General features: G+C 51.3%; 194 protein-coding genes, 8 tRNA genes and 1 riboswitch (1 of these 203 running past the window's edge). Of the genes, 148 read left to right on the plus strand and 54 right to left on the minus strand.

What is annotated here, in order from left to right:
- A protein-coding gene (locus tag DWB84_RS13545; protein ID WP_187410347.1) for a dienelactone hydrolase family protein crosses the window boundary here: on the minus strand, nucleotides 1-445 show its start. It extends 626 nt beyond the left edge of the window; 445 of the gene's 1,071 nt are visible here — the first part of the coding sequence; the start codon lies at nucleotides 443-445; the stop codon falls past the left edge of the window.
- A 333-nt stretch (nucleotides 446-778) separates the two neighbouring features.
- On the opposite strand from DWB84_RS13545, the gene DWB84_RS13550 reads away from it, so the two are divergent.
- Entirely contained in the window at nucleotides 779-1,270 is a 492-nt protein-coding gene (locus tag DWB84_RS13550; protein ID WP_187410348.1) for a GNAT family N-acetyltransferase, read from the plus strand.
- A gap of 159 nt (nucleotides 1,271-1,429) precedes the next feature.
- Nucleotides 1,430-2,566, plus strand: coding sequence for a PA0069 family radical SAM protein (locus tag DWB84_RS13555; RefSeq protein ID WP_187410349.1), 1,137 nt, complete (start codon nucleotides 1,430-1,432; stop codon nucleotides 2,564-2,566).
- 51 nt (nucleotides 2,567-2,617) lie between these two features.
- Here DWB84_RS13555 and fbaA read toward each other — a convergent pair whose 3' ends face one another.
- Both fbaA and tpiA (DWB84_RS13565) read right to left on the minus strand, forming a co-directional pair.
- The gene (gene fbaA, locus DWB84_RS13560) at nucleotides 2,618-3,697 is read right to left on the minus strand and encodes a class II fructose-bisphosphate aldolase (RefSeq protein WP_187410350.1); all 1,080 of its coding nucleotides are present in this window, start codon (nucleotides 3,695-3,697) and stop codon (nucleotides 2,618-2,620) included.
- Nucleotides 3,698-3,718: 21 nt separating this feature from the next.
- On the minus strand, nucleotides 3,719-4,483 hold the full coding sequence (gene tpiA / locus DWB84_RS13565; RefSeq protein WP_187410351.1) for a triose-phosphate isomerase: 765 nt from the start codon (nucleotides 4,481-4,483) through the stop codon (nucleotides 3,719-3,721).
- 313 nt (nucleotides 4,484-4,796) lie between these two features.
- Between tpiA (DWB84_RS13565) and DWB84_RS13570 the strand changes: the two genes are divergently transcribed.
- From DWB84_RS13570 to DWB84_RS13590, 5 genes are all read left to right on the plus strand, one after another.
- On the plus strand, nucleotides 4,797-5,372 hold the full coding sequence (locus tag DWB84_RS13570) for a TetR/AcrR family transcriptional regulator (RefSeq protein ID WP_187410352.1): 576 nt from the start codon (nucleotides 4,797-4,799) through the stop codon (nucleotides 5,370-5,372).
- Between the two features lie 123 nt (nucleotides 5,373-5,495).
- Complete coding sequence (locus tag DWB84_RS13575) at nucleotides 5,496-6,551, plus strand: lipid A deacylase LpxR family protein (RefSeq protein WP_187410353.1); 1,056 nt, start codon at nucleotides 5,496-5,498, stop codon at nucleotides 6,549-6,551.
- 89 nt (nucleotides 6,552-6,640) lie between these two features.
- Nucleotides 6,641-6,964 carry a thioredoxin gene (gene trxA, locus DWB84_RS13580; protein WP_187410354.1) on the plus strand — a complete coding sequence of 108 codons (324 nt, stop codon included), beginning with the start codon at nucleotides 6,641-6,643 and terminating at the stop codon, nucleotides 6,962-6,964.
- A 107-nt stretch (nucleotides 6,965-7,071) separates the two neighbouring features.
- Nucleotides 7,072-8,091 carry a zinc-binding alcohol dehydrogenase family protein gene (locus tag DWB84_RS13585; RefSeq protein ID WP_187410355.1) on the plus strand — a complete coding sequence of 340 codons (1,020 nt, stop codon included), beginning with the start codon at nucleotides 7,072-7,074 and terminating at the stop codon, nucleotides 8,089-8,091.
- A 143-nt stretch (nucleotides 8,092-8,234) separates the two neighbouring features.
- Nucleotides 8,235-9,437 (plus strand): SGNH/GDSL hydrolase family protein, encoded by a 1,203-nt coding sequence (locus DWB84_RS13590; RefSeq protein WP_187410356.1) that lies wholly within the window; start codon nucleotides 8,235-8,237, stop codon nucleotides 9,435-9,437.
- A 112-nt stretch (nucleotides 9,438-9,549) separates the two neighbouring features.
- Here the strand turns inward: DWB84_RS13590 and DWB84_RS13595 are convergent, their stop codons facing one another.
- Together DWB84_RS13595 and DWB84_RS13600 are read right to left on the minus strand one after the other, a co-directional pair.
- Nucleotides 9,550-10,215, minus strand: coding sequence for a hypothetical protein (locus DWB84_RS13595; RefSeq protein ID WP_187410357.1), 666 nt, complete (start codon nucleotides 10,213-10,215; stop codon nucleotides 9,550-9,552).
- 128 nt (nucleotides 10,216-10,343) lie between these two features.
- Nucleotides 10,344-12,470: a hypothetical protein gene (locus DWB84_RS13600; protein ID WP_187410358.1), complete on the minus strand. Its 2,127-nt coding sequence runs from the start codon at nucleotides 12,468-12,470 to the stop codon at nucleotides 10,344-10,346.
- Between the two features lie 358 nt (nucleotides 12,471-12,828).
- Here DWB84_RS13600 and DWB84_RS13605 point away from each other — a divergent pair, with 358 nt between their 5' ends.
- The 14 genes from DWB84_RS13605 (at nucleotide 12,829) to DWB84_RS13670 (ending at nucleotide 24,588) form a co-directional block, all read left to right on the plus strand.
- Nucleotides 12,829-13,386 (plus strand): hypothetical protein, encoded by a 558-nt coding sequence (locus DWB84_RS13605; RefSeq protein WP_187410359.1) that lies wholly within the window; start codon nucleotides 12,829-12,831, stop codon nucleotides 13,384-13,386.
- Nucleotides 13,383-14,027 (plus strand): hypothetical protein, encoded by a 645-nt coding sequence (locus DWB84_RS13610; protein ID WP_187410360.1) that lies wholly within the window; start codon nucleotides 13,383-13,385, stop codon nucleotides 14,025-14,027. The genes DWB84_RS13605 and DWB84_RS13610 overlap by 4 nt, the downstream gene beginning before the upstream one ends.
- A 61-nt stretch (nucleotides 14,028-14,088) precedes the next feature.
- On the plus strand, nucleotides 14,089-14,463 hold the full coding sequence (locus DWB84_RS13615; protein WP_187410361.1) for a DUF423 domain-containing protein: 375 nt from the start codon (nucleotides 14,089-14,091) through the stop codon (nucleotides 14,461-14,463).
- 4 nt (nucleotides 14,464-14,467) lie between these two features.
- Nucleotides 14,468-14,788, plus strand: a complete 321-nt coding sequence (locus DWB84_RS13620) for a cupin domain-containing protein (protein WP_222868189.1) — start codon at nucleotides 14,468-14,470, stop codon at nucleotides 14,786-14,788.
- 46 nt (nucleotides 14,789-14,834) lie between these two features.
- A complete protein-coding gene (locus DWB84_RS13625; RefSeq protein WP_187410362.1) occupies nucleotides 14,835-15,632 on the plus strand; it encodes a hypothetical protein in 798 nt (265 codons plus the stop codon).
- A 143-nt stretch (nucleotides 15,633-15,775) separates the two neighbouring features.
- Nucleotides 15,776-16,162, plus strand: coding sequence for a DUF2251 domain-containing protein (locus tag DWB84_RS13630; RefSeq protein ID WP_187410363.1), 387 nt, complete (start codon nucleotides 15,776-15,778; stop codon nucleotides 16,160-16,162).
- Between the two features lie 35 nt (nucleotides 16,163-16,197).
- A riboswitch (cobalamin riboswitch) is annotated at nucleotides 16,198-16,350 on the plus strand.
- A 112-nt stretch (nucleotides 16,351-16,462) separates the two neighbouring features.
- A complete protein-coding gene (locus DWB84_RS13635; RefSeq protein ID WP_187410364.1) occupies nucleotides 16,463-18,313 on the plus strand; it encodes a TonB-dependent siderophore receptor in 1,851 nt (616 codons plus the stop codon).
- 12 nt (nucleotides 18,314-18,325) lie between these two features.
- Nucleotides 18,326-18,928, plus strand: a complete 603-nt coding sequence (gene cobO, locus DWB84_RS13640) for a cob(I)yrinic acid a,c-diamide adenosyltransferase (protein ID WP_187410365.1) — start codon at nucleotides 18,326-18,328, stop codon at nucleotides 18,926-18,928.
- Nucleotides 18,928-19,965 carry an iron ABC transporter permease gene (locus tag DWB84_RS13645; protein ID WP_187410366.1) on the plus strand — a complete coding sequence of 346 codons (1,038 nt, stop codon included), beginning with the start codon at nucleotides 18,928-18,930 and terminating at the stop codon, nucleotides 19,963-19,965. The genes cobO and DWB84_RS13645 overlap by 1 nt, the downstream gene beginning before the upstream one ends.
- 3 nt (nucleotides 19,966-19,968) lie before the next feature.
- A complete protein-coding gene (locus tag DWB84_RS13650; RefSeq protein WP_187410367.1) occupies nucleotides 19,969-20,745 on the plus strand; it encodes a heme ABC transporter ATP-binding protein in 777 nt (258 codons plus the stop codon).
- A gap of 109 nt (nucleotides 20,746-20,854) precedes the next feature.
- On the plus strand, nucleotides 20,855-21,661 hold the full coding sequence (locus tag DWB84_RS13655; RefSeq protein ID WP_187410368.1) for an adenosylcobinamide-GDP ribazoletransferase: 807 nt from the start codon (nucleotides 20,855-20,857) through the stop codon (nucleotides 21,659-21,661).
- Nucleotides 21,661-22,557 carry a cobalamin-binding protein gene (locus DWB84_RS13660; RefSeq protein ID WP_187410540.1) on the plus strand — a complete coding sequence of 299 codons (897 nt, stop codon included), beginning with the start codon at nucleotides 21,661-21,663 and terminating at the stop codon, nucleotides 22,555-22,557. Before DWB84_RS13655 ends, DWB84_RS13660 begins: the two co-directional genes overlap by 1 nt.
- Before the next feature lie 281 nt (nucleotides 22,558-22,838).
- Nucleotides 22,839-23,582: a cytochrome b gene (locus DWB84_RS13665; RefSeq protein WP_187410369.1), complete on the plus strand. Its 744-nt coding sequence runs from the start codon at nucleotides 22,839-22,841 to the stop codon at nucleotides 23,580-23,582.
- A 121-nt stretch (nucleotides 23,583-23,703) separates the two neighbouring features.
- Entirely contained in the window at nucleotides 23,704-24,588 is an 885-nt protein-coding gene (locus tag DWB84_RS13670) for an alpha/beta hydrolase (protein WP_187410370.1), read from the plus strand.
- Between the two features lie 37 nt (nucleotides 24,589-24,625).
- Here DWB84_RS13670 and DWB84_RS13675 read toward each other — a convergent pair whose 3' ends face one another.
- A complete protein-coding gene (locus tag DWB84_RS13675; RefSeq protein WP_187410371.1) occupies nucleotides 24,626-26,149 on the minus strand; it encodes a glycoside hydrolase family 11 protein in 1,524 nt (507 codons plus the stop codon).
- A gap of 355 nt (nucleotides 26,150-26,504) precedes the next feature.
- Nucleotides 26,505-29,459, minus strand: coding sequence for a PEP/pyruvate-binding domain-containing protein (locus tag DWB84_RS13680; RefSeq protein WP_187410372.1), 2,955 nt, complete (start codon nucleotides 29,457-29,459; stop codon nucleotides 26,505-26,507).
- 226 nt (nucleotides 29,460-29,685) lie between these two features.
- Between DWB84_RS13680 and DWB84_RS13685 the strand changes: the two genes are divergently transcribed.
- The 3 genes from DWB84_RS13685 to DWB84_RS13695 all read left to right on the plus strand — a co-directional run bounded on the left by DWB84_RS13685 (nucleotide 29,686) and on the right by DWB84_RS13695 (nucleotide 33,515).
- Nucleotides 29,686-30,567: a TIGR02594 family protein gene (locus DWB84_RS13685; protein WP_222868190.1), complete on the plus strand. Its 882-nt coding sequence runs from the start codon at nucleotides 29,686-29,688 to the stop codon at nucleotides 30,565-30,567.
- Nucleotide 30,568: 1 nt separating this feature from the next.
- Entirely contained in the window at nucleotides 30,569-31,063 is a 495-nt protein-coding gene (locus tag DWB84_RS13690; RefSeq protein ID WP_187410373.1) for a hypothetical protein, read from the plus strand.
- A 358-nt stretch (nucleotides 31,064-31,421) separates the two neighbouring features.
- The gene (locus DWB84_RS13695; RefSeq protein ID WP_187410374.1) at nucleotides 31,422-33,515 is read left to right on the plus strand and encodes a TonB-dependent receptor domain-containing protein; all 2,094 of its coding nucleotides are present in this window, start codon (nucleotides 31,422-31,424) and stop codon (nucleotides 33,513-33,515) included.
- Between the two features lie 46 nt (nucleotides 33,516-33,561).
- Here the strand turns inward: DWB84_RS13695 and DWB84_RS13700 are convergent, their stop codons facing one another.
- The 9 genes from DWB84_RS13700 to DWB84_RS13740 all read right to left on the minus strand — a co-directional run bounded on the left by DWB84_RS13700 (nucleotide 33,562) and on the right by DWB84_RS13740 (nucleotide 44,716).
- On the minus strand, nucleotides 33,562-35,922 hold the full coding sequence (locus DWB84_RS13700) for a DNA polymerase II (protein WP_187410375.1): 2,361 nt from the start codon (nucleotides 35,920-35,922) through the stop codon (nucleotides 33,562-33,564).
- 115 nt (nucleotides 35,923-36,037) lie between these two features.
- Nucleotides 36,038-37,378: an MFS transporter gene (locus DWB84_RS13705; RefSeq protein ID WP_187410376.1), complete on the minus strand. Its 1,341-nt coding sequence runs from the start codon at nucleotides 37,376-37,378 to the stop codon at nucleotides 36,038-36,040.
- Between the two features lie 182 nt (nucleotides 37,379-37,560).
- Nucleotides 37,561-37,947: a hypothetical protein gene (locus tag DWB84_RS13710; RefSeq protein WP_187410377.1), complete on the minus strand. Its 387-nt coding sequence runs from the start codon at nucleotides 37,945-37,947 to the stop codon at nucleotides 37,561-37,563.
- Nucleotides 37,948-38,006: 59 nt separating this feature from the next.
- Nucleotides 38,007-39,377, minus strand: a complete 1,371-nt coding sequence (locus DWB84_RS13715; protein WP_187410378.1) for a multicopper oxidase family protein — start codon at nucleotides 39,375-39,377, stop codon at nucleotides 38,007-38,009.
- Nucleotides 39,378-39,390: 13 nt separating this feature from the next.
- On the minus strand, nucleotides 39,391-40,488 hold the full coding sequence (locus tag DWB84_RS13720; RefSeq protein WP_187410379.1) for a DUF1513 domain-containing protein: 1,098 nt from the start codon (nucleotides 40,486-40,488) through the stop codon (nucleotides 39,391-39,393).
- A gap of 3 nt (nucleotides 40,489-40,491) precedes the next feature.
- Entirely contained in the window at nucleotides 40,492-41,577 is a 1,086-nt protein-coding gene (locus tag DWB84_RS13725; protein ID WP_187410380.1) for an imelysin family protein, read from the minus strand.
- A 27-nt stretch (nucleotides 41,578-41,604) separates the two neighbouring features.
- On the minus strand, nucleotides 41,605-43,044 hold the full coding sequence (locus tag DWB84_RS13730; RefSeq protein WP_187410381.1) for a di-heme oxidoredictase family protein: 1,440 nt from the start codon (nucleotides 43,042-43,044) through the stop codon (nucleotides 41,605-41,607).
- A complete protein-coding gene (locus DWB84_RS13735) occupies nucleotides 43,044-44,324 on the minus strand; it encodes an imelysin family protein (RefSeq protein ID WP_222868191.1) in 1,281 nt (426 codons plus the stop codon). The genes DWB84_RS13730 and DWB84_RS13735 overlap by 1 nt, the downstream gene beginning before the upstream one ends.
- A gap of 92 nt (nucleotides 44,325-44,416) precedes the next feature.
- The gene (locus DWB84_RS13740) at nucleotides 44,417-44,716 is read right to left on the minus strand and encodes a YhbY family RNA-binding protein (RefSeq protein ID WP_187410383.1); all 300 of its coding nucleotides are present in this window, start codon (nucleotides 44,714-44,716) and stop codon (nucleotides 44,417-44,419) included.
- A 187-nt stretch (nucleotides 44,717-44,903) separates the two neighbouring features.
- On the opposite strand from DWB84_RS13740, the gene rlmE reads away from it, so the two are divergent.
- From rlmE to nadA, 62 genes are all read left to right on the plus strand, one after another.
- Nucleotides 44,904-45,533 carry a 23S rRNA (uridine(2552)-2'-O)-methyltransferase RlmE gene (gene rlmE, locus DWB84_RS13745; protein ID WP_187410384.1) on the plus strand — a complete coding sequence of 210 codons (630 nt, stop codon included), beginning with the start codon at nucleotides 44,904-44,906 and terminating at the stop codon, nucleotides 45,531-45,533.
- A 147-nt stretch (nucleotides 45,534-45,680) separates the two neighbouring features.
- Nucleotides 45,681-47,564 carry an ATP-dependent zinc metalloprotease FtsH gene (gene ftsH / locus DWB84_RS13750; RefSeq protein WP_187410542.1) on the plus strand — a complete coding sequence of 628 codons (1,884 nt, stop codon included), beginning with the start codon at nucleotides 45,681-45,683 and terminating at the stop codon, nucleotides 47,562-47,564.
- 72 nt (nucleotides 47,565-47,636) lie between these two features.
- Nucleotides 47,637-48,470 (plus strand): dihydropteroate synthase, encoded by an 834-nt coding sequence (gene folP, locus DWB84_RS13755; protein ID WP_187410385.1) that lies wholly within the window; start codon nucleotides 47,637-47,639, stop codon nucleotides 48,468-48,470.
- 61 nt (nucleotides 48,471-48,531) lie between these two features.
- On the plus strand, nucleotides 48,532-49,887 hold the full coding sequence (glmM, locus tag DWB84_RS13760; RefSeq protein ID WP_187410386.1) for a phosphoglucosamine mutase: 1,356 nt from the start codon (nucleotides 48,532-48,534) through the stop codon (nucleotides 49,885-49,887).
- A 123-nt stretch (nucleotides 49,888-50,010) separates the two neighbouring features.
- The gene (gene tpiA, locus DWB84_RS13765; RefSeq protein ID WP_187410387.1) at nucleotides 50,011-50,751 is read left to right on the plus strand and encodes a triose-phosphate isomerase; all 741 of its coding nucleotides are present in this window, start codon (nucleotides 50,011-50,013) and stop codon (nucleotides 50,749-50,751) included.
- Nucleotides 50,752-50,774: 23 nt separating this feature from the next.
- Nucleotides 50,775-51,143, plus strand: coding sequence for a preprotein translocase subunit SecG (gene secG, locus DWB84_RS13770; protein WP_187410388.1), 369 nt, complete (start codon nucleotides 50,775-50,777; stop codon nucleotides 51,141-51,143).
- A 16-nt stretch (nucleotides 51,144-51,159) separates the two neighbouring features.
- Nucleotides 51,160-51,244: transfer RNA gene (locus tag DWB84_RS13775), tRNA-Leu, on the plus strand.
- 152 nt (nucleotides 51,245-51,396) lie between these two features.
- Nucleotides 51,397-52,500: an alanine racemase gene (alr, locus tag DWB84_RS13780; protein ID WP_187410389.1), complete on the plus strand. Its 1,104-nt coding sequence runs from the start codon at nucleotides 51,397-51,399 to the stop codon at nucleotides 52,498-52,500.
- A gap of 42 nt (nucleotides 52,501-52,542) precedes the next feature.
- The gene (locus DWB84_RS13785; protein WP_187410390.1) at nucleotides 52,543-53,505 is read left to right on the plus strand and encodes a biotin--[acetyl-CoA-carboxylase] ligase; all 963 of its coding nucleotides are present in this window, start codon (nucleotides 52,543-52,545) and stop codon (nucleotides 53,503-53,505) included.
- Nucleotides 53,502-54,236 (plus strand): type III pantothenate kinase, encoded by a 735-nt coding sequence (locus tag DWB84_RS13790; RefSeq protein WP_187410391.1) that lies wholly within the window; start codon nucleotides 53,502-53,504, stop codon nucleotides 54,234-54,236. The genes DWB84_RS13785 and DWB84_RS13790 overlap by 4 nt, the downstream gene beginning before the upstream one ends.
- Nucleotides 54,237-54,314: 78 nt before the next feature.
- Entirely contained in the window at nucleotides 54,315-55,016 is a 702-nt protein-coding gene (locus DWB84_RS13795) for an SPOR domain-containing protein (RefSeq protein ID WP_187410392.1), read from the plus strand.
- Between the two features lie 75 nt (nucleotides 55,017-55,091).
- Nucleotides 55,092-55,167 (plus strand) — tRNA-Thr (locus DWB84_RS13800).
- 31 nt (nucleotides 55,168-55,198) lie between these two features.
- Nucleotides 55,199-55,282: transfer RNA gene (locus DWB84_RS13805), tRNA-Tyr, on the plus strand.
- Between the two features lie 73 nt (nucleotides 55,283-55,355).
- A tRNA-Gly gene (locus DWB84_RS13810) sits at nucleotides 55,356-55,429 on the plus strand.
- A 52-nt stretch (nucleotides 55,430-55,481) separates the two neighbouring features.
- Nucleotides 55,482-55,557, plus strand: a tRNA-Thr gene (locus DWB84_RS13815).
- A 95-nt stretch (nucleotides 55,558-55,652) separates the two neighbouring features.
- Entirely contained in the window at nucleotides 55,653-56,846 is a 1,194-nt protein-coding gene (gene tuf / locus DWB84_RS13820; protein ID WP_187410393.1) for an elongation factor Tu, read from the plus strand.
- Nucleotides 56,847-56,918: 72 nt separating this feature from the next.
- A tRNA-Trp gene (locus DWB84_RS13825) sits at nucleotides 56,919-56,994 on the plus strand.
- Nucleotides 56,995-57,021: 27 nt separating this feature from the next.
- Entirely contained in the window at nucleotides 57,022-57,393 is a 372-nt protein-coding gene (gene secE, locus DWB84_RS13830) for a preprotein translocase subunit SecE (protein WP_187410394.1), read from the plus strand.
- Nucleotides 57,394-57,401: 8 nt separating this feature from the next.
- On the plus strand, nucleotides 57,402-57,935 hold the full coding sequence (gene nusG, locus DWB84_RS13835; protein ID WP_187410395.1) for a transcription termination/antitermination protein NusG: 534 nt from the start codon (nucleotides 57,402-57,404) through the stop codon (nucleotides 57,933-57,935).
- A 158-nt stretch (nucleotides 57,936-58,093) separates the two neighbouring features.
- Entirely contained in the window at nucleotides 58,094-58,525 is a 432-nt protein-coding gene (gene rplK, locus DWB84_RS13840; protein WP_187410396.1) for a 50S ribosomal protein L11, read from the plus strand.
- A 1-nt stretch (nucleotide 58,526) separates the two neighbouring features.
- Nucleotides 58,527-59,222, plus strand: coding sequence for a 50S ribosomal protein L1 (gene rplA / locus DWB84_RS13845; protein ID WP_187410397.1), 696 nt, complete (start codon nucleotides 58,527-58,529; stop codon nucleotides 59,220-59,222).
- A 223-nt stretch (nucleotides 59,223-59,445) separates the two neighbouring features.
- A complete protein-coding gene (rplJ, locus tag DWB84_RS13850) occupies nucleotides 59,446-59,976 on the plus strand; it encodes a 50S ribosomal protein L10 (RefSeq protein ID WP_187410398.1) in 531 nt (176 codons plus the stop codon).
- A gap of 60 nt (nucleotides 59,977-60,036) precedes the next feature.
- Nucleotides 60,037-60,414 (plus strand): 50S ribosomal protein L7/L12, encoded by a 378-nt coding sequence (rplL, locus tag DWB84_RS13855; protein ID WP_187410399.1) that lies wholly within the window; start codon nucleotides 60,037-60,039, stop codon nucleotides 60,412-60,414.
- Between the two features lie 215 nt (nucleotides 60,415-60,629).
- Nucleotides 60,630-64,715: a DNA-directed RNA polymerase subunit beta gene (gene rpoB / locus DWB84_RS13860; protein WP_187410400.1), complete on the plus strand. Its 4,086-nt coding sequence runs from the start codon at nucleotides 60,630-60,632 to the stop codon at nucleotides 64,713-64,715.
- 73 nt (nucleotides 64,716-64,788) lie between these two features.
- Nucleotides 64,789-69,018 carry a DNA-directed RNA polymerase subunit beta' gene (rpoC, locus tag DWB84_RS13865; protein ID WP_187410401.1) on the plus strand — a complete coding sequence of 1,410 codons (4,230 nt, stop codon included), beginning with the start codon at nucleotides 64,789-64,791 and terminating at the stop codon, nucleotides 69,016-69,018.
- Between the two features lie 145 nt (nucleotides 69,019-69,163).
- Complete coding sequence (rpsL, locus tag DWB84_RS13870; protein ID WP_187410402.1) at nucleotides 69,164-69,538, plus strand: 30S ribosomal protein S12; 375 nt, start codon at nucleotides 69,164-69,166, stop codon at nucleotides 69,536-69,538.
- A 97-nt stretch (nucleotides 69,539-69,635) separates the two neighbouring features.
- Nucleotides 69,636-70,106 (plus strand): 30S ribosomal protein S7, encoded by a 471-nt coding sequence (rpsG, locus tag DWB84_RS13875; RefSeq protein WP_187410403.1) that lies wholly within the window; start codon nucleotides 69,636-69,638, stop codon nucleotides 70,104-70,106.
- Between the two features lie 87 nt (nucleotides 70,107-70,193).
- A complete protein-coding gene (gene fusA, locus DWB84_RS13880; RefSeq protein ID WP_187410404.1) occupies nucleotides 70,194-72,314 on the plus strand; it encodes an elongation factor G in 2,121 nt (706 codons plus the stop codon).
- 33 nt (nucleotides 72,315-72,347) lie between these two features.
- Nucleotides 72,348-73,541: an elongation factor Tu gene (tuf, locus tag DWB84_RS13885; RefSeq protein WP_187410393.1), complete on the plus strand. Its 1,194-nt coding sequence runs from the start codon at nucleotides 72,348-72,350 to the stop codon at nucleotides 73,539-73,541.
- 227 nt (nucleotides 73,542-73,768) lie between these two features.
- Nucleotides 73,769-74,080, plus strand: coding sequence for a 30S ribosomal protein S10 (gene rpsJ / locus DWB84_RS13890; RefSeq protein ID WP_187410405.1), 312 nt, complete (start codon nucleotides 73,769-73,771; stop codon nucleotides 74,078-74,080).
- Between the two features lie 102 nt (nucleotides 74,081-74,182).
- On the plus strand, nucleotides 74,183-74,827 hold the full coding sequence (rplC, locus tag DWB84_RS13895; RefSeq protein ID WP_187410406.1) for a 50S ribosomal protein L3: 645 nt from the start codon (nucleotides 74,183-74,185) through the stop codon (nucleotides 74,825-74,827).
- Nucleotides 74,828-74,844: 17 nt separating this feature from the next.
- Nucleotides 74,845-75,459: a 50S ribosomal protein L4 gene (rplD, locus tag DWB84_RS13900; RefSeq protein ID WP_187410407.1), complete on the plus strand. Its 615-nt coding sequence runs from the start codon at nucleotides 74,845-74,847 to the stop codon at nucleotides 75,457-75,459.
- Nucleotides 75,456-75,752: a 50S ribosomal protein L23 gene (gene rplW, locus DWB84_RS13905; protein WP_187410408.1), complete on the plus strand. Its 297-nt coding sequence runs from the start codon at nucleotides 75,456-75,458 to the stop codon at nucleotides 75,750-75,752. Before rplD ends, rplW begins: the two co-directional genes overlap by 4 nt.
- A gap of 14 nt (nucleotides 75,753-75,766) precedes the next feature.
- Nucleotides 75,767-76,591 (plus strand): 50S ribosomal protein L2, encoded by an 825-nt coding sequence (gene rplB, locus DWB84_RS13910; RefSeq protein ID WP_187410409.1) that lies wholly within the window; start codon nucleotides 75,767-75,769, stop codon nucleotides 76,589-76,591.
- 34 nt (nucleotides 76,592-76,625) lie between these two features.
- Nucleotides 76,626-76,901, plus strand: coding sequence for a 30S ribosomal protein S19 (gene rpsS / locus DWB84_RS13915; protein ID WP_187410410.1), 276 nt, complete (start codon nucleotides 76,626-76,628; stop codon nucleotides 76,899-76,901).
- A 26-nt stretch (nucleotides 76,902-76,927) separates the two neighbouring features.
- Nucleotides 76,928-77,260: a 50S ribosomal protein L22 gene (gene rplV / locus DWB84_RS13920; protein ID WP_187410411.1), complete on the plus strand. Its 333-nt coding sequence runs from the start codon at nucleotides 76,928-76,930 to the stop codon at nucleotides 77,258-77,260.
- 13 nt (nucleotides 77,261-77,273) lie between these two features.
- Nucleotides 77,274-77,948 carry a 30S ribosomal protein S3 gene (gene rpsC / locus DWB84_RS13925; RefSeq protein ID WP_187410412.1) on the plus strand — a complete coding sequence of 225 codons (675 nt, stop codon included), beginning with the start codon at nucleotides 77,274-77,276 and terminating at the stop codon, nucleotides 77,946-77,948.
- A gap of 12 nt (nucleotides 77,949-77,960) precedes the next feature.
- Nucleotides 77,961-78,374, plus strand: a complete 414-nt coding sequence (rplP, locus tag DWB84_RS13930) for a 50S ribosomal protein L16 (protein ID WP_187410413.1) — start codon at nucleotides 77,961-77,963, stop codon at nucleotides 78,372-78,374.
- A complete protein-coding gene (gene rpmC, locus DWB84_RS13935) occupies nucleotides 78,374-78,565 on the plus strand; it encodes a 50S ribosomal protein L29 (protein WP_187410414.1) in 192 nt (63 codons plus the stop codon). The genes rplP and rpmC overlap by 1 nt, the downstream gene beginning before the upstream one ends.
- Before the next feature lies 1 nt (nucleotide 78,566).
- The gene (rpsQ, locus tag DWB84_RS13940; RefSeq protein ID WP_187410415.1) at nucleotides 78,567-78,830 is read left to right on the plus strand and encodes a 30S ribosomal protein S17; all 264 of its coding nucleotides are present in this window, start codon (nucleotides 78,567-78,569) and stop codon (nucleotides 78,828-78,830) included.
- Nucleotides 78,831-78,862: 32 nt separating this feature from the next.
- Nucleotides 78,863-79,231 carry a 50S ribosomal protein L14 gene (rplN, locus tag DWB84_RS13945; RefSeq protein WP_187410416.1) on the plus strand — a complete coding sequence of 123 codons (369 nt, stop codon included), beginning with the start codon at nucleotides 78,863-78,865 and terminating at the stop codon, nucleotides 79,229-79,231.
- 26 nt (nucleotides 79,232-79,257) lie between these two features.
- Complete coding sequence (gene rplX / locus DWB84_RS13950; RefSeq protein WP_187410417.1) at nucleotides 79,258-79,575, plus strand: 50S ribosomal protein L24; 318 nt, start codon at nucleotides 79,258-79,260, stop codon at nucleotides 79,573-79,575.
- A gap of 17 nt (nucleotides 79,576-79,592) precedes the next feature.
- Nucleotides 79,593-80,132, plus strand: a complete 540-nt coding sequence (rplE, locus tag DWB84_RS13955; protein ID WP_187410418.1) for a 50S ribosomal protein L5 — start codon at nucleotides 79,593-79,595, stop codon at nucleotides 80,130-80,132.
- A 12-nt stretch (nucleotides 80,133-80,144) separates the two neighbouring features.
- Complete coding sequence (gene rpsN, locus DWB84_RS13960) at nucleotides 80,145-80,450, plus strand: 30S ribosomal protein S14 (protein ID WP_187410419.1); 306 nt, start codon at nucleotides 80,145-80,147, stop codon at nucleotides 80,448-80,450.
- A gap of 19 nt (nucleotides 80,451-80,469) precedes the next feature.
- A complete protein-coding gene (gene rpsH, locus DWB84_RS13965; protein ID WP_187410420.1) occupies nucleotides 80,470-80,862 on the plus strand; it encodes a 30S ribosomal protein S8 in 393 nt (130 codons plus the stop codon).
- Nucleotides 80,863-80,888: 26 nt separating this feature from the next.
- The gene (gene rplF / locus DWB84_RS13970) at nucleotides 80,889-81,422 is read left to right on the plus strand and encodes a 50S ribosomal protein L6 (protein WP_187410421.1); all 534 of its coding nucleotides are present in this window, start codon (nucleotides 80,889-80,891) and stop codon (nucleotides 81,420-81,422) included.
- A gap of 9 nt (nucleotides 81,423-81,431) precedes the next feature.
- On the plus strand, nucleotides 81,432-81,782 hold the full coding sequence (gene rplR / locus DWB84_RS13975) for a 50S ribosomal protein L18 (RefSeq protein WP_187410422.1): 351 nt from the start codon (nucleotides 81,432-81,434) through the stop codon (nucleotides 81,780-81,782).
- An 11-nt stretch (nucleotides 81,783-81,793) separates the two neighbouring features.
- Nucleotides 81,794-82,303: a 30S ribosomal protein S5 gene (rpsE, locus tag DWB84_RS13980; RefSeq protein WP_187410423.1), complete on the plus strand. Its 510-nt coding sequence runs from the start codon at nucleotides 81,794-81,796 to the stop codon at nucleotides 82,301-82,303.
- A gap of 28 nt (nucleotides 82,304-82,331) precedes the next feature.
- The gene (gene rpmD / locus DWB84_RS13985) at nucleotides 82,332-82,514 is read left to right on the plus strand and encodes a 50S ribosomal protein L30 (protein WP_187410424.1); all 183 of its coding nucleotides are present in this window, start codon (nucleotides 82,332-82,334) and stop codon (nucleotides 82,512-82,514) included.
- A gap of 3 nt (nucleotides 82,515-82,517) precedes the next feature.
- Nucleotides 82,518-82,952, plus strand: a complete 435-nt coding sequence (rplO, locus tag DWB84_RS13990) for a 50S ribosomal protein L15 (RefSeq protein ID WP_187410425.1) — start codon at nucleotides 82,518-82,520, stop codon at nucleotides 82,950-82,952.
- Nucleotides 82,953-82,963: 11 nt separating this feature from the next.
- The gene (gene secY, locus DWB84_RS13995; RefSeq protein WP_187410426.1) at nucleotides 82,964-84,307 is read left to right on the plus strand and encodes a preprotein translocase subunit SecY; all 1,344 of its coding nucleotides are present in this window, start codon (nucleotides 82,964-82,966) and stop codon (nucleotides 84,305-84,307) included.
- A gap of 16 nt (nucleotides 84,308-84,323) precedes the next feature.
- Entirely contained in the window at nucleotides 84,324-84,440 is a 117-nt protein-coding gene (gene rpmJ / locus DWB84_RS14000; protein WP_187410427.1) for a 50S ribosomal protein L36, read from the plus strand.
- 192 nt (nucleotides 84,441-84,632) lie between these two features.
- A complete protein-coding gene (gene rpsM, locus DWB84_RS14005; protein WP_187410428.1) occupies nucleotides 84,633-84,989 on the plus strand; it encodes a 30S ribosomal protein S13 in 357 nt (118 codons plus the stop codon).
- A 29-nt stretch (nucleotides 84,990-85,018) separates the two neighbouring features.
- On the plus strand, nucleotides 85,019-85,411 hold the full coding sequence (rpsK, locus tag DWB84_RS14010; RefSeq protein WP_187410429.1) for a 30S ribosomal protein S11: 393 nt from the start codon (nucleotides 85,019-85,021) through the stop codon (nucleotides 85,409-85,411).
- Between the two features lie 14 nt (nucleotides 85,412-85,425).
- Nucleotides 85,426-86,046, plus strand: coding sequence for a 30S ribosomal protein S4 (rpsD, locus tag DWB84_RS14015; RefSeq protein ID WP_187410430.1), 621 nt, complete (start codon nucleotides 85,426-85,428; stop codon nucleotides 86,044-86,046).
- A gap of 30 nt (nucleotides 86,047-86,076) precedes the next feature.
- Nucleotides 86,077-87,066 (plus strand): DNA-directed RNA polymerase subunit alpha, encoded by a 990-nt coding sequence (gene rpoA, locus DWB84_RS14020; protein WP_187410431.1) that lies wholly within the window; start codon nucleotides 86,077-86,079, stop codon nucleotides 87,064-87,066.
- Between the two features lie 52 nt (nucleotides 87,067-87,118).
- Nucleotides 87,119-87,514 carry a 50S ribosomal protein L17 gene (rplQ, locus tag DWB84_RS14025; protein ID WP_187410432.1) on the plus strand — a complete coding sequence of 132 codons (396 nt, stop codon included), beginning with the start codon at nucleotides 87,119-87,121 and terminating at the stop codon, nucleotides 87,512-87,514.
- 58 nt (nucleotides 87,515-87,572) lie between these two features.
- A complete protein-coding gene (queE, locus tag DWB84_RS14030; protein WP_187410433.1) occupies nucleotides 87,573-88,217 on the plus strand; it encodes a 7-carboxy-7-deazaguanine synthase QueE in 645 nt (214 codons plus the stop codon).
- 1 nt (nucleotide 88,218) lies between these two features.
- Nucleotides 88,219-88,911, plus strand: coding sequence for a 7-cyano-7-deazaguanine synthase QueC (queC, locus tag DWB84_RS14035; RefSeq protein WP_370589720.1), 693 nt, complete (start codon nucleotides 88,219-88,221; stop codon nucleotides 88,909-88,911).
- Between the two features lie 91 nt (nucleotides 88,912-89,002).
- Nucleotides 89,003-89,078, plus strand: a tRNA-Lys gene (locus tag DWB84_RS14040).
- Nucleotides 89,079-89,178: 100 nt separating this feature from the next.
- Nucleotides 89,179-89,254 (plus strand) — tRNA-Lys (locus DWB84_RS14045).
- A 132-nt stretch (nucleotides 89,255-89,386) separates the two neighbouring features.
- The gene (gene nadA / locus DWB84_RS14050) at nucleotides 89,387-90,454 is read left to right on the plus strand and encodes a quinolinate synthase NadA (RefSeq protein WP_187410543.1); all 1,068 of its coding nucleotides are present in this window, start codon (nucleotides 89,387-89,389) and stop codon (nucleotides 90,452-90,454) included.
- Between the two features lie 20 nt (nucleotides 90,455-90,474).
- On the opposite strand, the gene DWB84_RS14055 is transcribed toward nadA, so the two are convergent.
- The 8 genes from DWB84_RS14055 to leuS all read right to left on the minus strand — a co-directional run bounded on the left by DWB84_RS14055 (nucleotide 90,475) and on the right by leuS (nucleotide 101,272).
- Nucleotides 90,475-91,377 (minus strand): diguanylate cyclase, encoded by a 903-nt coding sequence (locus DWB84_RS14055; RefSeq protein WP_187410435.1) that lies wholly within the window; start codon nucleotides 91,375-91,377, stop codon nucleotides 90,475-90,477.
- 179 nt (nucleotides 91,378-91,556) lie between these two features.
- Nucleotides 91,557-91,898 (minus strand): hypothetical protein, encoded by a 342-nt coding sequence (locus tag DWB84_RS14060; RefSeq protein ID WP_187410436.1) that lies wholly within the window; start codon nucleotides 91,896-91,898, stop codon nucleotides 91,557-91,559.
- A gap of 25 nt (nucleotides 91,899-91,923) precedes the next feature.
- Nucleotides 91,924-92,178: a hypothetical protein gene (locus DWB84_RS14065; RefSeq protein WP_187410437.1), complete on the minus strand. Its 255-nt coding sequence runs from the start codon at nucleotides 92,176-92,178 to the stop codon at nucleotides 91,924-91,926.
- A complete protein-coding gene (locus tag DWB84_RS14070) occupies nucleotides 92,175-93,473 on the minus strand; it encodes a ribonucleotide-diphosphate reductase subunit beta (protein ID WP_187410438.1) in 1,299 nt (432 codons plus the stop codon). Before DWB84_RS14070 ends, DWB84_RS14065 begins: the two co-directional genes overlap by 4 nt.
- 88 nt (nucleotides 93,474-93,561) lie before the next feature.
- Nucleotides 93,562-96,441 carry a ribonucleoside-diphosphate reductase subunit alpha gene (locus DWB84_RS14075; RefSeq protein ID WP_187410439.1) on the minus strand — a complete coding sequence of 960 codons (2,880 nt, stop codon included), beginning with the start codon at nucleotides 96,439-96,441 and terminating at the stop codon, nucleotides 93,562-93,564.
- A 700-nt stretch (nucleotides 96,442-97,141) separates the two neighbouring features.
- Nucleotides 97,142-98,188, minus strand: coding sequence for a DNA polymerase III subunit delta (holA, locus tag DWB84_RS14080; protein ID WP_187410440.1), 1,047 nt, complete (start codon nucleotides 98,186-98,188; stop codon nucleotides 97,142-97,144).
- Entirely contained in the window at nucleotides 98,169-98,684 is a 516-nt protein-coding gene (lptE, locus tag DWB84_RS14085) for an LPS assembly lipoprotein LptE (RefSeq protein WP_187410441.1), read from the minus strand. Before lptE ends, holA begins: the two co-directional genes overlap by 20 nt.
- Nucleotides 98,681-101,272, minus strand: a complete 2,592-nt coding sequence (leuS, locus tag DWB84_RS14090) for a leucine--tRNA ligase (protein ID WP_187410442.1) — start codon at nucleotides 101,270-101,272, stop codon at nucleotides 98,681-98,683. Before leuS ends, lptE begins: the two co-directional genes overlap by 4 nt.
- A gap of 221 nt (nucleotides 101,273-101,493) precedes the next feature.
- On the opposite strand from leuS, the gene DWB84_RS14095 reads away from it, so the two are divergent.
- A complete protein-coding gene (locus DWB84_RS14095; protein ID WP_187410443.1) occupies nucleotides 101,494-102,447 on the plus strand; it encodes a lytic murein transglycosylase in 954 nt (317 codons plus the stop codon).
- A 938-nt stretch (nucleotides 102,448-103,385) separates the two neighbouring features.
- Here the strand turns inward: DWB84_RS14095 and DWB84_RS14100 are convergent.
- Entirely contained in the window at nucleotides 103,386-104,270 is an 885-nt protein-coding gene (locus DWB84_RS14100; protein ID WP_187410444.1) for a DUF6279 family lipoprotein, read from the minus strand.
- 188 nt (nucleotides 104,271-104,458) lie between these two features.
- On the opposite strand from DWB84_RS14100, the gene DWB84_RS14105 reads away from it, so the two are divergent.
- A complete protein-coding gene (locus DWB84_RS14105) occupies nucleotides 104,459-105,598 on the plus strand; it encodes a zinc-dependent alcohol dehydrogenase (protein WP_187410445.1) in 1,140 nt (379 codons plus the stop codon).
- Nucleotides 105,599-105,611: 13 nt separating this feature from the next.
- Complete coding sequence (locus DWB84_RS14110) at nucleotides 105,612-106,247, plus strand: hypothetical protein (protein ID WP_222868194.1); 636 nt, start codon at nucleotides 105,612-105,614, stop codon at nucleotides 106,245-106,247.
- A 24-nt stretch (nucleotides 106,248-106,271) separates the two neighbouring features.
- Here the strand turns inward: DWB84_RS14110 and DWB84_RS14115 are convergent, their stop codons facing one another.
- The 3 genes from DWB84_RS14115 to DWB84_RS14125 all read right to left on the minus strand — a co-directional run bounded on the left by DWB84_RS14115 (nucleotide 106,272) and on the right by DWB84_RS14125 (nucleotide 107,925).
- The gene (locus DWB84_RS14115; RefSeq protein ID WP_187410446.1) at nucleotides 106,272-106,811 is read right to left on the minus strand and encodes a DinB family protein; all 540 of its coding nucleotides are present in this window, start codon (nucleotides 106,809-106,811) and stop codon (nucleotides 106,272-106,274) included.
- Nucleotides 106,812-106,856: 45 nt separating this feature from the next.
- The gene (locus DWB84_RS14120; RefSeq protein ID WP_187410447.1) at nucleotides 106,857-107,405 is read right to left on the minus strand and encodes an outer membrane beta-barrel protein; all 549 of its coding nucleotides are present in this window, start codon (nucleotides 107,403-107,405) and stop codon (nucleotides 106,857-106,859) included.
- Between the two features lie 157 nt (nucleotides 107,406-107,562).
- Nucleotides 107,563-107,925 (minus strand): hypothetical protein, encoded by a 363-nt coding sequence (locus DWB84_RS14125; protein WP_187410448.1) that lies wholly within the window; start codon nucleotides 107,923-107,925, stop codon nucleotides 107,563-107,565.
- 220 nt (nucleotides 107,926-108,145) lie between these two features.
- On the opposite strand from DWB84_RS14125, the gene modC reads away from it, so the two are divergent.
- From modC to DWB84_RS14140, 3 genes are read left to right on the plus strand one after another with little or no spacing between them, the layout of a single operon-like run.
- Nucleotides 108,146-109,249, plus strand: coding sequence for a molybdenum ABC transporter ATP-binding protein (gene modC / locus DWB84_RS14130; RefSeq protein ID WP_187410449.1), 1,104 nt, complete (start codon nucleotides 108,146-108,148; stop codon nucleotides 109,247-109,249).
- Nucleotides 109,250-109,270: 21 nt separating this feature from the next.
- On the plus strand, nucleotides 109,271-109,885 hold the full coding sequence (locus DWB84_RS14135; RefSeq protein ID WP_187410450.1) for a DNA-3-methyladenine glycosylase I: 615 nt from the start codon (nucleotides 109,271-109,273) through the stop codon (nucleotides 109,883-109,885).
- Nucleotides 109,872-110,453 (plus strand): HD family hydrolase, encoded by a 582-nt coding sequence (locus DWB84_RS14140; protein WP_187410451.1) that lies wholly within the window; start codon nucleotides 109,872-109,874, stop codon nucleotides 110,451-110,453. Before DWB84_RS14135 ends, DWB84_RS14140 begins: the two co-directional genes overlap by 14 nt.
- On the opposite strand, the gene treF is transcribed toward DWB84_RS14140, so the two are convergent.
- A complete protein-coding gene (gene treF, locus DWB84_RS14145; protein ID WP_187410452.1) occupies nucleotides 110,454-112,034 on the minus strand; it encodes an alpha,alpha-trehalase TreF in 1,581 nt (526 codons plus the stop codon).
- 91 nt (nucleotides 112,035-112,125) lie between these two features.
- Nucleotides 112,126-113,100: a YafY family protein gene (locus tag DWB84_RS14150; RefSeq protein ID WP_187410453.1), complete on the minus strand. Its 975-nt coding sequence runs from the start codon at nucleotides 113,098-113,100 to the stop codon at nucleotides 112,126-112,128.
- Between the two features lie 179 nt (nucleotides 113,101-113,279).
- Between DWB84_RS14150 and DWB84_RS14155 the strand changes: the two genes are divergently transcribed.
- Nucleotides 113,280-113,624 carry a hypothetical protein gene (locus tag DWB84_RS14155; protein WP_187410454.1) on the plus strand — a complete coding sequence of 115 codons (345 nt, stop codon included), beginning with the start codon at nucleotides 113,280-113,282 and terminating at the stop codon, nucleotides 113,622-113,624.
- Nucleotides 113,625-113,675: 51 nt separating this feature from the next.
- Nucleotides 113,676-115,421, plus strand: coding sequence for a GEVED domain-containing protein (locus DWB84_RS14160; RefSeq protein ID WP_187410455.1), 1,746 nt, complete (start codon nucleotides 113,676-113,678; stop codon nucleotides 115,419-115,421).
- Nucleotides 115,422-115,466: 45 nt separating this feature from the next.
- On the opposite strand, the gene DWB84_RS14165 is transcribed toward DWB84_RS14160, so the two are convergent.
- Both DWB84_RS14165 and DWB84_RS14170 read right to left on the minus strand, forming a co-directional pair.
- A complete protein-coding gene (locus DWB84_RS14165) occupies nucleotides 115,467-116,777 on the minus strand; it encodes a hemolysin family protein (RefSeq protein WP_187410456.1) in 1,311 nt (436 codons plus the stop codon).
- A gap of 82 nt (nucleotides 116,778-116,859) precedes the next feature.
- Complete coding sequence (locus DWB84_RS14170) at nucleotides 116,860-117,930, minus strand: calcium/sodium antiporter (RefSeq protein ID WP_187410457.1); 1,071 nt, start codon at nucleotides 117,928-117,930, stop codon at nucleotides 116,860-116,862.
- 237 nt (nucleotides 117,931-118,167) lie between these two features.
- Between DWB84_RS14170 and grxD the strand changes: the two genes are divergently transcribed.
- The 3 genes from grxD (at nucleotide 118,168) to DWB84_RS14185 (ending at nucleotide 119,922) form a co-directional block, all read left to right on the plus strand.
- Nucleotides 118,168-118,494 (plus strand): Grx4 family monothiol glutaredoxin, encoded by a 327-nt coding sequence (grxD, locus tag DWB84_RS14175; RefSeq protein WP_187410458.1) that lies wholly within the window; start codon nucleotides 118,168-118,170, stop codon nucleotides 118,492-118,494.
- A 98-nt stretch (nucleotides 118,495-118,592) separates the two neighbouring features.
- Nucleotides 118,593-119,120: a hypothetical protein gene (locus DWB84_RS14180; protein ID WP_187410459.1), complete on the plus strand. Its 528-nt coding sequence runs from the start codon at nucleotides 118,593-118,595 to the stop codon at nucleotides 119,118-119,120.
- 25 nt (nucleotides 119,121-119,145) lie between these two features.
- A complete protein-coding gene (locus DWB84_RS14185) occupies nucleotides 119,146-119,922 on the plus strand; it encodes a TIGR01458 family HAD-type hydrolase (RefSeq protein ID WP_187410460.1) in 777 nt (258 codons plus the stop codon).
- Here DWB84_RS14185 and DWB84_RS14190 read toward each other — a convergent pair.
- The gene (locus DWB84_RS14190; RefSeq protein WP_187410461.1) at nucleotides 119,904-120,440 is read right to left on the minus strand and encodes a glycine cleavage system protein R; all 537 of its coding nucleotides are present in this window, start codon (nucleotides 120,438-120,440) and stop codon (nucleotides 119,904-119,906) included. The two genes, DWB84_RS14185 and DWB84_RS14190, sit on opposite strands and share 19 nt — an antisense overlap.
- Nucleotides 120,441-120,586: 146 nt before the next feature.
- Here DWB84_RS14190 and DWB84_RS14195 point away from each other — a divergent pair, with 146 nt between their 5' ends.
- The 3 genes from DWB84_RS14195 to tusA are packed head-to-tail and all read left to right on the plus strand — an operon-like array spanning nucleotide 120,587 to nucleotide 121,716.
- Nucleotides 120,587-120,811 (plus strand): YheU family protein, encoded by a 225-nt coding sequence (locus DWB84_RS14195; RefSeq protein WP_187410462.1) that lies wholly within the window; start codon nucleotides 120,587-120,589, stop codon nucleotides 120,809-120,811.
- Nucleotides 120,798-121,451 carry an alpha/beta family hydrolase gene (locus DWB84_RS14200; protein WP_370589721.1) on the plus strand — a complete coding sequence of 218 codons (654 nt, stop codon included), beginning with the start codon at nucleotides 120,798-120,800 and terminating at the stop codon, nucleotides 121,449-121,451. The genes DWB84_RS14195 and DWB84_RS14200 overlap by 14 nt, the downstream gene beginning before the upstream one ends.
- Nucleotides 121,452-121,470: 19 nt before the next feature.
- The gene (tusA, locus tag DWB84_RS14205) at nucleotides 121,471-121,716 is read left to right on the plus strand and encodes a sulfurtransferase TusA (RefSeq protein ID WP_187410463.1); all 246 of its coding nucleotides are present in this window, start codon (nucleotides 121,471-121,473) and stop codon (nucleotides 121,714-121,716) included.
- Between the two features lie 109 nt (nucleotides 121,717-121,825).
- Here tusA and DWB84_RS14210 read toward each other — a convergent pair whose 3' ends face one another.
- Entirely contained in the window at nucleotides 121,826-122,530 is a 705-nt protein-coding gene (locus tag DWB84_RS14210; protein ID WP_187410464.1) for a hypothetical protein, read from the minus strand.
- Between the two features lie 248 nt (nucleotides 122,531-122,778).
- On the opposite strand from DWB84_RS14210, the gene DWB84_RS14215 reads away from it, so the two are divergent.
- The 8 genes from DWB84_RS14215 to DWB84_RS14250 all read left to right on the plus strand — a co-directional run bounded on the left by DWB84_RS14215 (nucleotide 122,779) and on the right by DWB84_RS14250 (nucleotide 134,931).
- Nucleotides 122,779-123,309 carry an elongation factor P hydroxylase gene (locus DWB84_RS14215; RefSeq protein WP_187410465.1) on the plus strand — a complete coding sequence of 177 codons (531 nt, stop codon included), beginning with the start codon at nucleotides 122,779-122,781 and terminating at the stop codon, nucleotides 123,307-123,309.
- A gap of 119 nt (nucleotides 123,310-123,428) precedes the next feature.
- Complete coding sequence (locus DWB84_RS14220; RefSeq protein ID WP_187410466.1) at nucleotides 123,429-124,544, plus strand: 4-phosphoerythronate dehydrogenase; 1,116 nt, start codon at nucleotides 123,429-123,431, stop codon at nucleotides 124,542-124,544.
- Nucleotides 124,537-125,715 carry an ATP-NAD kinase family protein gene (locus DWB84_RS14225; RefSeq protein ID WP_187410467.1) on the plus strand — a complete coding sequence of 393 codons (1,179 nt, stop codon included), beginning with the start codon at nucleotides 124,537-124,539 and terminating at the stop codon, nucleotides 125,713-125,715. Before DWB84_RS14220 ends, DWB84_RS14225 begins: the two co-directional genes overlap by 8 nt.
- Complete coding sequence (locus DWB84_RS14230) at nucleotides 125,712-126,098, plus strand: GFA family protein (RefSeq protein ID WP_187410468.1); 387 nt, start codon at nucleotides 125,712-125,714, stop codon at nucleotides 126,096-126,098. The genes DWB84_RS14225 and DWB84_RS14230 overlap by 4 nt, the downstream gene beginning before the upstream one ends.
- Nucleotides 126,099-126,240: 142 nt before the next feature.
- Entirely contained in the window at nucleotides 126,241-126,831 is a 591-nt protein-coding gene (locus DWB84_RS14235; RefSeq protein ID WP_187410469.1) for a nitroreductase family protein, read from the plus strand.
- 79 nt (nucleotides 126,832-126,910) lie between these two features.
- Nucleotides 126,911-129,229, plus strand: a complete 2,319-nt coding sequence (locus DWB84_RS14240) for a serine/threonine-protein kinase (protein ID WP_187410470.1) — start codon at nucleotides 126,911-126,913, stop codon at nucleotides 129,227-129,229.
- Nucleotides 129,230-129,350: 121 nt separating this feature from the next.
- On the plus strand, nucleotides 129,351-133,391 hold the full coding sequence (locus tag DWB84_RS14245) for an RHS repeat-associated core domain-containing protein (protein WP_187410471.1): 4,041 nt from the start codon (nucleotides 129,351-129,353) through the stop codon (nucleotides 133,389-133,391).
- A gap of 823 nt (nucleotides 133,392-134,214) precedes the next feature.
- Nucleotides 134,215-134,931, plus strand: coding sequence for a metallophosphoesterase (locus DWB84_RS14250; RefSeq protein ID WP_187410472.1), 717 nt, complete (start codon nucleotides 134,215-134,217; stop codon nucleotides 134,929-134,931).
- Between the two features lie 121 nt (nucleotides 134,932-135,052).
- Here DWB84_RS14250 and DWB84_RS14255 read toward each other — a convergent pair whose 3' ends face one another.
- The gene (locus DWB84_RS14255; RefSeq protein ID WP_187410473.1) at nucleotides 135,053-135,292 is read right to left on the minus strand and encodes a hypothetical protein; all 240 of its coding nucleotides are present in this window, start codon (nucleotides 135,290-135,292) and stop codon (nucleotides 135,053-135,055) included.
- Here DWB84_RS14255 and DWB84_RS19280 point away from each other — a divergent pair.
- Nucleotides 135,276-136,187 carry an RHS repeat-associated core domain-containing protein gene (locus DWB84_RS19280; RefSeq protein WP_222868195.1) on the plus strand — a complete coding sequence of 304 codons (912 nt, stop codon included), beginning with the start codon at nucleotides 135,276-135,278 and terminating at the stop codon, nucleotides 136,185-136,187. The genes DWB84_RS14255 and DWB84_RS19280 overlap by 17 nt on opposite strands.
- Before the next feature lie 35 nt (nucleotides 136,188-136,222).
- Here DWB84_RS19280 and istB read toward each other — a convergent pair whose 3' ends face one another.
- Together istB and istA are read right to left on the minus strand one after the other, a co-directional pair.
- A complete protein-coding gene (istB, locus tag DWB84_RS14265; protein WP_187408323.1) occupies nucleotides 136,223-137,002 on the minus strand; it encodes an IS21-like element helper ATPase IstB in 780 nt (259 codons plus the stop codon).
- Nucleotides 136,999-138,024 carry an IS21 family transposase gene (gene istA / locus DWB84_RS14270; protein WP_187410475.1) on the minus strand — a complete coding sequence of 342 codons (1,026 nt, stop codon included), beginning with the start codon at nucleotides 138,022-138,024 and terminating at the stop codon, nucleotides 136,999-137,001. The genes istB and istA overlap by 4 nt, the downstream gene beginning before the upstream one ends.
- Nucleotides 138,025-138,202: 178 nt before the next feature.
- Between istA and DWB84_RS14275 the strand changes: the two genes are divergently transcribed.
- Both DWB84_RS14275 and DWB84_RS14280 read left to right on the plus strand, forming a co-directional pair.
- The gene (locus tag DWB84_RS14275; protein ID WP_187410476.1) at nucleotides 138,203-138,532 is read left to right on the plus strand and encodes a hypothetical protein; all 330 of its coding nucleotides are present in this window, start codon (nucleotides 138,203-138,205) and stop codon (nucleotides 138,530-138,532) included.
- Nucleotides 138,533-138,656: 124 nt separating this feature from the next.
- The gene (locus tag DWB84_RS14280; RefSeq protein ID WP_187410477.1) at nucleotides 138,657-139,373 is read left to right on the plus strand and encodes a metallophosphoesterase; all 717 of its coding nucleotides are present in this window, start codon (nucleotides 138,657-138,659) and stop codon (nucleotides 139,371-139,373) included.
- Nucleotides 139,374-139,493: 120 nt separating this feature from the next.
- Here DWB84_RS14280 and DWB84_RS14285 read toward each other — a convergent pair whose 3' ends face one another.
- Complete coding sequence (locus DWB84_RS14285; protein WP_187410478.1) at nucleotides 139,494-139,733, minus strand: hypothetical protein; 240 nt, start codon at nucleotides 139,731-139,733, stop codon at nucleotides 139,494-139,496.
- Here DWB84_RS14285 and DWB84_RS19285 point away from each other — a divergent pair.
- Nucleotides 139,717-140,679, plus strand: coding sequence for an RHS repeat domain-containing protein (locus tag DWB84_RS19285; RefSeq protein ID WP_370589722.1), 963 nt, complete (start codon nucleotides 139,717-139,719; stop codon nucleotides 140,677-140,679). The two genes, DWB84_RS14285 and DWB84_RS19285, sit on opposite strands and share 17 nt — an antisense overlap.
- Before the next feature lie 419 nt (nucleotides 140,680-141,098).
- Entirely contained in the window at nucleotides 141,099-141,884 is a 786-nt protein-coding gene (locus DWB84_RS14295; RefSeq protein WP_187410479.1) for a metallophosphoesterase, read from the plus strand.
- A 165-nt stretch (nucleotides 141,885-142,049) separates the two neighbouring features.
- Here DWB84_RS14295 and DWB84_RS14300 read toward each other — a convergent pair whose 3' ends face one another.
- Together DWB84_RS14300 and DWB84_RS14305 are read right to left on the minus strand one after the other, a co-directional pair.
- A complete protein-coding gene (locus DWB84_RS14300; RefSeq protein ID WP_187410480.1) occupies nucleotides 142,050-143,720 on the minus strand; it encodes a hypothetical protein in 1,671 nt (556 codons plus the stop codon).
- A gap of 10 nt (nucleotides 143,721-143,730) precedes the next feature.
- On the minus strand, nucleotides 143,731-144,408 hold the full coding sequence (locus DWB84_RS14305) for a DUF1266 domain-containing protein (protein ID WP_187410481.1): 678 nt from the start codon (nucleotides 144,406-144,408) through the stop codon (nucleotides 143,731-143,733).
- 120 nt (nucleotides 144,409-144,528) lie between these two features.
- On the opposite strand from DWB84_RS14305, the gene DWB84_RS14310 reads away from it, so the two are divergent.
- The 3 genes from DWB84_RS14310 to DWB84_RS14320 all read left to right on the plus strand — a co-directional run bounded on the left by DWB84_RS14310 (nucleotide 144,529) and on the right by DWB84_RS14320 (nucleotide 147,372).
- Entirely contained in the window at nucleotides 144,529-145,203 is a 675-nt protein-coding gene (locus tag DWB84_RS14310) for a formylglycine-generating enzyme family protein (protein ID WP_187410482.1), read from the plus strand.
- A gap of 164 nt (nucleotides 145,204-145,367) precedes the next feature.
- Nucleotides 145,368-146,378: an ADP-ribosylglycohydrolase family protein gene (locus tag DWB84_RS14315; RefSeq protein WP_187410483.1), complete on the plus strand. Its 1,011-nt coding sequence runs from the start codon at nucleotides 145,368-145,370 to the stop codon at nucleotides 146,376-146,378.
- A 628-nt stretch (nucleotides 146,379-147,006) separates the two neighbouring features.
- Nucleotides 147,007-147,372 carry a hypothetical protein gene (locus DWB84_RS14320; protein ID WP_187410484.1) on the plus strand — a complete coding sequence of 122 codons (366 nt, stop codon included), beginning with the start codon at nucleotides 147,007-147,009 and terminating at the stop codon, nucleotides 147,370-147,372.
- A gap of 214 nt (nucleotides 147,373-147,586) precedes the next feature.
- Here DWB84_RS14320 and DWB84_RS14325 read toward each other — a convergent pair whose 3' ends face one another.
- A complete protein-coding gene (locus DWB84_RS14325; RefSeq protein WP_187410485.1) occupies nucleotides 147,587-149,203 on the minus strand; it encodes a hypothetical protein in 1,617 nt (538 codons plus the stop codon).
- Here DWB84_RS14325 and DWB84_RS14330 point away from each other — a divergent pair.
- The 9 genes from DWB84_RS14330 to DWB84_RS14370 all read left to right on the plus strand — a co-directional run bounded on the left by DWB84_RS14330 (nucleotide 149,193) and on the right by DWB84_RS14370 (nucleotide 158,986).
- Nucleotides 149,193-149,519: a hypothetical protein gene (locus DWB84_RS14330; RefSeq protein ID WP_187410486.1), complete on the plus strand. Its 327-nt coding sequence runs from the start codon at nucleotides 149,193-149,195 to the stop codon at nucleotides 149,517-149,519. The two genes, DWB84_RS14325 and DWB84_RS14330, sit on opposite strands and share 11 nt — an antisense overlap.
- A 543-nt stretch (nucleotides 149,520-150,062) precedes the next feature.
- Nucleotides 150,063-150,470, plus strand: coding sequence for an Hsp20/alpha crystallin family protein (locus DWB84_RS14335; protein WP_187410487.1), 408 nt, complete (start codon nucleotides 150,063-150,065; stop codon nucleotides 150,468-150,470).
- A gap of 10 nt (nucleotides 150,471-150,480) precedes the next feature.
- Nucleotides 150,481-152,940: an endopeptidase La gene (gene lon / locus DWB84_RS14340; protein WP_222868196.1), complete on the plus strand. Its 2,460-nt coding sequence runs from the start codon at nucleotides 150,481-150,483 to the stop codon at nucleotides 152,938-152,940.
- Between the two features lie 119 nt (nucleotides 152,941-153,059).
- Nucleotides 153,060-154,514 (plus strand): TrkH family potassium uptake protein, encoded by a 1,455-nt coding sequence (locus DWB84_RS14345; RefSeq protein ID WP_370589723.1) that lies wholly within the window; start codon nucleotides 153,060-153,062, stop codon nucleotides 154,512-154,514.
- Between the two features lie 57 nt (nucleotides 154,515-154,571).
- Complete coding sequence (locus tag DWB84_RS14350; protein ID WP_187410488.1) at nucleotides 154,572-154,757, plus strand: 2-hydroxymuconate tautomerase family protein; 186 nt, start codon at nucleotides 154,572-154,574, stop codon at nucleotides 154,755-154,757.
- A 34-nt stretch (nucleotides 154,758-154,791) separates the two neighbouring features.
- Nucleotides 154,792-155,019: a hypothetical protein gene (locus DWB84_RS14355; protein WP_187410489.1), complete on the plus strand. Its 228-nt coding sequence runs from the start codon at nucleotides 154,792-154,794 to the stop codon at nucleotides 155,017-155,019.
- 248 nt (nucleotides 155,020-155,267) lie between these two features.
- Nucleotides 155,268-157,547, plus strand: a complete 2,280-nt coding sequence (locus tag DWB84_RS14360) for a CotH kinase family protein (RefSeq protein ID WP_187410490.1) — start codon at nucleotides 155,268-155,270, stop codon at nucleotides 157,545-157,547.
- A 63-nt stretch (nucleotides 157,548-157,610) separates the two neighbouring features.
- Complete coding sequence (locus DWB84_RS14365; protein WP_187410491.1) at nucleotides 157,611-158,426, plus strand: polyphosphate polymerase domain-containing protein; 816 nt, start codon at nucleotides 157,611-157,613, stop codon at nucleotides 158,424-158,426.
- Nucleotides 158,420-158,986, plus strand: a complete 567-nt coding sequence (locus DWB84_RS14370) for a DUF4956 domain-containing protein (protein ID WP_187410492.1) — start codon at nucleotides 158,420-158,422, stop codon at nucleotides 158,984-158,986. The genes DWB84_RS14365 and DWB84_RS14370 overlap by 7 nt, the downstream gene beginning before the upstream one ends.
- Nucleotides 158,987-159,132: 146 nt before the next feature.
- Here DWB84_RS14370 and DWB84_RS14375 read toward each other — a convergent pair whose 3' ends face one another.
- Nucleotides 159,133-159,921, minus strand: a complete 789-nt coding sequence (locus DWB84_RS14375) for a hypothetical protein (RefSeq protein ID WP_187410493.1) — start codon at nucleotides 159,919-159,921, stop codon at nucleotides 159,133-159,135.
- Nucleotides 159,922-160,125: 204 nt separating this feature from the next.
- Here DWB84_RS14375 and mrcB point away from each other — a divergent pair, with 204 nt between their 5' ends.
- From mrcB to DWB84_RS14405, 6 genes are all read left to right on the plus strand, one after another.
- A complete protein-coding gene (mrcB, locus tag DWB84_RS14380) occupies nucleotides 160,126-162,519 on the plus strand; it encodes a penicillin-binding protein 1B (RefSeq protein WP_187410494.1) in 2,394 nt (797 codons plus the stop codon).
- A gap of 56 nt (nucleotides 162,520-162,575) precedes the next feature.
- Nucleotides 162,576-162,986, plus strand: a complete 411-nt coding sequence (locus tag DWB84_RS14385) for a tetratricopeptide repeat protein (protein ID WP_187410495.1) — start codon at nucleotides 162,576-162,578, stop codon at nucleotides 162,984-162,986.
- A 156-nt stretch (nucleotides 162,987-163,142) separates the two neighbouring features.
- Complete coding sequence (locus DWB84_RS14390; RefSeq protein WP_187410496.1) at nucleotides 163,143-163,556, plus strand: hypothetical protein; 414 nt, start codon at nucleotides 163,143-163,145, stop codon at nucleotides 163,554-163,556.
- A 170-nt stretch (nucleotides 163,557-163,726) separates the two neighbouring features.
- Nucleotides 163,727-164,923 (plus strand): beta-ketoacyl-ACP synthase, encoded by a 1,197-nt coding sequence (locus DWB84_RS14395; protein ID WP_187410497.1) that lies wholly within the window; start codon nucleotides 163,727-163,729, stop codon nucleotides 164,921-164,923.
- A gap of 45 nt (nucleotides 164,924-164,968) precedes the next feature.
- The gene (locus DWB84_RS14400; protein WP_187410498.1) at nucleotides 164,969-165,784 is read left to right on the plus strand and encodes a beta-ketoacyl synthase chain length factor; all 816 of its coding nucleotides are present in this window, start codon (nucleotides 164,969-164,971) and stop codon (nucleotides 165,782-165,784) included.
- A gap of 10 nt (nucleotides 165,785-165,794) precedes the next feature.
- On the plus strand, nucleotides 165,795-167,354 hold the full coding sequence (locus DWB84_RS14405) for a tryptophan 7-halogenase (RefSeq protein ID WP_187410499.1): 1,560 nt from the start codon (nucleotides 165,795-165,797) through the stop codon (nucleotides 167,352-167,354).
- Here the strand turns inward: DWB84_RS14405 and DWB84_RS14410 are convergent.
- Both DWB84_RS14410 and DWB84_RS14415 read right to left on the minus strand, forming a co-directional pair.
- Nucleotides 167,330-168,751, minus strand: coding sequence for an AMP-binding protein (locus DWB84_RS14410; RefSeq protein ID WP_187410500.1), 1,422 nt, complete (start codon nucleotides 168,749-168,751; stop codon nucleotides 167,330-167,332). The genes DWB84_RS14405 and DWB84_RS14410 overlap by 25 nt on opposite strands.
- 90 nt (nucleotides 168,752-168,841) lie before the next feature.
- On the minus strand, nucleotides 168,842-169,105 hold the full coding sequence (locus tag DWB84_RS14415) for a phosphopantetheine-binding protein (RefSeq protein ID WP_187410501.1): 264 nt from the start codon (nucleotides 169,103-169,105) through the stop codon (nucleotides 168,842-168,844).
- A 195-nt stretch (nucleotides 169,106-169,300) separates the two neighbouring features.
- Between DWB84_RS14415 and DWB84_RS14420 the strand changes: the two genes are divergently transcribed.
- From DWB84_RS14420 to fabG, 7 genes are all read left to right on the plus strand, one after another.
- On the plus strand, nucleotides 169,301-170,263 hold the full coding sequence (locus DWB84_RS14420; protein ID WP_187410502.1) for a pteridine-dependent deoxygenase like protein: 963 nt from the start codon (nucleotides 169,301-169,303) through the stop codon (nucleotides 170,261-170,263).
- Nucleotides 170,264-170,332: 69 nt separating this feature from the next.
- Nucleotides 170,333-171,118 carry a lysophospholipid acyltransferase family protein gene (locus DWB84_RS14425; RefSeq protein WP_187410503.1) on the plus strand — a complete coding sequence of 262 codons (786 nt, stop codon included), beginning with the start codon at nucleotides 170,333-170,335 and terminating at the stop codon, nucleotides 171,116-171,118.
- A 2-nt stretch (nucleotides 171,119-171,120) separates the two neighbouring features.
- Nucleotides 171,121-171,384, plus strand: a complete 264-nt coding sequence (locus DWB84_RS14430; protein WP_187410504.1) for an acyl carrier protein — start codon at nucleotides 171,121-171,123, stop codon at nucleotides 171,382-171,384.
- A gap of 6 nt (nucleotides 171,385-171,390) precedes the next feature.
- Nucleotides 171,391-171,849: a thioesterase family protein gene (locus DWB84_RS14435; RefSeq protein ID WP_187410505.1), complete on the plus strand. Its 459-nt coding sequence runs from the start codon at nucleotides 171,391-171,393 to the stop codon at nucleotides 171,847-171,849.
- A complete protein-coding gene (locus DWB84_RS14440; protein WP_187410506.1) occupies nucleotides 171,846-172,562 on the plus strand; it encodes a hypothetical protein in 717 nt (238 codons plus the stop codon). The genes DWB84_RS14435 and DWB84_RS14440 overlap by 4 nt, the downstream gene beginning before the upstream one ends.
- Before the next feature lies 1 nt (nucleotide 172,563).
- Complete coding sequence (locus DWB84_RS14445) at nucleotides 172,564-174,948, plus strand: MMPL family transporter (RefSeq protein ID WP_187410507.1); 2,385 nt, start codon at nucleotides 172,564-172,566, stop codon at nucleotides 174,946-174,948.
- On the plus strand, nucleotides 174,938-175,666 hold the full coding sequence (fabG, locus tag DWB84_RS14450; RefSeq protein WP_187410508.1) for a 3-oxoacyl-ACP reductase FabG: 729 nt from the start codon (nucleotides 174,938-174,940) through the stop codon (nucleotides 175,664-175,666). The genes DWB84_RS14445 and fabG overlap by 11 nt, the downstream gene beginning before the upstream one ends.
- A gap of 162 nt (nucleotides 175,667-175,828) precedes the next feature.
- Here the strand turns inward: fabG and DWB84_RS14455 are convergent, their stop codons facing one another.
- Genes DWB84_RS14455 through DWB84_RS14480 form a run of 6 tightly spaced genes read right to left on the minus strand, consistent with a single transcriptional unit; the run spans nucleotide 175,829 to nucleotide 180,147 of the window.
- Nucleotides 175,829-177,058, minus strand: a complete 1,230-nt coding sequence (locus DWB84_RS14455) for a beta-ketoacyl-ACP synthase (protein WP_187410509.1) — start codon at nucleotides 177,056-177,058, stop codon at nucleotides 175,829-175,831.
- Nucleotides 177,055-177,465, minus strand: coding sequence for a 3-hydroxylacyl-ACP dehydratase (locus tag DWB84_RS14460; RefSeq protein WP_187410510.1), 411 nt, complete (start codon nucleotides 177,463-177,465; stop codon nucleotides 177,055-177,057). The genes DWB84_RS14455 and DWB84_RS14460 overlap by 4 nt, the downstream gene beginning before the upstream one ends.
- Nucleotides 177,466-177,469: 4 nt before the next feature.
- On the minus strand, nucleotides 177,470-178,435 hold the full coding sequence (locus DWB84_RS14465) for a hypothetical protein (protein WP_187410511.1): 966 nt from the start codon (nucleotides 178,433-178,435) through the stop codon (nucleotides 177,470-177,472).
- Nucleotide 178,436: 1 nt separating this feature from the next.
- On the minus strand, nucleotides 178,437-179,171 hold the full coding sequence (locus DWB84_RS14470; protein ID WP_187410512.1) for a glycosyltransferase family 2 protein: 735 nt from the start codon (nucleotides 179,169-179,171) through the stop codon (nucleotides 178,437-178,439).
- 8 nt (nucleotides 179,172-179,179) lie between these two features.
- Nucleotides 179,180-179,557 (minus strand): hypothetical protein, encoded by a 378-nt coding sequence (locus DWB84_RS14475; protein ID WP_255429013.1) that lies wholly within the window; start codon nucleotides 179,555-179,557, stop codon nucleotides 179,180-179,182.
- A gap of 5 nt (nucleotides 179,558-179,562) precedes the next feature.
- On the minus strand, nucleotides 179,563-180,147 hold the full coding sequence (locus tag DWB84_RS14480) for a hypothetical protein (protein WP_187410514.1): 585 nt from the start codon (nucleotides 180,145-180,147) through the stop codon (nucleotides 179,563-179,565).
- Between the two features lie 241 nt (nucleotides 180,148-180,388).
- On the opposite strand from DWB84_RS14480, the gene DWB84_RS14485 reads away from it, so the two are divergent.
- A complete protein-coding gene (locus tag DWB84_RS14485; protein ID WP_187410515.1) occupies nucleotides 180,389-180,952 on the plus strand; it encodes a hypothetical protein in 564 nt (187 codons plus the stop codon).
- 132 nt (nucleotides 180,953-181,084) lie between these two features.
- Here DWB84_RS14485 and coaE read toward each other — a convergent pair whose 3' ends face one another.
- Genes coaE through DWB84_RS14500 form a run of 3 tightly spaced genes read right to left on the minus strand, consistent with a single transcriptional unit; the run spans nucleotide 181,085 to nucleotide 183,222 of the window.
- Nucleotides 181,085-181,675: a dephospho-CoA kinase gene (coaE, locus tag DWB84_RS14490; protein WP_187410516.1), complete on the minus strand. Its 591-nt coding sequence runs from the start codon at nucleotides 181,673-181,675 to the stop codon at nucleotides 181,085-181,087.
- 19 nt (nucleotides 181,676-181,694) lie between these two features.
- Nucleotides 181,695-182,978 carry a type II toxin-antitoxin system HipA family toxin gene (locus DWB84_RS14495; RefSeq protein ID WP_222868197.1) on the minus strand — a complete coding sequence of 428 codons (1,284 nt, stop codon included), beginning with the start codon at nucleotides 182,976-182,978 and terminating at the stop codon, nucleotides 181,695-181,697.
- On the minus strand, nucleotides 182,968-183,222 hold the full coding sequence (locus tag DWB84_RS14500; RefSeq protein ID WP_187410518.1) for a helix-turn-helix transcriptional regulator: 255 nt from the start codon (nucleotides 183,220-183,222) through the stop codon (nucleotides 182,968-182,970). The genes DWB84_RS14495 and DWB84_RS14500 overlap by 11 nt, the downstream gene beginning before the upstream one ends.
- Nucleotides 183,223-183,438: 216 nt before the next feature.
- Between DWB84_RS14500 and DWB84_RS14505 the strand changes: the two genes are divergently transcribed.
- The 9 genes from DWB84_RS14505 (at nucleotide 183,439) to DWB84_RS14545 (ending at nucleotide 196,111) form a co-directional block, all read left to right on the plus strand.
- The gene (locus DWB84_RS14505) at nucleotides 183,439-183,711 is read left to right on the plus strand and encodes an antitoxin of toxin-antitoxin stability system (protein ID WP_187410519.1); all 273 of its coding nucleotides are present in this window, start codon (nucleotides 183,439-183,441) and stop codon (nucleotides 183,709-183,711) included.
- Nucleotides 183,708-183,998, plus strand: a complete 291-nt coding sequence (locus DWB84_RS14510) for a type II toxin-antitoxin system RelE/ParE family toxin (protein WP_187410520.1) — start codon at nucleotides 183,708-183,710, stop codon at nucleotides 183,996-183,998. The genes DWB84_RS14505 and DWB84_RS14510 overlap by 4 nt, the downstream gene beginning before the upstream one ends.
- 30 nt (nucleotides 183,999-184,028) lie before the next feature.
- Complete coding sequence (locus tag DWB84_RS14515) at nucleotides 184,029-186,719, plus strand: PD-(D/E)XK nuclease family protein (RefSeq protein ID WP_187410521.1); 2,691 nt, start codon at nucleotides 184,029-184,031, stop codon at nucleotides 186,717-186,719.
- Nucleotides 186,716-190,210, plus strand: coding sequence for an exodeoxyribonuclease V subunit beta (locus tag DWB84_RS14520; protein ID WP_187410522.1), 3,495 nt, complete (start codon nucleotides 186,716-186,718; stop codon nucleotides 190,208-190,210). The genes DWB84_RS14515 and DWB84_RS14520 overlap by 4 nt, the downstream gene beginning before the upstream one ends.
- Before the next feature lie 107 nt (nucleotides 190,211-190,317).
- The gene (gene dgt, locus DWB84_RS14525; RefSeq protein ID WP_187410523.1) at nucleotides 190,318-191,700 is read left to right on the plus strand and encodes a dGTP triphosphohydrolase; all 1,383 of its coding nucleotides are present in this window, start codon (nucleotides 190,318-190,320) and stop codon (nucleotides 191,698-191,700) included.
- Nucleotides 191,697-192,578: a hypothetical protein gene (locus DWB84_RS14530; protein ID WP_187410524.1), complete on the plus strand. Its 882-nt coding sequence runs from the start codon at nucleotides 191,697-191,699 to the stop codon at nucleotides 192,576-192,578. Before dgt ends, DWB84_RS14530 begins: the two co-directional genes overlap by 4 nt.
- Before the next feature lie 260 nt (nucleotides 192,579-192,838).
- Entirely contained in the window at nucleotides 192,839-193,537 is a 699-nt protein-coding gene (locus DWB84_RS19410; protein WP_187410525.1) for a transposase, read from the plus strand.
- Between the two features lie 130 nt (nucleotides 193,538-193,667).
- The gene (locus tag DWB84_RS14540) at nucleotides 193,668-194,804 is read left to right on the plus strand and encodes a hypothetical protein (RefSeq protein ID WP_187410526.1); all 1,137 of its coding nucleotides are present in this window, start codon (nucleotides 193,668-193,670) and stop codon (nucleotides 194,802-194,804) included.
- A 404-nt stretch (nucleotides 194,805-195,208) separates the two neighbouring features.
- Nucleotides 195,209-196,111, plus strand: coding sequence for an MBL fold metallo-hydrolase (locus tag DWB84_RS14545; protein WP_187410527.1), 903 nt, complete (start codon nucleotides 195,209-195,211; stop codon nucleotides 196,109-196,111).
- Between the two features lie 207 nt (nucleotides 196,112-196,318).
- Here the strand turns inward: DWB84_RS14545 and DWB84_RS18905 are convergent.
- A partial coding sequence (locus DWB84_RS18905) for a hypothetical protein (protein WP_222868198.1) occupies nucleotides 196,319-196,607 on the minus strand: 289 nt, incomplete at its 5' end.

Raw genomic sequence — 196,607 nt, forward strand, 5'->3', positions numbered from 1 at the left:
CGGCTACCTCGCGTCCGTAGCCGCCGTGCAGCGATACCACCAGCGGGAACAGCTGATTCGGATTCTGTTTAGCTTGTTCCGGCGTATAGAAATGCCACGGCAAATCGATGCGCGAGCCCTTAAATGTATCCATTTTGGTCAGCATGGTTTTGTACACGTCTTTTGGCACTTCCAATTCCGTGTAAGGCGGAGGTGTTACCTGCTGGCGCTCCGGTGGCTGCTGCGGACAGGTCAAACGCGGCACTATTTTGCCCAAACCTGAACTGCTGGACGATGAGCTTGAAGAAGAGCTGCTGGATGACGATGAACTGCTGGAACTGCTGGACGAGCTGGAACTGGATGAGCTGCTGCTCGACGAACTGGAGCTCGCCGTACCCCCACACGCCGTCAGCATCGCCGCCAACAGCACCCCCGATACCAATCTAATACTTTGCTGTGCCTTCATAAGTTTTCCCCTAATAATTGCCCGAAAAAATAAAAATGCTTCGCCACACTTTTGTATGAAAAATTGTGCTTGTGGCTTGCCTGTGCGGTTGTCAATGTCAGCGGTTGATTAACCTGTAGTGCATAAGGCGGGCGGAGTTTAGCACGCAGGCGCATTTTCGATGTGGGCAAAAATCGCAAGATAGCGGACACTTTACAATTCTCGTACTGCAGGTTTTGCGGTGAGCAAACACTTTGGCGGATACCAATGGGAGACTGTGTGAAACCGTGACCTAAGATCGATAATGATGCTGTATTCTTGAGCTAATACTTATTTAAATTGCGCAACCAAAAGATGAAATATAAATCCTTAGAAATTTCCTATCTCGCGGACAGAATGGAGTTTTTGGACGAACTCGCCACACTTCATCAAGCTCAGTGGGGGCATTTAAATCCAGAAATGACACTGCTCGGACGAAAGGAATTGATTGCAGGTGCTGCAGGGAAAAAGGCGATACCTTCGGTGTTTATTGCGCTTGTTGAAAATGAATTGGCCGGTTTTGCAGCAATCATTCCACACGATATGGAGGATAGGCCCGACCTTACCCCATGGTTGGCTGCTGTTTATGTCAAGGAGGAGTTTCGTCGCCAAGGGATTGCCAGCAAATTGGTTACTCGCTGTGAGCAGGAAGCCGCAGAATTAAATGTCAGCACTTTATATCTGTATACCAATTCTGCGTCTGGGCTGTATGAAAAATTAGGTTGGAGTCTCTTGGAACAATACGAGCACAAGGGCGCCGTGGTCGATATTATGTGCAAGCGTATTCAGCTGTTTGGCAATGAATAGACGCAATGGCTATGTAGTGCTGCGCTTTTAGCGGTTATATCGAATAGTATCCGTCCTTTAATCGTTAAGAACTCTTGAGCAAGTTTCATTGAGCTAACTTGCTTGATTTGCTGATTAAACCCGACCACAATACTGTATTTCCAAACAGTATCTGGTTGTATGAGCGATTTCCCCGAAGACAGTCCCGAGCTCTGGGTTGAGCCTCCGCTTAAAGCCCTTAAAGGCCGGGGCGCCTTGACGAATCTGCCGGGGCGTTTTGAAGAGCAGATTATTGCCCGGACTGACGACGGTTGGTGGCAGGAGCCGGAAGAGCCGGGGGCGCCAGCGACCTTTATCACGCCGGAAACGGCCCGAACGATCCTTACCCGCAATCAATCGCCCGACTTGCCGTTTTCTGTATCGCTGAATCCCTATCGCGGTTGCGAGCACGGTTGCGTCTATTGTTTTGCGCGGCCGACCCACAGCTATCTCGGTTTATCGCCGGGTTTGGATTTTGAAACCCGCATTTACGCCAAAGTTAACGCGCCGGAGCTTTTGCGTCGCGAGCTTGCGCATCCCAACTATCAGGTGGAATCCATAGCGCTCGGGGTGAATACAGATGCGTATCAGCCATGTGAGCGGCATTTGCAATTAACACGCCGGGTTTTGGAGGTGTTGCACGAGTGCCGTCATCCAGTTGGTTTGATTACCAAATCGTCATTGATCGAGCGGGATATGGATATTCTGCAGGATATGGCGCAGCGGCAGCTCACCGGAGTGACGATTACCTTGACGACGCTGGATCATCAGTTGTCGCGAATTCTCGAACCTCGCGCCGCGTCACCGACACGCCGTTTGCAAACCATTCGCCGTTTGAGCGAAGCCGGAATACCCGTTTCCGTCAGCGTTGCACCGGTTATTCCGCATATTACCGAGCCGGAATTGGAAGCTGTATTAACTGCCGCAGTAGAGGCGGGAGCTTGCAGTGCGGGTTATACGGTTTTGCGTTTGCCTTGGGAGGTGAATCCGCTGTTTCAGCAGTGGTTGGAAACGCATTTTCCGCTGCGCGCAGAAAAAGTGATGAATTGCATTCGTGATTTGCGCGGCGGCAAAGAAAACGATCCCAACTTCGGATCGCGTATGCGCGGTGAAGGTATTTATGCGGATTTGATTCGCCAGCGTTTCAATAAAACCTTGCGCAAATTAATCAAGCCGGGCCATAACCGTTTTAGTGATCTCGATTACACGCAATTTCGCCGGCCTTTGGTTGTGCCGGAAACGAAGAAAAATTCCGCGCAGATGGATTTGTTTTCGTAGGTCAGAAAAGGACAGCCGCCTTTTCCGACCTGCAAATTAACTACACACAAATCACGTATAGCGCTCCAAACAATTCAAATTTTCGAACGCGGTTTTTAAGCGCGCAACCATGGATTCTTCGCCTTTGCGCAGCCAAACTCTTGGGTCGTAGTATTTTTTATTGGGCTTGTCGTCGCCTTCCGGGTTGCCGATTTGGCTTTGCAGATAGGCTTCGTTTTTCTTGTAATACTCCATAATGCCTTGCCAGGTGGCCCATTGAGTATCTGTGTCTATATTCATTTTCACCACACCGTAACTCACCGCTTCGCGAATTTCCGCTTCGGTGGAGCCTGAGCCGCCGTGGAAAACAAAATTGAGCGTTTTGGCAGGCACACTGAGTTTTTCGCTTAAATATTTTTGTGAATTGTCGAGAATTTTCGGCGTGAGTTTGACGTTGCCCGGTTTATAAACCCCGTGCACATTGCCGAAGGATGCGGCTATGGTAAAACGGTGGCTGATGGCGATCAGTTTTTCGTAAGCGTAAGCCACATCTTGTGGTTGGGTATAAAGCGCCGCGTTGTCTATGCCGGTATTGTCCACGCCGTCTTCTTCACCGCCGGTGCAGCCGAGTTCGATTTCCAGCGTCATATCCATTTTTGCCATGCGCTTCAGATACTGCTGAGAAATATCGACGTTTTCTTCCAGTGTTTCTTCCGATAAATCCAGCATATGAGAGCTGAACAGAGGTTTGCCGGTTGCTGCGAAATGTTGTTCGCTGGCGTCCAGTAAGCCGTCAATCCAGGGCAGTAATTTTTTCGCTGCGTGATCTGTGTGCAAAATTACGGGAATTTCATAGGCGGAGGCGACTTCGTGAATAAAGCGCGCAGCAGCTATAGCACCGCGAACCGCGCTTTGTTCGTTAGGCAGCTTCAAACTTTTGCCGAGAAAAAAGGCCGCTCCGCCATTGGAGATCTGAATAATGATAGGCGATTGGCAGATGCGCGCTGCTTCCAGTGCAGCAATTATGGAGTTGGTGCCGACCACGTTTACCGCAGGATAAGCAAATTGATTATCTTTGGCTGCTTTTAACAGCGTTGTTACATCTTCACCGGTCACGACACCGGGTGAAACCAGATTTTTTAACGAAGTCATGATGGCTACCTATCAATATTGTTAGGAAACGGCGAGCTCAGAAGCCTGCTGACATATTGCAAGAAAATGGCCGGGATCAAGACTTGCTCCGCCAACCAGCAAACCGTCCACGTCTTTTTGCTCCAGTAATTCGCGGGTATTGATTTTATTGACACTGCCGCCGTACAAAATACGCAATCGGTTTGCAATTTCGTGTCCAAACATATCCGCCAATTGTGCGCGAATAAATTGATGCACTTCCTGCGCAATTGTGGGAGTCGCTGCCAGTCCTGTGCCTATGGCCCATACGGGTTCGTAAGCGATGCATAGATCTTTGCCATCGAGATTGATATTCGCCAGGCCTTCGCGAATTTGTTTATACAACACGTCTTCCGTTACGTTGGCTTCGCGCTCTTGTTGATTTTCACCGACGCAGAGAACGGGCAGCAAATCGTGAGTTAATACTGTGCGCACTTTGATGTTGCAGCCTTCGTTGGTTTCGCCAAAGATTGCGCGGCGTTCAGAGTGGCCTATCAAACACAGTGAGCAACCGGCCTGTTTCAACATTTGTGCCGAGGTTTCTCCGGTGTAAGCGCCGGATTGGTAGCGGCTGACATTTTGGCTGCCGATATGTAATTCGGAAAATTGTAAAAACGTCATCATATCGCGCATATAAATGTAAGGAGGGCATATGGCGATATCGGCGTTGAAATGTTTACCGATAAAAGAGGCGACGGACACGCAAATCAAATCCAGTCCACCGTTGAGCTTCCAGTTCGCAATCACAATTGGTTTTCGTATTTTCATTATTTTGTCCTGCGTTGCTGGGTTATTTTTGAGTGATTTTTCCCTGGTTCGAAACCAAGCTTGGTTCGCAAAACCGAATTGAATGCAGCATATAAAGTGTAGATAAGAAATGAAAGCGGGCCGCTTACTGTGCCAGAGCCAGCTACTCCAAGGACCTCGTTCAAATGGCGAGCCCAACCATATACCCCCTATAGAACCTGAAGTGCTAGCCTAATAACCAAACAATTCTTCAAAGTAAGACGACCGGTCATATAGAATCCCCACCATCCCCTGAAGTTTCCTCCGGGACGGAAGGGCTGTAGAGAGGCTAAACATGAGCAAACGCGATCAGAAAAAAGAGGAGATCCTCCTCGCTGGCCTGAGCGTGATGAAGCAAAAGGGTTATAACGGCACCAGCGTCAAAGACATTGTGGACGCGGCCGGTGTGCCCAAAGGGTCTTTCTACAACTACTTCGAAAGCAAGGAAGCCTTTGCGTTGGATGCGGTGGAGTTCACCGCCAACGCGGAATACGAAGCAGCGGAAGCTATTCTGGCCAATCGCCAGTTGCCACCTCTGGTGCGTCTGCGCAGCTATTTCGAAAGCAGCCAGCACGCTTGTTGCAATGAAACCCGGCACGGGTGTTTCCTCGGCAATATGTGTCAGGAGATGGCAGATACATCGGAGGCGATTGGAGAGCTGTTACACCGCAAGCTCAAGCAACTGACGGGGCTTATGGCGGAGGTGATCAGGGAGGCCGAAGAGCAGGGGGCTATTACGCGGCCGCTCGATCCGTACCAAACAGCCGAGTTTCTCTTCAACGCCTGGGAAGGCGCCATCATGCGTTCAAAGGCATCCAAGAGTAAGGAGCCAATGCACGCATTCCTGAATATGTTGACGGTCATTCTCTAACCGCCAACGGTCGCACCGAAGCCAAGTAAACCGGAAAACTCTCTGTTCCGGTTTGTTTGGCCTGATTAAAAACCGACCGGTCTGTTTTGTTAAAAGACGACCGGTCACCTTGAAGAGGTGGATATGAAACAGATACGGAATGTCCGGATGGCGTTTCTATTCTGGATCCTTGCAGTACCTGTGTTGGCCGGAGCAGAAAGCGAAGGTTTCAGTGTGTTTTCGGATACAGTCTGGGACGACGTGGGTGCTGCAGATCGTTGGGCGGCAAGTTTTGATAACGATTTTCTTGTTCCCGGCGGGCGTGACCAGGATTACACCTACGGATTTAGTGTGATTCGCACCAGCAGCAAGCTGGATGACCATATTGCGACCAAACCAATCGGTTTTATCGACGGACTTTTTAAGCTCGATCAGCCGTCGCGCCACGGCATAGAAGTCGGCTTGTACGGGTTTACTCCGGAAGATATTGAGCGCAAGGACGCCAATCCGGACGACCGGCCTTACGCCAGCCTGGTCTATGCCTCCACCCGGGCAGAACGGGTGTATCCGCTGGAAGGTAAGGTGATTAGCTCGCAGCTGACCGTCGGAGTACTCGGGATCGATGTTGTCGGCGACTTGCAAAAAGGGCTGCACGACATGGTTGAGGGGAAAGCGCCGCAAGGCTGGCGCCACCAGATTTCTGATGGTGGCGAACCGACTTTGCGCTACAGCCTCGCACGCCAGAAATTATTACGCGAGCCCACCGGGACTTTTGAGCTCAAGCATACCCACAGCGTTTCCGTCGGCTATATCACCGAGGCCAGTTGGGGAATGAATTTCCGTGCGGGCAAATTAAATTCGCTGTGGCACAACTTTCACCCCGAGCAGGCGAGCTATGCCGAAACCTCGGCACAGTTGAATAGCCGCACGGCGGAGCGATTTTTCTGGGCCGGTTTTGCCATTAAAGCGCGCGCCTATAACGCATTTTTGCAAGGGCAGTGGCGCGACTCCGATGTGGAATACAGCAGTGGCGATTTGCGCCATTTAATTCTCGAGGTCTGGGCCGGTTATACCCACGGTTTTGCCAACGGAATTTTCGTCAGCTACGGCCTGCGCGGCCACAGCTCGGAAATTCGCCTCGGGCAGGGCGACCGCAATGTCATTTGGGGCGGCGTCATGATCGGGCGCAATCTCGAATAAATGAGAAATATTTTTGTACACCTCACCGCATTTTTGTACACAGGTGATGTTGATAACGCCGAAAAAATCGGCATTTTTAGGAGAAACTTATGTCCTTGTTAAATCAAGTCACACAAAACAATTTCGATAATCAAGTGCTCACCAATGAAAAACCTGTATTAGTGGATTTTTATGCGGACTGGTGCGGACCTTGCCGCACCCAAACGCCAATTCTGGAGGCGGTTGCCAGCGAATACGCGGGCAAAGTGGATATCGTAAAACTCAATGTCGATCAGGACGCAGCGCTGTCCGCCCAGTACAATGTGCGCAGTATTCCCACCCTGATACTGTTCAAAGGCGGTAAACCCGTGAATGTGCAGGTGGGCGTCAGTTCCGCACGCCAACTCAAAACCATTCTGGATAATGTGGTATAGATAGCGCGTGGTAATGGCAAAATTTAATCTCGCTTGCGTGTAAAAACGTAAGCGAGACGAATCCTCAAAAAATAGCGATACATTAAAAAATAAAAACAGGAGACATTATGAAAGCGATCGGTTATCAGAAATGCAATCCCATTGATCATCCGGAAGCTTTGGTTGATATTTCATTGCCCGAGCCGGTTGCCCAGGGACACGATATATTGGTGGAAGTCAAAGCTGTGTCGGTCAACCCGGTGGATACCAAAGTCAGACGAGGCGTGGCACCGCCGGAAGGTGAATGGAAGGTGTTGGGTTGGGACGCTACGGGAATTGTGCGCGCTGTAGGCGCGGACGTTACCTTGTTTAAACCCGGCGATCGCGTTTGGTATGCCGGTTCCATTGCGCGCGCGGGCACTAATTCGGAATTACATTTGGTGGACGAACGAATTGCCGCAAAAATGCCGGCGTCACTGGATTTTGCCGCCGCTGCCGCATTGCCATTGACCAGTCTCACTGCGTGGGAAATGTTATTCGACCGTCTGGAAATTGCGCGCAAAGGTGAAGATTCGAAAAGACGCGGTCAATCGATTTTGATTATAGGCGCTGCCGGTGGCGTGGGTTCGGTTATGACGCAATTGGCGCGGCAGCTGACGGATCTCACTATTATCGGCACCGCATCACGTCCGGAAACACAGGAGTGGGTAAAAGAAATGGGCGCTCATCATGTTATCGATCATAAAGCGTCGTTTGCTGAGCAATTTAAGAAGCTCGATATTCAGCCGGATTATGTCGCCAGTCTGACGCACACGGATCAGCATATAGAAAGTATTGTTGAAGTAATCAAGCCGCAGGGAAAACTTAGCTTAATTGACGATCCACAATCCTTCGATATCAAATTGCTCAAACGCAAAAGTCTTTCCCTGCATTGGGAATTGATGTTTACCCGCCCTTTGTTTACCACTGAAGATATTCTCGAACAGCACCATATTCTTACCCGCGTGGCGGAAATGGTGGATGCCAAAACATTGCGCACCACTGTGACCGAGCATTACGGTGTGATTAACGCGCAAAACTTAAAACGCGCCCATGCGTTGATTGAATCGGGCAAGGCGCGCGGAAAAATTGTTTTGGAAGGCTTTTAATGTACTTGGCCCGCCTATGGCGGGCTTTTTGTTTGTGTCTTAAATTCGACTTCAAATCCCACCTGTGCGTTTGTTCGCTGTCCTGAGTGCCGGTTTGGCTCACAATGAGTGTGTCATAACCATTAAAAACTAAGGCACTTCCTATGCGGCCCAATTTCGTTTCTTACGCAGCGCGCTTGGTGTTGGCGGCGAGTTTATTGACCAGTTTTTCAGCATTGATTGGCTGTGGTGGCGGCTCATCATCCAGCAGTGCTTCTTCGTCCAGTAGTTCTTCATCGTCCAGCAGCTCATCCTCTAGTTCATCTTCCAGTAGTAGCAGTTCAAGCTCGTCGAGCTCCAGTTCAGGCAATGGCTCTGTGACGATTGCGCCGAACGACCCACTGATTCGCTATACCGGTCGCGTGCAGGTGGATTCTTCTGCCGCGCTTTACGATTGGGCGGATACGCGCATCGAATTTGTAGTGCAAGCGCCACAACTTGAGTTGTTATTCAACGATGGCAAAAACGACTACAACGTTTTTGTCGATGGCCAATTATCCAAAATTATTTCCACTACCAATGGCACAACCGCTTATCCCATTACCCTGGGTGCAGGCGAACACCGGGTATTGGTAACCAAACGCACAAGTCCCAATTTTGGTTCTGGACGATTTTTAGGTGTACGTCTTCCTCAAGGTGGGCAATTAAAAGAATTGGGACCGCGTCCAAGTCGCAAAATCGAATTTATCGGCGACTCCTACACCGTGGGTTATGGCAACGAGGGGCCGGCATTGGATTGCCGCGGAGTATACCGACCTTACGAAAACAGCTATTTATCCTTTGCGACTATTGCGGCGCGCGCACTCTCGGCAGAAAGCCACTCCATCGCGATTTCCGGTTTTGGTGCTGTGCGCAATTACGGCGATTCCAATACCACCAGCGCAACACCTATGCCGTTTTATTACGGCAGAACTGTGATGGAGCGATCCGATTTGAACTGGAATTTTCAGTCATGGAAGCCGGATTTGGTGGTCATTAAATTGGGCACCAATGATCACAGCACAGAGCCGCAGCCATCGGCTGATGTATTTATTCGCGGAATTCACGGCCTGATTACCCAGGTCAATAATGCCTACGGCTATCTGCCGATTATTTTGCTGGCCGACAGTTCTCTGCCGCAGTTGGTTTCGCGCATGCAAACCGCCATGCAACAGCAACGCAATATGGGCAATGATCAGGTGCACTTCGTCCAAGTCACTCATCCGCCACAATCACAACTAGGTTGCGACTGGCACCCGCTGGTGGTCGGACATCAATCCATGGCGACGGAGTTGGTGAGTTCGATTAAGCAGATATTGAATTGGTAGATCGATTGGAGCCGCCACTTCTGCACTAATTTGCAAGTGCAGAAGTGGCGGCTCAAAATTGGAAAATTAGAGAAATTAATAAAGACTCCAACCCAGCCGGATGGGGGAGAGGCTAACGCTGGCGGGAAAACAGATGCGGATTTTTATTAATAAAAGTCTCTATCCATTTCTCCAAAAAAGATGTGCTGCCGACGACTTTTAGATGATAGTAACCATATAAACTGATCACTAAGGCGCCGAGCGTATCCACAATCAGATCGACCATGGTGTCCAACAAGCCCGATGGGTCGTCCAGCATAGGTTTTTGCATATTGGTGCCAAAGAAGGTATCCATGCTGAATTCGAAAATTTCCCACAAGGCGCCGAGACCCACCGCAAATAAAAACGCAAAAAAAGCTACAAACCCTGGTTTTAGGTGCATGCCGATTTTTTCAATTTCGTTGAGCACATGCACCAGCAAAAAGCCGGCGATTCCCAGCAGCAATCCAGACGTCGTGTGCAGTGCAATATCCCACCACCAGAAGCGCGTGTAATAACCGCGCACTTCACCGAGAAACAAGGAAGCAAAAACAAACGCAATGCCCATTAACTGCAATTGCGGCGGAATATGGACACGAAACTGGCGTTCCACGAAATACGGAATAAAGGTTATGCCAATAATCCCGGTGGCTGTAAACGCGGGCAGCCAATTCTGTTGCCAAAGTGCGGCGAGCAATTCCAGGAATAAAATGCCTTGCAGGACGTAACACAAACGGCGGTGTATGGAGAAATTTTTCACGGAATAAACGGCAAATTCACAACCAGGGACTCGGTATCATAACGCAATGCCATGGGGGAGGATATGCAGAGGGATTTTTCCGGTAGGGAAATAATCTGTGCGGCTAGCGCACAGATTATTGGCAGACATTATTTTGTGTTTCGCTTTAAGTTCACCAACAGTGCGCTGGTTAATAGCAAAAATAACCAATCCAAGCTGCCGCCGGAGCTGCCGGGAGATTCTGAACTGGAGCCGGAACTTGAGGCGCTGGAGCTTGAGCTCGACGAGCTGGAACTTGAACTCGAATTCGAACTGGAGCTGGAAGAACTGGAGCTTGAGCTGTTCCAAGTCGAGGGATTTGCCGGGATTAGCAGTGTAAAAGCCTGCTGCCCTGGTACGATAAGAATGGGTTCTTCGTTCTCAGTTGTATATCCTCTGATTAGGTGAATTCGCACCTCTTCATCCGGTTCGTCCACATCTCTCAAAAAGTCATTTACCACGGGAACTTCCAATTCAAGCACATCGCCCGCTGAAACAGGATTGAATCTCCGGGTAAAGATTCGTTGCTCGATTCCGACGTCCTCCATAAGCGCTGTTGGTGAAATGAGTTCCACCTGAAATATCAGAGTGATCGGCACATCCGGGTTGGCAGGAGAAAAAACAAGGGGAATTTTTGCGGTGGTTCCTTCTCTGGCCTGCACAAACGTCAGTCCAAAGCCAACGTCATAACGTGCGCCGACTTCGATAGTCACTGGCTCGCTCGCATTGCCCGCGCGGTCGATAGCGACCAATCGCACGGTATAGTCGCCAAGAGGCAGGGAAGTGGGTTGCGAGGCAGGTTGCTCCACTATTTGACCCGCATAGTAAATTTTATAAGTCACATTGCCGTCGGCATCGACCAAATCGCCATCGTCAATGGTGATCATGCCAGCCGCTGCCAGTGTGCTGAATAATTTGTCGGGGGCGGTTTCCACGCGAGCAGGCGCCAGCAGAATTTGTGGCGGTTGTTGATCATCAACAAAATCATCCAGAACCAGTCCGGACGCCGCCTGACATTCCGCATCACAATCAGGATTCCAGCGATCCGGTTTGCCGTCGCCATCGATATCAATTGCCGCTGCAGGATTATTGGGGAATGCATCCAGATAGAGTCCACCGTCGACGCGGCACAGTAAATCGCAGGCCGGATCTATAGTGTCAAGGTAACCATCGCCATCGGAATCGAGAGACGCCATTGGATGGAAAGGAAAGGCGTCTTCCGAATTGATGACACCATCGCCGTCGGCGTCGTCATCGTCTTCATCCAAAAGACCATCGCCATCGCTGTCGCGAAAAATACGGCCGTTTAATACCAATCCAGGCAATTGATATCCGTGGCCAAAATCCCAGAAGGGCGTGCCGTCGGTATCTGTTTCTTCTCCCCAATTTCTATAGAGATTCACAGGGCACGCCGGGTCGCCGACAAAACGGGGGCACATCAGTTCTGCGAGTGTGTTGCCGCCAGTAGAAGGCCCTCCCGGACTCGGAACGAAATGACTATTGATCAAGACCGAACCATCATTTGTGAGCGGAATCGGAGCAAACGTATTCCGGATGTAGCCTAAACTCAGTCCGCCGATAATCCCGCCAACCGGTTCACGCCCCTCCCAGTTTAAGAAACGCGGTCTTACGGTGGAAAACAGATTGCTTGAGTCATGACCGAAAAAATAACCTGCAATGCCGCCAGCTCCGTAGAAACGTCCCTCAAGCTGGCCAGTGCTGAAAACTGCCTCCAATATTGTATTTTCTGCACGGGCCACCACCATCCCCGCCAAAGGGCCACGCACAAGGGACAGCTTGCCTGTAATTCCGGTGCGACGAATGGTGGCTCCGTTTGCGAAACCAAATAAACCTGCATAATCTCCGTCAGGGCGATTCACATACAGGTTGCGAATGACATAACCATTGCCCTCAAAAAAACCGCGGAAGTTGATCGGCTCCCAGCCTAAGCCGTTATTCCAGTAGGTATCGGCTGCGTCTATGACCCCATCCTGGTTGGTATCAAAATCCAGATCCGCCGTCAGCTCGACGCCGCGGCAACCGTCAGCCGGACAGCCCGCATTGCTGCCGTAGAGCGTCTTGCCCGTAGAGTCGTTGCGCAGCTCGTTGAGGTCGGCCAGGTCATTGATTTCGATCAGACCGTTATCGTCGATGTCGTAATCCTCACGCCCTCCAGCTGACCAGGCGGGGAAAGCGGCTGTGGTTAAAGCCAATAGGAGAGATAGATGCTTGAGCATAGCGTCCCTTTTCTGCGTTATTGGAATCCCGCCAATCTAACCCGTCGGTACAGACGAGGCATTGATCCAATTGGCAATTCATCCCAAAAAAACTCGCATGGCGCGGGGATATTTCGTAAAAGGATAAGTGTTGTTATTGATTAGAGCGATAAGTTTGGGTTTATTCGAGGTGATATCCAGATGCTGGCCTGGCTGCTCGTTTTCGGTTGAGAGCTGATGATGCTTGTGTGTGCTGCAAATAAACAGCTAATCTCGCTCTTTGAGGGGACTAGGAGAATGGAAATAAGGAAATGTGTCACCATGGGGGTTATCAATGAGGAACAATTGGATTTGGGATATTAATGGCAGGAAATAATCTATGAACTCAGATTTGGCGAAAGTGTACATATGGGCTACATCAGACACCAACCCCGGTCATGTTTCATTGGAATTAGATGGTGCATATATCAGCTATTGGCCGATTGGCGAAGACTCTGAATTAAAAAATCAGGTTGTAAATCCTCCTGGCAAAGGAAACCTGAAAGATTTTAAGTATGGGGTTAGTCATAGTGTCACTTTTTCATCCAGCTACAAGGTAGATCGTCGACTGGAGCGCAAAGAGGCGGATTATATATTGACCCTCCAAGGACTATATGTTCAGCAGATGCGAGCGCAGTGGGAAGATTTTAAGAAAAATCCTAAACGCTACAACATGAAAAGTCATAATTGCTCCACAGTAGTTGCTTCCTTTTTGGAGGTTGGATCTGGTATTCCGTATGGGAAGACGCCTTGTATAAAAATAAATAGTTATGTAGATGATCCGATGCGCAGATTTTTCTATAAATTGCGGTTCCTCGGGCATTCCATAAATATGTGGCCCCCAAATGATGTGCATTTATATGTGCTACAGATCAAATCGTCCAAGGGGTTTTCATGAAAAGTAAACTGGTGTATTCCAACCTCTATGATTTTAGGCTTTGGGGGTTGGATAAATTGCATCCCTTTGATGCAAAAAAATTCAGTCGGGCGTGGGCTAGTCTGCAAGCTGCAATTCCCAATTTGAATGATTATGTGTTGACACCAGAAGCGCCTGTGACGGATGAGACCTTGAGGTTGGCCCACACGGCTGGTTATTTGGAAACATTGAAGACTTCGTCCGCAATTGCGAATGTGATTGAGGTGAAAGTGGCTAGGCTGCTACCTAGCAAAATACTCATCAGCAATCTTCTAGATCCCATTCGGCTTGCTACGCAAGGGACATTGCTTGCAGCGGAATATGCGGTAAAAAACCAAGCCTTAGTGATGAATTTGGGTGGCGGATTTCACCATGCATTTGCGGATCATGGAGAGGGGTTTTGCTTTTTTGCCGATGCCGCGCTCGCTATAAAAAAACTTCGTCATGATTTGTCGCTTACTTCCAGTGACTTGGTGGCTATGATCGATCTGGATGCCCACAGGGGTAATGGATTCGAATCATTCTTTGCTGGGGATGAGCATGTGGCAATTTTTGATATGTACAACTTCCAGGTTTATCCAGGGATGCATCGCAGTCTTTTAGCTTGTGCGCAGAAAGGTTAGATAAATCGCACTTCTTATTATTCCACGCGGTGAATAACAATAGGTTAATGAGCAAAAATCTATGAAAGCAAATTATTTTCTTTTGGCAGCGTCGCTGAATGGTTTTTTGGCGGTGGCGCTGGGGGCGTTTGGAGCTCACGGGTTGAAGGCTAGGTTGTCGGAGCATTATTTGAGTGTCTGGCAAACGGCGGTGCAGTATCAGTTTTATCATGCGCTCGCCTTAGGTTTGATCGCGTTATTTTTGCAGCGGGCGGTGGCTAATTCTTGGTTGAATGCGTCTGGTTATTTGATGCTGGTTGGCATTGTGTTTTTTTCCGGTAGTTTGTACTGGCTGACGCTGGGTGGACCGCGTTGGTTGGGGCCTGTTACACCCATTGGTGGAGTTTGTTTCTTGATAGGCTGGATTCTTTTAGCGATCGGTGCGTTGCGGCAATAAGGTTATGAAGCCAATCAATATTCTGCAGTCATTGCCGCAAAATCTCGAAGCGGAAGTATTTGAAGATATTATCCGCTCTGACAGTGTCAGAATCGAACGCATTATTTCCAAAGGCCACACGTCGCCGGAATGTGGGTGGTACGACCAGGAGGAACACGAGTGGGTGCTGGTATTGGAAGGTAAAGCATCCCTCGAATTTGAAGGTGGGAAAATCTGCGATTTAGGTCCTGGCGATTACCTCAATATTCCCGCGCACACCAAACACAAGGTGATCTGGACGGATCCGGATAGGCCGACGGTTTGGTTGGCCGTGTTTTATCTTTAGAAACGGTCTGAAAATACCTCTTAAATTCGCTGTAGCGGTGATCTGATTGTTGTTGCTGAAAATTTCCCTTGTGTCGATTGTGGTCGGTTTGATTGCCATCAGTGGCCGTTTTTGGGGAGCGCAGGTTGCGGGTTTATTGTCGGGATTGCCGGTGATCGGCGGGCCGATTTTATGGTTTATCTATCAAGAGCAGGGTGTGGAATTTGCGCGCAGCACGGCGGCAGCCACTATCGGCGGTTTGGCCGCGCTCTCATCATTTTGTTTTGCCTATTCCTGGATTTGCCGGCGATGCGGCTGGATGCTGGCCTATGGGTTATGCTGCGTGATATTTCTGTTGATTGCTTTTTTTACCCGCTTTTTGGAAATATCCCTTGATCTCAATCTGCATCAAATAACCTGGCTGACATTAGCAGTAGTATTAATCCAATTGATGCTATTTCCTGTTTTGAGTAAACAATCCTTATCGGCCCCGGCAGATACCGCAGAAATTATTTTTCGGATGGCTTTTGCGTTTTTATTGGTGCTTGGCATAACGAAATTTGCCGAAATTCTCGGACCTGTCTACAGCGGAATTTTGACGGTATTTCCCATTGCCGGCTCGGCAATCGCCGTTTTTTCACACCGCAACCACTCAGCTGCGCATGCAGCGCAGTCGTTAAAATCCATGATGTTTGGCTTGCTTAGTATGCTGGCCTTTTTTTATGTGCTTGCTTTCAGCAATGCAAGTTTTACGGTCTCATTATCCATCGCTATTGGCGCTGCACTGCTTGTGCAGGCTCTCGTTATGTTGATTCGTCGCGTTTCGCTGAATAATTTTTGCCAATCGAAGTCTGCTAATCCTTGAAACCAATACTAAAATTCTTGTGTCCATAACATGCGGACACTGGTTGTACAGCCTCGTGTTATTCTGCGCAATCCTATTCCGCTTATGCTCAGAAGCGTTTCACTGTGTATTAGCAAGCGCCCTTCAACCGCCGGTGAACCTCAATGCCAAATAAAATCGAAATCACTGCCGAGGCACATTATCGCCCGGGCGCCAAAGTTCGTTTAAACGTTGACAGAAGCAACGTGAAAGCCATGTTTCTGGATAGCGGAACGCGATCGAGCCTTACGGTAATGGAAAATACCGGCGGCAATTATCAGGAGTTGGACTCCATATTCTATTCCCTGGCTGATGAGCATATTCCTTTGGAAGACGGTAAAGCACTTGTGCAAATTGCCTGGGCCAAGCAGGGTTGCCGGGTGTTATTGCTGATCAATCATCAACCCTTGGCGGTATTCGATTTTAAATCCCGCACTGGTTATTCTCGGTTGGAAGCCAAATGGGCTCAGCATCCCCAGCAGTGGCGGGATGACGTTTTGGAAGCCTTTTGATACGTCAGGATTTGACATCCGCCGCCTGCTCGCCCAATATCCGCCCCGCTTCAGGTCCCTGAGCGGCTTTTGCTGTTCAGGGTGAAATGGGAAGTTTGGTGCAAAACCAACGCTGCCCCCGCAACGGTAAATAGTCAGCCTCAAGAGGCCCTACAAGCCCGACACCAGCCTGCTGCACGTTCGTCAATGGAGCGGAGGGCTACCATTCCGGGCTGATTGTCTGACGTCTGCGTACCTGTCCTTTCATCCCCGAGATGCCTCCCTCAATGGCTTATCAGTAACAGCTTTTGAGGATATGCAATGAAATACCTTTCTCTGCCGCCTTTTTTCGGAGGTGCATTATTTTTGGCCGCTGCGCCACATTTGGCCGCGCAACCGAAATTGGAAGAAGTTGTGGTGATCGCTTCGCGCGTGGAAACACCGTTGCGCGAAGTCGGTGCGAGTGTTGCCGTCGTTGATCTGCAGGAAATTGAATTGCGCGGTTATCCGACAGTCGCGCAATTATTGCGTTCGCAAGCGGGAATTTCCGTCAGCAATTCCGGCGGCGCAGGAAAACAAACGGCGCTGCGGATTCGCGGCGAAGAAGGTTTCCGCACGCTGGTATTAATTGACGGCGTGGAAGTATCAGACCCAACCGCGCCGCAAGTGGGGCCTTTGGTGGAAAATCTCACCGCCGGCAGCGAAATTGAACGCATCGAAGTTCTGCGCGGACCGCAAGGCTTTATTTACGGCGCGGATGCGGGCGGTGTGATCCAGGTCGTGACGCGCCGAGCGCAGGAAGGTTTGCAAGGGCAGATCAGCGTTGAAGGCGGCCGCTACGGATCGCAAAAAACCAATGCGTTTATCGCTGGCGGCAATGCAAAATTTGATGCGTTTTTATCGGCATCCGATTGGAATACCGACGGTTTTAACTCCGCCGTAGAAGACACCACTTTCGATAAAGACGGTTATTCCAATACTACCTTGCACGGAAAATTCGGTTGGACTCCCGTGCAGGATATGCGTGTGCAATTGGTGGTGCGCGATATAGATGCAGAAAACCAACACGATATCTGTTACGACGCACAATTCCAACGAATTCACGACTGCACCAGCGAGCTGCAGCAAACCACGGCGAAATTGTCCCTGGATCACACGGTAGGCAATATTGCCCATCATCTGGCTTTCGCCCACACGTCGGTCGCGCGCGATAATTTCAGCCGCGATATTTTGTCCTACGGCACTAAAGGTGCGTTGAAAAAAGTGGAATATGTAGGACAGGTCAAAGCGAGTGATGCCATATCGGTCGTATTCGGTGGTGATACCGAAATGGAGCGGATTGATGTGGTGGATGGTGATGACTTGAGTCGCTATCAACTCGGCTTATTCGGTGAATTTCAATTCGGTTTTGCTGAACGCATTTTCTTCACCGGCGGTTTGCGCTATGACGAAAACGAGGATTTTGGTGAGCATCTCAGCGCGCGTGTGACTTCAGCTTATATTCTGCCGACCGATAGCGAAGGTTCGTTGAAATTGCGCGCCAGTGCCGGCAATGGTTTCCGCGCGCCGAGTCTTTATGAAGTGACGCTCAACCGCGACGCTCCCGTGGACATGGAGGAGTTGCAAGAGGAATCCAGCAGCGGCTACGACCTGGGTATAGAGTACTACCGCAACAACGGTTTAAGCGTACAGTTGACCTGGTTTGAACAGAGTATCGAAGATGAAATTATCTACGATATGAAAAATTGGACCGGTTATTTACAAGCGCAGGGCCGCAGTCATTCCAAAGGTGCTGAGGTGCAACTGTCGGTGCCGTTTGCTAATTGGGCACAACTCGACGCGGTATTTACCCGCAATTTAACGCAAACCGCCGACGATCTGCCGCGTGTGCGTCGTCCGGGGAAAATGGGCAATATCGCGCTCTATTTGTATCCTGTAAGCGATTTGGTATTGCTTGTCAGCAACCGCTGGGAAAGCGACGCCGTGGAAGACACCAGCGGAACGCCGCTGGAGCGTTTTCAAGTCCTGGATTTAAGCGCGACTTATCAACTGCGGGAAAATTGGGAAATTTTTGCCCGTGTGGAAAATGCTTTGGATGAGCAATATCAAGAAGTGCTGGGCTATAACACCTCGCGCCGCGCAGGCTATGTGGGCACCCGTTTTTCCTTTTAATCTGGAAATTTTATGACCGACAAAAACCAAAAACATAAAACCGCCATGGAAAAACAAAAAGCCAAGGTGGATGCGCGCATTGCGCAAGCGAGTGACGAGCGCGGCGTTGCGGTGTTGCTCACAGGCAATGGCAAGGGCAAATCCAGCTCGGCGTTCGGCATGGTTTTGCGCGCGCTCGGTTATGGGCAAAAAGTCGGTGTGGTGCAATTTATCAAGGGGCAGCAATTGTCGGGCGAGGAAATTTTTATCCGCGACCATCTGCCCCAGGTGGCGTTTTATCAAATGGGAACGGGTTTTACCTGGGACACGCAGGATCGCACGGCGGATATAGCCGCAGCGGAAAAAACCTGGGCTTATGCGGAATATCTGCTGCGCGATCCGTCGTTCAATCTGGTGGTGCTCGACGAACTCACTTATATGCTCGCCTATGAGTATCTTGATGAAGCCAGAGTGATTCGGGCCATCACGCAGCGTCCTTATGAGCAAAGTGTGGTGGTCACTGGCCGGGGTGGCGGCGCTGCTCTGCGCGATATTATGGATACAGTGTCGGAAGTCAAAGACATCAAACACGCCTTTAATTCCGGCATTAAAGCGCGCAAAGGAGTGGATTATTGATGCGCCGACCTTTTCATGATTTATCCCGATCGTGGCCTTATGTGCTGGGCGCGTCGCTGATTTTTTTATTGGCGGTGATGGGTATTTCTCTCGGTTTTGGCGCGGTGACATTCCGCGCGCAGGATTTATGGGCGTGGGTTTCCGGTTCCGCTGATGCGCAAACACAATTGATCCTCAACCACCTGCGCCTGCCGCGCACATTATTGGCGGCGCTGGTCGGTGCGCTTTTGGCGATTTGCGGCACCGCCACCCAAGGGTTGTTTCGCAATTCCCTGGCGGATCCGTCGTTGATTGGCGTCAGCGCGGGCGCGGCGGCGGGGGCGGGCGGCGTTATCGTATTTCTCAACCACGTGCAGTGGAATTTATGGGGACTTTCGCTGGTATCGCTCGGCGCATTTGCCAGCGGTTTGCTGGTGGTGTGGTTTGTTTATCGTTTGGCGAGCGGCGTTACCGGCACATCCGTCACCACTATGTTGTTGGCGGGAATCGCCTTTACTTTTCTCGCCGGTGCATTGACCGGTTTGCTGGAATTTATCGCCGACAACGACATGCTGCGGCGAATCAGTTTATGGCGCATGGGCGGACTGGAAGGCGCAGAGGCAACGCGCATTGCTTTAATGGCGGTAATTACGGCCATTATTTTGTCGATTTTGCTGCGCCAGCGGCGCGCACTCAATGCGTTGCTGCTCGGTGAATCCGAAGCGCGTTATTTGGGGATCGACGTACAGAAATTACAGCGCACGGTCATTATTTGTGTCGCCTTGGGCATGGGCGTATGTGTCGCCGTTGCGGGCACTATTTCGTTTATCGGACTGGTGGTGCCGCATATGGTGCGCATGCTGACCGGGCCGGATCACCGCTATGTGCTGCCGCTCAGCGCGGTCACGGGCGCAATCCTGCTGGTGGTGGCCGATGCCTTTGCGCGCACGGTGATGGCCCCGACGGAATTGCCAGTGGGACTGGTGACCGCTTTTATCGGCGCGCCCGTGTTTATCTCCCTGCTGCGCCAGCGCGGTTATGCCGGCATAGGAGCCTGAGTGATGGCGATTCTTGAGGTACGCAATCTCGATGTAGCGGTGGCAGGCGCAAAGCTGCTGCACCAGGTGAGCTTTTCACTGGCGGCCGGGGAGGTGGCAGCGGTGATAGGTCCTAATGGCGCGGGCAAGACAACGCTCCTGCGCGCCGTGGCGGGCGATATACCGGCGAGCAGTGGTGACCTGATGGTCTGTGGCCGAACTCATCAACAATGGCCGCTGTTGGACAAGGCGCGCCAGCTGGCGGTATTGCCGCAGACCAGCATCCTCAACTTCCCCTTTACCGTGGCCGAGGTGGTGGCCCTGGGGCGCAATCCTCACAGCACCGGCAGTGCGGTGGACGAGCAAATTGTTGCTGAAGCCCTGGCGGCGCTGGATATTGCCCATCTGCGCGACCGTCTCTATCCGCAGCTCTCCGGTGGGGAAAAACAGCGCACACAACTGGCCCGCGTGATGGCGCAGATCTGGCGGGCGGAGGACGCGCAAGAGCGCCTGCTGATTCTCGACGAGCCAACGGCGTCCCTCGACCTAGGCCACCAGCAACAACTGATGCAGCGCATTCGGCAAATGGCCGCATCCGGAATAGCTGTGTTGATGGTGCTGCACGATTTAAATCTGGCCCTCGGCTTTGCCGATCGCTTGCTGGCATTGCATCAAGGTAAGTTGGTGGCCAATGGTCCTTGTGCAGCCGTGCTCACCTCAGAGCTTTTACACCAGCTTTACGGCGCTTATGCGGCAGTGGTGAGGCATCCTCTCGATGGGCGGTCGGTGGTGATTTTGTGACTTTGCGCGACAGTCCGCGCCTTTTCCGGTCGTCCCCTTCGCTGGCCTCTGCCCGTGTATGAATGTTTGACGTACCCTATGCACCCCTTTCGTCGGTGGCGGTTACATCATGATTCCAGAGACCAAATCGCATTACACAGGCACCCCTGGATGGGCCAGAAGGACGATCGTCTTTAACTGGCAGGCGTTGATGACGGCATTTTCCCTGCTGACCCGGCTTGGGCGTTGGTCATCGCAGCCGCCCGCGCCGGAGGTGCAAAGCCGCGCAGCCCTGTTTTATCCCTTGATCGGCGCCGTGATCGGTGGCTTGCTGGTGGTGCTGTATGTGGTGATGCCTGACAAAATCGGCGTCACTGTGCAGGCGACCATGTTGGTTGGCCTCTGGGTCTGGTTGACCGGCGCCATGCACTTGGCCGATCTGGCCAAATCGGCAGATGCCTTAAGCACTGGTGACTCGTCCTCCATCGCCGATATTTTGCGCGACCCGCGCCTCAGTGCCTGGGGTGTCACAGCATTGGTGATGGTCCTGCTGCTCAAGCTGGCGCTTTTGCGTACGATTCTGGAAATTGGTGCATCCTACTGGGCGCTGCTGGCGGCGCCGATTGGCGCGCGTCTGCTGGTGTTGATTTACATCATGATCACGCCGCGCGCCTCTATCGATACTGATTCCAATGATCTCGACTTACGCCCCTATCAGCCCATAGTGATAGGTCTGGCATTAATCGCGCTGGTAGCCTCCGTGTGGGTGATGGGCCGCCTCGCCGGCACCGCGTTGGTGGTCAGCTTGGCCCTTTGGGTGGTGCACTGGCAGCACCGCTGGTCGCGTGCCGTCGGGGGCTATACCAATAGCAGCCTGGGCGCGTTGATCGAAGTAGCGGAAGTAGTAATTTTGTTCCTGGTGGTTTTAACGTGGTGATGGTCATTGTCAGGACCATTGCAGCTGCACTTTTGCTGGCGCTTGCCGTAATAAGTCACGCGGAAGTTTCCGTTACGGATTACCTCGGCCGCCAAGTGACTTTGGCAAAACCCGCCCAACGTGTCATAGCCCTCGCGCCTCATATTGTCGAAAACCTATATTCCGCAGGCGCAGGGGAGACCCTGGTCGGCGCGGTGGAGTATTGCGATTATCCGCCCGAGGCCAAAAAAATTCCGCGCGTCGGTGCTATCAGTGCTTATAGCCTGGAAGCCATAGTCGCCGCCAAACCGGATTTAATAGTGTTGTGGCATTCCGGTTTGGGTGCGCGCTCCCTGGCGAAGTTTCTCGAATTAGGGTTGACCGTCTACGCCGACGATCCCAAAACTCTCGACGATATTCCACGCTCCATTCGCGACTTCGGCGTTCTCACCGGTCGCCACGAGCACGCCGAATCCGTCGCTGCCGAGTTCGAGCGCCGCCAGCAACAGTTGCGCACTACCTACGGCGGGCAGACGACCTTGAGTGTGCTGTATCAGGTTTGGCATCAGCCGCTGCAAACGGTCAATGGCGACCATGTGATCAGCGATTTGATTCGCCTGTGCGGAGGTGTCAACGCGTTTGCCGATGCCGCTACCATAGCGCCGAAAATCAGTATCGAGTCTGTGATTGCGCGCAATCCGGACGTCATTCTCGCCAGCGGAATTGCTGAAGAAAGACCGGCGTGGCTGGACGACTGGAACAAATATCCCCATCTTGCCGCCGTGAAAAATCATCATATTTATTCCGTCCCGCCGGATCTAATTCAACGGCATACCCCGCGAATTTTGGAGGGGGCGCACCGAGTGTGTGAGCTTCTCGCAGGCGCGCGACAGATGGCGCCTAAAACATCTTTGTGACTTTGGCTGCCGGAATTCAATCACACATGTTCATATTTTGTGCGGTTCTTCTTGTTTTAAGCATTTGATTGAGCAATGGGGTCCCCAAATGCGCTATACCGGTGGTGACGTGCGGGATAATGCGCGGCCTGTCGATCAGGAGAACGGTGCTCTTGATTTTGTGACGCATGCCCTTCTTTGCGTCGGTATATTCGCGTAGAAGGTAAATTTTGCGTGGTTTGCAGAGAATAAAGCCGTGGAGCGGCAGCATTACAGTCAGCTAAACGGTGGGTAAAGAAGTCATGAAAGAAAAAGAAGGTATTCGCTTCGGTCGCATTTCCATCATCAATCACTGGGTCAACGCCATTATTTTTCTGAGCGTATTGGGCCTGGGGTTTTTCCTCGATTACATCGGCGACGGTCGAGCCATGCGCGGCCCCTGGATGGAAGCGCATAAAGCCGGCGGCGTGTTGTTGCTGATTCTGGCTTTGTGGCGTGTCAGCTGGCGCTTTTACAACGGTTTCCCGAAAGATGTAGCGCCTATGCCGTCCTGGCAAAAAATGTCGGCCAAATTGGTGCACTGGATGCTGCTGTTCGCCATTATCGCCATGCCTGTGTCCGGCATTTTGCTGAGCCTGTACAGCGAGCGCGGTATCAACGTCTTCGGTCTGTTTACCATTGCTCCACAAGCGGAAAACGCTTTGATCAGCGGTCTTGCCTCTCTGGTGCACGAGTCTTTGGCTTATCTGGTCAGCGGCGCTTTGCTGTTGCATGTTGGCGCTGTGCTGAAACACCATCTGATCGATAAAGACGAAACTCTGAAGCGCATGCTGAACAGCAAGTTTGTCAGCTACACGCCATTCCATGAGGCGCGTCAACAACAGGAAAATCAGGTGCAGCCCAAGATTCATGTGGTTGCTGCCAATAGTGAACCCAAGCCTACTGCTCCTAAGGTTCCTGTTACAGCCATAGCCCAGTTGTCCGCCAAAACGGTTCCGACTGCCAAAAAAGCGCCGACTCCGCGCCCCAAAGAAAAAGCAATCTAATTTCCATGGCGGCCTCGACCGGAGGCCGCTCTTATATGCCTTCCCAATCCTTTTGTCTTTGAGAGATCCCTTGCAGCCATCTATGCTTTCCTCGTCTTTTTCCAAGATGAGTGGATAGCCCATGATAAGAATTATTTCCCTTTTCCTTTTGCTGGTTGTAGGTGCAGTCAGTTTTTCCGCTTATGCAGCGGATTCATTGAGACACTTTGTTCTCGACAACACCAAAATTATTCCAATTAAATCCAAACATACTGGCCGGGATCACGAGATCATTATCGTTTTCCCGGCCAGTTACGGCAGTGACCCGAATAAAACCTATCCGGTGTTTTATTATCTCGATGCTTATTGGGACACGCCTTTGTTGGTGTCCACTTATGGCAACCTGATTTACGACAACGAAGTGCCGGAATTTCTGATGGTGGGCTTGTCCTACCCGCAAGGCAAAAATTACGGCGAGGAGCGAAGAATTGATTACACCGTAACCCCGCAGGAAGGTGTTCCTTCAGGTGGAGCAGATAAATTCCTCGCTTTTATTCAAACTGAAGTTGCTCCCCTGATCGAAGCGCAATATCGCGGCGAAAAAACCGGGCGGATTTTAGGCGGCGTGTCTCTGGGCGGATTATTTACCTTGACGGCTGCCTATCGCAGTCCGGAATTTTTCTCCGGTTATATCGCCATCAGCCCGGCAGCGGGTTGGGATAACGAAGTTCTATTCAAAATTGATGAAGCCTACAGAAAGCAAAACAAAAGCTTAAAGGCCCGTATGTTTATTTCCCATGGCACCAAAGAATATGCACCTTTCCGTAAGCCGATAGAAAAATTCCAGAAACATTTGAGCAAACGCAAATATAAAGGATTGGAATTGCAGAATTACGTGATGAAAGATCTGGATCACGTCAGTGTAAAAGGCGACGGCTATGTGCGCGGTTTGATATGGGTATGGAAACCGCAAAAACCGAGCGGGCCTGCGGGCTTGGAGCGGGAGATGAATCCCAAGGCAAAATAACTTTGAATAAGAGGGCCGTTAGGCCCTCTTATTAATCCTAATTACACACCACTCCGCCATCCCCATACTGGTCGCCGCAGGTATCACGCCCTATACAGCTGCGATTATTTTCCCAGCCCCAGCCTCCATTCGTACTTTCGCAAAGCGCATAACGGCTGCCATACCAGTTGCACTCGCAATTACCGCCACCATTGTTGTTATTGACTGGCGGATTATTGTTTCCATTGCCAACATTACCGTTATTATCGTTGCCGTTATTGCCGTTATTGCCGTTATTGCCGTTATTGCCGTTATTGCCGTTATTGCCGTTATTGCCGTTGCTGGGGTTGTTGCCTGGATTTTCACTGGGCGCATTGCCGCTATTGCAATTGCCACTAAAACAATCGCCTGTGCCGCCAAAGCCAATGACACCATTACAATGCATAGTGTCGGAATAAGAACCACCGCCGCACTCACCATCGTAGGTTGAAGTGTTGTATTCCATTTCTTCCGCTTGACGGGTTTCGCCGTTGACAAAAACGTAATCCAAAATAACGTCGCGATCGTCGCCGTCGTTATCGAACTCCACTTGTATATCGCCAACCGCACTACCGCTATAGGTGTAATTGGCGAAATCACTGGTCAATGTCCAGTCTTGTACGACAGTGTCGCCAATACGCAGATTAATATGCTCGCCCCCAGCTACACCGCGTGCGCGCACTGTAATGGGAGTGCTAGAGGGTGTTCCGCTATTGCTATTGCCTCCGTTGTTGCCATTACCTCCTCCATTATTATTGCTGCCGTTATTTCCGCCGCTATTATTGCCGCCGTTATTGTTACTGCCGTTATTACCTCCATTGTTATTGCCTCCGTTGTTGTTATTTCCGCCATTATTGTTACCTCCAGCAGAACCTTCGCTAACGGTAATATCCGAGCTTCCGCTGCTTTGATAACCTTCCGTCGCCATCACCATATAATCGTGGGTGCCTAAATTCAGGCCGGCGCGCTGCCATGCGTCAAAATGATTGCCCGTGGTAATGGTGCCGCTGATGCTGCCAAAACCTTTTTTCGGTTCGCGCACGCTGAAATATTGATAAAAGGTCTGTGTGCCTTCGATGGATGGTTGCTGAATGCGCTGACAGCGAACAAGGCTGTAGGTAGCGCCGTCGCTCTGGAATGTGCCGAATGTTTGCCGCCCTGTGGTGCAGGAAGAGGGATTATAGGAGCCGTAGCTTTCGATTACGTAATATTCAATAAGTGGATTTCTTGTCCAGCCATATAAAGCGAGATAGGAATTTTGCGAATTATCGACATTATAACTGCCGGAATAATTCACTATTTTGCGCCCGCCGGGATTCCAGCCCTTACCGCCAACCCAGTTATTGATATTGCTCCATTGCGAGGTATAACGTCCGCCTTCGCGCAAGCCAAACGTGACATTGCCGGTATCTTTCCAAAATGAGTAATAAAAGCCGTTATGAGTTCCGGTAGAGTTTTCCGTTAAATCCTGGGCTTGAACGGTTAATACAGTTGCAAGAAAAATAGCGCCGGAAGCAATGGATTTTGACAAGGATATTTGCATGAGGATTTCCTATTGGTGAGACAGAATAAAGCCATAGCAGCACCAGGTGGCGCTGAAAATTCGGCTTCATCCAATATGTAGAATCTTGAGAGTGCTTTGATTGCAAAAATTGCGCGGAGTGATGCTAACAGTTGGGAGAATTAATCCAATGAGAAATTCAGAAAAATATAAACAAGTTCACTAATTAAAATTAAACAGGTGTTGTGTTATTTTTTGATCAGGTTCCGGTCGATATGTTATTGATTTCGGAAAATTCTCTTTCTTGTCGCGATTAATGTCTCGCTTCGAGTTGATGATATTTGCCATGAGGAGAAAAAGAACAAATAAAAAAGGGGCCTTTCGGCCCCCGGGGAGTTTATATCTCCCGACAATCATTCGGAACATCCAGGTTAGGCATTTTATAGGGGCGAGCTTGCTTGATGATCAGTTGCCGCTCAGGTCCGTGAAATTTGAATTCGCTTTCCATGGTAAACCAGCGATTTTCTTTGCGTGGATCGAGCAATTGGCGGAAATGGATTTGAATGGCGCTCATGGAGCAGGCAAGAGTGCTCACTTCTGTTGGTGCAATAACGCGTTGATCCGTCAGGCTGCTATAGCTCTGATAAGTCAAGGTTGGCGTACGCGGCGGCCATTGATAGATCAACTGTTCAGTCATGACACCTGGAGCGGGATTTGTGACGCTGGCTTCGCCTGCCTGACTATTGAAGAAATATTGATCGGTGCGTGTGGGATCAAAAATATTCCGTGCGACGGCGACGCCGTTGGCACGTTCATTTGGAAACGCGTAGTGGACCAGAATCGCCATGGCAACGGCGGATTGATCGACATTGGAATTGATGCGTTCTTCCACCGCGCGCAAATTCCACAAACTTGCCCAAACAGTGCGAATGGCGCCATCAATGGGTTTATCTCTTTTATCCAATTCCGCACTAATGGATTCGTACAGTCCTGCGCCGTTGAATTTTTCCAAGTCTTCAGTATTGCTACTGCTGCGAAAGCGCACGGATTTATTGCCAAATCTCGTGCTGACCCAAGTGCTCACTTCATTAAGCAGGGTAGGATCTACTGGATGTTGCAATAGCATTTGTCGGAGTGACTGCAATGCAAGCTTGCGATATTCCAGGTTTTCGTAAAATAAATCTTCCGCTAATAGTTCATCCAGAAATTCCTGCGCGCCACTTGCCTGCATATGCTGAAGATAATGCGCCATAGGAATGGCAAAAGCTTTTTCCGGAACAGCAAAAGCCGCGCTTTCTGCACAAGCGGAATTAAAGGGATTGACCCGATACAGTTCCGCCAATTGCGCTGCTTTGGCGCCAATGGTGGGCAAATCGTCGATAGTGGCATTTTGCAGATCGATTAAAGCAGTGGTTTGGCGGTCCAAACGCGGCACCAATATCTCACCGCCATTTTGTTGCGCATCCCAAAATTCCTGTGCTTCATCTAAAGTGGCTGCGCGAATGTCATATCCGCCTTCGTTCACTTCCAGGCGCACGAGTTTGCCGAGCAGGGTAACAAATTGCGGCAGTTTGTTGGCATTGGGCAGCGCCATATTAGGCGTGTTACGACTTTGGCTGAGAATATTTACGTGTGCCAGTGGTGTTTGAAACGCTTCAGTAATAAGGCCGCCGACAAAATCTATATCGTTGGGCACATCGTCGGTAATCACAATCACACGCTTTCCAAGCAATGCATCAGGTAAATCATCGGTGGGAATGTAGGTAAGCGTTCCATAGGCAACACCCGGGGTCATTCCTTGATACACCACATTCGCGTAAGGTGCTTTAGGGCCGACGATAGGGAGTGTTCCTTCTATCGTACGCGCGCGCGTGACCTGAGATGCATCCTGTGGGCGCAGCGACCACAAAAAGGGATCGGGCGTCAGTGCAGTCGTTATATAAAAAGCATCGCGCATTTGCACAGCGGTGATCGCATCGCCAAAGGTGAATTCCACGTTGTGCAGTTTGGCATTGGCATGGTGCGTCAATGTGCCGAGATGATAACGACGGGTCAGGTTGTTGGAATAATTCTGGATGGAAAAACGTGACCACCCTATGTTGAAAATATTGTTTTCCTCTTCGTTGCAGCGATTTAACGGAGGCTGCATATCAATAATTTCGCGCACAAAGGTGTAATGCAAAGGCCATTCCCGCGAACTGAGAAAATGCACGGCATTTTGATTGTTCAGGTCAATAACAAATTTTACTGATTGCTCATTGCTCAAGCCGCTTCCCTGGGCGAGAAAACTGAAATCACTTGGAGTGTAAATTCCGCGTGTGCGATTGCCGATTTCGCGACTTGGTGTTTCTTGGCAAGCGTCTTCATTGCCGGATGTCGGATTCTCGCAAAAACGCAGACGAAAAGGATGTGTCGAACGGCGGGTCAGGCTGCGACCTTCCGGCCAATGCATAAAAGGCACAATATCCGTGGGTTGCTGCGTTTGCCGATTAAACAAAACAGCCACGCCTTCATTAAAGGCTTGCTGTACGATCGGAATGATTAATGTTTCGGTAATGTCCACTGAAAATACTTCGCCTGGAGATAGGTTCACATTCGGCAAATCCAGCGTGTTGGTGGAGTTATATGGAGGCAGTCCGTCGGTTGGAGGATAGGCTGCAAGCGCCAGCCGATAATTCCCCAGATTTAATACTTCATCGGAAAAATTTTTGAATTCAATAAACTGGGCCGGAAGAATTGCCAATTCGTTGATGCCAATTTCAACCGGTGCCAACGAAGGCCATTGTGAGGAAGGAAAGTCGGCGAAACGAATATCGTCCTCAAGCGGCGACACAGTGTTGGGCCCGCATTGCTGACCATTGGATTTTCCCGGTGTGGCGTAACGGCAAATGGCGAATGTTCCTGTGCCGGAGGGAAAGCGACTGTAAGACTGGTTTGTGGCGAGAGCGGGGATATCTACTTGCTGATAAATCTCCCCCTTTGCATTTCTTAGGGAAACACGATCTCCTGAAGCGCTTAATTTGAACGGCAAATGTTTAGGGCCGCGCTCCGGATCGTCGGAAGCCCATAACTGAATAAAAGCGCCTGGTGCTAATTCCAAATCCGGTAAAATAATAAACTCACTGCCGGCGTCCGCTATGGCGTAATTGCGCAGCTGAATGGTTTCAGAACCTATATTGACGAGTTCGATCAGGTCTTCCGGCTGCCCGGTTTCATCGACGCTCGCTCCGTCATTAGATGAAACCACCTCATTGATCACCAATGTATCCGGGGTGTCGGTTTTGTCTGGCTCGTTACACGCGGTAAGCAGGGCTAACAGGCAGCCGCTGAAGGCAATTTTGCTTAAATTCATAGGGCGCTCCTTCACCGGAAGGTTCCGGCATCAAACCATTCGGGACGGGGTGAACCTATAACAGCATGGGAGGAATATACAGCAGAGCGCAGTGAGAAATTGTAAAGCTGGTCAACACTTCGCAAGACACTGGACGGGTGGCGCGCATATCGCTTGTTCGCTCAGCCGCCCGGTGCTAGCGTGCGAGGTAAGCCTCAGATAGGGAAGCAAAAAAGGAGAAAGTGCTATGGCCGATTTCACATTTAATGGGTATCGAATCGATTTGAGAGGAGGAGGTAGCTACGCTGCCAATCTGACAGGTATTCACAACAATGCTTACCTGAACGAGGGAGACTACCACGTAGCACCATCGGATACGCCGTTCCGGTTTCCCACGGATGTACCCGGACCTCGCCAAACCGTCTGCCAGCCCCTCAGGCAAACGCTCGATCAGTCCAATCTGTTTATCATGCGTCCCACCAACCTGTTGTACTCTCCGCTGATTTATCAATCCTACCTTTACGATTTTCACCCCACGCCGGTTCTGGGCATTCAGGTGGAGCAAGGTTTCTTTTATTGTCTCGAGCGTTCGCAGTTATTCAGTAGAGCCAGAGAATATTCCTTACAGATTCGTTACGCGGCACCGTGGATGAAAACGGCGCTGCAGGAGTTGGGACAGAGAGAAGTCGCCGGTAGCGCAGAAAATCCGCGAATCCTGGAATATTTTCAGTCGTCAAGATTTTGGGGAACGGACGATAGCGGCGCAGCCAACGCCTGGTGTGCGTCGTTTGTGTCCTGGGTGATGGAGCAGCACGGATACGCGCCACCGGCAAACGCATTTCGCGCGCGGGCCTGGGAAAATTTTGGCGCAGCCATAAGCGAGCCTGTATACGGAGCAATAGGTGTAAAAAGCCGCATAGGAGGTGGTCATGTTGCTTTCGTAGTAGGTAAAAGCTCTGATGATCAATATCTTTATATGCTTGGCGGCAATCAGTCGGATGAAGTGAACATAAGCCGTTATCCAAAAAATGTATGGAATAAATTTGTAGTTCCGTCAGGCTATGACGCTACGCTCGATTCATTGCCGATTTACAACAAAACCGCTTCCAGCGCGGGCCGGGAAGATTGATATGACATTTTTGCATCCACATAAAATCGCGCATTTGATTTTGTGTGCCTTGTTATTGACAGCCTGTGATCATTCCAACTCGGAGAGTGTCCCTGAGTTTCAGTCGGAAATGGAGAATTTTTTAACCTATGGAATTCAGAATACGCCCTACGCGGCTTTGATCCGCAATATCAGCTCAAGTGTTGAATCGCTACCCGATGACGATACATCAGACGACTTTGCATTGGTGCGTTGGAGCTTTACAGCGGAAGTGCTGGAAACCTATCGAGGTCCCTCGGATAAAACCATTCATTACACTGTAGATGCAGAAAAAGGCGAGGCTCCGAATTTTGGTGACGGACCTTTTATCATTTTGTTGTGTGAGTCGAAAGATGGTTACTACTGGCCGGGTATTGGTTTCAATTTTCCAACAGGTGAGCGTCAGGAAAAAATTGCCCGCTCATTGGGAAAAAAGGTGGATAAAAAGCAGAGGACATTTGTTGAGTGCGGTGAGTAAGGTCAGCACTGCTTTAGAGTTGCAGATCTAAGATGAGTTTGCATCTGATTTGATCTGGCAGCACCGATTTAAAATTGGTGCTGCCAGGTCAATCTGGTTTATTGCATTTATTTTGTGTCCCTGTTAGGCAGTTAACACTAAATTTTCTCTAGCAGATAGCCGCGTCAGAAAATCCCCTCTATGTGAAAAGTGCTGGAGTGAAAACCTCACTGGTTCTGTCTGCGCAACCTTTACTTGATTCAGTGCAAAACTCTGAACGTTAGTCTGAGTTTTAATTGATGACAATGATTCTTATTTGTATAGTGTGCCGCCGATTATCCGGATGAGCCGGACTCTTATCTAAATCAAGGAGTACCAGATGCCACGCCCCTCTTTCCCGAGCTTTTTGTCCCGCCCTCTGACTCTTGCCATTGCGGCTGCAGGCCTCGCTATTGCACAGACTGGTTCGGCTGAAGAATCCCCCAGATTGCCCACGATTAATGTGGTTGGTCAGACTGAAGGTGATGCGGCACGTCAACCTGGTGCGGTGGCCATAGTCACGACCGAGGAGCTGGAACTCAAACAACCTCGTTCCACCGAAGAAGCTCTGCGAGCAGTGCCTGGGGTCGCCATCAAGGGTGAAGAAGAAAGTGCCATAGTGGTGAATATAGGTATTCGCGGCTTGAGCTCGGCGGATTACAAAACGCTTGTATTAGAGGATGGCGTGCCGGTTGCTCCGGGCCTTTTTGTAGGTAACGCCCGCTATTACAACCCGCGCATTCAGCGCATGGAAAGTATCGAAGTGCTCAAGGGCGCCGCCTCTTTACGCTATGGCCCCAGCACTATTGGCGGTGTAGTGAATTACATTACTAAACAGCCTGAGGACGGCGTTGAAATCAGTCTGCGTGTGGGCTCCTGGAATAGCCGCGAGGCCACTGTAGAGGTGGGCGCGACTTCCGCTTCGCAGGATGCCAAATTCGGAGCTGTAATCACCCGCGCCAGCAGCGATGGTTTTATGGATAAGGATTACGACATGACGGACGTGATGCTCAAAACGGGTATGGCCATAGGTGACAACCAGTGGTTGAGCATCAAATACACCGATTATCAGAACGACGCCAATATTTCTTATCGCGGTCTGTTTTTACAGGAGTACAAAGACGGCAAGCGCTATAACCCTGCACCGGATGATTATTTCCTGACAGGGCGTCGCTCCCTTGATCTCAATCACGAATGGGAAATCAGCGAAACCGCCAAGCTCAATACTTTGATTTATGGCAGTGAAATATTCCGCGATTACTGGCGCTACAGCACTGATAACGCTGCTTCAGCAGAGGCGGGCCGCTGGATATACACAGATAATCTAGCCGGTAACAACCGCAGTTTTGAGCGCTTTGGTGTTGAGAGCCGGCTCCAGTTGCAACATGGATTCTTCGGCGTGGCCAGTGAAGCTGAATTGGGCTTGCGTTATATGGACGAAGAAATGCTGGATCAGAATGTCGCCGCAACTCGCGCCACTCCGCGCACCGGCACTCTCAACACCGATCGGATCGACTCAGCTGAAAGTATCGCTTTTTACGCGCAGAATCGTTTTCTGCTGACCAATAAATTGGCGATTACCGCAGGCTTGCGCGCTGAACGCTACGAGCAAGAGCGTCTTGATAAACGCATTCCCAACAACCAGACCAACAATGCAGATACCAGCAATACGGAATGGCTGCCGGGTGTGGGAGCGACTTATCAAATTAATTCCGGATTGCAGATATTTGCCAGCGCTTATAAAGCCTTTTCTCCGGCACTTAACGCGGATGCTCTGACAGGCCTGGAAGATCAGAAATTGGATGCGGAACGCTCAGTCAATATTGAAGCCGGTTTGAGAGGTAACACTGGTCGGTTCAATTATGAAGCTACCATTTTCCGCATGGATTTTGACAACCAAATTATCCCAGCCAACAGCAACAGCGATTTTCAACGCACCAATGGCGGCAAAACGCTGCACCAGGGGGTGGAAGGTGCTTTGGCGGTTGATTTGGGCGCGGGTTTTGTTTTGAAATCCAATGTTACTTATATCGCCGATGCCGAATTTAATGGCGACCGCCTGGACGCCAATGGCAACATCACAACGCCTGACGGTAACCGCGTAACCTACACGCCGGAATGGATTGCAAACCTCGCCCTGGAATATTCTGTGGGCAATTTGCGTAGCTCGCTCAATGTGCATCACACCAGCAAGCAATATACGGATGTGCTCAACACCAAAGAAATTGCGGAAAATACCAGTGGCTTTTTTACTGGCCAAATTGACAGCTACACCATTGTGGATCTGAATTTTGTGTATGACATCAACAAACAATTCAGCCTCAGCGGCAGCGTGAAAAATCTGGCGGACGAAGACTATATCGCCAGTTTGCGCCAGGGAATTTATGTGGGGCCAGAGCGTAGTGTAGATTTTGGAGTGCGTTATCGTTTTTAAGTGTTGAGTGAAAAAGCCGAGTAATTACCAGCTCGGCTTTTTATTGTTAGTTGAAGAGTCCTAATTGCTTATCCACCAATTCCGCCAGCGATTGCTCAACAAAATGCAAAATCGTATCCGCAACCGGACTGAGTTGTTTGTCGACATAATGTTGATAGTCGAAGGGCGATTGGCGGTAGGCGGCGGGTTCGGGGCCGTTGCGGGTGATGACATAATCCACCCAGTCGCCGCGGCGCAGTTGAATGCCGGTCCACTCCAATAATTTGCGCGCCGCTTGCACATGGGGCGGCACATTTTTTTGATAGTCGTGTAAATGCTGGCGCAGGCGTTTGCGGTAGACGAGGTCGTCATCTTTTTGACCGGTGAGAACCGCATCTGCAGTGGCGCGAACATAATCGCGATAATCTTCGCCAGCAAAAATTTTGCGATACAACTCCATCTGAAAATCCCGCGCCAATTGTGTCCAGTCGGTGCGGACATTTTCCAATCCTTTAAAAATAATGGATCTTTTCCCGTCTTTTTCCACAACACCGGCGTAACGCTTTTTCGATCCCTGATCCGAACCGCGCATGGTGGGCATTAAAAATTGCACGTAATGCGTCTCGAATTGAATTTCCAATGCGCTGGCTAATTTAAAGTCCTGCTGCAAACGTTCGCGCCACCACGCATTCAGTCCTTGAGCGAGTTGTGTGCCGATTGCCTGGCATTCATCAATATTTTTAACTGTATTACTTGTGTTTTGATTTTCCAGCCAGACAAACAGCGAATCTGTATCGCCATAAATAACGCTGTAGCCCTGCTGTTCAATCCAATCGCGACTGCGTTGAATAATCTGGTGGCCGCGCAAAGTGATGGAACTGCTGATTCGGGGATCAAAAAACCGGCAGCCGGGTGAACCGAGCACGCCGTAGAAGGAATTCATAATAATTTTAATCGCGTGCGACAAAGGGGCATTGCGTTCGGCTTTGGCGCGATCGCGGGCGGCGGACAGGTTTTCAATAATATTCGGCAATATATGGCCTTCGCGCGCAAATACAGCGCCATTAAAGCCGGGCACAATCTGTTCGTCACTTAATTGATGGTGTTGCGCCAGCCAAAAACCGCAAGGGTCGATCAAAAATGTGCGAATAATGCTGGGATACAGGCTTTTAAAATCCAGTACCAATACATTGCGATAAATGCCCGGTCGCGAATCCATCACATAACCACCGGGACTGATAATGTCCGATTGCAATTCGCCTAAATTGGGGGCGATATAACCGCGCCGGTGCAAACGCGGTAAATAGGAATATTCAAAAGCGGCCACCGAACCGCCAACGCGGTCGAGCGCAAGTCCTGTAAGATGGCTTCTCTCCACCGCAAAATGCAGCAGATTTTCCTGCTGAAAAATATCCCACACCAATTTGCAGTCCTGCAGGTTATAGGCTGCGAGCGCCGGTTTATCGGTATTGAACAAACGGGTGATATCGTGACCGCGCTGCGATCCTTTTAATAACTTGCCGTTGCCGAGCAAAGTTTGCGAAACATTTTCGAGCGAGTAACTGGTAAAAATATGATTGGCGGCTTTGAGCAGATCTATACCGTCCAAAGCAACCCGGCCGGGAATACTTAAATGGCGCCGGCCGGTATCTTCCTCCTGACGCCAGTGGATAGGTTGCTCGCCTCTGCCAATGGCGAGTGGTATGCCTTCTTTTTTGCATAGGGCGTCCAATACCCAGAGATCGAACTGCACCACACTCCAGCCGATCAAAATATCCGGGTCGTGCTGTTTCAACCAGGCAAAAAACTGCTCCAAACACATTTTCGCGGTAGGGCAAAAAATCAGCGTCGGAGTATTTTCACCTGTGCCCACCATAAATACTTTTTGCTCGTCATCATTCCATACGCCGATGGAATAAAGCTCCGTCGCATCCATGGAGGTTTCTATATCGAGAGAAACCATTTTGAGTGCCGGGCGCAAGTCAGCGGGGCTGATACCGGGATTGAGCAGCGGTCCGGGAAGGAGAGGTGGATTGGCTAATGTCAGGCGCGCACCGGCAGTGACAAAGCGCTCCATCAAATAACGCTCGGGTGGTTTGATATCCGTTTCCCAGCAGGGAATGCCCGCTTGTTCCAGTTTCGCCTGAATGTCGCGCGCGACTCGTTGGCGACGGCAATACAGCGCGTTGACCGGTTCGTTTTGAAAGGTGCGTAAAGCGACTTCTGCACTGCGCCAGTCGCGTTGTCCGCGCAATAATTCTTCGGTTTCTGCAGCGCGAGCGCGCGGAATAAAAAACACAATTTCCTGTTGCGTCACCGAGGTCCAGCAGGGGCCGCGTTCCGTTGCCCACCAAAAATCCAAGGTGATGCCATTGGGCGTGTCGCGCCAGTGGCGGGTGAGCAGAAAAGCGTTAAGTGTCTCGGACATGTCACACAGGATAATTTAGAAGAGCGGACATTTCAGGCGAAATGCCGAGCGCTAGCAATACAGAAAGAAGGGGTGCTTGAAGAAAGGCGCCCCAGAATGGAGCGCCTTGAGGAGCTTAGTCAGCTTTGTGATGGAAAGGGGCGAACCAGCAGATGATGAACGACGGAATAGTCGCGAGCATCACGAAGACGAAGTAGCCGATATAACCCATCATTTCTTGCAGCACACCACTGACCATACCAGTCAGCATCATGCACAGACCCATCAAAGCCGTACCGAACGCATAGTGGGTAGTAGCGTATTTACCGGGAGCCATTTGCTGCATCAGGTAAATCATGAAGCCTACGGAACCGACACCAAAGAAGAACTGCTCGATAATCACGCCCGCAGCCACCAGCGCGTAGCTCTCCGGCTGGTAGATGGCGAGCAGCAGGAAGGTGACGTTAGGAACGTTGATGCAGATACACAGAGGAAACAAGGCTTTCTTCAGGCCCTTTTTCGCGACGTAAGCGCCGCCGATCAGGGAGCCGACCAACAACGCAACCAAGCCGAGGGTACCATAGATAATGCCGAACTCCTGGTTGGTCATAGCGAGGCCGCCGTTTTCCAGGGAGTCTTTCATAAACAGCATGCTGGGGGCGTTCAGGAAGCCGAAGCTGACGCGGAACAGCAGGGCAAAACCGATCATCAGCCAGATGCCTTTTTTCTGGAAAAAGGTCACGAAGGCGTCGATCAAAGTCTTAACCGCTTCGCCCGGACTGCTTGGCGTATTTTCCGCGCGCGCACCATCTGGCATAACACGCCAGTGCCAGCCGGCCATCAGCAGCATCAGTGCGCCCATCATCAGGAATACCACTTGCCACGCCTGACCCCATTCAGGTCCGGTGATATGCGGGTCATGTCCGAAAACATACTGGTGCAGCAGACCGCTCGACACCACCATCACGCTCATCATGGCGAGTTTGCCGAGGTTCCAGCTCAAGCTCTGCCAGCCGCAATAGAGCGCCTGGGATTTACTGTCGAGCGAGGTGACATATACCCCGTCGGTGGTGATGTCCTGCGCGGCCCCCAGGAACGATAAGATCCAGAAGAACACCAGCATCACGGTGATGTAACTCGGCAGATTCATGGAGAGCGCAACGCCGATAAAGCCCAAACCGAGCAGTACCTGGCACAAGAGCACAAAGAATTTTTTGGTTTTGTACATTTCCAGGAAGGCGGCATACAGCGGCTTGATGGTGTAAGCCAAGCCGAGTGCACTGGCGTAGCCGGCGGCTTTGGCATTGTCCATACCCAGGTTGCTGAACATCACTACCGCAGCGGCAGTCAGCATGTTGTAGGTGAGGGCCATGGTGAAGTAGCCGGTGGGTACCCACAGCAGAGGGTGGCGGCGGGGTGCAGCGGACGCCGGGGTGTCGGCGTAGGACGAGGTTTCAGGACGTGCAGTCGTAGTCATTATTGTTAGGCCTTTAATCAATATTTACTTCCGAAGTCACTGCATGACTTCGATTCCAGACGGGGCTGAGCTGATCCGGCAGGTCATTCTAGCGGATGCCACCGCAGATGAAGTGGGTTATTTTTTGAACCTGTCGCGAAATTTATCTAAATATTTGCGCAATAGATGAGAGGTAAGCCACATCACCAACGTTCGATAGTGTCCGGAAACCTTTGCCGGTCCTCGTCCGTAGCCCGGTCGCGGCATTCTCCGCGCAGACGTTGCACCGTCTCTCCCGCGTATCTGCCCAGCAGCACATAGCCCTGCCGGCAATATTGCGACTGTTCCATGGCTTCATCGAGCATCGCTAATAAACGTTTGCTATCGCTTGTTTTGCTCCTGCTTCCGCCGGTCCCTCTTGCGCCGCCACCCGGGGGGCCGCCCATGGGCTGTTGGGGAACGGCGTGCGAGGCAAATTCAAAGAGCTTCAGGCCGCCTTCCGTAATGCGTGTTTGCAGTTGCATCGGTGGCGCAGCATGGCGTTTATGCGCGCATCCGGCGCCAAATAACAGAAGGGCAAAAAACAGCATTAGCCGTTGGACTCGAGATCTGCAGATAAAGCTCATAGAAAAGTGAAATCCTGGTTCGTTCAGGTCACGCGAATATAACCCATCAGACCCGTGTCCATATGCTCGATCACATGGCAGTGGAACATCCAATCGCCCGGATTATCCGCCACTATGGCCACTTCCGCCCGCTCATTCTTCTCCAGCAGTATGGTATCGGTGTGATAGGGCTTGATCTCGCGCTGGTTGGATTTGAGCACAGTAAAGGTAAAACCGTGCAGATGGATGGGGTGATGATGTGGCGTCGCGTTGTGCAGCTCGAAGATATAGGTTTCGCCGCGTTTTAAAACGGCGAGCGGCTCCGGCAGGTGCATATGGCTATGGTCTGACCAGGCACGTTTGTTGATGGTCCAGAAGATTGCATCCACCTCGCCGTGATGGTTCACCGGTGACAATGCGCCCGCCCATTCAAATACCAGCGGAATACGTTTGGCATTGGCGAGGTCAAGGGCAGGGATTGGATTAAGCGGCAGCTTGGGCACAGAGCGCGGCAACAGGCCCGACGGGATGACTTCCAGCTCGCAAATCGTAAATTCAAAACTGCCTTTGCGGTCGACTATGTGATGTACGCCTGGAGTGGTGGGCACCTGAATCGCCAGATCCACGCGCATGCCCGCACCGAGCGGATGGGTAGTCAAGGGTTCCGGCTCGGCCAGTGGGTTGCCTTCCACCGCAAGGACTTGGGCGGGCAGATCCGCGCCTATATTGAACACGCGCGTATTGTCGAGATTGGCCAGGCGCAGGCGGACGACGCTACCTGCCAGCACTGGAACGCGCAGTTCCGGCTTGCCGTTTACCGTGGGGAAGTTGCCGAGCGTCCCGGTGCGCGCGGCGGCTCTGTGACTGGTAAAGGGGGCAAAACTGCCGTCCTCGTGTAGATGCCAGTCTTTTAATGCCAGGGCAACATCCTGGTCGAAATGCACAGGCTCTTCTTCGTCGACGATCAGCAGTCCCACCAGCCCACGGCTCAATTGCACCACGCTGTTCATATGCGGGTGGTACCAGAAGGTGCCGGCGTCCGGGCAGGTGAATTCGTAAACGAAGGTTCCGCCGGACGGAATCGGTTCCTGGGTCAGACCGGGCACCCCGTCGGCGGCGTTATTAAGGCGGATGCCATGCCAGTGGATGGTGGTGGCTTCCGGCAGATGGTTGCGCACCAGAATGCGCACCGGCTGGTTCTGTTTTACCCGCAGTACCGGGCCGGGCGCTTGGCCGTTGAAGGTCCAGGCGGGCGTCACCGTCCTCGGCTTTAAGGTCAAAGGTGTTTCGGCGAGCACCAGCTCGTAATCATAAGTGTCGCCGAGGATTCCGCGCCGGCTGGCGCAACTGCTCAACAACATACTGCTGCTTGCGGCTATCACGCCCTGCAGGCAGCGGCGGCGGGAAATCTTCATGAAAGCTCTCAAATCAAACTAAAACCAGATGGTTATCCCATTGCAATTGCGGTGTATGAGCCGCCAGCTCCAGACGGGGTTCCGGGCGCAGCCGCACATAGACCAGCTGGCCGACACCGTTGCTCACCAAAAAACTGTTTTCTTCCGGAGCCCACACGACCCCGGCGACATCACGCACGCTGAAGTGTTTTTGGATGCGATTGCTTTCCAGATCCCACAGGCTGACCAAAGAACCGCGCGGCGTGGTGGTCAGGGCAAAACGCCCGTCAGCAGATACCGCCACGCTGGCGATATATTGATCCATGCTGCGCCAGTCGGCGGCGGTCGCTCCAAGCTCTTGTAGCGCTCCGCCCAATCTATGGCGAAACACCAAGGGGTGGGGTGAATCTTCGATTCCCGGGGTATGGGCCTGAGCTCCCACAATCATCGAGCCGTCCGGCGTTACCGCCAGATGGCGCAGGCTGATCTGATGGTGGGGCGGAAAGACCTGTTCCAGCAGGGTTCCGGATTTCGCCTCGAAGTACGCCAGGCTCGGCTCCATGGATTCCAGATCCAGCATCTCCCGCTCGGAGGTGAGAATGCCGCCATTGGCGACCACCAATGTTTCACCATCCGGTAAAAACGCCAATTGATGCGGATCAAGGCCGTGGGTATCGAACTCGCGCAGTTTGCGGAAAGGCGCGGCGGCTTCATAGACATTGACCACCCCCATTTGCCGTTCAAAGGCGTAGCTGGTCAGCAACAGATGCCCATCTTTATCCAGCACACCGTGGCCGCAGAAATGCTGTCCATCCTCGGCAACCAGGGTCGCGGCGATACGTTTTTCCTGCATATCGACGATGTAACAGTGCCGCCCCGGGCGGCGGGCGAAATAGATGGCAAAACGTTCGTCGAGCGGGCGCGCATCGTGGGCCCGGTAGGGAACGGGCAGGCAGTAGGCCAGCTGCCCATTAGCGCTGAAGCCGAGCAGGCAGTGTTCGCTGCCCGTGTCAGCGGCACTCAAAAACTGCACTGACTCTGGGTTCGTACCATTTCGATATAAACCTATGCCAACCACGGACAGAATCCCGCCCGCGCCAGCACCCAACAGCATTTGCCGGCGGTTGATCATGGCTCAATCCCCATCGCTCGAATTGAAGCCCAACTGAATCTGCAGCGCGTCCGGCATATCGCGCTTCAACAGAGCAATCAATTGCCCGAGCGTATCCCAAGCTGCCTGAAACTGCGGCAGCGCCTGCTCATTGCGCACATGATCAAACAGCGGTGCCGGAAGTGCGCTTAGTGCTTTGCGGCTGTCGCCAAAGGATTGTTCGATGCGATTGGCGAGATCCGCATGTCCCTCGGCGATCAGTACAGGCTTGAGTCCCTTAAGGAACAATTGCTCATCGGCGGCGAGTTCCGTTTGCATGGCCGGAAGTGAGGTTTTGCTGCGCCAGAGTTCGACGTGGTAAGGGTTCATACGCCCCCCGCCCGGCCTGCCGCCGAAGGGTTCGCCCAATTTGCGGTTTTTGACGAACTCGACGCTCATTACCACGGCGCTGGCTAGGGCTGTCACTACATCTCTATTGGTCGGGAAGGCGATATTGCCTTCGCCGGCGGACAGAAATACGCCCAGGTAATTGTCCCCCTCCATCGCCCAGCCACTATGCAATGCTTTGGCGACGTTAGCTGTATTTTGTGATGCGGCGGTAAGGAATTCGCAGATACGCAGATTTTGATAGTTTTCCAGCGGGGTTTTCTGCGGGTCGAACAGCAGGTATTCCAGGGCCGACAAACCCTGTACCAACACATTGCTCCCCGCCAGAGCTTCGGCGGTGATCGGGGTATCTTTCGCCAGTAATTCCTCAACCTTCTGGCCGACGCGGTTGTGGGTATCCGGCCAGAACTGCAGGCGCCACGCCTGATTGCCGTCGGCGACCGGCCCGAAGTTGATCACGCGCAGGGTCTGCCAAGACATCATGGCGGTGCGCCAGCTCTGTCGGCTCGCTTCGAGCTCTCCCGGATTGCCCGGATTCTGACAAAACCGCTCCAGGCTTTGTTGCAGTTCTGCCGTATCCCGGACAAAGGTCTGGTGCCAGGGAAGAATCAATTCATGCGCGGTGGTGGATAAAGCCTGGTCAACCGGTGATGGCTCGTGTTTCGGCGAGCAGCCGACCGCGCTCACGGCACAGCAAAGGATCAGGGCTAAACGGGTGAACATTGGACGCACCTGCATCAAGAAATGTTTTTATAAAGAATTCAAAAAGGCCAGTAAGGCTTCCCTTTGTTGGGTGGGCAGCTGGCGTACCTTTTCACGACTGGATTCTGCTTCTCCGCCGTGCCACAAAATCGCTTCGAGCAGATTGCGCGCGCGGCCATCGTGGAGGAGGAAGGTGTGACCCACCACGGTTTCGGTCAAGCCGATTCCCCACAGGGGCGGTGTTCGCCACTCTTGGCCAGTGGCGAGAAATTCCCCGCGGCCATCCGCCAATCCCGGCCCCATATCGTGGAGCAACAGGTCGGTAAACGGGTGAATCGTCTGATGGCTTAGCCATTCATGCGGTGATGCGCCGGTCTTCCAGGTAGGCGTATGACAGGCCGCGCAACCGCTGGCGAGAAACACCTGCCAACCCTGCTGCACTTGGGGATCGTCTGCGTTGCGGCGCGCCGGCACAGCCAGGTTGGCCGTATAAAAATCCACCTGGGCCTGAATCTGCGCTTCCAGCTCAGGCTTGCCGCCACTTAATTGCAGGCAGAGAGCAGGGCTTAAAGGACATTCTTCTGTGGGAAAAAGTCCCGAGGTGATGCCCATATCGTGATTAAACGCGCTGGCGTTCTGCTGCGGCAGATTGGGTTGCCCGGCCTTCCAGCCAAATCGGCCAAGGACGGTGACATTGCCGCTATGATCCCATACCCGATTGGCACGCCCCGAGATACCGTCGCTGTTGGCATCGTCCGGATCTTCCTGCGCCAGTATGTCAGCCGCATCTATTGCTGCTAGTAAACCGAGGCCGATCATCGGCGGCGCCACGCGTGCTGAAAACTGGGTCTGTGGATGCAAGGGTCCATAGGCGAGGTCAGTGATTTCCAGCTCGGGCTTGCGCAGCATTACCACGGTGCCGTCAGCGAGTTCGACCGGAAATTCCTGGTAGCGGGCTTTTATCTGGCCCTCCGGTTTGGCGGGAGCCACGGCGAAGTCCTGCAACTGAAATCCATAGGTCGGCTCCGGGACATTGCCAAATTTCTTCAACGTCTCCAGGTCGGCTTCCCCGCGCGGCGGAATGCTCAGCCGCACCAGCATGGATACGCTGTTGACCCGATCGGGTTCCGGCGGATGGCCGCGACCGTCTTTGATATGGCAGTTCTGACAGGCGTTGGTGTTCATCAGCGGCCCAAGCCCATCGCGCGCCGTGGTGGAGGAGGGCGCAATAACCCAGGGATTGCGGAAAAAACTATTGCCGACGCTAAAGTCCAACCGCCGGGTCAGCGGCATATTGGCTGCGGGAAGGGAAAACGCCGTGGGATGGGTACTGTGAACCGAGGTCTCACCACCGGACAAAACCCCAGGCGGCGGTGCCGTATTTTCCGCCTGCACCAGCGCGGGCAGGCACAAGGCACTGAGCGCCAGCGCCTTCGTTAATCCTCCGACAATGCGTTTCCTGCCGAATCGACCTGATTCATTGCCCATTAAAAGGAATGGTCTGCTGTATCAGGAGCGAAGTTGCTGATGCCCAGCAGCTTGGCGATTTCTTCTATTACGGCAGTCTCAGCCACCAACGCTTCTATGCTTCTTTTAATAATGGCCGAACCAGCGGCATTACCTTCAGCGATCATCTGATCGAATTTTTGTGGTGATTTTGGATCTTCCGCCGCTGCCACCATGGCTTGCAACGCCGCCTCGGTTTTCTCTAACGCCGCGACCATACGAGTGTGCAGCGCGGGGTTTTTCGCCTGGACCAGATCGGCGAGCGAAGGTCCTTCCACCACAGCGCCGTTCACGCGCGTGTAGCGACCGAAATAAATATTGGCTATGCCTTTGGCGTTGTAGTAGTGGGAATTGTGGGTGTTGTCGCTGAAGCAGTCGTGCTCATCTTCGGTGGAGTTGGCTTCCAGCGCGACCTTCATACGCTCGCCCGCCAGTTCACCCAGTGCCAGACTGCCCATACCGAACAGCATTTTTTTCAGGCTGTCTTCGGGTTTGGCCAACAGTTGCGCCGCGTAGGTATCGGGTTTGGCGGCATCCCAAATACCGGTGATTTCTTCCAGATCCTTGACCAACAGTTCAGTGGCAGCGCGCAGATACTGAGCGCGTCGGTCGCAGTTGCCGTTGGTGCAGCCTTTGCCTTGGACATAGTCAGTGTATGGCCGATTGCCAGCACCAGGGCCTGAACCGTTCAAATCCTGTCCCCACAACAGAAACTCGATAGCGTGGTAGCCCGTCGCCACGTTTACCTCAGAGCCGCCCAATTCATTCAGGTCCGCGAGCAGTTCTGGGGTGATGGGGTCAAGCTTCAGGGTGGTATTGCCGATCTTCAATTCCGGATTGGCGATGATATTGGCCGTCGCGGCCACATTGCCCATCTCGTGCTGGTAACCCTTGGCAACATAGTCGATCAGGCCTTCGTCCAAGGGCCAGGCGTTCACCTGACCTTCCCATTCATCCACCGGCGGATTGCCAAAGCGGAAAGCTTCGGTCTGCATATAAGGAACGCGAGCAGCCAACCATGCTTGTCGGGCAGCCTGTAAACTCTTTTCTGAAGGAGCTGCGAGAAAAGCTTCGACGCTTTTTTGCAGCTGTCGGGCAGTAGTAAGAGCATCGCCAAAGGTTGCGCTGGCGAGATTGGTATAAGTGCGCGTCACAGCTGCTGCCGAAACCGCTTCCTTGGCTTTTTCAGGAGCTGCGTGGGAAGCGGATGCAAACAGAACGACAGGTGCGATCAGAATGAGGGGGAGTCGGGCGAGCTTCACAGAAAACCTCAAATTTAAAACGGGTGAAAACACCCGTAGACCGGGTCGGGACGCACAATAATACAAATAAGAATTATTATCAAATAGTCCGATTAGCGGATATTGGAGGTCGAGACTTTGGGTTTGCGCGCCGCGCGGAAAATCAGCACGACTTTACCGATGGTTTGCACCAATTCCGCTCCTGTGACAGAGCAGAGTTCCGCAACAACTTCTTTGCGCTCGTCGCGATCTTCAATCGCCAGTTTGACCTTGATCAGCTCGTGGTCCTCCAGCGCTCTTTCCAGCTCGGCCTGAACGCCGTCGGACAACCCCTTGCCCGCAATGGTCACTACGGGCTTCAAGCCGTGACCGATGGTGCGAAAACGTTTTTTGGTTTCTTGAGATATGGACATAAAAACTACCTAAATAAATGTTACCTATCGGCTGGCGCAGGGTTTTCAACTTCACTTTTTTCGCGCAGATGCAATAATACCCCGTTTTGCGGGCGTTCCTGGCGCCCAATCTCGCCTTATTCAAGCCTCCGGCGGCGTAAAGCGGGGCATATTCTATAGGCTTCCACGAGTTCGGACTCAAAGTTTTATGGCGCGATCCAAAAGTAGCCGGCGCTGGCTGCAAGAACATTTCAATGATCACTATGTCAAAGAGTCGCAAAAAGACGGCTACCGTTCGCGCGCCAGCTATAAACTCTTAGAGCTTCACGAGAAAGACAAACTGTTCAGACCCGGAATGACGGTCGTCGACCTCGGTGCAGCCCCAGGTGGTTGGTCCCAGGTGGTGGCTCCACTCGTCGGCGATAAAGGGATGGTTCTGGCATCCGACATATTGCCTATGGATAGTTTGGAAGGCGTCACTTTTATCCAGGGGGATTTCACCGACGAGCAGGTTTTTCAGAGTCTGCTCGATGCGTTGGACGGGCGCCCGGTCGACGTTGTAATTTCGGACATGGCCCCCAATATGAGTGGTATCGCAGATGTTGACCAGCCTAAGAGCATGTATCTGGTGGAACTTGCCCTGGACATGGCTCGTCAAGTATTGCGACCCGGCGGCAGCTTCGTATGCAAAGCATTTCACGGCGAGGGTTTTGATGCGTGGATGAAAGAGTGCAGAAACCTCTTCGCCCAAGTCGCAACCCGCAAACCTGATGCATCCCGTTCCCGCTCGCGAGAAGTCTATTTGGTCGGCAAGAATTTTCGGCCGGAGCGAGGCTGAACTTTCGCTGTTGGGTTACGCAAAAATTCGCTGAATCATTGAATTGGTACAGCGTTTAACGAGTTTTCGGTGTCTATACTGCAAACTTACCCGCTCCTCATTGGTGGAGCGTTTTGAGGTATTTGAGGAGCCTGAATTTTGAACGACATGGCAAAAAATCTCGTACTCTGGCTGGTTATCGCGGCGGTTCTCTTTACCGTATTCGAAAACTTTAAAGATCACGAACCCAAAGGCGAACTGACCTATTCCCAGTTTGTTTACGCGGTGCAGGAAAATCAGGTGCGGGAGGTTGTGATCAGCGACACCCATATCCGCGGAGTCCGCATCGACAACACGCCATTCGTCGTTGTTCGCCCGCATTTGTGGGATGAGAAGTTGGTCGATGACCTGCTGGCCCACAATGTGACCATCAAAGGTGCCGAACCTCGTTCACCGAGCTTGTGGGAGCAGCTGCTAGTTGCGAGCTTCCCGATCCTGCTTTTTATTGCAGTCTTCATCTTCTTTATGCGGCAGATGCAGGGCGGTGCTGGCGGGCGTGGCGGTCCTATGAGTTTCGCCAAGAGCCGTGCGCGTCTGCTGGGTGAGGACCAAGTCAAAACCACCTTTGCCGACGTCGCTGGTGTCGACGAAGCCAAAGAAGAAGTGCAAGAACTGGTTGAATACCTGCGCGACCCAGGCCGATTCCAACGCCTGGGCGGTCGTATTCCCCGCGGTGTGTTGATGGCAGGTCCTCCCGGAACTGGTAAAACCCTGTTGGCCAAAGCCATTGCTGGTGAAGCCAAGGTGCCCTTCTTCTCAATCTCCGGTTCTGATTTCGTTGAAATGTTCGTCGGTGTCGGTGCGTCTCGTGTGCGCGACATGTTCGACCAAGCGAAAAAACAAGCGCCCTGCATTATTTTCATCGACGAGATCGATGCTGTCGGTCGTCATCGCGGCGGCGGTCATGGCGGCGGCAACGACGAACGCGAACAGACGTTGAACCAGTTGTTGGTGGAAATGGACGGGTTCGAAGGTAACGAAGGCATTATCGTGATCGCCGCGACCAACCGTCCCGATGTGCTCGACCGCGCTCTGTTGCGTCCCGGCCGTTTCGACCGCCAAGTTAACGTCGGGTTGCCCGATGTCCGTGGCCGCGAGCAGATTTTGAAAGTGCATATGCGCAAAGTCCCGCTGGAAGAAGGCGTCGATCCGAAAGTGATCGCCCGCGGAACGCCCGGATTCTCCGGTGCTGATTTGGCCAACTTGGTCAACGAAGCTGCTCTCCTCGCCGCGCGCGCCAACAAGCGTGTCGTGACCGAAGAAGAATTCGAAAAAGCGCGCGATAAGATCCTGATGGGTACCGAGCGGCGCACTTTGGTGATGTCGGAAAAAGAGAAAGAGTCGACTGCCTACCACGAAGCTGGCCACGCCATCATCGGCTTCTTGTCCGCCGAGCACGACCCGATTCACAAGGTCACCATTATTCCGCGTGGACGCGCCTTGGGCGTTACTCAGTTTCTGCCGGAAGGTGATCGCATCAGCGAAAGCCGTCGCAAATTGCTCGGCGATATCGCCACGCTGTACGGCGGTCGTATCGCTGAAGAAATGATGTACGGCGTTGAAGGTGTCAGCACTGGTGCTTACCAGGACATCAAAATGGCAACGTCGATTGCCCGTGCAATGGTGGTTAACTACGGTTTGTCCGAAAAACTGGGCCCGCTGGATTACGATGCTAAAGATGACGACTACTTCGGTGGCCGCAAAATCTCCAGCCATACCCAGCGTTTGATCGATGAAGAAGTAAAAGCCATTACCGATCAGTGCTACCAAAAAGCCAAAACCATATTGCAGGAGAACGAGGATATTCTGATCGCGATGAAAAACGCGTTAATGGAATACGAAACTCTCGATTCCGAGCAGGTGGCGGATTTGATGGCTCGACGCAAAGTGCGTCCGCCGCGTGAATGGCGCGATGGTGATATGGGCGGTGCCAAAACGAAAAATGACAACATAGATCGCGGCACGGTCGGCAAGCCAGCGGAAGAAATGTAAGTCCTTCTCGAACGACTCCATCCAGGCCAGACACCAAATGTCTGGCCTTTTTTGTTGTAGCGGAATAAATAGATGCAAATTGAATTCGGCTCGCGAGTTTTAGATTTCGTGCATCCCCGAATTATGGGGGTGCTTAATGTCACGCCAGACTCTTTTTATGATGGTGGGGCCTGTTATGAAAACGGCGTGCTCAATTTGGATTTAGCGCTGCGCCACGCTGAACGCCTGGTCGCCGAGGGCGCAGACTTTTTGGATATCGGCGGCGAATCAACTCGGCCAGGTGCAGCACCAGTATCGCCTGAGGAAGAATGTGATCGAGTCCTGCCAGTCGTACGCGCGGTAGCGGAGCGCTTGGACGTCGTTATCTCGGTGGACACCAGCAATCCGTTGTTGATGCGAGAAGCTGCGATAGCGGGTGCAGGTTTGATAAATGACGTGCGCTCGCTGCAAGTTCCCGGTGCTTTGGCAGCGGCTGTCGCGTCCGGATTGCCAGTGTGTGTGATGCACATGATCGGCACGCCCGCCAATATGCAGCAAGAACCTAAATACGACGATGTTGTCCGCGAAGTGAAAGACTTCCTTGCAGAGCGCAAGCAGGAATGTATTAGGGCAGGGATTTCTGCAGAAAAGATTTTCGTCGATCCTGGTATCGGCTTTGGCAAAACCGATGCGCACAATCTCGAGTTGTTGAAAAATCTCAATCAATTCTGCAGTCTAGGCCCCGTTTTACTCGGGGTATCGCGCAAGTCGATGTTCGGTCGGTTGTTGGGGCGTGCCCCATCCGAACGGCTGCCGGCCAGTTTGGCTGCGGGATTAATCGGCTGTCAGAAGGGGGCCAGTATTTTGCGGGTTCATGATGTAGCCGCAACGCGGGACGCGTTAGAAATCTGGCGCTTAATCGGTTAAGCGTCAGGAGTGCGAATGTTCAGCAATCAAATGCATAACGATAAGAAACGAGGAGCCGCGCGTGAAGCGTAAATATTTCGGTACCGACGGTATTCGTGGACGAGTAGGTCAGTCCCCCATCACCCCTGATTTTTTTCTCCATCTCGGATGGGCAGTCGGCAAGGTTCTGGCTGGCGAACAGCGGGGTGAAGCCAAGTCTCCTATGGTATTAATCGGCAAGGACACGCGCATATCAGGTTATATGTTTGAATCCGCTTTAGAAGCGGGTTTAATCGCTGCCGGCGTTGATGTTGGGCTTTTGGGACCTATGCCAACGCCAGGTATCGCCTATCTCACCCGGACCTTTCAAGCCAGCGCCGGTATTGTTATCAGTGCCTCGCACAATCCTTATACGGATAACGGCATCAAATTATTTAGCACTGACGGCGGCAAGCTGAATGATGATATAGAGTCGGCAATAGAGGCTCAGCTCGATCAGCCGATGATTACCGCAGAAAAGCTTGGCAAAGCGCGCCGAATCAGCGATGCGGAAGGCCGCTATATCGAATTTTGCAAAGGTAGCTTACCGTGGGGGTTTTCCTTGACGGGACTGTCCATTGTGGTCGACTGCGCTAACGGCGCTACCTATAAAGTCGCGCCTGAAGTATTCAAAGAATTGGGTGCGAGCGTTACCACCATTGGCAACACGCCAGACGGCATCAACATTAATAAAGAATGCGGCTCTACCGATGTCGGAGCTCTGCAGGAAAAAGTCACTTCGCTGGGTGTTGATCTCGGCATAGCATTTGACGGCGACGGCGACCGGGTGATTTTTGTCGATCACACTGGTGTTACGGTCGACGGCGATGATTTGCTTTATATCATCGCGGCTCACAAACACCTCCATGAAGGTGGTTGTACAGGAGTTGTCGGCACCTTGATGAGCAACTTTGGTTTTGAATTGGCGCTGAAAGAGCTCGGTATCCCATTTGCACGCGCCAAAGTGGGCGACCGCTATGTGCTGGAGCTCATGAAGGAGCGCAACTGGATTTTGGGAGGTGAATCCTCCGGCCACATTGTCTGCGGAGATGCGACCACAACAGGTGATGGAATCATTTCTGCTTTGCAGGTCTTACAGGCATTGCAGAAGGAGGGCAAATCGCTGTGCGAAATGCGGCAAAAAATTAACAAAACTCCACAGTGCATGATCAATGTTCCGGTATCGAAGAAAATCGATCTGGACAGCAATCAAGGTGTACGTTCAGCGGTTGCACAAGTGGAAGAGAAATTGGATGGCCGCGGCCGAGTTCTTCTGCGTGCTTCCGGCACCGAGCCGGTGATCAGAGTCATGGTTGAGGGCGAGCAGGGTGAGCTGGTCAGTGCATTGGCAAAAGAGCTGGCGGACTCAGTTCGCGAAGTTGTAAACGCCGCAGTTTAAATAACTGCTTCGTAGGCATTGTCACAGGCCCTGTTCTCGGATACCATTTGCGCCCGTTTTGCCGAGGGCCTAAGTCGCTGTCAGATGGTGCTCCACGCTTCTGAGAAAGACTCTTAATTTCTTATGCGACGCCAAATCGTCATCGGTAATTGGAAGCTTCATGGTGATCAGCAGTTTGTAGCAGAGCTGTTGCGGGAGCTGATGAACGGATGGATAGGAGTACACCAGGCAGAAGTTGTTGTGTGCCCATCCTTTGTTCATATGGATTTGGCTGGCAGGACCTTAGGTCATTCGAACATCATGTTGGGAGCGCAGGATGTCAGCCATTTCGCCGAGGGTGCATATACGGGCGATGTATCTGCGAGCATGCTTCATGATCTCGGATGCCATTATGCTATTGTCGGCCATTCCGAGCGGCGCCGACACTACGGCGAAACCAATGAGCTGGTCGCAAAAAAATTTCAGGCCGCGCAAGATGCGAGGTTGGTTCCAATTCTTTGTGTTGGTGAAAGCGCAAAGGAGCGGGAACAAGGTATAACGTTGGAAGTTATCGGTCGCCAGCTGCAAGCGGTGGCAGATTATTGCGGGGCCGAGCGAATTGCTCGCGGTGTTATTGCATACGAGCCTTTGTGGGCCGTTGGCACTGGAAAAATCGCATCGCCCGAGCAAGCGCAGGAAGTGCACGAATTTATCCGTCGAGGATTGGGTCCAGCCGGCGTGGTAACAAGGATCGTATATGGCGGAAGTGTTACGCCATCGAACGCTCAATCAATGTTTGCAATGCCGGATATTGATGGGGCTCTGGTTGGAGGTGCCGCCCTGCGGGCGAGCGACTTTTTAGAAATATGCCGAGCTGCTGAATAGCGAGCTTGGTGAGAGACACTGAGATGGAAAGTATTCTTCTGGTTGTTCACGTAATTGTTGCGCTGCTGATTATCGGTTTGATCATGTTGCAGCAAGGAAAAGGGGCCGAAATGGGGGCTTCTTTTGGTGCGGGAGCATCGCAGACGGTTTTTGGTGCGGTAGGTTCAGGTAACTTTTTCTCGCGCTTGACTGCTATTCTGGCAGCGGTGTTTTTTGTTACCAGTTTTGTGCTTGCTGTCATTGCGAATAATCGCGTAGAGCTTGACGATCGATTGATTCCTGAGCTGGAAACCGTTACTGAAGTTCCTGCTGTGGTTACGCCGCCAGCATCAGAAGTTCCGGCTGCGCCAGCGCAAGAAAGCGGTGCGCAGGATAGTCCGATAGGCGAGTAAGATTTTCAGTTAAATTGCCCAAGTGGTGGAATTGGTAGACACGCTATCTTGAGGGGGTAGTGGCGAAAGCTGTGCCGGTTCGAGTCCGGCCTTGGGCACCATATCCAATCCAGACGCAGTTGCTCTGGAGAAAAAGCCTTCAATCGAAGGCTTTTTTTATTTTTGGCGGATGTTTTTGTTTTTTCTTCCGTGAAGATTCATATTGCTGGTTAAACTTGAAGTCGGTTGCCCACTGCTTCCGCTGCGAGGATTCATGCATCAGTTTTCCGGCACTCTCAAAGTCAATCTATCTGCGCTCCGCCGTAATTGGCGATTCATGCGCGATTCTTTCACCGGTCAGCATTGCGGGGCAGTCGTCAAAGCCAATGCATACGGCCTCGGTGTAGCCCCCGTAACCCAGGCGCTGTACCGCGAAGGTTGCCGCCACTTTTTTGTGGCGACATTCGACGAGGCGCTGGAGGTCAAACGGCTGATCCCGGAAAAAGTCGATATTTTCGTTCTCCAAGGCTGTTATCCAGGAGCGGAACAAAACTTTATTGACGAAGAAATCATGCCGGTGATTTCTTCGTTTGCCATGCTGGAGCGGTGGATAAAGGTTTCTGCAGCAGGGCAGCGACGTTGCGCTTTAAAAATTAATACTGGAATGAATCGTCTCGGATTGACGGTTCCAGAATTTGTGGCCGCTTTGTGCGCAGATAGCGCGCTACTGTCTCGTGCGGGTGTCGAACTCTTGGTAAGTCATCTCGCGTGTGCTGATGAGCCTGCTCATCCGTTGAATCGTGTGCAGCTGTCCCGTTTCCGTGAGGCAGTTGCCGAAGCGCGCTTACACGAGCCATCCATTCGGGCTTCGCTGGCCAATTCTGCAGGAATACTGTTGGGCGAAGATTGGCATTTTAATGTGGCAAGACCGGGCATAGCCCTGTATGGCGGTTGCTGTGTGCCGCAGTTGCGCGGCCATTTATCGCCTGTCGCCAGTCTGCAACTGCCTGTGATGCAGATTCGGGATGTGCGAGCAGGTGAATCCATCGGATATGGAGGAGATTTTATTGCGCCCACGGACATGCGAATTGCCGTGGTGAGTGGCGGCTATGCCGATGGCATCTTCCGCAGTTTTGTTGGTGGTTTGAAAGGTTGGTTTCATCAGGAGTTGCTGTCGGTTGGGCGTATATCGATGGATTCGTGTGCGTTTGATATCACTCATCTCGCGCCTGAGTTGTCGCCAGAGTTGGGCGATTTGGTTGAAATTATTGGAGAGCATTGTCCGCTCGATGATCAGGCTTCTGCTGCGGGCACTATTAGCTACGAATTGTTGACGCGCCTTGGCGATCGCTTTCAGAAAGTCTATTTCGAAGAATAGAAATGTGTTTATGTTGATTGTTTTTTCGCAGAGTGTTTGTGCATGGATCTAAAACTGCTGATCGAAATTTTGGCGGACGGCGAATTTCATTCTGGCGAAGCATTGGGCGAGCGTCTTGGAATAACCAGGGCTGCCGTCTGGAAGCGTTTACAGCATTTGATGTCGATGGATATCCCGGTAGAGACCAATAAAGGAAAGGGTTACCGAATTCTCGGCGGATTGGATCTTCTCAAGCTGGAGCAAATCAAGGGTGATATAACGCCTTTGTCTCGCGCCCTGACGGGCAATTTTTATTTCTTCGAAGAAATTGACTCCACCAATAGCTTTTTGCTTGCGCACGGCGGGCACGGCGATGTGTGTTTTGCTGAACGGCAAACTGCAGGGCGCGGTCGGAGAGGAAGAGAGTGGTTCAGCCCCTACGGGCGGAATATTTATTTAAGTTTGCGTTGGCATGTCGATCAGGGAGTTGCTGCTTTAGAAGGCTTAAGTTTGGCCGTTGGCGTGTTGATCGCTGAAACGTTGGCTCAGTTCGGTGTCGATGAGGTCGAATTAAAGTGGCCCAACGACCTTCTTCATGATGGCCGCAAGCTGGGTGGTGTTTTAATTGAGGTTGGTGGCGATCTGACGGGCGAATGCGTGGTGGTCGTCGGCATTGGTTTGAATGTGACCATGGGTGATGCGCTGTCCGAAGATCGTATAAGCCAGCCATGGATTGATTTAAAGCGCCTGGGTTTTCATGGAAGCCGCAATAAATTAATTGCGGCTCTGATATCGGAGTTGCTGCCGGCATTTCGTTCATTCCCGAATATGGGGTTCGCCGCGTATCGCGACCGCTGGGAAAGTCGCTGCGCTTTTTTCAATAATCCTATTTCCGTGTTGTCGCCAACAGGCTCCGTTGATGGTCAGTTGTTGGGGGTGGACCCCCAAGGCGGTTTGCGGGTTTTGGTCGACGGAAACGAAGTTGTATTTGCAGGTGGCGAAATATCGCTGAGGAAGCGAGCGTGATTATTGATGTGGATATTGGTAATACGCGTATTAAATGGCGATACGCTCAGCCAGGTGCATCGATTCAATTTCTTGACTTTCCGGATGCGGTACCGGCCGAGTGGTTAAATTTGCCATCCGGATCTCGTATTCGCCTGTCATCTGTTGTTGGTCCCGAAAAAACAACTTCTTTTGTGACGTTGATCAAGGCGTGCTGTGGCATAGATGCAGAAATTGCAGTTGTTAAAAGCCCTTTTGCAGGTGTGAATGTCGCATATGCGGAACCGTTGCGTTTAGGTGTAGATCGATGGTTGGCTCTTTTGGCTGGCCACCACTTTTCTCCAGGGCGAGACTTGGTAGTCGTGCATGGCGGAACTGCCTTGGTGGTGGATTTTTTGTCGTCTGACGGCAGGCATGTTGGTGGCTTTATAGCTCCTGGTGTGCGGACGGCGCTATCAGGTTTGTTGTCTTCCGCAGATGCTATCCGATTAGCAGATTCAACAGTCATGCGGCGCGATCAACCGGGTACAACTACACTGGAATGTATTCACGCCGGATTTTCTGCTCTATATGGAGGTTTTTTGCAGCAAATTGCGAAATCAGCCTCGGCTAACCTCGATCGGCCTCGCTGGATATTTGCTGGTGGTGACGGTGAATTTCTCGTTGGGCTCGGGTTTGAATTGTGGAAAGAAGAGTCTCCATTAGTGGTACCGGGTTTGGTAATGGATGGTTTGGCTATTGCGCTTCCTTAAAATGTCCTTCAGGACTGGGGCATTGCTTCGGTGATATATAACAATAACGGTTAAATTCCAGCTGGATTTGTTGCATCAATGCGTTGGATTGTTTGGTTTCTTTTGGCTGCGAATGCGCTGTTGCTGATTTGGAGCACTTTGGTTGCTGCGCCGAAAAAAAAGCATTTGGACCGTCCGGTAACTGAAAATGTAATTGCTTCGGCGCCAGCCGAAACTATTTCGCTATTGAATGAACTCGACCCACAGCAAATGCTCCCTCGTGCACCGCCTGAGCCGCAAACTGATGCCCAATCCGTTTGTTTGATGGTTGGTCCTTTTGCCAATTCGCTTGAGGCGCGGCAATTTTCTGCTCGTTTAGCTGCGCTCGATGTGCAGTCGTTTGAGCATTCCGTGGATCTGCCGGCCGGGGAGGGATATTGGGTATATCTCGAGCCGCTGACCAATCGCGATGCTGCTCGGCGGCGTTTGGCAGAATTACAGGCGCGCGGTGTCGACAGTTACATCATTCCTAAAGGGGAGCTGGAAAATGGAATTTCCCTAGGTGTATTTACTCGGCGTGATCTGGCAGAAGCGCGTGTGCGTGAGTTGACTAAGCAGGGGCTTACTCCAAAACTGCAGAGCGTAGGCAGGTCTTATCGAGAAATCTGGGTGATGCTTGGGCAGGGAGAAGAATTCAAAATTGCAGAAACTGCGTGGCAGTCTCTCATGCGCGAACACTTTTCTCTGCAGCAGCGACAAAATTTGTGCTCAGATGTTGCTTCTGCCAAAAACTTTCACTAGAATCCCGCCTCCACAAACGATGGCTCCGCCGAAAAGGGTGAAAGCCGGACAGTTTGGACGCTAAAAGCGTGAATTGCTGGCGTAGCTCAGTAGGTAGAGCAGCTGACTTGTAATCAGCCGGTCGGGGGTTCGATTCCTCTCGCCAGCTCCAGCTATCTAGCTGGCAAAAAAAGAAAAAATTCGCAGGGGTTCCCGAGTGGCCAAAGGGATCAGACTGTAAATCTGACGCGCGAGCTTCGGTGGTTCGAATCCACCCCCCTGCACCAATAAAGCCTGGATCGATCTTAAAGGTCTACCAGTCGTCATAAAAGCCGATTGCTTCTTATGACCAAAAAGAAAGCGGACATAGTTCAGTGGTAGAACCTCAGCCTTCCAAGCTGATGATGCGGGTTCGATTCCCGCTGTCCGCTCCAGCCCATTTTGACTGTGCTCGGCTCCGCATAAGTCGAACGTGTAGTGGAACAAGCTCATATAGCTCAGCTGGTAGAGCACTTCCTTGGTAAGGAAGAGGTCACCGGTTCAAATCCGGTTATGAGCTCCATTTTCTTTGGGTTGTCCAGAATTTGTATAAGGCGCTGGTGCTTCACCGGTGTCGTCAACTAAATGTGTTGAGTCTTAGTTAAAGAGGCGCTAGCGATGGCAAAGGAAAAATTTGAACGCACGAAACCGCACGTGAACGTGGGTACGATTGGTCACGTAGACCATGGTAAAACCACTTTGACAGCGGCATTGACCCGCGTATGTGCGGACACCTGGGGCGGCACAGCAGTAACTTTCGATGGTATTGATGCGGCGCCAGAAGAAAAAGCGCGTGGTATTACCATTTCTACTGCACACGTTGAATACCAAAGCCCGGCTCGTCACTACGCCCACGTTGACTGCCCCGGACACGCTGACTACGTGAAAAACATGATCACCGGTGCTGCCCAGATGGACGGCGCGATCCTGGTTTGCTCTGCAGCTGACGGCCCGATGCCGCAAACTCGTGAGCACATTCTGCTGTCTCGTCAGGTAGGTGTACCTTACATCGTAGTATTCCTGAACAAAGCAGACATGGTTGACGACCCTGAGTTGTTGGAACTGGTTGAAATGGAAGTTCGTGAACTTCTGTCCAACTACGACTTCCCAGGCGACGACACTCCGATCATCGTGGGTTCTGCGTTGATGGCATTGAATGGCCAAGACGACAACGGTCTGGGTACTTCAGCTGTACGCAAACTGGTTGAAACTCTGGATGCTTACATCCCAGAGCCAGAGCGCGCAATCGACATGCCGTTCCTGATGCCGATCGAAGACGTATTCTCCATTTCCGGTCGCGGTACTGTAGTAACCGGTCGTGTAGAGCGCGGCATCATCAAAGTTGGTGAAGAGATTGAAATCGTTGGTATCAACCCAACCACCAAAACCACCTGTACTGGTGTAGAGATGTTCCGCAAGCTGCTGGACGAAGGTCGTGCAGGTGAGAACATCGGTGTATTGTTGCGCGGTACCAAGCGTGACGAAGTTGAGCGTGGTCAAGTATTGGCTAAGCCGGGCACAATCAAGCCGCACACCAAATTCCAGTCAGAAGTTTACGTTCTGTCCAAAGAAGAAGGTGGTCGTCATACTCCATTCTTCAAAGGCTATCGTCCACAGTTCTACTTCCGTACTACGGACGTAACAGGTGCGTGCGAACTGCCAGAAGGTGTTGAGATGGTAATGCCAGGCGACAACATTCAGATGACAGTGACGTTGATTGCTCCGATTGCGATGGACGAAGGTCTGCGCTTTGCGATCCGCGAAGGCGGTCGTACAGTAGGTGCGGGCGTTGTTGCCAAAATCATCGAGTAATTTGCGTAAATCGGATGAAAAGGTTGGCTTGTTGAAGCCAACCTTTTTCTATTGCAAGGGAATGTTTAATACAGGCCAGTAGTTCAGTTGGTAGAGCGTCGGTCTCCAAAACCGAATGTCGGGGGTTCGAGTCCCTCCTGGCCTGCCAAATTCAAAGGCATTTGTTGGTCAAGGCATGAATTCGAAAGTTGAATCAGGTGAATACCGCTTAGACGGCTTGAAGTGGCTGGTTGTCTTTCTGTTGATTGGTGCTGGTGTATTTGCCAACAGCTTTTATCAAGATGAAATAAAGCTCCTTTATCGAGTTTTTGCGTTGATTGCTTTGGCTGGCGTTTGCTGTTTCATTGCATTTAATACAGCCAAAGGTAATGCAGCCTGGAATCTATTCAAAGACGCCCAGATTGAAGTTCGCAAAGTTGTTTGGCCGACAAATGCAGAAACCAATCAAACGACTTTGTTGGTAGCGGTAGTTGTCATTATTACCGCAATTATTTTGTGGATCTTGGACTGGGCAATTGGGCATTTGGCTAAATTGGTAATCGGCTAGGGGATAACATGGCAAAACGTTGGTACGTTATTCATGCATACTCTGGCTACGAGAAAAAAGTCGCGTCTGCATTAAAAGAAAGAATTCAACTGCACAATATGCAGGACCTTTTTGGTGAGGTGTTGGTCCCCACCGAAGAAGTTGTTGAAATGAGAGGCGGTCAGAAGCGTAAATCTGAGCGCAAATTCTTCCCGGGTTATGTCCTGGTGCAGATGGAACTCAATGACGATACATGGCACTTGGTAAAAGAAACCCCTCGCGTGATGGGTTTCATCGGTGGCAAGGCGGATAAGCCTGCACCAATTACCGAAAAAGAGGCCCAGGCAATTCTTCAGCGAGTCGACGATTCAGCTGACAAGCCCAAGCCCAAAACTTTGTTTGAACCCGGCGAAATGGTCCGAGTCATCGACGGTCCTTTCAACGATTTTAATGGGGTTGTTGAAGAAGTTAACTACGAGAAGAATCGTCTGCGTGTTGCAGTTCTGATTTTTGGTCGTTCAACTCCGGTTGAGCTCGAATTCAGCCAGGTTGAAAAAAGCTAACTTCAGCTAAAAATGGCAAAAATTTAACCTTCACTGGCTCTGGCCAGCGGAGGTTTTTGTGTCTCTGCAGACCGAGTGTTTGTAGAGGGGGAGCCGACGAACGACAGTCTGCCGCTGTCGGGAGGCGCTAACACCCATTCTTATGAGGATAGGTATTTATGGCAAAGAAAATTGAAGCTTACATTAAATTGCAAGTAAAAGCGGGTCAAGCAAACCCAAGTCCACCGGTTGGTCCAGCTCTGGGTCAGCGCGGCGTGAACATCATGGAGTTCTGTAAAGCCTTCAACGCGCAAACGCAACATTTGGAACCCGGTTCACCGGTTCCTGTGGTCATCAGCGTTTACAGCGACCGCAGCTTTACTTTTACAATGAAAACCCCTCCAGCCACCTACTTGCTGAAAAAAGCATCTGGTGTCAAATCCGGTAGCGGCCGTCCTAACACTGAAAAAGTGGGCAAAGTTACTCGTGCTCAGTTGGAAGAAATCGCCAAGGCTAAAGCTCCCGACTTGACTGCCGCGAGTATGGATGCAGCAGTTAGAACCCTCGCTGGTTCTGCTCGTTCAATGGGTCTGGAAGTAGAGGGTCTGTAAGATGGCAAAGTTATCTAAGCGTCAAAAAGCAATCCGCGAGAAAGTGGATTCCACCAAACAATATTCTATTGAAGAAGCCGTTGCCCTGCTGAAAGAGCTGTCAAAGGTTAAGTTTTCTGAAACCGTTGATGTTGCTATCAATCTGGGTATCGATCCGCGTAAATCCGACCAAGCGGTTCGCGGTGCTACCACTCTGCCTCACGGTACTGGTAAGAGTGTACGCGTTGCTGTCTTCACCCAAGGTGCTAACGCTGAAGCTGCTAAATCAGCTGGTGCTGAATTTGTCGGTATGGAAGATCTGGCCGAGCAAATCAAAGGCGGCATGATGGATTTCGATGTTGTGATCGCAGATCCTGCCGCTATGCGCGTTGTTGGTCAGTTGGGTCAAGTATTGGGTCCTCGCGGCCTGATGCCAAACCCGAAAACTGGCACCGTAACGCCTGATGTTGTTACTGCTGTTAAAAACGCAAAAGCCGGTCAGGTTCGCTTCCGTGCTGATAAAGGCGGTATTATCCACGGCGGTATTGGCAAGATTTCTTTCGATACAAAAGCGATCAAAGAGAACTTGGAAGCCTTGATTGCAGATTTGAAAAAAATCAAACCATCCACTTCAAAAGGTGTGTACCTCAAGAAAGTTTCTTTGAGCACCACCATGGGACCTGGTTTGAATATCGATTTATCCTCTCTTGAAGCATAAGAGAGTACAGACTTTGGGGTCCGGCATTGCCGGACTGTCAAAGACCGTAGGAGCCGATGCAAATCGGCTTAATCCGAAAAAGTAAGGCTAAAACAGATTACCAATTCGATCCTACGCAGACGGTGTGACCCTGCTCAGTTTTTACTGGAAGTGATCACCGAAACGGGATAGAGCAATGCATTGTGTTGCTTTATCCGATCATCAAGTCCAGGAGATAGTTATTGTGGCTATTAGACTCGAAGACAAAGTAGCAATTGTTGCTGATGTTAACGAGACTGCGGTCAACGCGTTGTCACTGGTAATTGCCGACGCACGTGGTGTGACGGTAAACAAAATGGACGCTTTGCGCAAATTAGCTCGACAAAACAATGTGCGGTTGCAAGTAGTGCGCAACACATTGGCTCGTCGCGCTTTTGAGGGCACTGAGTTCGAATGTGTTCAAGACGCTTTAAAAGGCCCCAGCATTTTCGGATTTTCCATGGAAGATCCAGGTGCAGCGGCTCGTCTTTTCAAAGATTTCGCCAAAGAAAACGAAAAATTTGAAATCAAGGCATTGGCGGTAGGCGGAAAAATGTTCCCAGCAACTCAAATTGATGTGCTGGCGACACTGCCGACTCGCGACCAGGCTCTGGCAATGCTGATGAGCGTCATGCTTGGTCCTATTACCAAGCTTGCTCGCACATTCAACGAAGTACCGAGCAAAATTACCCGCGTTATCGCAGCTGTGCGTGATCAGAAACAAGAAGCCGCTTAATCTCTATAGATTAGTGGCTTAAACGAAACAATTTATTTTTGACAATCTGGAGATTGAGTAATGGCTCTGTCTAAAGAAGATATTTTGAATGCAATCGCCGAAATGTCCGTAATGGATGTTGTAGAACTGGTTAAAGCGATGGAAGAAAAATTCGGCGTTTCTGCTGCCGCTGCTGTTGCAGTTGCTCCGGCTGCTGCCGCTGCTGCCGCTCCTGCTGCAGAAGAAAAAACCGAGTTCGACATCATTTTGAAAGACTCTGGCGACAAGAAAGTTAACGTGATCAAAGTTGTTCGCGCTCTGACTGGTCTGGGCTTGAAAGAAGCTAAAGACCTGGTAGACGGCGCTCCAAAAACTTTGAAAGAAGCTGCTTCCAAAGCCGAAGCAGAAGACGCCAAGAAACAACTGGAAGAAGCTGGCGCTACTGTCGAGCTGAAATAAGTTGGTTCTACTTTATGCCAAATTTCGGTTTGGCAGAGGGCTGGCAGGCATTTTTGCCTGCTGGCCTTTTTCCGTTTACGGCCTCGCAGGCCGAGTGGTGCTCAATTTACGGTCGAGTAGTTGATTTACCCGTGTCATAACCACGGAATTTTGGAAGTCCGCCACTTCCTATGTCTTGCCTAGACAATGCCCCGTGAACAAGCTGAGGAATACTGATGGCTTACTCGTACACTGAGAAAAAACGTATCCGCAAGGATTTTGGCAAGTTGCCGACGGTGATGCAGGTGCCTTACCTTCTGGCAATTCAATTGGATTCCTACCGAAAATTTACTCAGGCCGATGTCGCTCCCAACAAAAGACTTGATATGGGATTGCATGCGGCTTTTAAGTCAGTATTTCCCATAGTGAGCTATTCCGGCAATGCCGCCTTGGAATACGTTAGTTATACCTTGGGCAAACCTGTCTTTGACGTCAACGAATGTATTCTCCGCGGTGCGACTTTTGCGGTGCCGCTGCGCGTCAAAGTGCGTCTGATTATTTACGATAAAGAGTCTTCGACTAAAACAATCAAAGACATCAAAGAGCAAGAAGTCTACATGGGCGAAATTCCGCTCATGACTGACAACGGTACCTTTGTGATCAATGGTACTGAGCGCGTTATCGTGTCCCAGTTGCACCGCTCTCCTGGTGTCTTTTTCGAACACGATAAAGGCAAAACACACTCATCGGGCAAATTGCTCTATTCCGCGCGCATTATTCCTTACCGTGGTTCATGGTTGGATTTCGAATTTGATCCAAAAGATCTGGTATACGTGCGTATCGACCGTCGTCGTAAGCTGCCCGTTACCATTTTGTTGCGCGCTCTCGGATTCAGCTCACAAGAAATGCTGGGCATGTTCTTCGAGACCAACAAATTCCGTCTGATCGATGATAAGACTGCCAAGCTGGAGCTCGTTCCTGCCCGCCTCCGCGGTGACGTGGCGTCCTTTGCGATTACAGATAAAGACGGCAATGTCATCGTAGAAGAAGGCCGTCGTATCACTGCTCGTCATATTCGCCAGATGGAAAAAGCTGGCGTGAGCGAGCTGTCTGTTCCGCGTGAATATTTGCTGGGCCGCTCGCTGGCGAAAGATATTATCGATGCCACTACTGGCGAAGTGGTGTTGGAGTGTAATACCGAAATCAGCGAAGACACTTTAAAAACCTTCGTTAAATACGGCATTAACGAAATTGAAACCATTTATACCAACGAACTGGATTGCGGTCCGTTCATTTCTGAAACTCTCCGCATAGATCCTACCCGGACACAATTGGAAGCGTTGGTAGAAATCTACCGCATGATGCGTCCAGGGGAGCCGCCGACCAAAGAGTCTGCAGAAACCCTGTTCCACAACCTGTTCTTCAGTCAGGAGCGTTACGACCTGTCTGCAGTAGGTCGCATGAAGTTCAATCGTCGCCTCGGCCGCGATGCCGAAACAGGCGAAGGCACTCTGTCCAACGATGACATAGTCGACGTTATCAAGACCTTGATCGATATCCGCAACGGCAAAGGCACCGTCGACGATATCGACCATTTGGGTAACCGCCGTGTGCGTTCCGTTGGTGAAATGGCGGAAAACCAATTCCGGGTTGGTCTGGTTCGTGTTGAGCGCGCTGTAAAAGAGCGCCTGTCCATGGCAGAGAGCGAAGGCTTGATGCCGCAGGATCTGGTTAACGCCAAACCGGTTGCGGCAGCGGTGAAAGAATTCTTCGGCTCCAGCCAGCTGTCGCAGTTCATGGACCAAAACAACCCGCTGTCTGAAGTGACGCACAAGCGCCGCGTATCGGCCTTGGGCCCCGGCGGTTTGACCCGCGAGCGCGCAGGCTTCGAAGTCCGCGACGTTCACCCGACGCACTATGGTCGTGTATGTCCAATTGAAACCCCTGAAGGTCCGAACATCGGTTTGATCAACTCATTGGCAACATACGCCCGCACCAACCATTACGGCTTCCTGGAAAGCCCGGTGCGCAAAGTGGTCGACGGTAAAGTGACTGATCAGATCGAATACCTGTCTGCAATCAACGAATCACAATTCGTTATTGCTCAGGCATCTGCAAAACTGGACGACGAAGGCCGTTTGATCGACGATCTCGTTTCCGTGCGCTACCAGAACGAATTTACCTTGAAGGCTCCGGAAGAAGTCCAATACATGGACGTGTCACCACGTCAGGTTGTATCGGTTGCGGCTTCTTTGATTCCGTTCCTCGAGCACGACGATGCTAACCGTGCATTGATGGGTTCGAACATGCAGCGTCAAGCAGTGCCGACGTTGCGTGCTGAAAAACCTCTGGTTGGTACCGGTATGGAGCGCCACGTGGCTTCCGACTCAGGCGTTTGCGTGGTCGCTAAGCGTGGTGGTGTGGTAGAGCGTGTGGACGCCGCCCGCATTGTTATCCGCGTGGCGGATGATGAGGTTGTGGCGGGTGAAGCGGGCGTTGATATCTACAACCTGACCAAGTACACCCGCTCCAACCAGAACACCTGTATCAACCAGCGCCCAATCGTGCGCATTGGTGATGCAGTGTCTCGCGGTGACATCCTGGCGGACGGTCCTTCCGTTGACCTGGGTGAGCTGGCTCTCGGCCAGAACATGCGCATCGCGTTCATGCCTTGGAATGGTTACAACTTCGAAGACTCCATCCTGGTGTCTGAGCGAGTGGTGCAAGAAGACCGCTTCACCACCATTCACATCCAAGAACTGACCTGTATCGCGCGCGATACCAAACTCGGTGCCGAAGAAATCACCGCGGATATTCCGAACGTCGGTGAGGGCGCTCTGGCCAAATTGGATGAGTCCGGCATCGTTTATATAGGTGCGGAAGTAGGTCCTGGCGACATTCTGGTCGGTAAAGTAACGCCCAAAGGTGAAACTCAGCTGACTCCAGAAGAAAAACTGCTGCGTGCAATCTTCGGTGAAAAAGCGTCTGACGTTAAAGACACCTCGCTGCGTGTACCGACTTCCACTCGTGGAACGGTTATCGACGTCCAGGTGTTCACACGTGATGGTCTGGAAAAAGATCAGCGTTCTCTGGAAATTGAAAAAATCCAGTTGGACAAAGTCCGCAAAGACCTCAACGAAGAATACCGCATCGTTGAAGCAGCGACTTTTGAGCGTCTGAGCGCTGCGCTGATCGGTCAAAAAGCGGTTGGTGGTAAAGGCATCAAAAAAGGTGCTGAGATCACTGCAGAAATCTTGGCCGAATTGGACAAAAAAGAGTGGTTCAAAATCCGCATGGCGGATGAAGCTCTGAACGAACAGCTGGAGAAAGCCGAAGCTCAGTTGGCAGAGCGTCGTAAAGAGCTCGACGAGCGTTTTGAAGATAAAAAACGCAAATTGGCTACTGGCGACGATCTGGCTCCAGGCGTGCTGAAAATCGTCAAGGTTTACCTCGCTGTTAAACGCCGTATTCAGCCGGGTGACAAGATGGCCGGTCGTCACGGTAACAAAGGGGTTATCTCCGTCATTATGCCTGTCGAAGACATGCCTTATGACGAAAACGGCGAGCCAGTGGATATAGTGCTCAACCCTCTGGGTGTACCGTCGCGTATGAACGTGGGTCAGATTCTGGAAACCCACCTCGGTCTCGCGGCAAAAGGTCTCGGAGATAAAATCGATCGCATGCTGAAAGAGCAGCGCGCCGTTGCTGAAGTGCGTGAGTTCCTTGAGCAAGTGTACAACCGCACTGGCAACTCCAAAGGTAAAGAGGAATTGAACTCTCTGAGCGACGCAGAGTTGATCGAATTGGCGCAAAATCTGCGCGCGGGTGTTCCAATGGCAACGCCAGTATTCGACGGTGCCGAAGAAGCCGAGATCAAAGCTCTGTTGCGTTTGGCAGATCTGCCAGAGTCAGGTCAGATGACCCTGTACGATGGTCGTACCGGCGATGCATTCCAGCGTCCGGTCACTGTTGGCTACATGTACATGTTGAAGCTGAACCACTTGGTGGACGACAAGATGCACGCTCGTTCCACCGGTTCCTACAGCTTGGTTACTCAGCAGCCGCTGGGTGGTAAAGCGCAGTTCGGTGGTCAGCGTTTCGGAGAGATGGAAGTGTGGGCGCTGGAAGCTTATGGCGCGGCCTACACCTTGCAGGAAATGCTCACCGTCAAGTCGGACGACGTCGCAGGTCGTACCAAGATGTACAAAAACATCGTCGATGGCGATCACCGTATGGAGCCAGGTATGCCGGAATCCTTCAACGTATTGGTTAAGGAAATCCGCTCTCTCGGCATCAACATCGAACTGGAACACGGCAACTAAGCGATTTGGTCATTAAGGGTGGTGGGCTGCCATTTGGCGCCCACTGTGCACCGCACCCACTGGAGGCAAGAGCTTGAAAGACATATTGAATCTACTGAAAAACCAGGGCCAATCCGAAGAATTTGATGGGATTCGAATTGGTTTGGCATCTCCCGAGATGATCCGGTCCTGGTCATACGGCGAAGTGAAAAAGCCGGAAACCATCAACTACCGTACCTTCAAGCCTGAGCGTGAAGGTTTGTTCTGCGCCAAAATCTTTGGTCCAGTGAAGGACTACGAATGCTTGTGCGGTAAGTACAAGCGTATGAAGCACCGCGGCATCATCTGTGAAAAATGTGGTGTGGAAGTGACTTTGGCGAAAGTTCGCCGCGATCGCATGGGCCACATCGAATTGGCCAGCCCTGTTGCGCACATCTGGTTCCTGAAATCCCTGCCAAGCCGTATAGGTTTGCTGCTGGATATGACCCTGCGCAGTATTGAGCGCGTGCTCTATTTCGAATCTTACGTGGTTGTCGATCCCGGCATGACCACGCTCGAGCGCGGCCAATTGCTGACCGACGAGCAGTACTTTGAGGCTATGGAAGAGTTCGGTGACGAATTCGAAGCCAAAATGGGTGCGGAAGCGATTCAGGCGCTGATGCGCGACCTGGATCTGGAAGCGGAAGCGCAAAAACTGCGCGAAGAAATTCCGGTCACCAATTCCGAAACCAAAATCAAAAAATTATCCAAGCGCTTGAAGCTCATCGAAGCCTTCCTGCAATCCGGTAACAAGCCGGAGTGGATGATTCTGGAAGCTCTACCTGTGTTGCCACCGGATCTGCGTCCGTTGGTACCACTCGACGGTGGCCGCTTCGCAACTTCTGACTTGAACGACCTCTATCGTCGCGTTATCAACCGTAACAACCGCTTGAAGCGTCTGCTCGACTTGAATGCGCCCGACATCATCGTGCGCAACGAAAAGCGTATGCTGCAAGAAGCGGTAGACGCCCTGTTGGATAACGGCCGTCGCGGTCGTGCGATTACCGGTTCCAACAAGCGGCCTCTGAAATCGCTTGCCGACATGATCAAAGGTAAGCAAGGTCGTTTCCGTCAGAACCTGTTGGGTAAACGCGTTGACTACTCCGGCCGTTCCGTAATCGTGACCGGTCCGACCCTGCGTCTGCACCAGTGCGGTCTGCCAAAGAAAATGGCGCTCGAGCTGTTCAAACCATTCATCTTCAGCAAGCTGGAATTGCGCGGTCTGGCGACCACCATCAAAGCAGCCAAGAAAATGGTTGAGCGCGAAGAGCCGGTGGTATGGGATATCCTCGACGAAGTCATTCGCGAACACCCTGTATTGCTGAACCGTGCGCCGACTCTGCACCGTTTGGGTATTCAGGCGTTCGAGCCTGTATTGATTGAAGGTAAAGCGATTCAATTGCACCCGTTGGTTTGCGCCGCGTACAACGCGGACTTCGACGGTGACCAGATGGCGGTGCACGTGCCTCTGACCATCGAAGCGCAATTGGAAGCCCGTGCGCTGATGATGTCGACCAACAACATTCTGTCGCCTGCATCTGGTGAGCCGATCATCGTGCCTTCTCAGGACGTGGTTCTGGGTCTGTATTGGATGACCCGTGAGCGCATCAATGCTAAAGGCGAGGGCATGGTCTTCTCCGATGCAAAAGAAGTGAACCGTGCGTTCTACTCAAAAAGCGTCGATCTGCAAGCGCGTATTCAAGTGCGTATCCGCGAAGTCACGCTGCGTGAAGATGGTGAGAAGGAAGAAAGAATCCGCCTGGTAAAAACCACTGTTGGTCGTGTGCTCTTGTGGGAAATCGTTCCAGACGGTATTCCGTTCGACATGATCAACCGACCCATGGTGAAAAAGGCGATTTCTGCTTCTATCAACTACTGCTATCGCGTGGTTGGTTTGAAAGCGACGGTTATTTTTGCCGACCGCTTGATGTACATGGGTTACGACTTCAGTACCAAATCCGGCGCTTCCATCGGTGTAAACGACTTTGAAATTCCCGCCGATAAAGCGGACATCATCGGTCGTGCCGAAGCGGAAGTGAAAGAGATCGAATCTCAGTACTCTTCCGGTTTGGTGACCCAAGGTGAGAAATACAACAAAGTCATCGACATCTGGTCGCGCGCCAACGATTTGGTCGCCAAGTCGATGATGGAAGGTATTTCCAAAGAGAAAGTTATCAATCGCGACGGTAAGGAAGAGAAACAGGATTCGTTCAACTCCGTCTTTATGTACGCCGACTCCGGTGCACGGGGTTCACCTGCTCAGATCCGTCAGTTAGCGGGTATGCGCGGTTTGATGGCTCGTCCTGACGGCTCCATTATCGAAACGCCAATTACGGCAAACTTCCGTGAAGGTCTGAACGTTCTGCAGTACTTCATCTCCACTCACGGTGCGCGTAAAGGTTTGGCGGATACCGCGTTGAAAACCGCGAACTCCGGTTATTTGACTCGTCGTCTGGTGGACGTAGCGCAAGACGTAGTGATTACAGAAATCGACTGCGGCACCGATCAAGGCCTGATCATGGCGCCTGTTATCGAGGGTGGTGACGTTATCGAATCTCTCGGTGACCGTATCCTCGGTCGTGTGGTTGCACGCGATGTAATGCGTCCTGGATCAGATGAAATCTTGGTTCCAGCCGGTACCATGATTGATGAGAAGTGGGTTGAACGCATCGAAGGCATGGGTATCGACGAAGTTTGTGCACGCTCCGCGATTACTTGTGAAACTCGTTACGGTATCTGTGCCCAGTGTTACGGTCGCGACTTGGCGCGCGGTCACCGTGTAAACGTTGGTGAAGCCATCGGCGTTATCGCGGCGCAGTCCATCGGCGAGCCTGGTACACAGTTGACCATGCGTACGTTCCACATCGGTGGTGCGGCAAGCCGAACCTCTTTGGCTGACAGTATTCAGGTCAAGCAGGACGGTACTATCCGTCTGCTCAACGTCAAAGTCGTGAAGCGCGAAGATGGCCACTTGGTTGCGGTTTCTCGTTCTGGTGAACTTGCTGTTGCCGACGCTGCAGGTCGTGAGCGTGAGCGTTACAAAATTCCGTACGGTGCGGTCATTTCCGTAAAAGACGGCCAGGATGTGAAAGGCGGTACCACCGTCGCCAAATGGGACCCGCACACTCACCCGATCATTACCGAGGTGGCTGGTCGCGTAACCTTCTCCGGTATGGAAGACGGTCTGTCCATTCGCCGTCAAACGGATGAAATTACCGGTCTGTCTTCTATCGAGGTAATGGATCCGGCGGAGCGTCCTTCTGCTGGTAAAGATCTCAAGCCCGCGGTCACTCTGGTCGACGCTTATGGCAAAGAGTTGATGCTGGCAAATAGCCATCAGCCGGCGCACTACATGTTGCCTTCTGGTGCGATTCTCAGCTTGAACGACGGCGACATGGTTGCGGTCGGTGATGTTATCGCGCGTATTCCGCAAGAAGGTTCAAAAACACGCGATATTACCGGTGGTTTGCCGCGGGTTGCTGACTTGTTCGAAGCTCGTAAGCCGAAAGAGCCTGCGATCCTGGCGGAGATTTCCGGTTCCGTATCCTTCGGTAAGGAAACCAAAGGTAAGCGCCGTTTGATCATCACTCCTACCAATGGAGAGTTGCTGCCTGACGGTTCTACTTATTACGAAGTGCTGATTCCGAAGCACCGTCAATTGACTGTGTTCGAAGGTGAGATCGTATCCAAAGGTGAAATCATCTCCGATGGTCCAGCCAACCCGCACGACATCCTGCGCCTGCAAGGTGTTGAAGCTCTGGCAGCGTACATCACCAACGAAATTCAGGACGTTTACCGTCTCCAGGGCGTGAAGATCAACGACAAGCACATTGAAGTGATCGTTCGTCAAATGCTGCGCAAAGTGGAAATCATCGACATGGGTGATTCCGAATTCGTTAAAGGCGAGCAAGTGGAATACACCCGCGTGCTCGAAGATTGCGAAAAATTGCGTGCAGAAGGACGGCAACCAGCGCGATTCGAACGTCAGTTGTTGGGTATCACCAAAGCATCTTTGGCGACCGAGTCCTTCATTTCTGCTGCATCGTTCCAGGAAACCACCCGCGTTCTCACCGAAGCTGCGGTTACAGGAAAACTGGATGAGTTGCGCGGCTTGAAAGAAAACGTTGTTGTAGGCCGACTGATTCCTGCTGGTACTGGGTTGGCTTACCACAGTGAGCGTCGTCGTAAACGCGATGCTGCCTTGTCAATTTCTTCTGCCGATGGCGTCAGCGCGGCAGAGGTGGAAGCAGCTCTGACCGAAGCGTTGAAGTCAAGCGCTGAGTAAGATGCGCGCCATGAGGGCGCCTTGACGATCGCGGGTGGCGTCAGTAGAATGCGCCACCCGCGATTTCCGTGGGCGGGCATTTGTTTGCCCGATTAATGTTAATAGTCTTCCGCAAGGAAGTATTTATTATTTGGAGTTTAGTTTCATGGCAACGATCAACCAGTTGGTTCGTCAGCCGAGAAAACGCAAAGCGCAAAAAAGTGACGTTCCCGCACTGCAACAGTGCCCACAACGTCGCGGTGTGTGTACCCGCGTTTATACCACTACGCCGAAAAAGCCGAACTCTGCGCTGCGTAAAGTATGTCGCGTACGTTTGACAAACGGTTACGAAGTGACTTCTTACATCGGTGGTGAAGGCCACAACCTGCAAGAGCACAGTGTGGTATTGATTCGCGGCGGTCGTGTTAAAGACTTGCCGGGTGTGCGTTATCACACAGTTCGTGGTTCCTTGGATACTGCTGGCGTAACCAAGCGTAAGCAAGGTCGTTCTAAGTACGGTACCAAGCGTCCTAAGGGCTAATAAGTCCTTTGCATCTGCGTTTTTTCGATAAACATCAGTAAGGCTGAGTGGGCAAAAAGCCGAATCTCAGGCAACCTGAATTAAGTGAGTTTTATTTATGCCTAGAAGAAGAGTTGTTGCTAAGCGCGAAGTTCTTCCAGATCCTAAGTACGGAAGTCAGTCCATAGCAAAATTTGTAAACCACGTCATGACCAGCGGTAAAAAATCCGTTGCCGAAAAAATCGTATACGGCGCGTTGGAAGTGGTCGGTGAGCGTTTGAAGAAAAACCCGGTTGAAGTATTCGAAGAGGCTCTCGCCAATGTTGCGCCTCTCGTCGAAGTTAAATCTCGCCGAGTTGGTGGTGCCACCTATCAGGTGCCAGTAGAAGTTCGCCCCAGTCGCCGTACTGCACTGGCAATGCGCTGGTTGGTAGAGTACTCACGTGGCCGCGGTGAGAAATCCATGCCGCAACGTTTGGCTGGTGAATTGATCGACGCCTCACAAAATAAAGGCGGCGCTGTTAAGAAGCGTGAAGACGTTCACCGCATGGCTGAAGCCAACAAAGCATTTTCTCACTTCCGTTTTTAAGTTTTTCACAAATACTGCAACAAAGAGGCAGCTCAATCGCTGCCTTTTCGTTATCAACGAATTCTTTTCTTTAACGGGGATACAGCTGTGGCACGTAAAACTCCCATTGCGCGATACCGCAATATTGGTATCTGTGCTCACGTAGATGCAGGTAAAACAACCACGACTGAGCGCGTTCTGTTTTATACAGGTTTGTCTCACAAGCTTGGTGAAACCCACGAAGGTTCTGCAACAACTGACTGGATGGTTCAGGAGCAGGAGCGTGGAATCACGATTACTTCTGCTGCGGTAACAACATTCTGGAAAGGCATGGCCGGCCAGTTCGAAGAACACCGCATCAACGTTATCGACACTCCCGGACACGTCGACTTCACGATCGAAGTTGAGCGTTCTCTGCGCGTTCTCGATGGCGCGGTCGTTGTTCTGTGTGGATCTTCAGGTGTGCAGCCCCAGACCGAAACGGTTTGGCGTCAGGCTAACAAATACGAAGTTCCGCGACTTGTATTCGTCAACAAAATGGACCGTACCGGCGCAAACTTTTTGCGCGTTGTTGAGCAATTGAAAACTCGCTTGGGTGCAAACCCAGTTCCTCTTCAGATGACAATTGGTTCTGAGGACGAATTCAAAGGTGTGGTCGACTTGATCAAAATGCAGGCCATCATCTGGAACGAGCACGACAACGGAATGACCTTCAAATACGAAGATGTTCCGGCTGATCTGTTGGAAACATGCAAAAAAATGCGCGAGCAGTTGGTCGAAGCCGCTGCTGAATCTTCCGAAGAGTTGATGAATAAATACCTCGAGGGAGAAGAATTAACCGAAGCAGAAATTAAAGCTGGTATTCGTGCGCGCACTTTGGCGAGTGAGATCATTCCTGTATTGGGCGGATCTGCGTTCAAAAACAAAGGTGTTCAGGCAATGCTGGACGCCGTAATTGAATATCTGCCTGCTCCGACTGAAGTAAAAGCCATTGAAGGTGTGTTGGAAGATGGTGAAACGGTTTCTCGACGCATTTCTAGTGATGACGAGCCGTTCGCTGCATTGGCGTTCAAGATTGCTACCGACCCATTCGTTGGTACTTTGACCTTCTTCCGCGTGTACTCAGGAACACTGAATTCTGGAGATACCGTTTACAACCCTGTAAAAGGGAAGCGTGAGCGCGTAGGTCGCATGGTTCAGATGCACGCAAACCAACGCAACGAAATCAAAGAAGTAATGGCAGGCGATATCGCTGCTGGTATCGGCTTTAAAGATGTAACTACTGGCGATACTCTTTGCGACCCAGAGCACATCATTACTCTGGAGCGTATGGATTTCCCAGAGCCTGTTATCCACGTTGCGGTAGAGCCTAAAACCAAGGCTGACCAAGAGAAAATGGGTATCGCTCTGAGCAAGCTGGCGCAAGAAGACCCTTCATTCCGTGTTCGCACCGACGAAGAAACTGGTCAAACCATTATCGGCGGAATGGGTGAGCTTCACCTCGACATTATTGTCGACCGTATGAAGCGTGAATTTAACGTTGAAGCTAACATCGGTAAGCCACAAGTTGCGTATCGCGAAGCTATCCGTAACAAATGCGAAATCGAAGGCAAATTCGTACGTCAATCTGGTGGTCGCGGTCAGTACGGCCATTGCTGGATTCGCTTTGAGCCAGGCGCGGATGAAAGCGCTGAAGGTCTCGAGTTTGTTAACGAAATCGTCGGTGGTGTTGTTCCTAAGGAATACATTCCTGCAATTCAAAAAGGTATTGCGGAACAAATGCAGAACGGTGTTTTGGCTGGCTACCCATTGTTGGGCTTGAAAGCTACTGTATTCGACGGTTCATACCATGATGTCGACTCTTCTGAAATGGCGTTTAAAATCGCGGCCTCTATGGCCACGAAAAAGCTGGCTCAGTTAGGTGGAGCGGTTCTGTTAGAGCCCATCATGAAGGTGGAAGTTGTTACCCCTGAGGAGAACATGGGTGACGTGGTTGGCGACTTGAACCGCCGCCGTGGTCTGATCCTCGGAATGGATCAAAGCCCAAGTGGACGAATCGTAAATGCTGAAGTGCCGCTGGCTGAAATGTTCGGCTATGCAACAGCATTGCGTTCTGCAACTCAAGGTCGAGCTACTTACACAATGGAGTTTTTGAAATACTCCGAAGCACCGCGTAACGTCGCTGATGAAGTTATCGCGAAAAGTAAAATCGCCAAAGATGCTGGCTAATTAATCAGTTTCTTTATTTAGAGGATCATCACAGTGGCAAAAGAAAAATTTGAACGCACGAAACCGCACGTGAACGTGGGTACGATTGGTCACGTAGACCATGGTAAAACCACTTTGACAGCGGCATTGACCCGCGTATGTGCGGACACCTGGGGCGGCACAGCAGTAACTTTCGATGGTATTGATGCGGCGCCAGAAGAAAAAGCGCGTGGTATTACCATTTCTACTGCACACGTTGAATACCAAAGCCCGGCTCGTCACTACGCCCACGTTGACTGCCCCGGACACGCTGACTACGTGAAAAACATGATCACCGGTGCTGCCCAGATGGACGGCGCGATCCTGGTTTGCTCTGCAGCTGACGGCCCGATGCCGCAAACTCGTGAGCACATTCTGCTGTCTCGTCAGGTAGGTGTACCTTACATCGTAGTATTCCTGAACAAAGCAGACATGGTTGACGACCCTGAGTTGTTGGAACTGGTTGAAATGGAAGTTCGTGAACTTCTGTCCAACTACGACTTCCCAGGCGACGACACTCCGATCATCGTGGGTTCTGCGTTGATGGCATTGAATGGCCAAGACGACAACGGTCTGGGTACTTCAGCTGTACGCAAACTGGTTGAAACTCTGGATGCTTACATCCCAGAGCCAGAGCGCGCAATCGACATGCCGTTCCTGATGCCGATCGAAGACGTATTCTCCATTTCCGGTCGCGGTACTGTAGTAACCGGTCGTGTAGAGCGCGGCATCATCAAAGTTGGTGAAGAGATTGAAATCGTTGGTATCAACCCAACCACCAAAACCACCTGTACTGGTGTAGAGATGTTCCGCAAGCTGCTGGACGAAGGTCGTGCAGGTGAGAACATCGGTGTATTGTTGCGCGGTACCAAGCGTGACGAAGTTGAGCGTGGTCAAGTATTGGCTAAGCCGGGCACAATCAAGCCGCACACCAAATTCCAGTCAGAAGTTTACGTTCTGTCCAAAGAAGAAGGTGGTCGTCATACTCCATTCTTCAAAGGCTATCGTCCACAGTTCTACTTCCGTACTACGGACGTAACAGGTGCGTGCGAACTGCCAGAAGGTGTTGAGATGGTAATGCCAGGCGACAACATTCAGATGACAGTGACGTTGATTGCTCCGATTGCGATGGACGAAGGTCTGCGCTTTGCGATCCGCGAAGGCGGTCGTACAGTAGGTGCGGGCGTTGTTGCCAAAATCATCGAGTAATTTTGGTACTTAAAAGAAAAAGGGGCTCAGTTGAGCCCCTTTTTTTATGTATTTGCGTAGCGCGACGTCGGTATTGGTCTCGTATAGGAGTGACTAGAGAAACAAAGCAGAAAGCTTAGTTTTTTATGTTGACAGTCTAAAACTCCACCATTAGAATTGCGCCTCCTTTGACCGGCCCCCTCCTGATGAGGCCGGGTTCTTTAAAAATTACTGGAGTTTTGGTTCCTATGCAGAATCAACGTATTCGGATTCGCTTGAAAGCATTTGATCATCGTTTGATTGATGCTTCCACGCAAGAAATAGTTGATACGGCCAAGAGAACGGGAGCGCAAGTGCGTGGCCCAATTCCTCTGCCGACTCGCAAAGAGCGCTACACGATTCTGATTTCGCCCCACGTAAACAAAGATGCGCGAGATCAATACGAGATTCGGACTCACAAGCGTCTGCTCGATATCGTAGAGCCTACTGAAAAGACTGTGGATGCCCTGATGAAGCTGGATTTGGCTGCAGGGGTAGAAGTGCAAATTAGTCTTGGCTAAAACTCCAAGCCAGACCGCCGGAAAGTTTCCTGCGGGATGTGTAACGCTCTGTAATGGGCGGCCATAGCGGGTAAAAGCCCCGTACACTGAGAGGTTAAAAAAATGACGATTGGTATAGTCGGCCGCAAGAGCGGCATGACGCGAATTTTTACAGATAGTGGTGTATCCATTCCTGTCACTGTGGTTGAGGTCGAGCCCAACCGCATCACTCAGGTCAAGAGTGTAGAAACCGACGGTTATAGTGCAGTTCAAGTTACCGTAGGGTCTCGTCGCGCCTCCCGTGTTGTCAAGCCTGCAAAAGGTCACTTCGAAAAAGCTCAAACTGAAGCTGGTCGCGGTTTGTGGGAATTGCGTAATGACGCGCAAGAAGCCTACGAAGTTGGCGGACAATTGACTGTTGAAGCATTCCAAGCTGGTCAAAAAGTTGATGTAACCGGCACCTCGAAAGGTAAAGGTTTTGCGGGTGTGATCAAGCGCTGGAACTTTGCAGCTCAAGATGCTACTCACGGCAACTCACTTTCTCATCGTGCTCCAGGTTCTATTGGTCAAAACCAAAGTCCAGGACGTGTCTTTAAAGGCAAAAAGATGGCTGGTCACATGGGTGACGAGCGTGTAACTGTTCAAAACCTTGAAGTTGTTAAGGTCGATGTTGCGCGTAATCTGTTGCTCATCAAAGGTGCCATTCCTGGTGCGCCGGGTGGTGACGTCATAGTGCGCCCCGCCGTAAAGGCGCGTAAAAACGGTTAATGTTCCTGGGGGTTATGATGGAATTAAATATTGCAACGCCCGAAGGTTCTAAAGGTACGGTTTCTGTATCGGACCTGACTTTCGGTAAAGAATTCAACCAGGATCTTGTTCACCAGGCAGTAGTTGCTTACATGTCTGCTGGGCGTCAAGGTACCAAAGCTCAGAAAAATCGCTCTGATGTTTCCGGTGGTGGAAGAAAGCCGTGGAGACAAAAAGGAACTGGCCGTGCTCGCGCGGGAAGTATCCGAAGCCCTCTGTGGCGTTCAGGTGGTGCAACGTTCGCTGCTCGTCCTCGTGATTACGAGCAAAAGTTGAACAAGAAAATGTACCGCGCTGCTTTGCGCTGCATTTTCTCTGAGTTGAATCGTCAGGATCGCTTGATTGTTGTTGAATCATTCGACGTAGATTCGCCAAAAACTAAAGCTCTTGTGCAAAAACTCTCTCAATACAATTTGAGTGATGTTCTGATTGTCTCTGAGAGCGTTAGCGAAAACCTGTATTTGGCGGCGCGAAACCTCCATAAAGTGGATGTGCGCGATGTACAAAGCATTGATCCAGTCAGTTTGATTCGGTTCGAGAAAGTAGTGGTAACGGTTTCTGCCCTCAAACAAATTGAGGAGGCTCTAGCGTGAATCAAGAACGTATTTACAAAATAATTCTGGGGCCGGTCATCTCTGAGAAGTCCGCTCAGTTGGGCGAGAGCGCTAACCTCGCTGTATTTAAAGTTGTTAAAGACGCGCAAAAGCCAGAAATCAAAGCCGCTGTTGAAAAGCTTTTTAATGTAAAAGTGAAAAGCGTTCAGGTTTTGAATGTAAAAGGAAAAACCAAACGCACTCGCCATGGCATTGGCGTTCGAAGCGATTGGAAAAAAGCCTATGTGCGTCTTGAGCAAGGTCAAGACATAGACTTTGCCTTCGCGGATTAAGGGGTGTATGCATAATGGCTATCGTTAAACGTAAACCTACATCAGCTGGCCGACGCTTTGTCATCAGCGTGGTAAATGCAGACCTGCATAAAGGCGCGCCTTATGCACCCCTGCTTGCCCCGAAAAGCAAAACGGGTGGTCGCAACAACAATGGTCGAATCACCAGTCGTCACATCGGTGGTGGTCACAAGCAGCACTATCGTCTGATCGATTTTCGTCGCGATAAAGACGGAATTCCGGCAAAAGTAGAGCGCTTGGAATACGATCCAAACCGCAGTGCACACATTGCTCTTGTTTGTTATGCCGATGGTGAGCGTCGTTACATCATTGCTCCAAAAGGGCTGAGCGCTGGAGATCGAATCGAGTCTGGTGAAGCTGCTCCAATCAAAGTTGGTAACACGTTACCTATCCGCAACATTCCGGTTGGTAGTGTTATCCATTGCTTGGAACTCAAACCTGGCAAAGGCGCACAATTGGCTCGTTCAGCTGGTGCATCTGTGCAGCTGGTTGCTCGTGAAGGCGGCTATGCGACTGTGCGTTTGAAAAGTGGTGAGATTCGAAAAATCTTGGCAGATTGCCGTGCCACTTTAGGTGAAGTGTCAAATAGTGAACATAATCTCCGCTCTCTGGGTAAAGCCGGTGCTACGCGTTGGAGAGGTGTTCGCCCGACAGTTCGCGGTGTTGCTATGAACCCTGTAGATCACCCACACGGTGGTGGTGAAGGTCGTACCTCTGGTGGCCGTCACCCAGTAACTCCATGGGGCGTTCCAACCAAGGGTTATAAGACACGTAAAAACAAGCGTACGAGCAATTTAATCGTTCGCCGTCGTAACAAGTAATTTTGACGACTAATTGATAAGCGAGGAATTTCCAGTGCCACGTTCACTGAAAAAAGGCCCCTTTGTTGATCACCACCTGTTTGCGAAGGTGGAGGCGGCCGTATCAAAAAATGATCGTCGTCCAATTAAAACTTGGTCTCGACGTTCGATGATTATTCCGCAAATGGTTGGTTTAACCTTAGCGGTTCACAATGGCCGTCAACATGTCCCCGTTTTGGTTAACGAGGAAATGGTAGGTCATAAATTAGGTGAGTTTGCTGCTACCCGCACATTCCGCGGCCATGCGGCGGATAAAAAGGCGAAGCGTTAATACGCATCAGTTATCGAGGTAGAACGATGGAAGTAGCAGCGAAATTAAGAGGTGCTGGTCTGTCGGCGCAAAAGGCGAGACTGGTAGCAGATCAGATTCGCGGAAAAAGCGTTGAGCAAGCTCTGGACATTTTGACTTTCAGTCCAAAAAAAGGCGCAGCGATAATCAAGAAAGTTTTGGAATCTGCAATCGCCAATGCCGAACATAACGAAGGCGCTGACGTTGATGAGCTGAAGGTGTCCACTATTTATGTGGATGAAGGTTTAACTATGAAGCGGGTGAGACCGCGCGCTAAAGGTCGAGCAGACCGTATTAGCAAGCGCACTTGTCACATTACCGTTAAAGTAGCCGATCAATAAGAGAGCGCGCGTTATGGGTCAAAAAGTACATCCGACAGGAATTCGTCTCGGAATCGTAAAAAAGCATACTTCAACTTGGTATGCCGGCAAGAAACAATACGCCGCTAAATTGTTGACGGATCTGAAAGTTCGGGAATACATCCGAACCGCGCTTGCCAGCGCATCAGTGAGCCGCGTTGACATCGAGCGTCCGGCGAATACTGCACGTGTGACTATTCATACCGCACGCCCTGGTATTGTGATTGGCAAAAAAGGTGAGGACGTTGAAAAACTGCGCGCTGAAATCAGCAAGCAGATGGGAGTTCCCGTCCACATCAATATTGAAGAAATTCGCAAGCCCGATCTTGATGCCGCTCTGGTTGCGCAAAGTGTTGCTCAACAGCTCGAGCGTCGCGTGATGTTCCGTCGAGCGATGAAGCGTGCTGTGCAAAATGCCATACGCCAAGGCGCCGAAGGGGTCAAAATTCAAGTAAGTGGCCGCTTGGGTGGTGCTGAAATCGCGCGTACAGAATGGTATCGCGAAGGTCGAGTACCTCTTCACACGCTCCGAGCTGATATTGATTACGCCACCGCTGAAGCTTCGACTACCTATGGGATCATCGGTGTAAAAGTTTGGATCTTCAAAGGTGAGATCATAGGCGGTCTGGACGAAGTCGAGGCCAACCAAAAGAAAAAGGGCACAAAATAAGGGGTACGCAATATGATGCAGCCGAAGCGTACGAAGTTTCGCAAGCAACAGAAAGGCCGTAATAGAGGCTTGGCCCAGCGTGGGTCAAAAGTAAGTTTTGGCGAGTATGGCTTGAAAGCTACTGGCCGTGGCCGGTTGACTGCTCGACAAATCGAAGCAGCGCGTCGAGCGATGACTCGACACGTTAAGCGTGGTGGCAAAGTTTGGATTCGCGTGTTTCCTGATAAGCCAATTACCCAAAAACCTTTGGAAGTTCGTCAAGGTAAAGGTAAGGGTTCTGTCGAGTATTGGGTAGCGCAGATCCAGCCAGGTAAAGTTCTCTATGAAATGGAGGGCGTTCCTGAGGAAACAGCACGAGAAGCATTTGCTCTTGCGGCTGCCAAATTGCCAGTCGAAACAACATTTGTTAAGCGGACGGTGATGTAATGAAAGCGAAAGATTTAGTTGGAAAAACCGTCGAGGAGCTTAATGCTGAACTGCTGAGTCAGCTGCAAGCTCAGTTCAAACTGAGAATGCAAGCTTCTACCGGTCAATTAACTCAAACGCATTTGCTGAAGCAGACGCGTCGCGACATTGCACGCATCAAAACTGTATTGCAGCAGAAGACAGGTGCTTAATATGTCAGAGAATAAAGTAGTTCGCACATTAACTGGTCGAGTAGTCAGCGACAAAATGGATAAATCCATCGTTGTCTTGATTGAACGCCGAGTTAAGCACCCTGTGTATGGTAAATACGTCAGCCGCTCGTCCAAGCTCAAAGCTCATGACGAGAATAACGAGTGCCGTATTGGCGATCTGGTCACAATTGCAGAGTCTCGTCCCATTTCCAAAACCAAATCTTGGAAATTGGTAAAAATCGAAGAGCGCGCGACGGCGATCTGAGTTGCCACTAATAAGGTTTTGGAGATTAGAACATGATTCAGACTCAGTCCTATTTGGAAGTGGCAGATAACAGCGGTGCCCGCCGTGTCATGTGCATTAAGGTGTTGGGTGGATCTCACCGTCGTTATGCCAATGTCGGGGACATTATTAAAGTGACCGTCAAGGAAGCTATTCCACGCGGAAAAGTGAAGAAAGGACAAGTCATGAAAGCTGTAGTGGTTCGCACCAAAAAAGGTGTTCGCCGCAGCGATGGTTCCTTGATTCGTTTTGATGACAATGCTGCAGTTTTATTGAACAACCAGGAAGCTCCAGTGGGCACTCGTATTTTCGGGCCCGTAACTCGCGAGCTGCGCAGCGAGAAGTTTATGAAGATCATTTCCTTGGCGCCGGAAGTGCTTTGATCAGCGCCGAAATTGAGGGTTAGGTAATGCGAAAAATTAAACGTAATGACGAAGTTATCGTGATTACAGGTCGCGATAAAGGTAAGCGCGGAAAGGTAAATCGCGTACTGCCTGACGGACGATTAATTGTGTCCGGCGTGCAGGTGATTAAAAAGCATCAGAAGCCTAACCCACAGTTGGGTGTCGCTGGTGGTATCGTCGAAAAAGAGGCTCCGATTCAGGCGTCTAACGTTGCTATCTACAATCCAGCAACCAAAAAAGCTGATAGGGTTGGATTTAAGTTGCTTGAAGATGGCAGCAAGATCCGCGTATTTAAATCCAATGGCGAAGCGGTAGACGCGTAAAAGGCATTGAGAGAGCTATGGCCAGATTACAAGAAGTGTACAAAAAAGAGATCGTTAATAAACTGAAAAACGAGCTCGGTTTAAAGAACGTAATGGAGATCCCTAAGATCACCAAAATCACCGTCAATATGGGTGTTGGTGAAGCTGTAGGTGACAAAAAAGTTTTGGAAAATGCGGTTGCAGATTTGGAGAAAATCACCGGTCAAAAAGCGGTGGTTACAAAAGCTCGCAAATCTATCGCTGGCTTCAAAATTCGTGAAGGCTGGCCAATTGGCTGCAAGGTCACTTTGCGTAACGAAAAAATGTATGAATTCTTGGATCGCCTGATCTCCATTGCGATTCCTCGTATTCGCGACTTCCGTGGGATCAGCCCGAAACAATTCGACGGCCGTGGCAACTTCTCCATGGGCGTTAGCGAGCAGATCATTTTCCCGGAAATTGAGTACGACAAGATCGACAAACTTCGCGGTCTTGATATTTGTATCTCTACCACCGCTCGTACAGACGACGAAGGTCGAGCGTTGTTGAAAGCATTCAATTTCCCATTTAAAGGTTGAGGCGAATTTCAAATGGCAAAGACATCCATGATCATTCGCGATCAAAAGCGCGCGAAATTGAGTGCAAAATATGCAGAACGTCGCGCTGCACTTAAAGCGATTATTGCGAGCCCAAATTCCACAGACGAACAAGTTTGGGAAGCTCAAATTAAATTGCAAAAGTTGCCACGAGACTCTAGCAAAGCACGTATTCAACGCAGATGCCAAGTCACCGGCCGACCACACGGCGTGTATCGCAAATTTGGTCTCTGCCGAAATAAGATTCGGGAAGCCGCCATGCGTGGTGATATTCCTGGTTTAGTTAAGGCCAGTTGGTAATTGGGAAGGAGCAAGAAATATGAGTATGCAAGATCCTTTGGCCGATATGCTCACCCGCATTCGCAACGCGCAGTTGGTAGGAAAAACTTCAGTAGTAATGCCTTCTTCTCGTTTGAAGAAGAATGTTGCTCAAGTTCTGAAGAATGAAGGATACATTTCAGATTTTTCTGTGAGTGATAGCGCAAAGCCTGAATTGACCATCGAATTGAAATACTTCGAAGGCAAGCCGGTTATCGCTCAGTTAGATCGTGTGAGCCGCCCTGGACTGAGAGCTTACGTGAGCAAAAACGACCTTCCATCCGTTCGAGGTGGATTGGGTATAGCGATTGTTTCCACCAGTAAAGGCGTTATGACAGATCGTGCCGCTCGAGCAGCCGGTGTTGGTGGGGAAGTACTTTGTACCGTATTTTGATACGTCAGAATTAGTGGGAATTTGTCATGTCACGTGTTGCAAACAATCCAGTTCAACTGCCTTCTGGCGTTGAAGTTGTGATCAAAGGCCAGAGTCTCACCATTAAAGGTGCCAAAGGCTCTTTGGGGTTAGAGATTCACAATAACGTTACCGTTAAGCAAGAAGACAATATTCTGACGTTTGCTGCGCGCGACGGCGGAAAGCAGTCCAAAGCTCTCGCGGGCACTACCCGTGCTCTCGTTAATAACATGGTGACAGGCGTAACCAAAGGCTTCGAACGCAAGCTCCAATTGGTTGGGGTTGGTTATCGTGCCAAAGCGAATGGCAATGTGTTGAGCTTGTCACTCGGTTTTTCGCATCCAGTGGACTATCAAGTTCCCGCGGGTGTGGTAGTTGAAACTCCGACTCAGACCGAAATTGTTCTCAAAGCCGCTGATAAGCAGTTGTTGGGCCAAGTCGCTTCTGAAATTCGCGCATTCCGCGCTCCTGAGCCTTACAAAGGTAAAGGTGTCCGGTATTCCGATGAAAACGTTCTGCGTAAAGAAGCGAAGAAGAAATAGGAATTATTTATGACCGATAAAAAAGTTTCACGTCTTCGTCGTGCGCAGCGTTCTCGTATCAGAATGCGAGAATTGGGTGCGATCCGACTGTGCATTCACCGCACTCCGCGTCATATGTATGCGCAAATTATTGGTGCTGAAGGCGATAAAGTAATAGCTTCCGCGTCAACTCTTGATAAAGAGTTGCGATCTGGATCTACAGGTAATGTGGAAGCAGCTAAAGCCGTAGGTAAATTGATTGCTGACCGAGCGAAAGCCGCGGGCATTGAGCGCGTAGCATTTGACCGTAGCGGTTTCAGATATCACGGTCGTGTAAAAGCATTGGCAGATGCAGCCCGCGAGGCCGGATTACAATTTTAAAGGTTTGAATTATGTCGATGAATGAGAAAGAGAAAGGCAGCGCGGAAGGTTTGCAGGAAAAATTGGTCCAAGTAAACCGTGTGGCCAAAACTGTAAAAGGTGGACGAATCTTTGCGTTTACTGCATTGACAGTAGTTGGTGATGGTAACGGCCGAGTAGGTTTTGGTCGAGGAAAGGCGCGAGAAGTTCCTGTTGCCATTCAGAAAGCTATGGAAGCTGCTCGACGTAATATGATCAGCGTTGATCTGAAAGGTGATACCATCCACTACCCAACTCGTGGTCGCCATGGTGCCTCCAAGGTATACATGCAACCAGCATCACCTGGTACTGGTGTAATTGCTGGCGGCGCTATGCGTGCGGTGCTGGAAATTGCCGGAGTTCAAAACGTATTGGCCAAGTGCTATGGCTCGACCAATCCGGTAAACGTTGTTCGCGCAACTTTTAAAGCTCTCGGTGCAATGCAATCTCCAGAGTCCGTGGCCGCCAAGCGTGGAAAAACGGTTGAAGAAATCACCGGTTAATAACTAGTTATTGTTGGGTACGAATACCATGGCAAATAAAACTATCAAAGTGACCCAGGTCAAAAGTGCTTTTGGTCGCTTGAAAGCGCATAAGGCCTGTGTGATCGGCTTGGGCCTACGTCGTATCGGTCATACTGTCGAAGTGCAAGATACTCCTGCTATCCGCGGTATGATCAATAAGATTTCATATATGGTTAAGGTTGAGGACTAACAGATGCATCTGAATACATTGAGTCCTGGTCCAGGCAGTAGGACTTCACGTAGACGTGTTGGTCGCGGAATTGGATCTGGTTTGGGCAAAACTTGTGGTCGTGGCCATAAAGGTCAACGCGCTCGTAAAAGTGGTAATGTCCGCCCAGGTTTCGAAGGCGGTCAGATGCCTTTGCAGAAGCGTCTGCCTAAGTATGGTTTTACTAGCCGTGTAAGTCTTGCGGCTGCCGAAGTTCGGTTGGCTGAACTCAACAATGTTGAAGCTGAAATCATTGATCTGGAAGCGCTGCGCGCTGCCAACGTGATTGGTCACAACATCAAGAGCGTTAAAATCTTCCTATCTGGAGAGATTACCAAAGCCGTTACCGTTAAAGGTTTGGCAGTAAGCAAAGGCGCTAGAGAAGCTATTCAAGCAGCCGGTGGCAAAGTAGAAGATTAAGAGAGGCTCTCATGGCGGCGCCGGGTGCATTATCTCTAGGCAACCAGAAAGGTTTGGGCGAGCTTTGGGCTCGCCTTAAGTTTTTATTTATCGCTCTATTGGTCTACCGCATAGGTACCCACATCCCGGTTCCAGGTATTGATCCGGGCCAGGTGCAGGCACTTTTCGAGCAGAATGAGGGCACTTTCCTCGGAATGCTGAATATGTTCTCAGGTGGTGCGTGGGAGCGTATGAGTATCCTGGCGTTGGGGATCATGCCCTATATCTCGGCGTCGATCATCATGCAAATGATGACCGCAGTGGTTCCTTCTCTCGAGGCAATCAAGAAAGAAGGCGAGGCCGGACGACGTAAGATCAGTCAGTACACTCGCTATCTCACGGTTATTCTTGCGCTGATTCAAGGCGTGATAATGGTTGCCGGGATGGCCAGCCAAGGTATGGCTTTTGCGGCTATGCCGACCTTTAGCTTCTATCTGATCGCTGTTACTTCTGTGGTAACTGGTGCGGTCTTTATGATGTGGCTGGGAGAGCAGATCACCGAGCGTGGCGTAGGCAACGGAATCTCCATGCTGATTTTTGCTGGGATCGTGGCCGGTTTGCCCGGAGCCTTCGGCACCGTTATTGAAAGCACCAGACAAGGTAATTTGCATCCGCTGATGCTGTTGGTGATTTTGGTCGGGGTTATGGCGATTGTTTGGTTCGTGGTGCGTATGGAACGCGGTCAGCGCCGTATCACCATCAACTACGCGAAGCGACAGCAAGGTCGTCATGGCTATGCGCAACAAACAAGCCATTTACCTTTGAAGATCAACATGGCTGGTGTGATTCCAGTCATTTTCGCAAGCAGCTTGTTGTTGTTCCCGGCTTCTATTGCTCAGTGGTTTGGGCAATCAAGCGAAGGTAAAGTCGGCGAGATCTTGCAAGATATAGCGCTTGCTATTGGTCCTGGCCAACCGTTGAATTTTATTGTTTTCGGTGGATTGATCATTCTGTTCTGCTTCGTTTACACAGCAATGATTTATAATCCCAAGGAAGTAGCTGACAATCTGAAAAAAGGCGGCGCTTATATCCCAGGTATTCGTCCGGGTGAGCAGTCAGCCAAATACATCGATAACGTTCTGACCCGTTTGACTTTGATCGGATCGATCTATATTGCTGCGGTAGCACTTTTACCTCAATTCCTGGTTGCTTATACCGGAATACCGGTTTATCTCGGCGGTACCTCGCTGTTGATCGTGGTGGTTGTGGTGATGGACTTTATGTCTCAGATCCAGTCGCATTTGATGTCGCATCAGTACGAGTCAGTGCTTAAGAAAGCGAATTTAAAAGGGTATGGCAGCGGTAACACGCGCTAAATGTGAGGTTAGAGACATGAAAGTAAGAGCATCTGTAAAGAAAGTCTGCAGAAATTGCAAGGTGGTTCGTCGTAAAGGTGTTTTGCGCGTTATTTGCAACGTGACCCCAAAGCATAAGCAACGTCAAGGTTGATTGTTGCCGGCGGTCTTCAGCGAAGGCCGCCTTCAGGGAGGATTCTAGGGGGTACTAACTGTCGGGGACTCTTCTCCTATTGAATTCCGGTGATCGAATGGGTATTATCCCGCGCCCCTGTATTCAGGGCCGCGGAGATGTCTTTTTTATCGCCGTTAGTACCGCAGAACAAAAGTTATTGGAGTAATCCGAATGGCCCGTATTGCTGGTGTCAACATACCAGACCAAAAACACACAGTAATTTCCCTAACATACGTTTACGGAATCGGTCGCACACGTGCAAAAGCAATTTGCGCAGCTGCTGGTATTGCAGAAAGCGCCAAAGTGAGCACACTGAGTGAAGATCAGCTCGAAGCGATTCGTAACGAAGTTGCCAAATACACAGTAGAAGGTGACTTGCGTCGTGAAGTTTCAATGAGCATCAAGCGGCTGATGGACTTAGGTTGCTACCGTGGTTTGCGTCATCGCCGCAACCTGCCGGTTCGCGGTCAGCGCACCAAGACAAATGCACGTACCCGTAAAGGTCCGCGCAAGCCGATCAAACGCTAATTTAACCGTTCAACGTTAGGAAAATTACGATGGCTAAGCCAACTAAAGGCGCTCCACGCAAAAAGGTCAAAAAGACCGTTGTGGATGGTGTGGCGCATATTCACGCATCCTTTAACAACACCATAGTTACTATCACCGATCGTCAGGGCAACACTTTGAGCTGGGCGACTTCCGGTGGTTCAGGTTTCCGCGGATCTCGTAAAAGTACTCCGTTCGCAGCACAGGTCGCCGCTGAGCGAGCTGGACAAGCCGCTCTGGAATACGGTTTGAAAAATCTTGACGTCGAAGTCAAAGGTCCAGGGCCAGGCCGCGAGTCAGCAGTGCGCGCTCTGAACAACATTGGCTACAAAATTACCAACATTACTGACGTCACGCCAATTCCACATAACGGCTGCCGTCCGCCTAAAAAGCGTCGCGTGTGAGGGGGTAGAGAACCATGGCTCGTTATATTGGACCAACCTGTAAACTTGCTCGTCGCGAAGGTACAGATCTGTTTTTGAAGAGTGGCGTTCGTCCGCTCGAATCCAAGTGCAAAATCGAAACTGGCCCTGGCCAGCACGGTCAGCGTCGTGGTCGTTTGTCTGACTACGGTGTACAGCACCGTGAAAAGCAGAAAGTTCGTCGTATCTACGGAATTCTGGAAAAGCAATTTAAGAATTACTACACCGAAGCTGCTCGTCGTAAGGGCGCAACCGGTGAGAATCTGCTGCAGCTTCTCGAGTGCCGTTTGGACAACGTCGTTTATCGCATGGGCTTTGGTGCAACTCGCGCCGAATCTCGTCAGCTCGTTAGCCACAAAGCGATTACTGTAAACGGTAAGACTTTGAACATCCCTTCCTATCAAGTACGTGTAGGTGATGTGATTGCTGTACGCGAGAAGGCAAAGAATCAATTGCGAGTTCAAAACGCATTGAATATCGCCAGCCAACGCGGTGATGTTGATTGGGTTGATGTGAACACCGAAAAGAAGGAAGGCGTATTTAAGCGCGTTCCAGATCGTAGTGATTTGTCAGCGGATATCAACGAGAACCTGATCGTCGAGCTTTACTCGAAGTAAGCCAAGTCCAACCTGTTGACAGGAATGCTTATGCAAACTGCTGTGAATGATTTCTTGACGCCGAAAAATATCGATGTCACCGAACTTAGCCCCACAAGGGCGAGGGTAGTGCTCGAGCCGCTCGAGCGCGGCTTCGGCCATACCCTGGGCAACGCTTTGCGTCGCATCCTGCTGTCGTCTATGCCAGGTTGTGCGATTACCGAAGTTGAAATCGAAGGCGTGCAACACGAATACAGTGCAATCGAAGGTGTGCAGGAGGACGTTATCGAAATCCTGCTCAACCTGAAAGAAGTTGCTGTGGTAATGCACGGTAAGGATGTTTCTGTTCTGACGTTGAGCAAGCGTGGTCCTGGCCCTGTCACCGCTGGTGATATCAAACTGGACCATGATGTTGAGATTAAGAATCCACAGGCGGTGATCGCCAATATCACTGCCGATGTTGAACTCAATATGCGCCTCACCGTAACTCGCGGCCGTGGCTACCAGCCTGCTGATGCTCGTTCACGGGATGACGAAGAGACGCGCGCTATTGGTCGACTGCAATTGGATGCCAGCTACAGCCCGGTAAAACGTCTTGCTTACACCGTAGAAAGTGCGCGTGTTGAGCAGCGTACGAACTTGGACAAGTTGGTACTTGATCTCGAAACCAACGGCACTATAGACCCTGAAGAAGCTATCCGTCGTGCGGCTACCATTCTGCAACAGCAGTTGGCTGTGTTCGTTGATCTGGAAGGCGAAAAAGAAGCGGAGCCAGAGAAGAAAGAAGATCAAATCGATCCGATTCTGCTGCGCCCCGTGGACGATCTGGAACTCACTGTTCGCTCCGCGAACTGCTTGAAGGCCGAAAATATCTATTACATTGGCGATCTCATTCAGCGCACCGAAGTGGAGCTCTTGAAGACTCCAAACTTGGGTAAAAAATCGCTGACTGAGATCAAGGACATCCTGGCCTCGCGCGGTTTGTCATTGGGTATGCGCTTAGAGAACTGGCCTCCCGCCAGTCTGAAGGGCAATGATTAATTCACCGCTTGGTGAAGTTTGCTGAGATAGCAATCGAAAAAGGTATAACGTCATGCGTCATCGTCTTAGTGGCCGTCAATTAAATCGAAATGCATCCCACCGGAAAGCCATGTTCCGCAATATGGTGAATTCATTGGTGGAACATGAACTCATTAAAACCACCTTGCCAAAGGCAAAGGAGTTGCGTCGTTTTGCAGAACCTTTGATCACTCTCAGCAAGAATGACAGCGTTGCAAATCGTCGTTTGGCGTTCAATCGCCTGCGCGATAAGAAAGCTGTAGGTAAGTTGTTTAATGAGTTGGGACCTCGTTTCGCCAATCGTCCAGGTGGTTACCTGCGTATTCTGAAGTGCGGTTTCCGTCCTGGTGATAATGCTCCTTTGGCTTACGTAGAACTGGTTGATCGTCCGGTTCAAGGTAAAGTAGAAGAAGCGGCTTCTGCTGAATAATTCAGTATGAGGTGCAAAAAACCGGGCATCGCCCGGTTTTTTTATTTGTGGTTTTGATATGACTGAGCTGCGGATCACCGAGATTTTTTTGTCGCTGCAGGGTGAAGCCAAAGTCGTAGGCCTGCCGACCGTATTTGTGCGCCTGACGGGATGTCCTCTGCGTTGCGGTTATTGCGATTCGGCTTACGCGTTTTACGGCGGCAAAAAAATTTCCGTTGACGAGATTCTTGCGCAGGTTCGCGCGTTTAATGTTCGCCATGTTTGTGTAACCGGTGGCGAGCCTTTGGCGCAGCCCGATGTTCGCGTTTTGTTGCGCGAATTGTGCGATATAGGCAAGTCGGTTTCGCTGGAAACCAGTGGGGCTATGTCAATCGCCGATGTCGATCCCAGAGTCAGTGTAGTAATGGATATTAAAACGCCGGGATCTGGCGAAAGCCACCGCAATCTTTTGGATAATTTGCCCCTGCTTGGCGAAAAGGATCAGATTAAATTCGTTATTTGCAGCCGCGAAGACTACGAGTGGGCGCGGTTTAAATTAGCGGAGTGGAATCTCGCGGAGCGCGCGGGAGAAATTTTATTTTCTCCCAGCTATGGAGTGGTGAATCCAAGAGATTTGGCGGATTGGATAGTCGCAGATCGTCTGCCTGTGCGGATGCAGATTCAGTTGCACAAGCTTCTTTGGGGCGATGTGCCGGGGGTGTAGCGTGAGCGAATTAAAACGAAATGTAGCCGTAGTATTGGTATCAGGTGGTTTGGATTCTGCCACGGTTTTGGCGATGGCCCGCAAAGAAGGTTTCGCTTGCTATACGCTGAGTTTTGATTACGGGCAGCGTCATAGAGCGGAATTAATCGCGGCAGAGAGAGTGTCTTCCGAGTTGGGTGCGGTTGCCCATAAAGTCGTTAAATTGGATTTGGGATCGATCGGCGGTTCTGCTTTAACGGATGATCGCATAGATGTGCCCGAGCAGGAGACAGATGGAATTCCGGTTACTTACGTACCTGCGCGCAATACAGTATTTCTGTCGATTGCGTTGGGTTGGGCGGAAGTTTTAAATGCGTCGGCGATTTTTATCGGCGTTAATGCGGTGGATTATTCCGGTTACCCGGATTGCCGGCCGGAATATATTGCCGCTTTCCAAACGCTCGCCAATCTTGCGACGCGCGCGGGAGTCGAGGGAAATAGCATCGAAATTCGCACGCCGCTGATTCAGTTGAGCAAGGGCGAAATTATTCGTAAAGGTTTGGAATTGGGCATTGATTACCATCTGACGGTGTCCTGCTATCAGGCGACGGAAGAGGGGCTTGCTTGTGGGAAGTGTGATTCCTGCCGGTTGCGCCGTAAGGGTTTTATGGATCTTGGTGTGCCCGACCAGACTCACTACAAAAGACAAGATTAAGCGATAAATTTTTAGTCTGTATTGAGGTGCCAAAAGGCTAAAAAAAATTCTTGTTTTTTATGGGCAAATCATTACTATATGCGCCTCTTTTGGGTCGTTAGCTCAGTCGGTAGAGCAGTTGGCTTTTAACCAATTGGTCACTGGTTCGAATCCAGTACGACCCACCATTTTTAGACTCATTCGCACATTGAATGACGTCGCACATGCAAGTTTGTGCATGTAATTAGATTAAGCGATTGATTCGCGTAGATTCAGAAGAAAAGTTTCGGGTCGTTAGCTCAGTCGGTAGAGCAGTTGGCTTTTAACCAATTGGTCACTGGTTCGAATCCAGTACGACCCACCATTTTAAGGGGAGCCTAGGCTCCCTTTTTTATTGCCTTTTGTCTGACGGCTGGTAACGCTTTGCCGTTGAAGTGATCAAAACTTCAGCAGTTAGCGTAAACTTTGTTACCTGTTTCTTTGGAGAGTCTGTTTGATGGCAGTGGAAGAAGTTCCTGTTCGCGTTGGGTCTGACGATAAACCCAGTCCGGTTGATTTGGTGCGCCAGCACTTGGATCGCATTCCGGTTCAGCATCGCCCGGATCCTGAGCAAGTGGCTGAGCAAAAGGAAAGAATCAAGGCGCTGCTCAAACAGCACAATGCGGTACTGGTCGCTCACTACTATACGGATCCCGAAGTACAGGCGCTGGCGGAAGAGACCGGGGGCTGCGTTTCCGATTCGCTGGAAATGGCCCGTTTCGGTAAGAATCATTCTGCCGATACATTGATCGTCGCCGGCGTCAAATTTATGGGCGAAACGGCCAAGATTCTCTCCCCGGAGAAGCGCGTGCTGATGCCGACCCTGGAAGCGACCTGCTCCTTGGATATTGGTTGCCCGGCAGACGAATTTAGTGCGTTCTGCGACGCGCATCCAGATCGCACGGTGGTGGTTTACGCCAATACCTCAGCGGCTGTTAAAGCGCGCGCGGATTGGGTGGTGACTTCGAGCATTGCGGTCGACGTGGTGGACTATCTGGATCGCCAGGGCAAGAAAATTCTCTGGGCCCCTGACCGTCACCTGGGAAGCTATGTGCAGAAGACTACGGGCGCAGATGTGCTCTTGTGGGACGGTGCCTGTATCGTCCACGAAGAGTTCAAGGCGCGCGGTGTGGAAGAGCTGAAAGCGCAACACCCGGATGCGGCCATATTGGTTCACCCGGAATCGCCAGAAGCGGTGGTGGCTTTGGCGGATGTGGTCGGCTCAACGTCGCAATTGATTCGCGCCGCGCAAACCCTGCCTCATCGCAAGTTTATAGTCGCGACCGACCAGGGCATCTTTTACAAGATGCAGCAGACCTGTCCGGATAAATTGTTTTATATAGCCCCCACCGCTGGCGCCGGCGCAACTTGCCGCTCATGTGCTAATTGCCCGTGGATGGCAATGAATTCGTTGGAATTGATGGCAACAGTGTTCGAGCGTCAGGACAACGAAATTTTTGTCGATCCCGAACTGGCTCGTCGCGCCATGATTCCGCTGCAACGGATGCTGGATTTCCGTAAATAAGGAGCGGTTTACAGGAAGGTTTAGCAAGCGATGGCGCGATTGCGACCATTGAGCTTGGCTTGATAGAGCAACTGATCCGCGCGGTTGAGCATGTCGTCGAAGACGGTGTCCTGCATCGCGCGGCAGGTCACCCCCAAACTTACCGTAAATCTGAATTGTTGCGTTCCGTAAGGAATAATGCGCTTTTCGCAGGTTGCCCGGATACGTTCCGCGATAGCACCTGCGCCTTGTAAATCTGCATCGGGACAGCAGATGGCAAACTCCTCGCCGCCAATCCTCCCGACAATATCTGATTCCCGCACCGCCTCCCGGCAACAATCCGCCAGAATATCCAGCGCCTTGTCTCCCGCTGCGTGACCGTAGGTGTCGTTGATGGATTTAAATTCGTCCACGTCCATCATGATGATGGAAAGGGGGCGTTTGTGGCGCTGGGCTTTGGCGAATTCAGCATGGGCAAGAGAGAAGAAATGCCGCCGGTTGCTGAGTCGCGTCAAGGGATCTGTTGTCGCCAGGCGGCGCAGCTCCTGATTGGCCACTTCCAGCTCCAGGGTCGCCTGTTTGACGCGCAGTGCGGTGCGCATACGAGCAGCGAGTATGGGGTAGACCACGGGTTTGCTGACGTAATCACTGGCACCTAAGTCGAGCGCCTTGATAATGCTGTCGTCGGCGCTGCTGGCGGAGATGATGATGACGGGTATATCAGCGGTTTCGGCAAAGCTTTTGAGTTTTTCCAAGGTTTCCAGGCCGCTCAGCCCGGGCATACGCATATCGAGAAGGATCAGGTCGGGGCGGCGGGTGGCGGCCGTGGTAATACATTCATCGCCGCTCAGGGCAATGAGGACGTCGAAGCCATCGTCGTTCAGGTCGTACTCCAGAAGTCTGGCGTTATCTTCGGAGTCATCCACTACTAAAACTGTCGGCATAAAATGGTCGCGTTTCGTTGGGGTATTGGCGGTAAAAAAGAACGTGTTCGATATTCCGTTTTGGAGGCCCTGAACTTAACTCTAGTCAAAGTTCTTCTTATTGCCGCTCTGGGTGGGCGCAAAAGGCGAGTGGATGTTGCATGGCGCGCCAGAACTTTCTGTGCGCCGCATTTTAACGGTCAAATACGCCAAAGTTGTGAATGGGGAGTGGCTTTGCGTAACTGTGAAAGTGCGAGATCGGTGAAGTAGGTTTTGCTCTGTTGCCAGCCGGCAGCGCAGTGCTGCATGCGAAACAGAAGACTGGTGACGGCTTCTTCCCAGGTCAATTCCAGTAGTCCCGGGTAATAAAACTCCTGCACCCACTTTTGAATTTGGCCGTCTTGCGGCAGTGGTCCGCGCGGATTTTCCAGGGCGAGGTCGTCACGCAGATGACAGAGAATATCGATTAATTTCTGACAGCCGTTGCTGTAACCCTTCGACAGGCTTAACAAATTGCCAAAGTGGAAGGCGCTGTGTGGCATGGTGCAGCTCCGTTGTACCAATGAATTAATGAATTGTGTCGGGTTTTTCTCGGGATGGGGATGATAATTCTGACTTGCTACCCACCGAGCGCTGCAGTTGCAGGACCATCTTGCTCAAATAAGCGACGCTTTCGTTGAGTTGTTTTACCGCTACGCGCAGCTCGTCAGCGTCGTTGAGATCGAGTGCGGAGTTTGCGTTTTGCGTCTTGCTACCCATGATCAGTCCTCTATAGAAGCCGGCACCCGGTGAACGGGTGCCGGTGAGTCTAAATGGAATCAATCCCAGCTCAGTGCGCCACCGGTTTGGTACTCGATCACGCGGGTCTCGAAGAAGTTTTTCTCCTTGCGCAGGTCCATAATCTCGCTCATCCAGGGGAACGGGTTTTGCGCGCCGGGGAAAGCTTCTGGCAGACCGATTTGCGCCAGGCGGCGGTTGGCGATGAAGTGAAGATACTCTTCCATCATGCTGGCGTTCATACCGAGAATGCCGCGCGGCATGGTATCGCGAGCGTATTGGATCTCCAGTTCGGTGCCTTCCAGAATCATCTGGCGTACTTCGGCTTTGAAGGCCTCGGTCCACAGATGTGGGTTTTCCAGTTTGATCTGGTTGATGACATCGATACCGAAATTCAAATGCATGCTTTCGTCGCGCAGGATGTATTGGAACTGCTCGGCGACGCCGGTCATTTTGTTGCGACGGCCCATGGAGAGGATCTGGGTAAAGCCGCAATAGAAGAAGATGCCTTCGGTAACTACGTAGAAGCCGATCAGGTTGCGCAGCAATTCCTGGTCAGTTTCCGGCGTGCCGGTTCTGAACATGGGGTTGCTGATGCCGTGGGTGTGGGCGATGCTCCAGGCAGCTTTTTTCGCCACTGACGGGACTTCCCGGTACATGTTGAACACTTCGCCCTCATCCATGCCCAGCGACTCAATGCAGTATTGATAGGCGTGGGTGTGGATTGCTTCTTCGAATGCCTGACGCAGCAGGTACTGGCGGGCTTCCGGGCAGGTGATGTGGCGATAGATGGCCAGTACCAGGTTGTTCGCTACCAGCGAGTCCGCAGTGGAGAAATAACCCAGAGAGCGTTTCACTACTTGGCGCTCGTCTTCGGTCAGACCGTCGGCACTTTTCCACAGAGCAATGTCGGCCGTCATGTTCACTTCTTGCGGCATCCAGTGGTTGGCGCAGCCGTCCAGATATTTCTGCCAAGCCCACTCATATTTGAAAGGCACCAACTGGTTGAGGTCGGCGCGGCAGTTGATCATGCGCTTGTCGTCCACCTGGACGCGGGCGGCGCCCATTTCCAGTTCTTCCAGACCTGGGGCGGGATCCAGATCCTGCACGGCTTGTTTGGCCAGATTGATCGCTTCTTGGTTGCTCAGACCGGGTTTTACCGATGCGGCAACAGGCGCAGCAGCAGGTGCTGCAGGCTTGACGGTTTCTGCCACAGTAGGGGCTTCAGCCTCGGCAACCTCCGCGGCTTCCAGAGCGGCTTGAACGATTTCGGGTGCGATTTTCTTGTCGACTTTGGGCGCAATTGCCGCGTCGTCGTAGTAATCATCCCAACTCAGCATGTCGTTGATCCTATGGTCAGTATTTTGTTTAGAGTCTTGGTTAAGCGGTCAGTGCGCCCGCGACATCAGGTGCCGCGGGCTGTTTTGCTTACTGGCAAGCTTCACAGTCAGGGTTGTCGATGGAGCAGGCCTTGGGAACCGGTGCTGCTTCGACGGCGCCTGTATCTATAGAGGCGGATACGGCATTGAGCGAGCCAGTATTGATGGTGGACTTCTCAGTGGTGGTCGCTGCCAGTGCACGCAGGTAATAGGTGGTCTTCAAGCCGCGGAACCAAGCCATGCGGTAGGTGAAGTCCAGTTTTTTACCGTTAGCCCCAGCGATGTAGAGGTTGAGGCTTTGTGCCTGGTCGATCCATTTTTGCCGGCGGCTGGCGGCGTCGACGATCCAACGAGGCTCGACTTCGAACGCGGTGGCGTAGAGCTGCTTGAGGTCTTCCGGTACGCGGTCGATCTTCTGCACAGAGCCTTCGTAGTACTTGAGGTCGTTGACCATCACTATGTCCCACAGGCCGCGCGCTTTCAGGTCGTGCACCAAGTAGGGGTTGACCACGGTGAATTCGCCGGACAGGTTGGATTTCACGTACAGGTTCTGATAAGTCGGCTCGATGGACTGGCTGACTCCGGTGATGTTGGCGATGGTCGCAGTCGGCGCGATCGCCATGACGTTGGAGTTGCGCATGCCTTGCGTGCGGACTTTCTGACGCAGGCTGTCCCAGTCGAGGGTGCGGCTGCGGTCTTGCTCGATGTACTGCTCGCCACGGTTTTGCGCCAGCAGGTCGATGGAGTCGATCGGCAGAATGCCTTTGCTCCACAGAGAGCCTTCATAAGTGGAGTAGCTGCCGCGCTCAACCGCCAGGTCGCTGGAGGCTTCGATGGCGTAGTAGCTGATCAGCTCCATGGAGCGGTCGGCGAATTCCACGGCTTCCTGGCTGCTGTAGGGGATGCGCATTTGATAGAGCGCATCCTGGAAGCCCATGATGCCGAGGCCCACTGGGCGGTGACGCAGGTTGGAGGCACGGGCAGCAGGCACTGCGTAGTAGTTGATGTCGATAACGTTATCGAGCATGCGGACTGCAGTGCGCACGGTTTGGCGCAGCTTGGCTTCGTTCAGTTTGCCGTTTTCGATGTGCTGCGCTAGGTTCACGGAGCCGAGGTTACAAACCGCGATTTCTTCGTTGGCCTTGGTGTTCAGGGTGATTTCGGTGCACAGGTTGGATGAGTGCACGACACCGGCGTGTTGCTGCGGGCTGCGCAGGTTGCACGCGTCTTTGAAGGTGATCCAAGGATGGCCGGTTTCGAACAGCATGCCGAGCATCTTGCGCCACAGGTCTACCGCGCGCACCTTTTTGTGCAGCTTCAATTCGCCGCTTTCGGCTTTGCGCTCGTACTCTTCATAGCGCTCTTCAAATGCCTTGCCGTACAGATCGTGCAGATCTGGAGCGTCGCAAGGAGAGAAGAGGGTCCAGTGCTTGTCTTCAAACACGCGCTTCATGAACAAATCCGGCACCCAGTTGGCGGTGTTCATATCGTGGGTGCGGCGGCGGTCGTCACCGGTGTTCTTGCGCAGTTCGAGGAATTCTTCGATATCCAGGTGCCAGGTTTCCAAGTAGGCGCAGACTGCACCTTTGCGCTTGCCACCTTGGTTGACGGCTACAGCAGTGTCGTTGGCCACTTTCAGGAAGGGAACCACACCTTGGGATTTGCCATTGGTGCCTTTGATGTAAGAACCGAGGGCGCGCACTGGCGTCCAATCGTTACCCAAACCGCCGGCCCATTTGGATAGCATGGCGTTGTCCTGGATGGCGCCGTAGATGCCCATCAAATCGTCTGGAACCGTCGTCAGATAGCAGGATGACAACTGCGGACGCAGGGTGCCGGAGTTGAACAGGGTCGGCGTGGAGCTCATGTAATCGAAGGAAGAGAGCAGGCGGTAAAACTCGACGGCGCGCTCGTTCTTGTCTTTCTCAGATCCGGCCAGTCCCATAGCGACGCGCATAAAAAACACTTGCGGCAGCTCGAAGCGCACGCCTTTGCTGTGCAGGAAGTAACGGTCGTACAGGGTTTGCAGGCCGAGATAGGTAAATTGGTTATCGCGCTCCGGCAGGATTGCTTGGCCGAGCAGATCCAGGTCGAAGGTCAACAGTTCGGGGGAGATCAACTCCAATTCAACGCCCTTCTGTACAAAGGCTTTGAGGGCGGGGCCGTAGTAGTGGGCCATCTGGCGCTGGGTGGCTTCTTGGGCGATGCCGAGGAAGCGCAGGGCTTCACCGCGCAATTTGTCCATCAGCAGACGCGCAGTGGCGAAGGTGTAGTTGGGTTCTTTTTCTACCAGGGTACGGGCGGAAATGACCAGCGAAGTGTTCAGATCTTCGTGAGAAACGCCGTCATAGAGGTTGCGCATGGCCTCTTTCAGGATGGCTTGCGGATCGACTTCATCCAGGCCTTCACAGGCGTCGGTGACCAGGGTCAGGAGTCGCTCTATGTCCAGTTTTTGTTTGCTGCCATCGGGCATCACTACGTGAACATCGGGCACGTTCAGGTTGGAGGCGACTTGGGATTTCTGCGCGCGCAGACGGGCGCGTTCGTTGCGGTAGATTACGTAGTCGCGGGCAACTTTGTGTTCACCGGCGCGCATCAGGGCCAGTTCGACTTGGTCCTGGATTTCTTCGATATGGATGGTTCCGCCAGAAGGCATGCGACGCTTGAAGGTTTCGGAGATTTGCTTAGTCAGCTTGGCGACGGTTTCGTGGATGCGGCTCGACGCAGCGGCAGTACCACCTTCAACAGCGAGAAACGCTTTGGTCATGGCAACGGAGATTTTGTCGTCGGTATAGGGTACGACGGTGCCGTTGCGCTTGATGACACGCAGTTGACCGGGAGCGGTAGCGGTGATGGAGGCTGTGGGAGATTCAATCTCAGGTGCGCGAGGGGGGGTTGAATGAGATTTGATATCCACGTCTGTAAGCATATTGGTCTCCGTATGGTCGTTCTTGTTGGGGACGCCCTTGATGATTCTGAGGCGGATTCGTGCGGTGTCCGTTTTGTTGTTTTCTGTTGTGGACAACCTTAACGAAGCGTAGTTGGTATATGTAGTTTTTCAAGCCCAAAAACACTAGATCTAGTGTTTTTGCAAAACAGGGAACGCAATATATCGCAATGTAAATAAAAAAACATGTGGATAAGTTGTGCGATAACCTGTTGGAAACCTGTTGGGACCAGGGGGCGGAAACAGCTGAAACCAGCGCCGCTGCTCAGCTCGTTGGGTGGATAAAATCCGAAGCCCAGAAACTAGATTTTTTTTTTATTTTAAATACCCGCTATATAGCGACCGATTTTGTGTTGGTTATCCAACAACCAATAGGTCGGAAAGAGAAACGGCGATATCGGAACGGGTTCTGGAAGCCTCGCGGCCCCGACGGGCGCGGGCAGTCTTCAGGGATGAATTCACGGCGATTCTAGAATCCGTTCCGGTGCCCGCGGTCGCTACGTAGTTTTAAACGCGTTTCATAAGCGCGACGGGCGCTGCCGCCAGAGCTTCTGAAATCGGCGGCGTTTCGTCATGCACAAAGCAGCGCTTTGCACCGCATGACTACACCCTTGGCGGCCTGCGCCGCGCCCGAGGCTTTCAGGGCCTCTGGCGGTAGGAGCTGGGAGATTGAGCTTTTTGCTTACGACAACAGGGTTTTTAGACTGCGGTTGTCCAGGGTGCGCACACCGGCGAGGGACAGGACTATATCGAGGAGCGCTTGCCAAGGGTCACCTTGGGCCATGCCTTTGATGGTTCGATCCGTATAGGAGCATTCGCGCAGCAACAAGCGCAGGGTACCTAGGGACAGGCGTTGCAATGCGCCGCGGATCAGCGGGAGGCGGGTTTCGAAGATGCCGTGTTTGCGGGCGACGAATTCCAGCTTTTGGCCGTCGCTGAGGGCTATCTTCAGGGCTGCCAGAGCGCGGATTTCGCGGGTCAGAGCCCACAGGACTGCCATGGCGTCTGTGCCTTCGCCGCGCAGGCCGTTGAGGCTCGCGGCGGCAGCTGGTGCATGGCCAGCCAGAGCTTTATCCACCAACCCGAAAACATCGTAGCGCGCGCTGTCTACTACGGCGTGAGCCATGGTCTGCGCGTCGATCATGCCGTTATCGGTTAGCAGCTTGAGCTTTTCAATTTCCTGCACGGCGGCGAGCAGATTGCCCTCAACCCGACCGGCGAGGATATCAATGGCGTGGGAATCGGCTTTGATGCCGGCACGTTGCAAGCGCTGATCTATCCAACGTGGCAGTTGTTTGATGCCGATAGGCCAGACGGTGATGACCACGCCGATCTGTTCGATGGTGGTGTACCACTTGCTATTTTGCGTGGCTTTGTCGAGTTTGGGGCAAACCAGCAGCAGCAAATTGTCCGGCGAGGGGGAAGCGCAGTACTCCTGCAGTACCTTCACGCCCGCATCGCCCGGTTTGCCGTTGTGGATTCTGACTTCCAGAACCTTTTTATCGGCAAACAGGCTGAGGCTATTGGCGCTTTGCAGTAGTTGCGGCCATTGGAAGCCCGCGTCTGTATGGAAGATTTCTCTCTCGCTGAACCCCGCTTTGCGCGCCGCCGCGCGTATGGCGTCACAGCTTTCCTGGACCAACAGAGGTTCATCCCCGGTGACGAGGTAGATCGGGCTCAGGCCTTTTTGCAGGGCCTGAGGGAGTTGTTCAGGGTTGAGCTTGGCCATCGAGCGGAGCCAGGTGACGGGCTTGGCGCAGGATGCGCTGGGCAAGTTCCAGGCGCATTTCTTCCAGCAAGGTGTTTTCTTCTTCGCTCTTGGCTACGGTGGCGCTGGGGTCGAAGTCGAACACCCGCTCCACCGACAGAACTTGTGGTATAGCCACAGTCTTGTCGCCGTGGAGCTGGTAGCGGAAGGTGGCGGAAAGGGACATTTCGTACTGCGCTGGAGAGCCTATGGAGGTCACTGCCACTACGCGCTTTTGCAGCTCCTCATCACCCAGATACAGGGTAATGGGTGCATCGCTGGTGGCGGCCACTTTACTGCGGTGCATGGCATCCACCAGTGCCAGCGTCAGAGGTGCGAAGCGGTCTTCTGGAACCAGATTGATGGCCTTAGGCCCCTCGTAGCTGCCGCCACCGCGCAGCTGCCAGCCGCAGCCCGCGAGCACAAGCCACAAAAGACCAAGACTACACCAATGTATCCAGCTCTTTATGCTCATCATTTGACGACTATGTTCACCAGTTTGTTGGGGACAACAATCACTTTTACGACCGTTTTGCCGTCGATGAAGCGCTGGACGTTTTCTTCTGCCAGAGCAAGTTTTTCCAGCTCGGCTTGAGGTGCGTCCACTGGGGCTTCGAATTTGCCGCGCACTTTGCCATTGACCTGTGCGACCACTTCCACGGCGCTGCGTACCAGTGCGCTGGGGTCATACTTCGGCCAGGGCGCATTCAAAACATCGTCGCCATTGCCCAGGGCCTGCCACAGGCTGTGGCAGATATGCGGAACAATCGGTGCGAGCAGCAACACGGCGGTTTCAATAGCTTCGCGCTCGACTGCCAGACCGATTGGCGTAGAACGATCTGCTTGGCGGCTGACTTCGTTCAACAGCTCCATGACTGCGGCGATGGCGGTGTTAAAGGTCTGGCGGCGGCCAAAGTCGTCGCTGACTTTCTGGATGGTCTCGTGAGTTTTGCGGCGCAGGGCGCGTTGTTGATCGTTCAATTGTGAAGGATCGAGTTGACCCGGCTGACCGGCTTCCAGGTGGCTGGCGACGCTTTTCCACAGGCGGCGCAGGAAACGCGAGGCGCCTTCCACACCCGTGTCGGTCCACTCCAGGCTTTGCTCAGGCGGCGCGGCGAACATGGTGAACAGGCGGACGGTGTCGGCACCGTACTGCTGGATCACGGTCTCCGGATCCACACCGTTGTTTTTGGATTTCGACATTTTGATCACGCCGCCGGATTCCAGCTGTTCGCCGGTCTCTTTGTGGAAGGCGCGGACCATTTTGCCTTTTTCATCCCGCTCGACGGTGACGAACTCGGGGGCGATCCACTCGGTGCGGCCGTCTTTGCGGATGTAGAAGGATTCGGCGTTCACCATGCCCTGACACAACAGGCGAGAGAAAGGTTCGTCGCATTGGACCAGACCTTCATCGCGCATCAATTTGTGGAAGAAGCGCGCATAGAGCAGGTGGAGAATGGCGTGTTCGATACCGCCGACATACTGGTCTACCGGCAGCCAATAATTGGCTTTGACCGGGTCGATCATGCTGTCGGCATTCGGGCAGGTGTAGCGCGCGTAATACCAGGAAGACTCCATAAAGGTGTCGAAGGTATCGGTCTCGCGCTCGACCGGTTGGCCGTCCAATTCATCCTTGCGCCAGTTGGGGTCGGCTTTGATGGGCGACTGCACGCCGTCCATCACCACGTCTTCTGGCAACAGGATGGGCAGCTTGTGTGGCGGTACCGGAATTTCACCGCCGTCGGGCAGGTTGAAAATCGGAATCGGTGCGCCCCAGTAGCGCTGGCGTGACACACCCCAATCGCGCAGGCGGTAATTGGTGGTGACGCGGCCTTTGTTGGCGGCGGCCAGGGTTTGGGAAATGGCGGCGAAGGCAGCATCGAAGTCCAAGCCGTCGAATTCCCCGGAGTTGACCAGCACGCCTTTTTCCACGAACGCGGCTTTGCTCAGATCAATGGCGTCGCCGTTGCTCGGTGCGATCACTTGTTTGATGGGCAGGCCGTACTTCTGGGCAAATTCGTAATCGCGCTGGTCGTGCGCCGGTACCGCCATAACGGCGCCGGAGCCGTAATCCATCAATACATAGTTGGCGACCCAGACCGCCACTTCTTCCCCGGTGATGGGGTGGCGGGCTTTGATGCCCGTATCCATGCCGCGTTTTTCCATATTAGCCATATCCGCCTCGGCGACAGATTGAACCTTGCACGACTCAATAAAGGCAGCGAGTTCGGCGTTGTCTTTGGCCAGATGCAGCGCGATGGGGTGCTGGGCGGCTAGGCTGACGTAGGTAACGCCCATCAAAGTGTCGGGGCGGGTGGTGTAGACCTCAAAGGCCTTGTGCTCGCCGACCGATTGGGCCAAGTCAAAGCGCATCTCCACGCCGCGGCTCTTGCCGATCCAGTTGCGTTGCATAGTTTTGACCTGTTCCGGCCAGTCCGGCAGTTTGTCCAGGTCGTTCAACAATTCTTCGGCGTAATCCGTAATGCGGATAAACCACTGGGGAATTTCTTTGCGTACCACCGGGGTGTCGCAGCGCCAGCAGCAGCCGTTCTCCACCTGCTCGTTGGCGAGCACGGTTTCGTCTTTGGGACACCAGTTCACCGAGGAGACTTTTTTGTAGGCGAGGCCTTTTTCATAAAGGCGGGTGAAAAACCACTGCTCCCAACGATAGTAATCCGGCTTGCAGGTGGTGACTTCGCGCGACCAGTCAAAACCGAAACCCAGCGCTTTTAACTGATTGCGCATGTAATCAGTGTTGGCATAAGTCCACTTGGCTGGGGCGGTATTGTTTTTAATGGCCGCGTTTTCCGCTGGCAGACCGAAGGCGTCCCATCCCATGGGATGGAGTACGTTTTTCCCCTGCATGCGCTGATAACGGGCGATCACATCGGTGATGGTGTAGTTGCGCACGTGCCCCATATGCAGGCGGCCACTCGGGTAGGGAAACATGGCCAGGCAGTAGAACTTCTCTTTGGATGGATCTTCGGTGACTTCAAAGCTGCGATTCTGCTCCCAGAATTCCTGGGCGGCTCGCTCGACCTCTGCGGGATTGTAGTGCTCGTTCATGATGCTCATGCAGGAGTAGTGAATAAAGGAGGCGTAGATAAAAAGGGAGTCATTATAGGCGCGCGTTGGCGACAAAGGCACCAGTGGTGATCAGATTATTTGCGGTGCTCCGCTGAGTAGCGCATTCATGGATGGCATAGGCATTGCGTTAGTCAGCAATCAAAACGGAAAACCCACCAAGTTGGAGCCTTTGCCGCTACCTGACTATCAAGATCTGCACCATGAACGAACAAGCCATACAATTTCGAGCACCAAATCCAGGCGTACGATTCGCAGATTTCGAAGATTTTTGTGCAGCTTACCGCCAGAGGCGCGATGCCCTGTCCTTGATCAAGCAGCTCAACCAGATGATCAAAGCCGTACAACGTCATAGAGGTATGAGCATGGCCTTGCTGGCGGGCAGCAGCCACTTTCAAGGCGACTTCGATATTCTGCAATGCCAGGTCGAGCGACGTCTCGCCTCTCTGGAAGTCTTTGCCGCCCAAACCAACGGTCTTCTGTCGCACCGCGACAAGGTCAACCTGCATAACGCGTGGAGCACCATCCGGGCGGACTGGCAGGGGGACGATGTGATCGACAATTTCGAATTGCATTCGCACTTCATCGATCAGCTGCAAATCATGATCTCCGGCCTCGCCAAATTTTTGGAAAAGCCGGTGTCCGTCATAGTTGCGGAAAAAGCCAATTTGGAACTGCCGGATGAAGACGCGACGGCCTATCCGAAAATGTTCAAGCAGATTGAGTTGCTGAACTTCGCCGCGCGTCAGGTTACTACCATGGCGGAACAGATCGGCCGCATTCGCGCCCTGGCCACCTACGCCGCTGCCAAAGGCATTTGCGACGATCACCACAATCGCAAATTGCGCTACGCCATCTCCACTGCGCGCGCTGCCAACGAAAAACTGCGCCACCAGGCCGAACGCCTGGAATACGTCCTCGCCGGCGCCTTGCCGTCGCTGACGATGATCAAAACCTATGAATTGAAATTGATGTTCCTGTTCAATATCGTCGAAGCCGACGTCCTCTCCGGCGCCGCCATCAACACCACCAGCCACAACCTCTTCAAACTCGCCACCGAAATTATCGACGTGTACTTAAAAGTGGTCGATGAATCTATGGATTTGATTTCGCGTTGGAATGATGAGGATTTGGAGGGGTGGTTGTGTTTGGTGTGATTGGTAGAAACGTGTAAGGTGTTGGGATATTTCCCCTGCGCATTGGTAGGGCTATCGCAGATAGGGCGATCAATCGCGTGTAATAACGTTTTCGATACAACCTTGCCGGATTTAGGATCGATTTCGTTCAGGTAATGCCCATTCTTATCCGTGCTAATTAAGCGCAAGAAATTACCACACATGGCCGGCGCTGTAGCCCGGAGATCGTATGCGAAATTCCATCCCGCTGTTGGCGAATAAAATTCGCCTGCGAAGCCCGATTGTTTAAATCTGAGTGGTTTTGTGCAGGCGACCAATGCGGCATCAAAATTCAGAACTTGGGACATGGGCTTCAATTGTGTCGACGACAATATCCAATTCGGATATTCAAGAATGTATATATTTCCATTTACGTCATTAACAGCTGTTTGCTGGTTGAATGTGAAAACCGATTGCAGTATTTTGGGAAAGATCCAAACGCCGCTCTGATGACCCTTAAGCTGTAGGGCAGGATAATTAACATTATCCTTGCCAATAAAAAATCCAATACTTAAGTCCGGATTGGATGCGGAGGTCAAATAAGTGCTGTCCAGATTTTTAATTTCTGCAGACTTCTGAATTTTTTGTGTCTTCGAGTCGGCAGTGGGTGGCGCATCGCTTGAGTGCGCGCAAGAAAAGGACGCAAAAACAAATGTCGCGAATAAGGCAAGTTCAAGGAAGTTTTTCATTGTATTTATGCACGACAAATTTGGTTTTGGGTTTAAATGCTCCCTGCAAAATAAGTCTATCCCGGTCGGCGGGTTTCAAATGGATGCAGCCATGTGAAGGTTGAAGATTTGCTGGTAATCCGTGATAAAGAAGCAATCGAATCTAGTCAATTTCATCAGTTCCACTGTCTATCGTGAATTAAGGCCGAGGCCCTTTTAATTCTGAGAGGTCATTTTAGATGAACATCAACCCTAAGTGGCTGGTAAATGTTGATCCCCTTTTGCTTCCCTCGCCAACTCCCCCAACAACTTTACATATTCGCTTATCTTCTTATTCAAATGCTTCCGCTGCTGTTCACTCATGTCATTCAATAACTCCGCCACTAGCTCATAACTAATCTTCTGATTGTAATCCAGAATCTGTTCCAGCTCCGGCTGCCAATTATCGGTGCGGTGGAACATCAGGCTTTTTAGTCCGTTCAAAAGTGCATTTTTATCTGTGCGTTTGGCGAGAATTTCTGCCAGGGTGTCTTCCCAGATTTTTTGTTGTTGCAGATTTAATGTCTCAAATGGTTGCAGTGATTCGCTCCATTTTTCTATTTGTTTTTTCTGTGCAGAAGACAGTGGGCCGAGCCAGTCTTGAGCGTGTTTGACAAATTCTTTGACGTATTTTTTTTGGCGTTTGCGTTCGGATATGTCGACATAATCCTCTTTATATTCGTCTCTTTCTTCCGCAACGCTGGCGAGCAATTCTTTGACTTGGGTATCGCTCAAGGTTGCCAGAACCTCCGTTGCATCAGGTAAAACGCGCTCGACGGATTGATCGACGAGCAATTGGATTTTATCGGTTTCCGCGTGAATTTCTTCGCCGGTCCAGGGGCCGGCGTTGAGCCGGCTTCGCAGTTGTTGCAGGTAATCCGCATATTGCGGCAATTGAGTGGAGCGATGCCATTGGTGGAAATCCTTGATGGCGCGTTTGGTCATTAGCTTTTGTTCGCCATGCAACTTAACCAATCGCTGCACCTTCCATTCGATCGCCCAATCCAAAAAGTTATAAGCCATTTTGGTGGTGCAAGCAGACAGGCCGAGCAGTAAAAGGAAGATCAAGCTGTAGCGGCTCAAAGCCTTTATGCCCATTGTGAAATCCCCGTGTGTTGTATATGCGTGCCGCATTATATGCGGAGCGCATTGTAATGGGTGAAGAGGTTTTGGCGTTGCTTTGCGCTCGGCTAGAAAACGCACGTTTGTGTACTCCCGTACTTACGCCGCGATTGATGTGCCCGTAAGGTGCCTGTATATAGAGCAAAAAATACGGGGGAAGATTTATGTTGGCGATGAATTATCGAGGGCCCGGTCGGGTTCGTGCGAGCCACAAGCCCATGCCGGAAATTCTGCACCCGCAAGACGCCATAGTGCGGGTGACAGGCAGTTGTATTTGCGGATCGGATTTGCATTTGTACCACGGCAATGTGCCGGATACTCGGGTAGGTACCACGTTCGGTCACGAATTTACTGGAGTGGTCGAAGAGGTTGGCCCGGAAGTTCACAATTTAAAAGTCGGCGACAAAGTTTTAGTGCCATTTAATATTGCCTGTGGTCGTTGCGTGTTTTGCAAACAGGGACTGTTTGGTAATTGTCATGAGTCTAATCCGGAGGCGACTGCGGTCGGCGGCATTTTTGGTTATTCCCACACAGCGGGTGGTTACGACGGTGGCCAAGCGGAATATGTGCGTGTGCCTTATGCGGACGTAGGGCCGGTTATTATTCCGGATGATATGGATTTGGATGATGCAGTATTGCTGACCGATGTTGTACCCACTGGCTATCAAGCAGCGGAAATGGGCGGTATACAAGTTGGCGATACGGTGGTGATTTTCGGTGCGGGCCCTATCGGTATTATGGCTGCCAAAAGCTCCTGGTTATTTGGCGCTGGCCGGGTGATTGTGATCGATCAAGTGGATTATCGTTTGGAATTTGCCCAGCGTTACGCGCAATGCGAAGTCTACAATTTCCGTTCTATTGAAGATCCCGTCTTATTTATCAAAAAAATCACCGATAACCTCGGTGCCGACGTATGCATTGACGCTGTAGGTGCTGAGGCCGCCGGCAGCGCACTGCAGACCTTCACTGGACGCAAAACACTGATGCAGGCCGGCTCTGCCACCGCGCTGCAGTGGGCGATCAATTCCGTAAAAAAAGGCGGTGTGGTATCGATTGTGGGAGTGTATGGCCCAACTGGCAATATGATTCCTATTGGTAATGTTTTGAATAAAGGCATAACCATTCGCGCGAACCAGACTTCCGTCAAACGCTTATTGCCGCGCTTGATCGACCACGTGCAAAACGGCGTTCTCAATCCCAAAGAAATCATTACCCATCGAATTCCGCTGCAGGATGTAAGCGACGCCTATCGGATTTTTTCCGATAAGTTGGATGGTTGCATCAAAACGCTGCTGATTACTTGAGTCGAGGTGAGTTATGACCGAACAACATAATGGGCAATCGCTGAAGGAAAAATTAAGTGCAAGAATGTCCCATATAAAAGGTTGGGGCGTAGATGCGAATCCGAAAAATGATCCGACATATCCCATGCGCAAACGCTTCGACGGCGATCATATGACTTCCTGGGGGCGCCCGGCGCAGCAACCGGGGCATGAAGATATTTTACATTCCAATGAGCGGCCGGATGTAACTCGGGTGTTCGGCACTTCTGCACCGGTTTCGGGTTTAAGCGGAATGATCCGTCGCTGCGCCTTTAAATATAGCGAAGGCCGCTTTGCACATTGGCTGTTATTGTTGGCTGCGGATCGCGTTAATATGGTGGAAGGTTTTGCGCAGGATATTTGCCATGGCCGTGCCACCAATTGCATTACTGACAAAGGCCTTAAAGCCAAATGGAAATACGACCGTAATACGGTTGTCACTCAGGCCGCTGTCGGCGTTGCAGTGGTGGGGGTACTGGCTCTAATTTGCTTGCGCCGACACCGTCTGCCGCAAAGAGGATTTGCGTTGGTGCAGCATGCTTTTCATCAACCATCGCGCCTGGAAAATTTTCTGCTCCACTCCAAGAATTTAATGGATTTATCCAGGCACTTCCTGCGCTCCAAAATTTGAGATTAAAGAGAGCTGGATGCTCTCTTAACGCCCTCCATTTTGATTTGGAATCAATAACAATAAATCCGTCGCTCCTACGTCCTTACCCATTTGCGATAAAAGAGTTGTGGCCTGGCCGCGATGATGTGTTTGATGGTTGAAAAAATGCAAAAGAACTAAACGCAGGGGTTTTGCAGCGGGAATGCCTTTCACGGAGGAATACTGCAACACATGGTTCAAATCACTTTCGCTGAGCGATGCAATCCAATCCTGAATAGTCGCGTCCATTTTCTTTCGATGTTCCTTCATCGAAGAAAAATCATCGAACAGTACTTCATCCAAGGCGGTAGGTTTGGGCAATTGGCGTATCCATTGTAAGGCTGGAAACTGGTTTGGATGTTCGGCAAATCTTTGCAGCCAAATGCGATCGGCAACCAGAAGATGATTCAAAGTGCCAAATATCGAGCCAAAAAATGCTCCGCGATTTTCCCTTAACTCCGTTGGGGAAAGCTCTCCAGCAGTGGTGTAGAGCTTTTCATTCATCCAGGAATTGTATTCGGCGTATAAGGGGAATGGATTTTCCATAGGTCTATCGGCAATACGATGAGCGATAGCCTGATGGTAGCGCTTTCAATAGCGGTACGCAAAATTCAGTGATGCCGCGTCCATAATGTAGTTATGGTCATTGATATAGCGGGTGAGGTCGAGATTGGCGCAATAACGCTCGCCGCAGAAATCCAGCCCTACGCCGAAACTCGGGCTGTCTTTGCGTTCTCTTATTCGGCCGAGTGGATGGGACAGGGAATTTTGGATCCAGGTGTATCCTGCAGTTAGATAAGGGGAAAGCGCAGCTTTGTCGAAAGGCGAAACCTTTAGGTATACCCCGGCGAGATAATCCAATTTCAACGCCACGTTCAGGCTGCCGTCAGCATTCCAGGAAGGTTTCCGATCGTAATCGGTAAGACTTGTACCCAAGCGGGTTTCAAAAGTGAAGTGTTCCTGGTATTGATGCCCAAATGTCAGCGTCAGTATGCCCATGTCGGATTCGTCCGATTTGTCATCATCTAGCTTTACATAGGCTGCTCCCAGGCTGACGTAATCCGCAGCTTCCGCCACGGCGCTCTGCGTGATTGTTTGTCCGGCGAATACCAATGCCAAAAAACAGATAAGCCTGCTCATGCGGATTCCAATTCGGGGATTATTGGTTGGGTGCTTGGATTAAAGGTAGACGAAGAGCAGAACGGGTTCAAATAGCAGTGGAGAGAAGACTTGAAATAGGAAAAGGTAGTTTGAAAGCTCCGTTCCCTCGAGTAGGGGAGCGGAGCGCAGGTATAAATTAATCTATGTAATCCATTCCCAACCAACGGCCGTCTTTTTCGCAGTGTTTTGCCAATCCATCATTTTTATCTTTATGGGCATCTTTGAAGGATTTGTAGCGGTCATATTCCGCTTTGCTCAGCACGGCTTTCAGTTGATCTTCTTTTTTATCGCGAAGATCACTGAGTTGATCCTTGGCTCGATCTTTAACGTCTTCTGCCTGATCTTTATAACTTTCCAAAATATCTTCCACTTGCTCTGCTTTGTCGCCTTGCAGATTCAGCGCTTTCACCAAATCCTTGTGATGTTTATCGCCGGCGAAAGCGGTAAATGGAGCTGAAATAGCCAGAGCACTGGCAAGCAATAAGACTTTAGTATTCATGTTTTTTCCTCTCGTTTTTATTAAAAACCTAGCAAAGCCATGAATAGCAATTTCAATGCCCGACAGGAATTTTCAGCTTTTATGGTGTGTACATGATTAATATCAGTCACACCGGAGCAAAAAATCCTACCGGAATTGGAAAATCTACAACGTCAGCGATTGACCTGACGAGACTTTGTGGTTTAGCGTGGCGAATCATTTGATAAACGTTTAATACAGCATGACGGTAGACTCCAATATCCAGGTGCGCTTTTTTCTGCAACGGTCTGCTGGGTCGAATGAAAGCGGATTTGTGCTGGATGTGGATTTGATGCTGCAAGGGCGCGGCATTACCGCGATTTTCGGCCATTCCGGTTCAGGCAAATCCACTTTTTTGCGCTGCGTGGCAGGTCTGGAGTGGCCGCAGGAAGGCAGGTTGCGGGTATTGGGCGAGGATTGGCAAACGGAGCGACTTTTTTTGCCTGCGCACCGCCGCCCCTTGGGTTATGTATTTCAAGAGGCGAATTTATTTCCTCATCTGACAGCGCAGGGAAATCTGGATTACGCCATTCGTCGTGCGGATTTGCGAGCAGGTCAACCATTTACCTTGGAACAAGTGGTCCAATTGCTCGGCATAGGCCATAGATTGCAGCAAAAGCCCCACGAATTATCCGGTGGTGAACGCCAACGTGTTGCCATTGCACGGGCCCTGTTGATTCAACCGCGCCTGTTGTTGATGGACGAACCTATGGCGTCGCTGGATGAGCAGCGTAAAGCGGAAATACTGCCCTATTTGGAACGCCTGCGCGACGAGCTTGATTTGCCTATTTTTTATGTCAGCCATTCGGTCGCAGAAGTCAGTCGCCTGGCTCATTATTTGGTGGTATTGGAAAATGGCCGCGTTAAGGCGCAGGGCCCGCTGGCGCAAGTGCTCGCCGATATTCAAACACCACTGCCATTTGGCGAGGATTTGGGCGTGGTATTACAGGCGGAAGTGATTGCGCGCGATGCCCAGTGGCACTTGCTGCAAGTGCGTTTTGCCGGCGGTGATTTATGGGTTCGTGATGACGGCGACGCAGTGGGTAAATCGGTGCGTATACAAATATTGGCGCGCGATATCAGTTTGGCACTGCACGAGCACAGCGATTCCAGCATTAGCAATCGTTTGCAGGGCGAGGTTGTCTCAATCGTGGAAGATCGTCATCCGGCCATGTGTCTAGTGCAAATCAAAGTCGGTGAATCGATTTTGGTTGCGCGAATTACGCGTCGCTCTGCGGAGCAATTGGCGGTAGCGCCGGGACAGTGCTTGTGGGCACAAATTAAGTCTGTGGCACTGGTGCGTTGAGAATAAATACGGAGTCAATTTATGAGTACGATCACAGGACCTGATGGCAAAGCGCGCTGTCGCTGGTGTGCGGCGACGCCGGAGTATATGCAATATCACGATAATGAATGGGGTTATCCGGTCAAAGATGATTACCGCTTGTTTGAAAAAATCTGTCTGGAAGGTTTTCAATGCGGATTGAGCTGGCGCACGATTCTGGAAAAGCGGGAAAATTTCCGAGCGGCGTTCCTGCAATTCGATTTTGCCAAAATTGCGGGCTTTAAAGAGCGCGATGTGGAGCGACTTCTAAAAAATGAAGGTATCGTTCGGCATAGAGGAAAAATCGAAGCTGTTATCAACAATGCGCAACGCGCATGCGAAATGCTGGAAAAAGAGGGATCGCTCGCGGCTTTCTTCTGGCAATTTGAACCTAAGCCTTTGGCCTCGCCACAAGTGGTTTCCACCACAGAAGAATCAGTCAAATTATCTAAAGAACTCAAAAAGCGCGGCTGGAAATTTGTCGGGCCAACCACTGTTTACGCCTTTATGCAGGCGATGGGACTGGTCAACGATCATTTTGAGGGATGTGTGATTCGCGATAAGGTCGCCAAAGCGCGCAGGAGTTTTACACTGGAGGCGCAAATTGCAAAAGTTTGATGATGTTATTCAGTACCTGCGCGAATTGGACAGGCTCAAACTTGTCAATCGCCGCAGTTATGTTGCAGGCGGCGTGCGCCTGGAAAATTCGGCGGAACACTCCTGGCATTTGGCTATGGCCTGTTGGAGTATTGCGCGCACATTTCAGTTGTCATTAAACGAAGAGCTTTTGCTCAAATTGGCATTGGCGCACGATTTGGGAGAAATCGACGCGGGCGATACCTTTTTATATGCACCTGCACGGGCCGATGCCGGAATTCGCGAGCGCGCTTGTGTGCAGCGTTTGCAGCAGCATCCAGGCAATGGCATTACAGAATTGGCAGATGTTTGGGAAGAGCAGGAGACGGGCACGTCTACCGAAGCAAAACTGATTAAAGTGGTGGACCGCCTGTTGCCGTTTCTGTTGAATGTTTCCAGCAATGGACGAGCATGGCAGGAAAATAAAGTCAAAAAATCCCAGGTATTAAACGCACATGCTTTTATCGAGAGGGAATTTCCGCAAATCCACGCGTGGCTGAAGCAAAACGTGGAATTTGCTGTGGCGCAGGGTTGGTTGGAGGACGCTTGATTATTTCGCAGGCGGATAAATTCGCTGCAAGCCAACGACTACACCATTGGTCCAGCCAAAACCGTCCTGCGTAGGATATTCACCGCCCCCGGCGGGAGCGTTGATGTCCACCACATTATATTTTTCCATCATGCGCCCGGTGCCCTGAAACACTTTTTGATTCAGCGCCAGCCAGCGCTCGGCAACGGTTTGCGCGAGGTCGTTAAATTCGTAGTGACGCAAGCCGATCACCGCCAACCACTGCAACGGCGGCCAGCCGTTGGGAAAATCCCATTGTTCACCGGTGGCTTGTAAGGTAGTGACGAGGCCGCCGTCTTTTAGAAAATCTCTGTGCAGTGTGTGCGCAATACGTTGTGCATGTTCCTGTGTGGCGACGGAATAATACAAAGGATAAACCGTAGCAAGAGACGCAATACCGGTCAGATTTTTTTCGCTGATGGAATAGTCACCATAAACTCCGCGCAAATCATCCCACAACCAATGCTGTATAGCCTGTTTGCGTCGCTCGGCGCGGTCGGCAAATTCCGCTGCTTGTAGAGTGTTGCCTAAAAATGCGTGTTGCCGGCTGATTTCCTGTTCCATATGGAACAACAGACAATTCAAATCCACTGGCACTATATCGGTGGTGCGGATGCTGGGTAATTCGCCATAAGGTGTCAGCCAGCGGCTGCTGAAATCCCAGCCGCTTTCCGCTGCTGCACGCAAATCCCGGAAAACCTGATTTTTGTTGGGATTTCTGGCTTGCGAAGCCGTGTGTATATCTTCGCGGTAACTTTCCGGTCGTGGCTCATCCAATGAGTCGTAATAGCGATTTAGAATCGCGCCGTCCGGCATTTTGACTACACGAAGATGCGTTGTTGAAAGCCCGTTTTCTCCCGCCATCCAGAACGCATATTCTTTTTCCAATTGCGGTAAAAATTCCGCGGTTTGCGCCAGCTGATGCCGTTCAAGCAGCGCCACCATGGAAGAAAAAAATGGCGGTTGCGAGCGGCTGAGATAATAGGAGCGATTGCCGTTGGGAATATGGCCGATATTGTCAATCAGCCAGGCAAAATTTTTCACCATATCGCGCGCGAGATAAGCCTGCTGGCTGTAAATCAGCCCCTGCATGGTGAAATAACTATCCCAGTAATAAATTTCGCGAAATCGCCCGCCCGGAACCACATAGGGAAAGGGCAGGGGAATTAACGATGAATAGGGATGATAATTTGTATCTGCCGGACGACGCAGATGTGACCAGAGGGAGTCGATATGGGTGTACATATCCAGCGCGATTTTGCTTTCAAAGTGCAGTGCTGCTGGCGGCAGGGAAAAATTTTCTTCGACAAACAAACGCAAGTCGAAATCTGCGCGATTTTTGTTTTCTCTATAACGCGCTTCTATAAGCTTGGGATCGTCTTTGGGCTGCGCATCCACCAGAGTTTTGCCATCGGGAAAAATTCGGCTCATTTGCACATCATGAAACAAGGTGCTGAGCTCTTGCGCAGGATGATAGACCTTTTGCAGATCCAAAGAGGCTGAGGACTCGGCTGCTTCTTGAGAGGGTTGGCAGGCGGGCAGCGTAAAAACGGATAACAACATGAAGATACAGCCGAAAAAAGTGAGGTTGTGCTGGATACTGGTAATGACACACCTCCTTGATGGAATCATGGAATGTCTTTGAATAAATCACCTATCCATAATATGCGCAAGCGAGGCGGAGCTTTTCTATGACTTTTTCGCGCAAACTTGCTGGCGCGAGCACCCGGACTTCGTCGCCGTAACTCAAAATATCCTTGATCAATTCCTGCGGTGTCTCTGGATTAAAGGGTAGCCGCAATTCCAGGCTGCCGTCGTCCAAAAGCTGTAATTTCTGCTTCGGATGCCACTCTTCGTCTTTTACCCGTCGGGCGACGCTCGGTGTAAACAACAACACCGCTTCATCTTTGTTTTCGCCAGAAAATATTCCGTAAGTCGGCTGAAAATGCGCATCCAATTCCGCTGCGGGAATTTTTTTGAATTCATCATCGGTTACGCGACAAGTTGCAATGCATTCCAATGCAAAAGTGCGTAAACCCTTGCGCATATGGCACCAGCTATCGAGATACCAATTGCCGCGATAGTGCACCAACCGCTGCGGAGAGATATCACGGTTTGTGACTGAGCCATCATCGCGCGATTGATAAGTGATATGCAGGCGTTTTTCGTTGAACAGTGCCGTAGATATTTTGACGAATTGATCATGCCGCACCGGGCGATAAGTGGCGCCCACCATACGCACTTTGTCGGCGAGCACGCAGGGATCTATGGCGCGCTGGGCGAGCAGAGCTTCAAAACGTTTGCGCACTGGCGCCAGTTGGTTATGCAGCAACCCTGCGCCAATACCGGAAAGCAAGCCGTGAATCAGCACCAGCGCATGCAATTCCTCCTGGCTGAGCCATATGCCCGGAAGTTCGTATTGATTGCCTTCCTGATGATCGTAGTAATAACCGCCCAGTTCCCGGTTGTAAGCGATGGGAGCCCCGAGAAAATCGGTCATATGGCGTTTGACGCGATTGAAGGTGGCGCGTGAGCATTCCATCTCGCGCAGGATATCCGCCAGCGGCATGGGCGTGCTGCGTTTGCTGAGAATTTTGTGCAGATCGTAAATCCGGTCGAAACCGTCCATCAGTCAAACCTACCGATTAACCAAAACCCCACTTTGCCCGGTCACTGTCTCAGGATTTGAGACAGCCCCTCGCCACAATACCTATCAAGCCCACGGGGCTATTTTTCGCAGCCTTGAACGGCCGCGCGGCGGCAGGTCCGCCAACGTTGGACTTTATTCTGACTTTGGAGCCTATGTTTATGCAACCAGTACCCACCACTTATCTCAACCGTCTGCACACCAAGCCATTGAGCGTGTTGTTGAAATTGCACGGGTTACCTATGAGTGCGTTGGAGGCAAATCATATTTTGGTTGAACAGGGATATTTGATGTTGTTGCGCCGCCCGAGCCTGAAGCATCCGGGCGAATTTCGCACTATGCGCGTGTTGACAGCAAAAGGACTTTTATTTGGCAAAAATTGCGGCAGTCCGGTGCACCCTGTGCATACGTCGCCGCAATTTTACGAGGAATTCTTCGGTGTGTTATGGAGCCAGGTGTTGCAAAAATGCCGTACAAATCAGGAGGAATTTTCCATTGCCGTGTAAAGCGTGAAAAACCGAGTAGGTGAGAAATGCAATGATGGAATAGGAGTTTTTATGAAACGTGAATATTGGTTTTGGGTATTAGGATTTGTTTTTCTGCTGCTGCCGTTTACCGCGAGTGCCTATCAAATCGATCAACAACAAACGCTGGCGAATCACCAGTTTGATGCCGAGACTTACGCGCCGACAGGGCAGTCATTCGTGCCGCAACAACCCTATTTGTTAGGGGTTACCTTGAAATTGTCCGATGCCGGAGGATTCGGTATCGGCAACTGGGTGAAAATACAGCTGCGCGAGCAGAGCATCGACGGTGCGATAGTCGCCATATCGCAGGAGCGTTATCTGGAGGATTGTTTCAACTTTATTGCCGATCCCGGCTGCGGGCTCGGCGGCGGCAATCCGGCGGAAATTACCTTTCTGTTTGCGGTGCCGGTGGAGTTGGAAGTGGGTGCCACCTATGTGATGGAGCTGCGCGTGGACCCGGCGGGCGACGGCATTATGGTCGCTCACCACACCAGTGATGTTTACAGCAGTGGTGGCTACTACAAGTTGGGTATGCCCTACGCCGAAGACTTGTGGTTTCGCACCCTTGCACCGGATACGCCGCAGATTCTGGTTTCCACCGGTAATCAGCTGAAACGTTACGACCTGCAAGGGAAGTTGGTGAGCAGTGAAGCGATTCCCCAAAACAGTTCCAAGGAGGATGCCCGCGATCTGGTTTGGCATGTGCAGCATGGGATCTGGGTGTTCAACGGGACCTTCCAGCCGGAGCTGAGCCACAACCAGGAGGGAATCTGGTCGGCGCAAACCTTTGATGGGTGGAGTATCCCGAACAATGGGTCCTACGGCGGTATCGCCGTTCTGGGGGATTTTGTCTACGTCACGGATGGTGCTACCGCCGGCCAGGGAGCGGCCAAAGGGATCGTGAGATTCGACGCGACAGGGCAGTCGCCCCAGCGGTTTCTAGATCAATATGAATACATCGATATCACCCTGGGCCTGGACAGCAAGCTCTACGCCCTGCGCAATACCTATGGCGCCCTGGATGTGATCAACCCGGCGGATATGACCTTGTTGAGCAGTGTGAGCCTGGGTCATACCTCTTCCTCTCGCGCGGTAGTGGCAAATGCTGCGGGAGAGATTTTTATGGCGAGCTGGAATGGCTATCTTTACCACTACAGTCCTTCCGGCCAGCTACTGGACAGCTTGTATCTCGACAAGGACCTTTGCGATATCGATATTCACCCGCAGCAGGGATTGCTGGTGTCCAATCGCGTCGGGCAGGTCTGGTTGGTGGATTTCGAGCTACAGATTCAGGCGAATTTCAGCGTCGGCAATCAGGGAGTGTTTGTCGCCTTTGCTGAACCATCTTCGGCGCTCGATTATTGCGTCACTGCGGGCAGCAACACATTTTACGAATGGATCGAAAGCGTATCGTTTAACGGCAGTCCCATCGTCAGCGGCGATAATCAGGGCTATTTCAAACATGAGAACACGGGCGCCAAGGTTTATCTCGATCAGCCCAATACGCTGCTGCTGACGCCGGGATTTCGCTACGGCACCTATTACGAACACTGGGCCGCCTGGGCGGACTTTAATGGCGACGGACAGTTTTCGGACGATGAACAGATCATCGCGACCGTCAGCGACGCGCCTGTGCTGACGACTTTCGACGTGCCGCCAGAAACGCGGGCGGGCCCTTTAACCATACGAGTAGCCATGCGCTTTGACGCACCGCCTTCCAGCTGCGGAATTTTTACCGATGGAGAGGTGGAGGATTTTGTGGTGACAGTGGAGTGAAACAAAAAACGGCGCGTTTAGCGCCGTTTTCTCAGAAATTAGTCCCTAGCCGTCATCAAACTCATCATGCACCTTGCCCCCATCCGCCATTTGAATGGCCAGGACCTTATCGACGCGCAAACCGTCCATATCGACGATTTCCATCAGCCAGTTGTCGACGGTGACCTTGTCGCCAGTGCTTGGCACTTTGCCCATGATCTGCATGATCATGCCGTTTAAGGTTTCGTATTCGCCCTCGTCCGGCAGGTGTTCCAGTTGCAGGCAGTCTTTCAGGTCCACAACGGGCAATAGGCCGTCGAGCAGGTAGGAGCCATCGTCGCGGGTGACTATATAGGAGTCGGTGCTGTCTTCCGAATAGAACTCGCCGGTCAGCGCTTCCAGCAGGTCCTGTAGAGTAATCAAGCCTTTCAGGTCGCCGTACTCGTCTACCACAAACGCCATCTGGGTGCTGGAGTTGCGGAAATAATTCAGCAGCTCCATACCCGTCAGTGTTTCCAAAACGAAATGTGCCGGTTTGGCCAGGCTCGCCAGGTCGACTTGGTTGCCTTTGATGGACAGGGCCAATAATTCCTTAGCGTTGATCACCCCGAGGATGTTGTCCATCTGTCGGTCGCAAATGGGGAAGCGGGAGTGAGGCGAGTCCATCACCCGCTGGTAGTTCTCCTCCAGCGGTACGGTGATATCGAGATAGATAATGTCGCTGCGCGGCACCATCAGAGAGGCAATGGATCGCTCGTCCAGGCGTAGTACGTTTTTCACCAGCGTGTGTTCGTGCTGCTCGATCACGCCCGAGGTGGAGCCTTCGGCGAGAATGGCCTGGATGTCCTCTTGCGTCACTGTCTGCCCCGCCACGCGGTCCAGGCGGAAAATCCGCATTAACCAATGGGTTGAGCTGGACAGCATCATCACGAAAGGTTTGGTGATCTGCGCCAAAACCGCCATTGGCCGCGCGACCACACAGGCGATGATTTCAGCCGAAACTTGGCCGATGCGCTTGGGTACCAGCTCGCCGACGACTATGGACACATAGGTCACCACAATAACCACGAGAGCGGTGGAGGTGATAGACGCTGCCTCGGGAGTCATCCCCTGGTTTTGCAGCCACACCGCGAATGGTCCTGCGAGAACGGATTCACCAAAGATACCGTTGAGTAGGCCAATAGACGTGATGCCGATCTGCACAGTGGAGAGAAACTGAGTGGGGTCTTCCGCCAGTTTCAAGGCGGCCCTGGCGCCGCGGTTGCCTTTGTGGGCCAGGGTTTCCAAGCGAGATTTTCTTGCAGTGACGATCGCGATCTCTGACATGGCAAACACGCCATTGAGCAGGATCAGGCCGATCAGGATTAAAACTTCCATAGAGGTCAGAATGTACCTTTGGCTGCGGGCCGGGCCCGATAGAGCCGCGTGATCTTAACCCAATATGCGTTCGCCGAGTATGTCATGAATGTGAATGGCGCCGGCTTTGCCACAGCGTGAACACCACGTACACCACAACCAACGGCCCTAATCCATAGACAATGCCGGACTGAAGAGTTGGCAAATAAGGTTGGGACAAAGCGACAGCTATCAAGTACCACACGTAGGCGATGTAAAGAGTCAGGAACAAAGCGCCATCCCAGCGGGAAAGAGTCGCTCCGGCAAAGAACAGCGGCGCGCACAGGATAGCGACACCCAGCATGACCGGGATATCGAACTGCGCCATTTGCTCTCCTGCCAGCAGCGGAGCAGGCGACACAAGTCCGGAAATGCCCAGGACGCACAGAATGTTGAATACATTGCTTCCCACCACATTGCCAACTGCAATATCCCGCTCGCCGCGAATGGTGGCGACCACTGACGTTACTACTTCCGGCAGAGATGTGCCCGCCGCAACTATCGTCAAGCCGATCACCGCTTCATTTACACCGAACAAGGTGGCGATCTCTACCGCGCTTTGTACCAGCCAACGGGCGCCAAGCACCAACAATGCCAGACCAGCGACAACGAAGAGTAGGTTTTGCCAAGCGGGAGTTTTGGCGCTCAGGATTTCCTCGACTTCCCCTTCAGCGCTGTCCAGATCCGCTCCGTTCTTGCGCCCTTGATAAAACAGGAATCCTGTGTAGGCGACCAAACCTAAAAACAGAATCAGTGCTTCCCAACGTTTTAAATCACCATTCAAGGTCATAACGGCGAGCACAATCGATACGCCGATCATCAAAGGCACATCCTGGCGGATAAGCTGACGGGAGATGACCAATGGATAAATGACGGAGGAGAGTCCGAGAATGACCAGGATATTGAAGATATTGCTGCCTACGGCATTGGCGATGGCGAGCTCGGCTTGTCCCGCGTAGGCGGCTTTAACACTGACGGCCAACTCCGGCGCACTGGTGCCGAAAGCGACTACGGTAAGGCCGATCACCAGTGCGGGCACGCCAAATGTTCCAGCAAGACGTGCGGCGCCGCGTACCAGCATATCCGCGCCGAATACCAGCAACACCAATCCCGCAATCAAAAGTATCCAAGTCATAAATCACTCCGGAAAAAATTTGCCATAGCCTACAGAGGAACGGGGGCAGTTGGAATCCAAGAGATGCCGCAATGCGGCAAGTGGCTCATGATGCACAGAGGCGTTGTGGTGTTTACCCGGCGCAGCATAAAGGTGAGCCGCTAGAATCCATTGAGGGAATAGGAGTAAAATGCGCGGCAATATCCGACCAAAACGCTTGGTTTTTCTTCCAAATTCAGCTCCGAGGTGAATGTGACCATGGATATCATGGAAACCATCAAACAACAGATCGAACAAAACCCCGTCATCCTCTACATGAAAGGCTCCCCGGACGCTCCTCAATGCGGTTTCTCCATGCGCGCTTCCCAGGCCCTGATGGCATGCGGTCGACGCTTTGCTTATGTGGATGTGCTGGCCAATCCCGAAATTCGCGCCAACCTGCCCAAGTACGCTAACTGGCCCACTTTCCCGCAGCTGTGGGTAAAAGGCGAGTTGGTCGGCGGCTGCGACATAGTCACCGAAATGCACGAAAAGGGTGAACTCAAAGCACTGATTGAGAGCGCGGTTCCGGCTGACGGCAAATAAAACGCTGCAAAAAAATATTTATGGAACGGGCGCTACGGCGCCCGTTTTCATTTCCGCGATGTGAAGTCTGAGGCAAAAAGCCGGAGCTGATTTGGCGTATGATCGGAGGCTACTTTGCGCATCATCAGATGAATGCACTGCGGGGGCAAACCATGGAATTGGCTGCAAGTCAGTTATACGCCGACAAGGCCTGGGTCGAAGTGGGAATGGAGCTGACGTCGGCGGAAAAAAAACAGCTGCTCGAAGCCGCACTGGAATACGCCGAGTCCTTTGCAATCGACGATCTGAAATGCTCTCTCGAAAACACTTCCTCCGGCGGTCTGTTTCGCTGGGGCGGCAACAAAGCTCTGGTACTGAGCTGTCCTTTAGGTAAATACAAATTCTCCGGCATCATCACTCTCTACAACGGCAAAAGCGCCTGCGTTATCAGCAGCTACAAGCTGCTGCTGGGTGATGACATCTTTTCTGTGAACCAGTCTGCCGAGGTGCGCCGGCGCGCCTTGGTCGACCGGCTGCGCAATCCAGAACTGATCGATTGTTTTTTTATGCTGGATAAGACGACAGATCTGGTGGCGGAGTTTTTGCAGAAATCCAGCCGATACATCACGAGCGCGACAGAAGCGTAAGCGCACCCGAAGCCTAGGAGGATCTATGCATGGTGTGTTGATCGATCTGGACGGAGTTATCTATCAAAACGACTCCCTGATTGCAGGTGCCGACCGCAGCGTGCGGTGGTTGCAGCACAATTCGATTCCCCATCTCTTTGTTACTAACACCACTTCCAAACCCCGAGCAGCGCTGGTCGAAAAGCTGAATTCCATGGGATTGGGTATTACCCCCGATTCCCTTCTGACTCCCCCAAGTGCAGCGGTTGCCTATCTGAAACAGAAGGGTCTCAAGAGCATCGCCCTGTTTGCCCCATCTGCTACTTGCAGCGATTTTGCCGATGTGTCGGAGAGCGCCGCGCCGGAGGCGGTGGTCATCGGCGATCTGGCGGAGGAGTGGAGCTTTGACACTCTCAACCGCGCTTTCAATCTTTTGATCAATAATCCCCAAGCCGAGTTGATTGCCCTGGGCATGAGTCGCTACTACCGATCCGGGGACATGTTAAAGCTGGACGTAGGACCTTTTGCCGCAGCTTTGGCATTCGCTACCGAAAAAGAACCTGTTGTTATGGGTAAACCCTCGCCGGCATTTTTCCAGCAGGCGGCGGATTTATTGGGGCTGAAACCGGTGGATCTCTGCATGATCGGCGATGACATCAAAGCCGATGTCACCGGTGCGCAGGTGTGCGGCATCAAAGGGGCGCTGGTAAAAACCGGCAAATTCCGGCCCGAGGACTTGGTGCGTGGCAGACCGGATATAGTGTTGGATTCGTTCGCCGATCTGCCGGATGCATGGGAGCGTTTTCAGGCTTCCGATAGCTGATCAGCTTCTAGACTGATGTCGACACCAAGCGCATTGGCTATGGCTTCGAGCTGGTCGGTGAGTTGATCCAGGTCGGTACTCGCCGGCACATGCAACACACCTTCGGCCTCAAACAAAGGCTCGCCGCTGTAGGGCATGCTGGAGCAGTTGGTGTTGAGGTCGGCGATATTGATGTTGTACTGCGTCAGGGCCTGGGTGATTTCCAACACGATGCCCGGGCGATCCGGCCCGATTGCGGTAAATGTGGCAGTGCGTCCACGTTCGCCAGCGGTGATGGTTTGCAGCTCCTCCACCAGCACACGAATGCCCTGATTGGCCAATTGTTGCAATGATGTTTGCAAGCCAGCCAGGTTGGCTTCAGCCACAGTAACGCGGATAACGCCGGCAAACTTGCCCGCCAATTGTGTCAAACGACTTTCCTGCCAATTGCCATTATTGCGCGCGACGATTTCGGCTATGCCCTTGATAACGCCGGGCCGGTCGTCGCTGAGAACAGAAAGAATCAGGTGCTTATCCATACAAAGTCTCCTCGCACGGCGGTCTTGGAATTTTTATTGGTGATACTCGCGAGTATAGGTGAACAACGCGTGCAACTGTGGGATCTGACCAACATTCACAAGCCGGCGCGAATCCGCTAAGGTCACCGGCTTTTTGCGAGGCCGACATGATCATCCCACCCCAAAGCCTGTCTCCCGAGGCGCTGCAGGGAGTTTTGGAAGAATTTATCAGTCGGGACGGCACTGATTACGGCGCAGTGGAATTGAGTCTGGAAGAAAAAGTCGAACGCTTAAAGCCCCAAGTGCTGCGTGGAGATGTGCTGATCGTGTTCGACGAAGTGCAGGAGAGGGTCACCCTGGTGACCAAGGAGGAATGGCGTGGGCAAAACTGAACCCGCTGTTTTGCTAGACAGTCCTGCCAAGCCCTTTGCCCGGTTGCTTTTGGCTCACGGCGCGGGCGCGCCTATGGACAGCCCGTTTATGAATGATGTGGCTGCCGCCTTGGCGCAGGAGGGTGTGGAGGTTGTTCGCTTTGAATTTCCCTATATGGCGGAGCGGCGAATAGCGGGAAAACGACGACCGCCGGATCGCACCGAAAAATTGCTGGCGACTTGGGATGAATTCATTCAGCGTTACAGCAAAAAAAGCAGATTGCCGCTGTGGATCGGCGGAAAATCCATGGGCGGGCGCATGGCAACTTTGTGGGCAGCGCAACTGCAGGATCATTCCGTTAAGGGTGTAATTTGTCTCGGGTATCCATTCCATCCGCCAGGAAAACCGGCGCAATTGCGTATCGAACATTTACCGCAGATTAAAATTCCCGTGTTGATGGTTCAGGGTGAGCGCGACAGTCTTGGCTCTCGCGAGGAAGTGGGAACCTACAAAAATTTGGGTAAATCCGTATCCATAAAATGGATGGCTACGGCAAATCATGATTTAAAGCCACTGCGCAGTTCTGGTCTGTCGCACGCGGAGAGTATTGTGACCATCGCTCGCTGGAGTGCGGAATATATTCGCGGAAAGCAAATTTGAAAATTGTAAAGGTCGATAAATGACAGAAAGCTCCTATCAAATAACGCGGCAGCTCGATGCCACAGGTCTCACCTGTCCGGAACCCGTTATGTTGTTACATAAATTAATGCGCGAAGTTGCCGCTGGCGATTGTGTGGAAGTGCGCGCGACCGATCCGTCGACACAAAGAGATATTCCAAAATTTTGCCAATTTTTAAATCACGCTTTATTACATCAGGAAGTGGTTGGAGATTTATTTATTTTTCATTTGCGCAAGGGCGGTTGACAGTATTTTGAAGATTTTTGGCGGAGAGGGACTTCGTCCCTTGGTGAGAAAAATCGGCGAGCTTTGAAAATCCGGTATTTGTTGGATACCGGAGGTATTTCATTCAATATCAGCGATAAGAATCTTCCACTAGCAGGCTGATGGCAGCCAGAGCTTCCGGATCGCGGGATTTAATTTTGTTGGCTATGTGATGCTGAAAAAAGTAGCGGAAATGCGGGTCCGACTGAGCGGCGTAAAGGCATTCATCGCCAGGCAGAACCGGTGTGCTTTCCACTTTGTCTTCATTGATCAACATGCCGGAAATGGTGCCATCATGGTGTAAACGCCAGCTGACAACTTCCTGCAAAATCAAACTTTTGTGATCTGCGCCGGACAAAACCGCATGGGTCCCAATCGTATCCGGAATTTCCTGCACTATGTCCTGCGGATTTTCGCATTCATAGTCGTAATATTCCGCAGCAGTTTCCAGTTCTACGACTTTGTGTATCGGCGCTTCAAAAAATATTTCGTCAATACCTGAGTCGTAATAACCTTCCCACTGACCATTGAGAGGATCGCGAATTTCGGTGCAGGGAATTATGTCGTTGAGCCAGGGAACCAGACCCACAACTTCGCCGTTCGCGCGCAGTCCCCAGGCAAGAATTTTTAAGCTGAATAACTTATCCGAACTGGCTTCGTTCGAATAAAGCATTTCAAGACCGTCAAGTTCAGGGGAAAGTCGGATGAAGCGGGTATCCTTGAGGGGGAGGTAAGGCTTCCCGGTAAAGAGATCGATCACATTGTCGAGCTTGTGACCGGAGTTCGAGGTCTTCATAATACTACCTCCGCGCTAGGGGCTTGTCTGCTCAGATGAGCGGGTTAGCCTAAGCGACAGACCGCAAATTCATGTCGCCTACGTATAAACAGTATATGCAGAATACCAATAACTCAACACTTGGCCGTAAGAATTTTTAACTGTTGCGCTTCTTGTGCTTCCGGCAGCATGTGATCAACGTTTTTGATATAAGCATTTTCATTTTCAAATCTAATACATCACCTCTTTAGTTCAGCATTATTCATTCCATGCACCACGCATCAGACCTGATTAACCTCTTTGAGCGTTGCTTCACTGCAGAATTCCATACTGTTCTGGAAGGTGGTGCTGACGAACCCTTTTATCAACCGGGAACCACCGAAACACCTAGTCGCATCATTTTTACGCGCGACTACTTTGCCAGTGCCTTACATGAGGTCGCCCACTGGTGTGTTGCAGGCGAAGAGCGGCGCAAGTTGCCGGATTACGGTTATTGGTACGCACCTGATGGCCGCAGTCCCGAGCAGCAGGCGGAATTTGAGCGGGTGGAGATCAAGCCGCAGGCGTTGGAATGGCTCTTCAGTAAGGCCTGTGGGGCGCCATTCCGCGTAAGTGCGGATAATTTGAATTCCGGTTTGGGAGCGAGTGCAGAATTCAAAAGCAACATAGCCGCACAGGCGCGCCTGTATTGCACCGCGCTGCCCTATAGGCCAGCCCGTTTTGTTGCAACCCTGAGCGATTTTTACGGTACCGGGAATGTTTTGCAGCCGGAACTCTATAGCGTTGCAGAGCTGCGATAGCTCATCTGCATCTTCGCATTTCTGACATTCGATTGTTATTGATACAACGGGATGGCGTTTGGCATCATCCGGTTCTTTTTAACAGACCCCTCCGGTTCCTACCTTTAAAAGGCTTCTCAATGAAAATCGTCGCGGACGAAAACATCCCTTACGTAACCGAGTTTTTTGCCCCCTTTGGTGAGGTAGTGACAGCGCCGGGCCGCCACTTGTCGGCCGATCAGGTGCGCGACGCCGATATTCTGCTGGTCCGTTCGGTTACCAAGGTGGGAGAAGCGTTGCTGTCCAGCAGCAAAGTGCGTTTTGTCGGCACCTGCACCATTGGCGTGGACCATCTCGATACCGAATACCTGCGCCGCAATCACATTACCTTTGCCAGTGCGCCCGGGTGTAACGCCGGTGGGGTGGTCCAATATGTATTGACCGCCCTGGCGGAGCTGGCGGCCAACTGGCGGCAGAAGCGCGTCGGGGTGATTGGTCACGGCAATGTCGGCGGGCGGCTCTGCCGGGCGCTGCAGGCATTGCAGGTGAATTATCTGGCCTATGATCCGTTTGTATCGCCTCTCGATAACCCGCGCTCCTGTGCCATAGAGCAGGCGTTGGACTGCGATATCGTCTGCATGCATACCCCTTACACCACGGCTGGCCCCCATCCAACCCACCATATGATCGGCATCAAGCAGCTGCGCTATATGCGCCCTGGGGCCATTTTGATCAACGCTGGCCGGGGCGGCGCTATTGATAACCGGGCATTGCTGGCTCATCTGCAGCGCGACGCCGATCTGCGCGTGGTGCTGGATGTGTGGGAGAACGAGCCGGAGGTCAATCTGGCGCTGCTGGAAATGGTCGCTTTCGGCACGCCGCATATCGCGGGTTACAGCTACGAAGGCAAGCTCAACGGCTCGGCCATGATTCATGAGGCGCTGACACGTTTCCTCGGCAAGAACGAAGCGGAGATGGCAGAGCATCGAAATGCCCTGCTCGCCAAGCTGATGGGCCCGCCGCAGGACTTGGCCGCCGGCGAGCTCAATCAGGCGATTCGCTCGACCTACGATATAGCTGCCGACGACCGGCGCATGCGCGAAGCACTGCTCAATGCTCCGGCAGGGGAGATCGGCCTTGCCTTTGACCGCTTGCGCAAAACCTACCCTGAGCGGCGTGAATTCAGCCATTTCCAAGTTCAGGCCGAGCCTGAAGTGCTGGTCGAATTAAAGGCACTAGGGTTCAAACATGGCTGAGGCGGTACGGCAATTTCGGCTCGGGTTTGTGGTGAACCCCTTGGCCGGGGTCGGCGGGCCTGCGGCCAACAAAGGTAGCGACGACTCCCGCATCCAAGCCATGGCGCGTGCGGGCGATTTGCCTCTGTCCGCACCGCGCCGCGCGCGCACCTTTATCGAACATCTACAGATTCCGCCAGACTGCCGTTTCACTTTGGTTACGGTTGCCGGCCTGATGGGTGCGGAGATAGTGGCGGGAATGCCCTGGGACGTGGAGTTGGTCGACTTTACCCCTGCAGAACAGACCACGGCGCAGGATACTCAAGGAGCCGTGCAGGCACTTGTGGCCGCGCAGGTGGATTTGTTGGTATTTGTCGGTGGCGACGGCACCGCCCGCGACGTTTGTGCCGTTATACCGCCGCGCCAGCCAGCGCTCGGAGTCCCGGCAGGGGTCAAGATGCACAGCGGTGTCTACGCCATCAACCCGCAGATGGCGGCGGAGCTGGTTTCGCTGTTGCTGCGCGGTGAGCTGGTCAATCTCGCCATGCGCGAGGTGCGCGATATAGATGAAGATGCATTCCGTCGCGGCGTGGTGAAAAGCCGCCACTTTGGCGAGCTGCTCACGCCGGAAGAAGGGCGCTTTGTCCAACACGTCAAACAAGGCGGGCTCGAAGTGGAAGATCTGGTGCTGCTGGATATAGCCGAGCAGCTCCGCTCCGAGGTGGAAGAAGACAATACCCTGGTGATCTGGGGGCCCGGTTCCACCACCCTTAACGCGATGCGCAATCTCAATATGGAAGGCACCTTGTTGGGGGTGGATGTATCTCTTAACGGAGAGGTGGTCGCACGCGATGCCGATGCCAAAACGGTGCTCGATCATCTACAGCATCATGACGGTCCTGTTTTGCTCATAGTCACTGCGATTGGTGGGCAAGGGCATATTATCGGGCGGGGTAATCAGCAGTTATCACCGGAATTATTGCGAAGGGTAGGACGCGACAATCTGCGCGTTATCGCCACCAAAACCAAACTCAAAACATTGGCGGGAAGACCGCTGGAAATTGACAGCGGCGATGCCGAAATCGATCGCACGTGGCAGGGTTATATTCCGGTGATTACCGGATATGAAGATACGGTTTTATATCCGCTTGGGTTGCACGCTTCTGAAATTTCTGCGGAGCAACAACCATGACCGTTCACACCGGCAGTTGTCATTGCGGCGCTATCGCCATCGAAGTCGACGCACCTGCGGAAATCGAAGTGCATGAATGCAATTGTTCCATGTGTGAGCGCACGGGTTTTTTGCATTTGATCGTACCGAAACAAAATTTTCGCCTGCTGCGCGGCCAGGAATTTATTACTACTTACACATTTAATACGCGCGTCGCGCAGCATTATTTTTGTAAGGTTTGTGGTTGCAAACCGTTTTATATTCCGCGCTCAAATCCCGATGGTTTTAGCGTTAATGTGCGTTGCCTGGATAAAAAATTCATCGAGAAAATGACGATCATTCCTTTTGATGGACAAAATTGGGAAGCACACGCTGCGGCGCTCGCGGATTTATCGCGCGCATAATGAGTAGTTGTACTTATTGAAAAACGCCGAACTTCTGCCCATTTACTGCCGTTCCTGCAACGAAGCCTTGTTTGTTTTGTCTTTGTTGTTTTCAAGCTGTGCAACACGCACAGCGTCACCGAAAGACTGAGGAATGCAGTAGATGTCCAACACTACAAATGTCGATTTTTCCAGCCGCGAAACTTTGCCCCTGGTCGATCCGCAATTTACCCGCCGCTGGTCACCGCGGGCGATGCAGAAGGGAGTAATTCCTGCGGCTGATCTGGCAGCCATTATCGAAGCTGCCCGCTGGTCTCCTTCTGCCTACAACGACCAGCCCTGGCAAATTTACACATCGACAGAGCAAACGTTTGAAGAATTTTTGCGGCTGCTGGTGCCGTTCAACCAGAGCTGGGCGGCAAACGCGTCCGTTCTGGGATTTGTCGTCAGTCGCCAGCATTTCCGCCACAACGGCAAGCTCAACGTTCACGCCGATTTTGACGCTGGGGCGGCCTGGATGGCGCTGTCTCTGCAAGCTCACCAGCTCGGTTATGCGGTCCACGGAATGGCCGGGGTTGAGTTCGACGCGGCTCAGGAATATCTCAAGCTCGACAAGGAAAAATTCCGCGTGATTTGCGCATTTGCCCTCGGTTTGCAAGGCGATCCGGCGCAACTGGCGCCCGAGCTGCGCGAGCGAGAAAAACCCAGCACCCGGGTTCCTTTGAGCGAGGTATGGGTTCAGGTCGGGAAGTAAGCTTCCGCTGATTTGACCAGGCGTTTCGTCTGCGCCTGGTGTAAGATCGCCCGCAATTCACGGTTTTAGCGGGAAATATATGACGGTGGAGATACCGGGCTACCGAATCGTTCGAGTACTGGGTAAAGGCGGCATGGCGACTGTATATCTCGCCGTGCAGCAGATATTCGAACGCCAGGTGGCCCTCAAAGTCATGTCCACCTCCATGGCCGAAGACCCGAGCTTCGGCCAGCGCTTTCTGCGCGAAGCGCGCATTGTCAGTCAGCTCGTCCACCCCAACATCATCACCGTCTACGACGTCGGCGTGCACGACAACGCTTATTACCTGTCCATGGAGTACATCGACGGGCCTGATCTCAAACAGGCGCGCGAGCAGCTCTCTTTATCGCAGAAGCATCAGATCATCCTGGATATTGCTAAGGCGCTGGATTTTGCTGGCAAGAAAGGTTACGTCCACCGGGACATCAAACCGGAAAATATCCTGTTAAGACGTGACAGTTTCAGCGCCGTGTTGATGGATTTCGGCATTGCCCGCACAGAGGAAGGCGATTTGACTGTCACCCAGGCCGGGGTGGCGCTCGGCACACCGCACTATATGAGCCCGGAACAGGCCAAAGGGCAGGCGGTGGATCACCGTTCCGATCTCTACAGCCTGGGGGTGGTGTTTTACTACCTGCTGACCGGGTCGGTGCCCTATCACGCCGATTCCGCTGTGGCCATCGGCATCAAGCACATCACTGAGCCTGTTCCCACCCTGCCACCCGCGCTTCAACCATTCCAAAAATTCATTGATCGCCTGATGGCCAAATTGCCGCAAGACCGATATCAGACGGCAGCGGAGTTGATTGTTGATCTGCAGGCGTTGAACCTGGCCGCGGCGGAAAAACATTACAAGACCTATGAACAGGAAGTGGTTCAACAGAGCGACCCGGACGCGCAAACCCTGATTTACAGTGATATACCCGATACACCACTGCCGGGGTCGACAACCCAGACCACTCGCATGTCCCGGGTGAAGGACTTGTTCTGGCAGTACAAAGTGATGGCGATTGCAACGGCGGCGGTGTTGTTTGCGGCTTTTGTCATTATCAATCGCCCTTTTGAAAGCGATTTGTCCGCCGCTCCAGCCAAACCAAAAACGGCAGTTGCACCTGCTGATGCCACAACGAGCAAAACCAGCGCTAGCAAAATAACCAAAGCCAAACCAGAACCGGTCGAAGACGTAGAGCCAGAACCGGATGCCCCCGATGCCCCCGCATATGCCGGCGGCCCGGTGATTGAGATTCGTCTGCGAGATTTGGGCGAACCCGTCTACCGCAAAGCAGAAGAGCCAAGTGCGCAAAACAAGCCTGAGGAATTGCTGCGTCGCTTTCAAAGCCGTTTGCGCGAAGTCACCGGGCGCTCGCAGGTGCGCGAGTTGACCTTGAATGAACGGGTGGCGGAGTTGCGCAAAGATTTGCAGCGCGACCCGCGTGATTCATCGGCGCAAACGCGTCTGGCAGAACTGGCTTATCAGTATTTCAAAAAGGCCCAGCAATTCTTTAACGAAGGCAATTTCGCCTCGGCGCAAAATGCTTTGGATAAAGGAAAAACCTTATTTCCGGAATATCGCGCCTTGCACAACGACTTGGCGAACCGTTTGAAAAATCGCAGTCGTTTGGAGCGGCTGCTGGCGCAAGCGAAAGTGCGGTTGGATGAAGGCCGATTGGTATCGCCGTGGCACAATAACGCGTTGTACTACTATCGCAGTGCGCTCAAAGTCGACTCGCAACTGGCAGTGGCGCAGCGCGGAATTCGCGATGTCGAGCGCGCGTTGATGCAGCAGGCGCGCGCGAAACTCGCTGTGGGTGATTTGAAAGAAGCGGGCAATCTCGCCAAAGAGGCGCTTGAAATTCGCCCTGATAACGAAGAAGCCAAAAGTTTTTTGCTAAAGCTAGAACAGCGCCGCAGCGGCGCGCCAGAGGTCGCCAAACTTGAGGTTGTCAAACCTGAGATTGTTGAACCCGCGCCGCGCGACACTGCGCGTTCGGTCAGTTTGCGCGAAGGTGTGCCGCTGGACGCAGTGACGACCAAAGGCCCGCGTATCGACCAATTGCGCGTGGACGGCAAGCTCCTCTCTGGCATAAATGCCCGCCAGATTCAGAGCATCCCTAATCAGCGCACTCTGTTTATCTCCTTTGAATACGACGACTTCCCCAGTGGCAAATCCTCTTTGCGCGCCATATTGCTGAAAGGTGGAAAGCCCGTGGCCGATGTGCCGGTGACCGTGGTGGAAAAGAAAGGATTGCACCGGTTTCGTATCGAACAGGCGCGTGAATCCTTTGCGTCCGGCGAATACGAATTGCGTTTGACGTTTGATGGCGCGGTACTGATCTCGGTGAATTTTTTGCTTGAGTAAATTTTGAGCGGAATCGGCCGCATCTTCGGCTTACTGGCTGGAGAGGCGGGGGCTAGCGTGATAGGATTGCGCGGTTTTCCGCTCGCATGGAATGTCACACAGACGAATATTGCAGGGACCTATGGATATCATCGTTCGTACAACTGGTGGCAAGCATTACCGCCTTATCCGCCACGACACCCCAACCCGTCTTCCCGCGCACAGTGCCAATCAGAGTCCGGAGCAGCTCAGACGCATTCTCGCTGGCGCTGAACCCTTAAAACCTTCCACTTGGCCTGCACTGTGGCAAAGAATCCGCCCCTTAAACAGCACCACGCCTGGCACTACCGCCGAGATCATCAATGCGCTGCAGGATATGATCAACCGCCGCTTGTTACACCTGGAGCCTACGGAAGTCGCGCAACGCGGACATAACCGCGGTGCCAGTGGCGGTTCCGGTGGTGGCAGCAGCAGTCAAGGCGCCACTTTGGGGGAGTTGCCTCCAGTCAAATCCGCTGATGCGGTACCTGCAACGCCTGCAGATAAAGCGTTTGATGATGAAACTGCAGCGTCGTCTGATGCCCCATCTGCGGGCAACGATGTGTCGGTCAGGAAGTGTGAGACTGCTGGTGAACCTATCAGCATGATCTCCGGTGAGGAACTGCTGCAGCTGACGGACTGTGCATTGCCGGGCCCGGTACCTTTTGTTTGGACGCGTACCTATCGCAGCTCGCATGCCCGCGATATCGGCTTGGGGTGTGGTTGGACATTTACCGGATGCGAACGTCTTGAGCTAAATGCACGCGAGGTCCTCTATCACGACAGCGATGGTCGTACGGTGTCGTTCCAGATGCCGCGAGTCCACCAGCGCAGCCGCTATATTCCCGAAGGACTGATTCTCGACCGCATTTCCGACGATGCCTTTTTATTGCGTCAGGAGGGATATCCACACCGGCTGTTTACGCGCTACGGCACCTCCGCCTTTTTGCGCCTTACCCAATTGCGCCATCCGGCCTATAACCCTGCCAGCAATATTTTGGGGGTGAAAAAAGCCGAAACCGGATATGTCATTAACTTTTATTACAACGAACACAACCAGCTCACTCAATTGCAGGGCAATTGGGGCAAGGGTTTGTTGTTACGCCGCGGCAATGATGGGCGCATTGCACGCATTGAATTGCAAGACCGTGCCAGCGGTGCGCGCAAAACACTGGCGGAATACGACTACGACACTAATGGCGATTTAATCGCGCAACGCAATGCCAAAGGCGTCGGTGAAAAATACGAATACCGCAATCATTTAATTCAAAAACGCACGCTGGTTACCGGCTTTAATTTTTATTTTGAGTGGGATGGCGAAGACAGCAGTGCTCGTTGTATCCATCAGTGGGGTGACCGCGGCATTTACGATTACCGCTTTGAATGGCAACCCGATCAACAACGCAGCAAAGCCATCGACAGTCGCGGCAAAATTCGCGAATACCAATACAACGAATACGGCCAGATCGTTTCGGAATTGGATTGCGAAGGCGGCTTGCATCAATACGCCTACGAACGTGGCCGCAAGCGCAGTTATACCGATCCGGAAGGCAATACCACTGAATATTTTTACGATCGTCACAACAATCCAGTGGGTTATAGAGACCCGCTTGGCAACCGTGTTGTTTTAGGTTGGTTTAACGGCAAGCTCACCAGCGTTATCGATAAAGATAAAAGTCAGTGGCGCCGTCAATACGACAGCAAAGGTCAGCTGGTTGCGCTGGTCGATCCTTTCGCGCAAATCACTCGTTACGCTTATAACGACAATGGCTTGCTTGCCAGTGTCACGGACCCTATGCAACGCGTGACGCGTTACCAATGGTCCGACAGCGGTGAGTTACAAAAAATCATTGATCCTGAGGGCCATCAACGTGTTCTCACCTACGATGATTGGGGACAACTGAGCACCGCGGAAATTATTTTTGCCGATGGTCAAAGTGGCGGCGTTGCGCAATTCTTTTACACGCCAACCGGAAAAATCGAAAAAGTGGTGGCGCCCAATGGCGATGCCACCACTTATACCTATAACGACAACGACCAGCTGATTCGCTACAGCGATCCACAAGGCCGTACCACTGAATTTAAATACGATGGTTTAAGCCAGGTTGTCGAACGCATCGACCCCGAAGGCAATCGCCTTAAATACGAATACGACAGCGAGCGCAATCTCACGGCGCTGATCAATGAAAAAGGCGAAAAATATCAGTTTTTCTACGATGGCAACGAACGCTTAATCAAAGAGATCGGCTTTGATGGTCGCGTACAACATTACAAATACGACAAGGCCGGTAAATTAATTAAACATCTTGACGCCGGCGATGTGATGACGGAATTCGAGCGCGATGCGCTTGGACAATTGCTCAAACGCACCAGCCGTTCGATTCTCAAACCTTCGATCGAGCCGGAAATTACCCGCTTTAATTACGACGCCAAAGGCCGGTTGCTGGAAAGCTATAACGCCCATCAATTTGTATCGTTCAGCTATAACGCCTTCGGCAATCTCACCAAAGAACACCACAGCGATTTAAATGCCCAGCGCCAGCGCATCAGCGCGTCCATGGTGGATATCGGCTTTAGTAATGTTTGGCCGGGTAAACGCAGTGGTCTTCAATTGCCGGATGGGCAGCGCATTGATTATGGCTTTGATTTTCATAATCGGCTGAGCCACATCGCCTTCAATGGCAACGTAATTACGCAAATCGAGCGGGATTTTCTTGGACGGGAAGTTAAACGCACTCAGGGCGATTTAGTTACCTTTGCGGAATATGATCCTGCCGGTCGTTTGCAAAAACAAACCAGTTTTAATCAAAAACAAAAAATCGCAGGTCCCATCCAGCGCGAATACGGCTACGACAATTTCGGCAATTTAAATCGCCTCGCCGATGGCCCGGAAGAAACGCGTTATGTCTACGACCTGCTTGATCGCCTAAAAAAAGCGGAAGGCAGTATTCCGGAAACATTCGCCTTTGACCCAGCCGGTAATTTGCTGGCGGCAGGTGAGGGCAGTGATGCCAACAGCAGCGTCAAAGGTAATCGCCTTTATATGCAAGGCGACCGCAAATTCACCTACGATGCACGCGGTAATCTAATTCAGGAAAATCGTGGTAAAGACGGCAAAATCGTTACCACCTACGAATACAACCTGAACAACCAGTTGGTCAAAGTCACCAAAAACGGCCAAACCACCTCCTACACCTACGACCCGCTCGGCCGCCGAATCAGCAAAACCGACGCCTTCGGCACCACCCGTTATTTATGGGCGGGCGACCAAATGGTGCAGGAACAGCGCAACAACATCAAAAAAACCTACATCTACGAACCCGAAAGCTTCAAACCCGTCGCCCAAATCACCGACGGCAAGACCTACCACTACCACCTCGACCACCTGGGCACCCCAAGGGAACTCACGGATGACCAAGGCAAAGTCGTCTGGAAAGTCCGCTACAAAACCTACGGTAACGTGGCGGTAAAAGAAGTCGAGGAAGTGGAAAACAACCTCCGCTTCCAGGGCCAGTATTTTGATGAAGAGACGGGGCTGCACTACAATCGGTTTCGCTATTACAACCCGAATACCGGGCAGTTTATTACGCAGGATCCGATTGGGTTGCTGGGTGGGGTTAATAATTACCAATATGCGCCGAATCCGGTGGGGTGGGTGGATCCGTTTGGGTTGAGTTCTAAGGAAGAAAGCTGTGGTATTGCGACAATCTATAAAATAGGAAGTGGTAGGGAAATGCATTTCGCTATCAAAATTGAAACACTGGCGGGAACAAAAAGATCAACTCATCAGCTGGGAATGCAGGGAACAAAAACACTTGTAGACGAGTTCGACCCTGTTGGTAGGGATGATGTTGAAACTATAAAAATCAAGGTTCCAAATCCGAAGGCTGCCATTGATTATCAAGAGCGGATGCTCAGAACGGCAGACCGCCAATTGGCTGAGGCGAATTATGAGATGGAGCGGCTGACATCACCTGATTATGATGTGGTGACCCAGAGTTGCTTGACTCACGTTTTCGATGTTTTGCGGGTGTCAGGCATTTCGGATGCCCCTTATCATTCAGATCCGAAAGATAATTCAACGAAACGCTTTATGATTGGCCTCAAGCGAAAATCAAAAGAGGATTTCCCCAATGAGCAATGATAGTTACAAAAGAGAGCAGGATTTTTATTCAAAATTCGAGCGAAAGGAGCGGGTGTGTCGACACATACATGGTGCTATAAATTCTGGGAACAAGATGTCCGTTTATCCGCTTTGTATACAGACATATGATGATGGTTATGAAGTTTATTGGTATTGTGATGAATGTATCCAAACTTACGGGATGTCCCCAAGTGGTATATATGTTTGCGATTCAGATGTCGCATCAGAAAACGATGTGTGTGAGTACGGCCAAAATCCTTTCACAAAGTTCCTCATTGAGCAGGAAGGTTGGGAAATAAGTAGAAGCGAATTCCGATTTCTTGAAAATTTATTTAGTGTTGATCGGCCTCTGGAAAGCGGATGTTTGTTGAGAGTACCCTTCACAAAACTATCGGTGATGCCGAAAAGCGATTGACGGAATCCATTAGTCAATGGAAATCAATATTTCATTGGAGCCCGAAAAAAAATCTAATTCTTCTGAGGAGGCTAGAAAAAAATTGCGGCGCGATTGTTCGGTTTGGTCGAAAAAGGCAGTTTGGTTAACGTAAGAAGAAGTCTTGCCCGCTGCCCAATTTGTAATAACTATTGCACATATGCCCCTGAGGGTGCGGGTGCTGCTCGCAGTTTTGCAAAAAGTACTATTGTGGATCGACGGCACAGTCTTGATATCACTATTCCCATTGAATTGATCCATATTTTATCGGGCCATCCCGAGGTGGATGTGGATGAAAATCTGCTAGATTTCTATGGTTGACATGCATTTTCGTTGGGGGTATTGGATGCCGGGTTGGTATTTGTTTGTAAGTGGCGTAAGGGAAAAGCTGTGATTCAAATTCACGCTTGTAATACGACTGGCAAAGACTATATCTGCTCCGATATCCACGGCCATTTTTCCCTGCTCTCAGAGCAGCTTGCTCAAATCAATTTCAACGAACAAATTGATCGTCTCTTTTCCCTCGGTGATTTAATCGACCGGGGCGATGAATCCGGCCAAGCGCTCGAATGGCTGGCCAAACCCTGGTTCTTCGCCATCCAAGGCAATCACGAGCGAATGCTTATCAATGCCTACGAGAGTCGATCCGAATCTCTATGGTTTCAATGGATGATGTGGGGCGGTAGTTGGGCAGAGGATATGGAGCTTGAAGCGCTGGAGCCGTTTTATCTGGCATTCTCGCAACTGCCCCTGGCAATTGAGCTGGCATTGCCGAATGGAAAGTCGGTGGGCCTAGTTCACGCGGAATTACCGGATGTTTGCGATTGGGATGAGGTTAAACAGTTGTTGGCGCACATAGAGCCGGATCAGGTCGAGGCGACGCTGGCGACCAGCGATATGTTGTGGAGTAAAATCCAGCCTTATTTACCACCAGACGAAATTCCGCGAGTCGAGCCGGTGCGTAATATCAATCATGTTTTTCACGGGCATACGATTATGGAAAATTATAGGACTATTGCCAATCGTACTTTTATGGATTTAGGGTCTTACGAGTCTGGCCGGATAGGATTGCTTGATCCAGTTAAATTTCTAAGCGGTCCGTTTTAATTTTCTGTTTTCCTAACTGTGGATTATTTTTCGATATCGTTATTAAAAACAAAAAAAGGCGACCTCATGGTCGCCTTTCGTAATTATTTAATGAGCTCGTTACCTACGCCAAACAATCCGCTTATCTTAAGTGATCTTTAATCGCGTTATACCAAGTCTGCCCAATAAATCGGTAACCCGTGTCGTTGGGATGGAGGTTATCCGTTCCCAGTCCGTTCGAGGGGTAGCCTTGGTATTGGTCTACCAGGATGACATTAAAACCTTGGTTGATGCGCTCCTGCACAACACCGGGAATGATGGCGACGTAGGAATCCGCCCACTGTCTGGCGTAGTCGTTGCGCGGGGTGCTGGTTAAAACCACAAAAAACGGCCAAGCCACCACCTACACCTACGATCCTCTCGGTCGCCGAATTAGCAAAACCGACACCTTCGGCACCACCCGCTACCTGTGGGCCGGCGACCAAATGGTCCAGGAACAACGCAATAACCTAAAAGAGACTTACGTCTTCGAACCCGAAAACTTCAAACCTGTCGCGCAGGTAGTGGACGGAAAAACCTACCACTACCACCTCGACCACCTAGGCACCCCCCGCGAACTCACCGACGACCAAGGCAAAATCGTCTGGAAAGTGCGCTACAAAACCTACGGTAACGTGGCGGTAAAGGAAGTCGAGGAAGTGGAAAACAACCTCCGCTTCCAGGGCCAGTATTTTGATGAAGAGACGGGGCTGCACTACAATCGGTTTCGCTATTACAACCCGAATACCGGGCAGTTTATTACGCAGGATCCGATTGGGTTGTTGGGTGGGGTTAATAATTATCAATATGCGCCTAACCCGGTGGGGTGGGTGGATCCGTTTGGGCTGGCTTGTAAAGAAGGTTATGCGATAGTGCGGCAGCTTGAAAATGGTCGTGCGGAGGAGCATTTAACGGTCGAAGTTATCATTGATGACATAAGCTATGCTACGCATCAAGTTATAACGTCTAACGATAAATCCACTACGTCGATTAGGCGAGCGGGAGGAGTGAATTCCGATGCGATAGATAAAGGTATTGTTGTTCACGAGGCGAGAATCGCATTGCCCAATGCAGAAGCGGCATTTCGCCTCCAAAAGGAGCTAGTGAACGCGGATTTAGGAAAATATGACCTCATTGAAAATAGCTGCTATTCGCATGTTTTCGACGTGTTAGAGGCGGGGGGACACTCGCCAATACAAAGAAGTTGTCAACGCCACTCGAAAACTGACCCACTTTAGGTGCTAAAACGCCAAAGTAAAACTGACCCACCCGGTTAACGAACCTTGATCGCCGGCGGGGTTATGCCGGCGGCTTTTTTGTCTTTAAGTCGATAGCTTTCTCCTGTGATTTGAGTGATGTGGGAGTGATGCAGCAGCCGGTCGAGCAAAGCGGCGGTGAGAGTGGTGTCGTCGGCGAAGGCTTTGGACCATTGTGAGAATGGCAGATTGCTGGTGACGATGACGCTGCCTTTCTCGTAGCGTTTGGCGATGACGTTGAAAAAGAGATTGGCCTCTTCGCGACCAAATGGCAGGTAGCCGATTTCGTCGATGATCAGCAGGCTCGGCGCCAACACCACACGCTTGAGATAGGTTTCCAAGCGGCCTTGAGCTTTAGCTGCTGATAGCTGCAGCATCAAATCCGCAGCGGTGATAAAGCGGATCTTAAAGCCGTTGAGCGTCGCCTGATAACCTAGACTGATGGCCAGATGACTTTTACCGACGCCGCTGGGGCCGAGGAAGACGATGTTTTCCTTGCGCTCGATAAAGCTGAGGTTGAGAAAACCCTGCAACTGCTTTTTTGGGGCGCCGGTGGCGAAGTTGAAATCGTAGTCTTCAAATCGTTTGACGGCCGGCAAGCCGGCGAATTTCAGCAGGGCCGATTGAGTCCTGCCGGTTCGGGCGGAGATTTCGATTTTCAACAAAGCTTCCAGAAAATCCGCCAGGCTCTGGTCTTTGGCCACAGCGTTATCGGCAATGGCCGACCATTCGGTGGCGATGGCGCTGAGCTTCAAATCCTCGCAGGCGAGTCGAATGCGCTCGTATTGGAGGTTCATGCGTGAGCCTCCAACAACTGATCATAAATGGTCAGCGAATGCTGAAGGCTTTCAAACGGAATGACGGACAGATCGGGGCCTTTCGGTTGGATTGGCGGTGCAGAGGGCGACGTTGCGGGCAGTGGCATAAAAGCTTGGCGCTCCTCTTCCAGGCGCACGGCGGGTTTCACTTTGGTGGTGCCATGTTCGCGCTGATGTGCCACTTCCGCGAGCCAGGGGCCTATATGGGCATTGGCTAAATCGGCGGTTAATTCCAGTCCGGCTTGACGTAGAGAAGCTGCCAGGGGCGTGATAAAACTTTCTTTCAGGCACCGATTAAACCGCTCCACTTTACCTTTGGTTTTGGCGCGGTACGGCTGGCACGCCTTGGGCTTGTAGCCATAGTGCTTGGCCTGATTCAGCAACAGGGGGTTCCACTTGTGCTGGCCGTCGCCGTAAGCGTCCCGCTGGATCATGATGCACTTAGCGTTATCGAAGAGGATTTCCCGGGCTACACCGCCGAAGAAACTCAACGCCAGCGATATGCCCTCCAGCCAGTCTTCCTGCCTCTCGGATTCGGTGAAGCGAACAAAGCTGGCGCGACTGTAGCCCAGCGTGGCGACAAACGCTTTGAGCGCATGGCGACCGCGCCGGATGGTGGTGAAATCGACTTGGAGCTGCACGCCGGGAGCGGTTTCAAATCGTGTTACGGCCTCGGTCGACTTTGGCTTCTGCTGGCTGACGTAGGCTCTCACCAGCGTGACACCGCCGCCGTAGCCCTGCGCCTTGATCTCGCGGAACAATACCGCCGCCGGTATCCAGTGCGGCTTGGCGGCGTCGATTCGCTGGAGCAGATAGGGCTTGAAAGGCTCCAGCTTGGTGGGACGCTTGGCCCTGGGTGAATAGCTGGGCATAACGATGGGCTGACGCAGATAGCGCCTGACGGTGTTTTTGGAGAGGCCCAGTTTGCGAGCGATGGCCCGTATGCCAAAGCCCTGTTTATGTAAAACATGAATGTCCACGAATGTCTCCTGAGTAATCATCTACGGCCGCCTGTCTATTCAGTCGGCCGCCATGGTGGCTCAGGTGGGTCACTTTTCGATTGGCATTAGTGGGTCAGTTTTACATTGGCGGTAACAAGAAGTAAAAAAGGATTTTTTAAATTTATGAAATCTAACGGTTTCAAGCGAATTGAAGGTGCACCAAGTCTGGAGGCTTGACATGGGTCTGATAGTTTGCAGTAAACATGGCGAAACTGGCTTTATGCCCTTTGTTTCCAAAGAGTTGTCAGATGAAATGCTGAAGGGAAAGAGATTCAGCTCAAGTCATTTGGCGCAGGTTGAAGTTGTCTTAATCGACGAAGAAGACGGTGAAGTGATGCATACGATGTATTACTTGATGACGAAAGACTGCTTTTTCAGAATAAACGCGAAGAGCCGGTACGAAATCAGGACAGATGATGATGAGAAAAATTTAGACTCAATTTTTGATCCGGTAATGAAGGGCGGAGGAATTTGCGGAGAGTGCTTTCGCGACTGTATTATTAAATAGACTCAGATTCTTGTAGTGGCAGCTCTCGTGACTACAACGGTGGTTTAATGGTGCAAACATTGACGCAAATGTGACGAAAGCAGATGGAAAACAAATCTCGATTTATTATTCTGGCGAGTTTTTTGTGATTAGAAGCTATGCGTGTAACGCACCAGGTACAGACTACATATGCTCCGATATCCACGGCCATTTCTCTCTCCTCACCCAGCAGCTCGACGAAATCAATTTCAACGAACAAACCGACCGCCTCTTTTCCCTCGGCGATTTAATTGACCGAGGCGATGAATCTGCCCAAGCTCTCGAATGGTTAGCCAAGCCGTGGTTTTTCGCTATCCAAGGCAATCACGAGAGAATGTTGATCAATGCCTATGAAAGCCGATCCGAATCCTTATGGTTTCAATGGATGATGTGGGGCGGTAGTTGGGCAGAGGATATGGAGCTTGAAGCGCTGGAGCCGTTTTATCTGGCATTCTCGCAACTGCCCCTGGCAATTGAGCTGGCATTGCCGAATGGAAAGTCGGTGGGCCTAGTTCACGCGGAATTACCGGATGTTTGCGATTGGGATGAGGTTAAACAGTTGTTGGCGCATATAGAGCCGAGCCAAATCGAAGCAACTCTGGCGACCAGCGATATGTTGTGGAGTAAAATCCAGCCTTATTTACCACCAGACGAAATTCCGCGAGTCGAGCCGGTGCGTAATATCGATCATGTTTTTCACGGGCATACGATTGTGGAAAATTATAAGACTATTGCCAATCGTACTTTTATGGATTTAGGGTCTTACGAGTCAAGCCGGATAGGATTGCTTGATCCAGTTAAATTTCTAAGCGATCCGTTTTAATTTTTTGCTTTTCTAACTGTGGGTAATTGTTCGACATCGTTATAAAAAATAAAAAAGGCGACCTCACGGTCGCCTTTCGTAATTATTTAATAAGCTCGTTACCTACCTCAAATAATCTGCTTATCTTAAGTAATCTTTAATCGCGTTATACCAAGTCTGCCCAATAAATCGGTAACCCGTGTCGTTGGGATGGAGGTTATCCGTTCCCAGTCCGTTCGAGGGGTAGCCTTGGTATTGGTCTACCAGGATGACATTAAAACCTTGGTTTATGCGCTCCTGCACAACACCGGGAATGATGGCGACGTAGGAATCCGCCCACTGTCTGGCGTAGTCGTTGCGCGGGGTGCTGGTTAAAACCACAAAAAATGGCCAAGCCACCACCTACGACCCCCTAGGCCGCCGAATCAGCAAAACCGACACCTTCGGCACCACCCGCTATTTATGGGCCGGCGACCAAATGGTGCAGGAGCAGCGCAACAGCATCAAAAAAACCTATATCTACGAACCCGAAAGCTTCCGCCCCGTCGCGCAAGTGGTGGACGGCAAAACCTACCACTACCACCTCGACCACCTAGGCACCCCCCGCGAACTCACCGACGACCAAGGCAAAGTCGTCTGGAAAGTTCGCTACAAAACCTACGGTAACGTGGCGGTAAAGGAAGTCGAGGAAGTGGAAAACAACCTCCGCTTCCAGGGCCAGTATTTTGATGAAGAGACGGGGCTGCATTACAACCGGTTTCGGTACTACAATCCGAACACCGGGCAGTTTATTACGCAGGATCCGATTGGGCTTTTAGGGGGTGTTAATAACTACCAATATGCGCCTAATCCGGTGGGGTGGGTGGATCCGTTTGGGTTGAGTTGTAAGGAGCAACAAAGAATTCAAAGGGCGCGCGAACGCCAACATCAGATGCTTGAAGATAACGTTGGGTTTAACGTAAGTCCATCAGATTGGGACGCATACCCCTCGATCGGTAGGGCAGGTTCTTTTGTTTCTGATAAACAAAGCGTTACTGACGTAATTGGGAGTATTGATGGCATGTCTAATATGACAATTCAAAAAGCCGATGCGGCTCGTTTAGAGACTGCTTTTGGCTTAGAGCCTGGTTCTCTTCAAGGCGGATTCAAAATTCGGCAGGTAGACAATATCAAAGGTAGGAGCCCTAGAAGTCCTATGGAGGGAAATAGGTTTTTCTTGGGGGCGGGGAATCACCTACCCGGTGGTGCACCTGAGATGGTGGTCGATTCTATTCCGACTGTAGATGGTGGTGGAGTGACAACTCTCGTGACTGTAACGGTGGTTTAATCGTGCAAAAAATTGACGCATATGTAGCGAAAGCAGATGGAAAACAAATTAGGGTTTGCTCTACCAGCGGCGTTCTAGATTCGCGGCTTAAGTTACTAGGGTTCATCTTTGATCCCGTCCTATCTGCGTACGTAATAGATGTTTCGGACATATATCAAAAAGCCAAAATCTTTTCAGTATTAAGAGATGAGGGTGTGGCCTTCTCGGACGGGAGAGAGTGGTGTCCGTCGGAATTATTCGAATATTTTAGAGAGCAAAACCTATTGAGCGGGAAATTCAAGCGGATTTCTTGGCAAGATCCTCTGAATTTTACCGTTACCGAGATTTAGATTGACAGTTAATCGCGGTATTTTGGGTGTAGGGGAGTATCAGCCTGCTCGTTATATGGTTGTAATGATCAGATTGATGAGGCACGGTTAGTGATTCGCATCATCTCATGTAATTTAACAGGCAAAGACTACATCTGCTCCGATATCCACGGCCATTTCTCTCTGCTCGCCCAGCAGCTCAAGAAAATTAATTTCAACGAAAAAACCGACCGCTTATTTTCCCTCGGCGATTTGATCGATCGAGGAGACGAATCTGATCAAGTTCTGGAGTGGTTGGCTAAACCCTGGTTTTTCGCTATTCAAGGCAATCACGAGCGGATGCTGATCAATGCCTATGAAAGCCGCTCTGAATCTTTATGGTTCCAATGGATGATGTGGGGAGGCAGTTGGGCGGAGGATATGGATTTGGAATCGCTCGAGCCGTTTTATCAAGCATTATCTCGGCTGCCTATCGCAATTGAACTGAGCCTTCCGAATAACAAAAAAGTTGGTTTGGTTCATGTGGAATTACCGGATGTTTGTGATTGGGATGATATTAAACAGCTGCTATCGAATATAGAGCCTAATCAGATCGAAGCTACACTAGCTACCAGTGATATGCTTTGGGGAAAAATACAGCCTTATCTGCCGATAGATGAAATTCTTCGAATAGAACTGGTCCAGAATATCGATCATGTGTTTCATGGTCATACGATAGTCGAGTCCTACCGCACGATTACCAATCGCACTTTTATGGATTTGGGATCTTACGAGTCGGGCCGTATTGGTTTGCTTGACCCGGTTCTCTTTTTGGATGATTGCGACCATTCACATCAAATTAAGAGCACTGGATGTTTTGATCGTTTCTTGCGCAACCAGCTATGCGCACTCCTGTAAAACCTTTCGACAAAATCATAAGAAATCTCGCTTCGTCAAAACTATCGCCTTTCTTCGTCATATGTCTAACGTATTGAGTTGACCTAACTTTTTCGCTTTAGCAGCGAGCTGCCTAGCTCGCTGCTTTTCGATATTCAGAGATTCTTCTAAACCGAAAATAAGAACTCAGGTGGTACCCATGGAATGTGCGTCTCGCAGGGTTATTACACGCGGATCTTTCGGCCAATGTTGCAGCAGTACTCTTAAATCATTTTCGGCCATTTCGGTTTTCCCCATATCCATCAACAGCTCGGCTCGTGCGATCAACGCAGAATAATAAGGGAATTGGCTACAGAGGTTGACTGCGTCATTAAATTCGTCCAAAGCTTCTTCTTTATTGCCACAAGCCAGATGGTGACGCCCCATCAGTAAACTGGCGAATGGGCTGCGGTGTCCCCGAATTCGAGCTTGGGTTATAAGTTCGTGAATCTGCTGCGCGTTGCCGAGAATGTGGGCCAGATGCGCCAAATGCAAATAGGGAGCACCGTCGTCCGGGTTGTCCTCACAATAATCGGTCAGTAGATGCTGAATTTCCTCCCACTCATCAAGCACGGGTTGTCGGTCGTTGTGATAATTCTGCAGCAGGGAAGCACTTAACAGAAAGCCTGAGCGAAGGTGATGTGGGTTTTCCGCTAAATCTCTTCGTGCTTCCGCTGCTGCTTGCGTGTAACGTTCCAGTTTGTAAAGGCACTCCGCTGCCAGCGCGCTGAAGTAATTCCATTGGCGAGGTAAGTGTTCTGTTGGAGCTAGGCACGCAAGTGCTTCTTCATAATTGCGTTGAGCAATATGATGTTTTGCCAAGGTTTCGCGAGCACCAACGTAGTTTGCAGAATCCGGAGTGATGGCTTCCAACAAATCCGTCCCTGCAGCGTAGTGGCCGGAGCGTAATAACAGTTCAGCTAAAGAGACTTTTTGTTCTTCAGTGAATGCAATTGTCGTGTGCCTGCCTTCGATCAGTGCTTTCGTCAATTGAATTAATTTTAAATTGGCGGCCACATCGAAAGAATGCTCGTCCAAAATCTTTTGACACATATAAATCCCGTTGAGCAGATCACCTTCTGCTTCTGCAATTCGCAAAAGGGAACGAAGTGCGACGAGATTACCTGAATCCTGCGCAAGAACAGACTTTGCCAAATCCTTTCCTAAAGCGAGGTTGCCTTCGCGCACAGCTGCGAGCATTGCTAGCTCGTCGGCGGCAGCCTTAATTTGTGATGTCGCTGCAATAGATTGGCAGACTTTTAAAACTTGGGAGAATTTTTTACCGTAAAACAGGCATTGTGCGTACAACAGCGTGGCTGGTTCGAAATCCGGAGCCATTTTGTGGCATTGTTCAAAGCTCTCCGAGGCCGCCGCAAAGTTCAAACCGTTCAGCTGTGCTTTGCCGGTGAAAAAATGGAAGTGAAACAGCGCTCTTAATTGCGAATTTTGATCATTAAGGTTCTTGTAGCACTCAAAAAGACGTCCTTGTATGTCTGGGTTTTCTGGATCATTTTCGCCCCATGAATTTAACAAGGCTAAAGCCTCTTCATATTGGCCTCTTGCAATATGCATGTCGACCAAAAAGCAGAAAAAGAATCGTTCGGGCCAAAAGCTCAGAGCTTCTTTGGCAAGTATGAAGAGTTCGTCGGAAGTTTTTCGACTCTCAAGATTGGACATGGCTACCATTTTATAGGCATACCAATCTCTATTTTGCGCTTTGCGCAGCGTAGTCTCGCTGAGGGCTTCGTCCAATGCATTCCACTGATTGCTGTGGTACAGAATGTCGAGATTTTGGGAGAATTCATCATGAATTTGCATTTGTCTATCCTTAGTGGCTGATAGGGCTATGGTCAAAGGCGCTAAAATCCGGATGGCGACACCAGGGGCTTTCTGGATCGGTCAGTAAAAACTTCGTGGCGTTCAGGTATTTAATTCCGGACGCATCGTTTAGGTTTTTTAGAGAATATTGACGACCGATCAGGTAGCTGTGTGCAAATTGAAACCAGTTGCTGAATATGCGCCGGGCCATGGTGCCGTAAGCCATGACTGTTTCCCAGGCTTCTTCTTCATCTATATAGCCCGAGGTCGCGGCCATGCGCGCCAAAAAGGTTGCGCGCCCTATATCCCATGCGGCTATACCCACTTGGTCAATCACGTCGCGATAGTGGTAGATTATTCTGAAACGGTGGTGCTGTTGTGGGTTGTTGGCTTTGTAGTGCTCCATCAGTCGGGTAATTTGCTCCGGAGATAGAGCCAGCAAATGGCCCCAATCCCTGTCAAAAACTTCCCGTCCGCCACCTTTCCGTAGCCAGTCCAGCGTTTCTCTGTATTGATCTGCGTTATAGATATCCCACCAGGAGGCTAACACCTTACGGTATTCCTCGGGATCTCTGTGTTTTAGGATGTCATGCCTCTCGCCGTTGGCGGCGACGGAGATGGCGGATAGGCCGAGAGACCAGAGTTGTTCATCTGTGTATTGAAAGGGATTGTAGGAGGTGTCGTCCATTTTCTTTAATCCTTTATGCTGAAGTAGAACGGGGCTAAGTATAAACCGAAAGCCCTTGAGGTGAAATTATTATGGCGACAATGGTCATTAGGATCAGCCTGAAAAGATGAGTGATTTGAAATGAATAAGTTACAAAAAAAATTTTTTGACGAGTCTTTTGTCTTGATTCCAAGTGGAAGCTTTTGGATGGGATCTGACAACGGTCTGCCGCTGGAAACTCCCGTCCATAAGGTGGAGATTGATAAAGATTTCTATTTGGCGTCTACGCCCACTACACAACGATTATGGCGCTCTGTAATGGGAAATAATCCTTCCCATTTTCAATCCGGTGATTTGCTTCCGGTCGAAAATATCACTTGGCATGAAGCCTGTGAGTTTTGTGAAAAATTCGGAAAGTCAATAGGAAAAATAGTCCGTCTGCCAACAGAAGCAGAATGGGAATACTCATGCCGCGCCGGGACAACAACGGAATTCTATTGGGGTGATGAGTCGAATGCGACGATTGATTATGCCTGGTTTGATTTGAACAGCATGGACAGCACGCAGCCTGTCGGTCTTAAAAAGCCCAACAATTTTGGGTTGTATGACATGGTGGGTAACGTTTGGGAGTGGTGCCTCGATTTGTGGGCCAGTGATTATTCGCAAGATCCAGTGCCGTCCAAGATCGGAAAAAGATCTATTCGAGGTGGCGCCTGGGATATGGATGTATTTCGTTGTCGTTCTGCATACAGGTCCAGCGAGGGTGAGGAGATTTCAACAAAGAAAATCGGATTCCGCGTGGTAATTGAAATATGATTACTGTCTATTTAATGCGCTAAAAATGTCTCGGTTTACGAATCGGCTGAGGCTGAAGTTTTAATTTGCCCCGGAACAAAATTTGATGTTGTAGAAAAGAAAAAAAGTGCGGATGGCAACTGGAACATTAAACTAAGAGAGAAAACCTAAACTGGAGGTGTGGGTTGGGTGACGTAAGCGACAGTTTACAATTTCCGATGATCGATGACCGATTTTCTGAGGGAAGCCGGGTAATTTCACCTTGGGTTAACTCATATCTGAATTTTCGAATGCAAAACCCGGATCCTAGTCTGGCAAAGCAGTACTTGGATTCAATTGGTCAGAACTCATCAGAAATTGCCTCAAAATATAGAGGCTGTCTATTAGGGCTTGCTCTGGGAGATGCATTGGGAGCCACACTGGAGTTCAGTGAAAGGGATGCTCTGCCGCGAGTTACTAATTTAGTTGGCGGCGGTCCATTTAATCTCAAGCCTGGGGAATGGACCGACGATACAAGTATGGCATTATGCCTAGCCCATAGCTTGTTACGAAAAGAGTACTTTAGTTCTTATGATCAGTTGGAACTTTATACGTTGTGGTGGAAAACGGGACTATTTAGTGTAAATGGTCACTGTTTCGATATTGGTAATACCGTATTGCGGGCACTTGAGCAATTCGAGTTAACCAAAAAAGCTAATGTCGGGGATCCAAGTCCTCAAGCAGCGGGTAATGGTTCTTTAATGCGTGTAGCTCCGGCCGCTCTATTTTTTTTGGGAGATCCGGAGGCTTGTGTTAAAGCGTGTGGAGCGAGTTCTAAAACCACTCATAAGGCTCCCGAAGCTGTTGATGCATGTCGATATTTTGGTGGGCTGATTTTTGGAGCCATTTTAGGTTATAACAAGAAAGAGCTAACGACCGAAGTCTTTGAGCCTTTTCCTGGCGCATGGGATAGCGAACCATTGCAGCCATCTATAGTTAACGTAGCTCAAAATGCCTATAAAAAGTCGAGAAATGAAATTAGGTCCACGGGTTATGTGATAGATACACTGGAGGCAGCGCTGTGGGCATTTTCTAATAGCACAACTTTTGAAGAAGGGGCTATTCTAGCTGCCAATTTGGCAGGAGATTCTGATACTGTCGCGGCAGTGTATGGTCAGTTGGCTGGCAGATCGTCTACTCCGCTATGGGGTTTGTGATATCCCGCCGTTAATTTTCAAAAGAAAAAGTCCGTGAAATGTTGACTAATCAAAACGCTAAAGTTGTAACAGAATATGGGGTTAGGACTTAGTTGAAAGTTGTGTGCGCTCATATTGGATTGCTCTGGTGTTAGATCTTTGCATCAAATGTCTTCGGAAAAGACTGCATCTGCTCCGATCCACGGACATTTCTTTCTGCTTGCTCAGCAACTCAAAAAAATCAATTTCAACGAAAAACCGACTGATTATTTTTTTCGGCGATTTGATCCATAGAGGGCGCGAGTCTGATCAAGCCCTGGAAACGGTTAGCTAAACCGTGATTTTTCGTCATTCAAAGTACAGTTAGAACTAATCTAAATCCCCAAGTGTGATATTTAATTGCGCTAATGTCTCAAAGAATATGGAAGCGACCCCCTCGATTCGAAATCAAATCTGGTGCGTTTGGTGTCAAAAAATCCAAGGAGGGGACGATGGTATCAGCTGGAGAAATGAAAGTGGGGGCAGGGATGCTTATAAGGCGCTGTCATTATAAGCCGACCGATCAGCACAATGACCAGTTATTAGTGAGTTAAAGGAAAGGGGGCTGGATGCGACCAAAACAAGAGAATAGGTTACTCGAGATTAGTGTATGCAGGAGGTAAGTGAGTACAAGATAAATGGTGCGGAAATAAAGCGCGCAAAAAATGGTCTTTTAATTTTAGTTTTTTCATCAAAAACTATCTCCGATGCGCAGCTTAATGAGCTCAAGGAAATTAAGGAAGATTTCTTCTTGGTTTTTTATGGTTGTAATCTTTCAAGATCAAATATAGATGTTTTGATTTGTCTGGGAGTTATGGAAATAGGAATTTTTCATTCTTCATTCTGTGATGCAGACTTTATTGTCCTGGTTCAATCAAAGAATTTGCGGTATGTGAAGTTGCATGACACTTCGGTTACTCTGGCGTGCGTTGAAGAAATTAAAAGACTTAGGCTAGATTTAAAGGTATTTTTCTGACGGTTCAGAATTTTGTTGAGTTAATCGATTGAATTGCAATGCGTCACTGCTTTAGATGATGAGGGTGATACAATTGTAATTCGCACGCGTCGCAATTGGATAATTTGCATTCCCTAAACTGGGGGCGATTTCAGTGGAGTGTGGTGGAGTTTCCTTAAATAAAGAATCATGAAAAGCTGCATCGGCGCAATATGCGCCGATGCAATTTTGATCGTCAATCAACTTTTCGGAAGGTAACCGAGACAGTACAGTCTTCCCGAATTGGTGCCGTTATATAGATACTGCCATTCAATGCGCCACCACATCCTTCCACGCTATCCACCTCATGACCGTCTTTTGGAGTTAAGGTCAGTTCACGAGTGATACCGAAGTGTTCGTAGTCCATTGAATAATCTACATACCCTTCACCTTCACTGACCACCGACATTGCCGCAGGAGATGTGTTTAAGAGCCGGAATTCAGTACCGGGTATGCAATCCGCGCCTTCGGCATATTTACAAACCAGAATTCCTTTTTCATCATGTTCAATCAATTCAATGATCTGATTGGTTTGGCCTTCATTTAAAAGAATCTTGCCGTCAACGATCTCGAAAGGTTTCACGTTTGGATCTTGGTAGTCGATGTAGGTTTGGATGGCATCTGAAATGAGTAATTGGTTTTGGGAAAAAGACCATACGCGATAACCACTTGATATGGCTTCGTAAAAGTTGGTGGTTGCGTAGTTGTGGATCCAATCGCCAAATGCATTGAGAGGGGATATTTTTTTAGCTAACACAAGTGCTTGGTTAATCCAGCCAGGATTAAACTCGTCGATTCTAACCATCCAGTAGTCATTTCCTGATTTGCTGACGAGTTTTAATTCTTGTTTTGCGTTCGCAGCACAAGGATAGAGACTTAATGGATTGCAAAAATCTTTCCAACCGAATTCCCCTTGCTCATAGGCTTGCCATGCTAACGATTGTCGGTCGGCAAGGTAATGCCAGATATTTGTCCAGCCAGCGAAGGCGTATCGTCGGAAATGATCACTGGTGAACATAACAACCTGGTCTTCGTATGACCAAATGCCCACCCAATCCTCTTCCGTGAATGTCGCTGGATCATCCCCTTTGATAATTAAACCAGCGCTAAGTGTTTTATAGCCTTCTGCGTCATCTATGCGAATCCAGCGATATCCCGCATCAAGCTTATCCAAAACATACAGATTGGCTGAGTGATTGATGTTGCCTTCAACCTGAGTAAGTTTTAGATAATTTGGCTGAATATCCCAGTTTGCCCAGTCTTGAACGGCAGAGTCTTCGCTCAAGGATATTTGGCTGGCAGTGCCATTTGTATCAATGATGAGTTTTACGACATTATTTCCCTGATCGTAATACCAAGTACCAGAGCCGAATGCGCTTGGGCTTGGTGTGGTGGCAGCGTCTATCAAGGGTTCATCGTACACCGACGATTTATCGACCAAGTTTTCGTAGTTGGCATTATAAGGTTCAAACCGCACTGTCGGTTGCCATGCCAGTGTTGGAGTTTCAGTTTCGATCAACGGAAGTGATATCTCTAAGGACTCCAGAACCAAATCACCGACTACATTCTCTTGTGACTGACTGTCGGTCACAAGAAATTCTGGCAAAACGACTTCGTTTTTAATGACTATATCAGCCACGTCAATCGCTAGATGATCGCCTGCGTCTATCCATGTAAATGTGGTCGCCGCAGTATTGGTGATTAATTCCCCAAACCCTTCTTCTTTAAATTCTATGGCGACAGGCGTTATGAAATTCCCCAGTTGAACTCGCAGATTTGAGAAGTGCAAGCCGAGAGGAATATTGCCATCCAAAATTGTAACCCTGGCATCTCCTGAGCTAGAAGACGAGGAGCTGCTGGAGCTCGAAGTCGATGACGAAGAACCGGACGCGGATGATGAAGCGCTTGAAGATGAACTGGATGAGGAGGGATTGGTTGAAGGGTTTGGCTCGTCACTGCTGCAAGCAATAAAAAGTAGGGACGAAAGTAAAATTAATGGCGTGATTAAACCTTTTTTCATCATTATTTCCTTGTATAGGACCCTAAGGGCGCCGGTGAAAAAATCGACGAAGATCCGCGTCGATGGTGGAAAATTCGCCTTGCCTTTCTCAAAGGTCGGTCTGATTTAAAAAATTTGCGATATGCGGGCCACATCTTACTAATAAAATTGTGGATTGTAAGCTGCCTAAATCAGCAAAACGTCATTAATTACGATGATAATCGGTTTCATGTGGTTGTTTTTTTCAAGTGGATTGTCCTATTGTTGTGTATGATTTTTGAACACGTTTGGCAAAATATTAATTTGTGAATTAATTCGCCCTATATGATTGGGGTGGTTCGGAAATTGATCGTGCAAATTCCGCGATAAGGAGAAGGGGAGAATGTGCGCGAACTGCATCTTCAGCTGGCCGAGTTTTTACCGATTTGTGTGGATTGGGATAGACGTAGAAGTCTGATGAATGCTGCCCACCGCTTAGCTAGGCAAGGTTTTCCGAACGAAATCTGGTTGATCCCTGTGGTCTGTTCCCTTGAATTCTTCCCCCACCGCTCCCATCCATTACAACGAGGCGCCTCCTGCTCTCGAACTCCGAAGGCGTCGCTCGGTCCATGGTTTTTAGTGGGTTCGCTGCCGCGGAGCGGACCTTTTCGTTGATTTGACAGGTATTTGCATCATGTCGAGACGGCGTATCGACCATATTGTGGCCCGTATGGGCACTCTGGTGAGTGGGATGCAGACGTTGCATTTCCGCTATGTACAGCACGGACGGGGAGGGTGGGAGCCATTGATGAATGTGTACCGCTACCCGGACCACTACGAGATTTGTGTTGAGCTGGCCGGGGTTGCTCCGGGTGATTTGCAGATTATTGCCGGGGGGCGGCGGGTGGCGGTTTCCGGAGTGCGGCGCTGGCCGGATTTGCGCTGTCAGCGTACTGGCAGCGAGTGTCATCGCACGACACTAATGGAAATAGAAGAGGGAGAATTTTGGCGCGAGATCGAATTGCCAGAAGAAATTGACGGCCAGAGTGCAGAGGTGCTCGCGCAACAGGGCCTGGTTTGGATTCGTTTACAACTGAAATAGGGTGGCATACGTGGCGAATGAATTTTTGACAGCGGATTCCGGTGAGAATCGAAACGCTCATGACCCATCAGGTGAATCCCACGACGTTACAAGCGTAGCGCAAGACAATACCGCTTATTTGTTGTTATCGCTTCAAGAAACCGTCATTTTCCCAGGCATGGTTATTACGCTGCCGGTGGAAAATCCGCAGGTGGCATCTGCCGTCGAAGAAACGCTGCCCAATCAACGCCAAATTGTGATTGTGGCTCTGAAGGAAGGAAAAGAAGACCTATCCGGTCCTGAAGATGTGTATGGCGTGGGCGTGCTGGGCCGAGTGGCGCAAATGATGCGGCGCAATGACACGCTGATTCTGGCAGTGGAAGCGCAAGAGCGTGTGCGCTTGCAACAATTGCATCAACGCGAAGGTTTTTGGCAGGTCAATGTCGAACATTTAGCGTCATCGTCACCGCCGGCGTCGGACCAATATTGGCAAGCTGCAGTGCGCAATTTGCGCGAATCCGCTTTGCGCTTGGTGCGTACGTCCGAATCAGTTCCCAAAGAAGCAGAGCCGGTGGTGCAGAATTTTTCCATTGCCAATACAGGTTTGTTGACCGATTTTTTGGCTGCCAATTTGTCGCTGTCGTTCGAACAAAAACAAAAATTGTTGGAGGAGACGCAAGTTGTCCGCCGTGTAGATCGTTTGCAGAAATATTTGGACGAGCAGCTGCATATCACCAGCTTGCAGGCCAAACTGCGTGAGGATGTCAAAACCGAATTTACCGAAGCGCAACGCCGCGCATTTTTACGTGAGCAATTGCGCGCAATTCAAAAAGAATTGGGCGAAGACGACGGTACGGATTCCAAAGTCGCCGATCTGGAAACCAAAATTGCCGAAGCCAAATTGCCGGAAGTTGCGCAAAAACAGGCAGATCGTGAATTGCGCCGCCTGCAGCAATTGTCTCCCTCCAGCCCGGAATATTCTGTAATTGTCGATTACCTGGAGACGATTGCGAGTTTGCCGTGGTCGAAAATGAGCGAGGATCAATTGGATTTGAAACGCGCGCAGGAAGTGCTCGATCGCGATCATTACGGCATCGAAAAAATCAAGCGCCGCATTATTGAATATCTGGCGGTGCGTAAATTAAACCCCAGTGGCCGCGGGCCTATATTGTGTTTTCTCGGTCCTCCCGGTGTGGGTAAAACCAGTTTAGGTCAATCCATTGCGACCGCGTTGGGGCGCGAATTTATTCGCATAGCGCTTGGTGGGGCGCGGGATGAGGCGGAAATTCGCGGCCATAGGCGCACCTATATAGGTTCAATGCCCGGTCGGATTATTCAAGAGCTACGGCGCGCCGGTACGCGCAATCCGGTAATTATGCTGGATGAGTTGGACAAACTCGGTGCGGATTTCCGTGGCGATCCGGCGAGCGCATTATTGGAAGTGCTCGATCCGCGTCAAAACCACAGTTTTGTCGACCGTTATTTGGATTTGCCGTTTGATTTATCGCAGGTGGTGTTTATCGCCACTGCCAATATGATCGAACCCATTCCTGCACCACTGCGCGATCGTATGGAAGTGATTCGCTTGGCCGGTTATACGCCGGATGAAAAGCGCAATATTGCCGAGCGTTATTTAATTCCGCGGCAGTTGCAGGAAAACGGTGTGACGGAAGAGCAATGCCACTGGACAGCGGCGGCGCTGAATTTGGTTATCGACGGTTATACCCGCGAAGCGGGTGTGCGCAATCTGGAGCGGGAAATCGGTTCCGTGATACGCGCAACAGCGGCGAGCATCGCACGCGGTGATATCGAAAAAGCCGTCATCGATGAAAATGCCGTTAAAGAGGCATTGGGCCCCGTCCGCTTCGAAAGCGAAAAGAAAATTCGCCAAAGTGCGCCCGGTGTGGTCAATGGTTTGGCCTATACCCCGGTGGGTGGCGAAGTGCTGCATATCGAAGCCATTCGCTATCCCGGCAAAAGTCATTTCACTCTGACCGGCCAGTTGGGTGATGTGATGAAGGAATCCGTAAAAGCGGCGGAAAGTCTGGTGCGCAGTCGCGCCGACAAATTGGGCATCAATCCCGAGGATTTCGAAAAATACGATGTCCACGTTCACGTGCCTGCGGGGGCGATTCCCAAAGACGGTCCATCCGCCGGCGTCGCCATGTTTACGGCCCTGGCTTCTCTGTTTGCCAACCGGCCCGTCAACCATGAGGTGGGCATGACCGGCGAGATCACGCTGCGCGGCCTGGTATTGCCCATCGGTGGGTTAAAGGAAAAAACCTTGGCGGCGCTGAATGCGGGAATTAAAACCGTGTTGATTCCGCGACAAAACGAAAAGGACATTCCCGAGCTGGCCGAGCAGGTCAAAACCGGATTGACGATTATTCCAGTCGATACAGTGGATGAGGTTCTGCAACATGCGCTCCTGCCAGCGGAGCCACAGATGATGTCCTTCGAATCGGAAAGCTGGCCACAGCACCCGCACTGATCTCTTAGTTTTCGACTCATGAGAGCCCTCCAATCGGAGGGCTCTTTTTTTGTTGCCCCCTAAATCCATTGATCCCGATATAATGCGCGGCACTGCCGAATTCAGGGGACTTATCATCAGTGATCAACCTGAGAGCCACGCTTTATTTGTTGGCCTTTCCTGTTGGATTTATGGGGCTTGTGCAAGCGTGTTTCGCTCTGTTGTCGTGGGCAGTGTTTGGCGACCATAAAGAATTGGTGTTTGCCATCCCCGCCGCGATCATGCTCGTGTGTGCCTTCGCATTTTTTACGACCTCCCGCCGCTCAGTGGAGCTTCAAATCGGATTTCGCGACGCGCTGCTGTTTGCCACCTTTACCTGGATCATCATGAGCTTCCTGGGCGCAGTACCTATATTGTTCATCACCGGCGTGTCGTTTACTGATGCTGTGTTTGAAGCAGTAAGTGCCCTGACAACTACTGGCGCTACAGTGCTCATCGGCCTGGATTCCATGCCGCGCACATTTTTAATGTATCGACAATTCTTGCAGTGGATGGGCGGTTTAGGCGTGGTGATTTTTGTGGTAGCTGTACTGCCTATGTTGAACGTCGGCGGCATGAAGCTATTAAAAGCGGAGGCACCCGGCCCGGTAAAAGATGAAAAACTTTCGCCCCGCATTGCCAGCACAGCGCATTATTTGTGGTTTATTTATGTGGTGATTACGCTGGCTTGTGCGGCGAGCTATTTTGCCGCCGGTATGAGCCCCTACGACGCCATAGCACATGCATTTTCCACTGTATCCACCGGTGGCATGTCGACCTACGACGTAAACTTCGCGCGCTTTAATAGCCCGTCGATAATGGCGATCGCGGATGTCTTTATGTTGCTCGGCGCAATCAGCTTCGCCTTGCACTTCAGAGTCATTCGCGGCGGCAGCCTTAAACAATACTGGCACGACGAAGAAACCCGCGTGTTTTTATTGATCGTGCTGATACTGTCGTTTTTTGTAACTCTGGTGTTGTGGCAAGCGCAGCTCTATGAGAGTTTTTTTACGACCTTGAGCCAAGCGACATTTCAGCTCATCGCGTTTATTACCAGTACTGGGTTCGCCGCAAGTAATTACACCGATTGGCCCATGAGTGTAGCGCTGGTGTTGGTGGTTGCCGGTTATTTGGGGGGCTGTGCAGGTTCAACAGCGGGGGGTAACAAAATCATCCGCAATATTTTGTGCGTCAAGCTGATTGGTCTGGAGTTAAAACGGCTGATGCACCCGCGTGGAGTTTTCACCGTGAAATATCAGGGGGCCCCGGTAAGCGCACCTATATTGAGCGCCACTATTGCGTTTATGACGATTGCGGCGTTCAGTAGTGTGGTGGTTACGATTTTATTGATGATAACCGGGCTGGATTTTTGGAGCGCACTGACTGCTGCCGCTGCATGTTTGAACGTGCTCGGTCCCGGGTTTGGTCATGTCGGCAGCAATTTTATTCCGGTAAGTGACGCAGGGACCTGGATTTTATCCGGTGCTATGGTGTTGGGTCGCTTGGAATATTTCACCGTTATCGCACTTTTTTTACCGACCTTTTGGCAGCGTTAATTACCGATTCTTTGTAGCGTTTATTTATTTCTTTCGTAGCTTTCGAGGTTAAACACTATGCCCATTATTCGCGTGGAATTGCTGGAGGGGCGCACTCTAGCGCAAAAACAGGAACTGGCTGAGGTGCTCAGTCGGGAAACCGCTCGCATAGCTGATTGTCGTTTGGAATCTATCACGGTCGTGATCGACGAAGTCAAACGAGAAAATTGGGCGGTGGCCGGGAAATTGCTGGCGCAAAACTAGCCTGGAATTCACCAACACTTGAGGAAATCAAAAAATGTCGCTGACTCTCGTCGATCTATCGCTTCTGATTCCCCTGGTTAAGCAAGAGCTCGGTGTGCTCAATGGCTTGGCAAAAGGGCAGGATCACCAACTCGCGCAGGACGCTTCCGAGCTGTCAGCGCTGTATCGCCAAACGGCGGAAAAGCTCAAAGAGGAATATCAAACCTTGTGGTGGGAAGGTAGCGACTTTCCATCCTACGAAACATTGATTCGCGAACTCTAAAACCTCCTTTCGCCCCTTCCATTTATAAACCCGTTCTCTTCATGCGACCTGGTGCGCCAGGTCGGTATGGCGTCACTTTTCACACCCGCCTTTGGCAACAGGTCACATATTTCAATTGTATGACAAAAAAATGACAGCATTTTGTCAGTTTTAGCCTAATAATGCGCCCGTATTTGGGGTATAAGATCCCAAATAAGATTTATGCCTGGCAGATATGATGTCTGATAAAACAAATTAGGGGAGTGTTTATGAAAAGACTTACCGGCGCCACTTTATCCTTGGCCGCCATCCTATTAGCCGCTTGTGGTGGGAATCCAGGTGATGATGTCGGTAGTTCATCCAGCTCCAGCTCAAGCAGTTCTTCATCGAGTTCATCATCGAGCAGCAGCTCATCCAGCAGTTCTTCCTCTAGCAGTTCTTCCAGCTCCACATCCGGCGCGCCTGTACGGCTGGATACCAAAGTGGATTTGCCGGCCGAAATGCGCATTTCTGCGGATGGTCGCCAATTAGAGCGCGGCGGTTTTTATACCTCTAAATTTTTCGATGAAACCAAGCTGGAAACGGTTTACATCGATTTCCCGCAGCAGAACTGGCAACAGCAATTGCAGCAAAACTACGACAGCAAAACCCAGATCGGCGCCACGCTCCGTTATAAAGACAAAGTGTTGGAGCAAGTTGGTGTGCGCTACCGCGGTATGACCAGTTACTCCATGGCAAACGAGAAAAAATCCTTCGATATCGAGTTGGATTGGAAGATCGATGGTCAGGACATCAACGGTTACAACACGTTTAAGCTGAACAATGGCTACGAAGACCAATCCGCCATGCGCGAAGTCCTGTATTCAAATCTGGGACGCAAGAACATTCCATCGGCAAAAGCCAATTTTGTTAACGTCGTCATCAATGGCCGCAATTTTGGCGTTTACTCCAACGTACAAAAACTCAATAAGGACCATGTGAAAGAATGGTTCCTGGATAAAAATGCCACCCGCTGGCGGGCTGAGTCACCCAATGGTGGCGTTGGTGGTGGCGGCTTCGGCGGTTTTGGTGGCTTCGGCGGTTTCGGCGGCTTCGGTGGCTTCGGAGGAGCTGGTGGCGGCTTTGACTTCGGCTCAATTTTTGGCGCTGGTACCTCTTCATTAAATAATTTGGGAGCCAATGGCAGCGCTTACGAGAACGCCTACACGCTCAAATTCTCCAACGTCAATAATCCTTGGCAGGATTTGGCCAACGCAGCCTACACCATGGGCACAGCGTCACGTACATATTTGATCGAAGAATTGAGTCAGTACATGGATATTGACGGCGCGCTCTGGTTCTTGGCGACCGAAAATATCTTCGCCGACGATGATGGTTACATCAATAAAGGTGGTATGGACTATTACGTGTATTTCGATGTGGCGACCGGTCGCATTGTGCCCATTGAATACGACGGCAACTCCGCTATGCACGCGCAATTTGCGACCAGCTGGAACCCTTTGTTCAAAGTTAACGACACAAAATATCCGCTGTTGAACGTATTGCTGAATATTCCAGAATTGCGTGAGCGATATTTGGCGCACTACCGCACCATTATGGAAGAAGCGCTTAATCCGACAATTGCGAACGCCAAAATTGATCAATATTCCCGTTTGATCGATTCGTCGATGGCTGCTAATGCGGTGCGTCAATACAGCTACTCTCAATACCTGAACGGTGTGCAGGAATTGAAATCGTTCATCACGAATCGTTATCAATATCTGCAGAACCATTCTGAATTGCGTGGCGCTAACGTAACCATCAGCAATGTTTCCGATACAGTGGATCAAACGGGTCGCCCGAATGACCAAGCGCAGGTCACTGTGTATGCGAACGTGACTTCTGATGCAGGTGTGCGTGCGGTGAATTTGTATTACGGCACGGGCTTAATGGGCGATTTCGCCAAGGTTGCTATGACATCATCCAACGGCCGCTATACCGCAACAATCCCGGCATTCCCGAAAGGCACATTTGTTCGCTATTACATTGAAGCGATTGCCAATAACTCTGCTGGAACTGCGGCTTACAGTCCAAAAGGCGCAGAAAACGATGTGTACATTTATCAGGTTTTGGCGGCGGATAGTGTATCCAGCCCGGTTGTGCTCAATGAGTTGATGCCATCGAATAAAGTCACCATGGCAGATGACAATGGCAATTTCAGCGATTGGATTGAGCTCTATAACAACTCTGATCAGCCAGTGGATTTGACCGGTTGGTACCTGACAGATGAAGACACCAAGCTGACGCGCTGGGCATTTCCATCCGGCACAGTAATTCAACCGCGAAGCACCTTGGTTGTCTGGGCTGACGATGCTGCGTATCCCGGTTTACACGCAAGCTTCAAGCTGAGTGCATCTGGCGAAACGATTTATCTGGTTACTCCACAAAAACAAATTGCCGACCAGGTAACGTTCACAGACGCGCAAACCGATTACAGTTACATCCGCTCGCCCAATGGCACAGGTGGATGGACCTGGACTGATCGACCCAGTTTCAATCGAGCTAATTAATAAACCAGTTACCACTGAGCCTTAACCGGCTCAGTGGTTTTATTCATTTTGACGGGTAGCAATATGCCGTTTTCGTCACTCAGTAACCAATTGTGGGATTTTGATTCACACGGTCTTGCCGATTTGGACAAGGCATCTTTAATGAATCGGGTGGATACCAAATTTGTGGTTCCCACAGAAGATCTGCCGGAAATGTTGCGGCGCCTTCAAGATCAATTTTCGATTCTGGAAATCAACGGTAAACGTTGTTTCCACTACCACAGTATCTACTACGATACGCCCGATTATCTGTTTTACAGCATGCACCATAATCGCCGCCTCAACCGCTATAAGGTTCGGGTGCGCCATTATGTTGATAGTGGAACCAGCTATTTGGAGGTGAAATTTAAAAATAACAAAGGCCGTACAGAAAAAAATCGCGCTAAATTGAAGACTGATGATTTGGTACGGATGCAGGATCATGAGTCGTTTTTGCAGAAACACGGAGTTCCGCATATATCCAGTCTGGTGCCTGCGCTGGAGAACCAGTACTATCGCATCGCTTTGGCCAGTGAAGAACGCGCCGAACGTTTGACGATCGATTTAAATCTCACGAACCTGCCATTACCTGCTTGGCGCGAGCCACAGCAGCAGACTTCATTTGCCGTTTTGGAATTGAAGCAGGCGCGTATCGATCGCACGTCGCCATTTTTTGCTGTCGCCAAGGATTTGCGCTGGCGCCCCAGTGGCTTCAGCAAATATTGCATGGGCCTGGCGTTGGCCGGTTGTGTCGAAAGTGTTAAATACAATCGCTTCAAACCGATCATCCATAGGCTCAAGCGCACTTGCTCCGTTAACACCCATGTTCCATCAACACCTTTAGAGAATGTTTCATGCTGAGTTACGATTTTCTTATACGCTACGTCATTTTGTTGGTTGGTAGTACGATTTTGCTGCGCGGAGTTTATTTCCGTGTATCGCCAAACCGTGACGCCGTGTTCAGCTTTTTTCTCTTCGTCAACGGCGTATTTTTCGTCACCTATTTGTTGTCCGGCATTGAACTCTCTATGGGGTTCGCGTTTGGTCTGTTCGCTGTATTTGCGATGCTGCGTTACAGAACCGAGCCGATCACCATTCGTGAAATGACCTATTTGTTCGTTTCCATCGGTGTGTCCCTGATGTGTGCCGTCGCCAAATTGGAATACTGGGAAATGGCGGCCTTGTTGGCGTTGGTCATAGTGCTTGCCTCCGTCGGCGAAACCCGCCTGCTTGCGCCACGCATCGTCGAAAAGAAAATTACTTACGACAAAGTTGAGTTGATCAAGCCAGAGCGTTATGACGATCTCGTGCAGGATCTGCGCAGCCGCACCGGTTTTGACATCATCAAAATCGAAGTCGGTATGATCGACTATCTCGACGATAGCGCTCTTCTCACAGTCTTCTGCCGCGAAAAACGTTAAGTTCATGGCAGATAAAAAAAGCGGCTATATGCCGCTTTTTTTATGTTTGATCCATGGCGCTCACCCCAGTCCTCTCGCTCTGGGAGATAATCACGGTCAATTTATTTCAGCGCTAGATTTTTTTTCGTACATGTACCCGGATATTTTTATGCCCAGGTGACATCAGCTGTTATTTTGAGGTGTCCCTCGGTATTGCAAACAGAGCCAATTTTGAAGTGGGGTTTTTTGCCGAGCATTTCTGTACCCAAATGAAAATCGGCGAAGTCGACGACTTTAAAGGGACCGCGTCTCAGCAATTGGCGATTGATCCATTTGCTGAGACCCAGCCGACATTTCAACGGCCATTTCCAAATATTCAGAGATATCACCACACCCGTATCCTGCAGCTCCGGCACAACCAGCAGTTGCGAATCCAAGGCTTCCAGTTTTAATACGGCTTTTCGTCCCTCCATGGTGAGCCAGGGAGTGGTGGTTTCCTGCCAGCGCCATTTACCTAAAAACCGCACTCCGATTTTGAGTTGTGCTTTGACGTTCAGCGCTATGTTGTGCAGCTCCACCGGATTGCCGATTGCTAAATCCGGCGCGCGGGGGACTGTGATCGACAGAGACCGCACCAGTACCCGGTAGCGTTTTTCCGGAGTTTCATTTTTGTTTTCCGCGAAGGCTTTTTCCAGATGATCCGCGAGTGGCTGAACCAGAACATCTTCAACAATCGCCGCAATGCCTTCATCGTGTTCTTCTTCGTTGAGTTCTGAAGAGAAGTCATCGCTGATGTCCAAATCCACCTCATCCAATTCCCCCTCCGGAAGTTCAAGGTGCAGGGGAAACTCCAAGGCATCCAGCAGCGTCTTGCCGAGTTTGGCGTCTATACGGATCTCCAAGTCGTGATTGCTCGGTTCTGTAGATTGGACGTTATCTAGTAGTTGGTCAGACATAACTGGCCTCTGGTTTCCTGTTCGTTACTGAGACCAACAGTAACGGAAAAGCTTCCCTCAGTTGTATTGAATGTAAACGGAGTTGGTGTTGCCGCAGCGCTATGGCTACAATCTGCGCCCCCTGCCGGCGGGGCGCCCACAAATATGCCTACTCCGGCGAAGTGGTTGTTTTTGTGTGGTCTGGGGATCTGACGAAGCCAGTCGTTGTCACACAAAACTGATCTCGCTGCACAAGCTGTGGCATGTCGTTTCAATCTGTTTGCAGAGCACTTCATCTCTATGGCATCCCGCAAAAAGAAGGCGGTTAAGCGCAAATCCTTTCCCATATTCAAACTCTTCTTCTTGATGCTGCTGGCAGGCGCCGCGGCACTCGCCGTGTACTGCATTCATCTGGATAAAGTGGTGCGCAGCCAATTTGAAGGCAAACGCTTTGCTTTGCCCGCGCGGGTCTACGCGCGGCCACTGGAACTGTTTGAGGGTAAACATCTGGCGCTGGCCGATCTGCGGCGCGAGCTAGATATGCTGGGTTTCGCCAAGGTCAATCAGGTTCGTGCGGCAGGCGAATATTTTGTCGCGCCGGATCATGTGATTCTGCAGACCCGGCCGTTTGAATTCTGGGATGGTGCGCAGGGCAGTCATAAAATCCGGGTCACGTTCGATGGCGGCATAGTCGAATCTATCCGCGACGAAAGCAACGGGCGTTTTTTCGATTTGTTTCGTCTCGAACCCATTGCCATAGGTGGTATTTACACCAGCAATCGGGAAGATCGCCAATTGGTGCGCTACAACCAGGTGCCGCGCCACTTTATCGATATGCTGATCGCCATCGAAGACAAGCGCTTCTACTATCACCACGGCGTAGATCCCAAAGCTTTGATGCGCGCAGCTGTGTCAACCTTGACCGGTCGCGGCGTGCAGGGCGGCAGCACCATCACGCAGCAGCTGGTGAAAAACTTCTTTCTCACCCCGGAACGCACATTCAAGCGCAAGGCCAACGAAATGCTGATGGCTATTCTGCTGGAGCTGCGTTACGACAAGCACGATATCCTGGAAACCTATTTAAACGAGGTGTATTTCGGCCAGGATGGAACTCGCGCGATTCATGGTATTGGCTTGGCAAGCCAGTTTTATTTCGGTCGCACGGTCGATCAGATGAAGCCGCACCATTCCGCGCTTCTGGTCGCCATGCTTAAGGGGCCGACTTACTACAACCCGCGCCGCAATCCCAAACGCGCCCTGGAGCGGCGCAATCTGGTGTTGGCGGAAACGGGCACTCAGGGATATATCACCCCGCAAGAGTTTGAACAGGCGCTTGCCCAGCCTTTGGATGTCACCCGCAGTGGCAGCATGGGGCTGTCCAATTACCCGGCATTTCTCGATCTGGTATTCCGCCAGTTGCGGCGCGATTACCAGGAGGACGACCTGCGCAATGAAGGCCTGCGGATTTTCTCCACGCTTGATCCGCTGGTGCAGTCCGCCGCGGAGCGCACCCTTGCGCAACAACTCACGCAATTGGAGCAGCGCAATAAGTTGGCAGAAGGCTGGCTGGAAGGTGCGGCGGTAATCAGCGTGCCGCAAACCGGCGAAGTCTTGGCGGTGATTGGCGGAAGGGCCTCCGGCTTTGAAGGGTTTAACCGCGCTCTGGATGCCAAGCGACCCATAGGTTCGCTGTTTAAACCGGCGATTTTCCTGACTGCACTGGAGCGACCGGAATACAGTCTGGCAACTCTGTTGGATGACAGCCCGCTGCAATGGCAGGAGCCGGGCATGAAAACTGTCTGGGAGCCGCAGAACTACGACAAGCTGTTCCACGGCCAAGTACCTCTGTGGCAGTCGCTGGCCAATTCCTACAACGTCAGCACGGCGCGCCTCGGTCTGGAACTCGGCGTCAAGCCGGTGCTGCAGACAGCTCAGCGGCTCGGTATTGAAGATCCGTTGCCGCCCTATGCCGCCACCTTCCTCGGGGCTGCGGAATTGCCGCCTATCCAAGTAGCACAGATGTATCAAACAATCGCGGCCGGTGGATTCCGCGTTCCGCTGCGCGCGATTCGCGAGGTGCTGACCACCGAAGGGCGGCCGCTAAAGCGCTACTCCATCGAAGTGCAGCAAGTGGCCTCGCCACAATCCGTTCATTTGCTGACCCGTGCCCTGCAATTGGCGGTGGAAGAGGGTACTGCCAAGTCCATGAAGTCCATCTTGCCGGAATCGCTGCATCTCGCCGGTAAGACGGGCACCACCGATGGATTGCGCGACAGCTGGTTTGCCGGCTTCAGTGGTGATTATGTTGCCGTCGTGTGGGTGGGCAACGACAAGAACCAGCCAACCGGATTGACCGGTGCGACTGGTGCCCTGCCTATCTGGGCGCGCACTATGGCGCAGCTCAATCCTGCTCCGGTTCGCCAGGCGGAGCCTGATGGAATTACCTATGTGGCGTCCCACCGCGTTGCGGGTGGGCGGGTCAGAGGCTCATGTCACAACGCGGTTGTGCTGCCATTTGTGGAGGGTACAGTGCCGCAAATGGAAGTCGGCTGTGACGGCAGTACGTCCTATTCAGTCGGCGACAAAGCGAAAAAGTGGTGGCAACGAATTCTGCGTTAAGGAAAGGGCGGTGGTAATATGCCGCCCCATTCCGTCCCACTGGAGTCCAGATTTCCATGAAATCCCTGCAATGCATTATTTTGTGCGCCACACTGAGCGCGACTTCAGGTTGTGCAAGCTTGTCCCCTAATTATGGCGGGGAAAACACTCGTGATGCCCAGGTAGAAGAGACGTCCTACGGGTCGATTTCGGCCAGTCAGGTCTCCTCCAACACTGCGGTGCAAAGACTCTATGATCAGGCCATGAACTACGCCTTCGCCGGGGATTTCGATCAGGCGGAAGCAGCGTTGGAGCGCGGCTTGCGCATCGAACCCAGCAATCCCTACTTGTGGTTTGAGCTGGCCCGTATCGCCGCAACCTATGGCAATGTCAACAAAGCGCGTGAGCTGGCCTCCCGTGCGCAGTCCTATGCCAGTGGCGAGCGCCAGTTACAACGCCAGATTCAGCGTTTTCTCGAGCTGCTTTAAGCTCGGGCTGCGTTTCGTTTCAGCTTATTTATGCTTCGATTGGCTTCGTTTATTTGTTAATTGGCGCCCACTGCATCGTGTGGTTTTTTAGGTCGGGCGTCTTTATACTCGCGCGAATTTTCACCAGAACGCTGATTTCATCAAAAGGAGAGAGAAATGAAAAAGTTGGTGTCGTTGTTGACTTTGGTTGTTGGCTTGGGGTTGTCGACCTTGGCATTTGCCGCTGCAGAATTGGTTGATCCAGCGCCTGTCGCGGTTCCTGCCGGTATCTCAGAAAAGTCTGTTGTCAAGCACATTAAAAAAGCGTTCGTGGGACGCAATTGGATGATCGAGGAAGAGGAAAAAGGAAAAATCACCGCTTCCGTTCGCGTGCGTTCCCATACTGCCCGTATCGCTGCGGTTTATAACAATAAACAAGTGCAATTTACTTATGTGTCCAGCGACAACCTGGCCTATAAAGAGAAAAACGGTAAGCGTTACATCCACAAAAATTATTTGAATTGGGTTGAGAACGTGCGATCTGATTTGAGCAAAGGTCTGCAACTCGAAGCCCTGGAGAAAGCTAACTAAGAAGTCATCGCTAATCTGCCAAGCGCAGATATTTTTGAGCGGGCTTTAGCTTTATTTCATTGTAAGCAAGGCGTTTATTTAGCGCAGAGTGCCGGTTGCAGGCGGGCCGACACTGTTTTCAGGTGTTACCTGCCCTCGATACAGCCTCCATATACAGCGGGAATGAAGTTTTGTCCTCAACAGTCTGCGTAGTCGATTACGACTTGGTATGTGCTGCAGGAGTCGGTTTGCGATCTCTGCGCGATTCATTGGCGGCGCAACGATCGGGCTTGGTGCCCAATCGCTTCCCCGGATGCTCTCTGCCCACCTATGTGGGCGAGGTGAGCGCTGCGAGTAACTATCAGTGGCCGGAGTCCGAGGTTTATTGGACCAGCCGCAATAATGCGTTGGTTGAATTGGCGTTGCAGCAGGGCAGTCTGCTCGATTCCTTGCAGCGCATCCGCCAATTGGTTCCGCCGGAGCGAATCGGGTTGGTCATTGGATCGAGCACCTCGAGTATTGATCAGGCCGAAGATGCCTATCGCACCGTGCGCGAGCAGGAAGGGCGCCCGCACGACAATCTGCGCGATCGCGTATTAAATCCCCACGCTCCCACGATATATGTCGCCCATCGCACCGGCATTACCGGTCCTGCCGTCACTTTGAGCACGGCCTGTTCGTCATCGGCCAAGGTGTTCGCTACGGCGGCGCGTTGGTTGGAGGCAGGTGTGGTGGACGCTGTGCTGGTAGGAGGCTCGGATTCTCTGTGCCTTACAGTTCTGTACGGCTTCCATTCCCTTCAGCTTGTTTCCACCGATATTTGTCGACCTTTTGACCGCTCCCGCGATGGCATCAATATTGGCGAAGCCGCCGGTTTTGCCCTGTTGGTCCGCTCGGACCTGCCTGTGGAGCACACAGGAATTGTATTGAGCGGCTACGGCGAAAGCTCCGACGCCCACCATATGTCCCATCCTCATCCGGAAGGCGCTGGTGCGCGTCGCGCTATTGAACAGGCGCTGGCGAGAGCGAAGCTGGCAGCGTCGCAGATCGATTATGTGAATCTTCATGGCACTGCCAGTAGGGTCAACGACCTGACAGAAGGCAATCTCATGGCGCAGCTGTTTCCAGAGTCTACCTTCATGAGTTCCACCAAAGGCTGGACCGGTCATACCCTGGGGGCTGCAGGTATTATCGAGGCGTTGATTGCCATAGATACCTTCAAGACTGGCTTGCTGCCGGGCACTTTGAATCTGCGCGATGCCGACCCGGAAATCGCTCTGCGTTTATCTGCAGATAACGCGCAAGGGGAGCCGACTCACGTGATGAGCAACTCCTTCGGTTTCGGCGGCAATAACGCGAGCCTGATCTTCAGTCGCGGGCGCGGCTAAATCCAATAAGTGAGCCGGCGGCTCCAAATAGGGTCCTGAATTGACATGCCCACTCAGAAATCTTCAGTTTGTTATGTGTATGGTGTCGGCGCCTGGGGATTGGGTTTTGCCGACTGGCCGCAACTGCGCGCTCTGCTGAGCGGCGCTGCGCCCTGGCCGCAAGAGCCGGTAATGACGCCGCCCAAGAGCGAAGTGATTCCAGGCAATGAAAGACGCCGCGCGCCCACCATCGTCAAAGCAGCGGTGGAAGTCGCTGGCCAGGCCTGCCAGCAGGCAGGCATGAATCCCTCCGAGTTGGCCTGCGTGTTCGGCTCCGGCTTGGGAGACACCGACATTACGGATTATTTGTGCGCGCAGCTTGCCCTGCCGGAAAAGCAGTTGTCCCCCACCAAATTCCATAATTCCGTGCACAACGCGCCCGCCGGATACTGGACCATTTCCACTCACTGTATGCAGGCGGCCAATTCCATAGCTGCGTATCAGCACACCGTGGGCATCACTTTGATGGAGGCGGTATTACAAGCGCATCAGGAACAAACACCGGTTTTGCTCTGCGCTTTTGATTTAACTGCGCGCGGTATTTACGAAGGTATTTATGAAACCAAGTCGGATTTTGCTGCGGCATTGGTTATTACGCCAAATGAGCGCGATCAGCCACCCTTGGCTAAACTACAAATTTCCACTGGCGCTGATGTTGTAGCGCTGCCCGCGTGGGACGCGACGTTTGCCAAATTACAGCGTTCCAACCCCGCTGCGCAGATATTGCCATTGCTGCATGCGCTGGCAAACAAAGAGAAAAATCCGGTGCTGAGCCTGTCGTTATCCGAGGCCTGCCATTTAAAAGTTGCTGTAGAACAATGACGAGAATTTTGTGAACAAGAAGCGCGATCTGGTTATTTTGGGCGGTGGCTTGGCTGGTATGGGGCTGGCACTGCAAGTCAAAAAACAACAGCCCGACTTTAATATCGCCGTTATCGAAAAAAATGCATTTCCGCGCCCTCCGGCCATTGCCAAAGTGGGTGAATCCACGGTGGAAATTGCCTCCTATTATTTGGGTGACCAATTAGGTTTGCGCGATCATCTCGATAGCAAACATCTGCGCAAATTTGGTTTGCGCATTTTTCTCGGGTCACAGGCGCAAGATTTTTCCCAATTGGATGAGTTGGGACCCAGCGTCCATTTTGGTATACCGACTTATCAACTCGATCGCGGTGTATTGGAAAATCATCTTTCCGAACAGTTGCGCGCGCAGGAAATCGAATTGATTGATCGCGCCGCAATTACGGATATAGATCTCTCCGACACAAAATCCATCGACTTCACTACGCCTGCCGGCGCGCAACGTTTGCAATCCCGCTGGCTGGTCGACGCTGCAGGCCGCGCTGCCATTGTTAAGAAAAAATTGTCGCTGCAAATGCCAAATGAGCACAAAGCCAATGCGGTTTGGTTTCGCGTTGACCGTCGCATCATAGTCGACGATTGGACGGCGGACTCTGCCTGGCACGCGCGCCCTTATATCGCCAACGAGCGCTGGAAAAGTACCAACCATTTGAGTGGTCCCGGTTATTGGGTGTGGATTATTCCGTTGGAATCCGGTGTGACCAGCATCGGCATAGTAATGGATGACATCGCCTTTAATGCTGCGGATATCAACAGCCCGCAATCAGCCATGCGCTGGCTCGCACACAATCAACCTTTGTGTGCCGATGCGATTGGCGATGCAAAATTTCTGGATTTTGTGGTGCTGCCGAATTATTCCTACGACTGCAAAAAATTGCTGTCGGATGAGCGCTGGGCGCTGAGCGGCGAGGCCGGCTTTTTTGCCGATCCATTTTATTCCCCCGGCAGCGACTTTATCGCCATCGCCAACGGATTTATTACTTCACTGATTGCCGATGATCGCGCGGGCAAAAATATCCAAGTTAACGCCGCAGTATACGAAAAATTATTTCGCTCGATTTATCAGAGCACTTTGAATTTGTATATCGGCCAATACGGCGGTTTTGGCGATCGTCTGATGATGGGGCTGAAAATTTTGTGGGATATCGCCTACTACTGGGGCGTATTGTCCTTGTTGTATTTCCGCAATGCGCTGAGCGACTACCAGAAAATGCGTCCGCTGATTAATGATTTGTTTTCTGTGCAGGATATCAATAAAAAAATTCAAGATGCGTTTCGCAGAAGAGCGGCTCAGCGCTTGGTATTGCCGGCGCGCGGCGTGTTTGCCGATCAAAACCAGTTGCCGTGTTTTAATCATTTGATGGACACATTGAGAAAACCGGTCGACGCCGATGTGCAAACCGACCTGACGGAAAATATCGCCATATTGCGAATTGTCGCGGATGTCGTAGTAGATACGTTGGAAGGCCGCCCATTGTCGCCTGAAGGGCGGCAATGGGTTGGTGATTATTGTGATCGCTTGGCCAGCTGAGTCATTCTCTGCTGGTAAAGCGCCAATAATTTTTGCCGATGCAACTTGCCGCTCGCCTCGCGCGGCAAGGCGTCCACAAACAATAACGGCCGAGGCAAAAAAACCGGGTCCAAGCGCTGGAAAAAAAATTGTGGCAGCGCTGCGCGGTGTTCTTCCGGACACACCACCAAAGCGGCAGGGCGCGCGACCGGATTGTCATCCGTGGTTTCCGGCATAAACGCAGCCGCGTCTATCACACCGGGAATCGCCAAAAGCACTTGGGTAATTTCCATCAGCGAGCCGCGTTTGCCCGCGACATTCACCATATCTTCGTTGCGTCCGAGCAAACGAAAATAATCGCCGAGAATTTCCACCCGATCCTGCAATGCCTGTTCCGTTGGCAGGTGATCGCCAGCAATATGGGGCGGGGAATTGGTATCCAGAGATGTGAAATACAAACCGGGAATTAATCGCCAATCCGATATTTGTGTCGGTCGACGAAAAGCGGTGGAGCCGATTTCACTGCAACCGTAAATTTCCAATAAATCGCCGCCAAAACTATTTTCACACGTTTGCGCTAATTCGCGGGACAAAGGCGCTGTAGCACAGAGCACTCGCTGGCAATTTGGCAGTGATAAACCACTGCCGGTAAGTGCGCGCAGATGCACTGGTGTGCTTACCAGCATGCGCGGCTCCGGTAGTGAATCGATTGAACGCGCAACTTCCTGGGGGAACAGCGGGCGATTATCGGCAACGCACACCGGCCAAAACAGCGGAATCAATACGCCAGTTTCCAGGCCCCACATGTGTTGTGGCGGTACGGTTGCGAGCTGATAAGTGAGTTTTTCCGGCTCGGGCAGCATGCAAGCGCCGTTCATCAAAGTGCTGACCACCAGTGTGCGCCAAGGTTTGATGATGGGTTTAGGAGTGCCAGTGGAGCCGGAAGTGAATGCAACCGCAGCAATAAAATCCGCTTCAATTTCCGGTATTTCGACGGTTGCAGTGGATTTATCGTCATTTGAGCTGGAAATGGTCAGCCACGAGCTGAAATCGACGTTAGCAATTTCTGGCGCGGGCACATTTTGGCTGTGATGCAGAATATACGAGGAGTCGTATTCCGCAGCCAATCGGCGCAATGTTTCCGGCGAGCGGTTTTGCGGCAATAGAGTTGTCTGGCGGCGCAAAATGGCCGCACACAGCGTCAGTGTGAATAAATAAGGATTTTCACACAGATTCAGAACGTATTTTTTTTCCGGCAACCGCTGCGCCAGCAGCTGGCATTGCTGCAGAAAATCGCGTGTTGCTATATCACTGCAATTGCCGGCAAAAATCTCCAGCAGAGAGGTAATGCGGGCCACAGGGCCTGCAAGATCGCGCCAGACCAAAGGTAATTTGGCTGCGGTGCGAGCGAACGCCAAACGTGCATCATGTGATGACGATTGCCTATCCGGTGATGATGCCCCATCATTTGATGACGATAAATAGTTCATATCCGTCGAAAAACAGTTTTACTGCTTTTTGTGAGCTTCAACGAATTCCGTCAAAGAGGCCAAGGTGGAAAATGCTTTGCGGGTTTGTTCGTCATCCGCCTGCATTTGCACACCGAATTTTTGTGAGATGGCGAGTGCAATTTCCAGTGCGTCAATGGAATCCAGGCCGAGTCCTTCGCCGAACAGTGGAGCATTGGGATCGATTTCGCTGGCGTTTACGCCTTCCAGATTGAGAGCGTCCACTAATAATTGGGCTATGATTTGTTGAGCAGCAGTTTGCATGGGCCGTATCCAACTAACGATAAATTTAACTTCAAGTGAATTTTGTCTGTTTTTGCGACTAAGCGGCACGCATCCACGGCGGCCAGATAAACGCCTTAACACAGGGACGGCGATTGTATACAATCCTCGCCTTTTAATCAGCGGTATCGGCCCCTGAGATACTTGTGATTCATAGGGCTGTCGACTCGGCAATTTATGTCCATATTTACCCAGCAATACCTCTCTGCCCACACTGCCTCAGACGTGGGTAATCTGTTGAATCAAGATGGCGTTTTGGCGATCGTCGGTTACACCGGTGACTGTTCTGCACCGGCTACACTGGGACTCATTCCGTCCGGCCTGACTTCGCTTAATGACGTTCGTTATGAAGTCATTCGCTATCCTTTTGGTCGCGCGGAACGCGGGCAGGAAAATGGTTGCCAGTGGAGCAGGATAGGCGATCTTTTGTGTGTCGCTACGTGGATAACTCCCGCTGAATGCGAAAACATGGAGGAATCCACTGAGCAAGCGTATAACCGACTGCTCAATCTCGCCAGGTCATTTGGTCATCCGCACCCGTTCCGCATCTGGAATCTTCTGCCCCGCATCAACTACGGCGACGGGGATCAGGAGGTTTACAAGAAGTTCTGCAATGGCCGCATGCACGCCTTTACCCGTTACGGCATGGTTGCCACCCAGTACCCCGCAGCTTCCGCCTTGGGCCACCATACGGACGGCGCCGTGATCTATATGCTCGCCGCCAAGGAACCGAGCCGGAACCTGGAAAACTCCCGGCAGGTCCCTGCCTATACCTATCCGCGCCAGTACGGCCCGTGCAGCCCTTCGTTCGCCCGGGCGACGCGCTTGAACATGGCCGATGAGGAGTATCTGTTCGTGTCGGGAACGGCGAGCATTCTCGGGCACAGCACCCACGCACCCGGCGACTTTCTTGTTCAGCTGCAGGTAACGCAGGAGAATATTGCCCACTTGGTCGCTCAGGCCAACGGATCACTCAGCAAAATGAGTGCACTGCGCGTCTACCTGCGTCACCCCGAGCATTTGCAGCCGGCGCGCGACATGCTGGAAAAAATCTATGCTCCTGAACATCTCAATTTCGTCTACGCGGATATTTGCCGACAGCAATTGTTGGTCGAGATCGAAGCGCTTGTGGAATTGTGATCGGGTCAGCCGATATAGACACGCGGTTGACAGGTGCAATCCTCATTACAGCTATCACAGGAGCCGGGGGTGAAGTCGCTGCCCCGCGCTTGGCGGGTACCCGCCACCGGCTTCTCCTTTCTTGTTTTCGGTTGCGGAGCGCTTGTGCTGGGGTTGGTGCTCGGCGCTTGGCTGTTTATACGCCGGCCCGCGCCGGATAGCCGCGTCCGCCTGGTGCGCAGCGCCATCCGCTCTATGTGCAAAGTCTATATCGGCATGCTCAAAGGGATGGGATTGCTGACCTATCACTATGAAGGCTTCGACACATTGCAAAGCAACGGCAAGCTGATCGTCGCCAACCACCCGACCTTGCTCGACGCCGTATTCCTGATGGCCTTGATCCCCAATGCCGCCTTTATCGTCAAAGCCGCCATGGCGAACCATCCGTTTACCGGCGGTATTGCGCGGCTGGCGGGTTATATCCCCAACAACGAAGACGGCATAGATCTGCTCGAAAACGCCGTGAATGCGCTCCAGCGCGGCGACGCGCTGGTGATCTTTCCCGCTGGCACTCGTACCACCGGGCGCGGAGTCAAATTCAAACGTGGTGCGGCGAACATCGCAGTGGCCAGCCGATGTCCTATTGTCCCGCTGCGAATCCGCTGTCAGCCCGCGACTCTGGGAAAAAACGACAAGTGGTACCATGTGCCGCCGCGCAAGCCGCATTTTGAATTTTATGTGCTGCCGGAATTTGCCGTGCAGGACGTTATCGATAGCAACCGTCCCACTGGCGTGCAAGCACGGCACTTGAACCAATATCTAGAAACTTGTCTTGAACCTGATGAGTTGCCCGGCAACTCTTCTGCTGGAGCCTGAACATGCAGTCCGAAAAACCGACCCGAGAAGATGTGTATCAATTTGTTGTCCGTGTACTGCAGGAGCAGTTCGAACTGGATGCGGATTCTGTAAACGAAGACGTGGATCTGCGCGAGGATCTGGATATCGACAGTATTGATGCGGTCAATATTCTGATTGAACTCAAAGCGCTGACCAATAAAAAAGTCGCCATCGAAAATTTCCATCAAATTCGCACCGTGCGCGACCTGGTGGACGCCGTGTGCAAGGTCATCAACGAGGACTGATTCCTTATGTTACAGCCGGTTGCTGGGCAAAAAATCATTAGCGAAACCCGCATGCAAATCCCATTTTTTGATGTGGATTCGCTCAATATCGTCTGGCACGGCAACTACTGCAAATATTTCGAAGTGGCGCGCTGCGAGCTGTTGGACAAAATCGGCTACGACTACACCACCATGCGCGATACCGGTTTTGCTTTTCCCATAGTGGAAATGAAAATCAAATATATTTTGCCTTTGCGCTTTCAACAAAATGTGCTGGTTCGCGTGGAATTGCTGGAGTGGGAACACCGGCTGAAATGCGATTACAAAATTCTGGATGCCGAAACCCTGGCAGTGCACACCACCGCAACCAGTATTCAAGCGGCGGTGGCATTGGGCGATCAACATTTGCAGCTGGTGTGCCCAAGTGTATTTACCGACAAGGTCGCGCAATATCAAATGAAGTTGGCCGAGGGTGCGCTGCAATGAAAAACTGGCTCGCCGGAATTTGGCTATTTGCATTGCTGACGGTGCAGACGGTTGCGGATAGTGACGAGAAAAATCTCGTTGAGGAAAACACTGTTGAGAAAAACGCTGTTGAAGCGCCTGCTTCAACCGCGCCTGCAGTCGTAACACTTCCCGCCGCTAGCAAATCCCTGACTCCACAAAGTTGTCTGCAATTCGCAGAATTTCGCCAGGAAAAATATCTCACCGGTTTGCCCAAACCTTTGGTAACGCGCGGCAAGGTTGTGGTGGATTGCGAGCGCGGCACCGTGTGGAGCACCGACAAGCCCATCCGCGAAACTCTGGTTTACCAAATGGATGGCAAGCAGTGGCTGATCAAATCTGCAACTGATAAGCAGGAAATAAAAAACGCTGTGCAAAAACGCGTCGGCACCATTATTTCCCGCATCATGCGCGGCGATGAGAGTTTTATTAATAAATACTTCGCCCGCGAAACCATTGAGAACACCACGCGCCTGGTGCCATCCCAAAAACGCCTGAAAAAATATATTCACAATATCGACCTGCAGCCGCAGGACGCGGGAATGCGCGTACAGGTCAAACGCGTGGATGAGCAGGATATGGTTTTGGAATTGTCAAATATGCGCCCGCTGACACAACTCGATGCAGCCTCATGCGCGACCTTATTGCAATCAACCCTTGGTTGCGATCTGATTTTCCCAAGCCCGGCAAAATAATATGCAGGAGTCAAACGCCGACCGCCGGGTCCGCCAATTTCAATGGGCCATCAAACTGGCTTTTTTGGCGGCGACACTGATTTTTGCAGTTGCGCTCATCAAGCTTTTTCAGACAGGTTTAAATATAGATACCAACTTGCGGAGTCTGGCTCCGCAGGCGGCGCAGGATTCGCTCGGCGAGCAGCTGATCAACCAGTTGTCCGGCGCGGCATCGCGCAAAGCCATAGTGGTGCTCGCGTCCGAAAATCCCGCCAAAGTCAGCGCCGCATCTGATGCTATGCGCACTCGCTTAGGCGCTTTAGCAGAAGAGCAGAACTCCGTCGTACGTGTTGCGGATATGACCGATACGGTCGAACAATATGTTCGTCTGCTGGAGCAATATCCCTACAATTTTCTCAGTCCTTCTTTGCGCCCTTTGTTGGAACAAAAAGATGATGCGCAGCTGACCCAATGGGTGGTGGAAAAATTATTCAGTGGCACCAGCCAAGTTCGTTTGACCGGCTTTGATCGCGATCCTTTTGGCGCGCTGAACGATTACGCATTTTTTATTCAGGAACGATTGGCCGGTGATAGCGCGGACGATATTCGCTCAGTTGTACATGGCGGTGTAGAGCAGCATTTTTCCGTCTGGCAATTTGACTTGCCTGCCGATGGCATGGCGTTCAGCACGCAGGAAATCTGGATCGAGCAGTTATCCCATATTCAAACGGAAATAACGCAGCAATTTCCCGAGGTAAGATGGCTGCAATCCGGCATGATCTTTTTTGCCGCGGATTCGGCACAATCGGCACAGAAAAATATCAATATGGTGTCCAACACCGGCGCCATATGCATTATTTTGCTGATGCTGGCAATTTTTCGCGGTATTCGCCCGCTGGCAGGCTCGATGCTGTCCATTATTGGGGGTGTCAGCTTCGCCTTTGTGATCAGCCATAGCTTGTGGAATTCTCTGCATATCCTCACCTTGCTCTTTGGTGCGAGTCTGATCGGCGTGGCGGTCGATTATTCGCTGCATCTGTATTATTTCCATTTGGAAAATAAATCCGCCTCTCAGACCAATCACCGCTCGCATTTTTATCGCGCATTATTGTTAAGTCTGATGACCAGTATTGTTGGCTACAGCGCGCTGGCTATGTCGGGACTGGAGACCTTGCGCCAGGTCGCGCTGTTTTCCATTGCGGGCTTGGTATATGCCTGTCTGTTGGTATTGATGATCGAACCCTGGTCCACCAAAAAACTGAAATCCCATGACCGACTGTTAAGTGCTTTGACGCACAAGAGCATCGAAGGCTTGCGGCGCATTGGGCGGGTTCCTTTGCTGGCATTATTTGCTTTGGCTGTCTGGATTATAGTGCTGGTGTTGAATGCACAGATTAAATTCGACGATAGTCCGAAAGCCTTTATCAAACAGAATCAGCAGCTGTTTGAAAATGAACGTATCGTCAACGCCTGGATCTCCGATTATGAACCGGCCACTTTTGTGGTGGTGACAGGCGAGAATGTGCAGGAGATTTACGAAAAAATTGCCTTTCTGCACGCTCGTTGGGGAGATATTGCTCATAACAGTGCAAAAGGACTCTTGGGCATTGACGCACTTTTACCGTCGCCAAGTGAACAAGCGAAAAACTATTCGCTCAACGCAGCACTCTATACCAATCAGCAACTGGCGACTGCGTTGGTGGAAGATTATGAAATTACCGATAGCGAACATTTGAGTCGCCTGGAAACGGAATACCGCAATTGGGCAGGGAAAATTTTAACGCCTGCCGATTTATTAAAGGATTTGCCAGGATTTCCGCAGCTTTGGCTGGAAGGCGAATCTCTGGTTACGGCTCTGTTAATTCCCAAAAATACCGCGCTCGATCAGCTGCGCAACATAACGGCGGAAATTCCCGGCGTTGAATTGGTGTCCATGGTCGAGCAGACCGAAGAAGGGTTGCATCATTTGCGCACCACAGCAGGTTATTATTTATTTTTTGCGCTGCTGCTGATTACCTTTATTTTCTTTTGTCGCCACGGTTGGCGTTTGGCTTTGATCTTAAGCCTGGTGCCCGCTGCCGTGCTCGGCTGTATTGCGCTGATTTATCTGCTCGCCAATGTGCCCATTACGCTTTTCCATGTAATGGCCGCCTTTTTGGTGCTCGGTTTGGGAGTGGATTATTTGGTTTTTGCCTCCGAAATGGTGGGCAGTGCTAATGCCTCCAACGAGTTCGCCAATGCCTTGGTATTATCCGCTGCCACCAGTATTTTGTCTTTCGGTGTGCTCGGCCTTACGGTGCTGCCCGCAGTGCAGGCATTTGGTATGACGGCGGCTTTGGGAATTCTGGGTAATTTAATTGGCGCATTCTGGTTAATTGCAATTTGGAGAAACATTCATGACCATTAAACGAGTGCTCGTAACCGGCGCTACAGGTGGAATAGGGCAGGCTTGCGCAACCGCGCTGGCAGCGGAAGGTTATCACGTCACCCTGCATTACAATTCCAACGCCGCCAAAGCGGAAGCCTTGATTGCGCAAATTGAAGCGGCCGGAGGCCGCGCAAGCGCTATTCGTTTTGACGTGCGCGAACGCGAAACGGTGGCCGAAGCCCTGGCAAACGAAATCGAAGCCTACGGCGCTTTTTACGGTGTGGTGTGCAATGCAGGAATTACCGCAGACAATGCTTTTCCTGCAATGCCCGGCGAAGATTGGGACCGCGTGATTCACACCAATCTGGATGCGTTTTACAACGTATTAAATCCGCTGATTATGCCGATGATTCGGTTGCGCAAAGGCGGGCGAATTGTGACTTTATCTTCTGTTTCCGGCGTTATCGGCAATCGCGGCCAGGTGAATTACAGCGCGGCAAAAGCCGGCATTATTGGTGCGACCAAAGCTCTCGCTCTGGAATTGGCCAAACGCAATATCACCGTCAATTGTGTCGCCCCCGGATTTATTCAAACGGAAATGACCAGCGGCTTGATCGTGGATGAAGCGTTGAAAATGATCCCCATGCAACGCGTAGGCGCGCCGGAAGATGTGGCCAATCTGGTGAAATTTTTGATGTCGGATGGCGCAGCTTATATTACGCGGCAGGTGATTCAGGTAAATGGCGGGATGATTTAAAAACCAAACCCCACCCCAACCCTCCCCTTGGGAAGGGGAGGGGGCAAAAGTTCGTCCTTATCGAGATGTAGAGAAAATTTTTGTAAAAAGGAAGCAGCGTTAAATCGAAGTGCGATCTAATTCCCTCTCCTCGGGGAGGGCTCCGCAAGGGCGTCTATTTAACTAAACCCGCCGAAAGATCAGCGACGTATTAATCCCACCAAACGCAAAATTATTACTCATAAAATAATCCGCTTTAATTTCGCGCACGTCGCCGACTATATAATCCAGCTGCCCGCAATTGGGATCTAGTTCATCCAGATTTAAATTCGGAATAAACCAATTTTCCCGCATCATCTGAATACCGGTCCAAGCTTCCAAAGATCCGCAGGCGCCGAGGCTGTGGCCGATATAACTTTTTAAGGCGCTGAAGGGGATATTGGAGCCCATGATTTCCTGCGTGGCTTTGGTTTCGGCGACGTCGCCTTGCAAGGTGGCAGTGCCGTGGCCGGAGATGTAGCCTATATCGGAAGGATTTAATTGGGCACTGGCGAGGGCGTCGGCCATAACTTGGCGCATGGTAATCGGATTGGGTTTTACCAGATGCACGCCGTCGCAGTTGGTCGCAAAGCCGACCACTTCCGCTAGAATATTCGCACCGCGTTTTTTCGCGTGTTCGTACTCTTCCAGAATTAAAGTACAAGCGCCTTCGCCGAGTACCAAACCATCGCGCTGTGTATCAAATGGACGCGGTGAAGTTTCCGGTTTGTCGTTGCGCAAGCTGGCGGAATAAACGGTGTCAAACACCGCTGCTTGTGTCGGACATAATTCTTCCGCGCCACCGGCGATCATAATGGTTTGTTGGCCGGCGCGAATGGCTTCGAATGCATAACCAATTCCCTGGCTGCCCGCTGTGCACGCGCTGGAAGTGGTATACATGCGCCCGCAAGTGCCAAACAAAACACTGATATTGACTGCAGCGGTGTGGCTCATCATGCGTAAATAAGTGGTGCCATTAATTTTGGCCATGGAGTTGTGTTCCAATAAGCCAAAAAATTCCATTGCCGCGTCGCTGTTGCCGGTTGCTGAACCGTAAGCCACACCGGTTGCCGCGCTGCTGATAATCGGATCGTTTAATAATCCCGCATCTGCCAGCGCTTTTTCTGTCGCGACTACTCCTAATTGACCAACGCGGCCCATAGCACGGCGTTTTTTCGCGGTGTAATGCGCAGGTAAAACAAAATCATCGACAGGGGAGGCGAGGCGTGTCTGCAAATCCGGGAAGCGATCCCACTCGTGCATATAACGCACGCGATTTTTCTTTTCCAATAATGCGGCGCGCACGCTGGGCCAATCGTGGCCGAGCGAGGAAATGGCTCCTGCACCTGTAACTACGACACGTTTCGCTGTCATAAAGTTGTATTCTCTTGATCGGGTGCGGTAACCGGTTTGCGGAATACCGTCAATTTGGCTGTTGCGCATAATTCGCCGCCGCGCGAAATTTCGCAACTGAATTGTGCAAGTTGGTCGCCGCTTAACGCAGCTTGAGTGCAGGAAACCTGCAAAATATCCCCGTCCGCAAAGTAGGGTACATGTATTTGATACTGGCGCGTGCCGAGCAAAAAGCCGAGATGCGGCTTCGTCAGGCCCTGCTGCAATTGATGCCCTGCAATCAGTGCTGCGGTCTGCCCCATATATTCAATACCGATCCACGCGGGCACGCCGGTGGGCGCCATAAAAAATGGTGAATCCGCTGTGATATGCACTTCTGCAGATGCCGAATCGGCAGCCACATGCAGCACCTTATCAATCAGGAGCATAGGCTCACGATGTGGAATCAGTTGATATATCAGCAGATCTTTCATCACGGTTGGCCCAATAGGGATAAAAATTAAACCACTGAAGCGGCGCTTTGGCGGCCTGGCGCTCCAGCTCGTTTGCATAGGTTTGCACGTAGTGGCGCAATTGCTCCGAATCGCGGCGCGGCAAATTGACGCGGTCGGCAAAAGGCACGAGTTCAAAATTCACCTTATCGCCGACGCGATAGGAAAACATCAAACTCACTTCGCACTGCAATGTTTTGCCTAAGACGTAAGGGCCAATGGGAAATGGCGCAGGTTTGCCAAAAAAATCCACCAACAATGAATTTTCTCCCGTCACCGGAATTCGGTCGCCGGCAATAAACAGCCATTCGCCATTTTCAAGTTTGGTTTTGAACAGCAGAATCAGCGGAATATCCAGCTGCGTCACCTGATACACATTGATGCGCGACATGGGATTAATTTTCTGCATGATTTTGACGAAGTTTGCCGCGTGCTGGTCGTACACCAGAATATTGATGGTGTGCTCCATATAACGCTGCACAAAGCCGCGGCAAAATTCCAGATTGCCCAGATGCGAGCCTATGATCAATTTTCCAGTCGGGCGACTTAAAAACGCATCCAATGCAGGCTTATTCTGAATGGCAAAACAGCTGAGTTCGATGGGCGCCGACCAAGCCAGCAATTTATCCAGAATGGCCTGGCCAAAACTGTAGATATGGCGAATCACATCCCAATTATTCGGTGGCCGTTTCCAATATTCGGGATAACGCTCGGCATGGATATTGAGAAATTCACGCGAGGCGCGGCGCGCAACACCGTTCACCAGAAAAAAATAAATCGCTACCGGACCTAAAATCCAGTTGAACAACCGACGTCCGAACACGCGGTACAACCAGAGCATAAAAACCAAGCCCCAGTAGCTCCCGGACTCTGAAAGATTCGCCCAATGGCGTTGCTTCTTTTCCATATCAATTCTTGAACCGCCGCCACCACATGGCGCAAAGATTCCAGGGCGCAGAGAGCAATAAGCGACTATGCACTTTAATCAGCAGCAGATTGTCGCGCAGATATTGGAAGTGGGAGATATTGTTTTCGGGATAAATCACAGCGGTGGGAATAAACCGTACAGGAACGCCTGCCCAAATTGCTTTGACGAGAATTTCTGTATCCGCATCCATACGGTTGCCGATATAAAACGCGTCTTCGATTTTTTCGAATGCCGCCAAAGAATAAGCGCGGAAACCGCACAGGCCATCGCGAATCGCAAACGAAAAGGTTTCCAGCGCACAAATAAAAGTAGTGACTTTGCGGCCGTGGCGGCGCGCGGCGGGCGCACTTTTATCAAAAGATGGCTGGCCGGAAATAATCGCATCTGGATATTTCTGCGCTTCTTCAATAAAACGCGGAATATCCTGCACATCGTGCTGGCCATCCGCATCGATTTGAATTGCGTGGGTAAAGCCGTTCATGGTGGCCCAGCAAATACCGGTTTTTACCGCGCGACCTTTACCGCGATTGCGCGGCATGGTCAGCAGTGTGACCTTGGGATACTGCGGCAAAATGCGCTGCAAATGCGCAACGCTTTCGGGGCGGCTGCCGTCGTCAACAATAACGCACGGCAAATCATGAGCCATCACGCTCGGTAAAAAGCGCTCCAATTGCTCATGATGGTTGTAATGAGGAATCAACAGACAAAAACGCATGGAAAAACTCAAAACACCAGCTTGCCTTCAGAAAAGGCTTGCGCAGGTGTTGCAGGATCGGAATATCGGAAGGTCACGGAATCACCAGAACTATGGCGCGCCAATTCCAGGCTCACTTCCTGGTGGGGAAGAATCACATTCTGAAATTTCAGATTGTCGATACGTTTGATGTTTTGCGGCAGCGAAAACACCTGCTGCGCGAGGCAACAGGCCCAATGGGTTTGCACAACGCCGGGCAGAACGGGCTGCCCAGGGAAATGCCCCTTCAGCCATTTGAGATCCGCGCCTATCTTGAAACGGAACACGGATTTATCCCCGCTCTGATCAATGTCGAGCAGGTCGGGCCATTCATCGCCCTGAAAAATGTCGGCAAGAGAGTTGTGCATATGGTTCACAAATTATCCGTCGCTATGTCCTTCTCGCGCTGCTGCCGCATATAAAAATGGCGGAACACCAGCTCACCACCCGCAAATGCCCCCAGAATCACGTAAGACAGGAACCCGCAATAGAGAGTCCAGGCCTGGGTGGTGGCAAAGTGCGCCAAGTATAGAGCAACGCCCCCGTTGAGGTACAAAACCAGTGCCCAAATTGCCGTCAGCCGCCGGGTGTAGCGAACCGCAGCGGGCGTCATTTGCGCACCGCGCAAGCGTGCGACTTTCTCAATCAGGGCTTCTTTATCTCTCAGACTGAAGGCAAACAGGGAGCCGACAAAGGCGCTCATCAATACCGGGTAAAGCTTCACCGCTAACTCGGATGGAAAACACCAAATGCCGATGCCGCACACCACCGTAACGCCGAACAGTGCCAGATTGACCTTGGAATTGTTGCGGTCCGACAGCGCAAAGCGCACCGCGCCTACGGCGATGATCAACAACCCGAACATCTGGAACGACCAGCGCTGCAGACCTATATACACTAGGCAGGGATAGAGAACAGATACAACGGCAAAGATCGCAGTGACGGCTTTTTTGGACATAGGGAGCAGTCTATTAAAGGAGGCTGGTATATAAGCTTCGCTTGGGCGGGCGAGTTTATCGTTTCGTCAGCGTTAGTCTAGGCGGTTATTGGATAACATTTCGCCAATCTCTGCCAGCTCTAAGGTAGCTGGTGCGCGAGAAGGTTATTTCGTGGTCATTACCTGTTCGGAGCCGTTTTGTTTACTCCCGCAAGCCGCTGTTTTATCCTGGCGGCCCTCTAACCAAAAAGGATTGCCTTTAATGTCACTAGTAGCTCGTTTAAAAATGACCTGTGTTTTGTTCAGCCTGATGTTGTTTTCTGGCTGTGCGACCAAAATTACCGAACAACCTTCTCCTGTCACTCCTTCCACTCAGCGTTTGGGTGAATTTAAGCGAGTCATCCTGGTTCGCTCTGAAATTGCACCGGCTTACGCAAGTCACGAAGCGAATATCAAAGCCGCCAACAAAATTGACGAAGTATTGGCTCAGCAGATCAACAGTCTTCTTTCAAATGTCGAACTGAAATCCGTTGAAGATGCCAAAAAATTGAATTTGAAAGGCCAGTCCAACGTTCTCGTGATCAAGCCTTATATCAAGCAAATTAAATTCATCGGCGGCGCAGCGCGCTTCTGGGGCGGCGCTATGGCGGGCAGCTCTGTTGTGATTATGGACGTTGCCTTCGAAACTGGTGACGGCAAAAAACTCAGCAACCCAGGATTTATGCGCAAAGCAGGCGCATGGACTGACGGCTTCGGCGTACAATCCAATTTGATGTTGGAAGAAATTGCTCGCGATGTTGGTTATTACGTAGCATCAAACCGCTAAGTTACGCGGTAAGACAAAAAAGGCAGCTTCTAAGCTGCCTTTTTTATTTCTGATGATTTTGCTTAAAAAATTGGTACCAAAGGCCCTCACCTAAATCCTCTCCCAGAGGGAGAGGACCTGATGGTGACACTCCTAAAGCTGTAACAAATCCTGATGCAATTTATCCACTTGAGCCAATGTATTTTCTTTGGTGCCGCTATTATCAATCACATAATCCGTTTTTTTTAATTTCTCTGCGCGCGGCATTTGGGTCGCAACAATTCGTTTGATCTGTTCCACATCACTGCCATCTCGTGCACTCGCCCGGGCGATCTGCGTCGCCTCGTCCACATCCACCACAATAATTTTTTCCACCAATAAATGCTGATCGGTCTCCAATAACAAAGGCGATTCCAAAATTACGTAAGGACTCGTGGCGGCGTTTAATTGCTCGATAGTGCGCACCCGAATAATCGGATGCAGCAAATTTTCCAGCCAGGTTTTTTCCGCGCTGTTTTTAAAAATAATCTCGCGCAATTTGCGTCGGTCGAGCTCGCCAGTGGGCAACAAAATGTCGTCACCAAAATGTTCGCGAATCGCCTCCAGCGCCGGCTCCCCCTTGGCCACAACCTCCCGCGCGACTGTATCCGCATTTACGACTGTAATGCCCAAGTCTGCAAACCGCGCTGCTACAAGACTTTTACCGGAACCTATGCCGCCGGTTAGGCCGATAATGTGGGTCATGATTGGTTGCCCTTTTTAATTAATTCGCATCATTGTTGGCCGTGAGCCGTCTAACCGTAAGCGCGCAGCGCTGTTCAATTAAGTCCGTTATTCGCTCAACCAATACATTTCCTGCAAAGCCTTGCTGTGGATCGGATTGAAGTTTACGGGCTGCAGCTGGCAGAGAGCTTGCTAGCTCCAAAATGCGTTTTTTGGCCTGTGCCCTGGATAGGCGGACGCTTTCTGCAAATTGTTCCCAGTGGCGGGCCTGAACTTCACTGAATTTGTACTTGCTGCCAATTTTCATGGCCATCTTTTGCGTCAGCGTCGGGTAAATCGCTGTCGATAAAAGGTCGTAAAACGGTGCCAGAACTGCAGCACTGCCGGTCGCATTCTGCAGATACAACAACGAGAAATTCTTGGCGTGGGCATCGTGATTGCCAATTAGTGCATTAAAAATAATGCAGTCGAGCAGGCGCAAGGTCTGGGGCGCACTCGGGCGCGTCGCTCTGCGGACCAGTTCAAAACATTGCGGCAAATCTGGCCCGCCTTCGTTTTGGTATTTCATTTCTGGCACTACGCCAAGCGCTTGGCAAAAATCCTCTTGATGAATGCGTTGTCGACGACCTTGAGCATCTGTCGATCGGTCGTAGCGTTCGACCAGCAGAAAATGGCGGCCCTGCACTTGGTGGCGAGTTGCTGTTGCCGAATTGAGCTGCATGGCTTTAGCCAGTGCCATACAAAACGCTTCGTTCGTGACGCTGTCTTCGAGGGTCGGAATAGCGGGTTTTAAAATGTGTGAGCTGGGCGTGCCGTTGAGTGGGAGTCCTATGCGAGCACCGTCAAACACCACCGGTAGCTTGTCTTGAGCGCCTGCCAGCGACAGTCGCAGCCCATCCTTGCCCGCGAGCATGGGGCGGTGTGGTAATTCATCCAGAATCGCAACCAGTTCATCGTCACTTAACCATTGGACTTTATCGCCGAGGGAAGGCGCCGCTAGGGTTTGCCCCGGTGCAAGCAAGCTCACAGCCCCGGCGCATTCACCACCTAGGTGATCCAACAGCACAAAATCATTCTGATTAGACACCTGGAACTGCTTGGCAAGTAGCCGGCGCATCTGCCCCTCTGGCAACAGGCCCGCAAAGAAGGGACGCGTTTGCCGATCGTCGAATGGCTCCGCTTGCAAGGGGAGAGAGGCTGACAAAGCCATGGCCCGCGGGTGCTGCAACCATGCCGCTAAATAGCAAAAACTCATGCGACCATCGATCAAGGTCAGGGTACCGACGTGATTGGCAAACAGCCAGACGCTCAACTCACGAGTCACGTGCTGCATCCTCAACGTCATCTGCCGTTACAGAAAGTCCAGCCAACTGAATCTCGCCGCCAAGCGCATCAATGACCCGCAGCACATTTTCCAGCCGCAAAGTGGGCTTGCCGGCTTCAAGGTCGACAATAAAACGCACACCAACCCCCGCAGTCAGAGCCAGCTGGGGCTGAGTTAAACCGAGTTGCTTGCGAGCGGCACGCAGAGCCTGTCCGAGTTGTTGGGGGGATCGAATCGATAACATAAGCGCAATTTCCCGATCGGGAAATTATTGGCTGGCCTTCTGCTCAATGCAAGCAATATTTACCGATCGGGAAATATGCATGGCTGAAGATGTGGGTTTTTACTTAAATTTCCCGATCGGGAAATAATACGTGCGATAACCGCCAGGAAGAATGGAGTCACAGGGTGATGAAGAGGTATATACTTTGTCAGTACCTGTTTTAAGGAGGTCACGTGTATGAAAGAAGCTGTTTTCACAATGAAGCTGGAACCGGAGCTACGCAATGCCTTTATGGCGGCGGCAGAGGCGGCACACAGGCCAGCATCTCAGGTGATGCGGGAGTTGATGCGCGAGTTTGTGCAGCGGCAGCGGGCGGCGCAGGAATATCAAGCGTTCCTGGAGCAAAAGGTCTCTATAGCCCGACAGCAGATTGCAGAAGGATTGGTATTCAGCAACGAAGAAGTTGAAAAGGAATTCGCCTCTATGAGGGGTGATAAGGATGCAGAATGAACGTGGTGTGGACTGCCGCAGCGATCCATGATCGCAAGGCAATTTGGAAATACATAGCGGCTGAAGATCGGGATGCTGCGAATCGACTGGACAGGCTATTCCAGGCCGCCGCCGAACGATTGCAAGACAATCCGCTTTTAGGGCGAGCGGGGCAGGTGGTAGGAACCAGAGAGTTATTTCCCCACGAAAACTACCGTCTAGTTTACGAAGTAAGCGCAACTACCGTTTTTATTCTTACATTAGTTCATACCGCCCGTTTATGGCCTCCCGATACAGGAGCTCAATAATGCGGCTGTCACCCAAACTTAGGCCAAACCGTGCATCTATTCCCCCAATACCACACCCTCTTTTCCCGCATCGACGCCACCACACTGGTGCTGACGCCCAACCAGCGTCTGGCGCGGTTTCTGGTTAAGCAGTTTGATATCTGGTCCGCCGCCAACGGCCAAACCGCTACTTGGCTGACCTTGCCGTGCAAGTCCTGGGGCATCTGGCTGCAGGGGTTGTGGGATCAGGCGCAGACGGGGGCGGTACATAAACTCGCGGAGGGGCGGGTGTTAGCCGCCCATCAGGAGCGGTTGTTGTGGTTGCAGGCGATTGAGCAGGGCGGGGCACCGGAGTTGTTGTCGCAGGATTCCATGGCCGACCTCGCCGCGCAGGCGTGGCGCTACCTGAAACTGTGGGGCCGCCGCTGGCAGGATCTGCCGGAGCATCTGGAGGAAGTGCGCCTCTTTAAAACCTGGGCAGAAGCTTTTCAAAACCTCTGCGAGCAGCAACAGCAACTGGACAGCGGCTCCATCCTCGAACGCGTTGCCGCCATGGCCGAGCAGAACCTGCTGCTGTTGCCGCAAACCCTGATTCTGGTGGGCTTTGATGAAATGGCGCCCGCCGAACAAGCCTTTTGCCAATTGCTGCGCAGCCAAGGCCGCACGGTGGACAACTTCGACCCGCCCATGCCCGGCACCGCCATAAGGCTGGAGCTGATCGACCGGCAGACCGAATTGCGCCGCGCCGCCCGCTGGGCCGCAGCCCTGGTAGAGCAGGACAACTCCCGCTCCATCGGCATAGTGGTGCCGGATCTCGCCCAGCAGCGCCCGTTAGTCGAGCGCATATTTACCGAAGTCTTCGAGCCGCAAGCCATTCTGCCCGGCCAGCCGCGCCATGCGCCGGGCTTCAACATCTCCGCCGCGCAGCCCTTGGCGCAGACGCCGCTGATGTCCACCGCCTTACTCGCGCTGCGCCTAAACGATAACGACATCGAGCGCGACCGCCTGACCCAACTGCTGCACTCGCCGTTTTTATGGAACGAACAGGAATGGACCGCGCGCCTGCAACTGGATGCCCATTTGCGCCGCACCCACGTGACCATTCCCATTACCGCCCTGCGCGCCGAAGCGGGCAGGGAAGAGATCGGCTGCGCGCAGCTGCATCAACAACTGCACGATATGCAGCAACTGATCTACCCCTACCGCCAGAAAAAACAGCCCTTCGCCACCTGGGCGACGGTGTTCGACCAGCAACTGCGCGCCCTCGGCTGGCCCGGTCCGCGCCCGTTGGACACTCTGGAATACCAGCAATACCAACACTGGCCGGACCTGCTCGACCAGCTCACCGCCCTGGATAGCGTCAGCCCCGAGCCAGTCACCTGGCAGCAAGCATTGGCGGAACTCTCCCGCCTCGCTTATACGCCGTTCCACCCGGAAACCGCCGCGTCGCCTGTGCAAGTGCTCGGCCTGTTGGAAGCCGCAGGCCAGCCCTTCGACTACCTGTGGGTGACCGGCCTGGACGACCGCGTTTGGCCGGAGCCGAGCAAACCCAACCCGCTATTGCCGGTGGACCTGCAACGCGAGTGGCGCATGCCGCGCGCCTCGGTGGAGCGCGAGCTGGAGCTGGCCGCGCGCCTGACCCAGCGCCTCGCCACCAGCGCCAGCACCGTAATCTTCAGTTCCCCCATGCTGGACGGCGACCAGCCCCTGCGGCCAAGCCCGCTGCTCGATGCCATTCCGCAAGGCGACATCGAGCAACTGCCGGACTTCACTCCGCCCAGCTACGCCCGCCAGATGCTGGGCAGCCCGCTGGAAAGCCTGCTCGACGACCGCGCCCCGCCAGTGCTCGAACCCAAACGCCTGCGCGGCGGCAGTCAGATCCTCAAAAATCAGGCGGCCTGCCCCTTTAAAGCCTTTGCATTGCACCGCCTGCATGCCAAAGAAAGTGAAGACTTACAGTCCGGCATAAGCCCGCCAACGCGGGGCAACCTGTTGCATATGGCGTTGGAATTGATCTGGAAAGAGCTGCAAACCCAACGGGCGCTGCTCGCCCTGCAGGAGCCGGCCCTTAATGACCTGATCGACAACAGCATCCGCCGCTCCTGGCTGCGCATCGAGGGGCAGGCCCATCTCGGCCCGCGCCTGAAAGAGTTGGAAAGCAAACGCGCCGCAACCCTGATCCGCGCCTGGCTGGAACTGGAAAAACAGCGCCCGCCGTTCCGCGTGGTGTTTCAGGAAGCGCAACAACAAGTGCAAATCGGCGGCATTCCGCTGCGCGTCCGCTATGACCGTATCGATGAATTGGAGAGCGAGGATGGCCTGGTCGTGCTCGACTACAAATCCGGCCAGACGGACATCAAAGCCTGGGCCGGCGAGCGCCCGGACGAACCTCAAGTGCCGCTCTACAGCATCCTCCAAGGAGAACGCCTAAAAGCCGCCATGTTCGCGCAACTGCATGTAAAAGAAGTGACCGCCAAAGGCATCAGCGCCGAGGCGGATTTGGTGCCCGGCCTGAAAGCCGCGGAAGCCCTGGGCAAACTGGATCTGCCGGACGACTGGAGCGAGATCCTCAACTACTGGCGCGACACCCTGGAACGCCTCGCCCAGGACTTTATTCGCGGCGAAGCGCGGGTCGACCCCAAACACAGCGTCACCACCTGCCAGTTCTGCGAGCTGCACAGTCTCTGCCGCATTCGCGTCGGCCTGACTGACCTTTTGGCTGATGAGGAGGAGGGCGCATGAGCCAGACCGATATTCGTCACCCCGCCGACCGCCCCCAGCGCCAGCGCGCCCTCGACCCCACCGGCTCCTTTATCTGCGAGGCCCCGGCGGGCAGCGGTAAAACCGAGCTGCTGACCCAGCGCGTGCTCACTCTGCTGGCGCGGGTCACCAAGCCGGAATCCATTCTCGCCATCACCTTTACCCGTAAAGCCGCGGCGGAAATGCGCGCGCGTATCCTCGGCGCCCTGGCGGCGGGGCGCGGCCCCGAGCCGCAGGAAGCCCATGCACTGCAAACCTGGCAGCTCGCCCGCGACGCATTGCAGGCCGATGAGCGATATGGTTGGCAACTGCTTACCAACCCCTCGCGCCTGCAAATCCGCACCTTCGATAGCCTGTGCGCCATGCTCACCCAGGCATTGCCGCTGCAATCCTCCCTCGGCGCGGGCGTGGCCACCACGGAGGATGCCCAGCCCCTGTACAAGGCGGCGGTGAAGGATCTGCTGGACACCCTGGAAAGCGAAATGCCCTGGGCGGACAGCCTCGCCCAGCTACTCGGCCACCTGGACAACCGCTACTCCCGCCTGGAAGAACTGCTTTGCAAAATGCTCGGCAGCCGCGATATCTGGCTGCCCGTTCTGTACAGCACACAAGGTATGGCTTACGGCACCCAAGGTATGGCAAGCCCCGAATCCCTGCGCGGCGTACTGGAATATCACCTGCAGCACGCGCTGATCGACAAAATGACCCGCCTGCGCGAACTGCTGCCGCCGGAATGCCACCAGACCTTGGCCGAGCTGGGCGACTTCGCCGCCGCCAACCTGCTGCGGGAAAACGTCGAATATCCCATTAATGCGCTCCATCAACTGGGCCGCGTGCCGGACTGTCGCCCGGAAGAAATGCCCCAATGGCGCGGCCTTGCCTGCCTGCTGCTCACCCAAAAAGGCGAGTGGCGCAAAACCGTGGACAAGCGCGCGGGCTTCCCCGCCGGCGAAGGCAAAGACGAAAAAGCCGCTTATAAAAGGAAGAAGGAAAGCCTGCTGGAACTGATCGCCCAGCTGCAGGAAGTGCCGGACCTGCTGGAAGCCCTGCAAGGCATCAGCGCCTGGCCCGCACCCACCTACAACGACCAGCAATGGCAAATCCTCCAGGCGCTTACCGCCGTTCTGCCGGTACTGGTGGCCCACCTCAAACTGGTGTTCGCCGCCCGGGGCGAAGTGGACTTTGTGGAAATCAGCAGTCGCGCCCGTCAGGCCCTGGGGGATGATCAAGCGCCGACCCTTTTTGTTCCTACTGACTTGGCTTTGCGCCTGGATCACCGCATCCAACACATACTCGTCGACGAGTTTCAGGACACGTCCTTCAGCCAGGTGGACCTGCTGCAAAGGCTCACCGCCGGCTGGCAACCGGGCGATGGCCGCACCCTGTTCTGCGTGGGCGATGCCATGCAGTCCATCTACGGCTTCCGCAACGCCAACGTCGGCCTGTTCCTCCACTGCAAAGAACATGGCCTCGGCGGTCTGCCGCTGGAACCGCTGCAACTCACCGCCAACTTCCGCTCCCAGGCGGGTGTGGTGGAGTGGATCAACCGCGTGTTCCAACGCGCCTTCCCCGCGCGCCACAACATTTCCTCCGGCGCTGTGGCCTTCTCCCCTGCGGAAGCCTTCCGCCCGGAAATTCCCGGCCCTGCCGTGCAAACCCACCTGTACGAAAAAGGCCTGCCCGCGGAATTTGAAGGCCAATTGGTGTGCGACCTGATCCAGCAAGCGCGCGCGCAAAACCCGGACGGCACCATCGCCCTGCTGGTGCGCAACCGCAACCACGCCGCTCATATCATCCCCGCGCTTAAAGCGGCGGGCCTCACCTTCCGCGCCGTGGATCTGGAAACCCTCGCCGAACAGCCGGTGGTGATGGACTTAATGTCCCTCACTCAAGCGCTGCTGTTTCCCGCCGACCGCATCCACTGGCTCGCCATACTGCGCGCGCCCTGGTGCGGCCTCACCCTGGCGGATCTCGAAATCATCGCCAACCAAGGCCCGGCGGAAACGCCCATCATTCGGCAAATGCAAACCGCCTTGGCCAACCAAACCCGGCAGGAAGAACTCTTCACCACCGAGCGCGTCCTCTCCGCCGATGGTCGCGCGCGCCTGCAACGCATAACGCCCATTCTGCAAACCGCACTGGCGGAACGTCACCGCAAACCATTACGCCAATGGGTGGAAGGAACCTGGATCGCCCTCGGCGGCCCCGCGTGTTTGCAGCAAGCGAGCGAACTCGACGACGCCGAACGCTTTTTGCAATTGCTGGAAAAATTAAATTCCGTAGGCGAAATACCTACTCTCGAACAATTAAATGAAGGTTTGGAAAAACTCTTCGCCGCGCCGGACCCGCAAGCAGACGAACGCCTGCAAATTATGACCATGCACAAATCCAAAGGATTGGAATTCGACACCGTTATACTCCCCGGCCTGCACCGCCAACCGCGCAATCAGGATTCGGAATTGTTGCTCTGGCAAGAGCGTTTAAGTTTGGACGGTCACGAAGAATGGCTGCTCGCCCCCATCAGCGCCACCGGGCAGGATAAAGACCCCATCTACAAACACCTGGAATACGAACAGAAAAAACGCACGCAATTGGAAGCCTGCCGTTTGTTGTATGTGGCCTGCACGCGTGCGCGTAAACAATTGCATTTGCTCGCTCAAATAAAAGCTAAAGAAGGCGAAGTGCGCGAATTCTGCGAACCCGCAGAAAACACCTTGCTAAAACCCATCTGGTCCAGCGTGCACACCACTGCAGTTTTTTATCCTGCACCCAAAACAGCAGAAGAAAATGCCGACCAAATTCCCCAATATATTCCCCGCCCACTGCAACGCATCACCAGCAACTGGCAAATGCCACAACTGCCGCGCGTGGATTTATTGCAGCCGTTTATTGCCAATTACCAATACAACAACCAAAACCTGCAAAATGCGCAAAGCAATTCTGAAAAGGAAAATTCAAGCGCCCGTTTGATCGGCACACTCACGCACGAAATTCTGCAACTGATTGGTCAACAGGGATTACACAATTGGAAAAATAAAAACCTCGACGAAGTCGAACCCTTCTGGCGCGGCCGCCTGTTAAGCCTGGGCGTGAATCCAACAGAACTCGACGCCGCCGTCCAGAAACTCAAAACCCTAATCACCCAAACCCTGCAACACCCAAAATTCGAATGGCTGCTCAGCGGCAACTGCCAATTCGAACTGCCCCTAAGCGTGGTCATCAATGGCGCAGTCGAACACCGCGTAATCGACGTATTAAGAACCGAAGGCAATAAAGCCTGGGTGGTGGACTATAAAACAAGTGTTCCAATGGAAGGTGAAAGTGTTCAGCAATTTGTAGAGCGGGAAGTTAGCGTCTATAAACAAATAATGCGTGCGTATTGTGAGGCGGTTAAGGGAATGGGCTATGGAGAGGTTGAGGGAGTTTTGGGGTTTTTGGGGGTGGGGGTGTGGGTTGGAGGTGATGAAGAATAGATGTGGTGTGGTGATCATGGCTTATGAGCACGTGATACTCAAAAAATTCTTAGCCCCAAGGTGCGCCGAATTTAGTCTGCTTTAAAGTTGATTTATGGATAATCTATATGCCTGAACTTTCTTGGGAAAAACTCCTCTCGGAAGTGAGACGAAAAGACCTTTATGAGGTAGGTGGAGAAAATACCGGAACCGCCGGACATAGGGTAGAGGCGGAACGGGACTATGATCGAATCTTATTCGCGTCACCCACACGCCGTCTTGCTGATAAAACTCAAGTGTTTCCATTGGATTCAAACGATTCTGTTCGGACACGACTTACCCATTCATATGAGGTATCAAATCTATGTAGAAGTATTGGGATTACTTTAGCATTTAATTATCCAGAAAAGGTTTTTGGAGAAAACCACGAAAAGCTCCAAGTCAAACGTAAAGTGCCAGCTATTCTTGCGGCGATTGGTTTGGCACATGATTTAGGAAACCCTCCATATGGTCATCAAGGAGAAGAGGCAGTTAGAAACTGGTTTCTTAGTCTTTCAAATTCCGTCGGAGGCGGCGAACAGGTACCTGAGGACTTTCAGCAGTTTGATGGCAACCCTCAAACCTTGAGATTGCTTACAAGGTTGCAAATACTAAACGACGACTTTGGTTATAACTTAACATTGGGAACTTTGGCGGCGCTTATTAAATATCCCTGTTTCTGCAGATCAAAAAGCGATCATGGTTATAAGAAATTCGGGATTTTCGAAAGTGAGAAAACTATCGCGAAGGAGATATGGAAGGAGACGGGGTTGGCAGAAGGAGTTCGACATCCTTTGACATATATAATGGAGGCATGTGACGATATCGCCTATTTGGTCCTTGATGCTGAAGATACCGTCAGAAAAGGTTTGGCTTCATTTGCAGATTTGGTTGATGCGCTCAATTCTTGTGAATATCGTGACGATGCAATAGTGAAGGAAGTAAGAGATTTTTCTGTTGAAAAGAACACGACATACAAAAAAGAAGGTTTAAGTTCGGCCGAGTTGAATGAAATTTCTATGCAAATGTTCAGGGTAAAAGCAATTCACCATATGGTGAATTCCGTTGTTAATGTATACGTAAATAAAATTGGCAATATAATGAACGGGAGTTTGAATCCAGGTTTTCAGTTGATCAAACATTCTGCGGCTGGCCCTTTATGCTCAATTTTGAAAGAGTTTGACGTTCGATATGGATATCAAAATAAGCAAGTACTAGAGCTAGAGCTTAAAGGAAAGAATACTATTACTGAAACCATGGATCTTTTGTGGTCGGCTATAACCTGTCGAAATACAGCATTTTCAAAATATGCATGGGTTTTGCTATCTGAAAATTATCGAAGGGCCCATGGTAAGTCGATAGAAAGTTTTATGTATAAAAATTGTCAACTTTTGGCTGATTCTATTTCTGGGATGACTGATACATATGTCTTTAATATTAATCGAAAGTTGCGTGATTTGTATAGAAAATGAATACGTATCCAAAGTTAAATCCAGCCAAAGATGAAGCTGCTCTGATATCAAGGGTCACTGATTTTGTTGACAGTTTTGATAAAAAAAATGGGAAATTATCGATTCCTAAATCGCCGGGTGGTCAATTAGATTTTTTTGGTTATAGAGATCTTTCATTCGATTTTGATTTTAAAACCCCGTTTGTGTCGATTAAGGAGTTTTTAGATTTTTCGGCCGATGTTTCTGGGAGTGGTGGAATTTATGTTTTTGGTGGGGCATTGCGGGATTTGGCAATGTTCGGTGTAAGTGGGTTTACATCTGATATTGATGTGGTTGTCGATAGATCATGGGATGTTCTCGAGCCTGCGCTGATAAAAAGAAAGGCCATTAAAAACAAATTCGGCGGATTGCGCTTATATGTTGGAAAAATGCCTATTGATATCTGGAATTCTGAGAATACATGGGCTTTTAAACAGGGGTACTTAAAATACCGGGGTATACACTCTCTTTTAGAAACCACCATATTAAATTGGGATAGTATTCTTATGGATTGGAAGAAAAAAAGGCTAATATGTGACCCTACATATTTTAGCGAAATAAGAAATCGTCGGTTGGATGTTGTTTTTGAAGAAAATCCGAACCGTCTTGGAATGTTGTTGCGAGTGCTTCGTCATTTGCATCAGAAGGACGCAAAAAAAATATCTTTGAGAGCGTGCAGGTATTTGGCAAAGGAAACGGTAAATTTTTCATTTGAAGAGTTGCGAAACGCTGAAATTAGATCTTATAAATCTGCAATTATTGAGCTAAAACTTTACGATTTTTTTAGATTTGAGCAATTCAAAGAGTATTCTGAAGATCTAGCTGTTTCGGATATTTTGCATCCGGCCCCTTTTGTCTAATGGGGCTAGAGGTGGAGATCATCTGACCAAAAACAAATCTGGCAGAACAAAATGTTCGACTGAATTTGGCCTGACAGTCAAGATCGAGTGCGGATAATCTATGCCATCGGCAAAATACGGAATAAGATATCAGGATTTATAAGGTTTCCTCGTTCGTTGTTGTACAGCAGGCTTAGACTCTATTTGCTGGAAGTGAAATCACAGTGGAGAGCTCACGAAAAGGGGACAGATTTATTTTCTAACTAAAAAAGGAGAAATATATGCCAAGGCAGGCGAGGTTAATTGTGCCAGGACTACCGCACCACATAGTGCAGCGAGGACATAACAGAAGCGCGGTTTTTATTGAGGAGTCAGATTATCAGTATTACTTGAATAATCTGGCGGAGTGGAAGACGGAGTTGGGGCTTAGGGTCTTCAGCTATTGCTTGATGACCAATCATGTTCACCTGATAGTAGAGGCCGGACATAGGCTCGGAGACATTGGCGAGCTCATGAAGCGGTTGGCTGGTCGCCAGACCCGATATGTGAATAAGTTGGAAAGACGAACCGGCTCCCTTTGGGAAAGCCGCTATAAAATCAGCCCAATTGATACGGATGCTTATCTCTTGCAATGCTGTCGATACGTGGAGCTGAACCCGGTGAAAGCCAGGATGGTATCGCGGCCTCAGGATTATGGATGGTCAAGCTATCGAAGTGTGATTGGTGAGACAAGATGCTCGTGGCTGGACCTGAGTCCTTGCTTTATCGGCCTAGGCATTGATGAGGATCAAAGGGTGCAACGCTATCGCAAGTTTGTAGAGGACGCAGAATCTGCCGAAATTGAAGCATCCTTCATAAGAGCCGCCGTGGATCGTAACCAGCTCACAGGCGGTGCTCGGTTCATTGATGAAGTGGAAGCGAGAACGGGGGTTAGGGTTGAGTTTAGATCTAGGGGCAGGCCGTCATGTGCCGATAAATAAATCTGTCCCCTTTTCCGATAAATAAATCTGTCCCCTTTTCCCAAAAATTTCCCTTAAAGATTCTCTAATCTGGGCCGATAGTTTCTGGTACAGAATATTTTTTTCGTATACGAAGCCGAGGATTGGCACAATGAACAACATCCAGACCACATTGAGTTCCAGCTCAGTCGCACCTATCTTGCCGAAGGCATCTGCTAGCCAGGAAAGTCAGCAGCAACCTGCTGGCCTGCTCACCACCACAAACAAACTTGGCCTTCGCGTCAGCGCTGAAGCGCAGTATCTATTTGAAATTGACAAGTACCTATCCGCACTTGATAAAACAGCACAGGATAAAGCATTAAGCTATCTTTCTCAGAGCAGCGATCCTCTACAACAACAAGCATCTGATTATTTCAAGCGGGCACAAGAAACGCTGGACCAAGCATTGGGAAAGGATAGGTCGGCACTTATCGACCGGACCGAATCAGAAAAATTAAGAAAATTGTTGGATGTGGAGTTTGAGCGTAATGGATCAACAGAAGTCGCTATTATTCCCATGGGAGTCAAAGTCTTTAGACTGGATGGCAATGACAATTTCTATCCTGTACAGCTAAACAGTCGTAATGATGCCTTAAAGCATCAGCTAGACGCTCTGGAAAAGACCGCCTATAGCACGTTGGGCAATCAGGATGCAGCCAATCTTATTGGTTCTGTACGCAACGCGTTATACGCATCAGAGAATATCTTATTATCATTTGATGATGTCTTGCATTATAACTACACGATTGAAATGGCCCGAAAGGCAATTGACTTTATTGATGCTCCTGAAAATCTGAGTTCCGCATTAACAAGTATATTAAACCAAGGCATTTCTTATCAAAACAGCAAGCAAAGTAAATTTTTGGACGATACAAGGAAATTTCTGAATGATGGCCGTGTAGGCCAGGCGGCGAGTGAAGACGTGCGCCTGGGAACGGCCGCACAACTATACAATAATCAGTTGCAAGCCACTCTTAATGCCACTGGTTTATCCGTCCTGGATGCTCGTGGTGTAATCACCCAATTACTGACACAACATACGGACCTTATTCGGTTTTCCCCGGATAAGCTTGAAGACGCTTTCATTTTTTATAAACAGGATTTTGAAAATTTTGAAAGAGCCCTAAACAAAGATTTCTATAGGCCGTCGCAGAGCAACGAACCGAATATAGATAGCACGTTGATCGACACGGGCCGAAATTATGCAATGAATGTCATCGAAGAAATTAACAGCTACTTAAGCAAATGACATGGCAAGAGATTTCAATCAGCAACCACATAACCTCTCGCTGAAATATCGATACTTTTACTAACCAAAACCGCTATGAAAAATCGCTAAACTTTGAATCTGTTTGCAACGGTCTTCGCGCGTAGCCTGCGCGACAGGGATGGGTTTATAACAAGCAGCAATAACAAGGACACCCACTCTTAGAAGCGGCAGGGTAGAAAGCCCCACCGCAAATCGACAGACTTGAAGCACGACCTTGCCTATTACAAGTGGGTGTTGCTGGATGTGGCAGAGTTGTAGAATTGTTTTAATTTACAGGTTTTATGTAAATATAAGAAAATCCGTTTTGCCTAAATAAGCTTCATTGATAAGTTCCGGTTGATATTAAATTATTAGCATTTGTATTGAGTAATTAGGATTATAAAATGAATAGATGTACTTCCATTTTCGCTCTCATGTTATTTGCAAGTGGTGTATTTGCTCAAGACTCTTCCATGAAGGTGGAAGAAAACGGGGAGGTAATATCTGGAAATTCTTGGCTTACGCATACACAACTAGGCGAAGGGATATGGGTAATTAATGATAATCAGCAGGACAATGTTTATTTGGTGGAGGGGGATAGGCTGGCACTCGTTATTGACACCGGTATTGGTTTTCAAAATTTGAAAACATATGTCCAATCTATTACTGCCAAGCCGTTAGTGGTTGTTAATACTCATGGGCATCCTGATCATGCAGGCGGTAATCATGTATTTGATGAGGTGCATATTCATAAAAATGAATTGGACGTTTTGGGCTATTACACCTCTGAGCCAGTGATGAAGGATACTTATAATCGATTTGCAGGGACTCTTATGCCTGATCATTTACTGGATAAAAATAAAAACACTGCCGCGTTGATTCTCATAGATGAAGGTTTTCAGTTTGATTTGGGAAATAGAACTTTAAAAGTTATTCATCTGCCTGCTCACAGTCCGGGTAGTATTGCGCTCTACGATACCAAGTCTCATCATCTATTCACGGGCGATGCTGCTAATCAACATGTTTGGCTGCAAATTAAATATGCTTTGTCTGTCGAAGATTTTCTTATAAGTATTCGTAAGCTTCTTGGGAGCCAAGAACCCGTGAATTTATTGCTGCCTGGTCATGGGGAGCCATTAAAGCCGGATCATTTGAATGTGTTGGCTGCTGGTGCTGAAAAAATTATCGCGGGAAAATGTGAAGTTACGCCTTATGATTCTCCGCTTGGAAAGGAAATTTCTTGTCATCATAAAGATGTGGTCATCGTTTATAAAAAGGAAAATATAAAAGCAACTAGTAAGAAATAATTAAACGGCTGATTCAAATAAGGTTGTTTATTGGGGTACAAAAGTATCTACCAATGAATCATAAAATAACTGTGAAGTATTACTATGGGTGTAGATTGCACATATCAAGCTGTACCTGCAAACCTCGAATTAATTGCGAAGGCAGCAGCTGATAGCGATTTTGCTGAAAATGTGTTTTATCCATTTAAATAACAAAGACACCCACTCTTAGAAACGACCCACTCCTAGAAACGGCAGGGTAGAAAGACCCACCGCAAATCGACAGGCTTGAAGCACGACCTTACCTATCGAAAATGCCGTGCTGAATTTTGACCAGCAATAACAAGGACACCCACTCTTAGAAGCGGCAGGGTAGAAAGCCCCACCGCAAATCGACAGACTTGAAGCACGACCTTGCCTATCGAAAATACCGCGCTGAATTTGAAAATACCGTGCTGAATTTTGACGGAGAGAGGAGTTTCTTCGTGAGGTTAATTTTGTTCTGAATTGCAGAAAA

It is taken from the genome of Saccharophagus sp. K07 (assembly GCF_014336955.1).
In the GTDB taxonomy this organism is placed as follows: Bacteria; Pseudomonadota; Gammaproteobacteria; order Pseudomonadales; family Cellvibrionaceae; genus UBA5868.

Excerpts from the sequence above, each read along its gene's own strand:
- DWB84_RS14195 (WP_187410462.1), top strand. The coding sequence starts at position 120,587 with ATGATCATCCCACCCCAAAGCCTGTCTCCCGAGGCGCTGCAGGGAGTT.
- DWB84_RS13795 (WP_187410392.1), top strand. The coding sequence starts at position 54,315 with ATGCGTTGGATTGTTTGGTTTCTTTTGGCTGCGAATGCGCTGTTGCTG.
- DWB84_RS14445 (WP_187410507.1), top strand. The coding sequence starts at position 172,564 with ATGCAGGAGTCAAACGCCGACCGCCGGGTCCGCCAATTTCAATGGGCC.
- DWB84_RS14365 (WP_187410491.1), top strand. The coding sequence starts at position 157,611 with ATGCCGTTTTCGTCACTCAGTAACCAATTGTGGGATTTTGATTCACAC.
- DWB84_RS13665 (WP_187410369.1), top strand. The coding sequence starts at position 22,839 with ATGAAAGAAAAAGAAGGTATTCGCTTCGGTCGCATTTCCATCATCAAT.
- rpmD (WP_187410424.1), top strand. The coding sequence starts at position 82,332 with ATGGCAAATAAAACTATCAAAGTGACCCAGGTCAAAAGTGCTTTTGGT.
- DWB84_RS14210 (WP_187410464.1), bottom strand. The coding sequence starts at position 122,530 with ATGAAGACCTCGAACTCCGGTCACAAGCTCGACAATGTGATCGATCTC.
- DWB84_RS14420 (WP_187410502.1), top strand. The coding sequence starts at position 169,301 with ATGTCCATATTTACCCAGCAATACCTCTCTGCCCACACTGCCTCAGAC.
- DWB84_RS14060 (WP_187410436.1), bottom strand. The coding sequence starts at position 91,898 with ATGCCACACAGCGCCTTCCACTTTGGCAATTTGTTAAGCCTGTCGAAG.
- DWB84_RS13550 (WP_187410348.1), top strand. The coding sequence starts at position 779 with ATGAAATATAAATCCTTAGAAATTTCCTATCTCGCGGACAGAATGGAG.
- rplX (WP_187410417.1), top strand. The coding sequence starts at position 79,258 with ATGCGAAAAATTAAACGTAATGACGAAGTTATCGTGATTACAGGTCGC.
- DWB84_RS14220 (WP_187410466.1), top strand. The coding sequence starts at position 123,429 with ATGAAAATCGTCGCGGACGAAAACATCCCTTACGTAACCGAGTTTTTT.
- DWB84_RS13740 (WP_187410383.1), bottom strand. The coding sequence starts at position 44,716 with ATGTCCATATCTCAAGAAACCAAAAAACGTTTTCGCACCATCGGTCAC.
- DWB84_RS13570 (WP_187410352.1), top strand. The coding sequence starts at position 4,797 with ATGAGCAAACGCGATCAGAAAAAAGAGGAGATCCTCCTCGCTGGCCTG.
- fabG (WP_187410508.1), top strand. The coding sequence starts at position 174,938 with ATGACCATTAAACGAGTGCTCGTAACCGGCGCTACAGGTGGAATAGGG.
- DWB84_RS13660 (WP_187410540.1), top strand. The coding sequence starts at position 21,661 with ATGGTCATTGTCAGGACCATTGCAGCTGCACTTTTGCTGGCGCTTGCC.
- DWB84_RS14500 (WP_187410518.1), bottom strand. The coding sequence starts at position 183,222 with ATGTTATCGATTCGATCCCCCCAACAACTCGGACAGGCTCTGCGTGCC.
- DWB84_RS14275 (WP_187410476.1), top strand. The coding sequence starts at position 138,203 with ATGGGTCTGATAGTTTGCAGTAAACATGGCGAAACTGGCTTTATGCCC.
- istB (WP_187408323.1), bottom strand. The coding sequence starts at position 137,002 with ATGAACCTCCAATACGAGCGCATTCGACTCGCCTGCGAGGATTTGAAG.
- DWB84_RS14070 (WP_187410438.1), bottom strand. The coding sequence starts at position 93,473 with ATGCTGAGTTGGGATGATTACTACGACGACGCGGCAATTGCGCCCAAA.
- DWB84_RS14190 (WP_187410461.1), bottom strand. The coding sequence starts at position 120,440 with ATGGATAAGCACCTGATTCTTTCTGTTCTCAGCGACGACCGGCCCGGC.
- rplN (WP_187410416.1), top strand. The coding sequence starts at position 78,863 with ATGATTCAGACTCAGTCCTATTTGGAAGTGGCAGATAACAGCGGTGCC.
- DWB84_RS14115 (WP_187410446.1), bottom strand. The coding sequence starts at position 106,811 with ATGGAAAATCCATTCCCCTTATACGCCGAATACAATTCCTGGATGAAT.
- treF (WP_187410452.1), bottom strand. The coding sequence starts at position 112,034 with ATGTTGTTATCCGTTTTTACGCTGCCCGCCTGCCAACCCTCTCAAGAA.
- DWB84_RS13590 (WP_187410356.1), top strand. The coding sequence starts at position 8,235 with ATGCGGCCCAATTTCGTTTCTTACGCAGCGCGCTTGGTGTTGGCGGCG.
- DWB84_RS14320 (WP_187410484.1), top strand. The coding sequence starts at position 147,007 with ATGCAGGAGGTAAGTGAGTACAAGATAAATGGTGCGGAAATAAAGCGC.
- ftsH (WP_187410542.1), top strand. The coding sequence starts at position 45,681 with ATGGCAAAAAATCTCGTACTCTGGCTGGTTATCGCGGCGGTTCTCTTT.
- DWB84_RS13695 (WP_187410374.1), top strand. The coding sequence starts at position 31,422 with ATGCCACGCCCCTCTTTCCCGAGCTTTTTGTCCCGCCCTCTGACTCTT.
- DWB84_RS13785 (WP_187410390.1), top strand. The coding sequence starts at position 52,543 with ATGGATCTAAAACTGCTGATCGAAATTTTGGCGGACGGCGAATTTCAT.
- tuf (WP_187410393.1), top strand. The coding sequence starts at position 55,653 with ATGGCAAAGGAAAAATTTGAACGCACGAAACCGCACGTGAACGTGGGT.
- DWB84_RS14465 (WP_187410511.1), bottom strand. The coding sequence starts at position 178,435 with ATGGAAAAGAAGCAACGCCATTGGGCGAATCTTTCAGAGTCCGGGAGC.
- DWB84_RS14435 (WP_187410505.1), top strand. The coding sequence starts at position 171,391 with ATGTTACAGCCGGTTGCTGGGCAAAAAATCATTAGCGAAACCCGCATG.
- DWB84_RS14415 (WP_187410501.1), bottom strand. The coding sequence starts at position 169,105 with ATGCAAACTGCTGCTCAACAAATCATAGCCCAATTATTAGTGGACGCT.
- tpiA (WP_187410351.1), bottom strand. The coding sequence starts at position 4,483 with ATGAAAATACGAAAACCAATTGTGATTGCGAACTGGAAGCTCAACGGT.
- DWB84_RS13645 (WP_187410366.1), top strand. The coding sequence starts at position 18,928 with ATGCGCCGACCTTTTCATGATTTATCCCGATCGTGGCCTTATGTGCTG.
- DWB84_RS14375 (WP_187410493.1), bottom strand. The coding sequence starts at position 159,921 with ATGTCTGACCAACTACTAGATAACGTCCAATCTACAGAACCGAGCAAT.
- tusA (WP_187410463.1), top strand. The coding sequence starts at position 121,471 with ATGACAGAAAGCTCCTATCAAATAACGCGGCAGCTCGATGCCACAGGT.
- rpoB (WP_187410400.1), top strand. The coding sequence starts at position 60,630 with ATGGCTTACTCGTACACTGAGAAAAAACGTATCCGCAAGGATTTTGGC.
- DWB84_RS13630 (WP_187410363.1), top strand. The coding sequence starts at position 15,776 with ATGCCAAATAAAATCGAAATCACTGCCGAGGCACATTATCGCCCGGGC.
- DWB84_RS13585 (WP_187410355.1), top strand. The coding sequence starts at position 7,072 with ATGAAAGCGATCGGTTATCAGAAATGCAATCCCATTGATCATCCGGAA.
- secE (WP_187410394.1), top strand. The coding sequence starts at position 57,022 with ATGAATTCGAAAGTTGAATCAGGTGAATACCGCTTAGACGGCTTGAAG.
- nusG (WP_187410395.1), top strand. The coding sequence starts at position 57,402 with ATGGCAAAACGTTGGTACGTTATTCATGCATACTCTGGCTACGAGAAA.
- rpsM (WP_187410428.1), top strand. The coding sequence starts at position 84,633 with ATGGCCCGTATTGCTGGTGTCAACATACCAGACCAAAAACACACAGTA.
- DWB84_RS14545 (WP_187410527.1), top strand. The coding sequence starts at position 195,209 with ATGAATAGATGTACTTCCATTTTCGCTCTCATGTTATTTGCAAGTGGT.
- DWB84_RS14300 (WP_187410480.1), bottom strand. The coding sequence starts at position 143,720 with ATGCAAATTCATGATGAATTCTCCCAAAATCTCGACATTCTGTACCAC.
- queE (WP_187410433.1), top strand. The coding sequence starts at position 87,573 with ATGACTGAGCTGCGGATCACCGAGATTTTTTTGTCGCTGCAGGGTGAA.
- cobO (WP_187410365.1), top strand. The coding sequence starts at position 18,326 with ATGACCGACAAAAACCAAAAACATAAAACCGCCATGGAAAAACAAAAA.
- DWB84_RS14335 (WP_187410487.1), top strand. The coding sequence starts at position 150,063 with ATGTCGAGACGGCGTATCGACCATATTGTGGCCCGTATGGGCACTCTG.
- rplQ (WP_187410432.1), top strand. The coding sequence starts at position 87,119 with ATGCGTCATCGTCTTAGTGGCCGTCAATTAAATCGAAATGCATCCCAC.
- coaE (WP_187410516.1), bottom strand. The coding sequence starts at position 181,675 with ATGACCCACATTATCGGCCTAACCGGCGGCATAGGTTCCGGTAAAAGT.
- secG (WP_187410388.1), top strand. The coding sequence starts at position 50,775 with ATGGAAAGTATTCTTCTGGTTGTTCACGTAATTGTTGCGCTGCTGATT.
- DWB84_RS13715 (WP_187410378.1), bottom strand. The coding sequence starts at position 39,377 with ATGAAGATTTCCCGCCGCCGCTGCCTGCAGGGCGTGATAGCCGCAAGC.
- DWB84_RS14155 (WP_187410454.1), top strand. The coding sequence starts at position 113,280 with ATGCAACCAGTACCCACCACTTATCTCAACCGTCTGCACACCAAGCCA.
- DWB84_RS14135 (WP_187410450.1), top strand. The coding sequence starts at position 109,271 with ATGAGTACGATCACAGGACCTGATGGCAAAGCGCGCTGTCGCTGGTGT.
- dgt (WP_187410523.1), top strand. The coding sequence starts at position 190,318 with ATGCCTGAACTTTCTTGGGAAAAACTCCTCTCGGAAGTGAGACGAAAA.
- DWB84_RS14170 (WP_187410457.1), bottom strand. The coding sequence starts at position 117,930 with ATGACTTGGATACTTTTGATTGCGGGATTGGTGTTGCTGGTATTCGGC.
- DWB84_RS14160 (WP_187410455.1), top strand. The coding sequence starts at position 113,676 with ATGAAACGTGAATATTGGTTTTGGGTATTAGGATTTGTTTTTCTGCTG.
- rpsN (WP_187410419.1), top strand. The coding sequence starts at position 80,145 with ATGGCAAAGACATCCATGATCATTCGCGATCAAAAGCGCGCGAAATTG.
- DWB84_RS14400 (WP_187410498.1), top strand. The coding sequence starts at position 164,969 with ATGCCCACTCAGAAATCTTCAGTTTGTTATGTGTATGGTGTCGGCGCC.
- secY (WP_187410426.1), top strand. The coding sequence starts at position 82,964 with ATGGCGGCGCCGGGTGCATTATCTCTAGGCAACCAGAAAGGTTTGGGC.
- DWB84_RS13605 (WP_187410359.1), top strand. The coding sequence starts at position 12,829 with ATGAACTCAGATTTGGCGAAAGTGTACATATGGGCTACATCAGACACC.
- rplK (WP_187410396.1), top strand. The coding sequence starts at position 58,094 with ATGGCAAAGAAAATTGAAGCTTACATTAAATTGCAAGTAAAAGCGGGT.
- rplC (WP_187410406.1), top strand. The coding sequence starts at position 74,183 with ATGACGATTGGTATAGTCGGCCGCAAGAGCGGCATGACGCGAATTTTT.
- DWB84_RS13600 (WP_187410358.1), bottom strand. The coding sequence starts at position 12,470 with ATGCTCAAGCATCTATCTCTCCTATTGGCTTTAACCACAGCCGCTTTC.
- rpsH (WP_187410420.1), top strand. The coding sequence starts at position 80,470 with ATGAGTATGCAAGATCCTTTGGCCGATATGCTCACCCGCATTCGCAAC.
- DWB84_RS13720 (WP_187410379.1), bottom strand. The coding sequence starts at position 40,488 with ATGATCAACCGCCGGCAAATGCTGTTGGGTGCTGGCGCGGGCGGGATT.
- DWB84_RS13675 (WP_187410371.1), bottom strand. The coding sequence starts at position 26,149 with ATGCAAATATCCTTGTCAAAATCCATTGCTTCCGGCGCTATTTTTCTT.
- rpsE (WP_187410423.1), top strand. The coding sequence starts at position 81,794 with ATGTCGATGAATGAGAAAGAGAAAGGCAGCGCGGAAGGTTTGCAGGAA.
- DWB84_RS13690 (WP_187410373.1), top strand. The coding sequence starts at position 30,569 with ATGACATTTTTGCATCCACATAAAATCGCGCATTTGATTTTGTGTGCC.
- DWB84_RS14180 (WP_187410459.1), top strand. The coding sequence starts at position 118,593 with ATGATCGGAGGCTACTTTGCGCATCATCAGATGAATGCACTGCGGGGG.
- DWB84_RS13725 (WP_187410380.1), bottom strand. The coding sequence starts at position 41,577 with ATGTTCACCCGTTTAGCCCTGATCCTTTGCTGTGCCGTGAGCGCGGTC.
- rpsK (WP_187410429.1), top strand. The coding sequence starts at position 85,019 with ATGGCTAAGCCAACTAAAGGCGCTCCACGCAAAAAGGTCAAAAAGACC.
- rplE (WP_187410418.1), top strand. The coding sequence starts at position 79,593 with ATGGCCAGATTACAAGAAGTGTACAAAAAAGAGATCGTTAATAAACTG.
- DWB84_RS13615 (WP_187410361.1), top strand. The coding sequence starts at position 14,089 with ATGAAAGCAAATTATTTTCTTTTGGCAGCGTCGCTGAATGGTTTTTTG.
- DWB84_RS14455 (WP_187410509.1), bottom strand. The coding sequence starts at position 177,058 with ATGACAGCGAAACGTGTCGTAGTTACAGGTGCAGGAGCCATTTCCTCG.
- DWB84_RS14105 (WP_187410445.1), top strand. The coding sequence starts at position 104,459 with ATGTTGGCGATGAATTATCGAGGGCCCGGTCGGGTTCGTGCGAGCCAC.
- rpsD (WP_187410430.1), top strand. The coding sequence starts at position 85,426 with ATGGCTCGTTATATTGGACCAACCTGTAAACTTGCTCGTCGCGAAGGT.
- rpsC (WP_187410412.1), top strand. The coding sequence starts at position 77,274 with ATGGGTCAAAAAGTACATCCGACAGGAATTCGTCTCGGAATCGTAAAA.
- DWB84_RS13685 (WP_222868190.1), top strand. The coding sequence starts at position 29,686 with ATGGCCGATTTCACATTTAATGGGTATCGAATCGATTTGAGAGGAGGA.
- modC (WP_187410449.1), top strand. The coding sequence starts at position 108,146 with ATGACGGTAGACTCCAATATCCAGGTGCGCTTTTTTCTGCAACGGTCT.
- DWB84_RS13730 (WP_187410381.1), bottom strand. The coding sequence starts at position 43,044 with ATGGGCAATGAATCAGGTCGATTCGGCAGGAAACGCATTGTCGGAGGA.
- DWB84_RS14240 (WP_187410470.1), top strand. The coding sequence starts at position 126,911 with ATGACGGTGGAGATACCGGGCTACCGAATCGTTCGAGTACTGGGTAAA.
- DWB84_RS14310 (WP_187410482.1), top strand. The coding sequence starts at position 144,529 with ATGAATAAGTTACAAAAAAAATTTTTTGACGAGTCTTTTGTCTTGATT.
- DWB84_RS13610 (WP_187410360.1), top strand. The coding sequence starts at position 13,383 with ATGAAAAGTAAACTGGTGTATTCCAACCTCTATGATTTTAGGCTTTGG.
- holA (WP_187410440.1), bottom strand. The coding sequence starts at position 98,188 with ATGGCCAAGCTCAACCCTGAACAACTCCCTCAGGCCCTGCAAAAAGGC.
- rplF (WP_187410421.1), top strand. The coding sequence starts at position 80,889 with ATGTCACGTGTTGCAAACAATCCAGTTCAACTGCCTTCTGGCGTTGAA.
- DWB84_RS14100 (WP_187410444.1), bottom strand. The coding sequence starts at position 104,270 with ATGGGCATAAAGGCTTTGAGCCGCTACAGCTTGATCTTCCTTTTACTG.
- rpmC (WP_187410414.1), top strand. The coding sequence starts at position 78,374 with ATGAAAGCGAAAGATTTAGTTGGAAAAACCGTCGAGGAGCTTAATGCT.
- DWB84_RS14185 (WP_187410460.1), top strand. The coding sequence starts at position 119,146 with ATGCATGGTGTGTTGATCGATCTGGACGGAGTTATCTATCAAAACGAC.
- trxA (WP_187410354.1), top strand. The coding sequence starts at position 6,641 with ATGTCCTTGTTAAATCAAGTCACACAAAACAATTTCGATAATCAAGTG.
- DWB84_RS14540 (WP_187410526.1), top strand. The coding sequence starts at position 193,668 with ATGAACAACATCCAGACCACATTGAGTTCCAGCTCAGTCGCACCTATC.
- DWB84_RS14520 (WP_187410522.1), top strand. The coding sequence starts at position 186,716 with ATGAGCCAGACCGATATTCGTCACCCCGCCGACCGCCCCCAGCGCCAG.
- DWB84_RS14110 (WP_222868194.1), top strand. The coding sequence starts at position 105,612 with ATGACCGAACAACATAATGGGCAATCGCTGAAGGAAAAATTAAGTGCA.
- grxD (WP_187410458.1), top strand. The coding sequence starts at position 118,168 with ATGGATATCATGGAAACCATCAAACAACAGATCGAACAAAACCCCGTC.
- rplD (WP_187410407.1), top strand. The coding sequence starts at position 74,845 with ATGGAATTAAATATTGCAACGCCCGAAGGTTCTAAAGGTACGGTTTCT.
- DWB84_RS14305 (WP_187410481.1), bottom strand. The coding sequence starts at position 144,408 with ATGGACGACACCTCCTACAATCCCTTTCAATACACAGATGAACAACTC.
- DWB84_RS14505 (WP_187410519.1), top strand. The coding sequence starts at position 183,439 with ATGAAAGAAGCTGTTTTCACAATGAAGCTGGAACCGGAGCTACGCAAT.
- DWB84_RS14350 (WP_187410488.1), top strand. The coding sequence starts at position 154,572 with ATGCCCATTATTCGCGTGGAATTGCTGGAGGGGCGCACTCTAGCGCAA.
- DWB84_RS14225 (WP_187410467.1), top strand. The coding sequence starts at position 124,537 with ATGGCTGAGGCGGTACGGCAATTTCGGCTCGGGTTTGTGGTGAACCCC.
- DWB84_RS14235 (WP_187410469.1), top strand. The coding sequence starts at position 126,241 with ATGTCCAACACTACAAATGTCGATTTTTCCAGCCGCGAAACTTTGCCC.
- DWB84_RS14385 (WP_187410495.1), top strand. The coding sequence starts at position 162,576 with ATGAAATCCCTGCAATGCATTATTTTGTGCGCCACACTGAGCGCGACT.
- folP (WP_187410385.1), top strand. The coding sequence starts at position 47,637 with ATGCAAATTGAATTCGGCTCGCGAGTTTTAGATTTCGTGCATCCCCGA.
- DWB84_RS14485 (WP_187410515.1), top strand. The coding sequence starts at position 180,389 with ATGTCACTAGTAGCTCGTTTAAAAATGACCTGTGTTTTGTTCAGCCTG.
- rpoA (WP_187410431.1), top strand. The coding sequence starts at position 86,077 with ATGCAAACTGCTGTGAATGATTTCTTGACGCCGAAAAATATCGATGTC.
- DWB84_RS14120 (WP_187410447.1), bottom strand. The coding sequence starts at position 107,405 with ATGAGCAGGCTTATCTGTTTTTTGGCATTGGTATTCGCCGGACAAACA.
- DWB84_RS14530 (WP_187410524.1), top strand. The coding sequence starts at position 191,697 with ATGAATACGTATCCAAAGTTAAATCCAGCCAAAGATGAAGCTGCTCTG.
- DWB84_RS13710 (WP_187410377.1), bottom strand. The coding sequence starts at position 37,947 with ATGCTGTTTTTTGCCCTTCTGTTATTTGGCGCCGGATGCGCGCATAAA.
- rplR (WP_187410422.1), top strand. The coding sequence starts at position 81,432 with ATGACCGATAAAAAAGTTTCACGTCTTCGTCGTGCGCAGCGTTCTCGT.
- rplP (WP_187410413.1), top strand. The coding sequence starts at position 77,961 with ATGATGCAGCCGAAGCGTACGAAGTTTCGCAAGCAACAGAAAGGCCGT.
- DWB84_RS14460 (WP_187410510.1), bottom strand. The coding sequence starts at position 177,465 with ATGCTCCTGATTGATAAGGTGCTGCATGTGGCTGCCGATTCGGCATCT.
- DWB84_RS14470 (WP_187410512.1), bottom strand. The coding sequence starts at position 179,171 with ATGCGTTTTTGTCTGTTGATTCCTCATTACAACCATCATGAGCAATTG.
- DWB84_RS13655 (WP_187410368.1), top strand. The coding sequence starts at position 20,855 with ATGATTCCAGAGACCAAATCGCATTACACAGGCACCCCTGGATGGGCC.
- rplB (WP_187410409.1), top strand. The coding sequence starts at position 75,767 with ATGGCTATCGTTAAACGTAAACCTACATCAGCTGGCCGACGCTTTGTC.
- rplV (WP_187410411.1), top strand. The coding sequence starts at position 76,928 with ATGGAAGTAGCAGCGAAATTAAGAGGTGCTGGTCTGTCGGCGCAAAAG.
- DWB84_RS14230 (WP_187410468.1), top strand. The coding sequence starts at position 125,712 with ATGACCGTTCACACCGGCAGTTGTCATTGCGGCGCTATCGCCATCGAA.
- DWB84_RS14475 (WP_255429013.1), bottom strand. The coding sequence starts at position 179,557 with ATGCACAACTCTCTTGCCGACATTTTTCAGGGCGATGAATGGCCCGAC.
- DWB84_RS14480 (WP_187410514.1), bottom strand. The coding sequence starts at position 180,147 with ATGTCCAAAAAAGCCGTCACTGCGATCTTTGCCGTTGTATCTGTTCTC.
- DWB84_RS14355 (WP_187410489.1), top strand. The coding sequence starts at position 154,792 with ATGTCGCTGACTCTCGTCGATCTATCGCTTCTGATTCCCCTGGTTAAG.
- DWB84_RS13705 (WP_187410376.1), bottom strand. The coding sequence starts at position 37,378 with ATGACTACGACTGCACGTCCTGAAACCTCGTCCTACGCCGACACCCCG.
- DWB84_RS13650 (WP_187410367.1), top strand. The coding sequence starts at position 19,969 with ATGGCGATTCTTGAGGTACGCAATCTCGATGTAGCGGTGGCAGGCGCA.
- tpiA (WP_187410387.1), top strand. The coding sequence starts at position 50,011 with ATGCGACGCCAAATCGTCATCGGTAATTGGAAGCTTCATGGTGATCAG.
- DWB84_RS14390 (WP_187410496.1), top strand. The coding sequence starts at position 163,143 with ATGAAAAAGTTGGTGTCGTTGTTGACTTTGGTTGTTGGCTTGGGGTTG.
- DWB84_RS14075 (WP_187410439.1), bottom strand. The coding sequence starts at position 96,441 with ATGCTTACAGACGTGGATATCAAATCTCATTCAACCCCCCCTCGCGCA.
- rplL (WP_187410399.1), top strand. The coding sequence starts at position 60,037 with ATGGCTCTGTCTAAAGAAGATATTTTGAATGCAATCGCCGAAATGTCC.
- DWB84_RS13575 (WP_187410353.1), top strand. The coding sequence starts at position 5,496 with ATGAAACAGATACGGAATGTCCGGATGGCGTTTCTATTCTGGATCCTT.
- DWB84_RS14360 (WP_187410490.1), top strand. The coding sequence starts at position 155,268 with ATGAAAAGACTTACCGGCGCCACTTTATCCTTGGCCGCCATCCTATTA.
- DWB84_RS14245 (WP_187410471.1), top strand. The coding sequence starts at position 129,351 with ATGGATATCATCGTTCGTACAACTGGTGGCAAGCATTACCGCCTTATC.
- DWB84_RS13700 (WP_187410375.1), bottom strand. The coding sequence starts at position 35,922 with ATGTCCGAGACACTTAACGCTTTTCTGCTCACCCGCCACTGGCGCGAC.
- DWB84_RS14430 (WP_187410504.1), top strand. The coding sequence starts at position 171,121 with ATGCAGTCCGAAAAACCGACCCGAGAAGATGTGTATCAATTTGTTGTC.
- DWB84_RS14165 (WP_187410456.1), bottom strand. The coding sequence starts at position 116,777 with ATGGAAGTTTTAATCCTGATCGGCCTGATCCTGCTCAATGGCGTGTTT.
- lptE (WP_187410441.1), bottom strand. The coding sequence starts at position 98,684 with ATGATGAGCATAAAGAGCTGGATACATTGGTGTAGTCTTGGTCTTTTG.
- rplA (WP_187410397.1), top strand. The coding sequence starts at position 58,527 with ATGGCAAAGTTATCTAAGCGTCAAAAAGCAATCCGCGAGAAAGTGGAT.
- DWB84_RS14370 (WP_187410492.1), top strand. The coding sequence starts at position 158,420 with ATGCTGAGTTACGATTTTCTTATACGCTACGTCATTTTGTTGGTTGGT.
- rpsL (WP_187410402.1), top strand. The coding sequence starts at position 69,164 with ATGGCAACGATCAACCAGTTGGTTCGTCAGCCGAGAAAACGCAAAGCG.
- DWB84_RS13620 (WP_222868189.1), top strand. The coding sequence starts at position 14,468 with ATGAAGCCAATCAATATTCTGCAGTCATTGCCGCAAAATCTCGAAGCG.
- fbaA (WP_187410350.1), bottom strand. The coding sequence starts at position 3,697 with ATGACTTCGTTAAAAAATCTGGTTTCACCCGGTGTCGTGACCGGTGAA.
- leuS (WP_187410442.1), bottom strand. The coding sequence starts at position 101,272 with ATGAACGAGCACTACAATCCCGCAGAGGTCGAGCGAGCCGCCCAGGAA.
- DWB84_RS14055 (WP_187410435.1), bottom strand. The coding sequence starts at position 91,377 with ATGCCGACAGTTTTAGTAGTGGATGACTCCGAAGATAACGCCAGACTT.
- rpsQ (WP_187410415.1), top strand. The coding sequence starts at position 78,567 with ATGTCAGAGAATAAAGTAGTTCGCACATTAACTGGTCGAGTAGTCAGC.
- DWB84_RS13680 (WP_187410372.1), bottom strand. The coding sequence starts at position 29,459 with ATGAATTTAAGCAAAATTGCCTTCAGCGGCTGCCTGTTAGCCCTGCTT.
- DWB84_RS14440 (WP_187410506.1), top strand. The coding sequence starts at position 171,846 with ATGAAAAACTGGCTCGCCGGAATTTGGCTATTTGCATTGCTGACGGTG.
- rpsJ (WP_187410405.1), top strand. The coding sequence starts at position 73,769 with ATGCAGAATCAACGTATTCGGATTCGCTTGAAAGCATTTGATCATCGT.
- rplO (WP_187410425.1), top strand. The coding sequence starts at position 82,518 with ATGCATCTGAATACATTGAGTCCTGGTCCAGGCAGTAGGACTTCACGT.
- DWB84_RS14095 (WP_187410443.1), top strand. The coding sequence starts at position 101,494 with ATGAACGAACAAGCCATACAATTTCGAGCACCAAATCCAGGCGTACGA.
- rlmE (WP_187410384.1), top strand. The coding sequence starts at position 44,904 with ATGGCGCGATCCAAAAGTAGCCGGCGCTGGCTGCAAGAACATTTCAAT.
- DWB84_RS13635 (WP_187410364.1), top strand. The coding sequence starts at position 16,463 with ATGAAATACCTTTCTCTGCCGCCTTTTTTCGGAGGTGCATTATTTTTG.
- DWB84_RS14510 (WP_187410520.1), top strand. The coding sequence starts at position 183,708 with ATGAACGTGGTGTGGACTGCCGCAGCGATCCATGATCGCAAGGCAATT.
- istA (WP_187410475.1), bottom strand. The coding sequence starts at position 138,024 with ATGATTACTCAGGAGACATTCGTGGACATTCATGTTTTACATAAACAG.
- DWB84_RS14215 (WP_187410465.1), top strand. The coding sequence starts at position 122,779 with ATGCACCACGCATCAGACCTGATTAACCTCTTTGAGCGTTGCTTCACT.
- nadA (WP_187410543.1), top strand. The coding sequence starts at position 89,387 with ATGGCAGTGGAAGAAGTTCCTGTTCGCGTTGGGTCTGACGATAAACCC.
- DWB84_RS19410 (WP_187410525.1), top strand. The coding sequence starts at position 192,839 with ATGCCAAGGCAGGCGAGGTTAATTGTGCCAGGACTACCGCACCACATA.
- DWB84_RS14150 (WP_187410453.1), bottom strand. The coding sequence starts at position 113,100 with ATGGACGGTTTCGACCGGATTTACGATCTGCACAAAATTCTCAGCAAA.
- rpsG (WP_187410403.1), top strand. The coding sequence starts at position 69,636 with ATGCCTAGAAGAAGAGTTGTTGCTAAGCGCGAAGTTCTTCCAGATCCT.
- rpmJ (WP_187410427.1), top strand. The coding sequence starts at position 84,324 with ATGAAAGTAAGAGCATCTGTAAAGAAAGTCTGCAGAAATTGCAAGGTG.
- DWB84_RS13555 (WP_187410349.1), top strand. The coding sequence starts at position 1,430 with ATGAGCGATTTCCCCGAAGACAGTCCCGAGCTCTGGGTTGAGCCTCCG.
- DWB84_RS14125 (WP_187410448.1), bottom strand. The coding sequence starts at position 107,925 with ATGAATACTAAAGTCTTATTGCTTGCCAGTGCTCTGGCTATTTCAGCT.
- alr (WP_187410389.1), top strand. The coding sequence starts at position 51,397 with ATGCATCAGTTTTCCGGCACTCTCAAAGTCAATCTATCTGCGCTCCGC.
- DWB84_RS13670 (WP_187410370.1), top strand. The coding sequence starts at position 23,704 with ATGATAAGAATTATTTCCCTTTTCCTTTTGCTGGTTGTAGGTGCAGTC.